We start from the raw sequence: 226,883 nt of genomic DNA, 5'->3' as shown, positions 1-226,883 counted from the left end.
CGAGCGTCTCAAGAACGACATCGGGCGCTGGGATCCGATTCTGAAGACCGCAGCGGCCAAACTGAATTGACGCCTAAGGAGACGCCATGCTGACGCGCAGCCCTCGGAGCGAAGTCGAACGCCAGATGCGTGAACGCGCACGTGCGCTGCGTGCCGCTGGCGGCATCGAACAGGCATTGGCCGACGGCGCTGTCTCGAAGCTCGTCGAGACCACTTTGTCGGAAGCGCTTGTGCTCGGCCTGTTGAAGCAGGGCGTCTCCAAATACTTTGCGATTTTCGGCCACGGCTCGACCGATCTCGGCAACGTTCTGCGCATCTATGAAGAGGAAGGCGTTACCCGCACCATCAATTGCCGCAACGAAGTGGAGATGGCGCATGCGGCCACGGCGCTGCGCTGGCAGTATGGGGAACTCTGCGCGGTGGTGGCCTCGATCGGCCCGGGGGCTTTGCAGGCCTTCGCCGGCTCGCTCGCCGCCGCCTCGAACGGCGTCGGCGTCTACCACATCTACGGCGACGAGACGACGTACGGCGAAGGCTACAACATGCAGCAGGTGCCGAAGGAAGAGCAAGGCCTGTTCGGCCGGCTCACCGCGGTGTTGGGTCAGTCTTACGTGCTGCATACGCCAGAGGGGCTGCGCGATGCGCTGCGGCGCGGCGCGATCTGCGTCAATCATCCTTACCGCGCGGGGCCGTTCTATCTGCTGTTGCCGCTGAACACCCAGCCCGCCGAGCTTACGGTCAACCTCGCCGCGCTGCCGGGCCGGCCCGACCTGCCTAAGCTGGCACCGGCGGACGACGTTGCGCTCGATGCAGCCGTTGCGATGGTTGCAAAGGCCGAGAGGGTCGCGATCAAGGCGGGGGGCGGCACGCGCGGCCACGACGCCGCCGTGACGCGGCTGGCGGAGGCGGCGGGCGCGGCGGTGGTGCTCTCGCCAGGCTCGACCGGCGTGCTGCCGGACGCGCATCCGCAGAACATGCATGTCGGCGGCTCGAAGGGCTCGATCAGCGGCAACTACGCCATGAACGAGGCCGACTTGCTGATCGTCATCGGTTCGCGCGCGGTATGTCAGGCCGATTGCTCAGGCATCGGCTACAAGAAGGCGAAGGCCGTCATCAATATCAATGGCGACCTCGCCGACGCGCTGCATTACAACAACACGGTGGCGCTGGTCGGCGATATCGGCGCGGTGGCCGAACGCCTGGCGGCGAAGCTCGAAGCCGCCAAGGCCAACAACAACAAGGATGAATGGCTCGAGTCCTGCGTGGCCAAGAAGCAGGAATGGGCCATCTACAAGCGCATGCGGTTCGAATGCGAACCGCTGCGCGATGACGTGTGGCAGAAGCCGGTGCTGACGCAGCCGGCCGCGATCAAGATCGTGGCCGATTTCGCCAAGGCGATCGGCGCCGCCAAGTTCTTCGATGCCGGCGACGTGCAGGCCAACGGCTTCCAGATCGTCGAGGACGACAGGACGGGCGATACCTTCACGGAGACCGGCGCCTCCTATATGGGGTTCGCGGTGAGCGCGCTGGTCGGCGCGGCGCTGGCCGACAACCCGCGCTATGCCATCGCCTTCACCGGCGACGGCTCCTTCATGATGAACCCGCAGGTGCTGATCGACGCCGTCGAACATCGCGTGCGCGGCATGATCGTCATCTTCGACAACCGCCGCATGGCGGCGATCACCGGCTTGCAGCGGGCCCAGTACGACGCGGAATTCCGTACCAACGACAGTGTCGCGGTGAACTACGTCCAGCTCGCCGCCGCGGTTTCCGGTGTCCTGGCGGTATGCGGCGGCAGCAACGCTGAAAGCCTGCGCGCCGCGCTCAAGGCGGCGCGCGATCATGACGGATTGTCCGTCGTTCATGTGAAGATCTACAGCGGACCGGACGAGCTCGCCGGTTTGGGCGCCTGGGGCCAATGGAATGTCGGCAACTGGTGCGCCGACGTGCAGGACGAGTGGATAAGGCAAGATCTTTGATCGGTTAAGGAACATGGAGCGGGGCCGATCCGTTGCCGGGCCATGGATGAGCAGGCGCCCGATATCCGGTCATTGAAAGCGTTGCGCACGGCGGAGGCCGCCTGCACGCGCTGCCCGCTTTACAAGAATGCCACGCAGGTCGTCTCCGGCGAGGGGCCGGCGCGGGCGCGCATCCTGATGGTGGGCGAACAGCCGGGCGACCAGGAGGACAAACAGGGGCATCCCTTCGTCGGGCCGGCGGGCCGCGTGCTGCAGGCGGCGTTGGACGATGCCGGCATTTCGCGCGGCGAGATCTTCATCACCAATGCCGTGAAGCATTTCAAGTTCGAGCCCCGTGGCAAGCGCCGCCTGCACAAGCGGCCGAATGCCCACGAAATCGATCAATGCCATTGGTGGCTCGACGCCGAACGAAAGCTGGTGAAGCCGAGCATCTTGGTGGCGCTGGGAGCGACGGCCGTGCGCAGCGTGTCCGGGCATCCGCTGCCCATCAACAAGATCCGCGGGCGCCTGATCGATCTGGCCGACGGCGGCCGCATGCTCGCGACCATCCATCCGTCATACATTCTGCGCATCGAGGATGAGGCGGACAAGCGCGCGCAGTACCGGCAGTTCGTGGCCGACCTCAAGGTGTGCGTCAAAACGCCGGCAGCCGCCTGATATCCGCGGCGCGGAACCTCGCCGCCGACCAGACGTTTCCCTAATGAACCAACGGAGGCACGCGGCCCTCGGCCGCGCGGAAACGGGAGAGTTGGATGACCGACAATCGTGGCCATACGGCCGAGCACGAAAAGCCGCTTGAAAAGAAGGCGGAAAAGGAACGCGAACGGATCAAGAAGCAGGAGGACGAGGTGGTGGTGAACTCCGACGAGAGCTTCCCCGCCAGCGATCCGCCGTCCTTCAATCCGGGCATCACCGGCGCGGGCGACGTGAAAAAGAAGAAGCACTAACACTTCCGACGAAGCTTATGTCCCGTCCTGCCCGGCCTCGTGCCGGGCATGCACATCATAGGCATCCACGTCTTTGAAAAATTGATGGCCGGAACGGCTGCGAGGACGCAAGCCCGGCCATCCCGAATGCATCGCTTAGCCGAACTTCATATTTAAAAGCTTCTCGGCATTGCCGCAGAACACTTTTCGTTCGTCAGCCGCCGTCAATCCAAGGTTCCTGACAGTATCGATTGTCGGGGCGATCGGCCCGAGCGGCGTGTCGGTCGCGAACACGACCTTATCGGCGCCGAAGAACTCGTAACCGCACCGGATTGCATTGACGCCGCCACCGAACATGGCGGTGTCGGCATAGAAGTCGTGCAGATACGCCATATGCGGCCGCTTCAGCGACGGCAGGATCTGCGAATAATCCTCGTCGGAGGTGCGCTGACCAAGCACTTCGAGGCCTTTGCCTACACGGCCGTCGTAGTAAGGGATCATGCCGCCGAGATGGTGCGTTACGATCTTGAGCTGCGGATAGCGGTCGAGCAGCCCGCAGAATACCATCCGCACCATCGCGACCGACGTTTCATAGGGCCAGTGGAAGCACCACCACATCTCGAAGCGCGACTTCTTCTCCGCCGGATAGTCCGGCATCGACGCAGTCCCGACCGGGTGCAGCCAGACGACCGCGTCGAGTTCGGCGACCGCCTTGAAGATCGGATCGAATTTCGGATCGTCGAGCGGCTCACCGGCGATATTGGTGTAGATCAGCACGCCGCGCGCGCCGAGATCGTTGATGGCGCGCTTTGCCTCGGCGACTGAGCCTTCGATGTCGGTCAGGCACAGCGCCGCCGCGAAGGTCGGAAAGCGCTCGGGATGCTTGCGGCACATGTCGGCCATCGCGTCATTGGCGATCCGCGCGAGGTCGATGCCCAGATGCGGCGGCGCGATGTCCTCGATCGCGGGGTTGGGCAGCGAGATGATCTGCCGATAGTCACCGAACTGATCCATCTCTCTGAAGCGCGCGTCGAGGTCGAACAGCTTCGGTATGCCGCGCAGCCTCTTACCGATATTGGTGAGGTTAGGCGCGACTTTGCTCATCTCCTGAAAGAAGCGATCCGGATAGATATGGCAATAGATATCGATGATCGGGCTCATGATTTTGCCTCCAACTTATCGGGCGTGAGGATCAGGCGACGCTGCAGCGGCAGCGCCTGCCAACCGAAGCGCTCGGCGACGAGGCCCCAGAGCCCTTTCGGCGCCCACAACATGACGACGATCGCCACCGCGCCCATGATCAAAAGATAGAGGCTGCCGAGGTCGGCCAACGTCTGCCGCATCAAGAAGAAGATCACGGTGCCGATGACCGGGCCCTCGATGCGACCGATGCCGCCGATCACCACGATGAAGATGACGAAGGCGGTCCAGTCGTTGACGCTAAAGGCGGTGTCCGGGGAGATGCGCAGCTTCATGAGAAAGATAAGCGCGCCGGTCATGGCGGTGCCGGCGGCGGTCAGCACATAGACCGCAAGTTTCAGCCGGGTGACATCGATGCCGTTGCTGCGCGCCGCGAGCTCGTTGTCGCGAACGGCGGTCAGCGCGAGGCCGTGGCGCGAGCGCAGCAGCGCCACCATGGCGGCGAGCACGACGACGGCGAGGCCGAGCGCGAGCCAGTAAATCTCGAACTCGCGCATTTGCCGTGTCGGCGCGATCGAAAGGATGATAGCCGCGGGAAGGCTGACGCCGGAGCCGCCGCCGAGGACCGATATCTGCGAGGCGAGCAGACGGAAGACCTCCGCCACCACCCAGGTGCCGATGGCAAAGTAGGCGCCACGCAGCCGGAAGATCAACAGCGCCAACGGCACGGCGACCAGCGCCGCCGCCGGACCCGCGATGAAAATGGCGAGGATCGGATGCACGCCGAACAGCATCGCCAGCGCGAAGAGGAGATAGCCGCCGAAGCCGACGAACGCCTGCTGGCCGACCGAGACCAGGCCCGCGTAGCCGGCGAGTAGATTCCACAAGCTTGCCAGCGCGAGATAGGTGAACATCTCGGCCAAGAGCCGCAGCGTATTGCGGTCGCCCCAGGCCGGCGCGGCAACGAGCGCGACGAGCGCCAGCGCAATCAGCGTAACGCCGATCTGGCTCGAACGAGTCGCGTGCTGAACCTTGGTCAATGCGACACCTTCGGAAAGAAGCCCTGCGGCCGGAAGGCCAGGATGGCGAGGAAGGCGATGTGTCCGGCGAGCAATTGCCAGCCAGGGTCGATTTGCGCGCCGATCGCTTGTGCGACACCGAGAATGATGCCGCCGATCAGCGTGCCCCACAGGCTGCCGAGGCCGCCGATGATGACCGCCTCGAAGCCGAAGATGAGCCGGGCCGGGCCGATCGACGGATCGAAGTTGGCGCGTACCGCGAGGAATACGCCCGCGATGGCGACCACGGCGAGCGACAGCGCCATCGCCATCGCGAAGACGTGACGCGTATCGAGCCCCATCAGTTGCGCCACCGCCTGGTCGTCGGAGGTGGCGCGGAAGGCGCGGCCGAGGGCCGTGCGATAGAACAGCCACTGCAGGCCGGCGATCACCGCGATGGCGAGCACGAACTGGATCAGTGGCAGCGCGCCGATCCAGACGCCGGGCAGCGCCTGGAAAGACTGCACTTCGATGGGGCCGGCTTGCAGCTTGCGGCTGTCGGCGGTGAACAGTTCGAGCAGCCCATTCTGGATGATGATCGACAGGCCGAAGGTGACGAGCAGCGGCGGCAGCAAATCGTCGCCGAGTGTGCGGTTCAGGAGGCCGCGTTGCAGGCCGTAGCCGATCAGCGCCATCACCGGCACGACGATGACGAGCGCGAGCAGCGGATTGATGCCGAGCCCGGTGGTCACCATCAGCGCGATATAGGCGGCGAGCACGATCAGGTCGCCGTGGGCGATGTTGACGAGGCGCATGACGCCGAAGATGAGTGACAGCCCGGCGGCGAACATGGCGTAGAGCCCGCCGACCAGCACGCCTTGCAGGATGATGTTGAGCCAAAGGGTCATGTCGATACGGTGCCGCTTGCTCCGTCATGCCCGGCCCTGTGCCGGGCATCCACGTTTTTCGGTCCACCCAAAAAGAAAGGCGTGGATGGCCGGGACAGGCCCGGCCATGACGGCGGATAGGCATGAATGCGTTTCATCATCCCCTCACACCCCGAAATACGCGGCGGAGATGCGCTCGCGCGTCAGCGACTTTGCCGCGCCTTCGAGCGCGACGCGGCCTTCCTGCAGGCAATAGACCTGCGACGCCGCGCGCAGCGCCTGCACGATGTCCTGCTCGACGATGACGACCGACAGTCCTTCGCCGACGATGTCGGGCAGGCGCGCATAGATGTCGCGCACGATGATCGGCGCAAGACCGAGGCTGATCTCGTCGCACAACAGCAGCCGCGGATTGGACATCAGAGCGCGGCCGATGGCGCACATCTGCTGTTGTCCGCCCGAGAGCGAGGTCGCCGGCAAATGCCGCCGCTCGGCGAGCACCGGAAAGAGCGCATAGATGCGCTGTAAGCTCCACGGCCCCGGCCGTTTCGACTGGCCGCCGATCAGGAGGTTCTCTTCGACGCTGAGCGAGGGAAACAGCCGCCGGCCTTCCGGCACCAGCGCGATGCCGCGCTTCACCACGTCGAAGGCAGGCGCTCCGGCGACGTTATGGCCGTCGAAGACGATTTCTCCATGCCGCGGGGGCATGAGGCCGGCGATGCTTTTCAGGAGCGTGCTCTTGCCGGCGCCGTTGGCGCCGATCACCGCCACGACTTGCCCGGTTTCGACGCTGAGCGACACGCCGAACAGAGCTTGGAAGTCGCCGTAGAAGGCATCGATGGCGTCTACCTGGAGGAGGGGCTCAGGCATGGCCGCACCTCTCTGTCAGTCCGGGGCACGCGCGTAGCGCGTGAACCCGGAATCCAGAGATGGGCTCGGAGCTCGTTTCTGGATTCCGGGTCCGGCCCTTCGGGCCGTCCCGGAATGACGGGGAACTACGCATCGGCTTCGATCCCCATGTAAATCTCGGCCACTTGCGGGCTTTTGATCACCGTCTGCGGATCGCCTTGCGCGATGAGCTTGCCGCCGTGCAGCACGACGAGACGGTCGATGGTGGCGAGCAGTGCGTGCACCACGTGCTCGATCCAGACGATGGCGACGCCGCTCGCGCGCACGTCCTTGATCAGCGAGACCAGCGTCGTGCATTCGTGTTCGGTCAGGCCGCCGGCGACTTCGTCGAGCAGCAGCACGCGCGGCTTGGTCGCGAGCGCCCGCGCGAACTCCAGCCGCTTGCGGTCGAGCAATGTCAGGCCGCCGGCCGGCTTGTTGGCCTTGTCGGCAAGGCCGCAGCGCAGGAGCAGGTCGGCGCAGCGCGCGTACACCGCCTTCTCGCGCTCGTTGTTGCCGAAGGCGGCGGCGACGACGACGTTCTCGAACACGGTCATGCCCGAGAAAGGCTGTGGAATCTGGAACGAGCGTGCCAGCCCGAGGCGGCAGCGATGACCGGGCGAGGCGTGCGTGATGTCCTGGCCATCGAACAGCACGCGGCCGGCATCGGGCCGCACCGTGCCGGTCGCCATGCCGAACAAAGTCGTCTTGCCGGCGCCGTTGGGGCCGAGAATGCCGAGCGCTTCGCCTTCATCGATCGACAGATCGATGCCGTCGGCCACGACCACGGCGCCGAAGCGTTTGGAGATGTTCTCGAGGGCGAGGAGGGCGGGCATGCTGTGCGTTTTCACTCCACGCCGTCATGCCCCGCGAAAGCGGGGCATCCAGTACGCACAAGCGCCGGTATCGGCCTGCAGACGCTGGGCGTACTGGATCGCCCGCTTGCGCGGGCGATGACAGCTTCGATCTCGGCTCAGCCCAACGGCTGCGTCTTGCCGCCGGTCGGGATATTCGGCGCGGTCTTGTTCTCGGTGATGACGAGCTCGAGCTTGTCGTTGTTGCGCTTCCACTGGCCGGCAACGAGCGGCGTCTTGGTGACGTTCTTGACCGGCTGGCCGGACCACTTCACCGGGCCGACGATCGAGGCATAGTTCGTTGCCATGATCGCATCGAGCACCGACTTCGGATCGGTCGGGTTCTTCGCGCGCTTCAGAACATCGATGGCCACTTCGAACAGCGCGTGCTGGAAGCCGATCGGCTGCGTCCACGGCTTGCCGGACGCTTTCGTATAAGCTTCGGCCAATTCCTTGCTGCTTTGGCCGGTGAGGCCCGACTTGAACGGATGGTTCGGCGTCCACCAAATCTCGCTGGAAAGGCCGTCGCCGCGCGCCCCGAGTGCATCGACGGCGGAGGGAAACAGCAGTGCCTTGCCGATGGTGACGATCTTCGGCTTGAAGCCCTGTTGTGCCGCCTGCGACCAGAAGGTGGCGAAGTCCGGCGGGATCATCACGCCGGTGACGATCTCGCAGCCCGCCGCCTTGAAGGCGGAGATCTGCGCGGTGAAGTCGTTGTTCATCGGCTGGTAGCGGCCGGGATCGGTGAGCTTGTAGCCGGCCTGCGCCAGCGCCGGCGGCAGGCCGAGCTTGGCATCGCCCCAGGCATTGCCATCGGCATCGTTGGGGAAGAGGCCGCCGATGGCCTTGTTGGTCGGCACGCCGTCCCACAACGCGAGGAACGCGCCGATGACGTCCTCGAGGCCCCAGAAGAAGTGATAGGTCCAGGTGAAGCCCTGCTTCGGATCGCCTTTGCGGCCGAAGAAATACGGCTGCCACGGGCAGTTGGTGGTGATGCACGGGACTTCGTTGACCTCGGCCTGATCGGCGATCGGGTTGGTCGTGTCCGGCGTGCCGGAGCCGATGAGGAGGTGCACCTTCTCGCCGAGAATGAGATCGGACGCCACTTCGGACGCGCGGCTCGCGCTCGACTGGCTGTCCTTGGTGATGACCTCGACTTTGTAGGTCTTGCCGCCGGTCTCGATGCCCTTCGCCAGAAGCGCGCGCACCTGTTCGAGGATGAAGCCGTCGGCCTCGCCGAAGCCGGCAAGCGGGCCGGTGCGCGGGCTGACGTGGCCGATCTTGATCACCGCCGACTGCGCCTGCGCCGGCAGGGTCACGAGGGCCGGTGCCGCCAGTGCGCCGAGGCCGGTCTTGACCATAGTGCGTCTGGAAATGCCGCTCATCGTTCCTTCCTCCCTTTTATTCGCGGCCTCAGTTGTCCTGGGCGCGCGCTTGTTTCAGGTGCCGTAGAACTTTCGTCCGCAACTCCTGTTGTTGTTCGGGGCTCCACCTGCGGAAGCCTTCGCCGCTCTTGAAGCCGAGTTTGCCGTCCTTCACGAGTTTTTCCAAATAGCGCGACGGACCGGGCCGCGAGTCGATATCCGGCAGCACGGTCTTGTGGATGGCCAATGTCAGATCGGTGCCGACCATGTCGGCGTTCTCCAGCGGGCCGAGCACGGCGAGCCGGCGGCCGAACGCCGCCTTGATCACGGTGTCGACGGTCTCGGCGTCGCAGATGCCGTTCTCGACCAGTGCGATGGCCTCGCGCCACAAGGCGTGCTGCAGGCGGTTGCCGATGAACCCGGGCACGTCCTTCTTCACATGCGCCGGCTTCTTGCCGGCGTCGGCGTGCAGCTTCATCGTGAAGGCGACAGCGTCGGCGGACGTCCACTGCGTCTCGATCACCTCGACCAGCGGCACGAGGTAGGGTGGATTCCACCAGTGCGTGCCGAGCGCGCGCTCGCGCCGCGCCAGCCCTTGCATGATGGCGGTGATCGGAATGACCGACGTGTTGCTGGCGAGGATCGCGTCCGGCCGGGCGTGCCGTTCGATCTCGGCGAACAGCTTCTGCTTCAGCGCCAGGTCTTCCAGCACCGCCTCGACGACGTAATCGGCGTCGCGCACCGCTTTGGCAAGGTCGGCTTCGGGCGTCACGCGGTTCACGGCGCTCTCGTCGTCGCCGAGGTCCTTGAGATTGGTGAGGATGCGATCTTTGGCGCTCGCCAGCGTCTTCTCGGATGAGTCGTAGATGATCACGTCATGGCCGGCGAGCGCGAACACCTGCGCGATGCCGTGGCCCATGAGCCCGGCGCCGATGACGGTGATGCGGGGCTTAGTCATGATTCGACCCCACCCGCTTATGCGGCAACGAACGGAGGAAAAGTCCTGCCATGCTCATGCCTCATCCCGCCGTGTAGCCGCCGTCGGCATAAAGGATGTGGCCGGTGTAGAAGTCCGATGCCTTGGAGGCGAGGAAGAGCAGGGGCCCCGCAAGATCCTCCGGCTCGCCGAGGCGGCCCTTCGGCACGCGCGCGAGGAAGCCTTTGCGCACGGTCTGCGCCCGCTCGGTGTCTTCGTACATCCAGGCGGTGAGCGGCGAACGGAAGACGGTCGGGCCGATGGCGTTGACGGTAATGCCGGTCTCGCCCCATTCGCAGCCGAGCGCCTTGGTGATGCCGTCGACCGCCGACTTCGAGGCGCAGTAGGCGGTGTAGCCGGCCGGATGGCCGAGCAGGCCGCGCGCGGAGGAGGTGAGGATCACCTTGCCGCCGTGGCCTTGCTTGAGCATCTGCTTGCCGGCGGCGCGCGCCATCAGCCACGACTGCGTGACGTTGGCGTCCTGCACGTCGAGGAAATCTTCCAGCTTCTGCTCGGTGATCTTCGCCACCTTATTTAGACCCGAGGCGACGACCAGGATGTCGACGCCGCCGAAGCTCTCGACCGCCTTGGCGACGATCTTGTCGCAGTTCTCTTCCGACGACGGACGCAGCGCGATCACCGCGGCCTTGCCGCCGAGCGCCTCGCATTCCTTCGCTACGTTGTTGAGCTCGCTCTCTTTGCTGGCGGCGAGCACGACATTGGCGCCGGCGCCGGCCAGCACCTTGGCGGCGAGCGCACCGAAGGCGCCCGAAGCGCCGGTGACGATCGCCGTCTTGCCTTTGATGTCGAACAGACCGAGCGGATTTTTCAGGAAGGCTTCGGACATGGCGTTGCTCCCAGGATTTTTGTTGCTGTCATGCCCCGCGAACGCGGGGCATCCAGTACGCACGAACGTCTGTGGTTACTGGATCGCCCGCGTGCGCGGGCGATGACACTGTTTTTTTGCGCGTCGTTACTTCGCCGCCGGCGGCGTCGCCACCGCCACCGCAATGGTGCAGACCTCGTTGCTGCGGTTGATGATCTCGCGCGTCTCGTTCGGTTCGATGACGCAGGAGTCCATCGCCTTGAGCACCGTCTCCTTGCCGTTGACGATGACCGTCAGCTCGCCGGACAGCACCAGATAGACCTTCTCCGGCGGCGAGGCGTCGGGACCGGCGCCGCCGCCCGGCAGGAAGTGCGAAATGCCGAAGACGAGGCCCTTGGTGCCGCCCGCTTCCGCGCCGAACACCCGCAACGAGGAGTAGCCGCGGTGGTTCGGCGCGTCGTACGGCTTGGCGTCGGCGAAGCGTTTGACGTGCATCAGAACTTCTCCCCGCGCTCGATGCGGTACTCGCCCTTGGGATCGATCATCGCGACCAGGCGGATGATGCAGCCGTCGCCGCGGTCCCAGTTCCACGGGAAGTAAGCGAAGGTGCAGCGCTTGCCGGTGACCTTGTCGAGGTCGCCGCCGACGTTCTCGATGCCCAGGATGCCGTTGGTGAACAGCTTGCGGTGCACCGGCTCCCATTCCGGATGGTCTTCCTTCCAATCGCGGCCGCCCGACCACTGCTTGTATTCTTCCGCCAGATGCGGATGCAGCGGGCCGTTGCGGTGCGGGCCGATCGCGGTGGCGAGCGGGTGGTCGTTGGCCTGGGTGTCGTGCCCGACCACCTTGACCTTCTTCTCGACGAACCAGTCGCCGGCCGACTTCACGAAGCCGGGGCATTTGCAGAAGTAGTCTTCAGAGTCTTCGTACTGGTGGTGCCAGCCGGTATTGATGATCACCACGTCGCGCGGACGCACGAGCTTGCCGGCGGCCTTTTCGAGATCGTCATAGGTGATCGGTTCCCACATCTTCTTCGGCAGCGACACGACGATGCCCGAGCCGAAAAAGTGCGGCAGCGGCACCTCGTCGATGAACGGCGTGCCCTGGACGACGTGCGCCGGCGCGTCGATATGCGTAGTGTTGTGCATCGACGTGGTGATGCGCTGCGACAGCACGCCGGACTTGGCCATGTAATGGATGCGCTCGATCTGCACGTCCTGGAAGTACGGCCAGTTCGGCGACTGGTAACCGAAGCGGTGGGACAGGTTGTAGAACTCCAGCCCCATGCTGTTGTTCAGGTTCTCTTCGAACTCCACGCCGCGAATTTTGATGGCCACGGCATCCTCCCTTTTCTGATTTGCGCGAGCGCGCTGGTCGGTTTCAGTTAAATCCGTCCGTCGCCTCAGGCGGCGGAGGCATTCATGCGGCCTTCCAAGGCGCGCTTGGTCGCCAGAAGTCGTTCGGCGATGTGGTTCGCCTGGTTGGCGAAGCGCAGGCTCGGTACCGGCACGGAAATCGCGACGGCATTGCCGAGCGGATCGTGCAACGCGACGCCGGCCGCGCAGATACCCTCGGTGTGCTCCTCGCGGTCGAAGGCGACGCCGATGCGGCGGACGACCTTGAGTTCGTTGAGCAGTGTGTCGATCTTGGTGATGGACCGCGCCGTGCGCGCTTCGTAGCTGCGGCCGATCAGCGCCTCGACCGCGGAATCGGAAAGCTGCGCGAGGTACGCCTTGCCGTTGGCGGTGCAGTGGAGCGGGAAGGTTTCGCCGACGCCGGACACCGTGCGCAGGCGTTGCGAGCCGACGACCTGATCGATGAAGACGAGGTGATCCTTCTTCACGGTCGAGAGGTCGACCGTCTCATGCAACTCCGCGGACAGCCTTTCCAGGAAGGGGCGCGCCAGCGAAACGAAATCGCTGCGCACGGAAGCGGCGAGCCGCATGATGGTCGGCCCCAGCCGAACGCGTCCGTTCGGCGTGGCGGCAATCACCAGTTTCTCGGTTTCGAGCGCGGCGACGATGCGCTGAACGGTGGAGCGGGCAAGGTTCACGCGTTGCGCGATCTGGCCGAGGCTCAGCCCCGCGTTCTCGTCCTCCAACGCACGAAGGATCGTGGCGGCACGTGCGATCACCTGCACCTGTGACTTGTCGTTGGTGACCAGTCGGCTCATGGGCGCTTCCATCCGTACTCACAGGCGATCTCAAGCCGCCTTGCATTGTGGGTCACGATAGCCCAATATCCGATACAGTCGAAAGCAAAAAATTCGGCAATCGTCGCTGCATTGCAGCAGCGGCACGAAGAAACATCGAGGAAACGCATGGTTCAGAAGATCGCGCTCGAAGAACATTTCCTGTCGCCGGGACTCGTCGATTATTGGAAGCCGACGATGACGGAAGTCGCTCCGGCCTTTGTCGAGCAGCTCTATAAGCGCTTGACGGACTTCGGTGATTTGCGCCTGGCGACGATGGACAAAGCGGGCATCGCGCGCAGTGTGCTGGGGGTCGCAGGTCCCGGCGTGCAGGCGGAGCGCGACGTCGCGCTGGCCACCAGGAAGGCGCGTGAGGCGAACGACTTCCTGGCTGTGGAAATTCAGAAGCGGCCGGACCGCTATGCGGGTTTCGCCCACATCGCGGTACAGGATCCGCGCGCGGCAGCCGACGAGCTCGAACGCTGCATGCGCGATCTGAAGTTCTCAGGCGCCATGATCAACGGCCACACCAACGGCATGTATCTCGATGACGCCTCGCTGGCGCCGTTCTGGGAGCGCGCCGATGCGCTCGGCGCGGTCATCTACATTCATCCGACCGATCCGATTGTGCCGGCGCCGGTGTTGAACGGCGTGCCGGCCTTGCGCCGCGCGACCTGGGAATGGGGCTTCGAGACCGGCTCGCATGCGCTGCGGCTCGTCTTCAGCGGCGTGTTCGATCGCTATCCGAATGCGAAGGTCGCGCTCGGTCACATGGGCGAGACCTTGCCGTATCTGCTGTGGCGCTTCGACAGCCGCGCCAAGCTCTACAATGTGAAGCTGGCCAAGGAGCCGTCGGACTACATCAAGGACAACATCGTCGTGACCGTGTCCGGCGTCTATGCGCGGGAGCCGTTGATGTGCGCGGTCGAGGCGCTCGGCCGTGACAAGGTGATGTTCGCCGCCGATTATCCGTTCGAGAACGCGGAAGAGGCCGGGCACTTCCTGGACGACGTGGCGATCCCGGAGGACCTGCGCGCCGACGTCGCCTACAACAACGCGGCGAAGCTGCTGAAGCTGTGATGCGGAAAGATTACTAGACCCGCCACATACTCTGCGTCATGCCCGGGCTTGGCCCGGGCATCCATGATGCGTTTCCGCTCATAAGGGCCGCAACGAAGCGCGTGCACGTGGAACCGCCTCATGGATTGCCGGGGCACAAGGGCGTTCACGCCCGTCTTCGGCGGGCTATGCCCGGCAATGACCGTGGGGAGAGGCAGCGATGTTCTGCCTCTCACTCTCAGACCTCTCACTCCCAGGCCTATCACTCCCCCAACGTCACCGGCTTGCCGAGCACGCGTCGGGCGAATTTGTGCCGTTCCATCGGCTTGCCGAAGAAGAAGCCCTGTACAAGGTCGAAGCCCAGTTCGCGCGCCAGCAGGAAGTCGGCACGCGTCTCGACGCCTTCCGCCAAGGTGCGCGCGCCGACGCCATCGGCGAAGTCGAGGATGCGTCGGCATGTCGTCTGTTTGAGACGGTCTTCGCCCGCGCCGGTGATGAAGGCGCGGTCGACCTTGATCTCGACGAAGGGGAAATCATCCAGCGTGCGCAGCATCGGCCATTCGGCGCCGAGATTGTCGATCGCCACGCCGACATTGCGCAGTCTGAGCGCGCGCGCGACCTCGGCGGCGAAGGGCAGGTTCTGCACGATCTCCTGGCTGGCGATCTCGACCATCATGCCGTCGAAACCGGGATGATGCGGCATGTAGTGAGCCAGCGCATCGACGGCGTCGGCGTCGCGGAAGAAGTCGAGCGGCAAGTTGACCGACGGCGTGATCGGGCCGTACTCGCCTGTGAAATACTGCCAGTCCTTGGCGGCCTGCCGCAGCACGAATTCGGACAGCGCGGCGAAATGCGGATCGTCGGCGTCCGGAATGAAACAGGCGGGCGGCACGATGCCCCAGGTAGGATGACGCATGCGTACCAGCGCCTCCGCGCCGGACAGCGATAGCGAGTGGACCTCGATGCGCGGCTGATACCAGAGCTCGAGCCAGTCGGCGTGCAGCGCCTCGGTCACATGCACCGGCGGATTGGGCGGCGCCTCGCTCGGGATCAGCGCGCCGACGCGCGCGCGCAGGTCATTGTCGCTGAACGGCGTCGGCAGCAACGGCAACATCGACAGGCCGAGTTCCCGGCCGAGCGCATGCACGGCCGGCACCATCGGCGCCGCGAGTTGGCCGAACACGAGCACCTTGCCGTCGAAGCGGCGCGCCGCGAGTTGTTCCAGCATGTTGCTCGCCGCAATGCCGCCCGACGACAGGCCGAGCACGAACAGATCGGGCAGCGTGTCGATCAACGCCGCCGCGAGATCGCTCTTCTGTTCGTACTCGCCGGCGATGAAGCCGATGTCTTCCAGCGCTTCCTTCAAGAAGCGCCGGATATGCGGCTTGCTGTCGGCAATGCAGGCGCGCGGCGCAACTCTCCGGCGGCCGAATGTCGCGATCACCGAAGGTATTTCGCCGTGGCTGTTTCCGTGCATGCAAGAGACTCCATCTTAGACAACGGAGCTACTCTGCCTTTGCATTGCGCCACGACTAGGTCGCAGGAGAACTTGCGCACGCAATTGTGCGCTTATGACTAATCTCGACAATACCGATAAATTTGCAGCGAACGATGGCGCCGATTACGCGATATTGCGCCGGCATTTTTTGAATCTTGCTTTACGCCCGCGGCAACATGTGACCGCTACGGCGTGATCACACGCACGGGCTTGCCGTCAAGCCACGCGCGAATGTCTTCAACAATATCCGGATAGTACTTCCGGTAATTCTGCTCGCTGACGTAGCCGAGATGCGGCGTGAGCACGACGTTGTCGAGCTTGCGATAGGGATGGTCTATCGGCAACGGCTCGATCTCGAACACATCGAGCCCGGCACCGGCGATCTTCTTGTTCTGCAACGCCTCGAGCAATGCCGCCTGATCGACGATCGGCGCGCGCGCGGTGTTAATGAGATAGGCGGTATTCTTCATACGGCCGATATCCGCGGCGGTGATGAGCCCCCGCGAGCGCTCGCTGAGCTGGTAATGGATGGTGATGAAATCGGCGGTCGCGAACAGTTCTTCTTTTGTCGCGTAACCGACGCCGAGTTCCGCCGCTTTCTCGGGCGTGAGGTTCTGGCTCCAGGCGATCACGTTCATACCGAAGGCCTTGGCGACCGCGGCGACGCGCTGGCCGAGTTTGCCGATGCCGACGATGCCGAGCGTCTGCCCTTCGAGATCCTTGCCGATGGTGACCTGCCACGGCTCGCCCGCTTTCATCCGCGCGTTCTCGAAGCCGATCCGGCGCGTGAGTTCGAGCATCAGGCCGAAGACCACGCCGGTGGTGGGATTGCCGACCGCGCCGGTGCCGCAGACGGTGATGCCGCGCTCGGCCGCCGCCTTGACGTCGAAGGAGTTGTTCTTGGCGCCGGTGGTGATCAGCAGCTTCAGGTCGGGCAGGGCTTCGAGCACCGCGCGCGGGAACGCCGTGCGCTCGCGCATACCGGCGACGATGGCGAAGCCTTGCAGCGCCTTGATGGTGTCGGCCTGGCTGGCGAAGGGTTTGTTGAAGACGGTGATCTCGACGTCTTTGGCGACCGGTGACCAGTCGGCGTAGCGCAGGGCCACATTCTGATAGTCGTCGAGGATCGCTGCCTTGATCATGCTTTCGCCCTGTCGTTCACGGCCCGGACCATGCGGGCGGCGGCACAATAGGGCGGTATTCTTGCCTTGTCATTCGGGGGCGCGGACGGTTTCGCGCGGCCCCGACCCGGATCGGACCGTTACGGCATCCGGCCGTGCTTGGCCTGCCAGGCCGGTCCCGGTCCGCGCATATAATGCCGCTCGGGCCGATAGGGGCGCACCGCGTCCCGCGTGACTTCCTGCCAGAAGGCGGCGCAGAAGCGCGCGACCATGGCCAACGGATGTGACAGCCAGGCGGTGCCGGAACCGGCGACGGCTGACATGGCTCTGCTCATGACACGATCCCTTTACCGACCGCGGCGGGCCGGTCGGCCCGTCTGTTGTTTCGTCGCCTCGAGCGGCGGCGAGGTTCACGACAGAGATCATGCGTCGGGAGCACTGAAGACGGGATATCCGGAGCCGGTTTCGGGCGGCTAAATTTGGAATCAAGCTTTCCAAGAACTTGATAGGGAACCGGCGCGGCGCTTGCCCTTTTGAGTTCCGCTGGCTACATCAGCCGTCGCATTTCCCGACAAGGCATCCGGCCGCGCGCCCGACGCGCATGGCCCGATTCAAGCCGGAAAAACAAGGGTTTCAGGGGTCCAAAGGACAATGAACGGTCGCCAATTCATCTACCACATGCAGGGCCTGACGAAGTCCTACCCGCCCGCCAAGAAGGTGCTGGATAACATCCATCTGTCCTTCTACCCGGACGCCAAGATCGGCGTGCTCGGCGTCAACGGCTCCGGCAAATCGACCTTGCTGCGCATCATGGCCGGCATCGACACCGACTATACCGGCGACGGCTGGGTCGCCGAAGGCGCCCGCGTCGGCTACCTCGAGCAGGAGCCGCAGCTCGACCCGGCTAAGTCGGTGCGCGGCAATGTCGAGGAGGGGGTCGCCGCCAAGCGCGCGCTGCTCGACCGTTACAACGAAATCGCGATGAACTACTCCGACGAGACCGCCGACGAGATGGCGAAGCTCCAGGACATCATCGACAGCCAGAACCTGTGGGACCTCGATTCCAAGGTCACCCAGGCCATGGACGCGCTCAACTGCCCGCCGGACGACGCCGACGTCACCAAGCTCTCCGGCGGTGAGCGCCGCCGCGTGGCGCTGTGCCGGCTGCTGCTCGACCAGCCCGAGCTGTTGCTGCTCGACGAGCCGACCAACCATCTCGACGCCGAGAGCGTGAACTGGCTCGAAGGCCATCTGCGCAACTACCCGGGCGCGATATTGATCGTCACCCACGACCGCTACTTCCTCGACAACGTCACCGGCTGGATCCTCGAGCTCGATCACGGCCGCGGCATTCCCTACGAGGGCAACTACACGTCCTGGCTGGCACAGAAGCAGAAGCGCATGGAGCAGGAGGGCCGCGAGGACGAAGCGCGCCGCCGCACGCTCGAGCGCGAGCAGGAATGGGTGCAGTCCTCGCCCAAGGCGCGGCAGGCGAAGTCGAAGGCGCGTTACGAGCGCTACGAGGAACTGCTCAAGGTCGCCAACGCCAAGGTCAACACGGTCGCGCAGATCACAATTCCGGTGGTCGAGCGCCTCGGCAACAACGTCGTCGATTTCGAAAACCTCACCAAGGGCTTCGGCGACAAGCTTCTGATCGACAATCTGACCTTCCGGCTGCCGCCGGGCGGCATCGTCGGCGTCATCGGCCCGAACGGCGCCGGTAAGACGACCCTGTTCCGCATGATCACCGGCCAGGAAAAGCCGGATGGCGGCACCATCAAGGTCGGCGAGTCGGTGCATCTCGGCTATGTCGACCAGTCGCGCGACGCGCTCGACGGCAAGAAGACCATCTGGGAGGAAATCTCGGACGGCAACGACATCATGCTCGTCGGCAAGAAGGAAGTGCCGTCGCGCGCCTACGTCTCGCTGTTCAACTTCAAGGGCGCGGATCAGCAGAAAAAGGTCGGTACGCTGTCGGGCGGCGAACGCAACCGCGTGCATCTCGCCAAGATGCTCAAATCGGGCGCGAACCTGTTGCTGCTCGACGAACCGACCAACGATCTCGACGTCGAAACGCTGCGTGCGCTTGAAGAGGCGTTGGAGGATTTCGCCGGCTGCGCCGTGATCATCAGCCACGATCGCTGGTTCCTCGACCGCATCGCGACGCACATCCTGGCCTTCGAAGGTGACAGCCACGTCGAATGGTTCGAAGGCAACTTCCAGGACTACGAGAAGGACAAGATGCGTCGTCTTGGCACCGACAGCGTCATCCCGCACCGGCTGAAGTACAAGAAGTTCACGCGTTAAAGCCTTTTCCTTGTGATGGCCGGGCTTGTCCCGGCCATTTCGTTTAGCGCGCAATGCCTTTTCAAGGCGGGATCACCGGGACAAGCCCGGTGATGACCAAAATGGGACGCGGGGCGATGTCTGTCGCCAATATCCGCGACAGCACGCGTCCCCCGGGATAGATTTGAGGCGCTCCCCGCCAGCGCTGGACTCTGTCGCGATGAACAAGCCCGTTACGCCCGCCAAGCCTTTCGTTCTCGAAGAAGCGACGATCGACGCGCTGCATGCCGCGATCCGCGCCGGCGAGATCACCGTGCTCAGCCTTGTCGAGCGCTATCTTGCACGCGTGCGCGCCTACAACGGCACATCGAATCTGCTGGTGACCGAGAATGGCGCGCCGGTGCCGCCCGCGCCGGGCGCGATGCGTGGCGGCGCGCCGCTCGCTTTCCCGACCGAGACCGTCAAGGCCGACGACGTTCTTCCCGACCTCGACCGGTACGTCGGCCCGCCGATCGAATTCGGCCGCATGGAGCCGACCGCGTCCGATCCGTCCGTGCAGCAGCAGTTTGGCATGACCGTCGGCAAGGCGAATGCCGGCCAGGTCAACGCGCTGGCGACGCTCAATATCCGCGGCGAGCGGTCGGTCACCTGCCGTGGCGATTACGATCTGCATCCTGCCAAGGGCCCGCTGCCGAAGGGCGCACCGCCGGTCTGCGAATTCTTTCGCCATCAGCCGGACGCGCTCGAGCGCGCAGCCGAACTCGATGCGCTCTATGGCCGCAATCCAGACCTCGAGAAGATGCCGATGTACGGTGTCGTGTTCTCGTTCAAGGACCCGTTCGACACCAAGGACATGCGTTCGACCGGCGGTGGCGATGCGGCCTATGACATCGACTTTCCCGCCCGCGACCACGCGCTCGTGCATCAGTTGCGCGAGAAGGGCGCCATCATCTTCGCCAAGGCGGTGAACACGGAATATAACGGCCGCCCGGACGATCCGCTGGCGCGGCGCAAGCCCGATAAAGTTCTGCCGACGACGCTCGGCTATCAGCGCAGCACCTGGGGCGGCAATCCATCGAACCCTTACGACACCACGCGCGCCGCCTCACTCGGCTCGAGCTCGGGCTCCGGCGTCTCGGTGTCGACCAACATGGTGATGGCGAGCCTGGGCGAGGAGACGCGGGCCTCCTGCCGCGGACCCGCCAATCACAATGCGGTCGCGCTGATCCTGCCGCACAAAGCGCTGCTCGGCTTCGATGGCGGGGCCATTGGCGCCGACATCCATGTCGACCGCTCTGGCATTCTCGCACGCACCATCGGTGACTGCGCCAAGATCCTCGATGCGTTGAAAGACACTGTCGAGGGCTTCTACGACGCGCGCGATCCGTTCACGACCGTGCCACGCTCGTCCGTGCTCGAGTCTTATGCTGCGCACGCCCGCGCGTCGGGTGCGTCCGGCGCTTTGAAGGGGATGCGTCTCGGCATCCTGCGGGAGTCGATGATCGTGCGGCCCGGCCACAAGACCGACGAGCCGATCACCGCCGCTGCGGCGAAAGAGATGAAGGAGATGCTCGGCGAGCGGCTCGGCGCGACTTTGGTAGAGTCTTCCGATCCGCTGTGGACTCCCGACGCCGCCTGCGAGCCGATGACGGTCGATCATCGCACCGCGCTGGCACGGCTCATCCCGGTATTCATGCCGGACATCCTCTATCGCCTCGACGGCAACGGTGAGCCCTTGTTCAAGGAATTCGCGGCAGCCATCGCACCGACGGAATTCGAGCCCGGCAAGGTGTTCGGTTCGGGCACGATGCGGCCGATGGATTACATGCTGGCGATGTCGGAAGGTCGCATCGCGCCGCCGACGAACCTCGATCTCGCCACCGTCCAGCAGCAGGCCGCGCAAACCGCCTTCCGCTTTCACATCAATCAGTATCTGTCGCGCCGCGCCGACGACTGGAAGGCCAAAGGCTTCACAGAGACGCTGGCCGACTTCAGCGCGCTCAATGCACGGTCGAAATTCTGGGGCGACGACCAGCGCGTAAGCTTCCTCGACTGGGATGATGTCGCCGACCTGCGCAGCCCGCTGGGCCATCGGCAGGCGACGGCTGACCGGCTGATGCTGCGCGAGCTGCTGCGCCGCGCCGACATGATGGTGATCTACGAAAACAAGCTCGATGCGCTGGTGCGCCTGCATACGCCGTTTCCGCCGGGCAAGATCGGTGGCGCCGGGCAGGGCTTCTCCAATAACCTCACCTGGGAATCTTTGAGCGGGCCGAATGCCGGCCTCACCGAGGTGTTGATCCCCGCCGGCTTTGTCACGACCGTCTACGATCCTGTCTACAAGCTCAGCGAGGACGGCAAGCGTTATCTCCACGTGCCGTCGGACAGGCCGACGACTCTGCCCGAGCCAGGGCTGCCGTTCTCGCTCGTGTTCCGCGCGGAGCCGGGCAAGGAGGACGTGCTGTTGCGCGTCGCGTCCGCCTATGAGGCGGCTTCGAAGCGGCGGGTGCCGCCACCGGCTTTTCCACCGCTCTGATCGACGGCGGCGACCGCGCCCGCTTGTGCGAAGCGTTCATGACGGGATGCCTCTTGGGTTGTGAAAATGGCGGCGGTCCGGCCTGCGCGCGTGACGTCTCGCCGCATCCCCCGCCGCCATCCTTGCCCCGCCTCGAATCGCCTATAAATCGCCGTGGCCGCGCGCCGGTGCTCCGCCGCCGCGCCCACCAGAGGTTTTCCGATGTCCATGTCCGCCGACGAGCCGCGCGTGCCGCCGAGTTATCCCGGCCTGCGGCCGCTGCCGCAGATCATCTTCTCGTCACGCTGGCTGCAACTGCCGCTCTATCTCGGATTGATCGTCGCGCAAGCCGTCTATGTCGTTCTGTTCGTGAAGGAGCTTTGGCACCTGGTCGAAGGCGCCATGAAGCTCACCGAGCAGGAGATCATGCTGGTGGTGCTCGGGCTCATCGACGTGGTGATGATTTCCAACCTGCTGATCATGGTCATCGTCGGCGGTTACGAGACCTTCGTATCGCGGCTGCAACTCGAGCGGCATCCCGATCAGCCGGAATGGCTGAGCCACGTCAACGCCAGCGTGCTCAAGATCAAGCTGGCGATGGCGATCATCGGCATCTCCTCGATCCATCTCTTGCGTACGTTCATCTACGCTGGCCAGCTCGGCAAGCCGGATCTGCCTTACACCGAGACCGGCGTGATGTGGCAGACCATCATCCACGGCCTGTTCATCCTGTCGGCGATCGGTATCGCCTATGTCGAGAAGCTGAGCCAGGGCGCTTACGCGCGGCCGGACCACTAACGCATCGCGGCTCGAATTGACAGGCGGACACTGAAACATACTCCGCTCATTCCCGCGTAAGCGGGAATCCAGCGATAAATGCAAGAGTTGCATTTTTGCGCTGGGTCCCCGCTTTCGCGGGGACGAGCGGGATGTCTGCATGCGCAGCGAAGCTTTTACTTCTGACGCAGCGACGAGAGCGCGCCGTCCCACTTGGCGAGCTCGTTCAGCATCGTGGTGACGCTGGTGTCGATGAGCTCGTTGGAGACGAAAGTGCCGTCTTCGACCTGCTTGCCGGCGAAGGGGATCGGCACGCCTTCGGGAAGCGGCATCATCCGCAGCGCCGTGAGCATCAGCTTCAGCGCCTGCGCCGAGCGCAGGCCGCCGGACACGCCGCCGTAGCTGACGATGCCGACCGCCTTGTAGGCCCATTCCTTGACCAGATAGCTCAGGGCGTTGACCACGGGCGGCGGCGGGAAATAGTCGTATTCCGGCAGGACGAACGCATAGGCGTCGGCCGCACCGATGATCTTCGACCAAGCCTTGGTGTGCTCGTGCGCGTATTGCTGCAACGAGGGGTGCTGCGGCTCGTCGAAGAGCGGCAGTTTGATCTCGGCGAGGTCGACGAAGGTCGGCTCGAAGCGGCTGTCTTTCTTGACCGCGGATTCGAACCAGCGCGCGACCGGCAGGCCGACGCGGCCCGGGCGCGTGCTGCAGACGATAATGTTGAGTTTGATTGCCATTTCAGACCTGTTCTTGAAGTAAGCGGCGATGCGGTGGTGGTAGATCGGTTTCCGATCAGCCTTCAAGGAACAAGAATGATACCGACCGGTTCATGCGATGCCTGCCGGTGCGTGTATCGCGCCTTCGCCTCGCGCGCCAGGATAATATGCCGGTCGCGTTTACCTTTAATTTGCCGGACACTCTCTGTTCTCTGATTCGCGTATGTTCCTCGAACGTTCGGCCCCGCTCATGTTCGTCCGTCTGTTGTCGCTCATCGTGCTGGTCTCCGTGGGGGCGGTGGCCGGCGCACAGCAGGCGCGTGCGGCGGACGCGGCTTTCGAGCAATGGCTGCAAGGGGTGTGGCCGCAGGCGCGGGCGATGGGCGTGTCGCGCGCGACGTTCGACAAAGCCGTCGCCGGGCTCGCGCCGGATTTGACGCTGCCCGATCTCGCCATTCCCGGCAAGCCCGAGAAGGTGCCGCAGCAGCCGGAATTCGTGCAGACGCCGTCGCAATATCTGCGCGAGGCGACGTTCGATCGGCTGGCGGCACGCGGCAAGCAACTGTCGGCGCAGTACCGCGACACGCTCGCGCGCATCGAGCGCGAGATCGGCGTGCCGGGCAATGTCGTGCTGGCGATCTGGGCGCGCGAGACCGATTACGGCGGCTACAAGCTGCCGCACGACGCCATCCGCGTGCTGGCCACGCAGGCCTACATCGGCAAGCGCAAGGACTTCTTCCGCAACGAATTCCTGCATGCCTTGAAGATGCTGCAGGACGGCACGCCGCGCGCCGATTTGCGTTCGTCCTGGGGCGGCGCGATGGGACTGACGCAGTTCCTGCCGTCCGAATACTACAAATACGCGGTCGACTTCGACGGCGACGGCCGCGCCGACATCTGGCGCTCGGTGCCGGACGCGCTCGCTTCCGCCGCGAAGCAGCTCGCCGGCAAAGGCTGGCAGCGCGGCGAGCGCTGGGCCTATGAGGTGAAAGCGCCGGCCAATGGCGACTGCACGATGGGCACGCCGGAGACGACGATGCCGATCGGCGAATGGGTGAAGCGCGGTTATCTGCTGCTGCCGCCGCGCAAGCTGACGGCCGAAGCGCTGGCGATGCCGGCTTCGCTGCTGCAGCCGGAAGGCAGTTACGGTCCGTCGTTCCTGACGCCGAAGAACTACTTCGTGCTCAAGGAGTACAACTACTCGGATCTCTACGTGCTGTTCGTCGGCCACTTGAGCGATCGCATCGCCGGCGGCGGCGCGTTCATGACGCCGTGGAGCAAGGCCGAGCAGATGCGCACGAGCGACGTCGAGACGATGCAGCAGCGGCTGACCGCGCTCGGCCTGTACAAGGACAAGATCGACGGCAAGGCGGGAATGCTCACCCGCGCCGCGCTCGGCGCTTATCAGAAGCGCAACGGCCTGAAGGTCGACTGCTGGCCGACCGCCGACGTGCTGGCGCATATGCGCCGCTGACCGCGCGCGCAAAAGCAAAACGCCCGGCGGTGGGGCCGGGCGTTGGCTTATTCGGCGTGCGTTCGCTCAGTCGCAGACTTCGACGCGGCGCGAGCGCCAGCCATAACCGTCCCAGAAGCGCTGACGCTCGACGTGGCAGACGGGGCCTTCTTCCACATAGACGCGGCGCGGCGGCGGGGGCGGCGGCGGCGCGACGTAGACCGGCGCCGGTTCGTAATAGCGCGGCTGGCTGTTGGCGATGGCGCCGCCGATGATGGCGCCGGCGGCGAGACCGCCGACAACGCCGGCGGCAACGCCGCAACCGTCACAGCGCGCTTGCGCGGTGGACGGCAGCGCGGCGGCAACCAGACCGGCCGCGGCGACTGCGAAGATCGTGTGTTTCATTGCTCGTTCCTACGGCCGAGAGACGTGATGCGATGATGCACCCGAGCCCTTACGCGTTTGTTAAGAGCCGATGAACCATCGGCCGATAACAGGCCGCGCAAAGATGTCGGAAATTGGGTGCAGCAAATGCTACCCCACCCTTCGCAAGAAAAAGTCCGAGTTCCATCAGGAGCCCGGACTTTTTCTTATTTAGATTCACCGAGGCGTTAGCCACGCCTCATATCGGCGTTAGCCGCACACGCGCACGCGACGCACGCGCCAACCCCAGCCGTCCCAGAACCGTTCACGGGTCCAGTAGCAGGGCGGGCCGTAATAGACCGGCGCCGGGCCATAGTAATAGCCGGGGCCTGGGCCGTAGTAGTGCGGGCCGGCGGCGGCGGAACCGATCAGCGCGCCGGCGGCGATGCCGCCGATGATGCCGGCCGCCACGGCACCGCCGCGCGCTTCAGCCGGTTGCGGGGTGGTGGCCACAGCCGCGACAACGAGAGCCGCGGTGGCCGCGAGAGCTGTTAGGGTTTTGCTCGTTCGGGTCATGGCTTGGTTTCCTTTGCTCAACTCCGTATGCATTCAACGACCGTTCGCATCGTTTCCTGCGCCGCCCTCGGCTGCGAAATCTAACAACTGTGCCGGCAAGACAATGCTTTGTCGTGTGGTCAGGTTCCGCCTTTCCCGGTGAATGACCGCTGAATGGCGCATGCAGCGTGCTTCCGCGCTGCATTAAATTACTGCAAGCTTTGGGGCGCGATTGCGGCGACGATTGGCGCGAAGTTTGTCCGGCGTCATTCATGTTTTAAAGCCGACAAACAGATGCACGATGGCAACGCCGATGCGTCGCGTGTTGGGAAAGCCCGAACCGAGTTCGGCCGTCACCAAGAACAACGCGCCGTAGAAATATCCCGGTTGCCACGCTTCCCATGCGAGCACGCGCGGCGCGAATGCTTCGACCAGCGGTTTGCGCACGACCAGCAAGCCGACAGCGATGCCGATCAGTGCGCCGACGACAACGTCGCTCGGATAATGGATGCCGAGAAAGACGCGCGCGAACGCGGCGCATGTGCTGAACAAACCGAAGAACAATCCCCATCGCGGCGCAACGCGCCATAAGCCGGCGGCGATGGCGAAGAGATACGTCGCGTTGTCGCTCGGGAAGCTGCTCCAGTTTTCGAGATCGGCGTGCCACTCGAATGTCGGCGCGTTGGCACCGAGGTCGTACATCGGTCGTGTGCGGAACGGCAGTGCCGTCGACAAGATGCGATTGACGACGAGGGCGATCGCCACCGCGAGCACGATCGCCAGCAGCATTTCGCGGCGGCGCACTTGATCCTTGCCGGGCTGGAACCACAACAGCCCGAACAGTCCCATGTAAATCGAGCCCTTGAGTACCTCCAGGTGCACCACGGCGCGATCGAGAAAGGGACTCCAACCGCAATAGGCATTGAGCGCGCGATAGAGCGCGGCGTCCCAAGTCGCCAGTTCGTGGAGAAAGCTCATCGCCCTGCCGCCTATGGCGGCGGGGTGCCGCATGGCTGCAATAAAACCGTCATAGAGAAGGATGGTTCCGGCGCGGCAGCCGCCCGGGACAAGGCGGGCTAACGCTTGGTCTTCTTGTTGGCTTTGTTCTTGGCCTTGCGAGGCTTCGTTTTTGCCGCTTTCTTCTTGCCGCGCTTGCGCACGAGCGAACGGCCGACGCTCTTCAGAAACAGCTTCTCGAGCGGATAATGCAGCTTGCCGATGGCGTCCTTGAGCGGCAGCCACGCCACGGCCGTGATATCGCGCATCAAATCGCGGCTTGGATTGGCGGCCGCCCGCATATGCCAGAATTCCACCAGCTTCGGCCGGCCCTGCTCGGCGCGATAGGTGATGGCGCCGAGGAACTCGCGCACCTCGACGCGGTGCCCCGTCTCCTCGAACACCTCGCGGCGGGCCGCGGCGCGCGGGCGTTCGTTGCGCTTGAGCTTGCCGCGCGGCAGGACCCAGAGGCCGTCTTTCGCGCGTTGAACGATGGCGACGAACGGCTTGGCGCCTTTGCGCACCACGATGCCGCCTGCTGCCTGTATCGCCTTCTTCTGCGCCATCTGCCCCGATTCCGCCTGTGCCCCAGGTTCTAGCGTGTAGCAAAAAAACCGCGGCGACTCGCGTTGAAAATGCACAGAGCTCGATGGCTGTGGGCAACGCCGCCAAAGATCACTCCTTATGCGCCCGGCGCGGCGGCGTGCCATGCGTCCGCAAGACGACGCCGAGCGTGGCGTGCCAGCGCGCGCAGGCCTGTTCGGTGTCGCGCTCGGCGACGGTTACGGCCTCGGCGAAGCTCATGTTCTTCTCGGCCGCGATGCCGACGCAGGCGAACCAGAACTGCGCCGGCTGTGGCAGCTGCGGCACGTGGTGCGGCAGGCAGGACAGAGCGTCGCCCTCGCAGCGGCGGAGGTCGCGGCAGCGGCCATCGTCGCAATGGCGCCAGACCGCGAGCAGATCGCTCCAGCGGCGCGCCGCCGCGCGCAGCGACAGCCGTTGACGCTTGAGGCGCTGCGGCCGCGCGTCGCCGGGGCGGCGGCGGAGCCGCAAGCGCGGACGCGCTGCCGGCGTGAGCTTGGCGACGATGTGTTGCAACAGGCGATCGTGCGCCGCCTCCTGTCGCCGGCGCGGCAGCAAGGGAAAGCAGCGGCGAGGGTAGCGGGTGAACGGGGCGGGCGGCAGGCGCGGAGGCGCGGACGTGGTCACGGCTGGTCTCCTTTCGCTGTGATGGTGGCGTGCGTCATGGCCCCTGTTCTTTGCGCGGCCCGGGGTGGCCGGTCTTACGCTCGCTTTCCTTACCCCTCGGACGAAGAGGGGACGGCGCGCCGAGCAGGCGCGGAAGTCGGATCAGGTCCCGCACAATCTCGCGATCATGCGGTGCGCCTCTCGGCGCGCCATCGCGGCGTCTTCCAACGGCGGGCCGCGCTTTCAACGGAGGCTTCATCAAGGCCGAAGCACTCGGTGTCAGCGAGCTCCTCGCGGGGAGTCGTATTGCTCCCGGGCGGGGTCCGCCGCCGCTCGAGGGCTTGGGAGGTGCGTTCATCTCCCGCGCGCGAGCGCCGCGCCCGGCTCCGCTTCATGACGCCTCATGAGAGCGCCCTCCGTTGAGCCGGACAGAAAGGACTATAATCTATTAAGGAATATAGAGCAAGTATGGATAGGAATATTTTTTGAGGTGCGATGGCGAGGTGTCGGGCGGCTTAGCTGAAGGCGTAATCTGCCGTGTCGGCGCGGCGACTAGCGGAAAGGAAGAGGCGGATTACGCTGCGCTAATCCGCCCTACAGGGCTCAGCCCGCCCTACGAAGCCGCGACCTAGGGATATGACGCGCGGAGAGCCATCATGGATGCCCGGGTCAAACCCGGGCATGACGCTGTGCCGTTGGCGGCCGCGTACCACAGCAACCCGGCTGCGCCGTGTGGAGTAGCGCAGCGTCATCCGCCACCCGCAAAGAAAAGGCGGGTTACCCCTTCGGCTAACCCGCCCGACGAACTGTGCCGTTGGTGGCCGCTAGTTGAACTTCAGGCCGGCTTCCTTGGCGATCTTCAGGTTCAACTCGATCTCGCGCTTGTTCATCGCGTCCATTTCGGTCGGCGACATCGGCTGTGGTTCGACGCCCTGCACGGCCAGCTTCTGCTGCACGTCCGGCAGCGCCAGCACCTTGGTCACTTCCGCATGCAGCGTGTCGATGATCGCGCGCGGCGTCTTGGCCGGCGCCAGCATGCCGGTCCAGTAGTTGTAGTCGGAGTTCGCAAAGCCGGCCTCGACCGTGGTCGGCACATTGGGCAGCGACGGCGAGCGCTTGGCCGAGGATACGGCGAGCGGGATGAGCTTGCCTTCCTTGATGAAGGGCATGCTCGATGAAATGCCGATGAAGCAGAAGTCGACGCGGCCGGTCATCACTTCGGTCAGCGCCTCGAGGCCGCCACGGAACGGCACATGCGTGCCCGAGAAGCCGGCGCTGACGCGGAAGCGCTCGGCGGCCCAGTGCGTGGCGCTGCCGACGCCGGCCGACGAATACGTCAGATTGCCTGCCTTCGCCTTGGCGACGAATTCCTGCACCGTCTTGACGCCGAGCGATGGCGCCACCAGCAGCACGTTCGGCACGCTGCCGAAGGAGGCGATGCAGGCGAAGTCCTTGGCCGCATCGTAGGTGAGATTGGGATAGGCGGCAGGCGCGCCCGAATGCGCGGCGGCGTTGATCAGCAGCGTGTAGCCGTCGGGATCGGCCTTCGCGACCATCGCCGAGCCGATGCTGCCGCCGGCGCCGCCGCGGTTTTCGATGACGATGGTCTGCCCGAGCTGTTTGGCCAATGGATCGGTGACAATGCGGCCGATGATGTCGATCGACGAGCCGGCGTTGAACGGCACCAGCGCGCGGATCGGTCTGTCCTTCGGCCAATCGGCGAAGGCGACGCCAGGCAGCGCGGGCGTCGCCAATGCGGCGGCCGAATATGTCAGGAATTGGCGGCGATGAATGAAGCGCATTGTTCCCCCGGGTAAGGCATGCGCGCCTCGTGATTTGGCGCGACGTGATTGCCGCCATGATGCCGTCAAGGCATTGCGTGGAGCAAGAGCCGCGCGTCAAAAAACGCCGCTATTTGGCATCATGAAAGAGATCGGCGCGCCGATCGAGATGATCGTGAGCGGTTCGTTACTGCAGCGGTCCGGCGAGCAGACGAAACGCAATCGGTCCGACGATATAGAACGCGATCAGCACGTGCCGCGTGCGCGGATGGACGACGGCGTCGAGCAAAGACAGTCCCGCCAGCGGGACGACCGCAATCACCGGTAGATAGTAGCGCGGATAGGCATCCATCATCCAACCGAAGCTGAGATGACGCTGATAGCTGAAGGCGATGTGGATGATGAACGTTGCCGCAAAGGCGAGCGCGCCTGCGACGACGATCACATCGAGCGCCGCTTCGCTGTGGCGTGCGATGCGCCGTATCGATAAGGCGATGCCGGCGATCGCGCAGAGCGCGGCGATGATCGGAACGGCCAGCATGCCGTAGTTCAACGCATTGCGCGTTGCCAGGACCGGCATCCATTCGAGAACGAAGCAGCCGATGAAATAGGCGGCGTAGCCGAGTGGTGTCATGCGCGCCGCGCCGTCCCAACCGGCGAGTTGCGCGCCGTCGCGCAAGAGCGCCAGCTGGCCCGGCGTGTTGGGCGTGGGGCTGCCGTATTGAACGACGAGCGCGACGTAAGGCGCGGCGGCCAATACCGCGACGAGCGCCAGCGGCGCGATCCACTGCGCACGAAACCGGCCGCGCCACGCAAGCCACAGCAGCACGCCGGCAAAGAGGCCGCCGGCGAGCATCAACCCGGTGAGCTTGGCCCAGGAGGCGACGAGAACGCCGGCGAGCGCCAGCACCAGCCAGCGTGTGCGGCCCGTCGCGATCAATTGCCACGCGCCCAGCATCGCGAGGGCGCCGCCGGCAAACGCCGCGTTGTCGTTGTTGACCGCGCCGGCCAGCGGCATGAGCACGGGGATACAGGCGAGCGGCACGGCGTAGGCGTAGAAGATGGGTGGCGACAGGCGCGCATAGATGCCGATCATCAGCAGCGCGGCGAGGCCGAGCGCGGCGAAGGCGATGTTGATCAGGCGATGAACGACGATGGCGTGCGGATGGCCTTCGAGCGTCGGGCCGAGCAACGCGAGCAGGGCATAATAGGGCGAGGGATGATTGAGATAGTTCGGCGCGGTGGTGAAGGTGAAGTCCGCCGGGTCGAGCATCCGCATATCGGTGAGCGTCGGCCAAAGCGCGCCGGTGTGCTGGATATGGGCGACATAAGAGGCATGGGCGACTTCGTCGAAGCCTTGCGTGACGTCCTTGCGCAGCGCGCTCAGCGTCGCCGCCACGATCAGCAGCGCGACGATGAAGATGCTGCCCCGCGCGTTGGTGGCCGCGAGCGGCCGCTGCGCCTGCGGCAACGTGTGAGGCGGGCTGAGCGAGGACATGCTCGGAGCGTAGGCTCGCGCGGTTAAGTATTTGCTAGGTTGCGCGCGGGCGCTGCGTAGGCAATATGACGCCGCAAGGAATTGAGGAGGGCCGGTCATGGCGCGCGTTACCTGGGATCACATTCATCTCCGCAGTCCGGACCCCGCAGGCATGGCGAAATGGTTCGAGGAGATTCTCGGCGCCGCGGTGATTCGCACGGTGGAGCAGGGCAGTCGCGTCGATCTGGAGCTCGGCGGCCAGAAGGTCTTCATCACCGGCGTGCCGCCGGAGGGGCTCAATCCCGCGCCGAAGTCGCCTTATCGCGGATTGGACCATTTCGCGCTCTTCGTCACCGATCTCGACGGCTTCGTGGCCGAGCTCAAAACCAAGGGCGCGCAGTTTCAGAAGGAACCGCATTCGCCGCGTCCCGGCATCAAGATCTGCTTCCTGCGCGGCCCCGAGGGCATATCGGTTGAGCTGCTCGAGCGCGACTCGCAATAAGCGTGATTTGAGCCGGCGGCACGCTGCTTTCGTGAACGTGCTCTCGCCACTTTTGCTTGGGACAAGGCGCGCGCGCCGGTTGCCCGGCCGCTGCAACCGCGGGTAAATGTCCCGGTTGCAGCGTGAGGAGAATTGGATATGCGGTTTTTTGCTCTCGCGCTCGGTGTGGCCTGTCTTTTCACGACGCAGGCGACGGCCATGGATGCCCGCTTCGAGCGCGTGCTGAAGATGCTGGACCCGGGCGCGCGGCTCGAACAGCTTTGCGACTATACGGCGATGTCCAACATCAAGAAGGACACGCGCGAGTATCGGCCCGATCGCGCCATTGCCGGCGCGCGCTCCGAGCCGAAGGTGAACGGCAACACGATCAAGGCCGAGGGCGCCGCCTTCCGCAGCCGCAAGAAATGGTACGCGCTGACGTACACCTGCGCCGCCGATGGTGAGCACATGAAGGTGCTGGCGTTCAAGTACAAGATCGGCGCCGAGATTCCGGAATCGAACTGGGCGGCCTACAATCTGTTCGATTGAGACGGCTGGTCACTGGCCGGTCGGGATCGTGTTCTTGGCGCCGTCGGCGCCCATATACACGGCCAGAATTCGCACCGGCACGTTGCCCGTATTGGTGCCGGCATGCGGCACGGCCATCGCCTCCATGAAGGCGTCGCCCTTTTTATAGACGCGCTTGCCGCGCGCTCCGTAGTCGACCGTCAATTCGCCGTCGAGCATGTAGGCGAACAGCGGCACGCCGTGCTCGTGCTCGATGGTCGAGGCGCCGGGGGCGAGGGTGATGATGGCGGCGGTGACGCGCGCATCGCCCGTGGCCGGATATTTCAGCGGTTCGCCGACGACGGACTGACGCGCCGACAGCAGCGTCTTAAGCGGATAGCCTTTGTCTTGCGCCACTGCGGCGCTGGCCGAGAGAGCGAACACAATCGCCGCCGTGGCCCGGAAGTGTGCGCTCATCATCGCGATCCCCGTCGCGGCCGCTAGCGGTGCTCGACGACGACTTTGGTGCCGACCGGCACGCGCCCGTAGAGATCCGTGATGTCCTCGTTCACGAGGCGGAAGCAGCCCGACGACACCGCCTGGCCGATCGTCTCCGGCGCGTTGGTGCCGTGGATGCGATAGACGGTGGTGCCGATATAGAGCGCGCGTGCGCCCATCGGGTTACCGGGGCCGCCGGCCATCCAGCGCGGCAGGTAAGGCTGACGCTCGATCATCTCCGGCGGCGGCGTCCAATCCGGCCATTCCGCCTTGCGCGAGATCTTGTGCGTGCCGCCCCACTGGAAGCCGTCGCGGCCGACGCCGATGCCGTAGCGCAAGGCGACGTTGTTGCCGAGGATCAGATACAGGAAGCGATCATTGGTGTTGACGATGATCGTGCCCGGCGGCTGATCGGTGCGGTAAAATACCGACTGGCGCCGCAGTTCCGGCGGCAGATCGACATCGCGCGCGGTGTGATCGACGCCAGGATCGACGTCCTGCATCGTCGGCTCGGGAATTTTTCCATACGCGCCCTGCGCGGCGGCGGGGCCTGCCACAATCATCAAGGCGAGGCAGGCGACGGCGGCGACAACAGGACGATGCATGAGTGATCCCCCGGCTACACGAACGGAGCCATTGTACAACGTACCCCGGCGTCCGAATCAATGCGATTCACGATACCTGCCAGATCGCACTTAAGGCGATCTTACGCCTTGAGCGGCAAACTCGCGGCAATGGCGGCCACCAGTACCGCGAACAGCAGGCACCAGAACCCGGAAAGATAGAACAACAGCGCCGAGACGGCGCAGCCGCTGGCGAATAGCACAATACCGAGGGTGAGCTGCCCGAGCCGCTTGCGGACGGCGGCCCTGCCGTCGGCGGCCACCACGCCGCTCAAGAGATCGACGGCGTCGATCGTCGCCTGCGTGGTGTTCCCGGTCATGATCGTGGTGGGCGGCAGGCTGCCCAAATGCACGCGCTGCACGGCGTTTTGGACCGCCATCGCGGCGACGCCGACGAAACCGGCGACCAGCGCGATGCCCGTGTCGGCATCGGGGAAGGGGCCGTGGCCGATCGTGAGCGCGGCAAAGCCGGCCAGCAACGTGACCTGAGTGATGAGCAGAATGCGCAGCACCGGCCAGTCGCGCCGGCGCATGGCGCTGCTTGCGAGCCGCGCCACCGCGACAACGAGCACGAACGCGGGCAGCGCCAGCACCTTGTTGATGATGCCGTGATGGCCGAAGACCAGCGCCGCACCGATCGTCACGAAGTTGCCGGTGACGTGCGACGTGAAGAGTCCCTGCAGGCCGAGAAAGCCGGCCGTGTCGACATAGCCGGCGTTGAAGGACAACAGCGCGGCGATGATCGCCGGCCCGCCCGGCATCTTCATGCGGGTATGTCCTGCTCGGCCAATGCTCGCTTGACGCTGTCGCGTTCGATCATGCGCGCGCGATGCTCGCGCACCTTAGGCAGACTGTTTATGTCGACGCCGTCGTCGCCGAGCCATCGCGTCAGCGTGTACAGATACGGATCGCAAATGCTGTAGCGCTCGCCGAGCACCCACGGTCCCTTGAGCATCTTGCTGTCGATCAGTTCGAAGATCTTCGCCACCGAGGTCGGCACGTAACGTTTCATCGCCTCCATCGCGTCGGTCTCGCCGGCATCGACCCACCGCGTGCCGCGGCGCAGATGAGCGTGCGCGACATGCGCGGTCGAGCAGAGATAGCTGTTGAACTCCTGCACCTGCGCGAAAGCGAAAGGATCGTCGATCGGTGCGAGCTTGGCGGCGGGAAAGCGTTGCGCGACGTAAGCCAGCAAGGCCGGCGTCTCGGTGAGCACGCCGTGTTCGGTGGCGAGCGCCGGCACGCGCGCCTTCGGATTGACGGCCAGATAGTCCGGCCTGCGCTGTTCTCCCGCGCCGAAATCCACACGCTTGGTCTCGAACGGAGCGCCCGCGTCGAAGAGGGCAATGTGGGTGGCGAGCGCGCAACTCCCCGGGGCGTAGTAAAGCGTCAGCATGTGGAAACTCCTTCGCGTGGCACCGCGCCGCACCATAGCATCATGCGGCGGCCGGATTGCTCTCGCAGTCGCACAATTTTCGCATGCGAAATTGCTGGGGCTTTAGCATTCGGCCCCTTTGCAGCGCGCGGCGATGTGCCATGATGCGTGCAATTAACGAACCAATAAACCCGGAGGAAACACATGGCGTTTGGACGTCGGCATTTCATAAAAGCGGCGGCGGGGCTCGCGGTCGGCACCGGCTTGACCCGGCTCGGCGCACCGGCCGTCGCGCAGGAAAAATGGCCGTCCAAGCCGGTGCGTCTGATCGTGCCGCTGGCGCCGGGCGGCGCCATCGACTTCGCCGCCCGCCAATGCGGCGAAGTGCTATCGCGCCAGCTTGGGCAGCAGTTCTTCGTCGAAAACCGCACCGGCGCGGGCGGCACCATCGGCATGGATGCGGCGATGAAGGCGGCGCCCGACGGCTACACGCTGCTCGTCACCAACGACAACGCGGCGAGCGCGCCGCACATCATGAAGCTGTCGTACGACTACACGAAAATCCTGCTGCCGGTCATCGACATCGGCCATCAGCCGCAGGCCTTCGCGGTGCATCCGTCGCTCGGCGTCAACTCGGTGGCGGAATTCGTCGCGCTGGCCAAGAAGAGCGGTCCGATCGGTTTCGCCTCGTCCGGCGTCGGCTCCAACCAGCACGTGGTCGGCGCGTGGTTCGCGCGCGAAGCCGGCATCAAGCTCGAGCACGTGCCCTACCGTGGCGCCGGCGCGGCGGTCGGCGATCTGCTCGCGGGTCACGTCAAATCGGCGTTCCTTGGGCCGACCGCGCTGATCGCGCATCACCACGACGGCAAGATCAAGATCATCGCGCAAACCTCGGCGAAGCGCGCGCCGACGCTGCCGGATATTCCGACGCTGGAGGAGTCCGGCTACAAAGGTCTGGTGCTCGAGGCTTGGTATGCCGCCTTCGCGCCGCCGGGCACGCCGGCCGATCTCATCGCTCAGATCAATGCCGCCGCGGGCAAGGCGCTGACGGACGAGAAGCTGCGCGCCAATTTCGAGAAGGGCTCGATGGAGCCGATCGGCGGCACGCCCGAAGCGCTCGGCAAACTGGCGCAGGCGGATTCCGAGAAATACGCGCGACTGGTGAAGGAGCTCGGCATCACCGCGGCGTTGTAGTGTCGTAGGCGGGTTAGGCGAAGGCCTAGCCCGCACTATGACTGACGGAGCGTTCGTCGGCCGGTTGGACGTGCAACGACACGGCGTCATGCCCGCGAGCACAGTTCATAGGGTGGGCCGAATACGTCACAACACGGGTCATGCCCGGGCTTGCCCCGGGCATCCATGACGACTCGACACGCTTGAGAGCGGTACGTTCGGCTATGCCTGCGGCACGGCCTCATGGATTGCCGGGTCAAGCCCGGCAATGACGGTTGGGGGACGGCCGGAGGCGTAACTCGCCGTGGGCAGCGGTGAGATGAGTTGGCGGATGATGCTGTGCTCATCCGCCCTTGAGGCTGACGGAAAACTCGTCAGCCGGTTGGACGTGCAACAACACGGCGTCATGCCCGTGCGCACAGTTCATAGGGTGGGCCGAACACGTCACAACACGGGTCATGCCCGGGCTTGACCCGGGCATCCATGACGACTTTACACGCTTGAGAGCGGTACGTTCGGCTATGCCTGCGGCACGGCCTCATGGTTTGCCGCGACCTAAGGGCGTGCACGCCCGTCCGCGACGGGCGATGCCCGGCTCGACAAAATCGCCTCCCGGACATACATTTTGACGATGAATATCGTCCGCCGCACGATCTCTATCGACGCCGCCACCGATGAGCGGCTCCGTGCCCTGGCGACCGAACGTGGGCAGGATGAGGCTGCGCTTCTGGCGGAGGCAGTGGCGCTACTGGAGTCGGTCGTCGATATCGACGGGCCGGATATCGAAGAAGACCGTCGCCGTCTGGACGCCTTCAAGCGGTCACGCGAAGCGATCCCGCTGCACGAAGCTAAAGCTTGGGTCGAGAGTTGGGGCACCGATCACGAATTGCCTCGGCCTAAGCCTCGACGCATTTGATGATTTTGCTGTCGCCGGAGGCGGCGATCGATGTGGAGCGTGTCCGCGACTTCCTCGACGTCAACAATCCGGATGCTGCGAAACGTGCACTAGGCCGGATTTTCGCGGTCCTCGAGACGGTGCAGGAATTTCCTCAACTTGGTCGTGCGACCGAAGATACGGAAATCCGGCAGATCGTCATCCGTTATGGATCTGCCGGATACATTGTCAGGTATGCCCTCCTCGCCAATGGCGACATTCTGGTCATCCGCCTATGGCACGGTCGCGAGACGCGCGAATAAAACGGGCCGCGCCTCTGAGACGATTACTTCTTATCCTTCACATCCGTGTCCGGGCGGTCGCTGCCGCTCGCGGTCTCGGTGTGCCAGCGGCCCTTGTCGTCCTCGTATTGAATCTCCTCGGTCGAGCCCGGCACGCGCTGTTCGGCGGCGGCGGCCTGCGCTGCCTTGAGCGCGGCGGCATGGGTGGGAAAAGTCTCGGAGAACACGCCGTCGGACTTGTAAGCCCAACCGCCGTCATGCTCGACAATTTCATAGGTCACGTGCGACATCGGATCACCTTTTTGAGTTCGCTCTCCGCGACGTGGGGAGCGTCCTTTATGGCCGCAAGGGGCGCATCAAGCCCGCCGAGCCGCCTTAGCCGTGCCCTGCTGGATTGCCGGCACGATTGAAATATCGCCGCTCGCTTCGAGAATGGCAAATTCGAGCGGGGTCATCCGACCGCTCGCGGCTTCCAAGATGTTGTCCTGGATGACGCTTGCGCAGCGTATGCGTGGACGAGCGGGAGCCGGTTCCGCTTCGCGGAACCGTGACTTGCCTGTGAGACCGCCCTCGCTTTACCTGTGGCCAAGGATCGGAGAGGGGAGAACAATGAACGTTATCCGCCGTCGCGGCTGGGAAATCCCGGACCGTCTCGCCACGCCTGAACATCTCGTCTTCAACCGCCGCAGCCTGTTGACGGGCGCCGGCGCGGTCGCGCTCATGGCGGGCCCGGCGGCGGCGCAGCGCGTCACGGATCTCGCCAACATGCCCGATCCGACCGCCGATCTTTATCCGGCCAAGCACAACGACAAATATGCGCTCGACCGGCCGATCACCGACGAGAAGATCAACTCCAACTACAACAATTTCTACGAGTTCAACTCGACCAAGAACGTCGCCATGCAGGCGCAGGCGCTGCCGATCCGGCCATGGATGGTGAAGATCGACGGCCTCGTCGAGAAGCCGTTCGAGATCGGCATCGACGACCTCATCCGCAAGATGACGTTGGAGGAGCGCACCTATCGTCACCGCTGCGTCGAAGCCTGGAGCATGGCGATCGCGTGGAGCGGTTTCCCCTTCGCCAAGCTGGTGGAGCTCGCCAAGCCGCTGGGTTCGGCGAAATACGTGCGCATGGAGACCTTCAACAATCCGAAGGTGGCGCCGGGGCTGCGGCAGTCCTGGTATCCGTGGCCGTATATCGAGGGCCTCACCATGGCCGAAGCGACCAACGAACTCACCTTCCTCGCCACCGGCGCTTACGGCCATCCGATCGCCAAGCAGATGGGCGCGCCGCTGCGGCTCGCCGTGCCGTGGAAGTACGGCTTCAAGTCGATCAAATCGATCGTGCGCTTTTCGTTTGTCGAGGAGCGCCCGAAGGGCATGTGGGAAAAGCTGCAGCCCGCCGAATACGGCTTCTGGGCCAACGTCAATCCGAAGGTGCCGCATCCGCGCTGGAGCCAGGCGACGGAGGAAGTGATCGGCACCGGCGAGCGGCGGCCGACGCAACTGTTCAACGGCTACGGCGACTACGTCGCGGATATCTACAAGGGCCTCGACAACGAACGCCTGTGGGCGTGAGTGGAGACGTCATGCCCGGGCGCGGGCTTTAAGCCCGCGATCCGGGATCATCATAATGTTCAGCCGATCCACTTAATCTCCGGCTCGTTCTTCTTGTGCGCTTGCGGCCAGGCTTTCGGATGGCCGACGATGATCGGCGCCACCGGCACATAACCGGCCGGCAATTGCAGCGCCGCTTTGCCTTGCGGCGTGTTGAGCCAGCCTTGCGCGAAGCCGATCCAGCAAGTGCCGAGCCCCGATGCGCGCGCCGCCAGCATCAGGTTCTGCGCGGCGAGCGCGCAGTCGATGACGGTCCATGGGCCTTCGCTTTTGCCGACGATCACGATCAGCGCCGGTGCGTGATAGAAGATGTGGAAGTTCGGATTGCCCAGCGTCTCCTGGAAATGATGTGACAGAAGCCCGGCTGGCGTCGACTTCAGCATCCAGGCTTTGGCTTCGGTGGAAATGCGCTCGAGCAGCGCCTTGTCGCGCACGACGACGAAGGACCAAGGCTGTTCGTCCATGGCGCTCGGCGCCTGGATGGCGGCATCGATGAGCGCCGTCACGGTCGGCTGGTCGACGGACGCAGGCGTGTAATCGCGCACGGCGCGGCGCATGTAGAGGGCGTCGTTGAGTTCCATGGGGCTGTTCCGTTGCGGATGAGCGGGAAGACGCGCCGCACCATGGCCTGCGGCGGCGCGAAGGCCCTTGATCCGGGTCAAGTGGCGGCCGCCGCGCAACCAAATGTGAACGGCGATACCACCGTCGCCTGCTAAACTCGCGGCCAAATTCGTGGCTCATGGCACCGACCGAGAGCCCGCGACATTGGGCATTCGATCGCGCGAAGCGCCGCCGGCCACCTTGAAGAACACGCAAGGAAGGAAACGGTCATGGCTCATTCGCACTTGCTGCTCGGCGCCGGCGCCGAGCCCGCGCATATCGCCGTACGCCGTATCGGCGTCGCCGATCTCAAGGACGCGTTGCGCAAAGGCTTCGACGATTTTCTGGCGATGCCGACGCACGCGATGTTCCTGTGCATCGTCTATCCGCTCGCCGGTCTGCTGCTGGCGCGGCTCGCATTCGGCTATTCGGTGTTGCCGCTTTTGTATCCGATCGCGACCGGCTTCGCGCTGGTCGGTCCGTTCGCGGCGCTCGGCCTCTATGAGATGAGCCGGCGGCGCGAGGCGGGGCAGCCGGTGTCGGCGGCGAATGCCTTCGACGTGCTGGAGTCCTCGTCGATCGGTGCCATCGCCGCGCTCGGCCTGTTGCTGCTCGCGGTGTTCGGCATTTGGGTGATGGTCGCCAACGCGGTCTATATCGGCTTCTTCGGCTACGCGCCGCCGGCGTCGATCGAGTCGTTCGTGCGCAACGTGCTCACGACCGAAGCCGGCTGGGACATGATCGTGGTCGGCAATCTCGTCGGCTTCTGCTTTGCCGTCATCGTGCTGACCATCGGCGTCGTGTCGTTCACGCTGCTGCTCGACCGCGACGTCGGCGCGGCGGTGGCGCTGCTCACGTCGATCCGCGCGGTGGCGGCGAACCCGCTGGCGATGGCGCTGTGGGGCTTCATCGTCGCGGCGCTCTTGATCCTCGGCTCGCTGCCGTTCTTCCTCGGCCTCACGGTCGTCATGCCCGTGCTCGGCCATGCCACCTGGCATCTCTACCGCAAGGTGGTGGAGAGCGACGCGAGCCCGCGGCCCGACCACTGGCGGCGTCCGGCGGGCAAGCGCTACGCCGCCGACTTCCCGGCCAACCTCTTCCCCTGGTCGCGCGAGAAATAAAGGCGACACGCGAGGGGCGCCGGCCGGGTGCCCTTCCGTCCCCCGTTCGCGATCCTTATCTCCCGGGCAGCCGATGGTGCCTGGGAGGTATTCTTGCGCTCTGTTATCGCTTTGCTGGCCGCGGCCCTGGTCGCTCTGGCCGTGCTGCCGGCGTCCGCGGCCGACGAACCGGACCTGATCTTCAAGCGGTCGACCGTGTTCAAGTGGCTGACGCCGAACGACAAACTCGCCACCTACGGGCTCGACGACCCGGAGGTGGAAGGGGTCGCCTGCCACTTCACCGTGCCGGAGCGCGGCGGCTTCAAAGGCTGGATCGGCGTCGCCGAGGAGGTGTCGGACATCTCGCTCGCCTGCCGCCAGATCGGGCCGATCAAGTTCAAGGAAAAGTTCTCGCAAGGCGAGGACGTCTTCCGCCGGCGCCGGTCGTTGTTCTTCAAGAAGATGCAGATCGTGCGCGGCTGCGACGTGAAGCGTAACGTCCTGGTCTACATGGTCTACAGCGACCGCATCATCGAAGGCTCGCCGAAGAACTCGACCTCCAGCGTGCCGATCATGCCGTGGGGCGCCAACGCCGACGTGCCGAAATGCGCCGACTGGGTTCAGTAGCCGACAGATACCAACGTTTGGGCGGTTGATACCGGTGTAAGGATGACACCTGAGTTCCGGCGCGGTTCATTTGGCGGTAAGATAGCTCACCCGCAATGACCGCCCGGAGGCGTCCATGTCCAGCACTCAAGCCGATTTCGAAAAATTTAAGCGCGACGCAGCCGCCGCGCTGCACGAGCATTGGGTGCTCTTCCTGGTTGAGGGCGTGGTGCTGCTGGTGCTCGGCGCCACCGCCATCGCGCTGGCGCCGCTGGCGACCGTCGCCGTCACCATTCTGCTCGGCTGGCTGTTCCTGGTGAGCGGCGTCATCGGCCTGTTCACGACCTATTGGATGCGTCACGCGCCGGGCTTCTGGTGGTCGCTCGTTTCGGCGGTGCTCGGCATTGTCGTCGGTGTGCTGCTTCTGGCGTCGCCGATCCGGGGCGCGGTGTCGCTGACCGTCGTGCTGTCGGCGTTCTTCATCGTCGAGGGCGTGGTCTCGATCATGTTCGCGCTCGATCACCGGCGCGAGCTCTCCGGCCGCTGGGGCTGGATGATGGTGAGCGGCATCATCGATGTCGTGCTCGGCGGCATGATCTTCGCTCAGCTGCCGAGCAGCGCGGCCTGGGCGATCGGCCTCCTGGCCGGCATCAATATGATCTTCGGCGGTTCGGCGCTGATCGGCATGGCGCTCGCGGCGCGCAAGCCCGCGGCTTGAGCGCGATATCAGCTCCGCTCATTCCCGCGAAAGCGGGAATGCAGCCGGCGCTATCGAAATGCGCCACCGTGCCCAGTCCCCGCTTTCGCGGGGACGAACGGAGGGACTTCCGACCTCTTCTAAGCGGCTTTGCGCTTGGCTGACGCCGGCGTCCGGACCGGCGCCGGCTTGGCCACCGGTGCGGCGGCCTTATTGCGGCCGAGCTTGAACACCGACAGCGCCTGCATCAGCTTGGCGCCTTGCTCTTCCAGCCGGCGCGTCGATCTGGTCGTCTGCTCGACCAGCGCCGCGTTCTGTTGCGTCACCTCGTCGAGATGATTGACGGCGGAATTGACCTGTTCGATGCCGCTGCTCTGCTCGTTCGAAGCGACCGTGATCTCGTTCATGATGCCGCTGACGCTGCGGATCGACGCCAGGATATCCTGCATGGCGGCGCCGGCATCGCGCGCGAGCAATGTCCCGCTCTTGACCTTCTCCGCCGACTCCTCGATCAAGGTTTTGATCTCGGAGGCGGCGTTGGCCGAGCTCTGCGCGAGATTGCGCACTTCCGTCGCCACCACCGCGAAGCCGCGGCCCGCTTCGCCGGCGCGCGCCGCCTCGACGGCGGCATTCAGCGCGAGCAGGTTGGTCTGATTGGCGATGCCGTTGATGATGCCGACGATGTCGGAGATGCGCTGCGACGACTCGCTGATCTCGGCGATCGTGTCGACGACCTTGGTGACGATGGCGCCGCCGGTCTCGGCGGAGGCCAGCGCGTTGTTGGCCATGCCGTCGCCCTGGCTGGTGTGGCCGGCGTTCTCCTTCACCTTGGCGGTGATCTGGTCGATGCTCGCCGCCGTTTCCTCCAGCGCCGCCGCCTGCGAGTCGGTGCGGCCGGAGAGGTCGTTGGTGCCGCCGGAGATCTGATGCGCGGCGGTCATCATGTTATCGAAGTTGGTGTGAATGTCGCCGACGACGCTGTGCAGATTGGCGTTGAGCTGACACAGCGCCCGCGTCAGTTGACCGATCTCGTCGCCGCGCACGGTGTCCGCGGTCGCGGTGAGGTCGCCGCCGGCGATCCGCTGGGCGAAGCGGACGGCTTGCTTCATCGGCGAGACGATCGCCTGCGCCACGTAGAGCCAGAAGCAGCCGACGGCGGCGAACACGGCGATCGCGAACGCGCCGAGCCAGCCGGCGAGGCCCGCGCGCATCACGGCCTCAGGCGACGCGGCCGCCCAGCCGAGCACCGCGACGGCGGCGAGCAGCATCGCGAAGGTCAGACCGAGGCGCAGGCCGATCGGCACTTCCAGCATGGCGACGAAGCGGCGATGCCAGCGCGACGCGAACACGCGGCCTTGCCGCAGCAGCAGGCTGCCCGGCTTATCCATCTCCTGCTTGTACAAACGGGCTGCGGCGTCGATCTGCGCGCGGCTCGGTTTGGTGCGCACCGACATGTAACCGGCGGCTTTGCCGTTCTCGACGATCGGCGTGACGCGGGCGAACACCCAATAGTAATCGCCATTCTTGCGGCGGTTCTTGACCACACCCTGCCACGGCAGGCCGGCCTTGATGCTCGCCCAGAGATCGCGGAAGGCGGCCGGCGGCATATCCGGATGCCGCAGGATGTTATGCGGCGCGCCGATCAGCTCCTCTTCGGCGTAGCCGCTCGCTTCGATAAAGTACGGATTGGCGTAAGTGATGTTGCCGCGGTGATCTGTGGTCGAGACGATGCTCTGTCGCTCGTCGACGACGTATTCCACGTTTGTGATTGGTAGATTTTGCCGCATCGCCGCCGTTCCTGTTGGTTTCCGGCAGCGGCCTCGCAGCGCGCGGGCGCGGAATCGCAGGATGGAACTTGCGGCGCCGATTTTACCTTCTGGTTAATCACGGCCGTGCCGGCGCATGAATTTGCAGAATCGCGGCCATGCGTCACGCATCACGATGCTAATCGTTCGCATGAGTAACGGCCGCGACGCCGCCGGTGGAAATTTAATTCGTCTCGCCGGCTTCCGCCTCGGCAAGCTGTGAGCGCCAGTCGCGGCGCCGAAGCACGAAGGCGAGGGCCGACAGGCCGAGCAGGATCGCGCAGACGAGCAGGAGGCCGAGCGAGATCGGCCGCGTGAGGAAGATGGTGTAGTTGCCGTTCGACATGATCAGCGACTGGCGCAAGCTCTGCTCGAACAGCGGCGCGATGACGAGGCCGAGCACCAGCGGCGCCGGATCGAACGAGAACTTGCGCAGCGCATAGCCGAGGACGCCCATGATCAGCATGATCCAGACGTCGACGATCGAGTGGCTCACCTCGTAGACGCCGACGATGCAGAACATGATGATCAGCGGATAGAGATAAGCGTAGGGGATACGCAGCACGCTGACGAAGACGCTGACCAGCGGCAGATTGAGCAACAGCAGCATCACGTTGCCGACATACATCGACGCGACGAAGCCCCAGAACACGTCCGGGTGTTCGGTGACGAGCTGCGGCCCGGAGTTGACGCCGTGCACCATCAGCGCGCCGATCAGCACGGCGGTAATGGGGCCGGTGGGGATGCCGAGCGCCAGCATCGGCACGAAGGCGCCGGTCGATGCGGCGTTGTTGGCCGACTCCGGTCCGGCGACCCCGGCGACGGCGCCGTGGCCGAACTGTTCCGGCTTCTTGGAGAGGCGGCGCTCGAGCGCATATGAGAGGAAGCTCGAGATGATGTGCGCCGAGCCCGGGATGATGCCGATGATGAAGCCGAGCACCGAGCCGCGCGCGATCGGCAGCGCGGATTCGCGCCACTCCTGACGGTTGGGCAGCAGGTCGCGCAGACGCGGCTTGATGACCTCGCCGGTGACCTTATGACTCGGCGTCGCGAAGATCTCGCCCAGGCCGAAAAGACCGACCGCGACCGGCACGATGCCGATGCCGTCGCCGAGTTCGGGAAGGTCGAAGGCATAGCGGAAATGCCCGGTCATGTTGTCGATGCCGATCATGCCGAGCAGCAGGCCGATGCACGCCATGAGCAAAGTGCGCACCAGCGAGGTCGACGACATGTAACCGAGGAAGATCAGGCCGAGCACGAGCAGTGCGGTGTATTCCGGCGGCCCGAACTTCAACGCCACGGCGGCGAGCGGCGGCGCCACCACGGTGAGCACGAGCACGCCGAAGGTGCCGGCGATCCAGGAGCCGACGGCGGCGATGCACAGCGCCGGGCCGGCGCGGCCTTTGCGGGCCATGGCGTTGCCGTCGATGCAGGTCATCACCGACGAGGCTTCGCCGGGGATGCGCATCAGGATCGAGGTGGTCGAGCCGCCATACTGCGAGCCGTAGTAGATGCCGGCGAGCATGATGACCGCTTGCGTCGCGTTGAGACCGAACGTCACCGGCAGCAGAATCGAGATACCCGACAACGGGCCGATGCCGGGCAATACGCCGACGAGCGTGCCGACCAGGCAGCCGAGGAAGGCGTACCAGAGATTGTCCGGCTGGAGTGCAATGGCAAAGCCGTGCGCGAGGCTGAGGAGGGTGGTTTCCATCGCGGCCTAGAACGTGAGGGGTCCGGAGGGCAGGGGCGTCTTCAAGAGGTATTCAAAGGCCAGATAGATGACGAGCACGACGCCGAAGGTGTACGCCGCCGCGCGCGGCGCGGGCCGCCGCTCGACGCCGATCAGCAGGATCAACATCATCGCGCTCATCGTGACGACGAAGCCGAGCTGGGTGTAGAGCGCGATGGCAATGGCGGTGACGGTCGTGAGCAGGAGCGCGTGCTTGCCGTCGCTCCAGGCAATCTCGGCAAAGGGCGGGCTCTCGCCGGCACGAACGATCAGCGCGAGGCCGAACAGCATCGTCAGCACGGCGACGATATAGGGCAGGAAGCCCGAGCCCGGCATCGATAGCTGCCCGAACGGCAACTCGCCGCTCAGCGCGATGATGAGCGCGCCGAACAGGATGAAGGCCGCCCCCGCGACGTGATCGGCGCGCAGCGTCACGGCGCACCGTCATGGCCGGGCTTGTCCCGGCCATCCACGGGCTGACTGCCGTGGAGAAAGAACGAAGGCGTGGATGCCCGGCACAAGGCCGGGCATGACGACGTGGCGGCGTTGCGCACGCGACAACCGAAGCTCGCTTGGCGATCCATCGTCATGGCAAAGACCCCCACCCCCGACCCCTCCCCACGCGCGTGAGCGCGCGGGGGAGGGGAGAGAATCAACCCACCTTCCCGATCTCACGCACGGCCGCCTCGATGCGGGCCGCGTCCGCGTCCCAGAACTTGGCGAACGCCGGCTGATCGAGAAACTCGACCTCCTGGCCGAGATTGGTCATCGCGGTCTTGAACTGATCGGTCGCGGCCGCTTGCTTGAAGGCGCCGCGCAAGGTCTCGACGACCGGGGCAGGTGTGCCCTTGGGCGCGAACATGCCGACCCAGAGATAGTATTCGATGTTGTAGCCGAGCTCCTTCATCGTCGGCACCTCGGGCAAGGCCTTGGAGCGCTTGTCGCCGAACAATGCGAGCGGCCGCACTTTGCCGGCCTTGATCTGCGCGAGGCACGCCGACACCGAGGAGGCGAGCGCCTGCGAGTTGTTGCCGAGCAGTGCGGTAAGCGCCGGGCCGCCGCCATTGGTCGGCAGATGGCGCATCTTCAAGCCGCCCGCGGCTTTGGCGTAGAGCGCCATGGGAATATGCAAGGCGCTGTAGAGGCCCGACGACGAGAAGATGATCTGGTCGGGCCGCTTCTGCGCGTCCTCGGTCAGGTCCTTCAGCGTCTTGTACGGGGTCTGATCGTTGACGATGACGACGCAGGGATCGGCGACGAAGCGCGCGAGCGGGATGAAATCGGCGCGCGTGAATTTCGGTGTGCGGCCGAACAATTTGTCGACTTCGGCGAAACCGGAAATCGATGTGATGTGCGAGAGCAGCGTATAGCCGTCGGGCTTTGCGTTCGCCGCGACTTGCGCGCCGACGGCGCCGGCCGCGCCGGCTTTGGTCTCGATCACCACCGGCTGCTTGAGGATCGGCTCGAGCACGGCCGCGAGCGGCCGCGTGACGACATCGGAAGCGCCGCCGGGCGGAAACGGATTGATCACCGTGACGGCGTGCGATGGATAGGTATCGGCGAAGGTGGGACCGGCGGCGAGAGCGGCCGTGGCCGCGGCGGTGCCGGCAACGAAATGACGGCGCGTCAAATCGCGATCGCGATTCATGTGCTCCTCCCTGAAGAAGCGTTTGTTGCCGGTGCGTTGCCGGCATTCTCTTTATGGGGAGGATGCTATCGCTCGTTGCGGCGCACCAGCAAGCGCCATTCCTGTTGATGACGAGTCTTGCCTGGTCATTCCGGGACGCGCGTAAACGCGCGGACCCGGAATCCAGCCAAATCGTTTGAATGCTGTACTGGATTCCGGGTTCGCTCGCCAACGCGCGCGTCCCGGAATGACGGATGAGTACGCTAATCGACGATCGCCACCGCGCGTGTCCAACCGGCGGAACCGCCGCGCACTTTCACCGGGAAGCAGCTGACCGTGAAACCCTTCGGCGGCAGTGCTTCGAGATTGTGCAATTTCTCGATATGGCAATAGCCGATGTCGCGGCCGGCGCGATGGCCTTCCCAGATCAGTTTCGGGTCGTGCGTCTGTTCGTATTTCTGCTTCGTGAAAATAAACGGCGCGTCCCAGCTCCAGCCGTCGGTGCCGGTCACGCGCACGCCGCGCTCGAGCAGATACATCGTCGCCTCGCGTCCCATGCCGCAGCCTTTGGCGACATAGTCCGGCTGGCCATACGCAGCGCCGGCGGCGGTGTTCACGACGACAATTTCAAGCGGTGAAAGCGTGTGGCCGATGCGTTTCAGTTCGGCTTCGACATCGGCGGCGGTGGCGACATAGCCATCCGGAAAGTGTCGGAAGTCGAGTTTGACGCCGGGCTGAAAGCACCAGTCGAGCGGCACTTCATCGATGGTGATGGCGCGCTTGCCGTGATCCATCGTTGAGGCGAAATGCCACGGTGCATCGAGATGTGTTGTGCAATGCGTCGACAGTCGCACCCACTCGAAGCCCCAGCCCTCGCCGTCGGGCAGGTCTTCCTTCTTGAGACCCGGAAAGAATTTGAGAATGTCGGCCGCGGTCGCTTGATGATCGAGATACTCGATGGTCGGGCCGTAACCGGGCGGATCGGCAGCGACATCGTTTTCGAGCGGGACGGAGATGTCGACGATTTGACGAGGCATGGAACCCAGGACAAAATTTGGTGGCGGGAAGCGCAGTCTGTTCGACGCTCGCCGATCTGTCCAGGACGGCGGCCGTTCTGCACCGCAGCAGTGTTGCGCAACGTGGCGTCGCTGTGCCGCAGACTCTGGTCTTGCCAGCGACAGCCGCTTAAGTTTTCCGAACGTACAATAGTAATTGAGGGGCGGATGACGATGTCACGATATCTCGGGCCGGGCGTGCGACGCGGATTGGCTGGGGCGCTGCTGCTCGGCGCGCTGCTCGGCGGTTCTGCCGCGGCGCAGGACAAGACACCGATCAAGATCGGCTTCGGCATGGCGCAAACCGGGCCGCTCGGACCGAACGGCAAATCGGCGATGCTGGCGATGGAGATCTGGCGGGAGGAAATCAACGCCAAGGGCGGTTTGCTCGGCCGGCCGGTGGAGTTCGTGAGCTACGACGACCAGAGCAACCCGTCGACGGTGCCGGGCATCTACACCAAGCTGATCGATATCGATAAGGTCGACATCGTGATGGCGGGCTACGCCACCAACATGATCGCGCCGGCGATGCCGGTGGTCATGCGCAAGAAGATGGTGTTCCCGAGCCTGTTCGGCCTCGGCGTCAACGACAACTTCAAATACGACCGCCACTTCTCCATGTCGCCCGCCGGTCCCGAGCCGATACCGGCCTTTACCAAGGGCTTCTTCGATATCGCGCTGGCGCAGAACCCGAAGCCGACGACGGTGGCCTTGGTGGCGGCGGACGCGGAATTTTCCAAGAATGCCTGCGACGGCGCGCGCCTCAACGCCAAGGCCGCCAAGCTCAAGATCGTCTACGACAAGAGCTATCCGCCATCGACCACCGAGTTTGCGTCGATCGTGCGCGCCATCCAGGCCACCAACCCCGATCTGGTGGTGATCTGTTCGTATCCGCTCGATTCGGTCGGACTGGTGCAGGCGGTGAACGAGGTGAACTTCAAGCCGAAGATGATCGGCGGCGCGATGGTCGGCCTGCAGAACACCGTGTTCAAGACCAAGCTCGGCGACAAGCTGAATGGCTTCGTCAACTTCGACTTTTGGCTACCGGCGAAGTCGCTGATGTTTCCGGGCGTCGAGTCATTCCTGAAGACCTATCAGGAGCGCGCCGCCAAAGCCGGCGTCGACCCGCTCGGCTATTACATGGGGCCGTTCGGCTACGCCTACGTGCAAGTGATCGGCCAGGCGATCGAAGGCACCCAGAGCCTCGATCAAGCCAAGCTCGCCGAGTACATGCATAAGACGACGTTCAAGACCATCGTCGGCGACGTCAAGTATGGCGCCGATGGCGAGTGGGCGAAACCGCGCGTTCTGCAAGCCCAGTTTAGAGGGCTCAAGGGCACGGGGCTCGATCAGTTCAGACAGGCCGAGACGCTGCCGATCGTTGCTCCGGCCGAATACAAGGCGGCCGATGTGATTTATCCCTACGAGAAGGCCAAGGAGTAACCGTCCCACTTTTGGCCCACCGGCAGGGCTGCCGGGGCGGCTCTTCCGCCCCGGCCGGCTGCGCCGTGCAAGCAGGCGTTAACATGCGTTCGGGCGATATTCCCGGGTAGACCGCCGCGGGCGGCGCTGTCATTATCGGCGCCGAACAAAGAACAACGGCTTCGAATCGAAGCCGAGAATTTCATTCGGGAGGATACGACATGCTTGATAAGTTGAAGACGCGTATTCTGGCGTGGACCGCCGGCACTGCTGTTGCCGTCGCGACCACCGCCATGGTGACGGGGGGCGCCGTCGCGCAGAATAAAGAGCCGATCAAGATCGGCTTCAGCATGGCCCTGACCGGGCCGCTCGCCGCCAACGGCAAGCAGACGCTGCTCGGCATGAAGATCTGGGAAGAACAGACCAACGCCAAAGGCGGTCTCATCGGCCGTCCGGTCAAGCTCGTCTATTACGACGATCAGTCGAACCCCTCGACGGTGCCGGGCATCTACACCAAGCTGCTCGACGTCGACAAAGTCGATCTCGTCGTATCGGGCTACGCCACGAACATGATCGCGCCGGCGATGCCGGTGGTGATGCAGAAGGGCAAGACCTTCGTCACCCTGTTCGGCCTCGACGTCAACGCCGAGTTCAAATACCCGAAGTACTTCTCGGTGATCCCGACCGGTCCGAGGACCAAGCCTTCGTTCACCGAAGGTCTGTTCCAGGTGGCGCTGCAGCAGGATCCGAAGCCGACCACCGTGGCGCTGGTGGCGGAGGATGCGGAGTTCTCCAAGAACGCCTGCGAGGGCGCGCGGACGAACGCCAAGGATATGAACCTGAAGATCGTCTACGACCGCAGCTTCCCGCCGGGCACGACCGACTTCTCGCCGATCCTGCGCGCGGTACAGGCGTCGAACGCCGATATCGTCGTTGTGTGTTCCTATCCGTTGTCGTCGGTCGGCATCGTGCTGGCGGTCAACGAGATGAACTACAAGCCGAAGATCATCGGCGGCGCCATGGTCGGCCTGCAGGCGACCGTGTTCAAGCAGAAGCTCGGCTCGAAGATGAACGGCTTCGTCAACTACGAGACCTGGGTGCCGTCGGATAAGATGATGGCGCCGGCGGCCGCCTTCTTCAAAACCTATCAGGCAAAGGCCGGCGCCGAAGGCGTCGATCCGCTCGGCTACTATCTCGGCGGCTGGGGCAACGCCTATGTCGATGCGCTCGGCCAGGCGATCGAGGGCACCAAGAGCCTCGACGACAACAAGATTGCCGAGTACTTCCGCAAGAGCACCTTCAAGACGGTCATGGGCGAATGGTCCTACGGCCCCGGCGGCGAGTGGACCAAGTCGGGCATGATGCAGGTGCAGTATCACAACGTGAAGGACGGCAACGATCTCGATCAGTGGCGCGGCATGGCGGTGCAGACCGTGCTGACCCCGCCGGAGCTCGCGACCGGCAAGGTGATCTATCCTTACGAGAAGGCGAAGTAAGCCTCGTCCGGATAAAAGACTCGCGGCGCGGGGGAGACCCCGCGCCGTTTTTATTAGGGGGAGGCGTGTCCCGGGCCCGGGCATGACGGCGCGCGGTGTTCTCCACGTAGGGTGCGCAAAGGCGCGCGCTTGCGCGCCGTGCGCACGTCTGACCTGCGGCTTGGCAAACGCCGCCGTGGGCACGGCGCTGGCGCGCCTTTGCCCACCCTACGACGCCGCAGGCCCTGTCGCCTCACATCCCCAGATAGAACTGGCGGATCAGATCGTTGTTGTTGAGCTCGTCGGCCGAGCCGCCTTCGAAGGCGATCTTGCCGTGCACGATCACGTAGCCGCGGTCGGCGATACGGATGGCCTGGGTGAAGTTCTGCTCGGCCATCAACACCGTGAGCTGATAGTGGTCCTTCAGCTCCTTGATCGCGTCGATGGTGCGCGCGACCAAGAGCGGCGCGAGGCCGACCGAGGGCTCGTCCACCAGCAGGATCTTCGGCGCCGACATCAGTGCGCGGGCGAGCGCCAGCATCTGCTGCTCGCCGCCCGACATCGAGCCGGCAAGCTGCGTGCGGCGTTCGGCAAGTCGCGGGAACGCGGTGAAGCAGAACTCCATGTTCGGCTTGATCTGCGCGCGCGCCGTCGGCCGGAACGCGCCGAGCAGCAGGTTCTCCTCCACCGTCAGCTTGGGGAAGAGGCGGCGGCCTTCCGGCACCAGCGCGATGCCGAGATCGACGATCTCCTGCGTCGAGCGGCCGACGAGGTTGTGCTTGACCCCGTCGATCTCGGCGACGATGCGGCCGGCCGAGGGGCGCACGATGCCCATGATGCATTTGATGAGCGTCGATTTGCCGTTGCCGTTGGTGCCGAGCAGCGCGACGGTCTCGCCCGCGCGCGCGTTCAGCGACACGTCTTCCAGCACGCGCACCGAGCCGTAGGCGGCGTCGATGTTCTCGATGGTGATGCTACTCGCCAATGTATGCCCTCACCACTTCCGGATTGCGCACGACCTCGTCCGGCTTGCCGTCGGCGATCTTCTTGCCGGAGACCAGAACGGCGAGCCGCTGCGAGAACTTCATCACGGCGCTCATGATGTGCTCGATCAGAATGATGCTGATGCCGCGCTCGTTGAGCTGGAACAGCAGCGTGAGGATGTCCTCGACCTCCGAATTCGACAGCCCGGCCATCGCTTCGTCGGCGATCAGCAGCTTCGGCTCCGCCGCCATGGCGCGGGCGAGCTCCAGCTTGCGCATCTCGACCTGCGTCAGGTCGCGCGGCATCTGCCGCGCCTTGGCGAGCAGGCCGACCATGTCGAGCAGTTCGTGGCAGCGCGTCTCGAGTTCGGCCGTCGTGCGCAATTGGCCCGGCCGCGCATGCACCGTGTAGAGCAGGGGAATGCGCAGGTTGTCGGCCAGCGTCATGCTGTGGAACGGCCGCGGCAGCTGGAAGCTGCGCGCGAGGCCGCGATGCGTGCGCTGGTGGGCGGCGAGGCCGTCCAGCACCTGATTGTCGAAGCGGACGCTGCCGACTTCGTTCTGCAGCGTGCCGGAGATGCAGTTGACGAAGGTGCTCTTGCCCGAGCCGTTCGGCCCGATCAGGCCGAGCCGTTCGCCCGGCGCCACTTCGAGCGTGACGCCGTCGAGCGCGGTGAAGCCGCCGAAGCGCTTGCTGATGTTGTCGACGTGGAGAAGAGGGCTCACGAGCGCTTCCTCCGCAGCCGGTCCTGCACCAGGCCGACGAGGCCGTTCGGCGCGATGATGACGAAGGCGACCAGCATCAGGCCGACGATCAGGAGGTTGACCGCCGAGGAGATGGTCACGGTCGCGTATTGCTGCGCGGTGCCGAGCAGGATGGCGCCGACCAGCGGACCGACCCAGGTCGTGGTGCCGCCGATCATCGGCATGGCGATGGAGTTCACCGCGTATTCGAGGCCGAAGGCCGACTGCGGCTGCAGGTAGCCGATGTAGTACGGGAACGGCGCGCCGGCCATGCCCATGAAGGCGCCGGACAGCGCCGTGGCGATCAGCTTCAATCGCAGCGTCGGCACGCCGCAGGCTTCCGCCGCGAGTTCGTCGTCGCGGATGGTGGCGAAGCCGAAGCCGAGCTGCGAGCGCTCGATGGTGCGCGCGGCGATCAGCGCGATGATGGCGAGGGCCAGCATCAGGATGAAGAGATATTCAATGTACGGGATCTTGAAGCTGCCGATCTCGAGATATTCCGGCCGGATGATGTAGGCGCCGCGCGAGCCGCCGACGAAGTCCCAATTCACCACCAGCGTCTGCAACACCACCGCCAGCGCGAGCGTGGCGATGGCGAAGAACGAGCCGCGCAAGCGCAGCGTCAGGTAGCCCATGCCGAGCCCGACAATGCCGGACACGAGCGCGCCGATGACGATCAGCAGCGGCACCGGCAGCGGAAACACCTTGTGCACGAACACCGACGAGTAGGCCCCCAGCGCGAAGAACGCGGCGGAGCCGAAGTTCACGTAGCCGCAATAGCCGCCGAGGATGTTCCACGCCGTCGCGAGCACGATGAACTGCAGGATCGTGTAGCTGGCGAAGTACAGATAATCGACGCCGATCGCATGCGCGATCAGCGTGATCACCACGCCGACCGCCACCATGATGAGAGAGAAATTCGCCGTGTTCACGCGTGTCACCGTCCGAGTAGGCCCGCCGGGCGGAAGGCGAGGGTCAACAGGAGGAAGCCGAAGGCGACCGCGGGCGCCCAGGACGGCCCGTAGAAGGTCGCGGTCAAGCTCTCGACGATGCCGAGCAGGATGGCCGCGATCAGCGTGCCGGGCATGCTGCCGAGACCGCCGAGCACGCAGATGGCGAAGACGCGGCCGATATATTCGCGTCCGACGGACGGCTCGACGGGCTGGATTACAATCAGCAGCGCGCCGGCCACCGCCGCGACGGCGATGGAAAGGCCGAAGGCGATGCGTTTGATCTTGACCGGGTCGGCGGCCTGGAGCTGCAGCGCCAACTGATCCTGCGACACCGCCATGATGGCGCGGCCGATGAAGGTGCGGGTGATGAACAATTCGATCGCGCCGAACAGGACCAGCGCGGCGATGCATGGCACCAGCATGCGCAGCGGCAGATCGACGAAGCCGATATGCAGGCTCGGCCCGATATAGGACGCCTCGACATAGCGATAGTCGACGCCGAAGACGAGGATCAGCGACACCTCGGTGACGAACAGCAGGCCGAAGAAGAAGGCGAGGCCGCGCAGCGCGTCCTGTCCGCGTTTCTCGAACGACAGGTGATACACCTGATAGATGAGACAGCCGAGCGCGTAGAACACCGGCAGCATCAGGATGCTGACGAGGATCGGATCGATCCCGAGATTGATGTTGATGTAATAAGCGAGGTAGGAGCCGAGGATCACGAAGCCCGGATGCGCGATATTGACGATATCGAGCATGCCGAACGAGATCGAGATACCCGCGGTCACCGCGGCGTAGAAGCCGCCGAGCAGGAGCCCGGCAACAATCGCATTGATGAGAAGGTCGAAAGAAATATCCATACAGGCCCTCAGCCGGCACACTCGCTTGAAGTTTGCATGCGGGGAAACGTCAATCTGGCACGGCGCCGAGCGCGCGCGTGGCGCGGCAACGTGAGCTCGGGCTGCAGTTTTGCCGTATCGTGCCAAAAGCCGGCATCGTTTCCCCTCAGACTATTCTTCTTGTTTGCCGCCGTGCGGTAGCCGCCCGGCAGCAGCGGGGGCCGAGGTTTTGAAATCCCGGCCCCCGATTTTGCCGCAGTTTGCAGGAAGGGCGGCGGCTTGGCTAGTCCATTTCGCCGCTGCGACCGAATGCCCGCAACTTATGCAGGTCACTCTTTGCGGTAGGGCACCACGGCCTCGCCGGACTTGAACTCCGGCGGGAAGAGAATGGTGTAGCGTCCCGGGTCGCGGAACTGGTCGACGCCCGAACCGTCGACGTTGCGGTATTGCACCATCAGCACGCGCGGTTTTTCCCACTCGCCGTTCTTGGCGAAGCGGACGTTGCCCACCACGCTGCTGAATGTTTCGGCATGCAGCGTCTTGGCGAGCGCCGCCTGGTCCAGCGAGCCGGTCTTCTCGACCGCCTGACCGAGGATATCCATGGCGGCATAGATGAAGGGCGGCACGTAGAAGCCGAGCGGGTCGATGCCCTGACCCACGGCCTTCGCCTGATAGCGCTTCAAGAAGTCTTCGACGCCTGGAAACTTCAGCTTGGGCGACGGCACATAGAGCTCGTAGCCAAGCAGATTGTTGAGCAGTGGGCCGAGCTGCGTCTTGATCGATGCGAACTGCGGACCGGCGGAGCCGCCGCCGATCAGCATGGCGTTGGCGCCAATCTCGTTGAGGCTGCGGATGATGCCGACCGAGTCCGGCGGATAGGCGGCGATGAAGATCAGGTCGGGCTTGGTCGCCTGGATTGCCCGCGCCACGGGCGTGAAATCCACCGTGCTCGGCGGATAGGCGCGGTCGTAGACGATCTTGAGGCCCATCGCCTTCGCCATCTTGCGCGCGGCGTCGACGGTGATCTTGCCGAACTCGGCATCGGCGCCGACGAGCGCGACGCTCTGCGGCTTCGGATTGAGCGCCTTGGCGGCGGCGAAGAAGCCTTCGGGGATCGCCTCGCCCGAGTGCACGCCGACCGGCATGATCTGGAAGTAGCGGTCGTAGTTGAACTGCTCGTTCACGCCGACGCCGAACAGGCTCATCATGGTGCGGCCCTTCTGCATCGCGACCGGCATCGCCGGCGCGATCAGATTGGTGCCGTAAGGCGAGACGATGAGGTCGACTTTGTCGACGTCGATCAGCTTCGTATAGAGCCCCGGAACGTTGGCCGGATTGCTCTGGTCGTCGTAGTTGACGAGCTGCACCTTGCGGCCGAGCAGGCCGCCTTTGGCGTTGACGTCATCCGCCCACATCTGGATCGCGAGCAGCGCGGCCTTGCCGTTGGCGGCGAGGCCGCCGCTGAGCGCCATGCTGAAGCCGATCTTGATCGGATCCGCGGCGTGCGCCGCGCCGGCGAGCAGACCGAGCGTGGCGAGGCCCGCCGCCGCACGGCGGAGCAATTGTAGAAGGCGTGACACTGTGTTCTCCCTTTGGCGTGCTTTTGTCGTTGTGTACGATCAGCGCGGCAGCCGGCGCGTGATCGCGGCGTTGTAGGCGTCCGCATTCAGGATGTGCGGATAGTGACCGCCGAACGGCAGCGTGACGCGTTCGGCATTTTTGTAATGATCGGCCACCGCCTGGCGCGAGGCCGGCGGGATGATCGGATCGTCGGAGCAGTCGATGACGACGATGTCGTCGGCCGGCACGGCGAGCGGCGGGCACGCGCGCGCCTCGATCACGCCGACGAAGCGCGACTTGAGATTGTCGGCGTCCTGCCGGCCCGACAGCATGTCGAGCTGAATGGCCTTGAGTTCGGTGTCGGGCGCCTGCGTGACGCGGTCGCGCCAGAACGTCTGCATGTCGACGGCGGCGGTGCCGCGGATCCAATCCGGGTTGAACAGCGGATTGGAGAACAGCTCGTCGGCGGTGATGAAGGTGTTGCCGAGAAACAAAGTCTCGACGCGGCCGGCATGGCGCAGGCCGAAATACTGCGCCCAGTAGCCGCCGAAAGACGAGCCGAGGATGCTCGCCCGCTTCAGGCGCAGATGGTCGAGCAGGCCGGCGAGGCCGTCGGCCAAGCGTTCGGGATCGGAGAGGGTGGGATAGCTGACGGCGATGAGGCGCAGCGCGCGGCCGAGTGCCGCGATCTGCTTGAAGAACATCTCGCAGGTGCCGACCGAGCCGGGCAGCAGCACCAGCGCCGGGCCGTCGCCTTGCGTATCGATATAGGGCCACGCATGACCCGCGACGTCGGCCGTGCGGATGGACGATTGCAGATGCCACGCGCGCGCGGGCGCGTCGGCCGAAGCCGCGGTACTCATGATGTCGCTCGCGATGGGAGAAACGTTACTTCTTCGGCGGCCACACGCCGGCGGCTTCCAACTCGGCCATCGCCTTGTCGGTGAACTCCGCGCGCGGACCGTCGCCGCCGATCACGAACATCAGGATCGACTCCTCGTTCGGATCGCCGCCTTTGGTGACGTTCTCGAAGCGGCGGATGGCGCCCGGCGGGAACGAGCAGACGTCGAGCGGGCCGACGTCGACATACTCGACTTCGCCCTTCTCGTTTTCCCAGCTGCAGCGCCAGGTCCCGGTCATCGGGATGAAGGTCTCGTTGGTATCGTGGTTGTGCATCATCGGCCCGTGGCCGGGCTTGGCCTTGCAGTAGCCGAGGTTGAAGCCTTCGGAGATCTTGATGGCGGCGAGACGCGCGGCGTCGTCACCAACCGGCGAGGTCACCGCGCCGCCGGCGCCTTGCGGCGGCTGGAAGCCGATGACGTTGAAGAGCTTGCGCACCGCGCTCGGCATGTTGCTGTCGGGCAGACCGCCGTCGAAGCCGACCAGATCCTTGAAAAAGGCGACGCGCTTCATCATCTCGGCGCGGCTGACGCCCTTGCGCGGCAAAGTCTCCATGGCGCTCTCCCTAGCTTTTGCGTTCTCGACGCTATTGACGTTATTGAGCAACTGCCCAATCATATTGGGCAGTTGCTCATTATTGTCGTTGCCCGGATCGGGGTCAAGACATGCCGATACGCTTGCCGTTCCCGGCCTGTCTGCTATCGGTTGTAGCGGGGCGTTGGTTGCGGCTGGGACCGTAGCGGGGCAAGCACTTTGGCGAGCAGGAAGAAATCCGGTTCCGCGCGGGGAAAGGTGGTGGCGCGCAAGCGCGAGCGGCTCGCGCCGACCGATCGCAGCGATCGCATCCTCAAAGGCGCGATCGGCTTCTTCGCCAAGCACGGCTTCTCCGGCCAGACGCGCGAACTCGCGGCCGAACTCGGCATTTCCAAGGGGCTGCTCTATCGCTACTTCCCGAGCAAGGACGACCTGATCGACCGCATCTACGACGAGATGTTCGTCCGGCGGTGGAATCCCGAATGGGACGCGATGCTGGTCGATCGCTCGCAACCGCTGCTCGCGCGCCTCAAGCGCTTCTATGTCGATTATTCCAAGATGCTGCACGACTACGAATGGGTGCGCATCTATCTCTATTCGGGCCTCGACGGCGCGACGATCGCGCAGCGCTTCGCCAAGCTCGTGACCGAGCGCATCTACAAGCCGATCGTCGGCGAGCTGCGGCACGAATTCGGTTTGCCGGGATTGGACGTGCAGCCGATGACGGAGCCGGAGGCCGAGCTGATGTGGGCGCTGCACGGCGGCATCTTCTACATCGGCATCCGCAAATGGGTGTATCGCGTCGCGACGCCGCGCGATGTCGAAGGCACCGTCATGCGCGCGGTGGAGCGCATCTACGCCGATGCGCAGGAATTGATGCGGACCGACGAGATCCGGCGGCAGTCGCCGGCGGTGTAGTAGATCAGCACAAGGTCGTCGCTACCCGGGCGGCGTCATGCCCGGGCTTGACCCGGGCATCCATGATGACTCTCAACGCATGTGCGCCGTACGTTCGGTTGTGCGTGTGGCACGGCCTCATGGATTGCCGGGTCATGAGGGCGTTCACGCCCGTCTTCGACGGGCTATGCCCGGCAATGACGGAGGGGAGAAGTTTTTGCAACTCGCTTGATCGGCGCGGCACACAACAAAGCGGCGCGCTAGCACATACGCAGTTGCACATAACAAAGCGACGCATAACAAAAAGGCCGGGCTTGCGGCCCGGCCTTTCGTATCGTGCGATGTGCGACGCGCTTAGTGCGCGGCGAGCGCAGGCTGCGGGGCCTGCTGCGGCGGCTGCTCCAGCGATGCCATGCGGTTCTTCACCGCCTTCTGCACCTTCTCGAAGGCCCGCACCTCGATCTGGCGCACGCGTTCGCGCGAGACGCCGAACTCGGCGGCCAGGTCTTCCAACGTGATCGGATCGTCCGCCAGACGCCGCGCCTCGAAGATGCGGCGTTCGCGATCGTTGAGCACGTCGAGCGCGCCGAGCAACGCCTTGTGGCGGTTCTCGCTTTCCTCGCTGTCGGCGAGGATGCGCTCCTGGGTCGGTGCATCGTCGACCAGCCAGTCCTGCCATTCGCCGGACTCACCGTCGTCACGGATCGGCGCATTGAGCGACGCATCGCCGCCGAGACGGCGGTTCATGTCGATGACGTCCTGCTCGGTCACGCCGAGACGCTTGGCGATGATCTGCACCTGATCGGGCCGCAGATCGCCTTCCTCGAGGGCGGAGATCTTGCTCTTGGCCTTGCGCAGGTTGAAGAACAGCTTCTTCTGGTTGGCGGTGGTGCCCATCTTCACCAGCGACCACGAGCGCAGGATGTATTCCTGGATCGCGGCCTTGATCCACCACATGGCATAGGTCGCCAGCCGGAAACCCTTTTCCGGCTCGAAGCGCTTCACCGCCTGCATCAGGCCGACATTGCCTTCCGAGATGACCTCGGAGATCGGCAGGCCGTAGCCGCGATAACCCATGGCGATCTTGGCGACCAGCCGGAGATGGCTGGTGACGAGCTTATGCGCGGCGTCGGTGTCGCCGTGCTCGCGCCAGCTCTTGGCCAGCATGTATTCCTGCTGCGGTTCCAGCATCGGGAACCGGCGGATTTCTTCAAGATAGTGAGAAAGACCGGACTCGGCCTTGAGTGCCGGCATTACGGCTGTACGGGCCATGATAGCGCCCTCCTTAAACAATTTGCCCCCGTGGATCGGCAGGCGGTTGACGCCATCGCTCCCCGAGCCGATGACGCATCCGTTTGCGACTGCGAATTTACAATCGCAGGTGCAGCATACTGAGGCGACCGGCTCAAAGATAGGGGACCGGCCGTCACGTCACCGTGACCTAGCGCAAACCCGTGAAGGTTCTTGCTAGAGCCTTGTGTATGCTCAGTTATTCGGATCGCTCGCGTCTGGCACGAGGGGTTCGGTCGCGCCAGACAAGGGTTCAACGACGCAAGACGCCCGGCGTTCCGGGCGGAAGCCGAGGTGGTGGTCATATTTGGGTATATGCCGATGACACCTAAATGGGTGCCACCCCCTGGGCTTTCAAGGGGTACCGACGCGCGGCGTCAGGCCTTCAGCGCGGCCTCGAGCGCCGCCAGGTCGGCCGGCAATTCGCTTTCAAATTCAAGGAATTCGCCGGTCACCGGGTGCTCGAAAGCAAGGCGGTAAGCATGGAGGGCCTGGCGGCCGAGCGAGGCCAAAGCCTCCCGGGCCGCGGGGGTGAGGCGATTTGCCCGGGTCTTGAAGCCGGTCGCGTAGGTCTCGTCGCCCAAGATCGGATGGCCGATATGGGCGAGGTGGACGCGAATCTGGTGCGTGCGGCCGGTCTCGAGCGTGCAGGCGAGCAGGGCGGCGACCGGCTTGCCGCCATCCTTCGAGGAATCCTCGCCGCTGAAGCGCTCGACCAGCTCCCAATGCGTCACCGCGTCGCGGCCGCCCGCGCGCACGGCGCGCTTTTCGCGGGCGTGCGGGTGGCGGTCGAGCGGGGCGTCGACGGTGCCGCGCGGCCGGTCCGGCGCGCCCCAGACGAAAGCGAGGTAGCCGCGTTCGAGCGGGCCCTCGAGCTTTTTCTCGAACTGCTTGCTCAGAGCGCGGTGCGCCTTGTCGGTCTTGGCCACCACCATGAGCCCGGTGGTGTCCTTGTCGAGGCGGTGCACGATGCCGGGGCGCTTGACGCCGCCGATGCCGGAGAGGCTGTCGCCGCAATGCGCGATCAAGGCATTGACCAAGGTGCCGGTGGCATGGCCGGCGGCGGGATGCACGACGAGACCCTTCGGCTTGTCGATGACGATGAGCGCGTCGTCCTCGTAGACGATGTCGAGCGGGATTTCCTCGGCGGCCGGCTTGGCGGGCTCGGCTTCCGGCAGCGTCACCGTGACAGTGTCGCCGGAATTGACCTGGGCGGCCGGATCGCGGACTGTGCGCGCCGCGATCGCGACCTGGCCGGCCAAAATCAACGCCTTCAGCCGCGAACGCGATAGCGCCGGGATGCGCGCGGCCAAGACGCGGTCGAGCCGCCCGCCCGGTTCGCCGTCGGCGATCGTCACTGTTTCGATGGCGCTGTCCGTCATTATTCCCGCATCACGTGGTTGGCTTCAGAATGTCTCAAGGCGACGAAAGACCCCTCAATCCGGAGCAGGAGCGCTTCATTGCCCGCGTGCGCCGGATGATGGCGATCGCCAGCATCACCACCTTCGTGGCGGTGGGCGTCGTGCTGGCGGTCATCGGCTATCGCCTTTTCACGCTGCAGGGAAGCGCGCCGCCGGCGGTCCCGGGAATGCCGACGCAGCCGACGCTGCCGGCCGGCGCCAAGGTGGTCTCGACCGCCATCGGCGAGGGGCGGCTGGTGCTGACCATCGAGGCCGGCGGCGCCCTGGAACTCATGAGCTTCGACCTTGCCACGCTCAAGCCGCTGGCCCGCCAGCGCCTGACGCCGCAGCCCTGAGGACGAGGGCGCCTTCATCAGACGGAAGGCCCGGGCGCCGTCGACCCGACCCGCCGACGCCACGCTGAGGGACAATGGCGCCGCAAGCCGCGGTCACTCTCTATATATATGGGCGGCCGGATGAGCAGCCGGCTCCAATTTCCGCCAATTAGGCACCCCGCGCTTGCATGGGCGGGGGATCAAGGCTATCTCGTCTGCCTCTGGCCAATGCTCCCTTCGTCTAGCGGCCCAGGACGTCGCCCTCTCACGGCGAAAACAGGGGTTCGAGTCCCCTAGGGAGCGCCACCCTGCGCTCATGCCCCCCCGCCACGTTTTTCTAAGTCGCTGTTTCTAAAATAGAATTTCTCTTTGCGCTTTTAAAACGTCCAACAAAGCATCCAACCTAAAAGTCCGCCAATTTTGAGGGCTCGTTTCGCCAATACCGGTTGCTGCAAGCTTGAAGCGTTAGGGGCAGAAAAGACCTTGCGATGTTTCGGCGATTGCTGCGGGCTGGAAAATAGTTATTCCAGGCAGCACAGCACCCATCGTGGATGATGGCGCGCTTTGGTAAGGCTCCTTCGCGGCTACGAGTGCGTTACGCCTCGGCTCTGACCCTACGCAGGTAAGCGATGAACGTAAGCGATACGGTGAGCCGGAGTGCTCACCGTATCAACTGCGCTTTCAAGTGTCGTTGAATTAGGCGTCCAGGAAGAAATCTTACATTTTTTCTAGGCCCGCTACATGCATCGGCGTTTTGAGTCAGCCCCCAGCCTGCATGGCGGCTTCGAGCTTGCTGCCGTCGTGAGCCCAGAGATATTCGATTTGCTGAGCGGTCGGATCGGGAAAGATGTAAGGCGTGGCTGCTTCAAGGCCTTCAATCACCTTTTGCGCCGCGTCATCCGGGCTGGCCTTGGCGAGTGGAAGGTTCTTTGCGAGTTCTGTGTCGAGCGGTCCGGGATAGATGCCGATGACCGTAATGCCCGATTTTGCGAGCGTGCCGCGCAGAGCAAGTGTCAGCGAATGCAGCGCGGCCTTCGAGGCCGAATAGCCGCCGAGGACAGGAACAGGCGCGAGGCCGACGACGCTGACGACATTTGCGATGATGCCGGATCCCCGCTTGACCAAAGTCGGCGCAAAAGCGCGCACGACACGGAGCGTGCCGAAGAAGTTCGTGTCGAAGTCGGTGTCGATGGTGGCTCGTGCACTCGAAAGCACATCGCCAAACTGCATGGTGCCTGCGTTGTTCAGCAGCACCTCGACGTCGGATGCCGCAAGCGCCGCTGCGCTGACCGAAGCCTCGCTCGTCACATCGAGTTGAAGCGGGACGACTCGCGCATCCTTGAAGTCGGGCAGTGCATCGACTCGCCGTGCGCCGGCATAGATTTTTTTGACACCGGCTTTGAGCAGAGCACGGACGGTGGCCGCACCCAAACCCCGGGTCGCACCCGACACGAGGACAGTTTTTCCAGTAAGGGACATTTTCAATCTCCATCGAAACCAGCTGAACCGATTTTCAGCATGTAAACTGTCTAGTTTACCTACGGCATAGGAGTAAACAGAACGGTTTACATTGTCAATGGGATCGGGTACATTGTTACTGAAGGCAGCAAAGCGGTTCAGGGATGATGGAGCAGGCAAATCGCGGCGAGGCGAAGCGGCAGGAGATCGTCGGGTGGGCCTTCGATCACTTTTACGACGGCGGGTTTCATGCAACCGGTGTCGACAAAATTCTCGCCGAAACAGGCATTTCGAAGCGGACGCTCTATAAGTATTTTGCGTCAAAAGAGGAACTGATCGAAGCGGTGCTCGCGCATTATGCGGTATGGATGAGCGAACGGCTTTTTGATCGTGTTGCCGCATCGGGTAGAGACCCGCGCGAGCAGATCATTGGGCTGTTCGATGCGCGTAAGGAAATGTTGGAAGAGTACCCTGCGCGTGGCTGTCTTGGACTAAAAGCGGCACAGGAATACATCGGTAAACACGCTGGCATTGCCGCGAAGGGTAAGGCAGCGGCGAATTACGTCGAGCAAGCGTTTATCAGCCTCTGCGTCAAATCCGGCTTTGCGCGAGCCGAAGCCTTGGGCCGCCAGATCAACATCATCTTCCAGGGTGCGGTGCTTCTGTCGCAGATAAGAGGCGACACCAAAGCATTCGCGGCGGCTAAATCCGCCGTCCGCACCCTGTTCGCATCCGCCGACGCGCCTTGACGCCGAAAAGCCCGCTTTGCTCATTGGCTACGGACGATGACGCGCACTACGGACGCACCTGGCCGCTTCCAATGACGTTGTAGCGCGGGGTAGTCAGCTGTTCCGCTCCGATCGGACCTCGCGCGTGGACGCGACCGGTTGCGATCCCGATCTCCGCGCCAAAACCGAACTCACCTCCATCTGAAAACTGCGTTGAGGCGTTCCAGATCGTCACCGCGCTGTCGACCTCCGCCATGAAGTGCCGCTCCGCGGTTTCATCCTCTGTAAGGATCGCATCGGTATGACCGCTGCCATAGCGGTTGATGTGGCTCACGGCGGCTTCAAGGCCGTCGACGACGGCCACGGAGAGGATCGCATCCTGCCACTCGGTCCAGAAATCCATCTCTGTGGCCGGAACCATCTCCGGAAACAACGCGCGGGCGCGGACGTCGCCACGAAATACGCACCCCCGGTCCGCCAGATCGCGCAAAATGCCGGGTAAGCTAGCGTTTGCGATCTCGGAATCGATGAGCAATGTCTCGGTCGCGCCGCAGACGCTGGTGCGCCGAAGCTTCGCATTGACAAGGACCTCCGTTGCCATCGCGATATCAGCGGCGCGATGGATGTAGGTGTGGCAAAGCCCGTCGGCGTGGGACAGCACCGGGACACGCGCCTCGCGCCGGACTCGTTCCACGAGGGAGCGCCCGCCGCGCGGTATGAGAAGGTCGATCTGCCCTTCGGCAGCCAGCATGGCGGCGACAAAGGTGCGATCCGGGGTCGGGGCCATTTGAACGGCTGCTGGCGGCAACCCGGCTTCGGCAAGCCCTGCCGCGATGGCGCGGTGGAGCGCGGCCGATGTTGCGCGGGCCTCGCGACCGCCGCGCAATATGACGGCATTGCCGGACTTGACGGCGAGAGCCGCGGCATCGAGGCCGACATTTGGCCTGCTCTCAAAAATGATTCCGAGTACGCCGATGGGCGATGCAATGCGTTCGATGCGCAGGCCGTTGGGCCGTGTCCAGCTGTCAAGCACTCGAAGTGGATCGGGTAGCGCGGCCACCGCGTGAAGACTGGATACCATCGTATCGATATGTTGCCGCGTGAGCGTGAGGCGGTCACGAAAAGGCGCGGCGCCCGAAAAGGCTGCGAGGTCGCGCGCATTGGCCTCAAGGATGTCCGTGCGTTTGTCGAAGACCGCTCGAGCCATTGCCAAGAGCGCGTCATTTCTTGCAGCGAGCGTCGTGCGCGCGAGCCGCCGCACGGCTGCGCGGGCATGATCGGCCGCCTCGGTCAGCCAGGCTGTCGCCGGATTTTCCGCGTCGAGGTCGTAAATCGCTTCCATGGCTCAGGCGGCCTCCTGCCAGCGGCGAAAGATCACGCTGGCATTGACGCCGCCAAAGCCGAAGCCGTTGGAGATTGCGTAGTCTGTTTCAATCGACCGGGCGGTGTTGGCGACGAAATCGATTCCGGCTCCGGCCGCATCCGGTCTGCTTAAGTTGAGCGTCGGTGGTGCGATTTGATCGCGTAGTGCGAGGATCGTGAAGATGGCTTCAAGTCCGCCGGCCGCACCCAAAAGGTGGCCGGTCGCAGATTTTGTGGCGCTGACTGCGACAGTGGACGCGTCAAACACCGATTTGATCGCGGCCAGTTCGCCACGGTCACCCACGGGGGTCGATGTGGCGTGGGCATTGAGGTGACCGATTTCAGCCGGCTCGATCCCAGCTTGAGCGATCGCGATCTGCATGGCACGCCGCGCGCCCGAGCCGTCTTCGGGGCCGGATGTGATGTGGTAGGCATCTGCCGTCGTGCCGTAGCCGACGATTTCGGCGATGGGAACAACCCCGCGCTCCACGGCGTGGTCGAGCGCTTCGATGACCAGCAGGCCAGCGCCTTCGCCCATCACGAAGCCATCACGTCCCAGATCGAAGGGCCGAGACGCTGCCGTGGGATTGTCGTTGTAACCGGTCGATAAGGCGCGAGCCGCCGCAAAACCGCCCAGCGATACGGAGTTTATGCAGGCTTCCGTACCGCCGCACACGGCCAAATCGATTTCGCCGGTTCGGATGAGCCGCGCCGCGTCGCCGATGGCCTGCACGCCTGCGGCACATGCGGTGACTGGCGCGCCGAGGGGGCCTTTCAATCCGTGCCGTATCGATACGTGACCGGCAGCCAGATTGACGAGGAACGAGGGCACCGTGAAGGGCGATAGCCGCCGTGGTCCGCGTCCATCTACGGTGCGAACCGCCTCGGTAATGGCCGGGAAGCCGCCGATTCCGGAAGCAATAATGGTTGCGGCGCGCTCACGCTCGATCTCCGACGACGGCGTCCATCCAGATTGTTTCAGCGCTTCGTCGGCAGCGGCCAGGGCGAACAGGATGAAGCGGTCGACTTTCCGCTGCTCCTTGACGGATAATACGACGTCAGGATTGAAGCCGTGGACTGGGTCGTCGATGAGATCAGGGACGGTACCGCCGATCTTGACCGGAAGGTCGCGCACCATGTCGTCCGGCAGGGCGCGGATGCCCGAGCGACCTTCGAGAAGCCTCTGCCAGGACGTTTCGACGTCTGCGGCAAGGGGGCTGACGGCCCCCATGCCAGTCACAACCACGCGCCGCATGTACGTTTCTTCCTGTTGAGCCGGTTTAATGGGTCCGCTCGATGGCGACCGCGGTCGCTTCTCCACCGCCGATGCAAAGAGCGGCAACGCCTTTCGTGAGGTTTCGATGCTGCATGGCATGTAGCAAGGTGACGATCAGGCGCGCGCCGGTCGCGCCGATCGGATGACCGACCGCGCAGGCGCCGCCATTGACGTTTAGTTTGTCGCGCGCGATGCCGAGATCTTTCGCAGCCGCCATCGGCACCACGGCGAAGGCCTCGTTGATTTCGAATAGGTCGACATCGGGCACACGCCAGTTGGCCTTCGCCAGCACTTTGCGGATCGCGGGGATCGGCGCGGTCGTGTACCAGGCCGGCGCCTGACTATGGGTAGCGTGCGCCTTGATCTCTGCGAGGATAGGCAAGCCATCCCGCTCGGCGATGGACCGGCGCGTCAACACCAAGGCGGCGGCGCCATCGGCATTGGCCGAGGCACTCGCAGCCGTGATCGTGCCGTTGGCACGGAAGGCCGGCTTCAATGTCGGGATTTTTTCAGGCGACACTTTCAACGGATGCTCATCGGTGTCGACGAGCTTCTGGCCGCCTTTTATGCCGATCGAGACCGGTACGATCTCATCCTTGAAGGCGCCACTTTCGATGGCATGGCGCGCGCGCGTCAGTGTTTCGACCGCATAAGCGTCCTGATCGGCGCGCGTGAACTGATAGGCCTCAGCTGCCGCTTCGCCGAAGTCCCCCATCGCGCGACCGGGCTCGTAGGCATCCTCAAGGCCATCCATCATCATATGGTCAAGGACGCGGTCATGACCAACACGGTAGCCGCTGCGGGCTTTCGCAAGCAAGTAGGGCGCATTCGACATCGATTCCATGCCGCCCGATACCGCGACATCGACCGATCCCGCGAGCAATAGATCGTGGGCGAGCGTCGTCGCTTTCATGCCCGAGCCGCAGACTTTATTGACCGTCGTTGCGCCGGTTGCATCAAGTAGCCCCGCGCCGCGAGCCGCCTGACGCGCAGGCGCCTGTCCTTGGCCTGCGGGCAGGACGCAACCCATCAGCACTTCGTCGATGCGGTCGGGCGCGAGCTTAGCGCGGTCGACCGCCGAGCGGATGACATGCGCGCCCAGCTCATGCGCGGCGAGCGGCGAGAGGTCGCCGAGGAAGCGGCCCAGCGGCGTGCGTACGGCGGAAACAATGACGATCGGATCGTGCAGCGTCGACATGGAGTGTCTCCTCAAGCCTTGGTGATGCTGCGGACTTGCGCGGCCGCAGCGCTGAGAAAGGTCAAGGCGAGGCGATCGTCATTGACCATGCGCGACAAGGTAAGCGCACCGACGAGAAGCGAGAGCACCGCAGGGGCAAGCTCTGCGCGAACCTCCGCGGAGCCGCCGAGAATGACGTCGCCCAACAGTTCAAGGTGCTTCTTCACGCCGAACTCGAATGACTCTTTGACGTCCGCGCCTTGACGGGCCGCATCGGAGCCGAGAGCAACCAGCGGGCAACCATCGCCTTTGTCAGCGCGATGCCCCGGCGAAAGATACAGATCGATCATCGCGTCGAGCGGCGCATCGGGCCGCCTGGCAATGACACGGATCCATCGCTCCATCGCCATTTCCATGGACCGGCGCGAGGCGAGCGCGGCGAGATCTTCCTTGGACTCGAACTGTTTGTAGAAGCCGCCCTTCGTCAGCCCCGCGCTCTCCATGAGCTCCACGAGGCCCACCCCGTCGAAGCCTTTTTCGCGAAACAGATGGCTCGCGGTGTCGATGACGCCTTGGCGATTTTTCTCTGCTTGCTCCCGACTAACGCGCATGACGGACCTCCTTTTAGATTGCGTTCGTAATCTATATCCGATATTAGATGCCGAATGCAATCTAAATAAGGCTGCCTCCCCAGCCTGTCCAGGAGACGGAAAATGAATCGGAAATGGCGCTATGTGCTTGGTGGAGCGGCGGTTTTGTTCGCAGGCGGCGTCGCCATCCTGCTGATTGGATCGGCTTCGGGTGAAAAAGCGGCTGCCCAAAATGACCCCAGAAACGATGTCCCAGTCGTTCGACTGGCATCGGCCGGTCGGAGCGTCGGAGCCGAGCGGGCCTTCACAGGAAGTATTGCGGCGCGGGTCCAGAGCAATCTTGGCTTTCGCGTCGCCGGCAAGATTGTCCAACGCCTCGTCGATGTCGGCCAAGAGGTGACCGTCGGTCAGCCGTTGATGCGGATCGACGATACGGATTTACGCCTCGTCTTGACCGCGAAGCGGAACGCTGTAATGGCGGCAACTGCGGTCGCCGTTCAGGCGCGGAACGATGAAAAGCGCTACGCCATTCTCTCGAAGGATGGCCTTGGCGCCTCCACGCAGCGTTACGAACAGGCCAAGGCAGCGCTCGATACCGCCGAAGCGCAATTGGCCGCGGCGGAAGCCGACGCACGCGTCGCTGGTAATGAAGCGGGCTATTCCACTTTGGTCGCCGATGCCGACGGCATCGTGGTCGCGACTTCGGGCGAGCCCGGCCAAGTCGTCGTTGCTGGCCAAACCGTCGTTCAACTCGCCCAAGCGGGCCCGCGTGAAGCTCTACTGGCGTTGCCAGAAACTGTTCGGCCCGCCATCGGGTCCAGTGCGGAAGCCACGGTATATGGTGATGGCGCTCGCCGCTGGCCCGCGCGTCTCCGTCAGATATCGAATGCCGCCGACCCGCAAACCCGCACGTACGAAGCGCGTTACGTTCTCGAAGGCGCCGCTGCCGCGGCGCCGCTCGGCGCGACCGTAACCATCCGAATTGCGAACACACAAGCCGACACGGATATCGCAATCCCTATGGGCGCCATCTTGAATGACGGCCAGCGAACCGGCGTTTGGGCGTTCGATCGCTCAAGCTCGACGGTTCACTTCAAGAACGTCGTCCTCAAAGAACTCGGCGAAGAAACGGCTGTAGTCCAGGGCTTAACCCCCGGCGAACCGATCGTCGCGCTTGGGGCGCATCTGCTTAAGGAAGGCACCAAGGTCTCGTCCGTCGCCGGCCAGCAAAATCAGGTGCGCAAATGAATTTTAATCTTTCGGCCTTGGCAGTTCGCGAGCGGTCGGTCACGCTTTTCTTCATTATTTTATTCTCGATCGGCGGCGCGATCGCTTTCCTCAATCTCGGCCGCGCCGAAGATCCGTCCTTTTCGATCAAGGTTTTGACCATATCGGCTGCATGGCCGGGCGCGACAGCGAAGGAAATGCAGGACCTCGTTGCAGAGCCGCTTGAAAAGCGCATGCAGGAGCTGACCTATTACGACCGCGTCGAGACGATGACGCGGCCGGGTCTGGTGCTGACCACTGTAACGCTGAAAGACAGCACACCGCCGTCAGCGGTGGAGGAAGAGTTTTATCAGGCGCGCAAGAAAGTCGGCGACGAAGCGCGAAACTTGCCGCCGGGTGTCCTGGGCCCCTTCGTCAACGACGAATATTCCGATGTCAGCTTTGCGCTCTACGCCTTGAAGGCAAAAGGCATGCCGATGCGCGACCTCACTCGGCAAGCGGAAAGTATTCGCCAGGAGTTGCTGCACGTCCCGGGCGTCAAGAAAGTCAACATTCTCGGTGAGCGTCCCGAGCGCATCTTCATCGAGCTGTCTTACGCGCGCCTTGCGACCCTCGGTGTCTCGCCACAAGATATTTTTTCCGCCCTACAACGCCAGAATGCCGTGATGCCGGCCGGGTCTGTCGATACTAAGGGGCCGCAGGTCTTCATTCGTCTCGACGGCGCCTTTAATGGGATACAGGCGATCGCCGACACACCGATTGTCGCCAACGGGCGTACGCTCAAGCTTTCGGATATCGCGTCGGTGCGCCGCGGCTACGAAGACCCGGCCACATTCCTGATCCGTCACGAAGGCGAGCAAGCCATCGTCCTCGCCGCCGTGATGCAAACGGGATGGAACGGGCTTGAGCTGGGCAAAGCTCTGGAAGCACGGACAACCGCCATCGCAGCAACGCTGCCGCTGGGCATTTCCCTGACCAAGGTAACGGACCAAGCGGTCAATATCTCCTCTGCCGTCGGCGAATTCATGCTGAAATTCGCGATGGCGCTCGGCGTCGTGCTGCTGGTCAGCCTTCTTAGCCTCGGCTGGCGTGAAGGCCTTGTTGTGGCCGCGGCCGTGCCGCTCACCCTCGCGGTAGTCTTCGTCATCATGGCAGTCACCGGCCGCTTCTTCGACCGCATCACTCTCGGCGCGCTTATCCTCGCGCTCGGCCTCTTAGTGGACGACGCCATCATCGCAATCGAGGTCATGGTCGTAAAAATGGAAGAGGGCATGGATCGCGTTCGTGCCGCTGCCTACGCCTGGAGCCACACTGCTGCGCCGATGTTGTCCGGCACGCTGGTCACGATTGCTGGCTTCTTGCCGGTGGGCTTTGCACGTTCAACGGCAGGCGAGTACGCCGGCAACATCTTCTGGGTCGTAGGCTTTGCGCTGATCGTCTCCTGGTTCGTTGCGGTGTTCTTCACACCCTATCTTGGCGTGACCATGCTGCCGAACATCAAGCCGGTGAGTGGAGGACATCACGCGATCTATGACACGCCGAACTACCGGCGGCTTCGTGATGTGATCAAATTCGCCGTTCGCCGGAAGTTTGCAACCGTCTCTATAGTGGTGGGTCTCTTTCTGCTCGCTGGCGTCGGGATGGGAGCTGTGAAGCAGCAGTTCTTCCCCACGTCGGATCGCCCGGAAGTGCTGGTCGAAGTTCGCATGCCGGAGGGTTCGAGCATCGAAGCGACGACCGCGGCCGTCGCCAAGCTTGAGACCTGGCTCCACAACCAGCCCGAGGCCAGTATTGTCACGAGCTATATCGGTCAAGGTGCGCCGCGCTTCTTCCTCGCGATGGCGCCTGAACTTCCCGATCCGGCCTTTGCCAAAATCGTGGTCCTGACGCCGGATGCCGAGGCGCGCGAAGCGCTCAAGCTCCGGATGCGGCAGGCGGTCGCGCATGGGCTCGCTCCTGAAGCCTCCGTGCGCGTGACCCAGCTTGTGTTCGGTCCCTACACCCCATTCCCGGTCGAATTTCGTCTGATGGGTCCGGACGCCGACAAGCTCTATGCTTTGTCGCATGAAGCGCTGGAGATCATGCGAGGTGTTCCGGATGTACGCCAGGCCAACCGCGATTGGGGCAACCTTGTCCCGACACTTCGCTTCGTCCCCGACCAGGATCGCCTCAACCTGATCGGCTTGTCCTCGTCGGAAGTTGCGCAGCAGTTGCAGTTCCTCCTGACGGGCTTCAACGTTACCGAGGTGCGGGAGGATATCCGCAATGTCGCGGTCGTGGCGCGTAGCGCCGGGGCGGAGCGTCTCGACCCTGCGCGGTTGAAGGATTTCTCGCTGATCAGCCGCGACGGGCGGCGCATTCCCCTCGATCAGATCGGTCATTCTGAAGTTCGCTTCGAGGAGCCGATCATGAAGCGGCGGGACCGCACGCCCGTGATCACGATCCGTTCGGATATCGACGAGGCGACGCAGCCACCGGAAGTCTCCATGCAGGTGATGGCGGCACTCCAACCCCTCATCGCCAAACTGCCTCAAGGCTATCGCGTCGAGATGGGCGGTTCGATCGAGGAAGCAAAGAAGGCCAACGATGCACTCGCCGTGGTCTTCCCGACGATGATTGCCGCCATGCTGATCATCGTGATGCTACAGGTGCGATCGTTCTCGACCATGGCGATGGTCATGCTGACCGCGCCCCTGGGCCTCGTCGGCGCCGTGCCCGTCTTGCTGCTGTTCCATCAGCCGTTCGGCTTTAACGCGATCCTTGGTTTGATCGGCCTCGCTGGCATCCTGATACGCAACACGCTGATCCTCACCGAACAGATCAAGGAGAACCGGCGGGCCGGCCTCGATGATTATCACGCGGTCATAGAAGCGACGGTGCAACGAACCCGTCCCGTTATCCTGACGGCGCTGGCGGCCGTACTAGCCTTCATCCCGCTCACGCACTCCGTTTTCTGGGGATCGATGGCTTACACGCTGATCGGCGGCACCGCTGCGGGTACAGCGCTGATCCTGTTGTTCCTGCCGGCACTCTATGCCGTCTGGTTCCGGATCAAGACGCCGGAGCAATCGTCAAAGAAGGCGAACGACGCCGAGAGTGCCGGCCTGAGCAGCGCAGTCGCACATATCCCCGGTCATTCAATGGTTCGTTAAGGAACTCATCATGAACATGATCAAGAGAGCCTGGAATAAGATGTTGGAATTTGCGGCCGTCATGGAGAGCGAAGACGACCTAGTCTACAGCTACGCCCGCTCTTTGGCTGGGCGGATCGACGAACTCGAGCGTAAAGTGCAGGCGCTCGAGGCAAGTTCGGATAGAGAAACGGTCGGCGTCGCCGATCCGATGGTTGTCCACACGCCTTAAAGGCTTGGTCGAGCCCGGCGTAGTAGCCGCGCGCGCCGCCGGACGCTGACCTATCAATTGACTGCTTCCGCCCAGGGAGAGGCCGCCAAAACGGTTTGAGACGTCCAACACAGCGTACAACACTTGTAGTTTTTTTTCCAAAGCCGCCAAAGTTTCTTAGTGCAGCAAATGTTTGAGTTGTCTCGGGAAAACCGATAACATTCTGCCTTCTAAACCAGGCTTCCGGGACCCCTAGGGAGCGCCAGGCTATCCCTTAGTCCGATGCCGTCCACCCGCCGCCGCCGTGCGCGCCAGGGGGCGACCGTTATCGGGGGCTCGCCCGCCGCCACTCACATCGATACCCGATCGCCGCGCCGCATTCGTCCGTACAGCAATCATCAGTACAAGGACGAATGCCCAAACGGACGTCGCTGTCTGCCCGGATTGTAGACATGCGCCGGCGCCGTCCTGGCGGATTTGGGCGGATCGGGAAATGCGCCGGTTGGCATAACCCTTGCGAACCTCTTCGCAGCTTCGAATCTCGGTAACGACGTCGGGAAGAACACGCGAGATGGATCGGAACGTCGCGCAAGCTGAGGGCATTGGATCGTCGCATCCGCGGCTGGAGGACGATCGCTATCTGCGCGGCCGCGGCCGCTTCGTCGCCGATATCCGTATGCCCGGCATGCTGGATGTGGCTTTCGTGCGTAGTCCGCTCGCGCATGCGCGCATCCGCGGCGTTGCCAAGCCGCCGGGTCAGGAAGACGCCGTGTTCGTGATGTCCGATCTCGTCGGCGTCAAAGGCATTCGTGCCGATTCCGGTCTGCCCGGCTTTCGTTCGTCCATACAGCCGGTGCTCGCTTACGAGAAGGTGCGGCATGTTGGTGAGCCGCTCGCGGCCTGCGTCGCGAATACCCGCGCCGAAGCCGAGGATATCGCCGAAGCCGTGACTCTCGATCTCGACGAGCTGCCGGCGGTGGTCGAGATGACGCGCGCCCGGTCGCCGGATGCGCCGCTCGTCCACGATCACTGGCCCGAGAACGTGTTTCTCGAAACCGCGGTCGATATCGGCTTCGAAGCGGCGATCAAGGATGCCGCGGTGTGCGTGAAGCGCACCTTCCGCACCGCGCGCCAGAGCATGGCGCCGATGGAGGGGCGCGGCGTCGTCGCCTATTGGGACAACCAGGCGCAGCAAGTTGTTCTCTACACGGCGACGCAAGTGCCGCACATCGTGCGCACGGGATTGGCCGAGTGCCTCGGGCTCGAGCAGGGCATGGTGCGCATCGTCGCGCCGGATGTCGGCGGCGGCTTCGGCTACAAGGGCCTGCTGCTGTGCGAGGAGGTCGTCCTTGCTTATCTCGCGATGAAGCTGAAGCGGCCGTTACGCTGGATCGAGGATCGCTACGAGCATCTCACCGGCAATGCCAATTGCCGTGAGCATCATTACGAGATCGCCGGCTATGCCGCCGCCGATGGAACGCTGTTGGCGGTCGATTGCGATGCCATCGTCGATTCCGGCGCTTACTCTCTCTATCCCTTCTCGGCCTGTCTCGAAGCCGCGCAGGTCGCCAGCATCCTGCCGGGGCCCTATCAGTTCGCCGGCTATCGCTGTCGCACCTGGTCGGTTGCCTCCAACAAGCCGCCGATCCTGCCGTTCCGCGGCGTGGCGCGCAGCGGCGTCTGTTATGCGATGGAAGTGCTGCTCGATGCCGTCGCGCGCGAACTGAAGCTGCCGCCCGACGAGATCCGCCGCAAAAATCTGGTGCGGCCGGAGCAGATGCCGTTCGTCAACATCACCAACAAGATCTTCGACAGCGGCGACTACATCGAATGCCTGGACCGCGCGGTGGCGGCGATCGATCTGCCGGCGGTGCGGCGGCGGCAGGCCGCGGGCGAGCCGGACGGCCGCCGCATCGGCGTGGGCCTGTCCATCTATTGCGAGCAGGGCGCGCACGGCACGTCGGTCTACGCCGGCTGGGGCATTCCCATGGTGCCGGGCTTCGAGCAGGCGACCGCGCGGCTGACGCCGGATGGCGGTCTCGAATTGCGTGTCGGCGTGCAGAGCCACGGGCAGGGTCTGGAAACGACCCTGGCGCAGATCGCTAACGAGATGCTCGGCATTGCCCCGCATCGTGTGAAGGTGGTGCATGGCGACACGGCGCTGACGCCGTACTCGACGGGCACCTGGGGCTCGCGTTGCATCGTCATGGCGGGCGGCGCTGTGGCCGCAGCCTGCGAAACGCTGGCCGGGCGGCTGCGCAAGATCGCCGGTCATTTGCTTCAGGCGGATCCGCAGACCATTCAACTGAGCGGCGGCATGGCGCGCTCGTCCGGCGGCGAAGTCGCCATCGCCGATATCGGCAAGGTCTGGTATCTGCGGCCGCAGGACCTGCCGGCCGACGTCGATCCGGCCGGGCTCGAAGTCACGCAGGGCTACAAGCCGCAGCGCGACAGCGGCACGTTCTCTTATGCCTGCCATGCGGTGACGGTTGCCGTCGATACGGAGACGGGCGGGGTCGAGATCCTCGATTACAAGATCGTCGAGGACGGCGGTGTGCTCATCAATCCAATGGTGGTCGAAGGCCAGGTCTATGGCGGTACGGCGCAGGGCATCGGCACCGCGCTGTTCGAGGAAATGCCCTTTGACGAACGCGGGCAGCCGTTGGCTGCGACATTCGCCGACTACTATCTGCCCGGCGCGCCTGAAGTGCCGGCGGCCGCGATCGACCATATGGAGACGCCGTCACCCATCACCCGCTTCGGTCAGAAGGGCATCGGCGAAGGTGGCGCCATCGGTCCGCCGGCCGCGATTGCCAATGCCATCAACGATGCCCTGGCCGGGCTCGGCGCCGAACTCGATGTGTTGCCGATGACGCCGACACGCGTGCTGGAGAAGTTGGCGCAAGCGCGCACCGCTAAGCTGGAGTCTTTCGCGTGAAGCCGGTCGCGTTCGACTTCTCCTTTGCCGCCGATGCATCCGCCGCGGCCGCCATGCTGACTTCCGGCGCGGCGACCAAGCCCATCGCCGGCGGCCAGTCGCTGGGGCCGATGCTCAATCTGCGGCTCGCGCGGCCGCAAATGCTGATCGATCTGTCGCGCGCGGTGGACATGCGCGGCGCCAGCGATGAGGGCGAGGCGATCGTCTACGGCGGCGCCGTCACGCATGCCGAGATCGAAGACGGCGCCGTGCCCGATGCGACGCCCGGATGGCTGTCGGCGGTGGCGCGGCACATCGCCTACCGCGCCGTGCGCAATCGCGGCACGCTCGGCGGCAGTCTCGCGCATGCCGATCCGGCGGCCGATTGGGTGAACGTGCTGACCGCGCTCGGCGCCGATGTCATTCTGGTCGCGAACGGGGCGAAGCGGATCGTTCCGTTGGAGACGTTCTTCATCGGGCCGCTCGCGACGGTGCTGGCTGTCGGCGAAGTTATTGCCGGCGTGCGCGTACGCAAGCGCACCGCCACGGCGCGCTGGGGTTATTGGAAGTTCTGCATCAAGGCCGGCGACTTCGCCAAAGCGAGCGCTGCGGTGCTCATCGATCCGGACCGCGGCGAGACGCGCGTGCTGATCGGCGCCATCGAACGGCCGCCGGCGCTGCTCGCCGATCCCGCCGCCTTTGTCGAAGGGCGCTTGTCCGCCGCCGAGGCGGTTCGGCAGGCCGCGCCGCAACTCGACGGGCCGGCTCACACGCTGCACGTCACCGCACTTCGCCGCGCGTTTGCGATCGCCATGGAGGGCGGGCGATGATTTCGGTCAATCTCACCGTCAATGGCGCGTCCGTCACCAAGGCCGTGGCGCCACGCACCCATCTCGCCGACTTCGTGCGCGAGGAGCTCAATCTCACCGGCACGCATATCGGCTGCGAGCACGGCGTCTGCGGTGCCTGCACCATGATCGTCGACGGGCGGCCGATGCGCTCCTGCATCAATTACGCGGTCGCTTGCGCCGGCAGCGACGTGCGCACGGTCGAGTCGTTCGACGACGATCCGGTCATGAGCCAGTTGCGCGACGCCTTCACCCGCCATCACGCTTTGCAATGCGGCTATTGCACGCCCGGCATGCTGGCGACGGCCTACGATATCGTGACGCGGCTGCCCGATGCCGACGAGGCGCGCGTGCGCGAGGAACTGGCCGGCAATCTGTGCCGCTGCACCGGCTATGTTGGCATCGTCGGTGCGATCCGCGACGTGCTCGCCGCCGGCACGCACCGGAACACCCTGTTGAAAGCGCGCCCCGCCGCACCGGTCCTGGAGCAGTCGAGGCCTTCCGCCCTTGCGCCGGCTGCGTCGCCTGCGCCGTCTTCATCACCGGCGAGCGCGGTCTCGTTTGCCCCAGTCACGGATGGCGTGACGCTGAGCCGCCATATCGACGTGCCCGTGCCGGCTGCCGCGCTGTGGCGGACCCTGCAGGACATCGCGACGATCGCGCGTTGCCTGCCCGGGGCATCGCTGGACAAGGTGTCGCCGGACGGGACGGTCACCGGCGCATTTCAGGTCGCCATCGGGCCAATCAATGCGCGCTTCGGCGGAGCCGCGCGTGTCGCCTTCGATCAGCAAACGCATCGCGGCGAGGTGTCGGGCCAGGGCGCTGATCCCACCAGTCGCTCGCGCGCCGACGGCACCATCCGCTTTGCCGCGCTTGCCGCCGGTGACGACGCCTCGCAGCTCTCCCTCGACTTGACTTACCGGCTGGGTGGTCCGCTTGTGCAATTCGGGCGTCCGGCTGTCGTTGCCGGCGTGGTCGACGCCTTGCTGGTGCAGTTCGCTCACAACCTCGCACGCGCCAGCCAGGGCGAGCAGGTCGTGGCGGCTCGACCGATCGGTGGCGGTCTGCTTTTCGCCATGCTGTTCGGCATTGTACGGCGCCTGTTCACGCGTAAAGCCCGGTGAGGCCTTCAGGTCGCGGCCCACAGATCGACAGGACGCATGCTGCAAAAAACCACGTCGCGTAAGTCCAAGGCCGTGCGGCGGAGCACGCCGAACAACTGGCATGCGAAGCCGTTGCAGGAGCGGCCGGGCTTTCTGATCCGCCGCCTGCATCAAATTCACAGCGCCTTGTTCGCGGAAGAGTGCGGCGCCGAGAACATCACGCCGGTGCAGTACAGTATCCTGGCGGCGCTCGATCAGATGAACGTTGCCGAGCAGATCGTTCTCTCGCGCGCCGTCGGCCTCGATACGACGAACGTCGCGGATGTGTTGGCGCGCCTGGAACGTCAGAAGCTGGTACGGCGCCGTGTGTCCGCGCAAGACCGGCGCATGAAATCGGTGACGCTGACGGAAGACGGCCGGGTGCTGCTGCGCCGTATCGATGCTGGCGCGGCGCGCGCCCATGAGCGCACGCTGGCGGCGCTGCCACAGAAGGATCGCGCCCGCTTCATGCGCGATCTGGCAAAGCTCGTCGCGAGCAACAACGAGATCAGCCGCACCCCGGTTGGGGTGCGTTGAGGTGACTAGCAACGGCCCGCTGCTGTCAGGAGCTGAAATCCCAAACTTGGCGCCTGCCGCCCGGAGGCTGGCGCGACACCGCGGCGGCATCGACGGTGACGTCGCCGTTCACGATCCGCACCGGATAGAGCTTGAGCGGTTCGACATTGTCCCAGCCGGCCGAGGCCTTGCCATCGATCAAGGCAAAGGCGGCGAGATGACGGGGACAGACAACGCAGCCGCGCTCGATGCGCGCTTGCGACAGGTCGGCTTTCTCATGCGGGCAGGTCGCCTGGAAGGCGTAGACGGCGTCGCCGTGGCGCGCCAGGACCAGCGTGTGACCCTCGACAATGACGCGCACAGGCGCGCCGGGCCGCAGCGCGTCCAGCGTGGTCACGAGCACGAAGCGTGCATCGGTCGGCGCGGTGTTTTCGTTCATATGGAAGGCCCGGGGCGATCATGGATTCGATAAAGCAGGAGCAGGCGACGCGCCAGTCGTTCGAGCGGCTCATTGCCGTCGAGCCGCAACTCGAAGGCTGCGTTCAACTGGCATCGATAGCCGCGCTGCCGGCCAGGACGCTGCTGCATGCGGGGCCGCGCTTGCGGCGCGGCGAAGTGCCGGCGCCCATCCTCAACACTGCGGCGGCTGCGGCGGTCTTCGAGGGCTGGGCCGACACACGCGAGGAGGCGCTTGCCGCCATTGTGGCGGGCGATATGGCGCTCGAGCCTGCGCAGGACTATGGCGTGGTGACGCCGCTCGCATTCGTCGTCTCGCCGTCGATGTGGCTGCTGCGTGTCGGCGATGCCCGCGGCGCGGCGGCCGCGCGCTATACGCCGATCAATGATGGCCCGCCGCCCGGCGCTCTGCGCTTCGGCGCCAAGCATCCCGAGCAGGGCGCGCGTCTGGCGCTGCTGTCGAAGGTCGGCCCGGCATTGGCACGGGACCTGGGGGCGCCGGTCGCGCTGCTGGCGGTGCTGCGCGCCGGCCTCGAGGGCGGCGACGATCTGCACGGCCGCGTCAGCGCGGCCAACCAGGCTTTTTACGACGTGCTCACGCCGCGTCTGACAGGCGAAGGACGTGCTTATCTCGATCTTGCCAACCAGTTCGTGCTCAACGTCATCATGGCCGCCTGCGCGGTGATGATCGGTGGCGGCGGCGGCGTCGGCGGCAGCAACATGGTGGTCGCGGCCGGCGGCAACGGCGTCGACTTCGGCTGGAAACTGGCTGGCGACCCCGAAGCCTGGCACACGATGCCCGCGGCAGCGCCGGTCGGTCCGCGCTTCCCCGCCGCCGGCGACAGCGTTTTCCTGCCGGCGATCGGCGACAGCGCGGTGATCGATGCCTGCGGCTTCGGCGCGGCGGCGCTGCGCTACGCGCCGGAAATGATGGAGGCGCTGCGCGGCCATGGCGCCGACGTCTATTTCACGGCGGCGGCCAGCGCACCGTTCCTCGGCGCGCATCCGGCCTTTCCGGTGGACCTGCATGTCGGTCTCGGCATCGACCGCGCCTCGCCTGCGCGCGGCGTCATGCTGGCGGCGCTCGATGCCGCGGGCGAAAAAGGTCTGATCGGCCGCGGCGTGTCGCCGTGGCCGACCGTGGCATAGGCCTTACGCTGCCATCGCCGGCGGGATCAGTGGCGAGTCGCTGTCGAAGCGCATGCCGTCGCGCAGGCAGAATGCCGGCCGGATCAGCTTGTCGGTGATGACCTCGACACCGCTGTTATCGAACAGCTTGAAGCGCCCGTTCAACATCTCCAGCACGCTCACGTCCGCCGAGCGGCCAACCTGCAGCGAGCCGATTTCGTCGGACAGGCCGACCATCGTCGCCGGGTTATTGGTGACGGTGGCGATGATGTCCTTGAGCGGCAGGCCGAGCGTGAGCAGCTCCGTCATCGCAACGGTCAAGCTGAACGGCGCGACGCCGAAGAAGGGGTTGGCCTCGCGCACATCCGCGTTCATGTCCGTCGGCGCGCTGACATTGTAGCCGTGCAGGTCGGCGCCGAGCGTGAACGGCCGCACGCCGGCATCGAGCACGCGCTTGGCCACCTCGAAGCTGAAGTGCGAGCCGTGGCCGACATCGACACGCACGCCGCGGGCGATCGCCTCGAACACGATCGGATGGACTTCGCCTTCCTTGGAGACGAAGCCCCCGGGATGGCGCGTGAAAGGATGAGCAAGAATGTCGCCCGGCTCCATGATCGGCACCAGTTCGCGGATCAGCTCATCCGCGTCCGGCACCGGACCTTCTTCGAGGCTCGGCCAGAGCTGGCCGAGATGGATGTAGAGCGGGAGGCCGGTCTGGTTTGCGATCTCGCGGCCGATCTTGATGACGTCGAGGCCCCAGCGCGACTGCCCGCCGATCTCGGCGTGCGCCTTGATGCCCTTGACGATGTCGAGGTTCTCCTTGGCGACACGCACCGTGTGCTCCACGTTGACGCATTTCGGACCATAGAGGTCGGGATAGAGGTGCCCCTCGAGGCCGCCGACCAGATAGCAGGAGATGAAGCACAGCAGCCGAGACTGCGACGTGTTGGCGAGATAGTTGCGGAAGCCGCCAATGGTCATGCAGCTTGGGCCGCCCTGATCGACGAGGGTGGTGACGCCGGAGCGCACGCCGACCATATCGGGGTTAAGGCCGAAGCGGCCGGTCACGTGCTCGTAGACATGGGCGTGCGTGTCGATCATGCCGGCGGTTACGATCTTGCCGGAGACGTCGATCCTTTCGCGTGCCGGCGCCTGTGACAGATCGGGCTCGATCGCAGCGATCCTGCCGCCGGCGATCGCCACGTCGAAGCGCCCGTTCCGGTCGGTCGCGGGATCGATCACCGTGCCGCCCGACAGCACGAGGTCGTAAGGGGTTGCAAGCGTCGTCACGGCTGTGTCCTCGTCATCTGGGAGTTTGACGCCGGCCGCGACAAAAAAAGCGCGGCTAGTCAGCTCAATTATTCGTCAGTATACCAACGAAAGCGACCCGCGCGCTGCCGAAATAGTGGATTTCGCGCACAAAGATTCGGCGAAGCCGGGGGCTGAAATGAGAAACGGCGGCACGCGAGGCCGCCGTTTCGTTGTTCAAGTGCTGCTGTCGTGAGGCTGACGACGCGGCTTCCGCGCTATTTGCTGACGAGCTCGACCTTGCCGCCCTCGATCTTGACCAGATGAGTGACGGCCGGGCTCTGGCCGCTTTCCTTGCCGGCCGGGCCGACCTTCTCGAACTTGATGTTGCCGGTCAGGCCCGGATAGGTGATTTCCCACAGCGCCGCGCGGATCTTGTCAGAATCTGCTGCGCCGGCTTTCTCGATGGCCTTGGCGAGAACGTAGACGGCATCGTAGCCGCGGGCGCCTTCCGGCATGCCGCCCGGCGGCAGGCCGGCCTTCGTCCAGGCGGCGATAAAGGTTTTCGCCGCCGCCGGATCGACGGCCGTGTCGGGGAACCAGGGCGCGAACATGGCGTCGTGATAGGAGCCTTCGGCCGCGGAGCCGGCTTGCGCGATGAGCTGGTCCGGCAATGTGCCGCCGGTGGTGACGATCCGGCGCTTGATGCCGAGCGCCTGCGCCTGCTTCATCACCAACGTCATTTGTTCGACGCCTGTGGTCATGAACAGTGTGTCGCTGTCGGAGCCCTTGAGCGAGGAGAGCTGGGCGGAGAGGTCTTGCGCGGCCGCATCCATGTTGAGCGTGCGGCCGACTTCGGCGCCGTTTTCCTTGAGAACCTTGCCGAATTCGGAGGCGGCGCCGAGACCCCAGTCGTTGTTCACGACCAGAAAGTCGGCCTTCTTGATGCCGATCTGCTTGACGAAACGCGCGAAGCTCTTGGCCTCGGTGCCGTTGGTCGGGCTGATGCGGAAGATGTAGGGATTACCCGAGGTGGTGATCTTGTCGGCGCTCGAGGTCTCGACGACCATCGGCACCTTGTATTCCATCAGCTTGGGCATCACGGCGAGCGTGTAGGTCGAGCTCCAGGCGCCGATCATCGCGGGCACCTTGTCACGCGTGATGAGCTTCTCGGCGACGCTGGCGGCTTCGGTCGGGTTGCTCTTGTTGTCCTCGATGACGAGCAGGAGCTTCTTGCCGTTGATGCCGCCCTTGGCGTTGATCTCCTCGGCGGCAAGCTTCGTCCCGGCGGTGACCATCGTACCAGACGCGGCGACGACGCCCGTCAGCGGCTCGTTGACACCGATCTTGATGACGTCTTCTTGCGCCAGCGCGCCCGTTCCGATGCTGGCAAACACGATTGCGGCCGCAACCGATGACACACGCCGTCTCATTCCGATCTCCCGCTTGTCGAGGCGCGACGCATGCACATGCGTTCTCTGCGCGTTGCAATGTACCTATCTGTCTAACGTTAGAATGATCGGGTTCCGCCGCAAGCGCGAATTATGATCATTCGATTGCCTCGTAAGCGCGAATCTTGGGCAGCGGCGGCCAAGGCGGTACCTTGAACAAAAGGACCATCATACTATAAATAGGATGAATACGACGCGGCGTGCTGGCACTCAAATTGCAGCGTCGGTAGGGCATTCAATCGGAGAGAAGGCATGACCCTTGCGGGCAAGGTGGCGATCGTCACGGGCGGGGCGATGGGCATCGGTTATGCGATAGCCGAGACGCTGGCCGCGCAAGGCGCTTCGATCGTCGTCGCCGACCTTAAAGGTGCCGTCGAGGCGGCGGCCAGGTTGAACGCCAAAGGTTGCAAAGCCACGGATGTCACGGTCGATGTGTCGCGCGAGGGGGACGCCGCGCGCATGGCCGAGGCTGCGCTCGCGACCTTCGGCGGCATCGACATCCTGGTGAACAACGCTGCGATCTACTCGACGTTGACGCTCAAGCCGTTCGAAGAGCTGACCGTCGCGGATTGGCGCCAAATCCTCGATGTCAACGTGATCGGGCAGTTCCTGTGCTGCAAGGCGGTGTTGCCGGCTTTCAAGGAGCGTCAGGCCGGCCGGATCATCAACATTTCCTCGGGCGTCGCCTTCAAGGGCAATCCCGGCATGCTGCATTACGTCGCCTCTAAGGGCGCCATCGTATCGATGACGCGCACGCTTGCGACCGAGCTCGGCGATTACGGCATTCTCGTCAACAGCGTCGCGCCGGGCTTCACCTTGAGCGACGGCGTCCATGCCAATGCCACGCTGGCCGCGGCGGTCTCGCCGTTCTCGGTCCGCGGCCGCGCTCTTAAGCGCGACATGGTGCCGGCGGACGTCGTCGGCGCGGTCAGCTTCTTTGCCGGTCCGCAGGCCGCTTTCATCACCGGCCAGACGCTCGTCGTTGATGGCGGTGCCTACTACCATTGATCGGCCTTCCGCCGGGCGGGCCATACGCGCGATCACGGAGACCCCTATGACCTACATCACCGAGGCCTGGTATCCCGTCGTCTGGGCCGATCGTGTCGGCCGCGAACTCACGCGCCATACTGTGCTCGATGAGCCGATCGTCATCTATCGGCTCGAGAACGGCGACATCGCCGCGCTGCGCGACGTCTGTCCGCACCGGCGAGCGCCGCTGTCGCTCGGCAAGCTCAAGGGCGACACCATCGAATGCGGCTATCACGGCATGACTTTCGACTGTTCCGGCAAATGCGTCTTGATTCCGGGCCAGGAGATCATCCCGCGAACGGCGATGGTCCGTGCCTTTCCGCTGCAGGTGAAGTACGGCATGGTCTGGCTCTATATGGGCGAGCCGAAGAACGCCGATCCGGCCAAGATCTTCCACATCGAGCAATACGGGAAGGAGGGCTGGCACGCGGTGCAGGGCGACACCTTGCGCATCGAGTGCAATTACCTGTCGCTGTGTGACAACCTGCTCGATCCGGCGCACGTCACGTTCGTGCACGCGAGCACGCTCGGCACGCCGGCCGGTGCGGCGGTGCCGGTCAACAACGACTACGGCGAAAGCACGATCACCGTCTGGCGCTGGATCCGCAATGGGCCTGTCATTCCGCTGTTCGAGAAGTTCGGCAAGCTACAGGGTCTCGTCGACCGCTGGCACTACTACACCTATTCGATGCCATGTAACTTCTCGATCGACATGGGCTCGTGCGTGGCCGGTGCCATTCCCGACATGGAGAAGCGTTCAGAAGGCGTTCAGATGTTCACCTGCCACATGCTGACGCCGGTGGACGAGCGCACGGTGCTGCAGCACTGGTTCCACGTGCGCAACTTCCGCACCGACGAGCACGACATCGATGCGGCTCTTTCCGCCGGCCTCGACATGGCCTACCGGGAAGACAAGGTGGTGCTGGAGCGTATCCAGATCGAGGAGGAGCGCGACCCGCACTTCAAGAACATCACGCTCGGCATCGACGCCGCGCCGATGAAAATGCGCCGCATGGTTGCCGCGACGATCGAGTCCGAGGCGGCGGGGCGCCCGTGAAAAGCGGCGTGGCGCTGAGCAAGAGCTGAGCGCCCGCGGCGCCACCGGGTCATGAGCGAGACCGAAGCCCGGTGACGGCGCAGCGGCGGCACCGGCTTTAGTGCGTCGAGCCGCCGAGATAAGCGGCGCGGATGTGCTTGTTGTCGATCAACTCTTCGCCGGTGCCGGACAGAACGATGGTGCCGGCCTCGATCAGATAGGCGTAGTCGCACATCTCCAGCGCCGAATAGGCGTTCTGCTCGACCATCAGCACGGTCGTGCCGGCCTTGCGGATATTGTCGATGATGTCGAAAACCTGCTCGACGATATTTGGAGCGAGTCCGAGGGAGGGCTCATCGAACATCATCAGCTTTGGCTTCGACATGATGGCGCGGCTGATGGCCAGCATTTGCTGTTCGCCGCCCGACAGGGTTCCGGCGACCTGACGCCGCCGCTCGGCGAGCCGCGGGAACATGCCAAAGATTCGCTCGCGGTCGGCGGCTACCCCGGCGCTGTCCTTGCGCAGGTAGGCGCCCATGTCGAGATTCTCGTCGACGGTCATCTCCGGGAATACCCGCCGGCCCTCGGGACAATGCGAGATGCCCTCCGCCAGGATCTGCTGCGCGGAGCAGCGCGTGATGTCCTTGCCTTCGAACAGCAACTGGCCGGAGACCGATGGCAGGACGCCGGAGATCGCGCGCAAAGTCGTGCTCTTGCCGGCGCCGTTGGCGCCGATCAGGGCGACGAACTGGCCCTGCTTGACGGAGAGCGAGATGCGCTTCAGCGCCTCGACCTTGCCGTAGCGGCAGACGAGATTATGAACCTCGAGCACGTTTCTTCACTCCTTCGCCGAGATAGGCGCGGATGACTTCCGGGTTGCCCTGGATGTCGTCCGGCGGCCCTTCGGCGATGATCCGGCCGTAGTTGAGGACGACGATGCGGTCGGAGACGCCCATGACCATCGGCATGTCGTGCTCGACCAGGAGGATCGTCATGCCGCCACGACGGAGCCGCGCGAGCAGTTCCATGAAGCGGCCGGTCTCGGTCGCGTTCATGCCTGACACCGGTTCGTCCAGCAGCAGCATCGAGGGATCGGCGGCGAGCGCCATCGCGACGCCAAGCAGGCGCTGATCGCCGTAGGCCAGCGAGCCGGCGAGGTCGTGGGCGCGGTGCTCGATGCCGACGCTCGCCAATATCTCCGCGGCGCGCTCGCGCAACTTGCGTTCCGATCGCCGCTCGTTCGGCAGCGCCAACAGAGTGTCCCACAGGCGCGACTCTCCGCGGCGGTGGAGGCCGATCATCACGTTCTCGAACACGGTGACGGTCTGGAACACGCTGCTACGCTGGAAGGTGCGTACGAGGCCCAGCTCGGCCACCTGATGCGGCTTCAACGTCGTCAGGGCGGTGCCGCGATACTTCACCGTGCCTTGCGTCGGGCGCATGAAGCCGGTGACGACATTGAACGCGGTGGTCTTGCCGGCCCCGTTCGGGCCGATGAGGCTCACCACCTCGCCTTCATAGACGGTGAAGGACATGTCGGCGATCGCGATCAGACCGCCGAAATGCACGGCGACGTGTTCGAGGACCAGCGCCGGCTGCGCGGTGTCTATGGCGTGAACCGCGCTCACGGTGTCTCCACGACATGGGCCTGCGCTGGCAGCGCCGCCGGCTTGGGGCTGGGCGAGACGAACCACTTCTCGATGGCCGGGACGATGCCTTGCGGCAGGACGAACACGATCAGGATCATGAAGATGCCGTAGATGATCCACTGCAGCTCGGGACCGAGAAACGAGCGGCTGAACACCGGGATGAAGCCGAAGATCAGCCCGCCGACGACCGGGCCGGCGAGGGTACCCTTGCCGCCGGTAATGACCATGATGACCATGGTGACCGTGTAGACGAACAGGAAGACGTCCGGATCGATGATCTTGAGGTAGTGGGCATAGAGCCCGCCGGCGGCGCCGGCGATGCCGGCGGAGACGACGGCCGCCAGCACCAGATAGCGCGTGACGTCGATGCCGACCGACACCGCGAGCGATTCATTCTCCTTGAGCGCGACCATGGCTCTTCCGACGCGCGAGTTCACCAGGCGGCTGATGACCACATACGAAACCGCGAGCACCGCCAGGACAAGATAGAAATAGGATTGCTTGCTGTAGAGGTCGTAATAGCCGAGGCCCGGCAGGCCGAGCGTCACCGGCGGGATCGAGTTGAGAGCGAGCGGCCCCTGCGTGAGTTCGACCCAGTTCAGCGCGATGAGGCGCGCGACCTCGGCGAAGCTGATCGTCACGATCACAAAGTAAGCCCCGCGCACGCGGAAGGACAGCTTGCCGACGACGTAGCCAAAAAAGCCGGCGACGAGGATACCGATGACGATCCCGGTCCAGACCGGCCACGGCTCGTGCACGACACGGATGCCGCCTAAAAGTTCGACGTTGAAGCCGAGCGACACCAGCGCGCTCGTATAGGCGCCGATGCCGAAGAAGGCGACATGACCTAGGCTCAGTTGCCCGGTGTAGCCGAGCAAAAGGTTGAGGCTCATCGCCGCGATAATGAAGATTCCAGTCGTGATGAAGGCATTCAGGAAATAGGGATCCTGTATCCACAGCGGCACTGTCGCGGCGGCGAGGAGGCTGAGGAAGGGAAGATAACGCCTCATCCGATGCGCTCCACGCGAGCGGACAAACCGGTCGGCTTGAACAGCAGAACAGCGATGATGATTAGGAAGCCCATCGCGTCGCGGTAGCCGGATGAGATGTAGCCGGCGCCGATCTCCTCCGCACCGGCGAGGATGAAGCCGCCGATTGTCGCGCCGGGAATGCTGCCGAGGCCGCCGAGGATGACGATGGCGAAGGCCTTCAGCGAGGCGATATTGCCCATCTGCGGCGTGATCACGTAGATCGGCCCAAGCAATGCGCCGGCCGCCGCGGCCAGCGCCGAGCCGATGGCGAAGGTCGCCATGTAGATCATCTGGACATTGACGCCCATCAGCGAGGCGGTGTCGCGGTCCTGGAATGTGGCGCGCATCGCTTTGCCGAGCTTTGTACGGTTGATCAGCACATAGGAGGCGCCGATCAGCGTCAGCGATGCCACAAAGGCGAAGACATTGAGCCATGAAATGGCGACCGGCCCGACGACCAGAGGCGTTGCCGGAAAAGGCGTCGTTACCGACTTGGCGACGCCGCCCCATATGTATTGCTCGCCGTTCTGCATGACGATCATCGCGCCGATGGTGATCAGCATCGTGGTGTCGATGTCGGCGCCGCGCATCGGGCGCAGCAGGACGACTTCGAGTAAGGCGCCGAGCAGGCAGCCGGCGGCGATCGCCACCAGGATCGCCAGGAAGAAGTTGAGGCCGCACACCGCCGCGACGAGATAAACGAAATAGGCGCCGAAGGCGTAAAGTTCGCCGTGCGCGAAATTCACGATGCGCATGATGCCGAAGATGAGTGTCAAGCCGATGCCCAGCAGCGCATACGTACTGCCGAGGATGAGCATGTTGACGGCGTGCTGAAGAAACTCGGCCATGCGCGCTCACTCAATCCTGATTGAATGTCCTGGCCGGAGACGAAGCCTCCATCTCCGACCCGTGCGTTGCGATGGCGGGCCAACGCGGTCTCGCCAGGCAACACCTCAGCCGCTCATGCAACGACTGTGCCGTCGCGCAGGCGGCGAGTGGCAGCAAGACGTGCCTCGTCGTGCCTCGAAACCGCGTCGAGAAGAGAGGTGAAAAGGCGTTGCGAAACGTGATCGACACGCATTCGATCGTCCTCCGCCGCGGCCAGAGGCGCTTGGCACTCGGCAGGATGCGACCTGTCCGACGGACCGATCAGTCATCCTATTTATAGGACATTAAAATGATACGGTCTTGGACCGTCAAGGTTCGCGCTTGGCGCAATGTGCGGCAGGCGATCGTGGCGGTTGACGCCAAAACAGGCAGCGTCGGCCGCGCTTTAAGTCCGCCTCAGCGGGACTTCGATTTCTTGCGCGCGCGTGCGGCCTTTGCGGCCTTCGGGCGCGGCAACAGATCACGGCGCAGGGCGAAGCTGTTCCGGTGGTAATTGTACTTGGCGACATAGAGCGCGACGCCGGCATCGTCGACCAGGACCAGCCGGCAGTCGGCGGTCGGCTCACCAAGCCCAATCTCGAGAAGTTCGGACGTCTCGGGGTCGGCGACACCGATCGTCACCGTCTGGAAAGCGTGCGCGAGCGCGATGTCCCGCATTTCCAAGATGCGCGGTAGAGCGGGCTGCCGGGTGAAGCGCTTTCGGTCCCGCACGAAGATGTCGCGCGCCAAATGCAGATTGACGACGACGAAAGGTTCGCCATCGCTGAACTGCACGCTCCGCAGCAATATGTATCCGCTCGCCGGCCGGCCTTCGTTCTCTTCCAGGGAAGGCGCCTCCGCATTCTCTTCGATATGAACGATGCGGATGACGTTGTTCTTGATGGAACTGACGACGGATTCCAAATCGTTGGCGAGATTGAACCAGTGCTTGTCCTTCGGTCGGCCTGAAACGAAAGTGCCTCGGCCTTGACGCGCGTCCAGCAAGCCCTCCTCACGCAGGATCTCTATGGCCTGCCGGATGGTGACGCGCGCGACGCCGAATTCGGTCTCAAGCTCTTCGATCGTCGAAATCTTCTCTCCCTGCTTCCAGCGTTCGGATTCGATGCGCTGGCGCATGACCGAAGCAACTTGAAGGTAGAGAGGGATTCTGCTGCGATCGTAGTTGAAGGTTTGCTTATTGCGCATGCGAGGGGGCGATAGGCGGGTGATGAACGATCAGCCTGTTGCCGTTATTGCGCAGCCCACCACTATTTGCAAACCGGGCCAGGAGCGCTTGCCAGGGCGGCATTCGCGTCGTCCGCGTTGGGTCGCGGCGCAGGATGAGGAGCGCGGCCCGTGAGATGACGCCCGGCGCTCGTTGCGCCGACGTTTCGTAGATGCGCCGGCCCATCGCGGTTCTGCACGTCACCGGCGAAAGCACGGCCTTTGCGTCGGTCTATATGCCCGCGTGCGGCGTCGCCGAACCATGCCGTTCCCCTATCGACCAACGGCCATCGTGCCGGCGGCCGCTGCGCCGTTGTTTGCCAGCCGGCGGAGCGGCCGAGGCGCGAGACGCCAGTCACAACCATGGCGATCGATGCAACGCCGCCGTGCGCCGCGCATCGCGCCCCAAAAAGACAAGCGGTGCGAGGGGGCAACTATGTTGTGCCTCGGATATTGCCCGTCACCCCGCCGAGGTTGAACCGCGACTTCTATGCGGGCGGCGAAGACAGAGTTCCGATCACGAATGACCTCGCGTGAGCACGATACCCGGCGCGGTCGGTAGCGTCGAGCACGGCAGCAAGGGATTCATTTGGAGGCCGCCGTTCAGGTTTTCTCGCCTGAGTCGGGGGTGGGCGTGCGCGCCAGCGCCACACGGCCCCGGCCTGCTCTCTTGGCGTCTTGCAAGGCGGCGTCGGCGGCCTTGATGACCGCTTCCGGCGTGTCGCCGTGCCGCGGATAAGCCGCAATACCGAACGACATGGTGACCGCGCCGACCGGTTTGCCATCGCAGGACAACGACAGGTCGCGAATCATGTCGCACATGTGCTGGATCCGTTGGCGCGCAACGTCGATAGTCGTCTCCGGCAGCACCAGGGTGAATTCGTCGCCGCCGTAGCGGGAGGCTGTGTCGCCCTGGCGGATGTGTGAACTCAAGACGCGTGCGATGGTTTGCAACAGCCGGTCGCCGCAATCGTGCCCATAGGCATCGTTGACGGACTTGAAGCGGTCGATGTCGGCCATCACCACGGCCACCGGCTTGTGCGCGCGCGCGGCGCGCGCGAAATCGCGCTCGATTTCCTGGTCGAGATAGCGGCGGTTGAACAATGCGGTCAGCGGGTCGTGCAACGCCTCGGCCTGCAGCACCTCGCGCAGCGCCTGTTCGGCCCGGTTGCGTGCCGTGACGTCGTTGAACACCCAATACACGAGGTTGTCGTCGAGCGTCGCGACGACCTCCATATCGCGCACCAAGCCGTCGCCGCAGGTGACGCGGACCTCGCGAACCGGCGACGATGTCTGCCCGGTGGCCAGCATGTGCTCGAGTTCCTTCTCCTCCACCGCTTTAATCTCCGCGCGATAGGCCGGGTCGGGATATGCCAGCAGGCGCCACTGCTGCAGGGTCGCGATCTGATCCAGAGGATAGTGGACCATCTCCGCGAACCGGCGGTTGGTGAAATAGATCGTTCCTTTCTGATCGGTCAGACGCACGCCGAACGGCGCGTTTTCGACGATACGCCGGAAGCGCTCCTCGCTGCGGCGCAGCGCCTGCTCCGCGCGTTTCGGTTCGGTCACGTCCCAGAACACGCCGATGATGCCGTTGATGCCGCCGTCTTCCTTCCTGAAGACGGCGCGATGGAAGATCACATCGTGGTTCGTGCCGTCGGCCGCAGGGATGACGGCGTCGTGCACCTGGACGCCGCCTTTTTCCAGCAGTGCTTTATCCGCCACTTGGTAAGTCTCGGCCAGCGCGCGAGGGAAAATGTCGAATGCCGTCTTGCCGATGATATCGCCGCGTTTCAGGCCGCAGAATTCCTCGAACGCGCGATTGCATCCTCGGTATTCGCCATTCTTGTCCTTGAAGAAGATCGGGCTCGGAATGGTGTCGAGCATTTGCTCGGCAAAGCGCAACTCGTCCTGCAAGTCGCGCTCGGCGCGGAGACGATCGGTGACGTCCCAGGCAATGGCGATGACACCGGCGATCCTGCCATCATCGCGCGAAAACGCCGTGCGATGAAACATGACTTGGCGGCGGCTTCCGTCACCATAGACCAGCTCGCCCGGATGGATATGCGCGCCAGGATGTTGCAGTGCTTCGAGATCGGCCGCCCGGTAGCCGTCGGCGAGATCCTTGGGCCAGATGTCATAGACGGTCTTGCCGAGCAGGGCGTCGCGGCTGACGCCGCAATAGGCTTCGAACGCTTTATTGACGCCGAGATAGCGCCCCTGGATGTCCTTGTAGGCAATGGGGCTCGGTATGGCGTCGATCAGTTGCTTGGCCAGCAAACCGCCGCGTGCGGTTTCGTCCGGGTCGCTCATGGCCGTCCACTCCAGAGCCGTGTTGAAGGCGACAAGTGCGGGCGGAGGAGGAGGCCGCTGAGTCATCCCTCCCGAGCTAAAACGGCATCTGCTGCCTGTGAATTGTCGCTAGCGTGACCAGAACCCCTTCCGGTCGACATTGACTTACGTCAACGGCTTGGTGTGCGCGGCCGCACTGGCATCCGCATCATGGCGTTGAGGTGCACGCCGACGGCTACGCCGTGTCCGGCTTGATCGCGGCCAGGGATTGTTCCTGGCAGAAGGTGACGAGCTGCTTCACCGCATCCGATCCAGGTTCGATGATGGCGGGATCGGTGCCGATAAGCGTGACGACCGCTTGCGCTTCGCCCTGCCAGTCGAGGATGGGTGCGGCGATCGCTTCCAGGCCGGGAATAAATTTGCCATCGACCGAGGCGAAGCCGCGGGTGCGGATATCGCCGATGAGCTTGTCCAGCCCTTCGCTCGTCGGCATGAGGTCGGGACTGATGGCCGGCTTCTGACGCGCGCGGCGCAATTCATTGTCGCGCATGGCTTTCAATGGCGCCGGCGGCGCCCAAGCGAGAAACGCGCGCCCCGTCGCCGAGTTGAGCAGCGGAAACGTCGTGCCGAGGCCCATCGAGGTGATGGTCGGCGACGCAGCGCGTTGCCAGCGGATCACCGTCGGGCCCTGGTCGCCCCACACCGAAAGCAAAGCGGTGAGGCCGGACTCGGCCGCGAGATCGGGCAGCGCTTCGGACGCGCGGTTGACGAAGTCGTATCGCGCCAGCGCCGACAGGCCGAGCGTCACCGCGCCGGGTCCGAGATCGTATTTGCCAGAGCGTCCCGCCTGCGCGACCAGGCCGTAGTGTTGGAACGACGTCAGGTAACGATGCACTTTGCTGGGCGGCATGCGGCAATCGCGCGCCAACTCGGAGAGGGAGACCGGGCCGCGGCGGTTGGCCATGGCTTGGAGCATCTGCAAAGCGGCTTCGAGAGATTGAATGCCGCCCGACGCGCCCGCTTTCTTTTCAGCCTTCGACATCGCTCAAGCTTCCACTTTGCAGGCGACAACAATGCTGCCGCGCAGCCCGCCGGCGGAACTCGGCGCCGCCGGGACCAGCGCCGCTCGTCGAAGGCCCGCCGGGCTCAGTAAAACAGACAGGATATCAATAGCCTAGGGGATCTTGTTTTCCAATATATGAAATGCATTGCGTATAATGGAAAACTTATTATCGTCCGTCGCAAGCGCCGTCGAGCGTCTTGGGAGGAACATATGGCAAGCGTCTCCAGCGTCGAGATCTTGGGTGGCGGGCCGGCGGGGCTCTACACTGCGATCCTTTTGCGCCGCCTGATGCCGCAGGTGCGGCTGCGCGTGACCGAACAGAATCCGCAAGGCGCGACGTTCGGCTTCGGCGTGGTCTTCTCCGATCAGGCGCTCGAATTCCTCAAGGCCGACGATCCAGAGACGCACGATCTCGTCACGCCGCACATGGAGCGGTGGCGCAACATGACGCTCAACCTGCCGCAAGGGCAGGTGACGCTGGACGGCATCGGCTTCACCGCCATCGGCCGGCTCGAGCTGATCGAGATCCTGCGCAAGCGCGCACAAGCGCTCGGCGTCGAGATTCGTTTCAATCATGCGATCGCCTCGCTCGATGAATTGGACGCCAATCTCATCGTCGGCGCCGACGGTTTGAACTCGCTGGTGCGCCGTTCGATGGAGGCGCAGTTCGAGCCGACCATGGAGTATTTCGACAACCATTTCGCCTGGTTCGGCACCGAGCGACCGTTCGATACGCTGACGCAAACCTTCGTGCGGACCGAGAAGGGCGCGTTCAACGCGCATCATTATCGGTTCGAGCCGAACCGCAGCACCTTCATCGTCGAGTGCGACGATCCGACATTCCAGCGGTACGGCTTCGACAAACTCAACGAGCAGGAAAGCGCGGCGGCCTGTCAGGAGATTTTTGCCAATGTGCTGGAAGGCGCGCGGCTGATCACCAACAAGTCGCACTGGCGGCAGTTTCCGCGGCTCTGGTGCAAGAAGTGGGTCGCCGGCAAATACGCGCTGCTCGGAGACGCCGTGCACACCGCGCACTTCTCCATCGGCTCCGGCACGCGTCTCGCCATGGAAGACGCGATCGCGCTGGTGCGCGCTTTGGCCTCGCACAAGGATCGCGATGAAGCCTTGGCGGCCTATCAGGCGCAGCGCGCGCCGATCGCCAAGCGGATCGTCGACGCGGCGAATTCGTCGGCGACCTGGTACGAGACCTTTGCCAAGAAGATGGACCTCGCGCCGCTCGACTTCGCGTTCGACTATCTCACGCGATCGGGCCGCATGGACGTCGCGCGGTTGCGCGAGATCGCTCCCGGTTTCATGGCGCGCTACGAGGCCGAGCGCGCGGCGGGTGGCGCGGCGCTGAGCGATCCGGTTGCCGACGACAGTCCGGGTGCTGTGGAGATCGGTTTCGACAGGACGGCGCACGCCAACTGCTCGGCCATCCTGTGGGACAACATCGAGCGTAACCCGGACAAGCTTGCCGTGATCGGTCCGGTCGGCAGCCTGACCTATGCCGAGCTTGCCGCCGAGGCGGCGCGGTGGGGCAATGCCTTCATTGCCGCGGGTCTCAAGCGCGGCGACCGCATTCCCTTCTTCCTCGACGATACGCCGGTTTATCCCGCGGCCTTTTTCGGCGCGGTGCGGGCCGGCTTCGTGCCGGTGCTGTTGAACATCCAAACCAAGCCGGATGTTCTCAACTTCTTCTTGAACGATACCGAGGCGCGCATCGCATTGTGCGAAGCGTCGCTTGCCGACAGCTTCGGGGCGGAGACACTCAAGGGTACGGCGCTGGAAAAGATCGTCATCGTCAACGGCGCGGCCACGGGCGCCAAATGCGTCGCGGCGAGCGACTTCCTGTCCGGCCGGTCACGGCAGCTTGCTTGCGCCGACACCGGTCCGAACGACATGGCGTTCTGGATGTACTCGTCCGGTTCGACCGGGCGGCCGAAGGGCATCGTCCATCTTCATCACGACATGGCCTATACGCAGGCTTCGTTCGGCCACCACACGCTCAAGCTCAGGCCAGACGACATCTGCTTCTCGGTGCCGAAGATTTACTTCGCGTACGGATTCGGCAATGCGTTCACGTTTCCGTTCTCCGTCGGCGCGACGACCGTGCTCATGCCGGGGCAGCCGCGGCCCGAAGCGGTGCTCGACACGATCGAACGATACAAGCCCACCGTTCTGTTCGGGCTGCCGACGCTCTATACGGCGCTCACGCGGGTCGACGGCGTCAAACGCCGCGATCTGTCGTCGTTGCGGCAATCGATGTCCGCCGCCGAAGTTCTGTCGGAAGATGTCTACAACGCCTGGAAGAGCCTGGCCGGGCACGGTCCGACGGAAGGGCTCGGCTCGACGGAGATGCTGCACGTCTATGTGTCCAACACGCATGACGACCATCGCATCGGCGCGGCCGGGGCGTGGGTGCCGGGCTATGAGATCCGGCTCGAGACGCCCGACGGCAAGCCCGCGGCGCCCGGCGAGGAGGGGGTGATGCTCGTGCGCGGTCATTCCTCGGCGCCGCGTTACTGGAATCGTCCCGACAAGACGCGCGAGACGATGCGCGGCGATTGGCTGTACACCGGCGACCGCTTCGTCGAGAAAGACGGCTACTACTACTTCCAGGGCCGTGCCGACGATCTGATCAAGGTGTCGGGCCAATGGGTGTGGCCGCTCGAAGTGGAGCGATGCCTTAACGAGCACGCGGACGTGCACGAATGCGCGGTCCTGGCGCACGAGTTGCCCGATCGCCGCATGACCTTGCGTGCGGTGGTGCATTTGAGGGAAGGCCGCACCGGCGACGAGGCGCAAAGCGAGATATTGCGCGCACATGTGCGGTCGATGCTGACGCCGTTCAAATACCCGCGCATCATCGAATATGTGGCGGAACTGCCCAAGACGGGCACGGGCAAGATCGACCGGCAGGCGCTGCGCAAGTGAGCGCAGCGCCCTGAGTTGCGAACGAGGGACTACTTCACCTTGAATCGGGCCTGGCCGGACTTGCCGTCCGCCGTCTTCAGCATCAGCGTCACCTGCGTGTCGGCGGCAACGGGGGTCTTCAGCGTCGCCTTCAGCGCGGACTCGCCGGCAGGCTCCAGCTTGACCGTCTCGCGCTGATTGCCGGTGACGATCAGCGCCGAGGCGGAATAGCCGGCGGATTTGACCGGCTTGCCGTCCTCATCGACGATATTGATGGCGAGGGCCGTGCCGGAGGCGACGAGCTCGGCGTGAACGCCGGCGACGTCCTCCATCGGCCCGCCATGAGGGCCGGTGGCGCCGTGCTTATGCTGCGCCAACGCCGCGGTCGAAAGAGCGGCGACGAGGGCAAGCGCGCATCCGATCTTGGTCATCTAGAACATCCTCCTGTGAGACGTGAAACGGTCGATCTGGTCGGCAGGTTGGTTGTGACTATGGGTTTTGCGTGGTGTCGCCGGGCTTCTTGGCGAGGCGCACGCGGTCGAGAAACGAGGCATGGTCGGCATCGTGCCGGCGCATGACGCCGGCGATGAAGTCGCTCGCGTAGCCCACGCACCATGCAGTCAGCCGCGCGTCTTCTTCCTGCTTGTCGGAAGCCATGACGTTGTCACGCAACTGCTTGCGCGCGTCGCGACGCGCCCGGTCGGCGGCGGCGGTCAGAACGGTCCGCGCGTCGTCGTGGCTGAGCGAGGCGATGACCTCGTTCTTGATGTGCTCGGCGTAATGAACCGCGGTGCCGTAAGTGCCGCGCGGCTGGGCCGCCGTCCATTGCCGCTGCATGGCACAGACCCCGGCGTAGCTCATGGCGGTGTAGGACGGCGTCAGCAGGCGCGCGAGCGCCGGCAGATCGCGCGCCCAGGCCGCGCCGGACGTCGAGGCCAATGCCAGGACGCTCGCGACCGTTGCATAAAGGCGGCGATTGCCCGTCAGGCTCATCGGGCCGCTCCCGCCGGCGCGTCCGCGGCGGCCGGTTGCACATCCGGGCTTTCGCGGCGGAACAATACGTACAGCGCCGGCAACACCAACAACGTCAATATCGTCGACGACACGATGCCGCCGATCACGACTGTGGCGAGCGGACGCTGAACTTCGGCGCCGGCACCGGTGGCGATGGCCATCGGCACGAAACCGAGCGAGGCGACAAGCGCCGTCATCAGCACGGGACGCAGGCGGGTGAGGGCGGCCGTGCGCACCGACTCGATGAGCGGTGTGCCGTTGTCGCGCAGGTTCTGGATGAAGGCGATGACGACCAGGCCGTTCAGCACGGCGACGCCGGACAATGCGATGAAGCCGATGCCGGCGCTGATCGACAATGGAATGCCGCGCAGGAGCAGCGCCAGCACGCCGCCGGTCAGCGCCAGCGGCACGCCGCTGAACACCAGCGCGGCATCCGCCGCCGAGCCGAGACTCATGAACAGCAACGCGAAGATCAACACCAAGGCGATCGGCACGACGATGGTCAGCCGCTTGGTGGCCGAGACCAGCTGCTCGAACTGGCCGCCCCAGCCGATCCAATAGCCCTCCGGCAGCTTGATCTTCGTGGCGACGGCACTCTGCGCCTCGGTGACGAAGGAGCCGAGATCGCGGTCGCGCACATTCGCGGACACGACGATGCGCCTTTTGCCGTTTTCTCGGCTGATCTGGTTGGGTCCGGGCGCGACATCGATGCTCGCCAGCGCCGACAGCGGCACGTAGCGGAACTGCGTGATCGGCGAACCGCTCAGATTGGCCTTTAGCGCGGCCGCTTGTCCCTCGGCTGGCGGCAATGCGACCGGCAGCGAGCGGATGGCGTCGAAGTCGACGCGCAGTTGCTCGGGCAGGCGCACGATCAGATCGAAGCGGCGGTCGCCCTCGAAAATCTGGCCGGCGCGCTTGCCGCCGATGGCGACCTCGATGGTCGATTGCACGTCGGCGACACTCAGCCCGTAGCGCGACAGCGCCTGACGGTCGAGTTTGATCGTCATCACCGGCAGGCCGGTGACCTGTTCGGTCTTCACGTCGGCGGCGCCCGGGATGCTTTGAATTGCCTGCTGCACCTGGCCGGCGACGCGCAGCAAGGTGTCGAGATCGTCGCCGAAGATCTTGATGCCGACGTCGGAGCGCACGCCGGAGATCAACTCGTTGAAGCGCATCTGGATCGGCTGGGTGAACTCGTAATTGTTGCCGGGCACGTCGGAGACGCGGTGCTCGATGGCCTCGATGAGCTCGGCTTTGGTGCGGTTGGGATTGGGCCACTCCGCACGCGGCTTGAGCATGATGAAGGTGTCGGCGACGTTGGGCGGCATCGGATCGGTGGCGACCTCGGCCGTGCCGATCTTGGAGAAGACGTCTTTCACCTCCGGGAATTCGCGCAGCGCCTTTTCGACCGCCTGCTGCATGTCGATCGCCTGCGTCAGGCTCGTTCCGGGAATGCGCATCGCATGCATGGCAACGTCGCCTTCATCGAGACTCGGGATGAACTCGCCGCCCATGCGTGAGGCGAGCAGCCCGGTGATGAGCACGAGCGCGGCGGCGCCCATCGCGACGATGCCGCGCAGTCGGATGGAGAGGTTCAGCGCCGGCGTGTAGACGCGCCGGGCGCCGCGCATGAACCAGTTTTCGTGCTCGCTGACGCGACCGGTCACGAACAAGGCGACGGCGGCCGGAACGAAAGTGACCGACAGAAGCGCCGCGCCGGCCAGCGCCATCAGCACGGTGAGCGCCATCGGCGTGAACATCTTGCCCTCGACGCCGGTCAAGGTGAGCACCGGCAGATAGACGACGGCGATGATCATGGTCCCGAACAGGCTCGGGCGGACCACCTCGCGGGAAGCGTGAAGGATCGCTTGGAAACGTTCGGCGACCGAGAGCAGACGCCCTTTGCGGTGTTGTTCGGTGGCGAGGACGCGCAGGCAGTTTTCGACGATGATGACGGCACCGTCGATGATGATGCCGAAGTCGATGGCGCCGAGGCTCATCAGATTGGCGCTGACTCGGCTCTCCACCATGCCGATGATGGCCACGAGCATCGATAGCGGAATGACGCAGGCGGTCACGATCGCCGCCCGGATATTGCCGAGCAGAAGGAACAGGATGGCGATGACGAGCAAGGCGCCCTCGACCAGGTTCTTCTCGACCGTGGCGACGGTTGCTTCCACGAGCGCGGTGCGGTCGTAGAGCGCGCGCGCGACGACGCCGTCCGGCAGCGACGGGGCGATGGACGCCAGCTTGTCCGAAACGCGCTGCGCCACGCTGCGGCTGTTTTCGCCGATCAGCAGCATCGTCGTGCCGACCACGGACTCCTTGGAATTCAGCGTGGCGGCGCCGGTGCGCAGCTCCTGTCCGTCGCGCACGTCGGCAACATCGCTGATGCGGATCGGCACGCCCTGACGCGAGCCGATGACGATCTCGCGGATCTCGTCGAGACCGGCGACCTGGCCCGGCGTGCGCACCAGATACTGCTCGCCGTTGCGCTCGATATAGCCGGAGCCGACGTTCTCGTTGTTGGCGGCCAGCGCCTGCATAATGTCGCGGAACGACAGCTTGTAAGCCATCATCTTGGCCGGATCGGGCAGCACGTGGATTTGCCGCTCGAAACCGCCGATGGTGTTGACCTCGACGACGCCCGGTACGGTGCGCAGTTGCGGCTTGATGATCCAGTCCTGGATGGTCCTGAGGTCGGTCGCGCTGTAGGGCTGTCCGTTCTTGTTGGTCGCGCCGGGCTTGGCCTCGACCGCATACATGAAGATCTCGCCGAGGCCGGTCGAGATTGGACCCATCGACGTCGACGTGCCCGGCGGCAACCGATCGCGCACCTCCTGGATGCGCTCATTGACCAACTGACGCGCGGCGTAGATGTCGGTGCCATCCTCGAAGACGACGGTGACCTGGCTCAGGCCGTAGCGGGAGAGGGAGCGCGTATATTGAAGCCGCGGCAGGCCGCCCATGCCGGTTTCGACCGGGAAGGTGATGCGCTGCTCGACTTCGAGCGGCGAATAGCCGGGCGCGCTGGTGTTGATCTGGATTTGGACGTTGGTGATGTCGGGCACCGCGTCGATCGGCAGACGCGTGAAGCTATAGGCACCGAACGCCGCGACCGCGAGGGTTACGGCGAGGACAAGCCAGCGCTGACGGATGGAGAAAGCGAGCAGGGCGTCGAGCATCGCGTGTCTCCTAGTGCTCGTGCGCGGCCGAGGCCTTGGCGATCTCGGCCTTGATCACGAAGCTATTCTTGGCGGCGTAGACATCGCCCTCCTCCAAACCGAAAAGCACCTCGGCGCGTTCGCTGTCGCGCTGGCCGAGCTCGACCTCGCGCGGCTCGAACTTCTCGCCGTTGCGCACGAAGACGACGTTGCGGCCTTCCATGCTCTGCAAGGCGCCGACGCGGATGGCGATGGCCGCGGGGGTTTGTTCGAGGACCAGGCGCCCGGCGACGAACAGACCCGGCCGCAGGCGGCTGTCGGTGTTGCTCACCACGGCGCGGGCGAGGCCGCTCTGCGTGTCGCTGGTGCCGACCGGAGAGAGATACGTCACCTTGGAGGTGACGGGCTCGTTGCCGTCTTCCGGGTCGACGATGATGGTGTCGCCGACTTTGACGCGCCTGAGTTCCCGGCGCGGGATCGAGAAGTCCGCCCATACGGTCGACAGGTCGGCGACGACGAAGATCGGCTTCTGCTCCGACGCATATTCCCCGAGCGTCGCGTGCCGTTCGATGACGGTGCCGGCCAAAGGCGCGCGCAGCTCGTAGGTGGTCAGGCTTTGATTGCTCTCGATCTTGGCCAGGAGGTCGTTCTTCTGAACGTTGTCGCCGACATGCTTGTGGACTTCGCGCACGATGCCCGGAAAGCGCGGCGTCACCTGCACTACGAACTCCTGGTTCGCCTGCAACATGCCGTTGAGGCGTATCGTTTGCTTCAGCGTCGCGGGGCCGGCCTTTTCGAGCTCGATGCCGGCGGCGGTGAGCTTGGCCTCGCTCATGACGGCGGCCTGCTCGCCGTGTTCGTCATGCTCCTCTTCCGTCTTCGACGGCGCTTTGCCGAACGACGTCGGAAGAACCACGTAGGCTCCCGCGATCAGGCCGCAGAATACGATGGCGGCCAGGGTGTAGTGGAAAATCCGCGTCATCGTCTTCCTCCTTGTGCCATCGCGAAGGGCCGGCCAACCAGGCCCTCGATGGTGGCAACAGCGATATGGAAACTGCGCAGGGCATCCTGCTCGCGTAGGGCGGCTTCGGTCAGCGCGGCCTGAACGTCGAGCAGCTCGAGCAAGGTGTAGCGGCCTTGGCCGTAGCCTTCCTCGAGGCCCCGCGCCGCGTCGCGTGCGTTGGGCAGCACGGTGTTGCGCAGCAGTTCGATTTCCTGGACGGCACTGGTGGCAGTGTCATAGGCGCGGCCGGCGATGGACAGCAGCGCGAGTTTGTTGATCGCGCGCTCGGCCTGAACCTTGTCGCGCGATTCATGGGCGGCGAGGATGTCGCCCTGGTTCTGATCCCAGAGCGGCAGCGTCATCGACAGGCCGAAGACCATCGCGTTGTCGCTGCTTTCACGGAAGCGCCGCCAGCCGACGGAGGCACGCACGTCCGGCACGACCTTGAGCCGTGCCGACAGCAGCTCGGCATTGCGCTGAGCCCATACGGCCGTCCAACGCACGAGCTGCGGATTGTTCTCGATGGCATCGACGATCGTACGGAACGGCGGCGGCCGCCGGATGACGCCGAGATTGCCGGATACCGACGAGAAGCGGGGCGCGTTGTCGCCCATGAGCATCGCGAGCTCACGCCGCGCCGTCGACAGCAAGGCTTTCGCCTTCTCGCGCTCGACACGCACCAGATCGGCGGCGACCTGAGCGCGAAGCACTTCCGGCCGCGACGAGGCGCCGGCTTCCACGCGCCGCTGCAACAACGGTTGCAGCCGGTCGAGCGCCGTGACGTGGTCGCCGAGAATCTGGATGCGCCGTTGCTCGGACAAAACCTGGATGAAGCCGACGGCCGTCTCCGACATAATTTCGAGGCGCGTTGCGCGACGTTGCCAGGCCACGGCATCGACCCCGGCGAGCCCTGCCGCGATGCGGGCGTCGCGTTTGCCGCCGAGTTCGACAAGCTGGCTCAACTGCAAGGTCGTTTCGAGCGACTGTGTGCCGCGATAGGGACCGGAGCCGAAGGCGTTCTCACCCTCGGCCGACAGTTCCGGATTGGGGATGGCGCGGGCCTGCAGGCTGCGGCCCTCGGCGATGCCGAGATCGCGTTCAGCCGCGGTGAGCCGGGGATTGGCCGCGAGCGCGCGCTTGAGCGCCTGCTGCAACGTGAGCGCATGAGCGCCTTGCTGCGCCCATGACGGCGTCGCAACGCAGGCGACCATGCACGCGACGAGCGCGGCTCGCCACAGCCTCATTGACGAAGACATTCAGCCTGACCTTGTTTTCCGAAACGCACGAATGTGCTTGCGGCGGGGCAATCCCCGCGCGTCGGTAGCCGCGCGATCACGCGGTGGCGTGTCGAGCGTTCAGGTCAGGCTTTGGGAGGAGGGAAGTCGGGTCTGGCGCCGCTGGCGAACAGCGGATTGGGGAAGAATGTCACGAGTTCCGCCACGGGCGCCACGGTCCGGCCGACGTCATGACCGATCGGCAGATAAGCGCTGACGCAGGCATGGCAGTGTGTCGCATCGGCCTTGATGTCGCCGGTCGGCGCGTCGGGCGCGTGGCTGTTCAGGACATTGGCGATATGCGACGGCGAGGCGTTGAACACCGTGTTGTCGTCGTGCGCCTTATGCGTGACGAGGGAGAACACGAAGACTGTCACGCAAAGCACGGCGACCCAGCGGCGGAAGTCCGCCACCGAGAGCCAGCTGAATGCCATGACCGAAACGCCGCGCATAAAAATCCCGTAGCATTCCCGCCGACGCGCGTCGAGTGCGTCGAAGTGATGCCGGGCGTTCTTCCCGCCTCTTTGTGGCGGCAGGATGAACAAGCCGTGAGGTTAGGCGAGCGTCCGCAGGGCGTGTGTTACTTTATTCATGAAGGCCGCGCGCTGGCCGTCGGTCGCCACGTTGAGATGATAGAGCGCGTGGTACTCGGTCCGTGCTTTGCCGCCGGTGAACCAGCGGATGTAGCGCCGCACGATCTTGCGCGGCGGATCGCCCATCCACAACGCCATATAGCGTGGACGGCCGTACGTGACGATGCCGACGATGCGCTTGATGTTCTTGAGCATCGGCTTGACCGCGGCCGGGTCGCTGATGTCGAAGGCGACGCCGGGCATGAACATGCGGTCGAAGAAACCTTTGAGCATGGCCGGCGGGCCGAAGCACCAGGTCGGGAACTGCACCACCAGCGTGTCGGCGGCGGTCAGACGCGCCACGTAAGATTCGAGGCCGTTCTGATTGCGGTCCGGGTCGTGATAATGGCGCCGGCCATCTTCGGTGAGAACCGGATCGAACTTCTCGGCATAGAGATCGAGCAGGTCGACCTCGTGGCCGGCCTCTTTCAGCGCCGCCAGCGCCTTGGCGCGAATGCCCGCGTGGAAGCTCTCGGGCAGCGGATGGCAGTAGAGATAGAGGATGCGCATGACACTGCCCGTCCCTAGGCGACGCGGACCGCTTCGGCCGGCTCGTCTTGCTCGATCAACTCGTCATAGTCGGGCACTTGCGTCACCAGGCGCTCGCCGTCGCGAAACACGATACGGTCGGCATGGGGACGGCTGACGAGTTCGTTGAGCGAGCGCGCATTGAACACGACGAAGCGCGCGGGCTGGCCGACCGCGAGAGACCCATGGCCCTCCAGTTTGCCGATCCGCGACGGGTTCGCACCGACCAGGGCCGGCGCGATGGTCAGTGGATGATCGAGATGCAGAATGCGCACGGCCTGCCGGAAGGTGTCGAACACGTCATGGTCGCCATAGGCGTAGAAGCTGTCGCGGCAGTTATCGCCCGCCGCGGCGACGCGGATGCCACGTTTGAGCATTTCGTGCACGACGGTGACGCCGCGCCAACGCGGCGTGCGCCCTTGCGTGCGGTCCTGCAGATAGAGATTGACGGTCGGTAGCGTGACGATCGACAGCTCGGCTTCGGCGACAAGGTCCAGCGTGCGGTCGATATCGGATTCCGACTGCTGCGCGAGGCTGCAGCAATGGCCGCAGGTCACGCGCCCCTTGTAGCCATGGCGCAACGCCGCTTGCGCAATGTGCGGCAAGCTGGCCGCGAGCGGATCGTGGGTCTCGTCGACGTGCAGGTCGACGTCGATATCGTGGCGCGCGGCGAGCGTGAACAGGCGGTCGAGCTGCTCGGCGATGTTGGCGGGCGTGGCCGCATGATCGCCCTCCGCCGGACGCGTCACGCCGCCGAGCAGGCCTTGCGCTTGCGCGACCGTGCGGGCGACCCGATCGCCGTAGTCGCCCGTCAAGAGATCGACCGGGCAGAGCGAGACGGCCTGTAGCGCGATACGCCCGGCCCACTCCTCGCGCAGCTCGCGTACGACCGGCCAGCTTCGTTCGATCGTTTCCGGATAGGTGTCGATATGCGTGCGGATCGCCGAGACGCCATGCGCCTCGGCGCAACGCAGGCCGAAACGCATGCGGCGGCGCAAGTCCGGCATGGTCCAGTTCGGACGGTCGTTCGCGGTCGCGATGCGCGCGTTGAGGAAGGTGCCGTCGGGATTGGGACCGCGCTCGACCGTGTGCCCCTTGTCGAGATGGGTGTGGATGTCGATCAAGGTCGGCCAGAGCTGGCGCCCGCCGATGTCGATGACGAGACCGTCACGCGTGTCGGACGACGGCTCGATGCGGGCAAAGGCGCCGTTCTCGATCAGGATGTCGGCCAGCGCTTGGTCTTCAACATCGCGCGCCGTGAACGCGCTCGCGTCGTTCAGGAGACAGGCCGGCACGCGCGCATTGACGATCCAATAGCGGCGGGCGCTCGGCCATGCGATGTCAGCGAATCGTGTCGGCGCCATGCAATCGATCCAGTGAGAAGGAGGTCATGTCGCGCAGCAGCGCGATGAAGCCCTCGACCTGATGTTCGGCTGTCTTGAGGCCCTTGTCGGCGGTGGCGAGGGTCGCATCGCCAACGGCGCCGTCCGGGTTGAGGTCCTGCGCGATCCAGCCGAACGGGTGTTGGCCGCCGGGCCGCAGATGCGTGAACTCGTTCTCCATGGCGATGCCGCTGGAGACGAAGTTCTTCACCTTGTCCTGCCGTACCAGATCGGCGCGGAAGTGGAGCATCAGCGAGGTCTCGATGTCGCCGGCGTGAATGCCGTATTTGTCTTCGAGCGGCGTATACATGCCGGACGGCAGGCCGAAGCGACGCCAATGCGTCGGCACGCACAACATGCCGTGCTTGACGCGCAGTTCGCGTGCGACGATGCCGAGCACCTCGCTGTTGCCGCCGTGCGAATTCATGAGCACCAGCTTGCGCAAGCCGGCGCGCGCGACGCTGGCGCCAATCTCGGTGACGACCTCGATCAGCGTCTGCGCCGTCAGCGTCACGGTTCCGGGCGAAAGGAGATGCTCGTTGGACTTGCCGTAGGCCTGCGTCGGCAGCACCAGCACCGACAATTCGGGTGGGAGCATGCGCTTGAGCACGCCCAGCATGCCCTCGGCGATAGCGGTATCGGTGAGCACCGGCAGATGCGGCCCGTGCTGCTCGACCGCGGCGACCGGCAGGATGGCGATGGTTTTCTCTTTATCGAGCGTGCGGAACTCCGCGCTCGTGAGATCTCCCCAGAAGAAGGCTCGTTCGCTCAAAGTTTCTTCCTTTCGTTGGCGGCGCAGACCTTAGCGGCTGCGCCGGCCATGAGAAGCATCGTCTTGCGTTCGCAGCGATGCCTATTCGTCATCGCGCCGGACCCGCCGCAGCATCGGCATGGCCTGGCGCAATTCTTCGACCAAAACGCTGGGAAATGCATCAAGCGTGCCACGTGCGCGTACCGCGAGCTTCATGGTCACCGGCTCGACATTGAGATCGTGGAACGGGATGAAAACCAGTTCGCCGCGCGCGGTATGGACGTCCACGTCGACCGGGTTGAGAAAGCTGACGGCGCGGCCGGCGCGCGCGATGCGGCTCATGAATTCGATGGAATTGGTCTCGATCGTCGGGTGCAAAGGTAGTCCGGCGCGGGTGAACGCCATGTCGACGATCGGCCGGATGGTCATGCTGCGGTCGCCGATGACCAAAGGATACTCCAGGCAATCCGCGAGCCAGGCCGGCCGCCGCTGGGTGAGCGGATGGTTCGGCGCGACCACGGCGCCAAGATGGATATCGTGGCTCGCGACCACGCGCAGGCCCGGCGTGATCGGATAATTGTAGCCCAGCGCGATATCGGCGTCGCCGGTGAGCACGGCATTTGGAATCAGGTCGAGCGGCACCACTTTGACCCGGATATGCACGCGCGGATGGCTCGCCATGATGCTGTCGATGAAGCTCGGCAGTGGTCCCGCGGCGATGCCGTTCATGGTGGCGATGGTGACTTCGCCACGCTTGAGGCCCTTCAGCGCTTCGATCTGCGCGGTCACGCGCTGATGCGATTTCAGCGTTTCACGCACATGCGCGATCAGCACTTCGCCGGTCGCCGTGAGCCGCAAGCGCCGCGGCATCCGCTCGAAGATGGGCGCGCCGAGCTGAGTCTCGAGCGCCAGGATCTGCCGGTTGATGGCGGAGGAGGCGACGTTCAGGCGCGTCGCCGCCCGGCGGATCGAGCCGAGCCGGGCGACCTCGTCGAGATAGACCAAAATGCGGGCATGAAGCATGGCAGCGCGATCTCGATTTCGGATGTTAAGTCAGTAGCTTGTCCTATCGGCCCGGTTCGATTTGGCTAACTTCACTGCGATTGCCCAAAACCGCGCCAATGGTGCCTCAAAGGCATCACTATGCACGAAATATGATGCTTTTGATAACTATTCCTGTCTGCTCACATTGATGCAAGCCGGCCGACTTCGGGGAGAGGCCGCCGGCCGACGGGTCAGATCAAACAGAGCGGACAACCCACAATGTGCACCCTGCAACGGATTTCACGCCTGACCATCGCCGGCGCGGCGCTGATCGGCGCGGCACTCGCGCCGGCCGTGGCCAGCGCGGCCGACAAGATCGTGTTTCTGACGAGCTGGTTCGCTCAGGCGGAGCACGGCGGTTTCTACCAGGCGAAGGCGACCGGTCTCTACGAGAAGGCCGGTCTCGACGTCACCATCAAGATGGGTGGCCCGCAGGTCAACGCCATGCAGCTTCTGCTCGCCGGCGAGACCGACGTGATCATGGGCTACGACATTCAGGTCCTCAATTCGATCGCCAAGGGGCTGCCGGTCGTCACCATCGGCGCGTCTTTCCAGAAAGACCTGCAGGGAATGATGACGCACGAGGACGTCAAGGATCTCGCCGGCCTCAAGGACAAGACCATCCTGATCGCGACCTCGGCGCGCACCACCTATTGGCCGTGGCTGAAGGCGAAGTTCGGTTTCACCGACGCGCAGGTGCAGCCCTACACATTCAATCTGCAGCCGTTCTTCGTCGACAAGAACGTGGCGCAGCAGTCCTATCCCTCGTCGGAGCCGTTCCAGGCGATGCAGAAGGGCGTGCCGGCCAACTTCTTCCTGTTCGCCGACTATGGCTATCCGCCCTATGGCACCACGATGGTGACCACGACCAAGCTCACCGAAGAGAAGCCCGATGTGCTCAAGCGCTTCGTGCGGGCCTCTATGGAGGGCTGGAAGAGCTACCTCAACGGCGATCCGGCGCCGGCCAATGCGCTGATCAAGGCTGACAATCCGAAGATGAGCGACGAGCAGATCGCTTTCGGTATCAAGCGCATGAAGGAGCTCAAGGTGGTCGACGGCGGCGATGCGCAGAGCATGGGCATCGGCGTGATGACCGACGCGCGCTGGAAGGCGACCTACGACTTCATGGTCGCGGGCGGCCTCATCGACAAGAGCGTCGACTACAAGAAGGCCTACACGACCAAGTTTATCGACGGCATGAAGATCCCGATGAACTAAAGGCCATCGCCCGCGCGCTTTGAGGCGCGCGGGCACATTCTTTCTTGTTTCCTTGCTTCCTTACGCCGATCTCAAGCGAAGTCCCAGACGATGCCGCCCAGCCGACACAGCCAAGCGTTGACGAATATTCTGCCGCCGCTGGTTGTCGGCGCGATGGTCCTGGTGTTCTGGGAAGCGGCGTGCCGGCTGTTCGCCGTTCCGGCCTATCTCCTGCCGGCACCATCGGCTATCGCGCAGGCCATCGTTTCCGACACGCCGACGCTGATGCGCGCCCTGTGGAGCACATTGAAGGTCGCGTTGATTGCGCTCGGCCTCGCCACCGCAATCGGCTGCACGCTCGCCTTCCTGTTCGTGCAGAACAAGATGATCGAGCGCAGCTTCTTTCCTTACGCGGTAATCATGCAGGTGACGCCGATCGTCGCGATCGCGCCCCTGATCATCATCCTGGTCAAGAACACGCAGCTCGCGCTCATCATCTGCGCGACGATCATTGCCGTGTTTCCGATCATCTCCAATACGACCATCGGCCTGCGCAGCATCGATGCCGGCCACCAGAACCTGTTCGCGATCAACCATGCCACGCGCTTGCAGAGCCTGATCTACCTGCGCATTCCGAGCGCATTGCCCTTCTTCTTCGCCGGTCTGCGTATTGCCTCGGGTCTGGCGCTGATCGGCGCCGTGGTGGCCGAGTTCGTCGCCGGCACCGGCGGCCGCAGCGCCGGGCTCGCCTACGAAATCCTGCAATCGGGCTTCCAGCTCGACATTCCGCGCATGTTCGCCGCGCTGTTCCTGATCACCGTCACCGGCATCCTCCTGTTCCTGGCCATGGCCGGCCTGTCGAAGCTCGCGCTCGGGCGCTGGCATGACAGCGAAACCGAGCAGGAAGCCTGATGCCATCCCGTTCTCGTCATCTGCCGGAGAAGTTTCCATGCTGACCACGCAACAGAAAGTCCTGCGCCGCTTTTGGTACGCGGTGATCCCGGTCGAGGATCTCAAAGAGGGACCGAAGGCCTTCACGCTGCTCGGCGAGGACATCGTGCTGTTCCTTGGACCGGACGGCAAACCGGCGGCGCTGAAGGATCGTTGCTGCCACCGCACCGCGAAGCTGTCGAAGGGCTGGTGCAAGGAAGGCCACATCGTCTGTGGCTATCACGGCTGGGAATACGACCAGACCGGCAAGCTCGCGCACGTGCCGCAATTCCCCGTGCAACAGGAGGTGCCGAACCTGTCGACGCCGGCCTTCCACTGCCAGGAGAAGTACGGCTACGTCTGGGTGGCGCTCGACGAGCCTCTGGCGCCGATCTTCGACGTCGCCGAGGACACCGACGCGAGCTTCCGCCGCATCCCGCAGTTCTACGAGGTGTGGAACACATCGGCGCTGCGGCTGATGGAGAACTCGTTCGACAACGCGCACTTCGCCTTCGTGCACAAGGGCACGTTCGGTCAGCTCGACCAGCCGCTGCCGGAAAAGTACGAGATCAAGGAGACCGATTACGGCTTCGAGGCGGAGACGTTGATCACCGTCGCCAATCCGCCGATTCAGTACAAGATTTCGGGGACCGACGCGCCGACCACCAAGCGCCACATGCGCAACAAGTGGTACATGCCGTTCTGCCGCCGCCTCGATATCGAATATCCGTCGGGGCTGCGCCACATCATTCTCAATTCGGCGACGCCGATCGACGACGGCCACATCATGGTCGTGCAGTGGCTCTACCGCAACGACACCGAGGCGGATTGCCCGGCGCAGCTGCTGATCGACTGGGACTTCAAGATCACGCGCGAGGATAAGGACATTATCGAGTCGACCGACTTCGATACGCCGATCGACATGGGCCGCCGGGCCGAGGCGCACATGGTTTCCGACAAGCCGGGCATGATCATGCGCAAGCGTCTGATGGACCTGCTGCAGAAGCACGGTGAATCGGAAGTGTTCCGCGCCGCCTAACACTCCAAGTCGCAGGCCATAGAATGTCGAACGCCGTCGCACTCGCCACCCCGGTCGCCGAAACCTCGCGCTATCCGATGGAGGCGTTTCTCGCCGACATCGGCGATGTGCCCTGGAGCCGGGAGCCGACCGATCTCAAGCGTAAATCGCGCGACTACTATTGGTACTCGCCGATCCTGGCCGAGCAACTCAAGGACAAGATCGCCGACGTCATCGTGACGCCGCGCGACGAGGCCGATGTGCTGCGCGTCGTGGCGGCCTGCTATCGTCACCGCATTCCGCTGACGCCGCGCGCCGGCGCCACCGGCAACTACGGTCAGTGCGTGCCGATGGAGGGCGGCGTCGTGCTGGATATGGCGGAGATGAACAAGATCGAATGGCAGAAGCCGGGCCGCGTGCGCGTGCAGGCTGGCGCCAAGCTGTTCGACATCGATGCGCAGACGCGGCCGAACGGCTGGGAATTGCGCATGCACCCCTCGACCAAGCGCATGTCGCAGATCGGCGGCTTCGTCGCCGGCGGCTCCGGCGGCGTCGGCAGCGTCACCTATGGCGGCATGCGCGAGCCAGGCAACATCCTGGCGGCGCGCGTGGTCTCCATGGAGGAGAATCCGCGGGTTTACGAACTGCGTGGCGACGCGGCGCAGAAGATCAGCCGCGCCTACGGCACGACCGGCATCATCACCGCCTTGGAGATGCCGCTGGCGCCGGCCTATGACTGGATCGATGTGGTCGTCGCCTTCGACGACTTCCATGAGGCTATCCGCTTTGGTCAGGCCATCGCCATGGCCGACGGCGTGATCAAGAAGATTCTGGCGCCGATCGAATGGCCGTTGCCGGAGAACTTCGCCGCGCTCAAGCCCTATTGCCCCGAGGGCAAGAGCGTGCTGCTCGCGATGATCGGCGAGATGTCGATCGACACGTTTGAGACGCTGCTCGAGAGCTATGGCGGCACGCTGACCTACAAGACGCCGAGCGAGGACGTCCTCAACAAGGTGCCGCTCTACGAGCACACCTGGAATCACTGCACTTTGCAGATGTTCAAGGTCGACCGGGCCATCACCTATCTGCAGGTGCTTTATCCGCACGAGCGGATCATCGAGTCGGTCGCCGAGATCGGCGCCAAGTTCAAGGGCGAGGTGATGCAGCACCTCGAATTCATCCGCATCAACGGCTTGATGACCGCGAGCGGCATTCCGGTGATCCGCTATTCGACCCCCGAGCGGCTCTACGAGATCATGGATGCGTTCGAAGCGGCCGATATCAAGATCGCCAACCCGCATGTCATCACGCTGGAGGACGGCAGCCGCTACAAGCGGGTGGACGCCGACCAGCTCGGCTTCAAGCACGAGGTCGACCCGCTGGGCTTGCTCAATCCCGGCAAAATGCGCAGCTTCACTCCCAAGCACGAGGACGTGCTGCGATGAAGGCAAACGTGGTGCCGATATTTCCCGAGCCTCCACCCGCCGCGGCGGAAGCGCCGTCCCGCGCGCTGCTGCGCCTCGCCGGCATTTCGAAGGTCTTCGCCAACGGCACGGTGGCGCTCGACAACGTCGATCTCGCTATCCGGCAGGGCGAGTTTCTGACGCTGCTCGGGCCGTCGGGTTGCGGCAAGTCCACGCTTTTGAAGATGGTCGCTGGGCTCGGCGGGCCGTCGACCGGCATGATCGACTGGCCGCAGTCGAGCTACGATGCGCTCGGCGAGCCGGAGCGGCTGCTCGGCTACGTGTTCCAGGAGCCGACATTGCTGCCCTGGTGCAGCGTGTTCGACAATGTCTATCTGCCGCTCAAGCTCGCCGGTCAGCGCAAGGAGGCGGTGCGCGAGCGGATCATGGCCGTGCTGGCGCAGGTCGGCCTCGCGCGGTTTGCGCAGCATTATCCGCGGGAACTGTCGGGCGGCATGAAGATGCGCGTCTCGATCGCCCGCGCTTTGGTGACCAATCCGAAAATTCTGCTGATGGACGAGCCATTTGCCGCGCTCGACGAGATCACTCGCACCAAGCTCAACAACGATCTGCTCAAGCTGTTCGCCAAGCAGAACCTAACCGTGATCTTCGTCACCCACAGCGTCTACGAGTCGGTCTATCTGTCCTCGCGCATAGTAATAATGAGTGCGCGGCCGGGGCGGGTGAGTTCCGAGATCGCGATCGACATGCCGTATCCGCGGGACGAAGAGTTCCGCACGTCGACGGTCTACAACGATTATTGCCGCCGCGCCTCGGAGGCGCTGCACCGCGCCATGGCCGAAAGCCCGGCCGAGCCCGAATAGCGATGCTCCGTCACCTAGTTCCCGCCGGCATCCGCGCGCCCTTCGCCAAATACAGCCATGCCGTGGAAGTCGAGGCGGGGGCGCGGCTCTTGTTCTGTTCCGGCCAGCTCGGCATCGGACTCGACGACGCGATCCCCGCGACGACGGAGGAGCAGGCTATCATGTGCTTTGAGGCGATCGGCCGGTGCCTTGCCGAAGCCGGCATGGGCTTCGCCAATATCGTGCGCATCAACGCCTATGTGACGGCCCGCGAGCACATGGCGCCTTACATGGCCGTGCGCGACCGTTACGCGACCGTGCCGGCGCCGGCATCGACGTTGATGATTGTCGGCGGCTTCACCCGGCCGGAATTCAAGGTCGAAGTCGAGATCGTCGCGGCGGCTTGAGCCGCAGGCGTCCTACGCGGCTTCGAGAAGTTGCCGGCCGTGTCGCTCAGCAGGGATAAAGAAGAAATTGTTGATGTAGTGCCGGCCATCGGCGCGGCCGCCATCCGCGAGCAGTACCTTCTCGTCCTGGTCGATCGCCGGATCGAACGCCGCGATATCCATGACGTCATGGTCTTGCAGATAGAAGCCGTCGTAAGCGCGTTCGCGGAAGAACGAGAAGATGGAGTGAGTTGCCCCCGGCCGATGGCGATCTTCGGCCTCGACCAGGAACACCGGGCGGTGGTGAGCGATCAAGGCGGTTGCGCCGCGCAAGACATTGAGCTCATGGCCCTCGACGTCGACTTTGACGAAGTTCACGGGCTCATCGATCATCGAGTCGAGGCGCTTGCGCGAGACATCGGTCACGACGACGTCCTGGCCGCCCACGGCGCCCGGCTCGAGCGAGGCGAGGCCGTGCGTAAGATGATCGCCGGCGCGCGGAATGCGTAAGGCGGCGTTACCCTCCCCATCGGAGAGCGCGACTTCGTGGATCGTGACGTTTCGCGCCGAGGTCCGTCGTAGCATGGTGGCCATATCCGGCGACGGTTCGAAGGCATGCACGCGTGCGGCCAAGCCGGCCAGCGTCCTCGTGTACAGTCCCAGATTGGCGCCGACATCGATGGCGGTATCTCCTCGCGAGACTAAGTTTTTCAGTCGCGACAACTCTCGCTCCGCGGAGCGCGGCCGGTTCATCAGACGCCAACTCACCCAAAGCGACGGCGCAAGGGCTGTCACCGCCTGCTTGAGCTGGGATCTGCCGGGAAACTGGCTTAACGATTGAAGCAAGGTCATGCTGCCTCCCTTCGGTCAATGACCGGTTTCGAAGCGAGTCATCCTAATCGCCGGAGCCTTTGAAGAATTCTCGCACGACCGTGCGGACGATGATGGTGATGTCCAGCCACAGCGACCAGCGCTGAATGTATTGCAGGTCGTAATCGAGCCGCTCGATCGCGGGCAGTCGCACGGCGGTGCTGCCGCGACAGCCGCTGACCTGCGCGAGCCCGGTGATGCCGGGGCGCATATTGTGCCGCTGGAAGTAATAGGGGACCAACTCCTCATACAACATGCCGCCGGCGAGCATGCCCGGCACATGCGGACGCGGCCCGACCAGAGACATGTCGCCCTTCAGCACGTTGATGAGCTGCGGCAATTCGTCGAGGCTGGTCTTGCGCAGGAAGCGGCCGAGCGGCGTGATTCGCGGATCGTTTGTCGTCGTCTGCTTGGTGCCGCGCTGGTCTTCGAGATGCGTGTACATCGTCCGGAACTTGAAAATCCAGAAGCGGCGGTTGTGATAGCCGTAGCGCTTCTGGCGGAAGAAGACGGGCCCCTGCGACGTGACCTTGATGGCGACCGCGACGCCGATCAGCAGCGGCGCGAGAGCCAGGAGTCCGAATCCGGCGCCGAGGATATCGATCAGGCGCTTGGCCACCTGCAACGAGGCCGACGGCTCGCGAACAACGGCGTTATCGAAACGACGTCGTTCCTGCGCGCGCGCGGTTCGACGAAAGCCGCGGCCCGGTAAGAACAGCGCTTCCTTTGCGCTTCGCCCGCGAACGAAGGGGATTGAAGCAGTCAAATTCACTTTGCGCTCCTTCACTCTGTCCCGAATCACGACACGATCATTGCAAAGACGATGCCGCACCGCACACAAGATCGCTCCCTAATGTGAAAACATTTGGACGCTCGGCGATCACGATCTGTGACAACTGAACACTGATCGACAAATAAGCGCGTTGCCCTATCGCACCCGTTGAAATTTATGCGCAGAGTGCGGAGGTGACGGTTCCGTGACGCGGGAACGAACAATTAAGCGGCGAATGACGCAAAAATAGTCGTGCAGTTGAGTCTCTGCACACGTCGGACGACGTGAAGAATGAGAGCTTGGTATCGAAGCGCCTCACTCGTAGCAGTAACACGTCGGCTTGCCACGGCTCGACGCGAGAGCTGCGCTTTGCATGCGGTACGGCAGTGCACGCCGCGGCAGATGCGCAATGCTTTGCTATTCGGGAACTTCATGGTGTGGGTCGCGATCGTGTGGACCTTGTCGAAGCTCGTCTGAGGGCGAGAAATTTTTTCGGCTATTCGGAACTAACCGCTCCCGAAAGAGTTCTTTCGCGTCGGCTTTGTTGTTGCGCGGCACTGAGTTCGATTCCTGGCGTAGCGTGTTATCGGGGGGAGCTTGTTCATGCTGCAACGTCGTAACGTCCTGCAATTGCTGGCGTGCTTTGCCCTCGCGGGATGCAGCAGTGCGGCACAAGTGAGCAACACGGGAGAAGGGGCGGCGGCGGTCAGTTTCGCCGGGCCGGGACCGCAACGGGGCGCCGGCGGCGCGTACACGCTCGGCCCCGGCGATCGGCTGCGCATCAAGGTCTACAACGAACCGGATCTTACCGGGGAGTACGAGGTCAACAGCAGCGGCTTCATCTCGCTGCCGCTCGTCGGCCAGATCAGAGCGTCGGGCTCAACCACCAGTCAGCTCGAGCGCACCATCGTCGGCAAGATGAAAGGTCAGATATCGCAGGATCCTAAGGTCAATGTGGAGATTGCGGCCTATGCGCCGTTCTACATCTTCGGCGAGGTCAAGAAGGCCGGCGAATATCCGTATCGTCCGGGTCTGACACTCGCCGACGCCGTCGCCACAGCAGGCGGGCTCACCTATCGTGCGAATGAAAACAAAGTTTATCTGCGGCGTGCCGGTTCCGCGGCAGAGGAGATCGTGTCACTGGAGATGCGGGTGCATGTCTATCCAGGGGACAATATCCGCGTCGATGAGCGATATTTCTGACGACGATCGCGTCGCGCATCGCTAATGCGCATTGTGCTCATCGTTTTAGCAGAGTGTGATCAACAACGGAGGCGCCGTTGCCCAGAGTTCCGTTGTGCGACGCGGGAACGTCCTGCCGCGCAGTGTGTTCATTCGCGAGGGCAAACGCTTTGCTCCTCAGTTCGTTCGGATCGCTGTGGAACGATGTTTGCAAGAAACATGCTCGCGAGAAGAGTGCACGCGCGCATGATGCTTGTAGCGAGATAGGTCGGAACACGGCGTCTGTGAGTTCCACGTTGTTGCCTCCGTATTGCCTGGATGCGGATAGACTGTGGTTCGATACGCGCTGGGATGAATCGCCGACAGGTCCAACTCTTGGCCGCGACCGGGAGAAGACCAAGTGACCGTATGTCGGCGCGGGCGATTATGAGGAAGCGTTCAGGGCTGTTCTTGGCGTCCGGCGCCGCGATGCTTGCTGCCTCGGTCTCTTGTGCCGATGCGCAGGTCATCGCGACGGATCAGGAGATGGTGATGCCGCCTTGGAACGCGCAGCAAGTCTTTGAGCCAATGCCGCTGCCGCAGCTTGCGGATCCGGACACGCGCGAAGACGTGGCGCCCGAGGATACGCCGGTCAAGACGCGCGCTTATCCCGAGTACCAGGCGCGGGGCATCCGTGCCGGTTCATGGATGTTCAATCCGTCGCTCACGGCCGGCACGTTCTACGACAGCAACGTCTTTTCATCGAACTTTAATCGCCGGTCCGATGTCGCGGGTCAGCTCGGCGCGGGTTTGAACGCACAGTCGTTATGGGAGCGTCACGGCATCAGCATACGCGCGCTCACCAATTCGACTTGGTATCGCCAGAACCCGGGCCTTGACGAGACGGATGCCTCGCTCAAGGGCTCTGGCCGCTTCGACATCGACAGCCACACCGCATTGCTCGGCGCATTCCAAGCCGCGTACTTGCACGAAGGTGTCGGTTCGTTGAGTTCCCCCGCCGGTGCAGTGCAACCGACGCCATACAGCTTGTTCGGCGCCGACCTGACTTTGCGGCGCGAGTTCGGCCGGCTGTCCGGCTCGTTCGGCGGGCGCGTCGACTCCTACGACTTCGGTTCGACCGTGGCGCAAAATGGAGCGACCATCGATCAAGGCGCGCGCAGCGGACAAGTTTACGCAGCGCATGGAAGGGTCGAGTACGCCATCTCCGGGAAGTCCGCGGTGTTTACGGCCGGCGAGTTCAATGTCCGCGACTTGCGCGGCTCGCCCGGCCAGCCGCTCAGCTCCGACGGCTACCGTGTGTACTCCGGCTTCGCATTGGAACTGACGCGGCTGATTCGCGGCGAAATCGCCGGCGGCTACATGGCGCAACGTTTCGACTCGCCATCAATCGGCACGATTCAGGGGCCTACATATCGCGCACGGCTGACGTGGAGCCCGACGCGTCAGATCGATGTTCATTTCAACGCCGAGCAACTCGTCACCGAGGCGTCGGATACGAGTTCGACCGGCATTCTCGCCAACGCGTTGCAACTCGGCTTCGACTACGAGTTCCGGCGTAACGTGGTGCTGTCGACCATCGGCACGTACGAGAAAGACAGTTTCAAGGGCCAGGACCGGCAGGACAATGTGTATGCCCTCGATGCCAAGCTCAAATACATGCTGAACAATGTCACGTCGCTGTCGTTTCAGTATCGATACTTGCGGCGGGACAGCAACATCCCTGAATTCAGTTACGACAAACATCAGGTCGGCATAAATGCTGCAGCCCGCTTTTGATTATGACCCTCGCAAGCTTCCGGTCGTGGAAGCGCAGCAGGTCTATGCTCCGCACGCCGAGGCGACGCGCACTGTCGATCTGCGTGAGATGGTGCGCATTCTGCGCCGCCGCCGCTGGATCATCCTCGGCACCATCGGCGTTCTCGTCGGCGCCGCCGCGGTTTACCTCATGGCCGCCACACCGCTTTACATGGCGACCGCGACCGTTCTCATCGATCCGCATCGCAGTCAGGTCGCCAACACCAGCGATACCGCGCCGGCGCCGTCCAATTTCGGCACCGACGATGCGATGATCGAAAGTCAGGTTCTGCTCATTCAGTCGGTGGCGGTCCTCTCGCGCGTCGTCGATACGTTGAATCTGGTGAACGACCCGGAATGCGCGCCGCGTCCCGGTCTGTTCGATCCGATCCGCAACTTGCTTCGCAGCGAGCCGGCGACGAACGGCCGTAGTCCGGAGGAGATAGCCAAGGCCAACACGATCGACGCCTTGAAGCAGAAGCTTAAGGTCACCCGCGAAGGCACGACCTTCGTGATCGACATCGACGCGAGCGCCGAGAATCCGGAGCGGGCGGCGCAGATCGCCAACACGGTCGCGGATTCCTACTTCTACGAGCAGGTTCAGAGCCGCTACAACACCAACAAGATCGCGGCTTCCTGGCTGAACAAGCAGCTCGACGAGCTCAAGGCGCGGGTGCTCGCCTCCGACAAGGCCGTCGCCGAGTTCCGCGCCAGCAACGACCTGGTCACGACGCAGGGCCAGACGGTCAACGATCAGCAGCTTTTCGACCTCAACAACAAGCTCATCGAGGCGCATGTCCAGACCGCCGAGGCCAAGGCGAAGTTCGAGCAGGTCGAGGCGATCGCCAAGAATAAAGGCGATCCGGGTACGCTCGACCAGGCGCTCGCCTCCGATGTGATCAAGCAGTTGCGTTCGCAATATGCGGAGATCGCCAAGAACGTCGCGGATGTGTCGAGCAAATACGGCCCTCAGCATCCGTTGGTGGTGAATGCCAAGGCGCAGTTGCGCGAGGCGCAGCGCCTGATCGATCAGGAAGTCGGACGCATCCTCGAGAACACTCGCGAAACGTATCGGGTCGCTCAGTCGCGCGAGCAGGCGCTCAAGAACAGCTTGGGTCAGTTGCAGTCGACCTCCAACAATTCGAGCCAGGCGCAGGTGCGCCTGCGCGAGCTGCAGCGCGAGGCGGATGCTAACCGTACGCTCTATGAATCTTTCCTGGCCCGTTACAAGCAGACGACGGCCCAGGAAAGCCTCGAATTGCCGGATTCGAGGGTGGTGGCTCGGGCGGATGTGCCGATCCGGCCGTCGTTCCCGAAGAAGGGCCTGATCCTCGCGCTTGCCTTCATGCTTGGCGCGGGCCTCGGTGTCGTGCTCGCCTTCATCGCCGATTTCCTCGACCGCCGCGTCAAGTCACCGCGCCAGGCGGAGGATATCACCGGCCGGCCGAATCTGGCGGCGGTACCGCTGGTCGGAACGCGGGAGCTGGCGCGTCGCGCGCATCGCGGCCGCCAAGCGCTCGACGATTACGATCCCGAAAAATCGCCGATGCTGCCGCCGCTGATGCAGCCGCCATTGATGCGCTACGCGGTCGAAGAGCCGACGTCTTTGTTTGCCGAAGCCGTACGCGCGGTGCGGCTCGCGGTGCAGCGCACGGGCGGCGGCCGCCACGGCAACCTGGTCATGGTGTCGTCGTCGGTCGATGGCGAAGGCAAGACGACGCTGGCGGCCAATCTGGCATTGTCGCTGGCGGCGGTCGGCATGCGCACGATCATCGTCGACGGCGACCTGCGCAACCCGGAGCTCAGCCGTTCGCTGTGCCCGAAGGCGAAGGTCGGCGTGGTGGAGGTCGCGAGCCGGAAGGCGTCGCTGGAGCAGGCGGTTCTGTTCGATCAGGCGACCGGTCTTGCTTTGTTGCCGGCGCCGCCACGGCGGCGGGAGACCGCCTTCATCAACGAGTTCGTGTTCTCCGGCTCGATGCGGAGTCTGCTCGGGCATCTGCGGACGCAGTTCGACGTCGTGGTGGTCGATTCGCCGCCGCTCGTGCCGCTCGTCGATTCGCGCGCCTTGGCGGAGCAGGCGGACCGCATCGTGCTCGCGATCCGCTGGGATGCGACGCCGCAGGAAGTCGTGGCTCAGGCGCTCGATACGCTGGCGCCGGTCTATGAGCGGGTCATCGGCACCGTGCTGACGCGCGTCGATCTGCGGCGGCTGCGCTTCTACGACTATTATCGGTCGTCCTCATACATGGAGCCTTACTCTTATCTCGGTCAGCCGCGCGTGGAGCTGACACCGTGATGAGCGGCAGGAGCGTCCGCAACGACGTTCAGCCCTCTGCTGCCGTCGCGCGCCGGCGGCCGGTGACACAGGCGCTGCCGCCGCGCGTTCGCGCCGGTTTGCCGATCGAATGGTTGGTGGTCGGACTCACGGGCCTGGCTATCGTGATGTTCGGCACCGTTTCGGCCGAGGTCTTGTCGGCGGCGAAGATCCATTACATCACCGCCGGCGGCGCCTTCTTCGAGAAGCTGCATCCGGGCACCTATGTCACGATCCTCGCTTTCGTCTTGCTGCTGTTCCGCGGCGGCGATGTGATCGGTGAACTCGACCGGGTGATATCGGGCTCGAAGCTGCTGCTCGTCTACTTCTTCACTTGCGGCCTGCTGGCCTTCCAATGCATCGTGCTCAAGCGGCCGTTCACCAATGTGATCGACACGTTTTTGTTGCCGGCTTTGCTGGCGCTGATCATCTGGAACCTGACGCCGGCGCAGCGTAAACCGCTCGTCTACTGCATTCATTTCTTTATCTGGCTGAACATCGCCCTCGGCTTCTACGAGTACTTCTCCAAGCATCGGCTGGTGCCGATGACGATGGGCAAGCTCGTCGTGACCACCGACTGGCGCTCGACAGCGCTGCTCGGCTATCCGTTGGCGGCGGCCGGCATCGTCGCCATGTATATCCTGATGCTCGCGCTCAAGCCGCGCCTGCGCGCCCCGCCGCCGCTGGGCGTCGCGGCCTTTATGGTGGCGATGTGCTCGCTGATGGTGTTCGGTGGCCGCACCGCGCTGGTCATGGTGCTCGTCGTACTCACGGGGCTTGCGCTCTTCTACGGCGCGCGGCTGGTGCGTGGGGAGCGCTATGGTCTGACGACCGTCATCATGGTGGCCTGTTGTCTGATGCTGATCGCCACGGCGCTGCCGCTGTTGTTCGGCACCGGCGTGTTCGACAACATGATCGGCCGCTTCTCGTCCGACAAGGGCAGCGCGCATGCGCGCATCGCGACCATCCAATTGCTGTCGCTGTTCGATTGGAAAGAATTTCTCCTCGGCTCCGAGCCGGGGCGCGCCAGCAGCCTTCAGTCGATGATGGGCCTGGACTACGGCATCGAGAACTTCTGGATCGCCTGTATCGCTCAATATGGCCTCATCCAGACCGCGCTGATCACCCTCGGCCTGGCCTGCTTCTTTGCCGAAGTGGTGCGCCGCTCGTCCGGCGGTGCGTGGATCGCGGTGCTGTTCCTGGTCGTCGTGGCGGCGAGCTCCGTCAGCTTTTCGTCGAAGACCATCACGCTCGCCATCTATGTGTCGATCATCTGCGTGATGCTGCCGCGCGAGCCGGCGCGTCAGAGGGTTCGGGCCGGGCCGCCGATGCGCCCGCGCTTTGCGGCGCCAACCCTGATCCCGAGCCGATAGGGCCGTTCAGTCATGCGTGTTTACGTCGACCAAACTCACCTTTGGCGCCATGTGACGGGAATCGAGCGCATCACCATGCAGCTCTTCTCCAAGGAGGCGCTGGCGCCGCTTGAGGCCGTGCCCGTGCGCGCCGAAGGAATGGCCGACATGTTGCTTACTCAGGCGCTAGGGTTGCCGGCGCGCCTCGTCCGTTCGTCGTCGGCGTTGTTGTTGTGTCCCGGCTTTCCGCCGTCGCCGCTGCTGCAGGCGTTTCCTGGACGGGTGATCCCTTACATCCATGATGTCTTCCTGCTGTCGCGGCGCCAGGATCTCAATTGGCGCGCCAAGGCCTATATGGCCTGGCCGTTCGACTTGGCGGTGCGCCGGCTGCCGCGGTTCATGGTCAACTCGGCCGACACCGCGACGAAGCTGCGGATCTATTGCCGCGACGATGCGGCGATCACGGTCTACCGGCCCGCGGTGCGCAACAACTTCGGCCTGAGCGTCGGCGCGCGCGCGGCGCGGCCGTCCGAGCCGGGCGCATTGCGGCTGGTCGCGATCGGCACGGTCGAACCGCGCAAGAACCTCGCCGCGGCCGGACGCATTCTCGGCGCCTTGCGGGCGCAAGGCTTTCCGCATGCGACGTTGGACGTGATCGGACGGCGCGGCTGGGGCGACGATTGGGATGTCCTTGCGGCGATGCCCGGCGTGACGCTGCACGGTTATCAGCCGGACGAACAAGTCACCGCCATTCTCGACAACGCCGATGCCTTGATCTCGACCTCGCACGAGGAGGGGCTCGGTCTGCCGCTGCTCGAGGCGCAATACGGCGGTTTGCCGATCATTGCGCCGAACCAGGCTGTGTTCCGCGAAGTGCTCGACGGTTCCGGCGTCTTCGTCGATCCGGCCACGCCGTACAGCGCGGCGCAGGCCATTGCCGGCGCGTTCGCCAGCGCGGATTGGCGCAGCGCGTTCGTCGCGCGCGCCGCCGCAAATCTCGCTCGGTGGAATAATCTCGCGGCGGCGGATCATGGCCGCGTCATCGACATGTTGGTCGGGCTATTAGGTGCGGGTGGTGAGCCGGACCGGGTTCTGGCACGAAACTAGAGGGCCGGATGGCGAGCGTCGACATCAGCGGGCAGAGTCGTGCGCGCGGTCGGGATGAGCCGGCGGCGCCGCACCTCGACGCCTTGCGTATTCTGGCATCGGCCGGCATCGTCATCCTGCATTACGCCGACTACGTTCAAGACATTCCGTTCGGCCGCTTCATCTTTCTCCACGTTCGGCACTTCAATCTCTTCGTCGACCTGTTCTTCGTCATTTCCGGCTTCGTGATCGCGAGCCAATATCTCGGCCGCGTGTCGGACCGCGGCGCCGTCGGCCGGTTCCTCTGGCGGCGTCTGGCGCGCATCTATCCGCTGCATCTCGTCACGCTCGGCTTCTACGTCGCGGTGGCGCTGCTGTTTACCTTCGGCCACGCCCATGTCGACAATCCGTCGCGCTATCCGTTGTCCGACATTCCGGCGCAGGTGCTGCTGCTGCACGCCATCGACGGCCAGCGGCTCACCTTCAACTTTCCGAGCTGGTCGCTGTCGGCGGAGATGGTGTGCTACCTGCTGTTTCCGCTGATGGCCTTTGTCGGCTTGCGCCGGCCCCGATTGATCGTTGTCGCCGCCGTTGCCGCGGCCGCCGTCCTGACATTGTACTGCGTGGCCACGAGGGTCGAACCCTGGCCGGATTGGATCAACCAGGGAGGTGCGTGGCGGGCGCTGCCCGCGTTTCTGCTTGGCGTCGCGCTGCATTTGTTCCGCGACCGCGTCGCGCGCATGCCGATCGGCGTTGTTTTGCTGCCCGCTTTCGTGCTTTTCATCGTCGGCGGCGGGGTGATGCCGATCTATGCGGCCGTTGCGCTCGTCTACGTGGTCGCCATTGCCGCCGTGCAATGCGACCTCAGCGGCGCCATTACCGTGCTGTCGCGGAGCGGCGTTGGCCGCTGGGCGCACCTGACCTACTCGATCTACATGCTGCATATGCCGGTCGCGACCATGGTCATCACCGTGGGCGGACGTTGGCTTGGCGCGAACACGCCGGCGGGACGCTTTGCGCTCGTCGCGGGCGCCATGGTCGCCTTGGTCTTCGTCAGCGCGGCCTCTTATCGGCTATTCGAAAATCCCGTACGCCGCCGACTCAACGATCTGTTCGATCGCTGGCGTCCGCGCGAGGCCGCTTTGGCGGTGCTGGCGACGCCGGAGAGGGGCACGCCGTGACCGTCTCCGCCGAAACCGCTTGGCCGACAGACGCAAGGGCGCATGCGCAGGCGCGAACGCGCGATGGCGTCGTCGACACCCTGCGCGGCGTGGCGATCCTGATGGTGATCGGCATCCATTCGTTGCCGAAGGCTGATGGCTCCGCGTTCGTCACCGCAGTAGATGCAGCGTTGCGGCCCTGCGTGCCGATTTTCTTGTTCGTGTCCGGCTATCTCACGGCTCGCTCCGGACACGTTCCGCTGGTGAAGCGGGTGTGGCGCACGATCGTGCCGTATACGATCGCGTTTATCGCCGCCTACGTCTTCATGGCGTTGGCCAATCCGGCGATGGACCATCGGCCGGCGGTGGCGCTGGCACGCTACGTCTTCGCCTACGTCTTCGTCTATTATTACGTTTTCGTCTATGTCGGCTGCACCGTCGCGCTATGGGCCGCGATTGCGTTGGCGGGTGAGGACGAAGGGCGTGACCGCCGGCTCATTCTTCTGCTGTTGCTGGCCATCCCCGTCGGCCTCGCCTTCGGCGCCTATATCGATCCGTTGTTGCAGCATCTCGGTGTAGGCGAGGCGATCATCGACGAGGTGCGCATGCGCGATCTGCCATTCTGGTTCGCCTTCATGGCGGCTGGGACTTTGGCGGGGCTGTTCGGTGCGGGCGCGCTGTTCCACACCATGCGTTACCCGCTCGCGGCGGCGGCGGTCGCCGCCTATGCCGTTTATGCCGGCGTCCGCATCGCCGGGATCGGCGACGCCGCGAACTACGATTCGGTTGCGTTCTTTCTCTACGCGATATTGGCGTGCATCGTCCTGCTCGGTTTCGCGCCCGAAAGTGCCGCGCTCGCGACGCTCGGTTCCGCGAGCTACTTCATCTATCTGTGGCACATCTTCGTCATCATGGCGCTGCGCCAATTCGATGCGCTGCAGCTGCATCCAATTCTATCCACGATTGTCGAATACACCGCCGCGCTGTCGATCTGCGCCGCCGCGGTGCTCTTGCTCCGCCGGGTGATGCCGCCGCGGATCGCGCAAGGGCTGGGGATCTGACGCGATGCTGCTCAGAAATACGCTGCTGTACCTTCCGGCCCAGGTCGTCGGCCCGCTGTTCCAACTCGTTTCGGTGGTGGTGTGGACGCACATCGTCGGCGAGTCGACCCTGGGCGTGATCACGCTGGTGACGGCGACGCACGAGCTCCTGCAGACCGTGTTCCTGGTCTGGTGGTCGCAATATGCGTTGCGTTTCTTCGGCGCGGTCAAGGATGGCGACGAAGCCGACCGCTTCTATCGCACCGAAAATGCGGTTCTGCTGCTGTCGGCGACGGTGCAGTGTGTCGTCGTACTGCTCATTCTGCAGACGAAGATCCTGCCCGGCGCGGGGCTCGGCCTGACGCTCGCCGTACTCGGCTATGTCGTCACTCGCACCTACAATCTTTATCTCGCGGAACGGGCGCGCGTGCGCCACGAGATTGCGGTCTACACGATCCAGCAGACAACCGGTCCGGCCCTCGGCTTCCTCCTCGGCCTGGTGCTCATCCACTTCTTCGGCCAGGATCCGGAGTGGCCGATTGCCGGCTATGCCATCGCCCAGGCCGCCGCGACCTTGGTCGTGCTGCCGATGATCCGGTTCGGCTGGTCGTTCTGGCCGGTCGATCGCACCATTCTGCGCCACGCTTTGTCGTATGGCCTGCCCCTGGTGCTTGGCGGTGGCTTGAGCTGGCTGAGTATCAATGCCTCGCGCTTCATCGTCAGCGACATGATGGGCGTGGCTGCGGCCGGCTTGTTCGCAGTCGGCTACGGTCTCGGCTTCCGGGCGTCGACGGTCGCGGCCATGATGGTCACGGCGAGCGCCTTTCCGATCGCCGTGCGGACCATGCAGGAGCGGGGCGCCGAGCGCGCCATGCGTCAGCTTGCCGATAATGGTGCCCTTCTGGCGGCGATACTGCTACCGAGCGTCGCCGGTGTCTTCATGCTGCGCCAGGAGATCGTGCATTTGTTGATCGCGCCGAACTTCCAGGCCGCAACCTTGGCCATCCTGCCGCTCGCCACATTGGCCGGCGCGCTGCGCAATTTCCGGGCACATTTCGCGGACCAGGTCTTCCTGTTGCATCAACGCACCGGGATGACCTTTGCCATCAATGCCGTCGAGGCGGCGGTGACGGTCGGCGCCAGTATTCTCTTCATCTCGTGGTGGGGACTGGTGGGCGCCGTGATGGCAAGCACATTGTCGGCGATCGTTGCTGCGCTCGTATCGTTCGCCGTGGGGGCGGTTCTGTTTCGTCTGCGGCCGCCGCTGCTGCATCTGCTGAAGATCGCCGCGGCGACGGCGCTGATGATGCTGGCGCTGTACGGCTTGAAGAAAGACGGCGGCAGCGTCGCGCTGGCGCTGCATATCGGCGCCGGCGGTCTGGTCTATTTCGCGGTGCTGGCGCTGTTGTACGCGCCGGTTCTCATGAATTACTGGAACCGGCGCGCCAAACGCACCAAGCTCGCCTGACCCTTAGGCGCGATCGTTCTGCATGGCCTTGGCGAGCGCGAACCACAGCGGCTTGCGTTGGAACTGCTCGTCGTAGGGCAGGGGACGCGGCATGCGGGTGGTGCCCGGGTTCTTCTGCTTGGCGATGCCGCGGTAGAACGAATAGTTGTCGGCGAGCTGCCAGGTGATCAGGGCCTTCACCTGCGGCACCCGCAATACGTTGTTGAGAAAGCGCTCCGCGACCGCCGCGACCTGGCCATCGCGCGTGCGGATATCGTCCGGGAACGTGTCGTCGCGCACATCGAATTCGGTGATGTAAATGTCGACGCCTGTCGACGCGAGTTCGTGCAGGAAGTCCTGGAAGCGGGCGGGGTCGTGTGGATATTGCGGCTGTAAGTGGCCTTGCAGGCCGACCGCGTCGAGCTTGACGCCGGCGTCCTTCAGTTCCTTCACGAGCTTCAGCAACCCGGCCCGTACAGTGAGGCCGAGGGCGTCGTCGCGCTCGGTCTGCGCCTCGTTGAGCACCAACTTCGTCTTCGGATCGGCTCGCGCGGCCCGCTCGAAGGCGCGGCGCACATAGTCGGTTCCGAAGGCGTCGTACCATGGTCCGACGCGATAGCCGCCGGGCGCGCGATGCCCCGGCCAAAATGGCTCGTTGACGACATCCCATGAATGCAGACGGCCCGCATAATGGCCGACCACCTCGTCGATATAGGCGTCGAAATATGCGCGCCGTTCGGTCGTACTCATCGATTTGATCCATGCGGGAACCCATTCGTTCCAGATCAAGCAATGACCACGCATTTGAATCTTATGCGAATTACAGAAGTTCAGCAGACGATCCGCGCTGTCGAATCGCTTCGGTCCCGGCATCGGCGCGATCGTGCCGATCTTCAGCGCGATGTCGGTCGTGATCATCTTCGTCTGTGTCAGATAAAGTTCCCGATAGGCCGAGTCGGTGAACAGAACGGGTCCTGCGGCGGCACCGAAAATAAAGTTTCGTTTTGCAGCGACGGTGCCGAGACTGTCGCTTGATTGTGCGGTTGCCGCTTTCGCGAGCACAGGCGTGAGCAATCCGCCGCCGATGGTTCCCAAGACATGTCGTCGCGACATACGATCAAGCATTGTGTCGTTGTCCTCAATATTTGACGAGCGCGCCATTGTTGCGTCGCAATAGCGCAATTTGATGGCGGTGACAGCGAAGGCTGTTCCATTCGCGCGTTCACGTCACGTGTTCACGCGAATGGCCGCTCACGCGGGGGGACTCGCCGTCAAGGCGAGAGGGGGAAGTGTTGTTCCACTGAGCCGTTCGGCTTTTGCGGAGGACACCCTGCATGCGCGACGCAAGCACCGCTCAACGCGAATTTCGCGTCGACGGAATATCGATCAATGTGCATTCGATGCCGCAAGCGGTGTCGACGATAACGGCTGCCGCCGAGAGCGGTCATGGCTTCTGTGTGTTCACGCTCAATCTCGATCACTGCAACAAGCTGCGCAGCGATCCGAAGTTTCTGTCGGCTTACCGGCGCGCGCGTTTCGTCACCGCCGACGGCTTTCCGATCGTTCTCCTCGGCCGCTTGAACGGCGTGGCGGTGCGGCGCACGACCGGCGCCGATCTGCTCGAGCCGCTCAGCGCGCAGGCATCGAGCCGGCGATTGCCTGTGTTCATCCTCGGGCCAAGCCCATCGGTCATCGCTCGCGCCACCGATGAATTGAGGCGACGCGTCGGCGAGCTCGATGTGGTCGGAACCTATGCGCCGGGTGCGAACTTCGATCCCGATTCGCCTGAAGCGGATACGGCGATCGAGCGGATACGGCAGTCGGGCGCGCGGCTGTGCTTCATTGCGCTCGGCGCGCCGCGCCAGGAGATCTTCGCGGCGCGCTGCCTCGAACTGGCGCCGGGAGTCGGCTTCGTCTGTGTCGGCGCAGCTCTCGATTTCCTCGCTGGAACGCAGGTGCGGGCACCGAGCTTCTTCCAAAAGAACGGCCTTGAATGGCTGTGGCGGTTGTCCAGCAATCCGCAGCGGCTTGCCGCCCGTTATCTGCGTTGCGCCGCCGTGCTGCCACGGCTGGTGATCGACGCCATTCCCCAAGCCATCACGATACGAAGAGGTCGCGTTTCATGAGTGCAGCTCCCGCCGCGCGCTACAACATCGCGCTGATGCATCCTTTCGACATCCGTGGCACCAAGATCGGTGGCCTGGAAACCTATATTCGCGATTTCGTCACCTTCTGCCCCGAGGACACGCGCGTCCTGTTCATCGGGGTCGACGCAACCGGCGACATGAAGCTGGGCGAGATTACCGAGACCACGTTCCGGGGACGCACCTTCGATTTCATGCCGATCCTGCATTACCCGGACGTGCGCGCACGCGAGGCGGCGCGCAAGATCACGGATTCCATCACCGCGCAGTTCTTCGTCGCATTGGTTCGGAATTTTCCGCGCATTGCCCGCGAATTGCGCGCGCGGCGCTGCTCGGTCGATCTGCGGCGGGTGGAGTTCGCCTGGCTGCCGTTCGTGCTGCGATTGCCCTACGTGCAGATGCTGCACGGCGAGGGCGTGCCGCAGATGGCGATGGACTCGCTGTTGCAGCGCTACCGCTTCGTGCATCGGACGGGCGAGCGCTTCGCCGTCAAGACCAGCCGCAATTTCCTGTGCGTCAATCCGATGATCACCGAGCGACTGCGCGCGACCTATACACAATATGCCGACAAGATCGACACGCTGTGGACTTGGGTGAACACCAACATCTTCCGGCCGCAGCCGTTTCCCGCGAGCATCGACCCGTTCCGTATCGTCTTTATCGGCCGTCTCGACGAGTTCAAGCAGCCGCGGTTGATGTTCAAGACCATCGCGCGGCTGCGCGACCGATTGAACGGTGCCGTCGAATTCCACTACGTCGGCACCAGCGATCCGACGCGGTTCGCGGAATACGCGGCTATCCAGGACATCACGGTTCGACATGGTTTTCAGGACGCCAAGGGCGTCGCCAATGTCTTGTCTCAGGCCCATGCCGGCATTCTGACCTCGGAGTTCGAGGGTATGCCGCGTTGCGTGCTGGAGACTCTGGCAATCGGCCGGCCTGTTGTCGCCGTGCATCTGCCGCAACTTGAAGCCGTGCTCGACAACGAAGTGAGCGGTTATCTCGTCGACCGCGAATTGCCGGGCGACGAACTGATCGAGACTCTCGCGGCGCGGTTCGTAGACGTGCGCAATGCGATTGCCGCCGGCAAAGTCGATCCCGTGGCGGTCGCCGCCCGGATCGCGACCTTCACGCCCGATACGCAGCTCGCGCGCGTCTACCGGCTGCATCACGAGATTCAGCGCGGCGACGCTCCCTCCGCCGGGGAACGCCTGGTCCAGTCGATGGGGTGACGTTATGAAAATCCTGATGCTCACCAGCGAGTTTCCACCGGTCAATGGTGGCATCGCCACCTATGTGCGCGAAATCGCCTGTTCGGCGACGCGCCTTGGCGCCACGGTCACGGTATATGGCCCCGATTACGGCGTCGCGACCCACGCGGAAGATCGCCGCCTGCCCTTTGAAGTTCGCCGCTATTCCGGCGGTTTGCATTCGCGGCGCGATCTGCCGGCCAAGGTCGCATTGGCGCGCCGGGTCATCGCCGAAAGCGACTACGACATTGTGCACGCGGCCGACTGGCCGTTCTTTATTCCTTTGGCGTTGGCGCGTGGCCGAACCAACGCCCGCCTCGTGATGACGGTGCACGGCACGGAGATCAACGAGACGCAGGCGCGTGAGAAGCGGCTGGCGATCTGGCTCGCGGGCGTGTTCGGTCCACGCACAGAGATCGCGGCCAATAGCGCATATACCCATAATCTGTTCCGCGACCGCTTCAATGTCCCAGCCGAACAGGTGCGCACAGTGCATCTCGGCGTGTCGGAGTTCTGGTTCGGCCCGCGTGCGCCGCGAGCGATCACGCGCGCCGATCTCGGTCTTCGCGACGACGGCGTCACGATGGTAACGGTCGCGCGTCTCACCCGCCGTAAGGGCCATCTCGCCACGGTCGCGGCGCTGAACGCGCTGCCGCCATCCGTGCGCGAAAAGATCACCTGGCTGGTGATCGGCCCGGAGGGCGAAGCCGACTATGTGCGGGAGCTGAAGGCGGCGATCGCCGCGTCCGGCTGCGACATCCGCCTGCTCGGCGCGCTGCCGTCGCAGCAGATACGCGATATCTATGGCGGCTGTGACTTCTTTTGCCTCACCGGCAACTGGGATCCGACCGGGCGGGTGGAAGGCTTTGGCCTGGTGTTCCTTGAGGCGGCCGCGGCCGGACTGCCAAGCGTCGCAACCGATGTCGGCGGGGTCGCCGATGCCGTCCTGCATAATCAGACCGGGTTGCTTGTTAAGCCCGATAGCGAAGCGATCGCTGCCGCCCTCGCGGAGATGGTGAACGACGGCGTCAAACGGATCTCGCTCGGCAGGCGTGCGGCGACGCGCGCCCGCCACATGAGTTGGGAGCGGTGTGCGGCCGGCACTTACTATCTCACGCTGCCGCGCGAGCATTATGCGCCGGTGGACTTCGAGCCTGTGCCGGTCGATCTGCTGGCTGACAAGACCGTGGCGGCCGGCGGAGGTGCATCGTAATGCGTTGTGGTCTGGCGGCGTTGTGCCTATTGCTCTGGGCGGGGGCAGCGCACGCCGAGAGCTGCAATAGGAGCCTCGAGTACATCCTGGACGGTTCGGCCGGCGACCTGTCTCAAGCTCCGGACAGCTATCGCGGTCTGCTCAAGGCCTGTCTGGCAACCCTCGAATTGTCGAACGTGAAGGACGCCTATGTCCTGAAGGACGGCGGCATCGCCGTTCTTCCCAGGGATTTCTCGGTGGTGGCGACAGCGGGCACGCTCGCGAAATTCTGCGAGGCGAATCCACGCCGCACGCTCCGCTTCCTCAACAGGAAAGAAGCGAAAAGCGGGCTCACCACCGGGTTGGTGGTGAGCCTGTCTTCGGGCGGCCTGGCCTCCTGCCGCGAGATCCGCGGCGAGCAATAAAACACTCCGCTCATTCCCGCGGGAGCGGGAATCCAGGGGCCACGTAAAGCCGCCAATTTCGCGCTGGGTTCCCGCTTTCGCGGGGACGAGCGGAGCATACGCGGTGTCGGCGTTGTAGCTAGTGGCGCTGGTAGATGTCCTCGAGGCGCACGATGTCGTCCTCGCCGAGATAGCTGCCGGTCTGCACCTCGATCAGCTCGAGCGGGATACGGCCCTGATTGGCCAGCCGATGCACGCTGCCGATCGGGATATAGACCGACTCGTTTTCGTGCACGGCGCGAATGGTCTCGTTGATCGTCACCTCGGCGGTGCCGCGCACCACGATCCAGTGCTCGGAGCGGTGGCGGTGCCTTTGCAACGACAGCATCTCACCCGGGATCACGACGATGCGCTTGACCTGGAAGCGCTCGCCCATGTCGATCGACTCGTAATAGCCCCAGGGCCGGTGCATGCGCCGGTGGTTGGACGCTTCGGGACTGTTGCGGGTCTTGAGCTTCGCCACCAGGTCGCGCACGTCCTGCGACCTGGCGCGCGGAACCACCATCACGGCATCGGAGGTGCTGACCACCACCATGTCCTCAAGCCCGACGGCCGCGGTCAGGCGTCCGTCCGAGTGGACGACGCAATTGCGCGAGTCCATGGCGACGACCGGCCCCTGCAGCACGTTGCCCTCGTCGTCGCGCGGCGCGATGTCGAACAACGCATCCCAGCTGCCGACATCGGACCAGCGGAAGTCGCCGGCGACCACGGCGGCGCGGTCGGTCTTTTCCATGACGGCATAGTCGATCGACTTCTGCGGCGCGCGTGCAAAGGAATCCGGATCGAGCCGCAGAAAACCGAGATCGGTGGTTGCATGGGCGACGGCGCCCTCGACCGCGGCATGCATATCCGGCACGAAACGGGCCAATTCGTCGAGCAGCACATCGGCACGGAACAGGAAGTTGCCTGAGTTCCACAGATAGCCGTCCATGACATAACGTGCGGCGGTCGCCGCATCCGGCTTCTCGACGAACCGCTCCACTCGCTTGACGCCGTTGCCGCCGACTGAATCGCCGGGAAGGATGTAGCCATAGCTGGTGCGCGGTTCCGCCGGTTTGATGCCGAACGTCACGATCGAGCCGTTTTCAGCGGCGTCGCGTCCATGATCGCAGGTGGCGCGGAACGCCTCGAGATCGAGAATGATGTGATCGGCGGCGAGCGCGAGCACGATCGCCTCCGGATCGCGCGCGCGCGCGATGGCGGCGGCGGCGGCGATGGCCGGCCCGGAATCGCGACGCATCGGTTCGATCACGACGGTCGCGTCGACGCCGATTTCCTCGGCTTGACGTTGAGCAAAGAAGTGGAAGTGCGGCCCGGTGACGACGATCGGGGGGCCGAACATCGGGTCTTTCACCCTTAACAGCGTCTCCTGATAGGTGGAGCGCTCGCCGACCAGCGGCAGGAACTGTTTCGGAAGAGCGTCGCGCGAAACCGGCCAAAGCCGAGTGCCGGCGCCGCCAGCGAGCAACACAGGAATGATTGGGGAAGACATCGGTACTCCTGACAGTGGGAGACGAATGTCTTCGCGTTACGGCTCAACGGCGGCGAATCTTAGGCTGTTCGCCTCATGAAAAGATTGCAGTGCGGATTGAATGTTCGAACGCATGTCACGCGGTTGTCACTCGTTGGTATCTGAACAACTGCGCGGCACTGTGCCAACGTTTTTAGCACAGTGCCGCGTAAGAAGTTAGCGTCAACGTCCGAGCTTGCGATCTGTTCCTTCGCGTTACTCGAACCAGCTCGCATCCGCGCCTTCGAGCGGGCTCAGGGATACAGTGACAGGTGCGGGTTCCGCGGCGAAAGCTTTCGCCGCGGCGGGCGACTTGGACAAGTTGCTGTCGAAGAAGGCGAGCATGCGCGCCCGACTGTCCGCCGTTGCGGGCTGGTTGAAGCCGATGAGCTTGCCAAGATAGCGCTGCGATTGGATCGGCAGGTCGAACGAGTGCGCCGCGCTTGCATACTCGACGACCTTCAGCGATGCGCCCACCGCACGTTTGTGCCGGCACTGCCATGCGGGCACCCAATCGTCGCGTCCGCCGCTGAAGACGATGAGCGGCGCGGATAGCTTCACCCGCGCGCCGCCAAGCGAGCCGCACCACGGATAATAAGCGGCGACGGCGCGATAGCCGCCGCGGCGTTTGTTCCTGGCGGCATTGATGGCGACGCTGCCGCCGTTGCTCTGCCCCATCAGGAAGATGTTTTCTCTGTCGACGTAGGGCAGCGAGCGCATATAGCGCAGCGCATCGAAGGCGTCGTAAGTGCGATAGTCGAGCGCGCGCACCAATCGCGCCGTGCTCTCGCACACTGTGCCGCCGGACGTGCCGCGTGGGCCGAAGCTGTCGAGGTTGAGAACGGCATAACCGTGATCAAGGAAGTATTGCGTGTGCGCGTGCAGTCCGCTGAGCACCGCGCTCTGCCAACCGCCGCAGCCGTGCATCAGCACGACCGCGGGGAAGGGACCGTCGCCCTTCGGTTTGAACAATTCGCCTTGGATCGCCGCGTGCGCCGCGCCGGCCGGACGCGTCGCCTTGATGGATACCATCTCGTAGGCATTGGCGCGCGCGCCGGCGCAAAGCGATGCGCCGATCACCAGGCTCCAGGCCCAAAGTGCCAGCCGGACATAGCTTCGCCGCTGCCGCGGCCACATGGTGGCGCAGGCCATTCGACCTTTCTCCTGTTCTTATGCGGCGTGCTTGTCCGTCGACATGAGGACTGGACGCGCGTTCAAAATGGTCGCCGCATCACCGTCTCAGGGCGGCGCGCATCGCCTCTTTAACGATGCACGCAATTGGCCCCGTCACGTCAGAACGATACCACCGCGCGTCTAAAGTCTTGTTTATGTTGAATGTTAAAGTACCAGCGAAGCCGTAAAGATGACCCGCAACAAGCCTCACGCAGGCGATGGTGGAGACCGCGCCACCCGATACCGCTTCTATGGCGATCAGTTCGTGCTCGATACGCTTTCCGGCAATTTCTATCGCGTCACGCCGACGGCGGGCTTCATTTTGCGCCGTTTAGTGGCCGGTACGGAGTTGGGCGAACTCGTTAATCTCGTCGCCGAGCACTTCAAAATAGATCGCTCGCGAGCGTTAAGAGACGTTGAAATGTTCACATCGGAATTGCGTTCACTCGGTATCATCGAGAGCGCGTGAGCCATGGGCGAGCCGGTCACCATCGCTGTCACTGGTCTCCATCGCGGCGATAACCCGCAGCCGGGCGCCTCGGTCATCCGCAGCATGCGTCGCCGCTATCCGGACCTCAGGGTTGTCGCGCTGTCTTACGATCCGCTCGAGAGCGGGCTCTATAGTCACAACATCGATCACGTAGACGCCATTTATCTGCTGCCGTTTCCGATGAAAGGGCCGCAGATACTGCTCGATCGCATGCGCTACATCCACGGCAAGGAGAAATTCCAATTCCTGGTGCCGTGCCTGGATTCGGAGCTGGATAATTTTCTGACAATCTATCCGGAATTGGAGAAGCTCGGCATCACCGCGATGCTGCCGAGCAAAGCGGCGTTGGACTTGCGCGCCAAGGAGAACCTGGGCGGCTTCTGCGCGAGTCACGCTATTCCCGGACCGAAGACCTATGCCGCGAACGATGTCGCGACATTGTCCCGCTGCGCGGCCGAAATCGGCTACCCAGTTTACGTCAAAGGAAAGTACTACGAAGCTTTTCTCGTCTACTCGCAGGTAGACCTTGCCGAGCACTTCGACGCGATCGCGCGCGTGTGGGGCGTCCCGGTCCTCGTGCAGGAGGCCTTGTTCGGCGACGAATACGATGTGGTCGGCCTTGCCGACGGTAACAGCGAGGTCGTCGGCTCCTGCGCCATCCGCAAGCTGCTGCGCACTTCGAGCGGCAAGGGCTTCGGCGGCATCGTCATCGACGACCGCAAGCTCGACTCGACCGTAACCCAGATCATCAAGTCGCTGCGTTGGCAGGGGCCGTTCGAGATCGAGTTCCTCAAGATGCCGCGGCGGCCCCACCTTCTGTTCGAGATCAATCCGCGCTTTCCAGCCTGGGTCGACTTTCCGGCTCAGATTGGCTGCAACCTGCCGGCTTACCTGCTTGGATTGCTGCGGGGCGAGGGCGCCGTCAAGCTGGAGCGTTGCGACGCCGGGCAGATGTTCATACGCCACAGTCTCGATCTCGTCGCCGATATCGCGGAACTCGCAAAGCTCTCCACCGACGGAGAATACGTCGCCGGACCTTTGGCGCCGAAAACGGAGGCCGCCTCATGAGCGAAACCTACGGCACGCCGACCATCTCCAGCGAACTTGGTCGTTCGCCCGAAGCCGCGGTCGACCGCAACTACTATTCCCGCGGCGGATTCGTGCCGCCGCTGCCGGCGATCGACGGGGTCGAAGTGCAAGGCCTGGTGCGCTCGTTCGGCTCGCCGCTGTTCGTCTTTTCGGAGCACGACATGCGCGAAAAGGCGCGCCGCGCGCGGGATGCGTTTGGCAGCCGTTACAAAAAGACCAGTTTCGCGTGGTCCTACAAGACCAACTATTTGAACGCCGTCTGCCAGATATTTCACAGCGAAGGCTGGCAGGCTGAGGTCGTATCGCAGTTCGAGTACGAGAAGGCGCGCAAGCTCGGCATTGCGGGTAAGGACATTATTTTCAACGGGCCCCACAAGACCCGCGATACGTTGGAACGGGCCTTGAGCGACGGCGCGGTGGTTCAGATCGACAATTGGGACGAACTCAATGTGATCGAAGACATCGTCGCCAGGTTCAAGAAGCCGGCCCAGGTCGGCATCCGCACGTGGTTCGACTGTGGCATCCGTCCGATCTGGACCAAGTTCGGCTTCGCGCTGGCGAACGGCGAGGCGGCGCGCGCGGCTATCCGTGTGGTGAAGAACCCGAAGCTCGTTCTTCATACCCTGCATACGCATATCGGCACGTATATTCTGCTGCCGGAGGCTTATCGCCTGGCGGCGCAGAACCTCGTGGCGTTGCGTGAGCAGATTTTGCTCGACAGCAATCACCTGGTGCCCTGTCTCAACCTGGGCGGCGGGTTCCCGTCTTACAGCCTGTTGCACGGCATGCCGAGGCCGGCCGAGCATGTCATCAAGCCGGTCGAGGAATATGCCGACGCGATCACGGGCGTTCTCAACAAGTTGCCGGAGAAGAAGCGGCCGCTGCTGCGTCTGGAATTGGGGCGCCATCTGGTCGACGAGGCCGGCTATCTGTTGACGACCGTGGTCGCCACCAAGGGCCACGACCGGCCGCCGCCGGCCAGCACGGACCTTTCCGCGCGTGCGGCAAAGGAATGGCAGATCATGCAGGAGGATTCGAAGCGCGGGCTGGTGATCGATGCGGGCATCAATTTCCTCTATACGGCGGCCTGGTTCGAGATCGGGGTTTGGCCTTCGCGCCTCGTCAATTCCCAGACGACGCCGACACGGCTCTATGGCGACCTCTGCATGGCCATCGATGTCGTCCGGGAAACCGTCGATCTGCCGATGCTCGACGTTGGCGACGTCCTGACTCTGCATCCCGTCGGCGCCTATAATCTGGCGCAGTCCATGCAGTTCATCGACTACCGGCCGGCCGTCGTCCTGATCAACCGCGACGGCAAGCCGGAGCTCATCCGCCGCCGTGAAGTCTTGGAAGACATCAACGGACCGGAATTGTTGCCGGCGCACTTGGCGCCGCGCGCTTGATCGTCACGGCGTGTGGAAGGGGCCACCGTCACGGTTTGGCTCGGAGCGTTCGACATGGTTCGTCTCCGCTTTATAAGTCTGGCGCTCGGAAGCACCTTCCTCGTGAAGTCGCCGTGGATATCGGTGCTCTTCTGGGTGGCGATCGTCCGCGATGTCCGTTTTCCGATCTTCGCGATCATCGGGCTTGTCATCGCTGATGGCGTCGCGTGGGTGCTCGGCGTCGACGAGCAGGTCAAGCGCGGCGGCGCGCTACGCAACAATGCCATCTTCGCCTCGCTGGCGGTGGCGTGGCTGACGACCGCCAGCGGCCAGTCGCTGGAAATTCAGCTTGCCGTCGAGGTCTGCGCGGCGTTGGCCGCTTCGCTCATCGCCGCCGCGCTCACGCGCATTCTGCGCGATTCCATTCTGCCGCCGCTCGGCTGGGGCTTCTACATCGTCGCCGGCGTCTTGTTCGCTTTGTTCTCGACGTGGACGCAGAGCGCCTTGGTCGCGACGGTGGACTGGCCGCGGCCGACCGACGCCTTGAGCTGGGTGCAATCGTTCTTCCGCTCGCTCGGCATGATGCTGTTCCTGCCGAAAGTGGAGGTCGGCGTCCTCGTCTTCATCGCGATCCTCCTGTGGTCGAGGATGATGCTTTTCTCCGGCATCATCGGATGGGTTTGCGGCGTCGGCATCGGCCTGCTGTTCGAGCAGATGGGGCTCTATTATCTGTGGCTGCTGGGGGCCCATAACTATTTTCTGGCCGCGATGCTGCTGGCCTCGGTGCTGTTCCTGCCCGACCGCTCGCTGGCCTTCATCGCGGTGCTCGCCGGCGTGACCGCGTCCGTGATCTCGGCTTACTTTCAACGCGTCCTACCAGGATCGTCCTATGCCTTCCTGCCGGTGCCGGCGGCGTTCACCGTGTGGCTCGGCGTCGGCGCGCTGTTGGTGAGTCACAAGGCGGAATTGGCGCGCCGGAATCTCTCCTCCAATGTGCCACCCGAGCTTGCTTGGTGGAACGCGTCTTATTTGAGCGAGCGGTTCGGCCACGGCGAACCGCTATTGACGGTTCCAGTCGCTGGCCCGGTCCAGATCACGCAGGGCTTCGATGGGTCACTTAGTCATGTGGGGCGCTGGCGGCATGCACTCGACTTTCAACGCCCGGTCAATGCCGCGACGACCATCTGGGAAGCGCCCGTCTATGCGCCGGGCGCCGGCTACGTCGAGGCGGTGCGATCTGATGTGCCTGACAACGCTCTCGGCACGTCGAATTTCGCCGAGATGTGGGGCAATTACGTTATCATCCGATTGGACGCCGGCGGATGGGCCTTGCTCGGCCATCTGCGCCAGGGCTCGATCACGGTCTCATCGGGCGTCCATCTCACACATGGCGCCTATATCGGCCTGGCTGGCAATTCCGGCCGCTCGCCGGCGCCGCATCTGCACATGCACGCGCAGCTCGGCCCTACCATCAGCGCACCGACCCGCGCCTTTCGTCTCGCCAACTTTCTATCCGCGGCGGAAGATCGGCCGGGCGATTTCCTCGAGTGGCATGCGGCCATGACCCCGCCCGGGGGCATGATCGTGTGCGGCGCCCAATTCAACGCCCGTGTCCATGACGCCACGACGACGATGGCGCCGGGCACGACAGTATGGCGGGTCGAATCGAGCGGTCGCATTCCGCGACCGTTCGGGCGGTACGAGACCGGCGCGGTCGTACGCGTGCGCATATTCATCGACGAATACGGCCGCCATGTTTTCCGGAGTGCCGGTGACGGGGCGTTGGTCACGTCCACCGATCCCGATGCGTGGCGCGTCATCGAGACGCGTGAGCTCGCCTGTCCGTTGTTGAAGCTGATGGCGATGAGCACACCGTGCGTGCCGTATGCGGCATTTCCCGGCATGACGTGGCGCGAGCCGCTGCCGTTACCGCCGCACGGGCCGATGGCGTGGTGGGAACTTCTGACGGCGCCTTACCGGTCGACGCCGTTCGCCTACCTTGCATCGACTTGCATCAGCGTGCCCGATGACGAGAACAAGACCCTCGAAATCGAATCCAAGACGCTCGTTCCCGCGCGCAGCCTGCCGGTCAAGGTCACGGTGCGCGTCGAACGCTTGCGCGGGCCTGTGCAAGTGGATGCGCAGTTCGAATCCGGCAATCTATCGTTCAGCTTGTTTTCATTCGAGCCGGGAATGCCCTTCGAACGCCGCGACAAGCGACGTGGCTAAAGCCGGCCGACAGATCATTGATACGCAAACGATCGCGTCACGATTGCCACACAACAAAGTATATGCGCGATCAGTAGTAATATTGTGCTTCTGCGAGGCACGAGTATCAAAACTGTACCGACATTCATCGTCTGACATTCGTTAAGACAGGCGCTGCCGCGGTGCAGTGGGCCGAGTCGCGTTCGGAATAGTGTGCGTAATCGCACGCAACGATATCGGTGACGGACCTGCGGCATTGTTGCGGCGAGCGCGCCGGTGTTAGCGTTCACGCGCAATGATTGTTGGCTGCATGTTTTATCGTTGCGACTGCGGCGCACGGTGCGCTTCTGCGCGCAACGGTTGGCGGAGCGGGGGTGAGCCAGCATGGCGTACCGGTACACGAGACGTTTTGTGCGTCGGGTTGGCGCGCATGCGCGGTTAATGGCGCTGAGTACGGGGTGCATTCTTAGCGTTTGCATCGCCGGCGCGGCGCAGGCCGCCGATGTAGCCAAGGCGCCGCCGCCGCCCTTCATTGCACCGGTCAAGACCTATAGCACCGTCGTCTTCGGCGGTTTCGACGACCGCCGCGACAGTTACTACGGCTACGCCGGTGTCGTCAGCGCGCTCAACGGCAAGATAGCGACCGACGGTTTCCTGGTCCGCGTGATGGGTCTCTACAATCCCTACAAATACAGCTCGACCGCGGTCGTCGGCGGTACGGTCGATGGCAAGGAAACCGCATTCGAAGCGATGCTCGGCTATCAGACGTATCTGCCCGGCATGACGGCACGGTTTTACGCTGGCCTCGACTATGAGGGTCATCGGCTGTCGCCGAACAACCCATTCGATCGCAACGACGGTGATCATTGGGGCGTGCATGTGCGCGGCGAGATTGAATCGCCTTATGCCGCGAAGGGATATTACAATCTTCATGCAAGTTACGGCTCGGCGACGCAGCGCTACTGGATCCGCGGCCGGGCGGGCTACAACTTCTCCGGCGTCATTCTTGGGCCCGAAGGCCTGGCGACAGGCAATTGGGTGACCAACGAACAGCGCGTGGGCGCCTTCGTGATCTTCCGTAGTCCCCAGCTCCTACCGTTCGAAATTTCGTTCTCAGGCGGTTATTCGCAGACCGACGAGACGCGGGGCGGTAAGAGCGCCTACGGCACGGTCGAAGTCTCGGTTGCGTTCTAAGGAATCGTTCCGGCACGGAATCCTGTTGCGCGGGGTGTAGAGCCATGCGTCATTTGCGACGATACCTGTGTTTCCTGGCGGCGATGGGCGTGGCGCTTGCCGCCTCGCTTGCGGCCGCGCAGGCGCCGAAGCCCGCCGCGCAAGCCGCGCCGTCAACGGCAGCCCCCTCGGTGCTGCGGGTCGTGCCGCACGCCAATCTTGTCGTCCTCGATCCGACCTGGACCTCGATCTATATCACCCGCAATCACGGTTACATGATCTACGACACGCTGTTTGCCTACGACGCCGAAGGCAAGGTGCGGCCGCAGATGGTGGACTCGTGGACGACATCGCCGGATGGTCTTACTTGGACGTTCAAGCTGCGTGACGGTCTGAAATGGCACGACGGCAAGCCGGTCACTGCCGATGACTGCGTCTCCTCGCTGAAGCGATGGACGTTGCGCTCGGGTGTCGGCCAGGAGCTATTCGAGTTCATCACCGAGCTATCGGTGGTCGATGACAAGACCTTTTCCATGAAGCTGAAGGCGCCTTACGGCTACGTGCTCGAGTCACTCGCGCAGATCTCGTCCTACGTGCCGTTCATGCTGCCGAAGCGCGCCGCCGAGACTGATCCGACCAAGCCGATCAGCGAGAATATCGGCTCCGGGCCGTTCATCTTCAAACAGGACGAGTTCGTCGCCGGCGACAAGGCGGTGTATCTCAAGAATAAAGACTATGTGCCGCGCGACGAGCCGCCGTCTCTGGCGGCCGGCGGCAAGCTTGCCAAGGTCGACCGCGTCGAGTGGATCAAGATGCCGAACCAGCGCGCGGCCGTCGATGCCTTGCTAGCCGGCCGTGTCGACTATCTCGAGGAGGTCAGTCCGCGTCTGGTCGACCGGCTCGAGCGAAATCGCAACATCATCGTCGGCAAGACCGGGCCCGACCCGTTCGTCGGCATGGCGCGCTTCAATCACACGCAGCCGCCCTTCGATAAGGCCGAGATCAGGCGCGCGGTGATGATGGCGATGAACCAGCGCGATTACATGACCGCCGCGATCGGACCGCAGCGATTCTGGAACACGTGCTTCTCGGTGTTCCCGTGCAAGTCGCCGCTGGCCTCGGAGACGGGCAGCGACTTCATCAAGAACGGATCGATGGAGGCGGCCAAGAAGGCACTGGTGGCGGCCGGTTATGACGGCACGCCCGTGGTCATCCTCAACGCGACCGATATTCCGGTCATCGCCGCCTTCAACCGCGTCACAGCGGAGAAATTGCGCGCGCTGGGTATGAAGGTGCAGCTGCTCAACACGACGTGGGCGGAGATGACGGAGAAGCGCGCCGAGCGCACCGGATGGAACATGTTCCACACCTTCTGGGCCGGGGTCGATCTGAGCAGCCCGGCCCACATCGCCTATTCCGGCGACCCCGTGAACGGATGGTTCGGCTGGGCCGACGACAAGGCGCTGGAAGACCTACGCAACAAGTTCGTCCGCGAGTCCAATCTCGACGAGCGCAAGAAGATCGCAGCGCAGATTCAGGAGCGTATGTGGGCGATCGGCGCGGAAGCGTTTCTCGGCGAGTTCTATCTGCCGATCGCGTATCGTAAGAACGTGGAAGGGGCGATCGTCTCGCCGGTCCAGTTCTATTGGAACATGTCAGTGAAGCGCTGACCCTTTACGCCTGAAAACGTCGATGTGCCGCCCGATAAGGCGGCACATCGCATGTTGAGGCATTGCGTGCGTTATTACGGGCAGGGGTGGCGCAGGCCGTCATAACCGAGGAACGTGCCTGACGCCGGATCGTACGAGCGATAGCGCTGCGAGCAGTACGCGACCGAGTCATCATCGACATAGGCGGGGCCCGGACCGTAGGCATAACCCGGTTCGCTATAGTAGTAGCGCGGCGAGGCTGCGAGAGCGCCGCCGAGCAACGCACCGGCGGCAAAGCCCGCGCCGGCACCCCAGCCCCAGCCGCCGCCTCGATGCCACCCGCCGTGTCCGTGCCAGCCGCCGTGTCCATGCCAGCGTTGCGCCTGCGCAGGAGCGACCGCGACCGTTGCCGCGGCGGCGATAGCAAATACAGCAATGGCCAATTTGCGCGTCATGTGAATTCTCCGGAAGTTCGTGTTCGCCCTCGTGTGGGGCAACGTTTGACGTTGCACTGTCGTTCCGCAACAGGGCGGAAGTTGGAACAAAGACGGGCAACGCGATGGGCATCGAAGCCAAAGCAGGCGTGTGAAAAAGCGACGGCCGCGCCCTTTTTGAGGCGCGGCCGTTCTTGTTTCAGGCGCGTTTCGATCAGGCCAGCGCCGTAGCCGGCGCGTCGCCCGAAGCGGGAGCGTCGACCCGCGGTTCGAGTGCCGCGGCAACCGCTTCCTCGACCCGCTCGAGCCAGACGAACTCGAGCTGCTGGCGGACCTCCTCGGGAATGTCGTCGTAGTCGCGCTTGTTACGCGCCGGCAACATCACCCGCTTGAGACCCGCGGCCGCGGCCGCGATCACCTTCTCCTTGATGCCGCCGACCGGCAGCACCAGCCCGCGCAGCGAGATCTCGCCGGTCATGGCGGTGTCGCTGCGGATCGTGCGATCGGTCATCAGCGAGGTCAGCGCCATGAACATGGCGACGCCCGCGCTCGGCCCGTCCTTGGGGATCGCTCCCGCCGGGACGTGGACGTGGATGTCCGACTTCTCGAACCGATCCGGATCGATGCCGAGCAGGACGGCGCGGTTCTTGACGATGGACAGCGCGGCTTGTGCGCTCTCCTTCATCACATCGCCGAGCTGACCGGTGAGGATCAGCCTGCCGCCGCCATGCACGCGCGTCGCCTCGATGAAGAGGATGTCGCCGCCGACCGGCGTCCAGGCCAGTCCGGTCGCGACACCCGGCACGCTCGTGCGCATGGCGACTTCGCTCTCGAACCGGCGCTGGCCGAGGATCGCCGCGAGATCGCCGAGGTCGACCCGGACGTTCTCCGCCGAGCCTTCGGCAAGACGCACGGCCGCGTTGCGCAGGACCTTGCCGATCTCGCGCTCGAGGTTACGCACGCCGGCTTCGCGCGTGTAGTGATGGATGATCTCACGCAAAGCCGCATCGGTGATCTCGACCTGGCCATCCTTCACGCCGTTCGCATCCATCTGGCGCTTGACCAGGTAGCGCGAGGCGATCTGCAGCTTCTCCGTGTCGGTGTAACCGGCGAGGCTGATGATCTCCATACGGTCGCGCAACGGGCCCGGAATAGTGTCGAGCATGTTCGCCGTGGCGATGAACACCACGCGCGACAGATCGAACGGCACGCCGAGATAGTTGTCCCGGAACGTGTTGTTCTGCTCCGGATCGAGCACCTCCAGCATCGCCGCCGACGGATCGCCATGGACGCCGGCACCCAGCTTGTCGATCTCGTCCAGCATCATCACGCAGTTGCGGGTGCCCGCCTTGCGGATGCCCTGGATGATGTTGCCGGGCAGCGAACCGATATAGGTGCGCCGGTGGCCGCGGATCTCCGCCTCGTCGTGCACGCCGCCGAGCGACACGCGCACGAACTTGCGGTTCATGGCGCGCGCGATCGACTGCCCGAGCGACGTCTTGCCGACGCCGGGAGGGCCGACGAAGCACAGGATCGGAGCCTTGCCTTGCGGCGCGAGCTTGCGCACCGCCAGGAACTCGATGATCCGCGTCTTGATCTTCTCCAGGCCATAGTGATCCGCATCGAGAACACGCCGGGCTTCCTTGATGTCGATCGGCGTTTCCTCGGGCAGCTTCCACGGCAGCTCGATCAGCCAATCGAGGTAGGTGCGGACCATGCCGTACTCGCCTTGCGATTCCGGCATGCGCTGCAAGCGGCGCAATTCCTTGCGCGCCTGATCCTCGACGTCCTTCGGCATGCCGGCTTCGGCGATCTTCTTCTCGAGCTCGGCCAATTCCGCGGCCTTGCCCTCTTCGCCTTCACCGAGCTGCTTCTGGATGGCGGCCATCTGCTCGCGCAGCAGCACCTCGCGCTGACGTTCGTCGAGCGCGGCCTTGGTCTGCTTGCCGATCTCCGCCGACAGCCGCAACACCTCGAGGCGCTGCGCCAGCATGCGCGACACCTTGTCGATGCGCGCCGTGACGTCGATCGTCTCGAGCACTTCCTGCTTCTCGTCGGGCTTGACGTCCATGTAGGCGACAGCGAGGTCGGCCAGCGCCCCGGGCTGTTCAATGCCCTGGATCGCCGACGTCAGCTCCTGCGGCGCCTGCGGCATCAATTCGAGCGCCTCCAGCGCCTGCCCGCGCAAGTGCAGGAAGTGTGCCTCGATCTCCGGCGTGCGGGTGGTCGGCTCCGGAATGCGCAGCACGCGCGCAACCAGGAACGGCCAGCCGGTCAGGAATTCGAGCACCTGGAAGCGCTGCTCGCCCTGGCAGACGAGATGATTGCTGCCGTCCGGCGCGGTGATGTAGCGCACGACATTGGCGACGGTGCCCATGCGGTGCATGTCGAGCCCCGTCGGATCGTTCACATCCGCGTCGCGCTGCTTGAGGATGCCGACCGGGCGCTGCTCGCGCACGGCCTGTTGCGCGGCCGCGATCGATTTCGAGCGGCCGACGGTCACCGGCATCACCATGCCCGGAAAGAGCACGAAGCTGCGCACCGGCACGATGATCATCGCGTCGGCCGGCAACGGCGGGAAATTCTGTTCTTGGCGAGCGTTGCCGGGCTCTCGGCCGGACGCGCTGGCGCCTTGTTCTGTTGAACGCAAGTTTTCAGTTTCAGCCACGGTAGGACCCCGCTTTCTGCAGCGTGATCAGGAGACATCCGTTCACCGTGCTCCTGTGGACGCCGGTGTAGCGGCCCGCCGGGAGGCGGACGCGCCGCTCGAAACGGCCTTGCGGCAGCTCGAGCCGATGGATGATGGCGGTGCGGAGCGCAGCAGGCAGCTCGCGGCTGCCGGCAACGACCAGATCGTCATTGTCGATCGCGGCCTCGACCCTTTCGGCATCGACGCCCGGCAAGGCCATCAGGACCAGCACCTCATGCTCGGTTTCGAGCATGTCCACCGGCGGTTCCCAGGCGGGTAGCCGCGAGGCGGACCGGGCCGGCCTGAAGAACGAGTTATGCAGGCGCTCAGCGCGCGCCAGCATTTCGCAGGCCTCCGACCACATCCATCTGTTCGGGAAATCTGACATTGATCACCTTTCCGCCTTCATTTGATAGCGCGCGGACGGAATTCAATGAGGGCAGGGGCTTATCCGGTTCCAGCGCAGACCGGCCCGCTGGCGGCGCGGTAACTAAATAGCGATGAGGCCCGGTGGATTGCGGGTACAAGTCTGTCGTTGCACGAACGGTTCACCGGCGCGCCGCATTGTTAGTGCGGGATCGCATCAACAAAGGCCCGGATATGCCCAAATCGACCCGTCTCCCGACCCATTTCCCTGTTGGAGCCAAGTACGTCTTGGAAAGCGACGGGCCGACGGTTCGCCGTTATGTGGAGCTTCCGGGCGGACGCCGCATCTCCCTGCCTCCGCGCAAGGCGCAGAGCTGTTGCGCTGCGGATGTCAGCCTCGTACCGGCCATCGCCGATGCGCCGATCCCGGCTGGGACCGGCCGCCGCCGGGCCAAAGTGCTGGCCAGCCGGTAGCCGCAGCTCCCGCTTGCGTGACAAGGGGTTCCAAACCGAATAAGACCAGCTGGTCCTTTGAACAGCTTGGGTAATTTCGACTGATGCCGTCACCGGGCACCGTCATTATCGGAGCGGGGCAGGGCGGCTATCAGGTCGCAGCCTCGTTGCGCGAATATGGCTATCAAGAGCCGATCACCATCATCGGCGATGAGCCACAGCTCCCTTATCAGCGCCCGCCTTTGTCGAAGGCGTATCTCCTGGGCGACACGACGGCCGAGCGCCTGCTGCTGCGGCCGCAAAACTATTACGAAAAGCACGCGATCGAGGTTCTGACGGGCAGTCGCGTCGCGTCCGTGGACCGGCAGGCGTCCAAGGTCACCTTGGCGTCCGGTACCGCGATCGCCTACGACCATCTCGTCTTCGCGACCGGCGCGCGTAACCGCAAGCTGCCGGTCCCGGGCGCGGACCTCGACGGCGTCATGTATCTGCGCACGCTCGCCGAAGCGGACGCCATGAAGGCGCGCTTCGCCGCGGCCAACACCATCGTCATCGCCGGTGCGGGCTTCATCGGCCTGGAATTGGCGGCGGTGGCGAGCAAGTTCGGCAAGAAGGTCTATGTCGTGGAGGCCCTGGCGCGCGTCATGAGCCGCGCCGTGACGCCGACGATGTCCGAGTTCTTCGCCGGCGCGCACGCCGCCTTCGGCGTCGAGCTTCTGCTCAACGCGCGCATGCAGGGGATCGAGGGCAGCAACGGCCACGTCAGCGGTGTCGTCCTGAGCGACGGGCGCAAAGTGCCGGCCGATCTGGTGCTTGTCGGCATCGGCATCGAGCCGGTGGCCGAGCTCGCGGCCGAGGCCGGCCTGACGGTAGCCAACGGCATCTCGGTCAACGCGCGGCTCGAAGCGAGCGACCCGAAGATCTCCGCGATCGGGGACTGTGCTTCGTTCCCCGACCGCTGGACCGGACAGGTGATCCGGTTGGAGTCGGTGCAGAACGCGGTCGACCAGGGACGGTGCGTCGCGCATCGGCTCACGGGAAAGCCGGCCGAGTATTGCGCCGTGCCGTGGTTTTGGAGCGATCAGCGCGATCTCAAGCTGCAAATGGTCGGCCTGACCGGCGGCTGTGACCGCACCGCCATTCGCGGCAGCATCGCCGATCGCGCCTTCTCCGTCTTCTGCTTCAAAGGCGACAAGCTGCTCGGCATCGAATCCGTCAACCGCGCCGCCGATCACATGTTCGGCCGGCGGCTGCTCGCCGCGGGCGCGAGCGTGACGCCGGAAGAAGCGGCCGACATGAGCTTCGACTTCAAGGCACGGCTCGCGACCATCGAGCCGCCGCGCGAGAAGGCGGCGGGCGCCTTGTGAGGCCTTTGCCGTTAAGGATCTGCGCTCATGACTGACAGTCAAGTCTGGCCGACCGAACTGCGGCTGCACAAGGACCGCAAGACGCTGACGGTCACCTTTGACGGCGGTGAGAGCTTCGACCTGCCGGCGGAATATCTGCGCGTGAAGAGTCCGAGCGCCGAAGTGCAGGGCCATTCTCCGGATGAGCGCAAGACCGTGCCCGGCAAGCGCGACGTCGCGATTCTCGAAGTGCTGCAGGTCGGCAACTACGCGGTGCGCTTGGTGTTCGACGACATGCACTCGACCGGCATCTACGGCTGGGATTATCTCGCCGAACTCGGCCGCAACCGCGCCACGTATTGGCAGGACTATCTCGACGAGTTGGCGGCCAAGAACCTGTCGCGTGAGCCGTCGCGCCATTGAGCAGCGTTCATCGCTGACTTCCGCTGTTAACGACTTGCGGATTATCGTGCGAGCGACGGACGGGCGGGCTTCCGTTCGGAAGCCGACATGGGGCTGGCGCTCTTCTCATTCCCGGTACGACGCTGCCGCGGTTTGGTTCGAAAGACCGCGAATTTTAATGCCGATGCATATTCGTCGCCAACAATCCGTCTTGTTGCGCTTCCGCATTGGTCGAAATAGCCATCCCAGTTCATCGAAATAGTCGCGGCCGGTTTACTTCATCTCAGCGCGACGCGCGCACACTGCGCGCGTTCTGATGTGTCCGTCAGTAATCATCAGTCGCCGGGATTAGACTATGAATACCAGGGCAATGACAGTGCCGAGCCATGGCGCGAGCCAGACCGGCAATTCGGAAATTTCCATCGCGGACCAAGACGGTGCCGCGCTGCAACTGATTAGCTTCGCCATTGGCGGCGACCAGTACGGCGTCGACATCATGGCGGTCCGAGAGATCAAAGGCTGGACCGACATCACGCCATTGCCGGGCCAGTCGGAGTACGTGCGGGGCGTTTTGAACCTGCGCGGCGCAATCGTCCCCATCGTCGATCTACGTTGCCGTTTTGGGCAGGGCCTGACGAAAGCAAGTCCGCTTCATATCGTCATAATCGTGCAGATCGCCGAGAAGGCAATTGGCCTTTTGGCCGATCGAGTGCTCGACATCGTCTCGCTCGACGAGGCCGAGATCAAACCGGTGCCGCGTGTCGCGCAATCGGGACGCGCGGGCTTCCTATCCGGTCTCATCACCACCGAAGCGGGAATGATTGCCCTGATAGACCTGCCGAATCTATTGGCCGGTCATTTGGGCGAGGAATCTAAAGACCTGGACGCTGCGAAATCTGTGGCGGCCTAGGCGGTCTGTCTTCAGTCTGTTGCTGCGACTGACGTGCCTCGCGTGGGGGCGGCGCGCGCTTGCGTATAGCCAAATAAATCAAGGGGGAAATCATGTTTCGACTCTCGAATATCCGAATCGGCACCAAGCTGATGATCATGTCGGGACTCGCTATCCTGCTTGTCGGGGCGATGATCTATAGCCAGATGACAAGCAATAGCGCGATCCGCGCGTCGAGCAGCATGGTCGATGTTCAGCACACGATCGTGGAGAATGTGGTCAACATCGAGAGCGGGTTGCGCGGCATGCGTATCGGCATGCGTGATATCGCGCTCGCGCGATCCGTCCCGCAGGTCGAAAAGGCCCTCAAGCTTGTGGAAGCACGTAATAATGCGGTCGCCCAACATGTGGAGACTGCCGCTGGCATGCTCCGCGTTCCTGAGAACAGGGAGCGTGCCCAAAAGATAGCACACTTAGCGAGTGCCTACTATGCTGATGCAGTCAAGGCCGCGGCGGCGAAGAAGGATCTCCTTGCGATAGAAGAAAAGGGCGGTAGTGATGTGGCGGAACGCACAAAATCGGCGAGTGATAAGATAGCCAGCGATATCGCGGCCGGTGCTGTAGTCAGCGATGAAATGGATGCTTTATCCGAGAAGATCATTGACGTCGCCAAGAGTCTGCTTGCGCGGGAAAGGGAAGCCGCAGCGAACGCGATGAGCGCCGCCGAGCAGTTGGCGTTGGTGATTGCCATCGTTGTCATGCTGGCGCTGGCTGGCTCGGCAGTCTTCGGCTCGGTCTCGATCGCGCGTCCGCTGGTCGCGCTGTTGAAGCCGATCAACGAACTCGCCGGCGGCAATTTCAACGTCAAGGTGGACGGTGCTGGCCGCAAGGACGAGGTCGGCCGGATCGCGGCGGCCGTAGGCGAAATGGCGACGCGAGTGCGCGATACGATCTCCGAGATCAAACAATCGGCGATGGAGGTCAACAACGCCTCGGGCGAAATCTCGACGTCGACCACTGACCTGTCGCAGCGCACCGAAGAGCAGGCGGCCTCTCTGGAAGAAACGACGGCGGCGATGGAGGAAATCTCCGCCGCTGTGAAGAAGAGCGCCGAGAATGCCGACCAGGCCAACCGCTCGGCGGCGCAAGCGCGCGAAGTTGCCGACCAAGGCGGCGAGGTTGTGGCTAAGGCCGTCAGCGCGATGGCGAAGATCGAGGACTCGTCACGCAAGATCTCCGACATCATTGGCGTCATCGACGAGATCGCGCGGCAGACCAACTTGCTCGCGCTCAATGCCGCAGTCGAAGCGGCGCGGGCCGGTGAAGCCGGCCGCGGCTTCGCCGTAGTGGCGACCGAGGTCCGTGGGCTTGCGCAGCGCTCGTCGCAGGCGGCGAAGGATATCAAGGAGCTCATCACCAACTCGAACGGTCAGGTGCAAGAGGGCGTCGAGCTGGTGAACCACGCGGGTGAGGCGCTGGGCAAGATCGTCAACTCGGTGCAGCAGGTTGCTGCGCTCGTGTCGGATATCGCCATGGCCTCGACCGAACAGGCCACCGGGCTCGAGCAGATCAACAAGGCGCTGATGCAGATGGACGAGGTCACGCAGCAGAATGCCGCGCTCGTCGAGGAGAATGCGGCCACCGCCAAGGCGCTGGAGACACAAGCGCAGTCGATGGACGAGCAGGTCGCGTTCTTCAAGATCGACGAGGCGGCGAGTGCGGTGCGGACGAAGACGGCCTCCGCTGCGGCGCCGGCGCAGGAGCAGCGCGAGAAGGCCGAGGTCGGATCGCGGGGTGCACGGCCTGCCGCGGGGACGAGTGCTCAACGCCGGCCGCGCGCGGCTCGCCATCCGGTCGGGCGGATGCAAACCGCCTTGGCGACGGCGCTCGATGCTGAAACGGAATGGAAGGATTTTTGACGTAATGAAAATGGCAGCCGTCGTCGTGTTGCGACGGCTGCCATTCGGCGTTTCACATCTGCTATTGCAGATAAGATAGATTGTTATTCTTTCCCAACAAGTTTGTTTCATAACAAGCGCCGTGCTGATTAACGGAACGGCAAGCCGATACCGGCATTTTTGCGTGGCACGTAAACTGTTCTTACTGCTGCCCCGCACGCTGGGGTGGCCCAACGAGCATTCGAATCCATGGGCGAAAATGCCGTCGCCCGGTTGGCGCTTAACGTCTGCGATTTGACGACCGCTGTCGCGGAGCGTGGCCTGTTGCCGTGGCGTCGCCGGTTCCGCGTTGCGCGTTCGAAGTGCGAAATGCGCGCGCAAACACGAGCGGCGGCCGATGACCTTGGCTTTCTAGGGAAGGAATAAGAAATGCTACGTCTGTCGAACATCCGCATCGGCGTGAAGCTGGCCGTTATGTCGGGCATTGGCGTCCTGCTCGTCATTGCCATGCTGGCCATTCAAGCGATGAACAACACGACAGCGAGCGAAGCCGCCGACGAGGTCAATCGCCGGCAGGACATCGTGCAGAGCACGATCGAAGGCAAGTACGCCTTCAGCCAGCTGCAAATCGCGGTGCGCGATGTTCGGCTTGCAACGGTGGCGGGGCCGCTGAAGCAGGCGTCGGACGACGTGACCAAGGCCCGCGCGACGGTCATCGGCTCGATCGACGGCCTCAAGAAGATCGTCTTCAAGCCCGACAACCGGGCTCGCCTCGACAAGATGTATGCCGCGACCGAAGAATATACGGCGGCCGCCAAGCAGATCGAGCAGTTCAAGATCAAGATCATGGACGCCCAGGCCACTGGGTTCGCTGATTCCCAGATTTCCGACCTCGTGCAGAACGTGTTGCGTTTGGAGCGTGAAAAGCTCCTGCCGCTGGCGAAGCAGTTCGTCACCTTGTCGGATGAACTCACGGCGATCGTGAGCAAGAATGCACAGTTGGCCGTCACCGAGACACAGGAGAAGATGGCCAACGGCGCGCGTCTGGTCTGGATCGTGGGCCTGCTGGCCGCGGCGATCATGATCGGCTCGGCCGTGTTCGGCGCCTTGTCGATCGCCAAGCCGCTCATCGCCCTGACCAAGCCGATCCACGAACTCGCCGGAGGCAACTTCAACGTCAAGGTGGAGGGCACCGGCCGCAAGGACGAGGTCGGTCAGATCGCGAACGCGGTTAGCGCCATGGCGACGCGCGTGCGCGACACCATCGCGGAAATCAAGTTCTCGGCGATGGAGGTGAACAGCGCCTCGACGGAGATCACGACGTCGACCACCGATCTGTCGCAGCGCACGGAAGAACAAGCGGCCTCGCTCGAGGAAACCACTGCGGCGATGGAAGAGATTTCCGCCACGGTGAAGCGCAGCGCCGAGAATGCCGAGCAGGCGAACCGCTCGGCGGCGCAAGCCCGCGAAGTCGCCAATGAAGGCGGTCAGGTCGTGGCCAAAGCGGTGAACGCCATGGCCAAGATCGAGGACTCCTCGCGCAAGATCTCCGACATCATCGGCGTCATCGACGAGATCGCGCGCCAGACCAACCTGCTGGCGTTGAACGCGGCCGTCGAAGCCGCCCGCGCGGGCGAAGCGGGCCGCGGCTTTGCCGTGGTCGCGTCGGAAGTGCGCAGTCTCGCGCAGCGCTCGTCACAGGCGGCCAAGGACATCAAGGAGCTCATCACCAACTCGAACGGCCAGGTGGAAGAGGGCGTCGAATTGGTGAACCACGCCGGCGAGGCGCTCAAGAAGATCGTCGACTCGGTCAAGGACGTCGCTTCGCTGGTCGCGGATATCGCCACCGCCAGCAACGAGCAGGCGACCGGCCTCGAGCAGATCAACAAGGCGCTGCTGCAGATGGATGAGGTGACGCAGCAGAACGCCGCGCTCGTCGAGGAGAACGCGGCGACCGCCAAGGCGCTCGAGACGCAGGCGCAGTCGATGGACGAGCAGGTGTCGTTCTTCAAGATCGACGAGGCGGCGCGGCCGATGCCGTCGGCCAAGCGTGCGGAGCCCGAGGTCCGTGCTCAGCCCGAGCTGCGCGCCGAGCCGGTGGTGGCCGAGGCGAAGCCGGTGCCGATGCGCAAGCCGGCCGCGCGTGTGGCCCGCCGTCCGGCCGGACGCATGCAGACGGCGCTCGCCACCGCGGTCGACACCGATGCCGAGTGGAAAGACTTCTAAGGCGTGATCGCTTGAAAGCTGGTCCCGAGGGCTTTGCCCCTCGGGAGGCAGGCCTTGATGGTGGGCGGTATAGGGATTGAACCTATGACCCCACCCGTGTGAAGGGTGTGCTCTCCCGCTGAGCTAACCGCCCGGCCATCAGAATGCGCGATATAGGGGCTGCCTCGAAGATGTGTCAAGCGAGGCCTGCCCTCCCGGAAAAGAGAGCCGGGACAGCCGTTAAAGCCGTCAGTTCCGCGTCTTCGGATCGTCGCCCGCCGTCACCCGCGTCGCCTGCGACTGCAGGGCCCGGATGCGGTCGGCAAGATTGCCGCTGACCGGCGCTTCACCCGACAGATCCACCGCGCCATGGGTGGTCACGGCGATCGGGGCCCGATCGCGGGCGCCTTCGGTGGCCAGGATGGCGTCGATGGTCGAATTCGGGCCTTCCAAGGTCGAGGCCAGACGCGCCACCTCGGCGGCCACGTCGTTGATGCGTTCGCGCAGCAAGGCGTTCTCGACGCGCTCGGCCGCCCAGTTCTCCTCCGCCTCACGCTTCATGCCGGCCAAGTCGCGGGCGAAGCGGTCGCGCTCCTCGCGCGTGCGCTCGAGCTCGGCGGCGATCTGATCGTTGTCGGCCTTGAGCTGTTTGGTGGCGGCGGACGAGCGGCCGTCGAGTTCGGCGATGGCCGAACGCAGGTCGCCTTCGGTCTTGCGCGCGACATCCATGGCGCCGCGCAGCTGCTTCAGTTCGAACTCGCTCTCGGTCAGCAGGCGCGTCTGTTCGGCAAGACGGGCTTCGAGGTCGTGCGCGCGCCGACCGAGGATCTCGGCCTCCGTCGTCTGCGCGACGAGCTGGTGCTCGAGCTCGCCGACGCGGCGGCCGAGGTTTTCGACCTTGCCGCGCTCTTCGCTCAGTTCCTGGGTCGCGGCGTGCAGCTCGACGCGCTCGGCGTCGCGGCGATCCTCGACCGCCTTGAGTTCGCTGCTGGCGCCGTTGAGGCGCTCTTTCAGCGCTTCGATCTGGGTCTTCAGCGCGACGATCTCGACCTTCTGCGCTTCGGCCGTCTGCGATCGCTCGTCGAGCGCGCCCATCAGCCGCGCCAGTTCGGATTCCTTGTCCGACACGGCACGTTGCGCTTCCAGCATGGCGCTGGTCTTGACCGCGAATTCTTCCTCGGTGGCGCGCAGCTGATCGCGCAGCGCCTTGTCGCGCGCTTCGAGCGCGAAGATGGTGGCGGTCTTCTCGCCGAGCTCGATCTTGAGCCGGTTGATCGCGTCGCCCTTCTTGCCGAGTTCGGCGAGCTGGTTGGTGCTCTTGGCCTTGAGTTGCTCGACGCTCATCTCCAAGCGCCGGGTCGACATGGCGAATTCGGCACGGAGCTGATCTTTGTCGGCCTGGATTTCAGCCATCGACAATGGCGTGGCCGCTTCCAGCCTGCGCATGGTCAGGCGGACGGCGCGGCCGTGGACGAGCGGAATAAGGACGAGGCCGATAAGGGCCGCGACGAGAAACCCGACCCCGAAGTACATGATCGGTTCAATCATGGAAACGACGCCTCCAGCTCACCCAAACCCATATACCCCATGGAAACCATGCCATGGGGTTAAGACAACCGCCAGTACAACCCTGGATTAACCTAAACTCGCCGGCGCGTCTGCTTTACCGGCATTCTGTGACGTCCGCTGCGGGTTTTCGTCAAAGTGCAAAACAAACAGAGCGGGCATTGATGAGCGTCGGCCCATCAATGCCCGCGCGCGTAACCCAAGCGACCGCGCTGGATCAGAAGGGATTCCAGGTCGCGTTCTGGGTGAACTTGAGATAGCCGATGTTGGCGCCGAGCCTTAGGCCCACGCCCGAACGGATCGGCACCACCACGATGTTGTTTGCGGTGAGGGCGGTCATGCCGAAGCCGCCAATGAAGTAGGCGGAGCCGTCGATGCCGCCGAAGCGCTGGTAGATCGCCTCGGTCGCCGGCAGGTTATAGACGAGCATCATGGTGCGCGCGCCTTCGCCGCCGTAGTCGAAGCCGACGGACGGCCCCTCCCAGAACACACGGCGGTCGCCGGCATTCTTGGTGTAGAGCTTGCCGTCGCCGTAGCGCAGGCCGACGATGAAGGCGCCGCTGCCTTCCTGTCCGAGGATGTAGCCGTTCGGCTGGCCCCAGCGGGCGACCGCGGCTTCCACCACCTGCGCCAGGCCGCGCGACACCGTGCCGAAGAAGCGATGGCCTTCGCGCACCAGTTCGCCTGGCGAGAACGTGTCCGGGCTTCGCTGCCGCTGCGGCGGCGGAGCGTACTGCTCCTGCGCCAGCGCGGTGCCAACAGAAAGCAGGCACGAGGTCAGGACCACAAGGCGCAAGAGCGCGCGCATCGAAAACTCCATGGATGACAGCCCCGCTTAACCGGATGATCACGCCGGCTCCCTAGGGTGACGGGCTAGGGGTCCCCGAATCGAATGTCGCGTGGAACTATGACTGGAGCACGGCAGCCGGAAAAGGCGCGCGCGTTGCGCGGCGGGCTATTCGGCCTCGTTTTGGCGGCCTTCGGCATCCTTTTCGGCTATTCTGCGGCGGCGGAACAACCGCTTGTTGTCAACGCCGATACCGGGCTTGCGCTGAGCGGCGTCGATCCTGTCGCCTATTTCACCGATCGCAAGCCGGTCTTCGGCCGTCCTGACCTGGAGCTCGGCCGCTTCGGCGCGGTCTGGCGTTTCCGCAACCCCGGCAACCGCGACGCCTTCGTCGCCAATCCGGAAGTCTATATGCCGCAGTTCGGCGGCTACGATCCGGTGGCGATCGAGCGGGGTCGCGCCGTTCCCGGGCATCCGCTGATCTGGACCGTCACCGGCGACCGTCTCTATCTCTTCTACAGCGATGCCGATCGCGCGGCCTTTATCGCGGATGCCGATCGCATCGTCGCCGCCGCGACGCGCAAGTGGCCGGACGTGGCGCGCGCCGCGAACCGCTGAGCCGCCGGCCTACGCCGTCATCGCCGCCGCTTTCGCCGGATCGCCCCAGGCGATGAAGGCCGGGACACGGAAGTTCTCTGCGCTGCGGCCATAGGCCACTGGCCGACCATCGGGCGTCGCGACAATGCCGCCGGCCGCGACGAGCAGCGCCTGGCCAGCGGCGACGTCCCACTCGCACACCGTCGCCAGGCGCGGGTAGACATCGGCCGCCCCCTCCGCGATCTGACAGAACTTAATGGCCGAGCCGCCTGGCTTGCGGGCGATTGGCCCGAGCCGCGTGAGGAACGCTTCGGTCGCGGCATCGAGGTGCGAGCGGCTCATGACGGCGACGGCGTCGTGCTGCGGCCATCGCCGGGTACGGATCGGCTCCGCCTGGTCGGCGCTGTCCGCCAGCATCCGCAACCTTTCGGCCTTGGCGCCGACGACGCCGCGCCAGACGAGCCCGCGGTTGGGTGCCGACACCACCCCGAGGATCGGCACACCGCGCGTGACGATGGCGACGTTGACGGTGAACTCGTCGGTGCCGGCCAGAAATTCCTTGGTGCCATCCAGCGGATCGACCACCAGGAAGCTGGCGTCGAGCGGCGGCAATGCACCCCGGGCCGCCATTTCCTCGGCGATCACCGGCACGCCGGGCAAAAGTCGCGAAAGTCCCTCCAGGATCAGGGCCTCGGAAGCCTCGTCGGCGGCGGTCACCGGCGACTTGTCCTCCTTGAGGCGGCGGCTCACCCCCTTTTCCGCCATGCTGCGAATGAGCGTGGAGGCACGGGCGACGAGTGCCGTGAGATCGTCCAGCAGCGCCACGGCCTGGGCGGCGGAAACTTCTGAAGTTACAGCCAAAATGTGCTTCCTCCCGTGCCGTCCTTGGCGCTCGCCTGCCTGCGGTGTATCACGCCAAAAAGCCGGTTCGGCCGGCGATTCGCTTCATTTTTTGCACGCTCCGCGGAGGCCAGTCCATGTCCGGTTCCATCGATGCGCTCGATCTTGCCGCGTTGCTTTGCTCGCGTGTTTGCCACGATTTGATCAGCCCGGTCGGCGCCATCGTCAATGGTCTCGAGGTGCTCGAAGAAGAGAAGGACGAGGAGACCAAGCAGTTCGCCCTCGACCTCATCAAGAAAAGCGCCATCACCGCCTCCGCCAAGCTGCAGTTCTGCCGCATCGCTTTCGGCGCCGCCGGTTCGGCCGGCGCGCAGATCGACACGGGCGATGCTGAAAAGATTTCGCGCGGGTTCCTGGAGGACGAGAAGACCAAGATCGAATGGAATTTGCCGCGGCTGCTGATGCCGAAGAACAAGGTGAAGCTTCTGCTCAATCTGCTGCTGATCGCGGGCCAGGCTATTCCGCGCGGCGGCAAGCTCACCATCGACGGCGTCGGCGAGGGCGATGCCATGGGCTTCAAGATCACGGCCGTCGGCACCTATGCCAAGGTGCCGCTGAACGCGCCGTTGTTGTCCGGCGAGGTCGGCGAGGACGGACTCGACGCCCATCGCATTCAGCCGTTCTACGCCGGTCTGTTGGCCAAAACCTGCGGCATCAGCCCGACCGTCGCGTTGGACGGTGACGCGGTGGTGATCAACGCCCACTAAAGCGACGTCGCCGGAGAGAAGGTGGTTAGCGAGCGGTTAACAACGCGCGATCGCTTACCTCTCCGAAACCAAAATTAAACCCTTCGCGGACACACTGGCGCCGCTCTCCGACAGGGGAGCCGGTGAGACGGCCCTGTGCCCGTCTGCGTAGGCGTTTTCATGGACGAGTTGTTGCGTGAGTTCGTGACCGAGACCAACGAGAGTCTCGACGTGGTCGACGTCGAGCTCGTGCGTTTCGAGCAGGAACCGAATAACGCCAAGATCCTCGCCAACGTCTTCCGTCTCGTTCACACCATCAAGGGTACGTGCGGCTTTCTGAATCTGCCGCGGCTGGAAGCGCTTGCGCACGCCGCTGAGACGATGATGGGCAAGTTTCGCGATGGCGTGCCGGCGACCAAGGAAGCCGTCACGCTCATCCTCGCGACCATCGATCGCATCAAGCAGATTTTGGACACGCTCGAGCGCGACGAACGCGAACCCGATGGCGGCGACGACGATCTGATCGTCAGCCTGAACAACATGGTCGCGCGCCTCGCCGCCGGTCCGCTCGGCGAACCGCCGTCGCATACGGTCGGCACGTTGACGCCGCAGGTTCTCGAGCGGGCCTTGCGTCCCGGCGAAGTGCCGCTCGACGATCTAGAGCGCGCGTTTCGCGACACGGAGGTCGAGCCGCCGGTCAGCAAACCGGACAGGCCCGACGCCGTCGCGAACGATGGGCCGGCCAAGGACGACGACATCGGCAAGAACGGCAGTCAGTCGATCCGCGTTACCGTCGAAACGCTCGAACACCTGATGACGATGGTGTCCGAACTGGTGCTGACGCGCAATCAACTGCTCGAGATTGTGCGCCGGCACGAAGACTCCGAATTCAAATCGCCGCTGCAGCGCCTCTCCAACGTGACGGCCGAGCTGCAGGAAGGCGTCATGAAGACGCGCATGCAGCCGATCGGCAATGCCTGGCAGAAGCTGCCGCGCATCGTGCGCGATCTGTCCGTCGAACTCGGCAAGCAGATCGATCTGGAAATGCAGGGCGCGGACACCGAGCTCGACCGGCAGATCCTCGATCTGATCAAGGATCCGCTCACGCACATGGTGCGCAATTCGGCCGACCACGGGCTCGAACTGCCGGCCGAGCGCCGCGCCGCCGGCAAGCCGGAACGCGGCCGCATCCGGCTGTCGGCCTACCATCAAGGCGGCTTCATCGTTATTGAACTGGCCGACGACGGTCGCGGGCTCGACACCGCGCGCATCAAGAGCAAGGCCATCGCGCAAGGACTGGTTTCGGAAGCCGAAGCGGAAAAGCTGACCGAAACGCAGATCCAGAAGTTCATTTTCGTGCCGGGCTTCTCGACCGCGGCGAAGATCACCAGCGTGTCGGGCCGCGGCGTCGGCATGGACGTCGTCCGCAACAATATCGATCAGATCGGCGGCACGATCGACGTGAAGTCGGTGGCTGGTATCGGTCTGAACTTCACGATCAAGATCCCGCTGACGCTGGCCATCGTTTCGGCGCTGATCGTCGAAGCCGGCGGCGACAGGTTTGCCATTCCGCAGCTCTCGGTGGTCGAACTGGTGCGTGCGCGCGCCGGCACCAACCACCGTATCGAGCGGATCAAGGACGCCAATGTGCTGCGGCTGCGCGACAAGCTGCTCCCGCTCACGCGATTGAGCCGGCTGCTCGGTATCGAGAAAGAGGAAGCGCCCGATCTCGAAAAGGGCTTCATCGTCGTGACGCAGGTCGGCAACCAGACCTTCGGCATCGTCGTCGACGCGGTGTTCCACACCGAGGAAATCGTGGTCAAGCCGATGTCGTCGAAGCTGCGCCACATCACGATGTTCTCGGGCAACACCATCCTCGGCGACGGCTCGGTGATCATGATCATCGATCCGAACGGCATCGCCCAGGCTCTCGGCGGTACGGTATCGGCGCAAATGGCGCACGTCGACGCGGGCGCGAAGCCTGTCTCGTCCGAGGAAGAAAGCACATCGCTGCTTCTGTTCCGCGCCGGTTCAGCGCAGCAGAAGGCGGTGCCGCTGTCGCTGGTGACGCGCCTGGAAGAGATCGACGCCCGCAAGATTGAGATGTCGAACGGCCGTCATATGGTGCAATATCGCGGCCAGCTCATGCCGCTCGTCACCATGAACGAGACCGTGCGCGTGAAGAGCGAGGGTGCGCAGCCGCTGCTCGTCTTCACCGACGGCGTGCGTTCGATGGCGTTGGTGGTGGATGAGATCATCGATATCGTCGACGACCGGCTCGACATCCAAGTCGGAAGCGAACAGGCCGGCGTGCTCGGCTCGGCGATCATCAAGGGGCAGGCGACCGAGATCGTCGACGCGGGCCACTTTCTGCCGCTCGCCTTCGAGGACTGGTTCCGCCGCAAGGAGCAGGGGGCGCCGCGGAAGCGATCGGTGCTGCTCGTCGACGACTCGCCTTTCTTCCGCAACATGCTCGGTCCCGTATTACAGGCCGCCGGTTACGATGTGACGGCCGTTGCGTCCGGAGAAGCCGCGCTCGAGTTGCTTCACGAAGGCCGCAGCTTCGACGTCGCGGTTACCGATGTCGAGATGCCGGAGATGGACGGCTTTCAGTTTGCCGAGGCCTTGCGCGCCGATCCGCGCTGCGCCGGGCTGCCGGTCATCGCGCTGTCGTCGGTAGTGTCCGCCGACGCGGTCGAGCGTGGCCGCCGGGTCGGCTTTTACGATTACGTGGCTAAGTTCGACCGCCAGGGTCTGATCGCGGCGCTCAAAGAGCAGTCCGAGATCGGCCGGGCTGCATGATGGCTGACCATGAACGAAGCCGGCGACCGCACTTTACAGGAATACGTGACCGCCATGATCGGCGGTCAGCTGTTCGGCATGCCGATCCGCAGCGTGCAGGATGTCTTCCTGCCCGAGCGGATCACGCGCGTGCCGCTGGCGTCGCCGGAGTTCGCGGGTGTGCTCAATCTGCGCGGCCGCATCGTGACCTTGATCGACATGCGTGAGCGGCTCGGGCTGCCGCCGCGCGAGAGCGACGCGACGCCGATGGCCGTCGGCGTCGAGCTTCGCGGCGAATCCTATGGTCTTTTGATCGACAGTATCGGCGAGGTGCACAAGCTCGACGAGACCATGCGCGAGCCGAACCCGATCAATCTCGATGCGCGCCTTGCGCGCGTATCGTCGGGTATCTACCGGCTCGACGGGCAGCTCTTGATGCTCGTCGATGTCGATCGGGTGCTTGATATCGGCACGACCGCGATAGCGGCGTGAACCTTGTCCAGAACGGCAACGGTAGCTGCAAAGAACTTGGTGAGGACTGTGTCATGAAGACATGCTTGATCGTTGACGACTCCAGCGTCATCCGAAAGGTCGCGAGGCGTATTCTCGAAGGACTCGACTTCCAGATCGTCGAGGCGGAAGACGGAGAGCAGGCGCTGGAGAGCTGCCGGCGGCAATTGCCGGAAGCGATCCTGCTCGACTGGAACATGCCCAAGATGGACGGTTACGAGTTCCTGCGCTCGTTGCGGCGGCTGCCGGGCGGCGACGCCCCGAAGGTGGTCTTCTGCACGACCGAGAACGACGTCGCGCATATTGCGCGCGCGCTGCATGCCGGCGCCAACGAGTACATCATGAAGCCCTTCGACAAGGAGATTGTCGAAGCCAAATTCCAGGAAGTCGGCTTGATCTGAGCAAAATCCGGTCAAGCCTATGGCTCTCGTAGTTGCACCGCATTCGACCGCGTTCGCCGTGGGTCGCCGCATCCGTGTCATGCTCGTCGACGATGCCATCGTCGTGCGCGGGCTGTTCGCGCGCTGGGTAGAAGCCGAGCCCGATCTCGAACTCGTCGCGTCGCTGCGGTCGGGCCGCGAGGCGGTGAACCAGATCGAGCGTGTCGCACCGGACGTGGTGGTGCTCGATGTCGAGATGCCGGACATGGATGGCATCACCGCGCTGCCGCAACTGCTCGCCAAGAAGCGCGATGTCGTCGTCATCATGGCATCGACGGTGACGCGCCGGAATGCCGAGGTCAGCTTGCGCGCGCTGGCGCTCGGCGCCGCCGATTACATCCCGAAGCCCGCAACGTCCCGCGAGATCAATGTCGGCGCCGACTTCCATCGCGATCTGATCGAGAAGATCCGGCAGCTTGGTTTGCGTACCCTGCGCCGCCGCAGCATCCTCGCGGCACCGGCGCCGTGCGCCGCCACCATCGCGCCGCCGCTACAGCCGAGCGCCCACGCGCATGCGGATATCGCGTTGCGGCCGATGCCGCTGACGCCGCCGCGCGCGCTGCTGATCGGCTCCTCGACCGGCGGGCCGCAGGCCCTCAATGCCGTGCTGACGCAGGCGGGGCCTGTGCTTGATCGCGCGCCCGTCCTCGTTACCCAGCACATGCCGCCGACCTTCACCGCCATCCTGGCCGAACATCTCACCCGCGCCATCAAGCATCCCGTGCGTGAGGCGGTGGATGGCGAGGCTGTCCAAGCCGGTACGGTCTATCTGGCCCCCGGCGGCCGCCACATGTCGGTCGTGCACCGCGACAACGCCATCGTGATCGCGCTCGACGACGGGCCTTTGATCAACTTCTGCAAGCCTTCGGTCGACCCCTTGTTCACGTCCGCCGCCGCGGTGTGGGGTACGAAGGCGCTGGCGCTGGTGTTGACCGGTATGGGTCACGATGGACTGGCCGGAGCCAAACAAGTCGTTGCCGCCGGCGGTCATGTCGTGGCGCAGGACGAGGCGAGCAGCGTCGTCTGGGGTATGCCTGGCCAAGTCGCGATGGCCGGTCTCTGTTCCGCCGTGCTGCCGCTTACCGATATCGGGCCGAAACTCGCCCGCCTGTTTGCGGGAGAACGCGCGTGAGCCCCTTGGATTTCGATTTTCTGCGCCGGCTGCTGCACGAGCGCTCCGGCCTCGTCTTGCCCGCGGAGAAGCAGTATCTCGCCGAAAGCCGGCTGTTGCCGCTCGCGCGCCGTCACGGGCTGACAAGCTTGGGTGAACTCATCGCCAAGCTGCGCGAGGCCCAGGCGGAAGCGCCGCTGGTGACCGAGGTGGTCGAGGCAATGACCACCAACGAGACCTTCTTCTTCCGCGATAAGATCCCGTTCGATCATCTGCGCGATACCATTATGCCCTCGCTGATCGCGGCGCGGGCCAAGGAAAAGCGCATCCGCATCTGGTGCACGGCGGCCTCGTCAGGTCAGGAGCCGTATTCCATCGCCATGACGCTCAAGAGCATGGGCGCGGCGCTCGCCGGCTTCCGCATCGACATCCTGGCGACCGACCTTTCGATGGAGGTGCTCGAGCGCGCGCGGCACGGTCTTTACAGCCAGTTCGAAGTGCAGCGCGGACTGCCGATCCATCTTCTGGTGAAGTTCTTCAGCAAGGAGGGCGAGATGTGGCAGGTCGCGCCCGAATTGCGCGGCATGGTGCAATTCCGTCCGCTCAATCTGCTCAAGGACTTCTCGCCGCTCGGCATGTTCGACATCGTGTTCTGCCGCAACGTGCTGATCTATTTCGATCAGGACTCGAAGATCGGCGTCTTCAATCGCGTCGCCAAGCAGATGTCGGACGACGGCTTTCTGGTGCTCGGCGCGGCCGAGACCGTTGTCGGCCTCACCGACGCGTTCAAGCCGGTCGTCGACAAGCGCGGCCTTTATGCGCCGAATCCGGCGGCGCGTTTCGCCCCGCGCGGCGCGGCCCCGGGGGCGATGCTTCGCTTCGCCGCCAAGGGGTAGGGCCAGGCCGCCGTCACCTAGTTGAACTTGTAGCTTGCCTGGAACAGCCCGCCGAAGCGCTCGTACCGGTAGGTGTCGGAGCGATCGGTGAGGGTGCCGTCGTAGATATCCGAGCCCGCCGTCGTCCACATCGACCAGTAGCGCGCGCCGACGCCGACGCTGAATTGCGGCGTGACGAAGTACGAGACGATCGCCTCCATCTGCACGCCACGGCCCGTACCGCTCTCTTGCGCGACCAGCGATTGGCGCCAGTGATTGTCCTGACCGGTAAAGCTCACATAAGGCAGCCAGGCGATGTCGGCGCTGATGCGCCAGCGCGGCGTGACCCACACGTCGCCGGCGAGGCCGAGGCGCAGCGACTGCCACGTGTCGGTCTCGGTGATGAGCGGCCCATATCCGACATTGGGACCGCAAATGCCGGACGCCGTCGTGGCGAACTGAACGCAGTCGCTGCTCGCATAGCGCTCGTAAACGCGATTGTAGCCGACCAGGGGCCCGACTTTGTAGCCGGGGCCGCTCAGCAGATTGAGCCCGATGTCGATCGTCTGGTAGTTCATGTTGGTCGCCACCAGATTCGAGAACGTGTTCGAATAGGCGCCTGACAGATTGGTGTCGGGATTCTTGACGGCCCAGTCTTCGTCGTTCATGTGGCCGTCGGTAATGCGGCCGAGACCGGCGAAGCCTTTCACGAAGACGAGCCAGGGCGTGTCCAGACGCGCGAAGATTTCGCCGCTGTGGCCGGTGACGTTGGCGTAGGTCAACCGCGAGGCCAAAACCGTCGACGTCTTGTGCTCGCTCGGCACGTCCTTCTGGAAGCGGCCGGAGCTGTACCAATAGCGGCCGCCGATCTCGAAATTCCAATCGCCCGTCGGCGTGACCGCGGCCATAGCCTGTTCGCCCGGGCCCCACGCCGCGTTCGCGTCGGCGCCAAAGCGATAGTTGAGGCCGAGCTTCACCGTGTGCGTCGATTGGCGAATGCTCGTGCTCGAAGCCGGCACGGGCGTGACGGTGCCGTCTTCGGCGGTGGTCACCGTCTGCGGCGTCGCCATCGTGAAGTCGGCGAAGCGCCGGTAGTCGTATTCGAGCTTCAGCGACCAGGCCGGTGACAGCGCCTGTTCGATGCCGGCGCCGACCGTCCAGCCCCACACCGTGTTGCTGCTGTGCGTCGCCGCGGACGTCTCGGCGAAGTTTTCGTTGGTCGTCACGTCGACGCGGTTATGCAGGAACGCGGCGCCGCCCTTGCCGTACAGCAAGGTGCGTCCGGTCGGTCCCAAGGCGTAGCCGATGCGGCCCGTCAATGTGCCGGTATATTGCGGCCGCGCCGTGCACGTGGACGACGTGAATTCGCCGTTCGGCGCGAAGCAATTGCCGCTGCCGTCGGCATCGAGCCAGCTCAACTCGCCTTCGATACCGAAGACCCAGGGCGAACCCGCCGGCTGCCAGTTGTAGCCAACCTGTCCGCCGAGCAAGAGGCCCGGGGTGCGGATCTGATCGCCGAAGATCGACGGGCCATAGGGACTGGAGATGTCGGCGGCGCCGAACGTCGCGCCGGCATGCGCGCCGGCGTAGAGGCCGGTCCAATTCCAAACGACGAGCGGCGGCGCCTTGAAGGCCTGTCTTTCGAGATCCGCCGCTTGCGCATGAGCGCAGGACAATGTCGCGAGGAGCACGCCACCGACAAACAACCGACCGTACGACACCGCCATACCCGCTCACCCGATGACTTTAGCGCAGGGCGCTAATCGAACTTGTAGCTCGCCTGCAAAAGGCCGCCGAAGCGCTCGTAGCGATAGGTGTCCGAGCGCTCCGTCGGCGAGCCGTTGAAGGCGTCGTCGCCGCTCGTGGTCCACATCGCCCAGTAGCGGGCGCCGACGCCGACGCTGAACTGCGGCGTGACGTAATAGGAGAGGAAGGCCTCCATCTGCACGCCGCGGCCTCGGCCGGATTCGTCGATCACCAGCGAACGCAGCCAGTGATTATCGACGCCCGAGAAGCGCACGTAAGGCAGATAGGCGATGTCGCCCGTGAGCCGCCAGCGTCGTGCGAGCCACACGTCGCCGGCCGCGCCGACGCGCAGCGACTGCCACGTGTCGGTTTCGGTGATGACGGCGGTGTTGGTGATGGTCCGCGTGCAGATGCCCGACGTGGGCGAGGCGGTCTGCGCGCAATCGTTAGCCGCGTATTGCTCGTGCACGCGGTTGTAGCCGACGAAGGGACCGAACTTGAATCCCGGACCTTGCAGCAGGTTCACGCCGATATCGATCGTTTGATAGTTCATGTCGGTCGAACTGAGGTTCGACAGCGTGTTCGAATAGCCGGTATACGGCGGCCCGCCGCTGTTGCCCGTAAGGCCCCAGTCCTCGTCGTTCATGCGCCCGCTGGCGATCTTGCCCGCGCCGGCGTAACCCTTGACGAACACGCGCCATGGCGTGTCGATGCGAGCGAACACTTCGCCGCTGTGGCCCGTGAGATCGGCGTAAGTGAGCCGCGAGATCAGATTGGTCGAAGAGGCATTGGTGCCGGGAAGGTCTTTTTGGAACCGGCCGCTGCTGTACCAATAACGGCCGCCGACCTCGACGTTCCAGCCGCTGTCGCCCGGCTTGGCCGAGGCCATCGCCGCATAGGCATCCGGGCCCCAGGTGGCGTTCGCCGGCGCGCCGAAATGATAATTGAGGCCGAGCTTCACCGTGTGCATCGATTGGCGCACGCTGGTGCTCGAAGCCGCGACCGGCGTCGGCAAAGCGCCGCCCGGCGGAGTCGAGAAGGTTGCCGGCGTGTCCAGCGAGACATCGGCAAAGTGCCGGTAATCGTACTCGAGCTTCAACGACCACGCCGGCGACAGCGCCTGTTCGACGCCGGCGCCGAGCGTCCAGCCCCAGCTTGTGTTGCTGGAGTCGGTCGTCGTGATCGGAAATACGCCGAAGCCGAAATTGCTCGTGGCGTCGATGCGATTATGCAGGAAGGCGGCGCCGCCTTTGCCGTAGATAAGCGTGCGCTGCGTCGGACCCAAGGCGTAACCGATACGACCGGTCAACGCGCCGGTGTATTGCGGCCGCGCGCTGCAGGTCGACGACGTCATTGTGCCGTTGGGTGCAAAGCAAGTGACGGTGCCGTCGGCATCGAGCCAGCTCAGCTCGCCCTCGACGCCGAACACCCACGGCGAACCGACCGGTTGCCAGTTGTAGCCGACCTGTCCGCCGAGCATGAAAGCGGGTGTGCGAATCTTGTCGCCGTAGATCGACGTGCCGTAAGGGTTGCCGGCTTCGGAGAAGCCAAGTCCGCCGCCCGCATGCACACCGGCGTAGAGACCCGTCCAATTCCACGACGCAACCGGCGGAACTTTAACGGGCAGCTTGGTGAGATCTGCGGCGTGCGCTGTGCCAGCAGAAAAAGTCGCGAGGAGCGCGGCGCCAATCCATCGGCGATGGCGAGAGTGTGTCATGAATGGGACGTTAGTAGGATACCACGTCGCTGACGAACATTTGCGGCCACGAATTCACAACTAATGCCGCCGTCGCCGTCGAACAGCGCGGTGATGATGCACAGGCAACACATTTGGCGAGCGGCGGTCGTGCAATGGAACCTCCGTCTTGATCGCAGCGCGCTCGTTGCGCACAGCGACGCCGTTCAATTGTGAAAAGATCGCTCGTTGTCGCGAAGAAGCCAATGCTTCGCCGCCCGTGTTGTTTGTCAGGGCGCCGGGTTCGCCCGTTTTCCGTGGCCCTCGCGAAGGAGGGGAAGGAGCGCCGCGAGGCGCTTCCACTTAAGACCACGCTCGCGCAAACAAGTGGACGCCGTTGGCGCCACTCATTTGCGCTACGGAGCGTGTGCACCCTTCGACGAAAGGGTGCGCGCCCCGCGGCGCTCCCTGGCGGCGATTTCTGTTCCCGGGTCCGCGCTTCAGGCTGCCGTTGCGGCGTCCGCCCGTCACCGTCAGCCTGTACGGCCTTGGTGTCGTGGCTCCCGCGGCGCCAGTTCGGCTCATCGCCTTGTCGCGCCTCGGGCCGCGGACCTCCACACGGCGGCTTGCTAGCAGGCTCCCTGCACAGGGGTCGTAGTGCCCCCAGGGCGGGTCCCGAGACCTCCCGAGTACCGGCTTACGGGGCCGGTCCGCGGGCGCCGCATCCCGCCCCGTCCTCGTTTGCGTCTCGCGACGACGCCCCTCGGTGGGTGGGATGAGGAGATAATAGTCAAAATAGGATCATAGTCAATAATGCTATAGGAATATTTTTAAGCGGAGTGCTCTTATTGATCCGTATAACGTTGTGCGTTATATTCCGTGTCCATGATCGTCAGCTTCGGTGATGGGGAAGCGGCAAAGATTTGGCTCGGCGAGCGCAGTCGCCGTGTTCCGTTCGATATCCAGGCTGTCGCGCTACGCAAATTGCGTCTTATCGATGCCGCGAGGCGTGTCGACGATTTGCGGGTGCCGCCCGGAAACCGGTTGGAGAAGTTGGGCGGCGACCGGGCCGGACAATGGAGCATCCGCATCAACGATCAGTGGCGCATCGTTTTCTTCTGGAGCGAAGCAGGAGCCGAGCATGTCGCGATCGTCGACTACCACTGAATTGCTGCCGAACCCGCATCCGGGCGAAATCCTGATCGAGGAATTCTTGAAGCCGATGGATTTGTCGCAGACGGCGCTCGCGCGGGCGATCGCTGTGCCACCGCGGCGTATCAATGAGATCGTGCTCGGCAAGCGCGCCGTCACGGCCGACACCGATCTGCGGCTCGCACGCTATTTCGGATTGAGCGAAGGGTTTTTTCTGCAACTGCAAACCGCGCACGATCTGATGGCGCGCCGCCGGCAGATCGGCGACAAGCTGAAGGCGATCAAGCCGAGGGCGGCGTAGAGCAAGGGGCAAGCCCGGACACGGCCGCGTTTGGGAAGGCGCCAATGCGCCGCACGTTCTCAAACAAAAAAGCCCCGGCGCTTTCGCCCCGGGGCAAGTTGGGAGGAGTGAGCCCAACTGGGCTCCTTCAAGATGCACGCGACGCAACAAGGGCAGGGCCTTGAACCGCGAAGCGGGTGAACTGAATCGGCGAAGCGTTGCGGCCGTTCATCCACCGGTGTCGGGGCTTGCCCGACATCGGATTTGAAGTGTGCAAGTCGGCTACAGCCGACTTGCAATGGCTCGCCGCTAAAGCGGCTCGCACCCTCAGGATGACGGGGCGGAGTCCGTGCGGCTCGACACGGGTCGAACGCTTGCTCGTAACTTTCCCCACGGTCATTGCCGGGCTTGACCTGGCAATCCATGAGGCCGTGCCTCTTGGCATGACAGAGCGTACGGCTCTCAAACGTGAAGCTCATCATGGATGCCCGGGACAAGCCCGGGCATGACGGGTTGATAGGTGCGCGCCGGAAGCAACGACGGATGTGAACGGGATGCGCCGGCTTACTGAAAAACGAAAGCCGCGACTTGCCGGAAAGCAAACGTGAGAAAACGAACAGCCTGAAAACAAAACGGGGCGCCGAAGCGCCCCGTTCGAGACCCGATCAAGCGGGGATCCGTTCGTCGTGCTCGCTCGGCTCGCGCAGCACGTAGCCGCGGCCCCACACCGTCTCGATGTAGTTGCGGCCGGAAGAGGCGTTCGCCAGCTTCTTGCGCAGCTTGCAGATGAACACGTCGATGATCTTGAGCTCCGGCTCGTCCATGCCGCCGTAGAGATGATTGAGGAACATCTCCTTGGTGAGCGTCGTCCCTTTGCGCAGGGAGAGCAGCTCGAGCATCTGGTATTCCTTGCCCGTGAGGTGCACGCGCTGGCCGGAGACCTCCACCGTCTTGGTGTCGAGGTTGACCACCAGGTCGCCGGTGTTGATGACCGACTGGGCGTGACCCTTGGAGCGGCGCACGATCGCGTGGATGCGGGCGATCAGCTCGTCCTTGTGGAAGGGCTTGGTCATGTAGTCGTCGGCGCCGAAGCCGAGGCCTTTGACCTTGTCCTCGATGCCGGCGAGGCCGGAGAGGATCAGGATCGGCGTCTTCACCTTCGACACGCGAAGGGAGCGCAGGACCTCGAACCCCGACATGTCGGGCAGGTTCAGGTCCAGGAGGATGATGTCGTAGTCGTAGAGTTTGCCGAGATCGACACCCTCTTCGCCGAGATCCGTCGTGTAGACGTTGAAGCTCTCGGATTTGAGCATGAGCTCAATCGATTGCGCGGTCGCGCTGTCGTCTTCAATAAGTAGAACGCGCATGCCAGTCCCCTTCTCGCCGCAACCGGGCCTCTAGGTCAGCGCCGCGTGGGTGGCGGCGAGCATTTAAAAATACGCGGTGGGACAAACCGATTCGACACTATTCCGACATGGTTAACAAAACCTGATTCCTGCACGCAAGCACGCCGTAGGCACGAGTGCCCGAATCGGCTTAAGCTTTTGCCGGAAGTGGTTTTTTCGCCACGGGCCGGTCCGTCTCCTCAGCTCGAAAGCCGGCGGTGATTCCGGCTCCCGTCAGTCCATCTCGCCCCTTCCGTCCTGGCCGGGCGATTCGAATGGCCAAACTCCCATGGACGATGACCCAATGATTAACGACCCGGGTAAACAACGCGTTAAAGGCGAGGGTCGGGCGGTAAGCCTAAGGGCGAGTTTACGGCCCTTTGCACAGGTTAAATCGAATGCGTTGCACCAAAGTTCCGGAGATTCGCTGAGGTGCCTGCCTTTACCTCTTTCCCAAGGGGAGAGAGAGCCGGCCGGCGGGCGTGGCCGCCTATGCCTCCCATGGATGGTTTGAACGCATGAAAGCCCTGGCCGAACAGATCGGCGATATCGACGGCGTCGAGATCTATGGCCGCGTGGTCGGCGTGCGCGGTCTGATGGTGGAGATCGCCGGTCCGATCCACGCGATGTCGGTCGGCGCCCGGCTCAATGTCGAGACCGGCATCGGCAGGATGATCCCCTGCGAGGTGGTCGGTTTTTCCGGCGGCCACGCGCTGGCGATGCCGTTCGCCTCGCTCGATGGCGTGCGGCGCGGCTGCCGCGCCGTGGTATCGACCGCGGCCGGCGCGGTGCGCCCGTCCGAATCCTGGCTCGGCCGCGTCGTCAATGCGCTCGGCGAGCCGATCGACGGCCTCGGCCCGCTGGCGCCGGGGCCGGCGCCTTACTCCTTCCGCAACTCGCCGCCGCCGGCGCATGCCAGGCGCCGGGTCGGCGAGCCGCTCGATCTCGGCGTGCGCGCCCTCAACACCTTCATCACCTGCTGCCGCGGTCAGCGCATGGGCATCTTCGCCGGTTCCGGCGTCGGTAAGTCGGTGCTGCTGTCGATGATGGCCCGCAATGTGAATGCCGACGTCTCGGTCATCGGCCTCGTCGGCGAACGCGGCCGCGAGGTGCAGGAGTTCCTGCAGGACGATCTCGGTCCCGAGGGCCTGGCCCGCTCGGTGGTCGTGGTCTCGACCTCGGACGAGCCGGCCTTGATGCGGCGTCAGGCCGCATATCTGACGCTCGCCATCGCCGAGTTCTTCCGCGACCTGCAGAAGGACGTGCTGGTGCTGATGGACTCGGTCACGCGCTTTGCCATGGCGCAACGCGAGATCGGCCTCTCGGCGGGCGAGCCGCCGACCGCCAAGGGCTATACGCCGACGGTGTTCACGGAACTGCCGCGTCTTCTCGAGCGCGCGGGCCCCGGCACCGACGAAGGCACCATCACCGGCATCTTCACGGTGCTGGTCGACGGCGACGACCACAACGAACCGGTCGCCGACGCGGTGCGCGGCATTCTCGACGGTCATATCGTGATGGAGCGCGCGATCGCCGAGCGCGGGCGCTACCCGGCGATCAACATCCTCAAGTCCATCTCCCGCACCATGCCCAAGGCGGCCGATCCCGCCTTCCTGCCGGTCATCACCCGCGCCAAGCAGGTGATGGCGACCTATGCCGACATGGAGGAACTCATCCGGCTCGGCGCCTATCGGCCCGGGTCCAGCCCCGACGTCGACGAAGCCATCGGTTTCAACAAGCCGCTGGAGACGTTCCTTGGCCAGCGCAAGGACGAATCCACAACTTTGGCGGAGGGGTACCAGCGGCTTGAGCGCATTTTAAGCGGCTTGGAAACAGAAAACTAACGTTATTGACGCAGGATCGCGTCCACTGAACGTCCGGGGCCGCCTGCGCCGGGTCGATGGTATGCGGCTGGCCGGCGGAATTCGGGACTTCGGGGGAGTATCCAGTCGATGAAGTCACGCGAAACGCTTATCCGGCTCAAGAAATTCCAGGTCGACGAGAAACGGCGCAAGGTCGCGCAGATCGAGTCGATGATCGCGGAATTCGACCGCATCGGTACCGAGCTCGATCGTGAGATCAAGCTCGAGCAGGACCGCGCCGGTATCCATGACCCGGGCCACTTCGCCTATCCGACCTACGCCAAGGCGGCGATGACGCGGAAAGAGAATCTCAAGCGTTCGACCGACGAACTGCGTGCGCAGCTCGACGACGCCAAGGCTTCGCTCGGCGAGGCCTTCGAGGAGCTCAAGAAGGTCGAGATGCTCGACGAGCGCGACCAGGCGCGCGAGAAGGCCGAAGCCAATGCCCGCGAGCAGAACGAGCTCGACCGCATCGCGGCGCTCCGTTACAGCACCGGCGGCGTGCGCATTTAACGGCGCTTCAAGACAACAGAACCTGCCGTAGCCCGGATGAGCGAAGCGAAATCCGGGCCTAAGTCAGCCCCGCATTCCGCTGCGCTCCATGCAGGCTACGGACAATTCCCGCTCCTAATCGTTCGCGCCGGCGCGGCGATAGGGCCGGTAACGCGCCGTCCACATCTTGGCATGGACGGCAGCCTCCACCGTGTCGGCGGTAACGCCGCTCGTCAGCCCCTCGGCGACCGCCTGCTTGCCGACCGCGACGGCGATCGAGATCGCGACGTCGCGCAAGGCGGTGACCGGCGGCAGCAGATTGGCCTGCGGATTGCGCTTGGCCGGCGATAGCTCCGCCAGTGCCTTGGCCGCGGCCATGAACATCGTGTCGGTGATGCGCGCGGCCTGCGTCGCCACCGCGCCGAGGCCGACCCCCGGGAAGATGTAGGAGTTGTTGGTCTGGTCGACGCTGAAGGACTCGCCGCCGCGCATCAGCGGCGGGAAGGGGCTGCCGGTGCCGATGACGGCCCGGCCTTCGCTCCAGCGCTCGACATCGGCCGGATCGGCCTCCGCGCACGAGACCGGGTTCGACAAGGGGAAGATGATCGGGTGCTTGTTGTGCGCGGCCATTGCGCGCACCACCGTCTCGTTGAAGGCGTTGGTCTGCGCCGAGACGCCGATGAGCGCCGTCGGCTTGGCGTTCTCGATGACGTCGAGCAGCCCGATGCGATCGCCGCTGCGCTGCCATGACGCGACGGCGTCGCGCGGTTGCAGGAACGGCCGCTGGAACGAAGCGATGTCCGGCATGCCCTCGAGCAGCAGGCCGTCGCGATCGACGAGATAAAAGCGCCGCGCCGCCTCGCGCGCCGGCAAACCGGCATCGATCATGGCCGCCATGATGAGCGCCGCGATGCCGCAGCCGGCCGAGCCGGCGCCGAACACGGCGATGCGCTGCTCCGTGAGCGGCACACCGGTGACGTTGATCGCCGACAACAGCGTGCCGGTGGCGACCGCCGCGGTGCCCTGGATGTCGTCGTTGAAGGTGCAGAGCCGGTCGCGGTAACGCTCGAGCAGGCGCGTGGCGTTGCTCTTGGCGAAGTCTTCCCATTGCAGCATCACGTGCGGCCAGCGCTCGTGGACCGCGGCGATGAAGTCTTCGATGAAATCGTCGTACTCCTGGCCGCGCACGCGCGAATGACGCCAGCCGACGTAAAGCGGATCCTTGAGGATGTATTCGTTGTCGGTGCCGACATCGAGGAAGATCGGCAGCGCGGTCGCCGGGGCGATGCCGCCACAGGCGGTATAGAGCGCGAGCTTGCCGATCGGGATGCCCATGCCGCCGACGCCCTGGTCGCCGAGGCCGAGAATGCGCTCGCCGTCGGTGACCACGATCACCTCGGTGCGGTCGAAATGCGGGTTCGCCAGAATCTGCCGGATATGCGCGCGATGCGGCAGGCTGAGGAAAACACCGCGCGGCCGGCGGAAGAGCTGGCTGAAGTGCCGGCAGCCGGCGCCGACGGTCGGCGTATAGACGATCGGCAGCAGCTCCTTCACGTTGTTCGAGAGCAGGCCGTAGAACAACGTCTCGTTGGTGTCCTGCAGGTCGCGCAGGAAGGAATAGCGTTCGACGTCGGTCGAGAAGCTGCGCAGGGCGGTCAGCCGGCGGGCGATCTGCCCGTCCATGGTCGCGACGTTCGGCGGCAACAGGCCGTGCAGGCCGAACCGGTCGCGCTCCTCGTCGGAAAACGCGGTGCCCTTGTTCAGTCGGGGGTCGCAGAGGATCTGATAGCCGGAGAGGGCGGCGGGAACGCAGACGGTATCTTTAGCGGGGTCGGCCATTGCAGCGAGGAGTCCATTGATGTTGGGCTCCTTGTAACACGGTCGTGAACGCCGCGGGACCGCCAGCGGCGCAGAGGTGACGAGCTTTTACGCGCAACACGCATTCCTACGGTGGTGGTGTCGCGCGCTATCGTCCCGTGAATTGCGGCCGCCGCCGATCGAGCCAGGCCGTGATTCCTTCCTCGATGTCCTTGGTCGGTACCATGCGGGCGAAGGCATTGGCCTCGATGGCGAGCCCCTCGTCGATCGGCACGTTGATGCCGCGGGTGACGCTATTGAGGCAGGCGGCGACGGCCAGCGGCGATTTCTCGGCGATGACGCGGGCGAGGCGAAAGGCCTCCTCGTAGAGCTTGTTGTGCGGCACCACCTCGTTGATGAGGCCGAAATCGCGCGCTTTCCAGGCGCTGATCGGCTCGGCGGTGAGAATCATGCGCAGCGCGCGCTTGCGGCCGATCAAGCGCGGCAGGCGCTGCGAGCCGCCGAAGGGCGGGGCAAAGCCCAGCGTGATCTCGGCTTTGCAGAACTCGGCGCGTTCGCTGGCGATGGCGAGCGGCGCCGCCTCCGTGATCTCGGAGCCGCCGCCATAAGCGAGGCCGTTGACCGCGGCGATAATCGGCTTGGGGAAGGTCTCGATGCGGGCGGTGAGCCGCTGGCCGCGCTGTACGAATTCTCGTAGCGCCGCCGGCGCGCCCTTGCGCACGCTCGGGGCAAACTCGGCGATGTCGGCGCCGGCCGAAAAGGCGCGCTCGCCGGCGCCGGTGAGGATGACGACGCGGATCGTGTCGTCGGCCTCGATCGCGTCGAGATGGGCGGAGAGGCGGTCGATCAGGTCGTAGTTGAGGGCATTGAGCTTGTCGGGGCGGTTGAGCGTGAGCAGGGCGATGCGGTCGTCGTCCTGGCGCAAGACGGCATCGGAGACGGTATCGGCTGATTTCGGCATATCGTGACCTCGGCTGGCCGGCACGGACGGCCCGTCCGGCGCACGCAAAGGGTCGCAGGGCGCCTTGCTTGTGTATACTCACTAGTCGGTATACTTTGCCGCCATGCCCCGCGACGCCCAGGCCACCCGCGACCGCATTCTTGCCACCGCCTCCAAGCTGTTCGCGGGCGTCGGCGTCAAAAGCGTCGGCGTCGACGAAGTGGCCAAGCGCGCCGGCATTACCAAGCGCACGCTCTATTATCACTTCCGCAGCAAGGACGATCTGATCGCCGCCTACCTTCAGGAGCGCGATCAGCCGACGCTCAAATATATCGTCGGCTGGATGGACACGACCGAGGGCAGCCTCGCGGACAAAGTGCGGGCGGTGTTCGACAACATCGCGAAGCTCGGCCGGAATCCGAAATGGCGCGGCTGCGGTTTCTTGCGCACCGCGGCGGAGCTTGCAGCCATGCCCGGACATCCGGCGGTGAAGGCTGCGTCGGCGCACAAGAAGAAGGTCGAGGCCGAGTTCGAACGCCGCATCGCCGCCGCCGGCTTGAGCGATCCCAAGGCCCGCGCGCGGCAGGTCATGCTGTTGTTCGACGGCGCGTTCTCGTCGATGCAGGTGCACCGTGATGCGTCTTATGCCGAGGCCGCCGGTGCCGCCGCGGTCGCGCTGGTGCGGAAGTAGCCGTGGTTCGTAGCCCGGATGAGCGAAGCGAAATCCGGGTTCGCTCAGCCTCGCGTTCCGCTTCGCTTCATACGTCTATGACCTCCAACGGATGGTCATCGCCCGCGTAAGCGGGCGATCCAGACCGCCGCAGTCTATCGACAGGGCAGCGCGTACTGGATTCCGGCTCTCACGCTGACGCGCTCGGCCGGGATGACGGACTTAACCTTTCGCGCTCGCGTCGTCCGCCATGAACTGCGCGCGTGCCAGGCCGGCGAAGGGGCCATTGGCGCGCACGAGTTCGTCGAAGGTGCCGGTCTCGACGATGCGGCCGCCTTCGAACACCAGGATCTTATCGGCCCGGCGAATGGTGGCGAGGCGGTGCGCAATGACGAAGGTGGTGCGGCCCTTCATGACCTCGTCGAGCGCGGCGAGCAGCCGCGTTTCGGTGCGGGCATCGAGCGCGCTGGTGGCCTCGTCGAGGATCAGGATCGGCGCGTCCTTGAGCAGCGCCCGCGCGATGGCCAAGCGCTGACGCTCGCCACCTGACAGCATGCGGCCGCGCTCGCCGACGCGGGCATCGAAGCCGTGGCGGTCGTCCTCGATGAAGTCGAGCGCCTGCGCGCGCCGCGCGGCGTCGCGCATTTCCTCGAGCGTCGCGTCCGGCTTGCCGATGCGCAGATTGTCGGCGATCGAGCGGTTGAACAGCAGCCCTTCCTGGAACACGACGCCAATATTGCGCCGGAGCGCGGTCAGCGTGATATCGCGCACATCCGTGCCGTCGATCAGGATCGCGCCCGATTGCGGATCGAAGCTGCGATAGAGCAATGCGAGCGCCGTGCTCTTGCCGGCGCCGGTCGGCCCGACGAGCGCGACCGTCTGGCCGGGCTCGGCGGCGAGATTGATGCCCGAGAGCGCCGGCAGCGCGCCGCCATAGGAGAAGGTGACGTCGCGAAATTCGACTTGGCCGCGCACGCGGCCGGGATCGACCGCCGTCGCCTTGTCGCGCACGGCCGGCACGGTATCGAGCACGTCGAAGAACTCTTGCAGGCGCGGGGCCTCGGTGAAGACGTGGTTGGTGAACGAGGCCGTGTGCTGCAGCTTGTCGATCAACAGGCCGGCAAAGCCCATGAAGGTGACGATCTCGCCGACCGACGAGAGGCCGCGGCCGTTGAGCCAGGCGCCGACGGCGATGATCAGCAGCATGGTGATCGTGGTCGAGGCGCGCGTGAGCACGGAGATCACCGCCCACCAGGACAGCACCGGGATCTGCGCGGCGAGCAGCCGGTCGATGACGGACTTGAGGCCGGATACCTCGGCATCGACGCGCGTGAAGCTATGCACCAGAGCGATGTTGCCGAGGGTGTCGGAAGCGCGTTCGGCAAGCTCCGAGTAGTGCTCTTCGACCAGCCCTTGCAACTCCTCGGTCTTGCGCATCACCAGCACGGTCAGGACCGCGAAGACGAGGGTGAGGCCGATCAGCAGCAGGCCGAGCCGCCAGTTCATGATCATGGACAGCGGCAGCAGCACGAAGAACATCACGAAGCCGGACATGTGGTCGCGAAAGAAGCCGACCCACAGGCCCCAGAGCGAGTCCGTGCCTTGCAGCATCACCTTCATCAGCCGGCCGGAATGCACCTCGCTGTGAAACGCGGTCGGCAGTTCGAGCACGTGCTGGAAGTAGTCGCTGAGCACCGTGTGACGCTGCTCGTGCGCGAGCCGGTCGGCATAGAGCGCGATCAGCGTGCCGGCGACGATGTTGAACAGGCCGAAGCAGGCCCAGACGCCGAGCAGGAAGGCGAGCGTGCGGTCGCCTTTGCCGGTGAGCGCATCGATGACCCGGCCGAACAGCACCGGCTCGGCGAACTGGGTGGCGGCGATGGCGAGGTTGGCGATGCCGAGCATCCAGGCGACGCCCTGGCGCCGGCCGAGCAGGGACAAGACGCGGGCATAGATGCGGACGAACTTCATGGCGCCGAAGACCTGATGTCGACGCCTCTTGTTTAGCGGTCCGGCCGCGTCTTGGCGATGCCGGCGGCGTTCGACGCGCCGCTATTTCTTGGCGGCCGGCTCGGCCTTCGACTTCAATTGCGCCAGTTCGCTCTGGAGCTTCGCGACGGCGTCCTTCAGTGCCGCGATGTCGGCCTTGGCGGCGGCGAGATCGGTTCGGGCCGCGGCGCGCTCGCGATTGGCCGCATCGAGCTTGCTGTTGCTCTCGCGCGCCTGTTTGGCGAGCGCCTGCTGCAGAAACTCGACATTGGCCTGCAGGCAGCCGGTGCGGCGATCCATCTGCTTCTCGGCGGTGCAGACTTCGAGGCCGCGGATGTCTTGCGCCGCCGCGGAGGTCGCGCCAACGAGGGCGAGCGCAGCGCCGGCAAGGATCAGACGCGCGAGTTTCATGCTCACATCCCGCCGCCGCAGCGGCTGTTAGAACGCCGAGGCCAGTTCGCGCGCGCCGGGCGATTGCGCGCCGCGCGCCATCTTCGCTTCCATATCGGCAAGCAGATTGGCGACGACGCCGGTGCGGCGCGCGACCGGATTGCGCTCGTAGCCACGCTGCTGAAAGAAGTTGGCCGTCGGCACGCGGTCGCGATAGGCATGCGGCATGCTGACGATGTCGAAGCCGTTGCCGTCGCCGGTCAGGTTCATCGCCTCGAGCTCGGCCGGCGTCAGCGGCGCGGTGTAGCCCTTCATCTTGGCGAAGTGCACCGAGTTGATGAGCTTCTGCACCTGCAGCATCGGACCGATGTCGATGTCGAGCACCGCGGCGTGCACGCCCCAGCCGCCGCGCGTCGTCTTGGCGAGCTTGTCCTGCTCGCTCCAGCGCTGCGGCACCGACCGGCTGTAGGCGATCATGCGCTTGAATGCTTCGATCTTGCGCTCGAACACGCGCTTGGCTTCGCCGCGCATCGGCAGCGCTTTCATGCGCAGGGCGGCGAGATAGCGTTCGCCGAATTCCGCGAGCAGCGAGACGGTATTGGTCGACAGAAGCTGGTTGTAGCCGACCGCCGGCGAGATCGCATTGGGCCGCGTCGGCGTGACGCCGGCCTGCATGTCGTAAGTACCGTTGCCGCCGGTCTCGAAGGCGTAGACGCCGATGATCTGCTCGCGCGTCAGACCGGCGGCGAGGCCGGCGCGCGCATAGGCGCGCTTGAAGTCGGCATCGTTTTGCGGCCGGTCCGGCACGAAACCGAACTGGTCGGCGGCCGCCTTGAGGAAGTCGGCGATGACCGGGATCGGCGGCTGTTCCGACGGGGGCGGACGGCCGAAGGGATCGGCCGGGCGCGGCGGGCCGCTGTATTGCGGTGGCTGCGTCAGGACGTAGTCGTCGATGGTGACGGCGACGCGCTCGCGCCGTTTGGCGTTGCGGGTGCGGCGCTTCTCCGTGACCTGGTCCCAATAGGTGTCCGCGACCGCGTCATAGGCGGCGCGCGCCTGCTCGTATTTCTTGAGCTTGGCTTCATAGTCGGCGATCGCGGCCGGGCTCGGCGCCTGTGCGAAGGCGACACGCGGGGCCACGAGACAGGCGGCGAGGGTGAGGCAGGAACTACGTCGCGAAAAGAGCATATCCGGCTGTTTATCGGCGGCGGCTTGATTCGGCCATGCGGCCGCGTGCGGGCGTCGGTGAGGTTCCCCGTGCCGGAAAAACGTGCCGCAAATGCGGCGCGGGCGCGCGACATCGCGTAGCAAGCAGGCGCGACGCCGAAGCGGCGCATGGCGCAAAAAAAAAGCGCCGCGTGGGGCGGCGCATAGGTGGAGGTTGAGAAGTCCGCCCGCGGCAGGTCGCCGCGGCGAAAAGAATTACCGTCAGCGGATGGTTGAGCCGCGGCTATCGTCGGTCAGGACCACCGGGCCGCCGGCTTTGATCACCGTCGGATTCTGGGCGGTCATGATATCGGTACCGAGGTTCAACTCACGCGCGGAGATGCCGATCACCGCGATCATCAACGCAGCGGCCAAGCCCACCACGACGATCTTGAGGTGGGTCGTACGATCAGCTGTGTACATCGACCAGTTCATGACAGCCTCCAAGGTCCTGCCCCTAAGTCGGCCCGCCCTTGAGAAAGGTTCAATTCGTTCTCGCGAAACTAACGTAGGCAGCGTGCCACAGTTCCGCAGCGGCTTTCACGGATCGTTGAAAAGCGCTTGATACCGGCCAATTTCGGTATGCTTTGCGGGAAAAATTCCGAAAATGCGGTACTTTCGGATGCTGCGCCGCAAGAGGTCGCGGCCGGCACAAAGCAAAACGCCCGGCGCGAAGGCCGGGCGTTTTAGCGAAAGGACGAAAGTCCGCGGGGTCAGGCCGCCTTCTTCTTCAGCGGATAGTTCTCGCTCTCGTACAGTGCGCGAATTTCCTGGTGGCCGAGCCGGCGCTCGTTCACTTCAATATACGCGCCGAGAAGCTGCGGCTCGGGCAACTGTTCGACCGCGAACTGAATGGCTTCGGCCGCGCGCGAGAAGCGGCGGTACTTCACCTTGCTCGGTGCTTTGCGATTGCGCGACGGAAACAGCTCCGCCGGCGCCTCGAAATTGAACGTGTCCATCTTAAACTCCAATGACGCCAAAATGATCCGGCCATGCCGAAACGGTCGAATTATGACAGTTATATGGGGATTGGGGCCGGTTTTTGGAAGGGCGGTAATGTGGTGCGGTTAATGCCCACTTGCAGGTCGCACCTTACCACACGGTATCGGTGTTTTCACGGTATGCTTCCACTTTGAGCGATCTGGTTCGGCGTGAGGGGCACGTCATGGCTCGGCCGCAAGGCGATCCGGCACTATTTCACTTCGTGATGATCAAGCCGACGCATTACGACGACGACGGCTATCCGATTCAGTGGTTTCGCTCGGCCATTCCCTCCAACACTTTGGCCTGTCTGAATGCCCTCGCCGAGGACGCGCGGGGCCGTGCGGTATTGGGCGACGGCGTCGAGATGCGGCTGCACACCTACGACGAAACCAATCGCCGGGTGCGGCCGGACAGGATTATTCAAATGATCCGCGAGCAGGGCGGCCGCGCCCTGATCGGCCTCGTCGGCGTGCAGTCGAACCAGTTTCCGCGCGCGGTCGATTTGGCGCGGCCGTTCCTCGCCGCCGGCCTGCCGGTGTGCATCGGGGGCTTTCACGTTTCCGGCTGTATCGCGATGCTGCCGGAATTGCCGGACGACATCAAAGCCGCGCAGGCGATGGGCATCTCGTTCTTTGCCGGCGAAGCGGAAGAGCGCCGCCTCGACGACGTGCTGCGGGATGCTTATGCCGGCGCGCTCAAACCGCTCTACAATTACATGGACGATCTGCCGGCGCTTGCCGGCGAGCCGCCGCCGTTCCTGCCGAAGCAGCACGTCAGGCGCACATCGGGCTCGCTGTCGTCGATCGATCTCGGCCGCGGCTGTCCCTACCAGTGCTCGTTCTGCACCATCATCAACGTGCAGGGGCGCAAGAGCCGCATCCGCTCGGCCGACGATCTGGAAAAGATCGTGCGCGAGAACGTCGCGCAGGGCATCAAGCGGTTCTTCATTACCGACGACAACTTCGCCCGCAACAAGGACTGGGAAGCGCTGTTCGACCGCATGATCGCCATCAAGGAAGGCGAGGGGCTCAACATCGGCTTCACCATCCAGGTCGACACGCTCTGCCACAAGATTCCGGGCTTCATCGAGAAGGCGACGCGCGCGGGCGTGCGCCGCGTGTTCATCGGGCTCGAGAACATCAATCCGGACAACCTGATCGCCGCCAAGAAGCGGCAGAACAAGATCACCGAATATCGCGAGATGCTGCAGATGTGGCGCAACCACGGCGCCATCACCTATGCCGGCTACATCCTCGGCTTCCCGGCGGATACCAAGGCGTCGATCCTGCGCGATGTCGAGATCATCAAGCGCGAACTGCCGATCGATATCCTGGAGTTCTTCTTCCTGACGCCGCTGCCGGGCTCGGAGGACCACAAGACGCTTGCCGCCAAAGGGATCTGGATGGATCCCGACATGAACAAATACGACCTCAATCACCGCGTTTCGCATCATTCGGGTGCGATGCCGGACGCCGAGTGGGAGGAGGCCTATCGCGCGGCGTGGCATGCCTTCTATACGCCGGAGCACATCAACACGATCCTGCGCCGCACCTGCGCCAACAAGCTCGGCCGTCCGAGCACGACGTTGTCGACCATTCTCTGGTTCTATCTGATGATCCTGTTCGAGGGCGTGCATCCGCTCGAGGGCGGTGCGTTGCGTCTCAAGAAGCGCCGCGATCGCCGCGCCGGCCTTCCCCTCGAAAGCCGCTTCACCTTCTATCCACGCTATTGGATCGGGACGGCGGTGAAGGCCGTGCAATACGCCCGCGTCTATCTGCGTTGCAAGGCGATGCTCGATGCGGCGCTGAAGGCGGACGACCGCTGGGCCTACACCGATCTCGCCATCGCGCCGCCCAAGGCCGACGAGTTCGAGGCGCTCGATCTTTATCATGCCACGACCGGCGGCGAGCAAGCGCTCGCGCGCAAGGCGCGGGACGAGGCGATCCGCGCCCGAACGCAGGTGCATGAGGCGGTCGTCGCGGCGGAGTAGCGGTCTCGTCATGGCCGGGCTTGTCCCGGCCATCCACGTCTTGCTTCGGATCGAAGCCGGCAAGAACGTGGATGCCCGGCGCAAGGCCGGGCATGACGGTGTTCGAGCCTATTTTCAATCAGGCTTCGCGGTGCCGCTTAAGGCGCCATGTCGAACAGCAGCACCTCGGCGTCGTCGACGCCTTCGAGCTTGAGTTCGCCCGCGGTCGCGGCCGAGGCGCCGTCGCCGGCCTTCAGCGTCTTGTCGTTCAACTTGACGCTGCCACGCGCCACCTGGATCCAGGCGCCGCGGCCGGCCTGCAGCGCGTGCGTCACAGCTTCGCCGCCCTTGAGGATCGTGGCGTAGAGATCGACGTCGCGGTGGATCGTTACCGAGCCGTCGCGCCCGTCACGCGAGCCGATCAGCCTGAGCTTGCCGCGCTTGTCCTCGTTGCTGAAGTTCTTCTCCTCGTAGCTCGGCTTGAGCCCCTTGCTCTCGGGCAGGATCCAGATCTGCAGGAAGTGCACGCGCTCCGCTTCCGAGTGGTTGAACTCGCTGTGGCGGATGCCGGTGCCGGCGGACATGCGCTGCACGTCGCCCGGGTGGATCACCGAGCCGGTGCCGAGACTGTCCTTATGTTCGAGCGCGCCTTCCAGCACGTAGGAGATGATCTCCATGTCGCTGTGGCCGTGCGTGCCGAAACCCATGCCCGGCTCGACGCGGTCTTCGTTGATCACGCGCAGCGGCCCGAAGCCCATGTGGTTCGGATCGTGGTAATGCGCGAACGAGAAGGTATGGAAGCTGTCGAGCCAGCCATGGTTCTCGTGGCCGCGGGCGTCGGAAGGGCGAACGGTGATGGTGGTCATGATGTCCTCCATTGAGCGAGCGCGGGCGCGCGTTCGCCATGTTGAGATGAGCGATTAGCGGGCGATGAGTGCGTCGAGCGAGTAACGGCCGCCGCCGCGGATGACGTAAGAGAGCGCGACAATGGCCCACAGCAGCGGGTACTCGTAGCCGCCGTCGGTCCAGAAGAAGCCGGCCGGCAGATGCACCTGCACGACCGCGACCGCCATCAGGCCGACGACCAGCGCCGCGACCGCGCGCGTCGCAAGCCCGGCAGCGAGCAGGATGCCGCCGCCGAATTCGATCACGCCGGCGATCAGCGCGAAGGAGGCGGGGACGCCGAGCTTGGTGGCGAAGAACTGTCCGGTCGCCTCGAGGCCGTAACCGCCGAACCAGCCGAACAGCTTCTGCGCGCCGTGCGGCACGAGGGCGAGGCCGGCGGCCACACGCACCAGCGGGTCGGCGAGCGGCGACAGCGCCTCGGTGACCGAGCGATAGGAAGAAACGAGCGGGTTGGCGGGGATGACGGTGGTGACGGACATGGCAGCCTCCTGGTGTTCGATTGGCGGGGCGTGTTCGCCCGGCTCACGGGGGCTGATGTATCGCGATCCATATATTGCAACAATTATCGATTATAAGATAAGACTGTTGCTACAGGAGCAACAATATGGACCGGCTGGCCGCCCTCGAGGCCTTCGTCAAAGTCGCGGAAACCCAGTCGTTTTCGGAGGCGGCGCGGCGCCTGCGCGCCTCGAAATCGGTGGTCAGCCGGCAGATTGCCGCGCTCGAGGCCGAACTCGGGGCGCGGCTGTTTCAGCGCACCACGCGCTCGATGACACTCACCGAAGCAGGGCGCGGCTACTTCGAGCGCGCTTCGCGCATCCTCGCCGATCTCGAGGACGCCAATCTATCGGTCACCCAGTTGCAGGCGACGCCGCGCGGACAGTTGCGCGTCAATGCGCCGATGAGCTTCGGACTGCTGCACTTGGCGCCGGCCTTGCCCGATTTCCTCGCGCGCTATCCGGAGGTCGACGTCGCGCTCACCATGAACGACCGCTTCGTCGACCTCATCGATGAGGGGTTCGATCTCGCCGTGCGTGTCGGCAAGCTCGAGGACTCGAGCCTTGTCGCGCGCAAGCTCGCTCCGGTGCGCCGCACCGTTTGCGCCAGTCCCGATTATCTGAAGGCGCGCGGCATCCCGCAGACGCCCGACGATCTCACGCACCACGATTGCCTATGCTACAGCAACCTGTCGATGGCGCATGAATGGCGCTTCGTGACGGAGAAAGGCGAGCCCTGGCCGGTCGAGGTCAAAGGGCGGCTCAACGTCAACAACGGCGACGCACTGAAGATCGCGGCGCTGCGCGGCCTCGGCTTCGTCAACCTGCCGTCCTTCATCGTCGGCAGCGAATTGCAGGCCGGCACCCTTGTGACCGTCCTCGACACGTACATTCCGCAGGACGCGATCTTGAGCGCGGTCTATCCGCACTCGCGGCATCTGTCGCCGAAGGTGCGCGCTTTCGTCGACTTTCTCGCCGAGCGTTACGGGCCGCGGCCGTATTGGGATTTGGTGGAGTAGGGGGCGCTTGACCTCCAGGCGCTGCAACATACCCGGCTCATTCCCGCGCAAGCAGGAATCCAGCGCTGGGTCCCCGCTTGCGCGGGGACGAACGGAGGATGTCGAACGGCTTACGCCTGTTCCTTCTTGCCGTGGCGCAGGCCGCGGATGATCGACAGCACGGCGGGGATCAGCAGCTTCTCCGCGGCCGCGTCGAGCGGATGGTGCATGAAGCCGGCGATGCTCTGCTTGGCGTCGCGCACATCCTGGCCGATCGCTTCGATCACGCCCTTCAACTCGCGCGCATCCGCCTGCAACGCGTCGACCGCCATCTTGCGCACGTCGAGGGCCAGCTCGATTTCGGGTCCGGGCTTGGCATGATTGGCGATCAGCAACACAATGATGGCGATGCCGAAGTCCACCGCGGCGACGATCGCGGCCGCCCACACGGCATCGACCTGCTTTTGCAAGGCATAGAAGCCCGCGACATTGGCCATGCCGAGCCCGAATACGGCGATGAGGCCGGCGAAGGCGAACAAGCCGACGCGCTGCACCAGCACCTTCATCCAGATCTTGCCGATCAGCGTGTCCGCTTTTTGCAGAACCTGAAGATCGCGCACCAGATTGTCGAGCATGGCGGAAACTCCTAACGCCGGCCGAGCAGGCGGCCGACGAGAATGCCGACGAGCAAAGCGCCGACCACGCTCTGCGCCGGATGCGCGGCAATGCTCTTTTCGGCCTGTGCGAAGAACTGGGTTGCTTCGTCGATGAATTCGCCGAGCTGCTCGCGGATGTGCTCGTCTGCGGCGCTGTCTTTCTCGGCGCTGTCTTTCGGCGGATCGGATGGCGGCGCCGAGGATTCACGCGGCGGCGATGCGGCCGTCTCCGGACGCTCGCGCCGCGCCGTCGACAGCTCCTCCCGAAGCGCGTTCAGCTCCCGCGACAGCGTGGGATCGGTCGCCACCATGTCCTCCGTCGATGCCGCGCCGGTCAGCTCTTTGGTCCGTCGGCGCGCTTGACCGCGTCCCACGCGGCTTGATTGGCGCGGTCGAAGGCGCCGCGCGATTCCGTCAAGGCGGCGCTGAACGCGGTCCAGCTCTCGGTGCCCGCTTGGCGCAGCTTCTGGAACTGCGCTTCCGCCGTCGCGGCATCGGTCTTCATACGCTGCGCGGCGGCGTCGATATCGGCGCGGCGGTCGGCGGCGAACTGCGTGGCGGCGGCCTGCACCTTGTCGGCGGCCTCGTGCCAAGCCTTCAGTTGCGCCGTGGCGACTTCCTGGAACGCCGACTGCTGCTGGTCGATATGCTTGCCCGCCGTCTCGATGTAGCTCTTCACCTGCGCCTCGAAGTTGCTCCACTCGGATTCGAGTTGCGCCTTCGTCCGCAGCCAGGCGGCCTCATTTGTCTCGGCCTGCTTCTTCACCGTCTCTTGGAATTCGTCGCGCTTCTTGTGCAGGTCGGCGATGATGTCGTTGGCCTTGCCGCGATATTCGCCTTGCACTCCGCCGACTTTGGCTTCGAACGCGGCCAATGTCGCATCCATCTCGTCGATGCGTTCCTTGGCCCAATTGAGATAAATATGCAGGCTGCTTTGCGTTGCCATCATCGCCTCCGATGCCAAAAGCGACCGTAAAGTCGGTCGTCGGAGGACGATTGTCGTTGACCTAAATCAACGGTGGCGACGCGCCCGCGCTAGTCGGTGCGATTGGCCAAGGCGCCGCGTTGCTTGGCGACCTGATCGGGCGTGACGGCCGGCGCGGCGCTGCCCCAACTGTTGCGGATATAAGTGAGCACGGCGGCGACCTGCGCGTCGCTCAGTTGCCGGTCGAACGACGGCATGCCGGGCGCGGTCGGCTCGGCGTCCGTCGCCACGCTGCGCGCGCCGCGTAACACGACGCGGATGCCGGAGGTCGGATCGGGCGCGCGCACCTGCGGCGCCTTGGCGAGCGAGGGGAAAAGGTGCGGCACGCCGTTGCCGTCGATGGCGTGGCACGCGGAGCAGACGTCGCGGTAGATCGCCTGACCGGCCTGCATCTGCGGATCGTTCTGCGCGACCGGCGTCGGCGGCGGCTCGCCGCTGCCGGGCAGGCTCTTCAGATAGACCGCGATCGCCTTGAGGTCGGTATCTTTGAAGTGGGCGCTGGCATCGGCGACTTCCTCGCCCATCGGGCCACCGACGCCGGTGATGGCGTTATGGCCTGTCTTCAGCAACTTGACGATGTCGTCTTCCGACATCGCGCCGACGCCGCGCGCCTTGTCGCCGGTGATGTTCGGCGCGAACCAGCCTTGCACCGCCGCGCCTTGCAGCGCCTGGTCCGTCTTGTCGCCGCCCAGAAAGTTCTTGGGCGTATGGCAGGCGCCGCAATGGCCGGGTCCGGTCACAAGATAGGCGCCGCGATTCCATTCCGCCGACTTGCCCGAGTCGGGTTTGAATTCTCCCGGTGTGAAGAACAGCATGTCCCATGCGCGCATCGACAACCGGATATCGAACGGGAACGGCAACTGGTTGGCGACGACGGGATTGCGCACCGGTTCGAGCGTCATCAGATAGGCGCGGATCGCTCTGACGTCGTCGCGCGACATCTTCGCGTAGGAAGTATAAGGCATCGCCGGGTAGAGCCGGGCGCCATCGCGGCGAATGCCGCGGCGCACGGCATTGTCGAACTCCGCCTCGGTCCAATTGCCGATGCCGGTTTGAGGATCGGGCGTGATGTTGGGCGAGACAACGACGCCGAACGGCGTCTCGATCGGCCGGCCGCCCGCGAACGGCTTACCGTTTTCCTTCCGGGTGTGGCAGGCGACGCAATCGGCAAGTGTCGCGAGATAGCGACCGTGCTCGATCTGCGCGAAGTCCTGCGGGCTGCTGCTGTCCGCGATCCCGCGTGCCGCCGGATAAGCGAGGATCAGAACGGCCGCGCCGGCGACCGCGATGGCGGAGTGCTTACGCATTGACCAACGGTCCCGGGCTCTTGAGGTACTGCTCGCGGATCGCCTTGGCCGACCAGTAGGCAAGCGCCGCGACGGTGCCGGTCGGATTGTAGCCGGCGTTCTGCGGGAAGGCGCTGGCGCCCATCACGAACAGGTTCGGTACGTCCCAGCTCTGCAGATACCGGTTGAGGGCGCTCGTCTTCGGATCGGCGCCCATGATGGCGCCGCCGTTGAGATGCGTGGTCTGATAGGTCGTGACGTCGTAAGGGCCTTTGCGCGGGCTCTTCTCGACGATGTTCGCGCCCATGGCCTTCACGATCTCCGCATATTTGTCGGTCATGTAGGCCGCGGCCTTCAACTCGTTCTCGTGGAAGTCGATGGTCATGCGCATCAGCGGCCGGCCGAAGCGGTCGGTGTAGGTCGGATCGAGATCGAGATAGACGTCGCGGTAGCTGTACATGCTGCCGTGGATCGAGCCGGACTTGATGTTGCTCAGGTAATAGTCGGCGACCGCCTGCTTCCATTTGGCGCCCCACTTGGGCGTCCCCTTCGGCACCGGCGAGGTCTCGATCGGGCGGCCGTTGGTCTGCACCTGGCCGAGATAACCGCCGCCGACGAAACCGAGCGGGCCGTGATCGAAATTGTCGCCGTTGAACTCGTCGATGCACATGCCGATGGCGCCCGACGCGACGAACGGATTGAAGTTGAATTTGGTCTTGTCGAAGAAGCCGTTCACGCTCGACATCGTTTGATGCGTGAAATTACGGCCGATCACGCCGGTGTTGGCGACGGGATCGTAAGGCTGGCCGATCTTGGACAGCAGCAAGAGCTGGACGTTGAACATCGAGTAGGCGGCGAGGATGACAAGATCCGCCGGCTGCTCCCATTCGTTGCCGCTGGTGTCGACAAAGGTGACGCCGGTGGCGCGCTTGCCGGAGGCGTCGACATTGATGCGCGTGACCTCGCTGTTGTCGCGGAACGAGAAATTGGACTTGCGGATCAGCACCGGCAGGATGGTGGTTTGCGGGCTGGCTTTGGAATAGTTGCCGCAGCCGAACCATTCGCAATAGCCGCAATACGTGCAGGGTCCCATGCGCACGCCGAGCGGATTGACGTATGGCTGCGACATGTTGCCGGACGGTTGCGGGAACGGCTTGTAGCCGAGTTCGGCCGCCGCCTTCGCCCACAGCATGTGACCGAAGCCTTGTTTCTGCGCGGGGTTCGGATAGGGGCGCGAGCGCGGCCCTTCGAACGGGTTGCCGCCGTTCTGGATCTTGCCGCCGAGATTGCCCGCGGTGCCGCAGGTGCCGCAGAGATATTCGAACCGGTCGTAATGCGGTTCGAGCTCGTCGTAGGTGACGCCCCAGTCCTGGATCGTCATGTCCTCGGGCAGGAACGACGCGCCGTAGCGTTCGGTCAGATGCGTGCGCAGCACGAAATCGCTCGGCAGGAAGCGCCACGTTTCCGCGTTCCAATGCACGCCGCCGCCACCGACGCCGTTGGGCGGCATGAACGCGCCCCAGCTGCGGATCGGCAGCGCCGTCTGGCTCATCTTGTTGCGGAAGGTGAAGGTCGTCTGATCGGGCCTGAGAAAAAGCTCGTGACGGATGCGATAGCGCAGTTCGTCCTGATCGAAGTTCGGCGGATAATCGGTCGCGGCGTCGCGCCAGGGCCCGCGCTCGATGGCGACGACGTCGAGCCCTTCGTCGGTGAGTTCATGCGCGAGGATCGAGCCGGTCCAGCCGAGCCCGATGATGACGACGTCTTTTCGCGGAAGCTGCGTGGCCATCGCCGTCATCCTGCCTTGGGTGTCCACGCGGCACGTCCTTCGAGGCTGACGGGCGGCAAGGGGAAACGCTCGTTGTGTCGATCGATCCAGTCGAGATAGTTGTAACGCGTGCCGGGAAATCCGATCATCTTCCAGGCCACCATGTCGCGATTGCCGCCATAGATCGGATCGGCGAAGAAGCCGGTCTGCACGTCCTTGACGATGTGTTCGAAGAACTCCTTGCCGTCGACGCCGGTGAGCTTCACCTCGCCGCTTTCAAGCCCGCCGAGCAGTGCGTCCTTCTCCGTGTCGCTGAGGTCGGCGAAATGCTTGCCGCCTTGCTGTTCGACGCAATGCTTGTCGAGCGCCGCCAGCCAGGCGCGATATTGTTTCGCCGGGCCGTTGGCCGTCTGCGGGCCTTGGCCTTTGAGACCGTCCCTGAACGGACCTTTGTTGTAGTCGCCTTCGGCGCGCCCGTATGGACCCGCGAGTTGTCGGTCGAGATAAACGGCGCAGCCCGCGTCCTTGCCGCCGGGCGTTTGCGGATCGGGCGGGATGATGCGGTCGGCGATGGCCTCGACCGCCTTTGCTTCATCCGCCGTAAAATGCAGCCACGGACCGGGCCGGACCGGTGTTGGCGGCGCGCCTGCGTTGGGATGCCACGGCAATGCGTGCTGTGCGACGACAGCCTTCGAAGCGACTGCGGTGAGAACAATGCAAGCTGCTGAGGCCAGAAGCTGGCGTCGGTGAATTGTCATTTGCGCGCATGTCTACGCGCCCCTGCCACGATAAGCGTGCGCAAGGCGCGCGGTTCCGCGCCGCGCAAAAAATCCCGGCCGAAAGGCGTGCGGATCGATCGGGCAGCACGACGGGCCGCGTGCTGCGGTACGCGACGCGGGATGCGCTCAGAGTTCGATGAAGATCCGCCCGTCCTCGATGCTGACCGGATAGGTCTTCACCGGGTCCATGCAGGGCGGACCCGCGACCGCGCCATCGCGGATATCGAACTGTCCGCCGTGAAAGTTGCACTCGATGATGTGGCCGTAAAGTTCACCCTCTGAAAGTGAGCCCGGGCCATGCGTGCAGAGATCGTCTGTGACGAAGAATTCGCCGTCAACGTTGTAGACGGCGAGCACGAGATCGCCATGCTCGACTTTGACGACGCTGCCCTCGGCGATCTCCTCGGTGCGGCACAGACTGATCTTCGCGCGGTCGGCAGGAATCGGCTGGCTGGTCATTGATCGCTGCTTGCTGATTATATTATTGTATGACGATGAGACGCTCAGAGCGTCGGCCTGACAATCACAGCTTGGCACCAAGGTCAAGAATAGCCAGGTACGAGGAAGCGCATCCGGGAGTGAACTGATGCTCAAGAAAGAACAAAACGACCTGTTGACGCAAACCGGCCCGGGAACTCCCGGCGGGCGGCTGTTTCGCAGCTACTGGCTGCCGGCGTTGCTGGCGAGCGAGCTTCCGGAGAACGATTGTCCGCCGGTGCGGGTGAAGCTGCTGTCCGAGCGGCTGATCGCGTTCCGCGACAGCAAGGGTCGCTACGGCTTGATGGACGAGTTCTGCGCCCACCGCGGCGTCTCACTCTGGTTCGGCCGCAATGAGGAAGACGGGCTGCGCTGCCCCTATCACGGCTGGAAATACGACTACACCGGCCAGTGCATCGAAGTGCCCTCCGAGCCGGAGGAAAGCGGCTTCTGCAATAAGATCAAGCTGAACTCCTATCCGCTGATCGAGCGCGGCGGCGTGCTCTGGACTTACATGGGTCCGCCGGAGAAGCGCCCGCCTTTGCCGGAATGGGAGTTCGCGAACGTCCCGCCGGAACAGAGCTTTACGTCGAAGCGCATCCAGGAATCGAACTGGCTGCAGGCCATGGAAGGCGGCATCGATTCCAGTCACGTCTCGTTCCTGCATCGCGGCGACCTCAACTCCGATCCGCTGTTCAAAGGCGCCAAGGCCAACCGCTATAATCTGAACGACTCGCGCCCGGTCTTCGAAGTGGTCGAGAGCGCCGGCGGCCTGTTCATCGGCGCGCGCCGCAATGCCGACAACGGCCATTACTACTGGCGCATCACGCAATGGGTGATGCCGTCCTTCACCATGATCGCGCCCCGCGGCAATCATCCGGTGCACGGCCACTTCTGGATTCCGATCGACGACGAGAACTGCTGGACTTGGAGCTTCGACTATCACCCGACGCGCGCGCTCACGGAAGAGGAGCGGCGGGCGATGGAGGAGGGCAAGGGCATTCACGTCAAATACGTGCCCGGCACGTTCCGGCCGCTCGCCAACAAAGACAACGACTATCTGATCGACCGCGCCGCGCAGAAGGCCGGCAAGACCTATAGCGGCGTCGAGGGCATCGCCATGCAGGATGCGTCGCTGCAGGAAAGCATGGGGCCGGTGGTCGACCGCACCAAGGAGAATCTCGTCTCCACCGACAACGGCATCATCATGGCCCGGCATCGTCTGTTGCGGGCGACGAAGGCGCTGATCGACAAGGATGTGTCGCCGCCCGGCGTCGAAGCCGTGCATCAGCAGGTGCGCTCGGCGGCCGTCGTGCTGCCGCCGGACAAGCCTTTCGTCGAGGCGGCGAAGGAAGCCTTGATGGTGCGCGTCGGGACCGCCCATGCATCGGTTTGAGGCGCGAAGCGAATCGGCGCACGCCGCGAGTGCGGCCGAGGCGCGCTTTCGCATCGACGCGCCGAACTCGCGGCCGCGCGCGATCAAGATCGTCGCGCTCGATCGTCAGAGCGAAGGCGTGGTCAAGCGCCTTGCCGCGCAGGCGCGGTTCGGCAATGCCACGTTCCTTACGGTGCCCGGCGGTCCGGTGCCCTCCCGCGAACCTTTCTCGATGGCCGGCTGGCTCGGCGATCTCGCCGGTCACACCAAGGATCTGCTCGGCGAGCTCGACGGCGCCGATCAGGTGGTCATGATCGGCACCGCGGGCGAGCCGCTCGACGCCGCTTCCGTGATCGGCGAGGCGTGCAGCCTTAAGCGCCTGACGACCACGGCCTTGATCCTCACGCCGCCGGCGACGTCGGATGAGGCGCTGTCCCGCAGCCTGGCGCAATTGCGGCCGTGGTCGCTGATGCTCGTCATCGCCAGCGAAGAGGAATACATCGCCGACATGCTGACTGCCCTGCGCGCATAGTGGCACCGCGCGCAGGCCTTGTGCCGAATTCATGCTGATGTAGGTTTGCTGTTGTTGCGGACTCATAAATGGATCGCGTCAAACGCGATCGGCCGCAACGGCACCGCAGGTGGGAGGAAATGTCTTGCGGATATTTTTTGCGCTGGCTGTCGCGTGCGCGGCGGCCGTTACGGCTGCTCATGCGGATGATGCGGCCACTTACCCCAGCCGGCCGGTTAAGATCGTCGTCGACGTGCCGGCTGGCGGCGGCGTCGACACCGTGACGCGGATCGTCGCGGAAGGTCTGCAAAACAAGCTCGGTCAGCCTGTCGTTGTTGAAAACCGCGCCGGGGCCGGTGGCAATATCGGCGCCGACTTCGTGTTTCATTCCGATCCGGATGGTTACACGTTGCTCGCCACGCAGCCGGCGGCAATTACGATCAATCCGCTGCTGTACAGGAATCTGTCGTTCGACCCGTCGAAATTCGAGCCGGTGGCGATCATGACCGAGATCCCCAACGTGCTCCTGGTGCGGCCGAACTTCGCCGCGAAGACGGTGCAGGAATTGATCGCGCAGGCCAAGGCCAATCCCGGCAAGATCACATACGCGTCGCAAGGCATCGGCACGACCTCGCATCTGACGGCGGCGCTGCTCGAGGAAAAAGTGGGGCTCAAGCTCGTGCACGTGCCCTATAAAGGGACCTCGCCGGCGCTCAACGACATCATCTCCGATCATGTCGACATGATCTTCATGGAGCTGGCGTCCGCGCTCAAGCTGCATCAGGCCGGCAAGGCGCGCATCCTCGCCGTTGCCACCACGCACCGTGTGCCGAACTTGCCGGATGTGCCGACGCTCGACGAGGCCGGCGTGAAGGGCTTCGAGTCGGGCACGTGGAATGCCATCGCGGCGCCGCCGGGGACGCCGAAGCCGATCGTCGACAAACTCAACGCGGCTATTGCGGAAGCGCTCAAGGCCGAGCGCGCCCGGGAGCTGTTCTCGAAGATCAATCTCACCGCCGCCGGCGGGCCGCCGGATGAGGCGGCACGCTTCATCAAGGCGCAGACCAAGATCTGGGCGGAGGTGATCAAGGCGGCGAACATTCAGCCGCACTGACATGGCAAGGAAAGTTGCATGACCGACGCGCGCGCGACCATCGCTATCGCCACCGGCGACCCGGCCGGCATCGGCCCGGAAATCAGTATGAAAGCCGCGCTCGATGAGCGCGTGCGCGCGCTGTGCCGGCCGATCGTCGTCGGCGATCCGGATGTGGTGGCGCGGCATGCGCAGGCCTGCGGCATCGGCAAGCCGATCCGGGTGGTCGAGCGGGTCGAAGACGCTGGCGCAGCGGGCGATGATCTCGTGCTGCTGGCGTGCCGCAGTCCCGAGCTGGCCAATCTGGCCTTCGGCAGCAACAGCGCGGCGAGCGGGCGCGGCTCGCTCGCGGCGGCCAGCAAGGCGATCAAGGCGGCGCTGGCCGGCGAGGTCGATGCCGTGGTGGCCGCGCCGCAGAACCAGACCTCGATCGCCATGGCGGGCATCGAGTTCGACGGCTATCCGTCCTTCGTCGCGCGCGAGACCGGGCTTTCGCAGCACGACGTCTATCTGATGCTCTGCTTCTCGGACGTGAAGATCGTGCACGCCACCTTGCACGTCAGCGTCCAGGAGGCACTGGCGATGATCACGCGCGAGCGCGTGCTGCACGCGATCACCGTCGCCGATCGCACGCTCAAGCGTCTTGGCGTAGCCTCACCGAAGATCGCGGTGGGCGGGCTCAACCCGCATGCCGGCGAGAACGGTCTGTTCGGCCGCGAAGAGATCGAGATCATCAAGCCGGCGATGGAGGACGCGACGCGCGCCGGCTTGCGCGTATCGGGGCCGTTCGGCGCCGACACCATGTTTCACAAGAAGGATGTCGACGCCTTCATCGTCATGCTGCACGACCAGGGCCACATCACCGCCAAGCTCCTGGCGCGCAATGCGACGGCGGGCCTGGCGATCGGCAGCCCGATCCTGTTCTCGTCGGTCGCGCACGGCAGCGGCCACGACATCGTCGGCAAAGGCGTCGCCGATCCGAAAGCCATGATCGAGGCGATGACGCGGCTCGCCCAGGCCAAGCCGGTCGCGCAGGCGGCCTAGGGCAGGTCTCGTTCAAACCGATTGTGCTTGGTACCGTTCGTCCCCGCGCAAGCGGGGACCCAGCGCTGCGCTGCAGGTTTGCGAGGGCCTGCTGGATTCCCGCCTTCGCGGGAATGAGCGGAGGTGGGGGCCGATCCAAGCTAAGCTGTTCTAGCCATCAAGGCTTGGTAGTTCGGCCCGGTGCCTCTGTGCTCAGCTTAGATGCTGCCCACCGTCTTCAGCCTTGCCCGCGGGTGAATCTCACCTTGCGACAGCACCGGCGTCTGGGCGCGGAAGCGTTCGACGATGCCGCGCACGAAGGGCCGGATGCTGCCTGAGGTGACGAGCACCGGGGCTTCGCCTTCGCGGGCCGCCGCTTCGAACTTCTCGCGCACGGCGGTGATGAACTCCGACAGCTTCGACGGCTGCATGGCGAGCTGGCGGTCGTCGCCCTGGCCGATCATCGACTCGGCGAAGGCCTGCTCCCATTTCGCCGACAGCGCGATCAGCGGCAGATAGCCGGCGGGTGACGTGTGCTGGGCGCAGAGCTGGCGCGCCAGGCGCTGGCGCACGTGCTCGGCGAGCACCGACGGATTGCGCGAATGGCCGATGCCTTCGGCGATGCCTTCGAGGATCGAGGCGAGATCGCGGATCGACACGCGTTCGGAGAGGAGAATCTGCAGGACGCGCTGGATGCCGGAGACGGTGATGAGCGACGGCACCAGATCCTTGACCAGTTCGCCTTGCTCCTTCGGCAATTCCTTCAGGAGCTTCTGCACCTCGCCGTAGGACAACAGCTCCGACATGTTGGCCTTGAGCAGCTCGGTCAGATGCGTCGACAGCACGGTGGCGGCGTCGACCACCGTGTAGCCCTTCATCGTCGCTTCTTCCTTGAGCGACAGGTCGACCCAGGTCGCCGGCAGGCCGAAGGTCGGTTCGACCGTATGCGTGCCCGGCAGTTTCACCTGCGCGCCGGTCGGGTCCATGACCATGTACTGGCTGGCCCAGACCTTGCCGGCGCCGGCGTCGACTTCCTTGATCTTGATGACGTAGGCATTGGCATCGAGCTGGACGTTGTCGAGGATGCGCACCGCCGGCATGACGAAGCCCATCTCGGTCGCGAGCGAGCGGCGTAGCGCCTTGATCTGCTCGGTGAGGCGGTCGGTGCCGTCCGGCGAGTTGACCAGCGGCAGCAGCGCGTAACCGAGCTCGACCTTGAGATCGTCGATCTTGAGCGCGGCGGAAATCGGTTCGTCGGCGGCTTCGGCGGTCTTGGCGCCGCTGTCGGCCTTGCGGGCCTCGGCGGCGGCGGTGAGCTTGGCGCGCTTGTCGGAGATGAAGGCGAGGGCGATGGCGCCGCCACCGAGCGCCATGAAGGGCACCAGCGGCATGCCGGGGAGCAGCGACATCACGATCATGACGCCGCCCGAGAGGCCGAGCGCCTTCGGATAGCCCGAGAACTGCTTGAGCAGCGCCTTGTCGGCGGCGCCGGAAATGCCGGCCTTGGAGACGAGCAGGCCCGCGGCGATCGACACGACCAGCGCCGGCACCTGGGTGACGAGGCCGTCGCCGACGGTCAGCACGGTGTAGGAGTGGGCGGCGTCGGCGAAAGTGAGGCTCTGCTGGGCGATGCCGATGATCATGCCGCCGATGATGTTGATGAACACGATCAGCAGGCCGGCGATGGCGTCGCCGCGCACGAACTTCGAGGCGCCGTCCATGGCGCCGAAGAAGCCGCCTTCGGCTTCCAGATTCTGACGGCGGCGGCGGGCTTCCTTGTCGTCGATCGCGCCGGTCGACAGTTCGGCGTCGATCGCCATCTGCTTGCCGGGCATGGCGTCGAGGTGGAAGCGCGCCGCGACTTCGGCGATACGGCCCGAGCCCTTGGTGATGACGACGAAGTTCACGATCACCAGGATGGCGAAGACGATGATGCCGATGACGAAATTGCCGCCCATCACGAAGTAGCCGAAGGCTTCGATGACGTGGCCGGCGGCACCGGTGCCTTCATGACCGTGGGACAGAATGAGTCGGGTCGAGGCGAGGCTCAGCGAGAGCCGCAGCATCGTCGCGATCAGCAGCACGGTCGGGAAGGCGGAGAATTCGAGCGGCGTCTGGATGAACAGCGCCGTCATCAGGATCAGCACCGAGAAGATGATCGAGATCGCCAGGGCGACGTCGAGCAGCAGCGGTGGCAACGGAAGGATCAGGACGACCAGGATCGCCAGCACGCCGACGGCGAGCGCGATGTCGCCGCGCTTTAGGAAGGCGCTGACTTCGCCCAGACTCGGGAGTTTAAAGCCGTTGCCGGCCGTTGCCGGTGCAGCGGTAATGTCGCTCATTGCCTGCCAAAAACCGCCATGCCCCCGGCGGTACGGACGCGAATAAATACCAAGGTGATTCAAACCAGTTACGGGCACCGTTGACCGGCGCCAGAGTAAAGAGCCTTATCGGCGCTTGACCCCATCCCCTGGGCAATATTTGCCCACCTTATGGTTAGCGATCGGTTAACGCCTCGGTCGGAAAAGGGGCATGGGGTCTAGATCAGCTCGCGCCCCTTTTCCCGGGCGACGTTGCCGAGAATCTTGGCTGCTCCTGGCGTGCCCCGGGCGAGCGCCTCGACGAAATTCTTGCCAAACTCGAAGGTGGTCTTCGGCGGCAGCGGCGGCTCCTGTGGGTCGACCGTCGCCTCGATCACCACCGGTCCGGGCGTGCCCAGCGCCTCACGCAGCACGTCCGGGCATTGCTTGGCGTCCGCGATGGCAAAGCCGGCGGCGCCGCAAGCCCGCGCGAACGCGGCGAAATCGATCGGCAGCAACTCGCAGCCGAATTCCGGGTTGCCCAGGAACGAGATCTGCTCCCATTTGATCTGGCCGAGACTGTTGTTTTTGATCACCACCACTTTGACGTCGAGGCCGTATTTCACGCAGGTGGCGAGCTCGCCCATCAGCATCGTGAAACCGCCGTCGCCGACGAAGGCGATGACCTGCCGGCCGGGAAAGGCGATGGCGCCGGCGATCGCATAAGGCAGACCGCAGGCCATGCTCGCGAGCGTGCCGGAGACGGCGAATTTCATGTCGTCGCGGATGTCGATGTAGCGCGCGCACCAGGAGGTGTTGGTGCCCGAGTCCGCCGCGATCAGCGCATCGGGCGGGACGAGCTTGTTGAGCGCATGGCCGACGACCTGCGGCTTCATCGGGCTGTCGTCGCGGTCCGCCAGTTCGCCAAGAAGCTTGCGCCACGCGTCGATGTCCTTCCGCGCGCTGTCGAGGAAGCTGCGGTCGTCGTTCTGCGTGAGCTTGGGCAGCAACGCGGCGAGCACCTGTTTGGCGCCCCCGACCAATCCGCATTCCACCGGATAGCGCAAGCCGATCCGCTGCGGCGCGATATCGATCTGCACCGCGCGGGCCTGACCGGGCTTGGGATAGAACTCGATGTAGGGGAAGCTGCTGCCGACGATCAGAAGCGTATCGCAGCCTTCGAGCGCATTCTGTGACGGCACGGTGCCGAGCAGGCCGACGCCGCCGGTCGAGTAGGGGCTGAGATCCGAGACGGCGCCTTTGCCGAGCAGCGCTTTGGCGATCGGCGCATTCAACCGGGCCGCCACCGCTTCGAGTTCTTCGGCCGCGCCGATGGCGCCGCGCCCGGCTAGAATGCAGACACGCTTGCCGGCGTTGAGAATGCGGGCGGCTTCGTCCAGTTGCGCCGCATCGGGTTGCGGTGCGGACTGCGTACGGTTTTGCGAGACGTGATGCGCGACGTTGCGCGGCGACCGTGTGTCGTCGCCGACGGCGAACGATTGTACGTCTGTCGGCATCGTGATGTGCGCGACGCCATGCATCGAAAGCGCCGTACGACATGCGAGTTCGGTGACGTTCTCGACATGCGCCGGTCCCATCACGCGCGTGTTGTAGACGCAAACATCCATGAACAGCTTGTCGAGTTCGACGTCCTGCTGCGTAAATGTATGGACGAGGTCGTGATACTGCAGGCCGGTGATGGCAAGCACCGGCGCGCCGTCGAGCTTGGCGTCGTAGAGACCGTTGAGCAGATGGATGCCACCGGGTCCCGAGGTCGCGAGGCATACGCCGAGCTTGCCGGTCCACTTGGCATAGCCGCAGGCCATGAAGGCCGCCGACTCTTCGTGCCGAACTTGAATGAAACGGATGTCCTGCTGCCGCTTGCGCAGGGCTTCCATGATGCCGTTGATGCCGTCGCCAGGCAGACCGAACGCAGACCGAACACCGTGTCCACGCCCCACGCGACGAGGCCATCAACCAGCACATCGGCTGCCGTCTTAGCCATGGAACCTCTCCGTGCCCGAGTGCTGTCGCCCGTTGCGCCAACGGATCGTACCGCGCACTTGTTCCTTGTCTCAGATCGGCGTTGACGACGTCGAATGGTCCTCTCCCTTTTTTGCAGGGGAGAGGACCGGCGGCTCCGTAACGGCGCCGCATGGCCGGGTGGGGGATCAGCCCGGCAACAGCACGGTGTCGATGACGTGAATGACGCCGTTCGACTGCATGACGTTGCTGATGGTCACTTGCGCCTTATCGCCCTTGGCATCGATGACCCAGAGCTTGCCGTCCTTCTCCTGGAAGGTGAGATCGGCGCCTTCGACTGTCTTGAGCATCGCCTTGCCGTTGCCAGCTTTGACCTTGTCCATCAGGTCCTTGGCCGTCAGACGGCCCGGTACGACGTGATAGGTCAGCACGTTCGTCAGCGTCTTCTTGTTCTCCGGCTTGAGCAGGGTATCGACCGTGCCGGCGGGCAACTTCTTGAAGGCTTCGTTCGTCGGCGCGAAGACCGTGAACGGTCCCGGACCTTGCAGCGTGTCGACAAGACCGGCCGCTTTCACCGCGGCGACCAAAGTCGTGTGGTCTTTCGAATTGACGGCGTTCTGCACGATGTTCTTCGACGGATACATCGGTGCGCCACCGACCGTCACGGTCTTTTCCTTGTCGCTCATCTGCGCAGCCGCGGGCGTCATGCCGTTGATGGCGAGCGTTGCCGTCAGCGCAGCGGCGCCGGCCAGCATGAGGGTGGTAACGCGTTTCATGTCTTCTCTCCGTTGACTGTTCAACGTCCCCTGTGGAGACGTGAGCAGCTACGGAGGTCGGGGGGCGGCGGATGCAGCGCCGAGCCTTCACAGATTTGTGAGCTTGCCCGAGGCGATGACGGGACCCGTCGGCCGGCCGGTCGGCGAGCCGCCGTCGGGCTCCAGCGACACCGCGAGGACAGCATCGCGGGTCGCGTGTGGCAGAAGCGCGGCCGGGATGGTCAAGGTCACGCTGCGATCGGCGCGGAGGATGCCGAGCGGACGCGGTTTGCCGTCGGCCGGGATCAACCAGAGTTCGGGCACACGCGTCGCGTCGGCGCTGAAGGCCGCCGGCGACACGGCGATGGTGGCACGCTGTGTATCGACCGTCGCGACGAAGTGGTGATGCCCGCCGCCGTCGATGCTTGCCATCAGGGGCGCCGGGGTCGACAGCGTCCCGAGATAAACAATGACGCCGAGACAGGCGACAACGAGCGCGCTGCTGGCCAGGGCGACGCCGCGCCAGAGGGCGAGGTTCTCCCAGACGCGCGCGCGGGCGCGGGGTTGCGGGGCGGGCAGAGCACTTTCGATCGCGCTCCAGACGTGCGGACTCGGCACGACTTCGTCGATCTCGGCGGCCCATGGGGCGAGACGTTCTTCCCAGTCAGCGACCATGCGCGCGAAAGCCGCCTCGCGCTCCCGGCGCGCCGTGGCCGCGGCACGTTCCGGCCCGCTCAGCACGCCGAGAGCAAGCTCCGCCGCCAGGATCTCGTCTTCGGGCAGGCCGCTATGGTCGATTGCGTCGCTCATCGCTCCAGACAGTCTTTCAGCTTCATCATCGCTCGGCGGATCCAGCTCTTCATGGTACCGAGCGGGACGCGCATGCGCGTGGCTAATTCCTCGTAAGTGTTGCCGTCGAAGAAGGCGGCGCGCAGCGCCTTGTTCTCGTGCTCGGCGAGTTCACCGAGACAGCCGTGCAAACGTGCGTCGCGTTGCGCGCCTTCCAGCATCGTGTCCGCGCGCGGCGTTTCGTCCGCGACATCGCCGGCGGTTTCGATCGGCGCCATGGCGCGGCTTTGCCGCGACGCCCGCAGCCGGTCGATCGCCCGGTTGCGGGCGATCGCGATCAGCCAAGTCATCGGACTGGCGCGGGCGGCATCGAAGTCGCCCGCCTTGCGCCATACGGTGAGATAGACCTCCTGCAACACGTCTTCGGCCTCGCTGCGTTCCCCCAAGATACGCAGGCACACGCCAAAAAGCTTCGCGGAGGTGAGCCGATAGACCATCTGCAACGCCGTCCGGTCGCCGCCGGGTATGCGCGCGAGCGCGGCGACGATCAGCGCCCGGTTGGCCTCGAGATCCATCGGCGTCGATGCCTTACTGCCGTTTCCAGATTTCGGAGCCCATCTTGTCACCGCCTGCGTAAGTCCAGACGCCGGCCCAGTTGCCGCCGTCGGCGCCGTAGAGCGCCAAGCCGGTGTCGGCATCGGATTTGTAGGATACGGCGATGAAGTCCTTGTTGCCGATGCCGGTACCGATATAGCGCGTGCCGCCGACAACCCAGATGACTTTATAGGTCTCGCCGGTCTTGCTGATCGTTACGGTACCTTTGTACGCGGAGCCGTTGCCGGGATTGGTGCCTTCAACGTTATAGGTACCCACCGGATCGGCAGCGAAGCACGTCGCGGCACTGCACAGGAGTGCAGCGGCGATAGTGACGACATAGCGCATTGATGACGTCCCCCCTTTAGCGGCGTCTAACGCCGCGGGGGGAAGATTAAGCCGAGCGTGATGTGCCGACAATGTCGTCGGCTGTATCGTCGTCAGCCTCGCAGGCAATCATGTGCATCTCATTGCAACTGGCACAGCGCAATCGCGTGCGGCTCCGCGCCAGCTTGGTCAAGGCGGCGCTCTCGGTGACGAGCACGAAGCTGCCATTGATCGGGCACCGATAACGGACGGCACCGTGTGCGCGCCAAGTCGCGCTTACCGGCTGCAGCGGACGGCCTGCGTCGGCGAGGGCGGACGGATGGATGGTTGCCCAGCTTTGTGTCGACATGCGTGTTCCCGTTCGGCCCTGGCCTTCGGCACTGCAACATAAATGCCTCGGAGCCGGAGCCGTTCCTTGTGCAACGCAGCTCTGCATCAGGCGGCAAGATCGGGGAACTGGTGGACGCCGTCCGTCCCCAATGGGATCGGCACTACCGAGGTCACGAGATCAAGCTTCAAAGGACCGTAGAGGTGCGGAAACAGCGCGCCACCGCGCGACGGCTCCCATTTTAGCGCCGGACCGAGGCGATCGGCTTCAACGGCGACCAGCAGCAAATCCGGTTGGCCAGCGAAGTGTTTGGCCGCCGTCTCTGCGACTTGGGCGGCAGTCGAGAAATGAATGAAGCCGTCGCGCGAATCGACTTCCGACCCTGTGAAAACACCAGACCGCTCGGCGGTGCGCCACAACCCTGCGGGGATGATCTTATAAATCGTCGACATGTCGTCCTTTCCTAAGTCTTTATAATTTCGTCTCAATTTTATTTGTACACAAATCAATATTGCAACGCAGCATTTTTTGACTCATATAACTGCCACTTAGAGGAGCATGGTCATGTCTGATACCGAACAGTACCTGATCGACGCAGCCGATCGCTGCGTTCGGCTGGCGCGTGTCAGTCGTGAGCTTGCCGCCAGTCTCGAGAATATGAGTAACGATCTGATGGCCAAGGCGGTCGAACTCGACACCGCCAGGGACAGGAAGACGAAGATGAGTGGCGGCCGTAGCTGACGCGACATTGCGTGAACCTTTGGAAGAGAAAGCCCGGTCATTTGCCGGGCTTTATCTTTTTCACGTCAGGCCGTCGCTGCGCCGGGGATCGGATCCGGGCCGAAGCGATTGGCCCCGATCGTGCCGCGCAGGAAGCCGAGCTGCACGATACCCCAGATCGACACCGCCAGACTGGCGAGATTTACGATCATCGGCGCGTCCATATTGGTGGCGGCTGTGCTGAGAATGCCGGGCGCCACATAGAACAGCAGTAGCCACCATCCGCTCTTGTCACAGTCGTGCAGTCGTTTGATGCCGACGGCGATGCCGGAGACGATGGCCGCGATGTAAATGATGCCGATCATGATGATGCCAATCATCCCCGGCAACGCGAAGATCAGGCCGACGGCGATCAGCATCACGCCGCAATAGATTGCGAAGGCGATCCAGTATTTGGCGCGATTGATGCGGCCGTCGAACGTGAACAGCAGTGACGCGAGATCGATGGTGTTCATCACGAGCCCCGGGCCGTTGATGCGCCGGAAGGCTAATCCTCGCGCGCGTGGGCGCGCAAGGCGACTCATCGACGTCGCGACGGAGGGTAAGTGAGGAAGGTCAGATCGTCGGATCGCTGACCGGGCTGCACATGGTGTCGACCGCATTGGGGCGGCCGACCACCAGGGGGCGGCGCCAATAGCGCAGATCGGTGGTGCCGTCAGGACCTTGCCCGGCTTCGAAGCGGTACATCGGCGTCCAAGTGTCGCCTTGCAGCTGACGCGCAACGCCGCCGGCCGCCTGCACGAGCGCGACGCCGCCGCCGACGTCCCAGATGTTGGGCGAGGCAAACCGTGCGGCCTGCAACAGCCCGGCGGCGACCAGCGCGCATTCCAGCGCGGCGGAGCCGGTTTTGCGCGTCTCCCACGATGCATCCTTCGCGGTGAGCTCCGGCACGCCGGCGAGCTTGCGCCGCACATCGGGATTGACCTTCGGCGTCACGTCGGCGCCGTCGAAGCGCAGCTTGTTGCCGGCGGCCGCGTGATAGACGCCGGCGCGCAGCGCGTGGCTGACCGAGCACCACAAGGCGCCGACCACCGGCCGGCCTTTGTGCAGGACGCCGATCGAGGCGGAGAACAGCGGCAAGCCGTTGACGAAGTTGGTGGTGCCGTCGATCGGATCGACCACCCAGACGAAATCGTGGCCGTTCCGCTGCGCCTCGAATTCCTCTCCGATGATGTCGTGCTCGGGGAATTCGTCGGCCAGCCGCTTGCGGATCATCGTCTCGACGCGGCTGTCGACCTCCGACACAGGATCGCGCCAGAGCGCATCGTCGGTCGCGGCGGTTTTGTAGCGCACGGCAAGAAGGCCGCCGAGCGCAGCCTTGATCTCGTTGCCGGCGATGTCGGCGAGCTCGACCGCGAGCTGTTCGATGTCGCGCAGGTCGACCGTGCCGGCCGCTTTTGCCGTGACGATGTCGATCATGCGCTCTTGGCCTTTGCCTCCGCAACCTGCTGCGCGGGATGCTTGACCGGGATGAGCACGTTAACCTGCTCCTCCTCGCATGTGATCTCGGCAACCAGCTTCTTGCCTTCGTTGTCGAAGCCTCGGTCGTCGATGCGATTGGGCGCGTCCGCCCAGATGAGCTCGATCTTCTCGCCCTTGCGCATGGTCACCGGCGGACGGGACTCCAGCGGCGCTTCGAGCCATTCGATGAGCTCCTTGCGGCGATCGACATCGAAGAAGATGACATCGAGCTTGCCGTCGCCGACGTCGGCCTTTTCCGCGAACGGCAGGCCGGGCCCGGTGAAGGGAATGTTCATGACCTCGACGCCGAGAAATTCGCCCCGTACCGAGCGGCCGTCGACGATGACCTCGATGTCGATCGGCTTGGCGTCCTTCAAGGTCTTTTGCAGCAGGGCGCGGCCCTTGCGCAGGTTGTTTGCGCCTTCGGGCTTTTTGCCCTTGGCGGCGGTCAGCAGCAACTCGGGGAAGGCGCCGACGCCGAATGCTTCCAGAAAGCGCGTGGTGCCCCAGGGTGCTTTGACGGAGCCGATGTCGACCGGCGCGGTGCGCTCCGGCTTCCATGTTTCCACCAGCTCCTGCGGCGTGCCGGCGATGCCCAGCGAGCGCGCGGCATTGTTGGCGGTGCCGAGCGGCAGCAGCGCCACCGGCACGGAACGGTCGGCAAGGGCCGTGAGAACGCGACCAATGGTCCCGTCGCCGCCGGCCGCGATGACGAAGTCGACGGATTTCTTCAGCGCCTCTGTGAGGTTCTCTTGGAAATCGTCGTCTTTGGTGGAGATGTACCGGGCTTCGATATCGCCCAGCTTCAGCGCGCCAAGGATCGCATCCTTGTCGTGCCCTTTGGTGCCTGCAGTGGGATTGTGACAGAGGATCGCCCGCATGCGCCGTTAACTGCGGGCGCCCCTGCCGGTTCCATACGTTGTTTACGCCGCGCCGCGCAGCTCGCCGCCATTCGGCGGCGGGATCGGCACACCGTCATGCGAATATTCGTTAAGCTTGTTGCGCAGCGTCCGGATCGAGATGCCCAAGATGTTGGCAGCGTGCGTGCGGTTGCCGAGGCAATGCCGAAGCGTCTCGAGGATGAGATCGCGCTCGACTTCGGCGACGGTGCGGCCGACGAGGTTGCGGGTGATCTGCTCGGCCGCCATCGCCGCTTGCGCGGCGAGATCGTTGCCGCGCACGGCATCGAGCCGCGCGCCGTCCGGCGAGAGAATGGCGTCGACGCCGATCTCGGCCTCGGTCGACAGCAGCACCGCGCGGTGCAGCGTGTTCTCCAGCTCGCGCACGTTGCCGGGCCAACGGTTGACCGTGAGCGCGTGCCGCGCTTCCGCCGAGAGCGAACGCACCGGCATGCCGTTCGCCTGGGCGTACTTCTTGATGAAGTACTGCGCGAGCTCGATGATGTCGGACGGGCGCTCGCGCAACGGCGGCAGCTTGAGATTGACGACGTTGAGGCGGAACAGCAGGTCTTCGCGGAAGGTGCCTGCATGCACGGCCTCGGCGAGATTGCGGTTCGACGTCGCGAGGATGCGGATGTCGACCGGCACCGGGCGGGCGCCGCCGACGCGGTCGATCACGCGCTCCTGGATGGCGCGCAGGAGCTTGGCCTGCAGGCGCACGTCCATCTCGGAGATTTCGTCGAGCAGCAGCGTGCCGCCATTGGCTTCCTCGAACTTGCCGATGCGGCGGGCGAGCGCGCCGGTGAAGGCGCCCTTCTCGTGGCCGAACAATTCGGACTCGAGCAGGTTCTCGGGAATCGCCGCGCAGTTGACGCTGATGAACGGCTTCTTCGCGCGGTTCGAGCGGCTGTGCACGAAGCGCGCCAGCACCTCCTTGCCGGTGCCGCTTTCGCCGGTGATCAGCACCGAGGCGTCCGAGGCTGCGATCTGCTGCGCCAGCTTGACCACCTTCGCCATCGATTCATCGCGATAGATCATGTCGCGCGAGTCGTCGGCGACGGCAGACAGAACGGCGGCGATCAGATCGGGATCCGGCGGCAGCGGGATGTATTCTTTGGCGCCGGCATGAATGGCGCGCACCGCCGCGCGTGCGTCATTGGTGACGCCGCAGGCGACGATCGGCACATGAATGCGCTCGGCGTCGAGCCGTTCGACGAGATCGCGGATGTCGAGCGCGACGTCCACCATCAAGAGATCGGCGCCACGGCCGGAGCGCAGCACCGCCAGCGCCTGCTCGTTGGCATCGGCGTGCGTGACGCTCGCACCTTTCTCCATCGCGATTTTGCTGGCGATGGTGAGCTGGCCGCCGAGGGTCCCAATGATCAGGAGGCGCATAGTCGTTATCCCTAACTAGAGAAGCGGATAGAGAGCAGCTAACGGCGAGTAGTCAGAGCACACGGTCACTACTCGCTACTCTCCACTCACGGTTCGCTTCTTCTCTTCTTTATCGATCCGCCTTGATGATTTCCGTCATGGTGACGCCGAGCTTTTCCTCGACCAACACCACTTCACCACGCGCAACCAGACGGTTGTTCACATAGATGTCGATGGCTTCGCCGACCTTGCGGTCGAGCTCGAGCACCGTGCCCGGCCCGAGACGCAGGAGATCGCCGATTTCCATGCGCGAACGGCCGAGCACGGCCGACACCTGCACCGGGACGTCGAACACCGCCTCGAGATCGGCGGCGCCGCGCGTCAGCGAGTCCGGATCGTCGGAGGGCGCCAGCGTGGTCTGCTCCACCGTCTCCATCTCGTTGCCTTCGAGATTGGGCAGCGGGACCTTGGTTTCATCACTCATTGCATGCCTCTCCGGAAATCCTGTTATTCGACGACGCGGGCGGCGACATAGCGCGCGACCGCTTCATTGATGGTGTTGAGCGTTGCTTCGCGGTCGCGGTTGATGCCGCCTTCCGACCATTCGATACGGCAGTCGCCGGCGGCGAGCTCCGCGTCGGCCAGAATCAACAGGCGGCCTTCGAAGCCGCGGCTCGCGGCGATCTCTTCCAGCTTCTCCTTCGTCATCTCGTGGATGTCGGCGCTCACGCGCACGACGATGTGCGGCGTGGTCACGATCTGGCGGAAGCAATCGGTGGCGAGCGCGGAAATCTCGGCGAACGGCTCGCGCGCGATCAGTTCCGGCGCCAGCTTGCTCGCGACCGCAACGGCGACATCGACGGCCTCGGTCTCGAGCCGCGCTTCGATGCCGGCGAGCGCGCGATTGAGCCGGTCCAGCCCGTCGGCAATGACCGCGAGCGCGCCGGCGACACGCTGCGTCGCCTCGCCCTGCGCCTTGATTTCGCCGGCGGCGAAGCCCTTGCGATAGGCCTGCGATTCCGCGTCGGCGCGGCGCCGTTCGGCTTCGACCACGGTAATGGTCGGCTTCGCGCCGGTGGCGAAGTCCTCGTCGAACAGGAATTTGGCAGTCGCTTTCGTCATTCTCTTCCTTTGCGCTCGGTCTTTTCCGGTTAGCGGTGACGCCTTTTCGGGACCTTGCGCTTAGTAGATCAGTTCTTCGTCGCCGCCGTTCTTGGCGATCAGGATTTCGCCCTTCGCCGCCAGATCCTTGGCGACGTTCACCAGCAGGCTCTGCGCCTCGTCGACGTCGCGCAGGCGCACGGCGCCCATGGCGCCCATGTCGTCGACCAGCATCTTGGCCGCGCGCGACGACATGTTCTTGAAGAAGAACTCGCGTACCGTCTCGTTCGCGCCCTTGAGCGCGACGGCGAGCTTGTCCTTGTCGATGTTGCGCATCAGCGTCTGCATCGAGCCGTTGTCGAGCTTGGTCAGATCGTCGAAGGTGAACATCAGCGCCTTGATGCGCTCGGCCGCGTCGCGGTTGTCTTCTTCGAGTTGAGTCAGGAAGCGCGTTTCGGTCTGGCGGTCGAAATTGTTGAAGATTTCCGCCATCACCTCGTGCGCGTCGCGCCGCCGCGTCTGCGACAGGTTCGACATGAATTCGGTGCGCAAGGTCTGCTCGACGCGCTCGATCACTTCCTTCTGCACCGCTTCCATCTTGAGCATGCGGTTGACGACGTCGAGCGCGAGCTCTTCGGGCAGGATCGCGAGCACGCGGGCCGCATGCTCGGGGCGCAGCTTGGACAGCACGACCGCGATGGTCTGCGGGTATTCGTTCTTGAGATAGTTCGCCAGCACCTCTTCCTGAACGTTGGCGAGCTTTTCCCACATGTTGCGGCCCGCGGGGCCGCGTATCTCGTCCATGATGCCGTGCACGCGGTCTGCCGGCAGATATTGCTGCAACAGGCGCTCGGTGGCGTCGTAGTTGCCGAGCAGCGCGCCGGAGGCGGACATGCGGCCGACGAACTCGAGCAGCAGTTGCTCGACCGAATCGGCATCGATGACGCCGAGCGTCGACATGACGATGGATATCTGGCGCAACTCGTCGTCGTCGAGCATGCCGAAGATCTTGCCGCCGTGGTCGCCCAAGGCGAGCATCAGGATCGCGGCGCGTTCGGGTCCGGTGAGCTTGCGGCGGCTGTGCGACGGCTGCCGGCTGGCGAGGTCGGCCATCAGCTGGCCGATGTCGTCGCGGGTGCTGGCGTCGGCTTTTTGTTCGGCGAGGGCGGTCGACATGGCTTAGGCGGCCTCCTCATGGAGCCAGTTTCGGATGATCGAGACGGCTTCGTGCGGATTCTTCTCGGCGATCTCGCCGACCTTCTGCACCGACTGCGCGTGCACCTGTCCTTGCACCTTGGCGATGTCGATCATCGCGGAGGTGCGGTTCGAGATGGCGACCTGCTCCTCGGCGCCGACGATGGCGACGCTCGGGCCGCCGTTGTTGGTGATACCGGCCGGCGCGGCGAGGGCCGGACGGGCGGCTTCCGGCATGTCGGGGGTGATGATGCGGCGGACCAGCGGACGCACCACCATCAGCAGCACGATCAGGCCGAGCAGCGACATCACGCCGAGCTCCGCGCCGCGCATGATGTCGTCCTTGGTGAACTGGAAGACGCTCATCCAGTTTGTCGGCTCGTTGATCGGCACCGGCGTCGTTTCGGCAAAGCGCAGGTTGACGACTTCGAGCTGGTCGCCGCGCTTGGCATCGAAGCCGATCGCCGAGCGCACCAGTGCCGCGATGCGGTCGATCTCTTCCTTCGAGCGGGGCTGATAGACCGCCTCGCCCTTGTCGTTCTTGCTGTAGATGCCGTCAACCAGCACCGCGGCCGAGATGCGGTTGACGCGGCCGGCCTCGATCACTTCGGTCTTGGTGACGCGCGAGATCTCGTAATTGACGATCTCTTCGGACTTGCGGTTCTGGTCACGCGCCCCGCCGGCGGCATTGGCGTTGCGGTCGGCGCCGGGCAATTCGTTGCCGACGGAAACCGGGCCCTGCGGCGTGCCTTCGCCGGCTGGCGATTGTTCTTCACGGGTCTGGCTCGAACGCACCACGCGGCCATCCGGATCGAATTTGTCGGAGGTCTGGGTAATGCGGTTGACGTCGAAGTCCGCGGTGATCTGGACGCGGGCGTGGCCTGGCCCGACGATCGAGGAGACGATGGTCTCGACCTCGCCGCGGAGGCGATTTTCATAGGCGATCTTGCGCTCGTCAGCGCCGGCGCCTTCCAAGGCATTGGCCGATTTGGCGCCGTCGGCGAGCAGGCGGCCGGTTTCGTCGACGATCGACACGCGCTCGGGCTTGAGGCCGTTGACGGCGCTGGCGGCGAGATGACGGATGGCACGGATCTGCTGCGGCTCCAGGGCGCCGCGTACCTTCAGGACGATGGAGGCGGAGGCCTCGACCTTGTCGCGCGAGAACAGGGGGCGCTCGGGCAGGACGAGGTGGACGCGCGCCGCCTGCACGCGGTCGATGGAGCGGATGGTGCGGGCGAGTTCGCCCTCCAGCGCGCGCAGATGATTGATGTTCTGGATGAATGTCGTCGCGCCGAGGGCGTCGGACTTGTCGAAGATCTCGTAGCCGACGCCGCCACCTTTGGGCAGTCCGGCTTCGGCGAGCTTCATGCGCAGGCGAGCGACCTGGTCTTTCGGCACCATCACCGTGGCGCCGTCGCTCTTGAGCTCGTACTTGATCGCTTGCCGTTCGAGGTCTTTCACGATCGAGGACGAGTCCTCGACCGTCAGGTCGGTAAAGAGGGGCACCATCTGGGGTGCGGACATTCGCACGACCAGAAAAGAGAAAAAGCCGATGAGGGCTAACGTCACCGCGGCCATGGCCGCTAAGCGGGCCGCACCCAACGACTTCACAAAATCGAAGAAACCTTGCACTGGCTTCGTTCCCACCGCACCGGCGCGAGTTGCGCGCCTCACCCGGCAAGATTTGCCCAGTTCATGGTTAGCGTCTGGTTAACGGTTACCGTTCGGGGCGTAAAAGCCCTAACAAATTAGTACCGGTGGCAACGTGCAGTTGAGGCGCGGCGGTATGACGCCGATAAAAAGAAAACGCCGGCCACGAGGGACCGGCGTTTTCTTGGAAACCGTGGTGATGGCTTATTGCCGGTATTGCTGAATGCGGGTGGTACGCAGGCCGGCAAGGCCATGCTGATCGATCGAGTACTGCCAGGAAAGGAACTCTTCCACGGTCAGTGTGTAGCGGGCGCAGGCTTCTTCGAGAGAGAGCAGGCCGCCCCGAACGGCGGCAACGACCTCAGCCTTGCGCCGGATAACCCAGCGCTTCGTGGTCGGGGGCGGCAGATCCGCGATGGTCAGCGGACTACCATCAGGCCCGATCACATACTTGACCCTCGGGCGGTGGGGCTCGGTCATTGGTATACTCACAAATACTCGACGACTATTACTGGGCAAAAACTACAGCCCGTGACTTAACATTTGCCTAAGCTAAGGCCCTGCAAAGACAAATGATTGTCGCAATTCCGCTAACCTTTTGGTTACGGTTGGAGACGCCGCCATGTACTCGTCGGGCCTGTGCGTCTCGGCGCTCGGACATCAAATAATATCGGAAAAATGGGCGTTTTTAGAGCCTCTGCCGAAAAAATTGCGCGGGAAAAGGATACCTGCGCAGGGTTGCGCCACACGGGGGCTTGTTGCGGCGCACCATAATTGATGCCGCCAAAATTTTGCGTCGGCATCGTCGCGCCGGCCAAAAACAATATGGCCGGGACGAGCCCGGCCATGCCCATTCGACGTTGCCTGTTCTTTAGGCCGAACCACTCGAGGACGGCCGGACGATGCGTTTGATCTTATCGAAGGTGTAATCGCTGCCGTTGATCGACAGCGTCGGCGGATCGGTCGACAAGTCGGCGGAGTCGACGAGCGACTGAACTTCCGTCGAGACGCCGACCGTCTGGCCGTTGGTGTCGACGGCTGTCACGGTGATCGAGTAATTGCCGTCGGGCCACTGCGTGCCGTTCGAACTGCGGCCGTCCCATTTGAAGTCCTGCTGGCCCGGGGTGACCGAGAAGCTGCCCGAATAGGCCGTCTGGCCGGTGGCATCGCGGATCGTCACCGTCGCGGTCGCCGGCTTGGAGACGTTGAAGCTCCAGGTCGCTGAACCGTTCTTGAGCGATGCCGTCGAGCCGTCCACCACCACCGTCGACCCGACGTAGGCGAGAGCGGCGGTCGACGACGCGCTCTTTTCCAGCGCGATGATGCTGCCGAGCTGGTCGTTGGTCTTCATCTGCTGCTCGACCTGCGAGAACTGCACCAGCTGCTGAGTAAACTGGTTGGTGTCGAGCGGATCGAGCGGGTTCTGGTTCTTGAGCTGTGTCGTCAGCAGCGTCAGGAACGTCGAGAAATTCTCGCCGAGCGTCGCGGCGTTCGTCGCCGTCGGTGAGTTCGACGAACTGTTGTTGCTGCTGGCGTTCGACGTGATCGGTGTAGACGTGATGGCCATGGCTGATCCTTAGACGCGAATATCGAGGCCGCTACCGCGCCCAACCAGGCGACCGTAGTTCTGCACGGGCACATCGACGACAGGCAGCGTCTCGTCCTGCACGAAGAGGGTGTTGGATTTGCCGCTGCCGTCGTTCTGCTGCTGGTGTTGCGCCAGCGACTGATCGCGCAGCGAGAATTGCAGGCCGTTGTCCGACGTCTTGAGGCCGGCATCCTGCAGTGCGCGCGCGAGGCCCGAGGAATCGCGCTTGAGCAGATCGAGCGTGTCCTGGCGGTCGGCGATCAGCCGCGAGGTGACGTTGCCGTCGCGATCGACATGCATGCGCACTTCGATGCGGCCGAGTTCGGGCGGGTCGAGCCGGATCTCGAGCTCCCTGGCGCCGGCAACGGCTTTGTTCGCGATGGTCACCGCCACGGCGGCGAGCGGCACGGCGACGGGAACCTGCGCGGTCGGCTGCGTATGCGTGACCGTCGGCGTCGGTGCGGCGGCCTGCGTCTGATGCGCCGGCTGCATCGTTTGCGTCGGCACATCGCCGGCCGTCTTCGGCGTGGCGGCACTCATGTCGGCTTGATCGCTTTTGCCGCGGCCCGACGTGGCATCGGTCTTGTCGGAGCCTTCGCCGCGGGCGCGCGCGATATGCTCCAGATCCGTCTTGCTCGGCGCGGCATGCGGCGCCTTGGCTTTGTCGGCGTCGACGGGCGCTTGCTGTTCCGATTGCGCGGCGACTTGGTCGCCGTCGGCGGCCTGCTCGGTCTTCGCGGGCTGATCGTTGCCGTCCTTGGCGACCGTCTTGCCCGTGTCGTCCGTGGCAACGGCCGCGCCGGCCGGGTCGCCCTTCTGGACCTGCGGCTGGCCCGCCACCGCGGCAATCACAGGCGCCGCCTCCGCCGCCTGGTCCGCGGCCTGAGGCTGCGTCGGCTGGGCGTCGGCCGGCGTCAGGGTCGGAACCACGGTGGCGACAGGGGCAACGGGGACGACCGGGACGGCCGGCACCGTCGGCACGACCGGCACCGCATTGGCCGCATCCGCGGTCGCGGTGGGGTCGGTGGCCGGCTTGTCGCTATCGGACTTGGAGTCGGTGCTGGCGTCGGTTCCGACGGTCGCGGCGACCGCATCGGTCTCGGCCGCCACGGCAGCCGGGTCGACCGGCTTGCCGGCATCCTGAGCCTGGGGCTGGTCCGGCGTGGCCGTCTTGGGCGCCGGCTCATCGGCGGACTTGCTCGCGTCCACCGTCTTATTGTCGGATTTCGCTTTCGGCGCGGGTGTTTGCGGGGGCCGGTCGGCGGCGGCGCCCTGGTTGGCGTCCTTTACCGCCGCCTTCGCGTCGGCCGCATTGTCGTCGAGCATGCTCTCAAAGGTGCCGCGGCCGCTGTCGGCGACCTTCGGCTGGTGGCTCGACGGCGCATAGGACGCCTTCGGCGCATGGCTCTTGCTGGCGGACTCAATGTGCGGCACGGCGAACCTCCACTACTCCAGCGAAGGCTTTGCAATCGCCGCGCCAGCCTTCGTTGGGTCATATTCGCCAGGCAGATCAACCAATTAGAGCGGCTGAGCCACGCCGGTGCGGCGCTTTGACCCGGCAGCGGCTGCTGGCGCAGCGGCAAAATTTGCCGGGCCGGAAACCTGCCGGCGGGGCAGGCGACGCCTTACATTGCGTAGTGACCGCCGCCCCCTGTAGTAAGAAGAGCCATGACCAACTCCCTCGACCTTCCAGGCCGTCCGCAGGACACCCGTGTCGTCGTCGCCATGTCCGGCGGGGTCGACTCGTCGGTGACGGCCGCGCTGCTCAAGGCCGAAGGCTACGACGTCGTCGGCGTCACGCTGCAGCTCTACGACCACGGCGCCGCGGTTCACCGCAAGGGCGCCTGCTGCGCCGGCCAGGACATCTACGACGCCAAGGCGGTCGCCGACCGCATCGGCATCCCGCATTACGTTCTCGACTACGAGAGCCGCTTCAAGGAAGCGGTGATCGACCGCTTCGCGCAGAGCTACATCCACGGCGAGACGCCGGTGCCCTGCGTCGAATGCAACATGTCGATCAAATTTCACGACCTGCTCAACACCGCGCGCGAACTCGGCGCCGAGGTGTTGGCGACGGGGCACTACATCGCTTCGCGCGCCTTGCCCGGCGGCGGCCGCGCGCTCTATCGCGCCAAGGAAGAAGAGCGCGATCAAAGCTATTTCCTGTTCGGCACCACGCGCGAACAGCTCGGCATCCTGCGCTTCCCGCTCGGCGATCGCACCAAGCCGGAAGTGCGCGAGCTGGCGCGGGAGTTCGGCCTCGCCATCGCCGACAAGCACGACAGCCAGGACATCTGCTTCGTGCCGTCCGGCCACTACGCCGACATCATCGAACGCTTGAAGCCGGGCGCGGCGGAAGCGGGCGACATCGTCGATCTCGACGGCAAGGTGCTCGGCGCCCATAACGGCATCATCCACTACACCGTCGGACAGCGGCGCGGCCTCGGCCTTGCCACCGGCTCGCCGCTCTATGTCGTGCGGCTCGATGCCGAGCAGCGGCGTGTCGTCGTCGGCCCGCGTGAAGCCCTGCGCATGAGCCGCATCAGCTTGCGCGATGTGAACTGGATCGGCGACGGCGAACTCGATCAAGCGCTGGCCGACGACCGTCGCGAAGTTTTCGTGAAGGTGCGCTCGACGCGTCCGCCGCAGGCCGGCTGGCTCTCCGGCGCCAATGGCGACTATCAGGTCGAGCTCGCCGATGGCGAGCATGGCGTCTCGCCCGGCCAAGCGTGTGTCTTCTACGATGCCGGCGAAGGCCAGGCGCGCGTGCTCGGCGGCGGCTTCATCAAGAGCGCGGCCGCGGCCGTGGATGCCGTCCCGCCGGTGCGCGAACGCGTCGTGGCCGCAATGCGCGGATAACCATCGCACACACATGGGGGCGGATATCGATCATCGCAGTGTCGAGCGCGCTTATGCGCGCTGGGCGCCGATCTATGACGCCGTGTTCGGCAAGGTGTTCGCGCCGGGCCGCGCGGCGGCGATCGAAGCCGCGGAGAAGGCCTGCGGCGCCGGCGGGGGACGCATTCTCGAAGTCGGCGTCGGCACCGGCATTTCGTTGCCGGACTACGGCACGCGCAACAAAATCGTCGGCGTCGATCTGTGCGAGCCGATGCTGCGCCAGGCGGTGCAGCGCGTCACCGAGCACAAGCTCACGCATGTCGATGTCCTCTCGGTGATGGATGCCGAGCGGCTGGCCTTGCCGGACGGTGCGTTCGACGTCGTGGTGGCGCAGTTCGTCATCACCGCCGTGCCGAACCCGGAAGCGACGCTCGATGAATTCGCGCGTGTGACGAAGGCGGGCGGCGAGATCATCCTGGTCAATCACATCGGCGCCGAAAGCGGACCGCGCAAAGCGTTCGAGCTGTGCTTTGCGCCCGTTGCGCGCAAGCTCGGCTGGCGGCCCGAATTTCCGTTCAAGCGCCTCACCGATTGGGCCGCGCGTCATGGCGGCGTTCGTCTGATCGAACGCCGGCCGATGCAGCCGCTCGGCCATTTTTCGCTCATCCGCTTCGAGCGCTTGAACGAGCCGGATCGTCGCAGCGCCGTCTGAAGCGGAACCGCTGGTGGCGTTGTCCCGTTGTCCTGCCAGTCATGGCAGAGCAGGGGACCGGACATGAAATACGGCAAACGCGCCTTCGTGGGCATCGTGCTGGCACTCGGCGTTCCCGCCATCGCCGTGGCGCAGACGCCGCCCTCCAGCAAAGCGCCCGTCGCGCCCAACGCGGAGCGGCTCGATTCGACGAAATGCGCGCCGAGCGACGTGCCCTCGACGACCGGCCAGGCCGCGCCCAGCGAGCCGGGCCACGCCGGCAGCAGCAACCTCACCGACAAGCTCGCTCAATCCGGCGGGGTGATTTGCCCGCCCGCGCATTCCGACGATGAGATCAAGGCGCCGACCCCGCCCGGCGGCGCGATGCCGGTGATCCCGCCGCCCGGTTCCCCCGGCGGCGACCCGAACGTCCAGCCGAAATAGGGACGGGGACAGGCCTGTCGGCTTTGCTTGACAGGCTTCGTCCGGCCTCCCTATATCGGCGCTCTATTCCGGCGCGTTTCGGAATGGCGGGGTAGCTCAGCTGGTTAGAGCGGCGGAATCATAATCCGTAGGTCGGGGGTTCGAGTCCCTCCCCCGCTACCACCTAAATTAAGTCCTCGGTATCATTAGATTTTTTAGTGTGCACGAAGATGGGCGTCGGAGACGGCCCCCGCTAAGGTACTGATTTAGCTGCAGTGTTTTTTGGCAGCCGAGGCACCCGCCTCAGCGTGACGGGCAGGCTGAAGAATCTGGTCATTACCTAGGTCTCGCCGGTCGGTTCGTGATCTGGAGCCTTTCTCATGATCGATAGCATCGGCTTATCGATTGATGTGTCTTCGTGGGGCCAAACAGTCTCGCACAGCGAAGATGGGAAGTGGCCGCAACGGCAATTCGGCTTCACCGGCCGTCCGCAGACCGATCATTACTTCGAACTAGTCGGCGACGATCTCGGCTCGCTGTCGGTGAACATGGGCCTGATCCGCGGCGAGTATAAGCCGAAGGACTATCCGCTCGAACGCGGTATCGGAACGATCGCCTACGCGTCAGCCTCACCACCCGACGCGGATCTACCGGGCATGGACGCCATGCTTCATGGCTGGTGGTGGATGCCGGAAACGCTGTTCGATGAGGTGTGGCTGCAAGCCCGCGAGCACACCTGGCGGACATGTATGGTGCAGTTGGAGATCGCGCCGGTCACCAATGACGTGATAGCATTCCAGTGGGACGTGACTAAGCGGAAGGTGCTGCATGTGCTGCGGGCCAGCGTGAGCTTTAATCGAGCGCAGCCAAGCGTGGCGAAGCCGCAGACCGAACCGCGACGCCGCGGACTATTCGGGTAGCTCACAGCAGCGCGACCAGTTCCTGGTAGCCGCCAACCTTCAGCCCCAGCGCCGACCGACCAAGCCGACTCGTCAGCCTTGCGTCCTCGGTCACCAGCAGGTCGACGTGGTGGGCCGCGGTGACGCCGATTAGGGCGTCAGGCGCATGGCGGACGTTTCCGCCGATCAACTGGTCGAGGGCCTGGTTCGTGGCGGTGTCGCCCCACGTCGCTTCGCCCCATCGCGACACATCCCAGACGGCGCCGCTGGTCGCGATCTGCTCGGTCGGTATCGCCAGCACCTTCGCGCGCTTTTCGTCGTCAGGGATGCGGCCGAGTTGGTCGCGCTGAATGTGGGTGGACAGGATCGTCATGCGACCTTCAGCCACCGCGGCAAGCAGCTTCGCCAACGTCGACGGGTCGGCCACCAGCGCGTCGAAGATGTTGGTGTCGAGCATGATTCTCATGGGGAGAATCTACCGCCAACCGTCCCAGCCCGTCCCATTGTCCTTAAAAAGGCGGGGGTATCGCGGGGGTACTGGGCATATCGTCCTATCGTGACATCAATGAAATCAATAACTTAGGCGCCAATCATAAATCCCTCCCCGCTACCAAGCCAAGGCCCTGGTAAGTCAGGGCTTTTAGACAGCGCGAAAATTTGAACGGCGCGAACCGCGCTGGAGGCAGCGCGGTTAAGAGCGCGTATCGGCGCGCGCCTTCGGATCAGTCGGTGATCTCGACCATCAGCATCTCGCCGTCGACCTTCACCGGGAAGGTCCGCAACGGTTCGGTCGCCGGCTCGGCGCGGACTTCGCCTGTTGGCACATGAAACAGGGCCTGATGGATCGGGCATTCGATGCAGTCGCCGTCGAGATAACCATCCGACAGCAGCGCGAAGGCGTGCGTGCAGATATCGGAGGTGGCGTAAAAGGTGCCGTCGATCCGGTAGAGGGCGATCATTTTATCCGCGGCCGACGCGGCGAGCACCTTGCCCTCCTGCACGTCGTCCGCCTTCGCCACTGCATGCCACGCCATATCGATCCCCGTCTTCTTGTGAGTCTGTCGTTGAGTGCCTTGCGGCGCCGTCACCAGCCGATAGCGGCGCCGTCTTTGCGGTTGTCCGTCGCGGCCAGCCAGCTCTCGCCGAGCCGGTAGACGATCTGCGCCGAGCCGAAATCCATGTAGCCCGGCGGCATCGGCTTGATGACATGACCGCGCGCGGCCAGCTGTGTCTTCACCGCGTCGTCGACGCGGTCCTCAAGGTTGATGGCCATGTCCGCCATGTAGCGATAGCGCGCCGCTTCGATGGCGCTCTGCGGCTCGCTGTTCGCGGCGAGCACGCGCAACAGCAATTGCACGTGGCCCTGCGGCTGCATGTTGCCGCCGGTGACGCCGAGGCTTATCAGCGGCGCGCCGTCCTTGAACACCATGGCCGGCAGCAACGTGTGCAGCGGCCGTTTGCCGGGCGCGGGGGCGTTCGGGTGGCCTTCCTTGAAGGTGAAGGAGCCGGCGCGGTTATGCAGGCTGATGCCTGTGTCGGGCACGACGACGCCCGAACCGAAGCCGACGAAGTTCGATTGCAGCAGCGACACCATCATGCCGTCGCGGTCGCCGGCGGTCACGACCACCGTGCCGCCATCGACCGGCAGGCCGGCTTGGTATGTTTGCGCGCGATCGCCGATCAGCTTGGCACGGGTCTTGAGGTAATCCGGTGACAGCAGCGCCTCGGCATGGACCGGCATCGCATCGGGATCGGCGACATAGCGCGCGACATCGGCGGCGGCCAATTTGAAAGCCTCGATCTGCAGATGGATGCTGGCGGCGCCGCCGAGGTCGGCAATGTCCACATCGCAATGCGCGAGGATGCCGAGCGTCATCGGCACGACGAGGCCCTGGCTGTTGGGCGGCATCTCGTAGAGCGTATGGCCGAGCACGTCGGCCTGCAGCGGCGTCACCCAGTCGGTGCGATGGTTGGCAAGGTCTTCAGCCGCCATGAGGCCGCCATGCGCGCGGCTGTGGCCGAGCATCGCTTCGGCGAGGCGGCCTTCGTAGAACGTGCGCCCTTTGGTCTCGGCTATGTCTTGCAGGCTGCGCGCCAAAGCCGGCAGCCGGAAGATCTGGCCGATGGCGGGCACTTTGCCCCCGGGCATATAGGCGTCGGCAAAGCCCGGCTGCGGCGCGAGCTCGGCGGCCTGCACCTGCCAGCGATCGGCCACGCTCGGCGACACCGGAAAGCCGGCTTCGGCCCATTCAATGGCGGGCTCAAACAGTTTGGCGAAAGGCAGTCTGCCGAAGCGCTCCGACAGATCGCGCCACAGCGCCACCATGCCGGGCACGGTGATGCTGTTCCAGCCGCGCGGCGCGATCCCGGACCATGATTTCAGCACATCCGGCGTCCAGGCGCGCGGCGCGCCGCCCGAACCATTGAGCGCGTGGACCGTGCGTCCATCCCACACCAGCGCGAACGCATCGCTGCCGAGTCCGGTCGACGCCGGCTCGACCACGGTCAAGGCAATGCCGGCGGCAAGCGCCGCGTCGACGGCGTTGCCGCCCTGGCGCAGCATCGCCAGGCCGGCCTGCGCCGCGAGCGGTTGCGAGGTCGCGACGACCTCGCGCGCGATCGTGGGGCGACGCATGCCGCTGCCCTCGGGTGGCCAACGGAGAGTCATGCGCGCGCCAGGGGCCCGCGCTCGGCGGCGGTGGTCACGTCGCTCAGCCCTTCGGCTGCAGGTATTCGATCGGCGTGCTCAACACGACCTCGGCATAGATCGGCTGGAACTTGGCCGGGCCGCCATCGACCAGCAGCGCGAATTTCGGCCGCATCTCGGCGACGACCTTGAGGATCTTCTTGTGTTCCTCGATGCTCTTCCACTCGCCGATCAGGAAGAAGCGGCCGGGATCGCTGGTGTCGCGGCACAGCACGCCGTCGCGCACCTGCGCGTCGGACTTGTGCATCGGATTGTCGTCCGAGTAGTCGAACTCCTCGAACAGCTTGATGAACTCGTCTTCCATCCCCGGCTGAACGCGGAAGTCGTAGATGTGCAGGACGTTCCCCTTGTCCGCCAGCGCTGTCAAAGCCATGTCGTTTTTCCTTCTCGTTGATCGGTAACGTTGCGTGATTGTGCGGCGGCCGTTCAGGCCTTGCTCGGCGTCGGCGGCGCGACAGCCGGTTTCGGCGCGTGACCGCGGCGCGATTCGTGCCAGGGGATCAGCACGCTTTCGAGGTATTCCATCAGGTAGAACAGCGCGGTGCCGATCAGTGCGAGCAGCAGGATCGCGGCGAAGACGCGGTCGGTGCGGAACATGCCTTGCGCGCTGAGAATGACGAAGCCGAGCCCGCTTTGCGCGGCCACGAACTCGCCGACGATGGCACCGACCAGCGACAGCGACATCGCCACCTTCATGCCGGCGATGATGCTCGGCAGCGCGTTCGGCAACCGCAGTTTGATCAGCATCTTGAAGCCCGATCCGCGCATCGAACGGCCGAGGTCGATCATGTCGGGCGTCAGCGAACGCAGGCCGAGCACCGCGTCGATGACGATGGCGAAGATCGAGATCATGATGCCCATGGCGATCTTCGAGGCATTGCCGGTGCCGAGCCAGATGACGAACAGCGGCGCCAGCGCGACCTTGGGCACGTTGTTGAGCGCGACGAGCACCGTATAGAGCGTCTTCTCCAGCAGCGGGGAGTAGACGATCGCGACCGCCAGTCCGACGCCGAAGACGACCGACAGCACGAAGGCCACGACCGTGTTCGACAGAGTGTGCATCGACTGAACGAAGTAGAAATCGGGATGCGAGACGATCTCGTCGAACACGACGTTGACGCCGGGCACGAGAATTTCCGGCACATTGAACAGCGAGACCGCGGCCTGCCACACCAGCAGCAACGCGGCGAGCGTCCAAAGCTCGGTCGGGATCGGGAGCTTGCGAAGCGCGTTCATGCGTCAATCCTTGCGGAAGGCCCCGTGCTGCTCGAGCAGACCACGCAGATGCCGGCTGTACTGCCCGAATTTCGGCTCCTCGCGGATATCGAGCGAGCGCGGCCGCGGGAAATCGATGTCGAGCACCTCGACGATGCGGCCCGGCTTGTCGGAAACGACGACCACGCGGTCGGACAGGAACACGGCCTCGGAGATGCTGTGCGTGACGAACAAAGCGGTCTTGGCGGTCTTCTGCCACAGGCTCTGCAGCTCGACGTTCAGCTCGTCGCGCGTCAGCGCGTCGAGCGCGCCGAACGGCTCGTCCATCAACAGCAGTTCGGGATCGTCGATCAGCGCGCGGCAGATCGCGGCGCGCTGGCGCATGCCGCCGGACAATTCCCACGGCCGCTTGTTCTCGAAGCCCTTGAGGCCGAAGGTCGCCAGCAGTTGCTGGGCCTTTTCGCGATAGGCCTTCGGTTTCTTGTTCTTGAAGTCGATCGGCAGCAGCACGTTGTCGATGATGGTGCGCCAGTTCACCAGCACGTCGCGCTGGAAGACGAAGCCGAGGCCGTCGAGGCCGCGGCCGCGCAGATGCACGTGGCCGGTCGAGGCGTCCTCGAGGCCGGCAACGATACGCAGCAAGGTGGTCTTGCCGCAGCCGCTCGGCCCGAGCAGGCTGATGAACTCGCCCGGGTAGATGTCGAGACTGACCGAGCCGAGCGCGGTGACCGCGCCATCGGATGAATGATAGACCTTGCCCACCGCGTCGATCTCGATGGCAGGCTGTCGCGCCGCCGGCGCAACGTCCTTCAAGGTGCTCACGGGCTCCGATGTCGCGGCCAACGCCATTGCCGGTGCGCCGTTACTTGCCGGCCACGATCGACTTGCCGTAGGCGGCGTCGACGTAGTCGTTGGTGAAGTACTTCTCGGGCTTGGAGCCGGGCGAAATCACCTTGGCCGCTTCCATGACCTTGATGGCCTTGGCCCATTCTTCGGCGCTTTGCGGGCCGGGGAAGGTGGTCTTGCCCTGGGTGCCGAAGTAGGGCGCCTGCTCCTTGAACTCGGAGACCAGCCGCTCGACCGTGGTCGCGGCGTTCGGGCGCAGCTTCATTACGGCCTTGGCCGCTTCTTCGGCGTGGCCGTCGATGATGTAGGCCCAGGCGGCCGATACGACGCTGACGAAGCGCTTGATCGCGGGACCCTTCTTCTTCAGCGCTTCCGTGTTGGCGACGATGCCGAAGGTCGGCAGGTTCATGCCGTAATCGGCGAACAGCACCGCCTTCGACGGACGCTTTTCCGCGACGCGCGGAAAGTCGGCCGGCACCGTGGTGATGAAGGCGTCGGCGCCGCCGGTCATGTAGGTCGACATCTTGGCCGAGGCTTCGACGCCAACCAGATTGAGGCTGCTGTACGACACGCCGTTCTGGGCGAAGAACGGCTCCAGGAACGGCGATTCAAACGACGCCGGCGTATAGATCATCTTCTTGCCGACGAAGTCCTTCATCGATTTGATGTCGAGCTTGGCGTCGTAAATGATGCCCAACGGGCTTTTCTGCAGATATTCCGCGACGGCGATGATCGGCAGACCCTTGGACGCGCCGACCGCCGCCGACGACAACGCGCCGTGGCCGAGGTCGAACTTGCCGTTGCCGACGAGCTGAACCATCGTGATCGAGCCGTTGCCGTCTTCCATCTGGATGTCGAGGTCGGCCGCCTTGAACCAGCCCTTTTCCATCGCGAGATAGAAGGGCAGGTGCATGACGTAGGCCGACCATTCGAGCCGCATCGTCAGCGTATCGGCGGCCTTGGCCGGCGCGGCAACGGCGGTGAGCGCGACGGCGGCGACGAGGCCGCCACGAGCCCATGTGAGGCAATGTTCTACAGTTCGGCGCAGCATGTATTTGTCTCCGTGTCTTGGGTCATGCGTGAGGTGAAACAGCATGCGCGCCGGCTGCACGCAGGGCAGTCAGATCAAGGCGGATAGACGATGCAGGTCGGCACCAGGACGGTGTCGTAGATACAGTTGCGTTCTTTCAGCAGCAGCCTGTCGCCCTGCATCAGAAACTTGTCACGGTATTTGCCGCACTGCAGGAGCCGCGTCGGTTCGTCCACCAGCGTCTCCAGAATGATGTAGTTCGCCTGCGCCGTGATGATCTCGCCGTCGAAGTCGGTGACGCGCACGGGCGTGATGTGATGCATCACGTAGCGCGGCGCGAACATCTCGGTGTGGGCGATGGCGTAAGCGCGGTCCTTGAGCATGCCCATGCCTTCGCAGGACATCAGCGACAGGGGCAGCGTGGAGTCGGCATTGTCGCGCGCGATCAGCCGATAGATGCCGTCTTCCGTGAAGAAGGCCGGCCACGCCTCGATGTCGCCGCGGTCGAGCGTATCGGCGTAGTCGGCATTGAATTCCTGCACGGCGAAAGCAAGATCGCGGCGGAGGGCGGGGTCGAGCGGCGTCTTGGCCGGCGCGTTCGGTGCGGTCAGCATCACAGACCCATTTCTTCGCGATAATGACGATACATGCTGCGGATGGCCCGGTCGGTGATGACGACTTCCGGGCCTTCGACGTCCTTGCCGAGCGGGGCAAGGCCGTGACGCGGCACCGAGCGCATGACGCCATCCTGCACGAACTTGATGGCCTCGTTGTCGTCGATGCCGATGAAGCCGCCGGGACCGAAGATGTTATTCTGGCGCAGCCGGTGCTGCTCCATCGCCGCGTCGTCGTCGGCGAAGCCGAACGTCGTCCAGATCAGCATGAACTGGTTAGGCCCCATCGGCACGATATGACGCGCGCCGAGAATGTTGGTCTGCCGCAGCAGAATGAGGTTGGGCCAGATGGTGATGGCGTTGCTGGTCCAGGGCGAATCCTTCTCCGGGATGAGCTGGATCACGCGCGGGTCGGCGAGCTGCATCGCCGCGTGGAACGACCTGATTTCGGTCTTGGCCTGGTCGTTCTCCGGCCGGCCCTGCGGCCGCGCATTGCACAAGGTCGAATGCCGGCCCTTGCTGTCGGTCAGGATCATCGTCTTGTTGCCGGCGACGAACAGACCGAAGGTGGTCAGGTACGTGTGCAGCAGCGTCGCGTGGTAGGGGTCCTTCAGGTTCTCCTGATAGAGCTTCCAGTTGCCGGGCATGACGTTGCGGTGCACGCCGAGCAGTTTCAGCTTCCGGCCGTCGAACACCGTGTCGAACTGGTCGAGCATTTCCGGTCCGAGATAGTCCTCGAACGATTCCATGTCGTCGCGGAAGGAGGCGAACACGACGCCATGGCGGGTGGCGACGTTGAGCCGGCGCAGGCTATGCTCGTCGAGCTTGAAGTCGGCCGGCATACCGCCGACGCCCTTCACACCGCGGCGGAACGGCACCGACACCAGCGCGCCGGACAGGTCATAGGTCCACTGGTGATACGGGCAGATGAACTGTTTGGTGTTGCCGCGATAGGTCTTGCAGAACTCGGCGCCGCGATGGGCGCAGCGGTTTTCGAAGGCGTGAACTTCGCCCTGCGGGTCGCGGGCGACGATGATCGGCGTCGCGCCGATATAGGAGCGGATGTAGTCGCCGGGATTGGGCAGTTCGCATTCGAGCGCGACGTAATTCCAGGTCTTGCCGCGGAAAATGCGTTCTTGCTCAAGGTCGTAGATGCGTTGATCGGTATAGATCCAATCCGGAATCTCGGCCGGGTCGGACGGCCACGCCAGATCGGTCATATCGGCTTGCGCGTGGGTTTCGGTGAAACGGCAGTCGTTCGTCATGAGCCCGTCCCGTACAATTGGCAGGGCCCCACACGCCCGGAGCCCGCAGCGAAGAACTGTAACATCGAACTATTATAAGTGTACGATTTTTGGGATACAGGTCAAATTGTGCGCGGCGCTGCCTAATAGGCGGGCATTGGCGCGCCTCAACCGGATGTAAGTGCGCACGCCCGATACGTAATAGTTCGCGTTAGTTGCGGCGATTTGGCCGCTTAATTTGCTGGCAAGCCGTTGCGATACGGCCGCTCTTGAGTGGTTCTTGGGCAGTGGCTAGACTGTTGTTACAAAATCGGTACGGCGGCATTGAGCCGCACCTCGAGCGCGCCGGCCCGCCCGGCGACGGCAGTGGACCCTTTCACGATGAAGCCTTCCCTCAATACGTTGCCGGCCACCGAGCTTGCCGCTCAGGCCACTGCGGGCGCCATTACCTGCGAGCAGGTGGTGCGCGAATGCCTTGACCGCGTTGCGGCGCGCGAGCCGGTCATCAAGGCGTGGGCCTACATCGATCCCGATCTCGTGCTGCGCCAAGCCAAGGCCATCGACGCGCGCGCCAATCGCGGTCCGCTGCATGGCGTGCCGATCGGCATCAAGGACGTCATCGAGACCGCCGACATGCCGACGCAGATGGGCTCGTCGATTTATCGCGGCTACCAAACGCTTTCGGACGCGTCATGCGTTGCCGTTCTGCGGGCGGCGGGCGCATTGATTTTCGGGAAGACGGTGACCTGCGAATTCGCCGGCCCGGCGGCGAACGTCACGACCAACCCCCATGATCCCACCCGCACGCCGGGCGGCTCTTCGAGCGGGTCGGGCGCCGCTGTCGCCGATTACATGGTGCCCTTCGGATTCGGCACGCAGACGGGCGGCTCGGTGCAGCGGCCGTCGTCGTATTGCGGCATCGTCGGCTTTAAGCCGAGCTTCGGTCTCATCAACCCGCAGGGCGTGAAGCCGGCGGCGGAAAGCCTCGATACCGTCGGCCTGATGGTGCGCACGGTCGAGGATGCCGAGCTGTTCATGCGCGTGCTGACCGGCAGCGAACCCGTGCGATGGCTGAGCGGGGATACGCGGATCCGCGTCGGCCTGTGCCGCACTTATGCGTGGGACGGCGCGGAGGAGGCGACACGCCAGGCCGTCGAGGATGCGGCGCGGCGCCTGGAGAAGGCCGGTTTCACGGTGCGCGATGTCGAACTGCCGTCCCCTTGCGAGACGCTGCCGACGACGCGCGAGATCATCAACGACTTCGAACGCGCGCGTGGCATGGCGTGGGAATGGAACACGCATCGCGATCAGATCAGCGCGGCGCTCGCCAAGGCGATCCGCAACGGCCTGACCATCCCGCGCGCGCAATATATCGAGGCGCTCGAGACGGTCGAACGGTGCCGTCAGCGCACGGCGCAACTGTTCAACGACGTCGACGTGTTGCTGACGCCGACGGTGAACGGCGAGGCGCCGGTCGGCCTTGCCAACACCGGCGATCATCGCTTCCAGAGCATCTGGACGCAGTTGCGCACGCCGGCGGTGACGCTGCCGACGCATGCGGGGCCGAACGGCATGCCGGTCGGCATCCAGCTCATCGGACCGCGCTATGGCGACGACCGGCTGCTGGCGATCGCGCAGCGCGTCTTTGCGCTGCTCGGCCGCGGACCGATGATCAAGCTCTAGAGCGAGGACACTCCGTCATTCCGCGCTAAGATCTGGCTGGATTCCGGGTCCGCGCGCTAAGGGCGCGCGTCCCGGAATGACTGATTTGCGTAAACCGCTCTCGCTACGGCACGCAGCCGGCCGGCAGCGTGGCGGCATACCGGGCGACGCCGCCGGGCGTCGTCACCCACACTTTGTCGAAGCCGGGATGCTGCATCAGCGCCTGCAAAGCCTGGCGCACCTGCAGCAGGCGGAACGGCTGCCCGGTGCAGAACGTGTGCAGCGACACGCCGAAGACGAGCGACTGGTTCTGCGACAGGTGCAGCATCGCCTCGAACTGATCGAGGATCATGCGATGGAAGTCCGTCGCCGGCTGGGCGCGGCTCAGCATGGTCGGCGTATCGTTGATCTCGATCGGGTAGGGCACCGACATGATGCGGCCGGCGCGCGTCTTCATCCAGAACGGCTGGTCGTCGGCGGGCCAGTCCATCAGGAACGTGTAGCCGTTCTCCTGCAGCAGGTCTGGCGTCAGATGGGTTTCCGAGATCCACGGACCCATCCAGCCGTAGGGGCGCTGACCGCAATGCTTCTCCAGCGTCGCGGTCGCCTGCGCGATCATCGCCGCTTCGGTCGCGGTGTCCATGTCGGACTGGCGTTCCGAATTCGTATAGCCGTGTCCGACCACCTCGTCGCCGCGCTGGCGGATGCGCGCAGGAATTTGCGGCATCTCCTCGCACACCGACGCATTGAGCAGATGGCACATCGGCAGCTTCAGTTCGTCCATCAGGTCGAAGATGCGCCAGATGCCGACGCGTAGGCCGTAATCGCGCCAGCCGAAATTGCGCACGTCCGGCTGCGGGCCGGGCGCCGTCGGCGTATGGCCGAGCCCTTCGCCGAAACTGAAATGCTCGACATTGAGCGCTACGTAGAAGGCGAGGCGCTTGCCGCCGGGCCACGTGTAGTCCGTCTTTCTCTCGACGATCGGCGAATAGGCGTAGCGATTATGCTTCTTGAGTTTCATGCGGACGGCTTCTCATGACACGGGCGCGGACGCGCCCATCAGTTCCGACAGATCGCGCGGGCGGATCGGGAATTGCCGGATACGAACATCGAAGGGCGAAAGCGCATCCTCCACGGCCGAGGCGATCGCCGCCGGAATCGGCAGCACGCCGGACTCGCCGATGCCTTTCACGCCGAGAGGATTGAGCGGCGTCGGCGTCTCGCGGTGGGCGAGGTCGAGCTTGGGCATCTCCGACGCCGTGACCAGGAGATAATCGGCCAAGGTCGTCGTCAGCGGCTGACCTTCCTCGTCGTAGCCCATCCACTCGTAGAGCGCGTTGCCGATGCCGTGCGCGATGGCGCCGATGACCTGGCCGTCGGCGATCATCGGATTGATGATCTTGCCGGCGTCATGCATGAACACGACGCGCGTCACCTTCACCGCGGCGGTCTTGATGTCGACCTCGACTTCGGCGATGGCCGTGCCGTTGCCGTACGTCATCGCGTCGATGACGACGTTCTCGGTCGCGTCGAGGCCCGGCGGCAGATTGCCCGGCAGCACGAAGCCGGCCGCGCCCGCCATGGTCCGTGCGATCGTGCCGAGCGACACCTTCATGTCGCTCGCGCCCTTCACCACGACATTGTCACCGTCGATATCGAGATCGGAGGCGTCGACTTCGAGCAGATGGCTGGCGACGAGCAGCGCCTTCTCGCGCACCTTCACCGCGGCGACATGCGCCGACGAGCCGGCCATCACCGCTTGGCGGCTGTTGAAGCCGCCAAAGCCCATCGACACCTTGCCGGAGTCGCCGGCGGTGACGACGATGCGTTCCATCGCGCCGCCGAGCTGTTCGGCGACGATCTGCGCGATCATGGTCTTGGTGCTTTGGCCCATCGCCGCCGCGCCGGTCGAAACTTCGATCAGACCCGAGGCGGCGACGCGCACGCGCACCTGCTCATAGGGGCCTCGGCCGGTCGCTTCGACGAAGTTGGCGAGACCGATGCCGAGATACCGGCCTTGCGTCCGCGCTTCCTGTTGCCGCTTGGGAAAATCGGTCCAACCGGCGCGCGCCAGCGCGTCGGCCTGGCAGGCCGGATAGTCGCCGGAGTCGAGCACGATGGGCACGCCGCCGCGGGTGACGAAGCCCTTCTTGAATGGCATCGCCTCGGCCGGCACCAGATTGCGCCGGCGGATCTCAGCACGGTCGATGTTGAGCTCGCGCGCGGCGCGATCGAGCAGCCGCTCCATCACGAACACGCCTTGCGGCTGGCCGGCGCCGCGCACGGGCGTCACCGGCACCTTGTTGGTGAGCGCGACCTTCACGTCCATGCGGAAGGCCGGCACCACATAAGCGAGCGACATCGCGGCCACGGCGCCTTGCGGCACGGTGAGGCCGCGCGCGGTATAAGCGCCGTGGTCGTGCAGCAACGTGCCGCGCACGCCGAGGATCTTGGCGTCGGCATCGAGCGCGATCTCGGCGTCCCAATACTGATCGCGCTCCTGCGTGGTGGTGATGAAATGCTCACGCCGGTCTTCGATCCAGCGCACCGGCTTGCCCAGCGTCAGCGCGGCGATCGCGACGGCCGCTTCTTCCGGATAGAACACCAGTTTCGGCCCGAAGCCGCCGCCGACATCCGGCGCGACGACGCGCACGGAAGCCTCCTCGCGGCCGAGCAGCTCGGCAATGATGCGCGCGGCGACCAGAGGCGTCTGTGTCGAACTCCACAACGTCACCTTGTCGTCGACGTCGTCGTGGGATGCCACGCAGCCGCGGCATTCCATCGAATGGGCGCAGCCGCGATGCAGCCAGTAGGAGTCCTTGAACACATGTGCGGCGCCGGCGAAGGCGGCGTCGATGTCGCCGTAGGCGCTGTTGAAGGCGGCGACGAGATTGTTGGCGGCGTCGCTGTGCACGGGCGGCGCCTCGGGCGCGAGCGCGGCGCGGCAATCGGCTGCCGCCGGCAAGACCTCGAACTCGATCTCCACCAGTGCGGCGGCGTCTTCGGCGACATAGGCGTCGCTTGCCACCACCATGGCGATCGCTTCGCCGACATAGACCGTTTCATCGGCCGCGAGAATGAAGCGGTCGCGCTGCTGCGTGTAGGTCTTGTCCGGCAGGGCGACGACGAGACGGTCGGTCGTCGCCCGCGCGCGGATATCCTCGGCGGTGAGCACCGCGACGACGCCGGGCAGCGCCATGGCCGCGCTCTTGTCGATCGAGACGATCTTGGCGTGCGCATAAGGGCTGCGCACGAAAGCCGCGTGCAGCATGCCCGGCAGCTTGATGTCGGCGACGAAGCGCGCCTTACCGCACAACAAATCCCGGTCTTCGAGCCGGAGGGTCGATTGTCCGAAGGTCTTGGTGGCGTTGATAGGCGCGGGCACGCGGGTCCTTCCGTCGGCTACATCAGCGCCGGCTTGCCGCGCGGACCCTTTTTGGCCTGCTGGCGAAATTCGGCGTAGTCCTCTTCGTCGAGCGGGCGGCCCTTGTTGGCAAGCAGATGCCGCACGAGATTGGCCGCCGCCTGTCCCTTGAGCGCGCGGCCCCACATCTCGTCGATGGCCGCTTCGTGGAACGAGAGCGCATCCGGCGCCGAGGTGATCATCGCCACGC

The 226,883-nt window shown here is 64.4% G+C and carries 215 protein-coding genes and 3 tRNA genes (2 of these 218 only partly in view); 89 read left to right on the top strand and 129 right to left on the bottom strand.

What is annotated here, in order from left to right:
- The 4 genes from DW352_RS12745 to DW352_RS12730 form a co-directional block, all read left to right on the top strand.
- Positions 1-70, top strand: the final stretch of a protein-coding gene (locus tag DW352_RS12745) for a Bug family tripartite tricarboxylate transporter substrate binding protein (protein WP_162826930.1). It extends 908 nt beyond the left edge of the window; only the last 70 of its 978 coding nucleotides appear in the window; the start codon falls outside the window, past its left edge; the stop codon is at positions 68-70.
- A 16-nt stretch (positions 71-86) separates the two neighbouring features.
- Positions 87-1,979, top strand: coding sequence for a thiamine pyrophosphate-binding protein (locus DW352_RS12740; RefSeq protein WP_210209975.1), 1,893 nt, complete (start codon positions 87-89; stop codon positions 1,977-1,979).
- Between the two features lie 42 nt (positions 1,980-2,021).
- Positions 2,022-2,636 carry a UdgX family uracil-DNA binding protein gene (locus DW352_RS12735; RefSeq protein ID WP_115691681.1) on the top strand — a complete coding sequence of 205 codons (615 nt, stop codon included), beginning with the start codon at positions 2,022-2,024 and terminating at the stop codon, positions 2,634-2,636.
- Between the two features lie 95 nt (positions 2,637-2,731).
- Positions 2,732-2,926: a hypothetical protein gene (locus DW352_RS12730; RefSeq protein WP_115691680.1), complete on the top strand. Its 195-nt coding sequence runs from the start codon at positions 2,732-2,734 to the stop codon at positions 2,924-2,926.
- A gap of 135 nt (positions 2,927-3,061) precedes the next feature.
- Here DW352_RS12730 and DW352_RS12725 read toward each other — a convergent pair whose 3' ends face one another.
- The 11 genes from DW352_RS12725 to DW352_RS12675 all read right to left on the bottom strand — a co-directional run bounded on the left by DW352_RS12725 (position 3,062) and on the right by DW352_RS12675 (position 13,011).
- Positions 3,062-4,066, bottom strand: coding sequence for an amidohydrolase family protein (locus tag DW352_RS12725; protein WP_115691679.1), 1,005 nt, complete (start codon positions 4,064-4,066; stop codon positions 3,062-3,064).
- Positions 4,063-5,085, bottom strand: a complete 1,023-nt coding sequence (locus DW352_RS12720; protein WP_115691678.1) for a branched-chain amino acid ABC transporter permease — start codon at positions 5,083-5,085, stop codon at positions 4,063-4,065. Before DW352_RS12720 ends, DW352_RS12725 begins: the two co-directional genes overlap by 4 nt.
- Positions 5,082-5,951 carry a branched-chain amino acid ABC transporter permease gene (locus DW352_RS12715; protein ID WP_115691677.1) on the bottom strand — a complete coding sequence of 290 codons (870 nt, stop codon included), beginning with the start codon at positions 5,949-5,951 and terminating at the stop codon, positions 5,082-5,084. The genes DW352_RS12720 and DW352_RS12715 overlap by 4 nt, the downstream gene beginning before the upstream one ends.
- Before the next feature lie 144 nt (positions 5,952-6,095).
- Positions 6,096-6,800: an ABC transporter ATP-binding protein gene (locus DW352_RS12710; RefSeq protein ID WP_115691676.1), complete on the bottom strand. Its 705-nt coding sequence runs from the start codon at positions 6,798-6,800 to the stop codon at positions 6,096-6,098.
- Between the two features lie 125 nt (positions 6,801-6,925).
- Positions 6,926-7,654, bottom strand: a complete 729-nt coding sequence (locus DW352_RS12705; protein ID WP_115691675.1) for an ABC transporter ATP-binding protein — start codon at positions 7,652-7,654, stop codon at positions 6,926-6,928.
- A 137-nt stretch (positions 7,655-7,791) separates the two neighbouring features.
- Positions 7,792-9,057, bottom strand: coding sequence for an ABC transporter substrate-binding protein (locus tag DW352_RS12700; RefSeq protein WP_115691674.1), 1,266 nt, complete (start codon positions 9,055-9,057; stop codon positions 7,792-7,794).
- Positions 9,058-9,085: 28 nt separating this feature from the next.
- Positions 9,086-9,994: a 3-hydroxyacyl-CoA dehydrogenase family protein gene (locus tag DW352_RS12695; RefSeq protein WP_115691673.1), complete on the bottom strand. Its 909-nt coding sequence runs from the start codon at positions 9,992-9,994 to the stop codon at positions 9,086-9,088.
- Positions 9,995-10,055: 61 nt separating this feature from the next.
- Positions 10,056-10,859: an SDR family NAD(P)-dependent oxidoreductase gene (locus DW352_RS12690; RefSeq protein ID WP_115691672.1), complete on the bottom strand. Its 804-nt coding sequence runs from the start codon at positions 10,857-10,859 to the stop codon at positions 10,056-10,058.
- A 126-nt stretch (positions 10,860-10,985) separates the two neighbouring features.
- Complete coding sequence (locus DW352_RS12685) at positions 10,986-11,333, bottom strand: cupin domain-containing protein (RefSeq protein ID WP_115691671.1); 348 nt, start codon at positions 11,331-11,333, stop codon at positions 10,986-10,988.
- Entirely contained in the window at positions 11,333-12,175 is an 843-nt protein-coding gene (locus DW352_RS12680; RefSeq protein ID WP_210209974.1) for a cyclase family protein, read from the bottom strand. The genes DW352_RS12685 and DW352_RS12680 overlap by 1 nt, the downstream gene beginning before the upstream one ends.
- A gap of 65 nt (positions 12,176-12,240) precedes the next feature.
- Positions 12,241-13,011, bottom strand: a complete 771-nt coding sequence (locus DW352_RS12675; RefSeq protein ID WP_210209973.1) for an IclR family transcriptional regulator — start codon at positions 13,009-13,011, stop codon at positions 12,241-12,243.
- Between the two features lie 147 nt (positions 13,012-13,158).
- Here DW352_RS12675 and DW352_RS12670 point away from each other — a divergent pair, with 147 nt between their 5' ends.
- On the top strand, positions 13,159-14,109 hold the full coding sequence (locus tag DW352_RS12670; RefSeq protein WP_115691669.1) for an amidohydrolase family protein: 951 nt from the start codon (positions 13,159-13,161) through the stop codon (positions 14,107-14,109).
- 241 nt (positions 14,110-14,350) lie between these two features.
- Here DW352_RS12670 and DW352_RS12665 read toward each other — a convergent pair whose 3' ends face one another.
- The 3 genes from DW352_RS12665 to DW352_RS12655 all read right to left on the bottom strand — a co-directional run bounded on the left by DW352_RS12665 (position 14,351) and on the right by DW352_RS12655 (position 17,042).
- Positions 14,351-15,565 carry an EAL domain-containing response regulator gene (locus DW352_RS12665; protein WP_115691668.1) on the bottom strand — a complete coding sequence of 405 codons (1,215 nt, stop codon included), beginning with the start codon at positions 15,563-15,565 and terminating at the stop codon, positions 14,351-14,353.
- 206 nt (positions 15,566-15,771) lie between these two features.
- Positions 15,772-16,728 (bottom strand): D-2-hydroxyacid dehydrogenase family protein, encoded by a 957-nt coding sequence (locus DW352_RS12660; RefSeq protein ID WP_115691667.1) that lies wholly within the window; start codon positions 16,726-16,728, stop codon positions 15,772-15,774.
- A gap of 119 nt (positions 16,729-16,847) precedes the next feature.
- Entirely contained in the window at positions 16,848-17,042 is a 195-nt protein-coding gene (locus DW352_RS12655) for a hypothetical protein (protein WP_162826666.1), read from the bottom strand.
- A 316-nt stretch (positions 17,043-17,358) separates the two neighbouring features.
- On the opposite strand from DW352_RS12655, the gene ettA reads away from it, so the two are divergent.
- The 3 genes from ettA to DW352_RS12640 all read left to right on the top strand — a co-directional run bounded on the left by ettA (position 17,359) and on the right by DW352_RS12640 (position 22,306).
- Complete coding sequence (ettA, locus tag DW352_RS12650; protein ID WP_115691665.1) at positions 17,359-19,014, top strand: energy-dependent translational throttle protein EttA; 1,656 nt, start codon at positions 17,359-17,361, stop codon at positions 19,012-19,014.
- A gap of 199 nt (positions 19,015-19,213) precedes the next feature.
- A complete protein-coding gene (locus DW352_RS12645; RefSeq protein WP_115691664.1) occupies positions 19,214-21,529 on the top strand; it encodes an amidase family protein in 2,316 nt (771 codons plus the stop codon).
- Between the two features lie 201 nt (positions 21,530-21,730).
- Complete coding sequence (locus DW352_RS12640; protein ID WP_162826929.1) at positions 21,731-22,306, top strand: TIGR00645 family protein; 576 nt, start codon at positions 21,731-21,733, stop codon at positions 22,304-22,306.
- Between the two features lie 155 nt (positions 22,307-22,461).
- On the opposite strand, the gene DW352_RS12635 is transcribed toward DW352_RS12640, so the two are convergent.
- Positions 22,462-23,028 carry an NADPH-dependent FMN reductase gene (locus tag DW352_RS12635; protein WP_115691663.1) on the bottom strand — a complete coding sequence of 189 codons (567 nt, stop codon included), beginning with the start codon at positions 23,026-23,028 and terminating at the stop codon, positions 22,462-22,464.
- Positions 23,029-23,230: 202 nt separating this feature from the next.
- Between DW352_RS12635 and DW352_RS12630 the strand changes: the two genes are divergently transcribed.
- Complete coding sequence (locus DW352_RS12630; RefSeq protein WP_245434424.1) at positions 23,231-24,481, top strand: lytic murein transglycosylase; 1,251 nt, start codon at positions 23,231-23,233, stop codon at positions 24,479-24,481.
- Between the two features lie 66 nt (positions 24,482-24,547).
- Here the strand turns inward: DW352_RS12630 and DW352_RS12625 are convergent, their stop codons facing one another.
- The 7 genes from DW352_RS12625 to DW352_RS12595 all read right to left on the bottom strand — a co-directional run bounded on the left by DW352_RS12625 (position 24,548) and on the right by DW352_RS12595 (position 30,841).
- A complete protein-coding gene (locus DW352_RS12625; protein ID WP_115691662.1) occupies positions 24,548-24,865 on the bottom strand; it encodes a hypothetical protein in 318 nt (105 codons plus the stop codon).
- 228 nt (positions 24,866-25,093) lie between these two features.
- Positions 25,094-25,399: a hypothetical protein gene (locus DW352_RS12620; RefSeq protein ID WP_115691661.1), complete on the bottom strand. Its 306-nt coding sequence runs from the start codon at positions 25,397-25,399 to the stop codon at positions 25,094-25,096.
- A gap of 249 nt (positions 25,400-25,648) precedes the next feature.
- Complete coding sequence (locus DW352_RS12615) at positions 25,649-26,356, bottom strand: phosphatase PAP2 family protein (protein WP_162826928.1); 708 nt, start codon at positions 26,354-26,356, stop codon at positions 25,649-25,651.
- Between the two features lie 98 nt (positions 26,357-26,454).
- The gene (locus DW352_RS12610; protein ID WP_162826927.1) at positions 26,455-26,940 is read right to left on the bottom strand and encodes an NUDIX hydrolase; all 486 of its coding nucleotides are present in this window, start codon (positions 26,938-26,940) and stop codon (positions 26,455-26,457) included.
- A gap of 109 nt (positions 26,941-27,049) precedes the next feature.
- Positions 27,050-27,583 (bottom strand): hypothetical protein, encoded by a 534-nt coding sequence (locus DW352_RS26775; RefSeq protein ID WP_162826926.1) that lies wholly within the window; start codon positions 27,581-27,583, stop codon positions 27,050-27,052.
- 803 nt (positions 27,584-28,386) lie between these two features.
- Positions 28,387-29,364, bottom strand: a complete 978-nt coding sequence (locus DW352_RS12600) for a Bug family tripartite tricarboxylate transporter substrate binding protein (protein ID WP_115691657.1) — start codon at positions 29,362-29,364, stop codon at positions 28,387-28,389.
- Between the two features lie 166 nt (positions 29,365-29,530).
- A complete protein-coding gene (locus DW352_RS12595; protein WP_115691656.1) occupies positions 29,531-30,841 on the bottom strand; it encodes a hypothetical protein in 1,311 nt (436 codons plus the stop codon).
- 97 nt (positions 30,842-30,938) lie between these two features.
- On the opposite strand from DW352_RS12595, the gene DW352_RS12590 reads away from it, so the two are divergent.
- Both DW352_RS12590 and DW352_RS12585 read left to right on the top strand, forming a co-directional pair.
- On the top strand, positions 30,939-31,322 hold the full coding sequence (locus tag DW352_RS12590) for a VOC family protein (protein ID WP_115691655.1): 384 nt from the start codon (positions 30,939-30,941) through the stop codon (positions 31,320-31,322).
- A gap of 138 nt (positions 31,323-31,460) precedes the next feature.
- Complete coding sequence (locus DW352_RS12585; protein ID WP_115691654.1) at positions 31,461-31,850, top strand: DUF930 domain-containing protein; 390 nt, start codon at positions 31,461-31,463, stop codon at positions 31,848-31,850.
- A 9-nt stretch (positions 31,851-31,859) separates the two neighbouring features.
- Here DW352_RS12585 and DW352_RS12580 read toward each other — a convergent pair whose 3' ends face one another.
- The 4 genes from DW352_RS12580 to DW352_RS12565 form a co-directional block, all read right to left on the bottom strand.
- Positions 31,860-32,285, bottom strand: a complete 426-nt coding sequence (locus DW352_RS12580; protein ID WP_115694389.1) for a cupin domain-containing protein — start codon at positions 32,283-32,285, stop codon at positions 31,860-31,862.
- Positions 32,286-32,308: 23 nt separating this feature from the next.
- Positions 32,309-32,911 carry a L,D-transpeptidase gene (locus tag DW352_RS12575; protein ID WP_115691653.1) on the bottom strand — a complete coding sequence of 201 codons (603 nt, stop codon included), beginning with the start codon at positions 32,909-32,911 and terminating at the stop codon, positions 32,309-32,311.
- A 101-nt stretch (positions 32,912-33,012) separates the two neighbouring features.
- Positions 33,013-33,696, bottom strand: coding sequence for a YoaK family protein (locus tag DW352_RS12570; RefSeq protein WP_115691652.1), 684 nt, complete (start codon positions 33,694-33,696; stop codon positions 33,013-33,015).
- A complete protein-coding gene (locus tag DW352_RS12565; RefSeq protein ID WP_115691651.1) occupies positions 33,693-34,325 on the bottom strand; it encodes a glutathione S-transferase family protein in 633 nt (210 codons plus the stop codon). The genes DW352_RS12570 and DW352_RS12565 overlap by 4 nt, the downstream gene beginning before the upstream one ends.
- 183 nt (positions 34,326-34,508) lie before the next feature.
- Between DW352_RS12565 and DW352_RS12560 the strand changes: the two genes are divergently transcribed.
- The 3 genes from DW352_RS12560 (at position 34,509) to DW352_RS12550 (ending at position 36,674) form a co-directional block, all read left to right on the top strand.
- Positions 34,509-35,498: a Bug family tripartite tricarboxylate transporter substrate binding protein gene (locus tag DW352_RS12560; RefSeq protein ID WP_115691650.1), complete on the top strand. Its 990-nt coding sequence runs from the start codon at positions 34,509-34,511 to the stop codon at positions 35,496-35,498.
- Positions 35,499-36,108: 610 nt separating this feature from the next.
- Entirely contained in the window at positions 36,109-36,393 is a 285-nt protein-coding gene (locus DW352_RS12555) for a hypothetical protein (RefSeq protein WP_115691649.1), read from the top strand.
- A complete protein-coding gene (locus DW352_RS12550; RefSeq protein WP_115691648.1) occupies positions 36,393-36,674 on the top strand; it encodes a type II toxin-antitoxin system RelE/ParE family toxin in 282 nt (93 codons plus the stop codon). The genes DW352_RS12555 and DW352_RS12550 overlap by 1 nt, the downstream gene beginning before the upstream one ends.
- Before the next feature lie 23 nt (positions 36,675-36,697).
- Here DW352_RS12550 and DW352_RS12545 read toward each other — a convergent pair whose 3' ends face one another.
- Positions 36,698-36,943 carry a DUF2188 domain-containing protein gene (locus tag DW352_RS12545; protein WP_115691647.1) on the bottom strand — a complete coding sequence of 82 codons (246 nt, stop codon included), beginning with the start codon at positions 36,941-36,943 and terminating at the stop codon, positions 36,698-36,700.
- A gap of 319 nt (positions 36,944-37,262) precedes the next feature.
- On the opposite strand from DW352_RS12545, the gene msrP reads away from it, so the two are divergent.
- Positions 37,263-38,231 carry a protein-methionine-sulfoxide reductase catalytic subunit MsrP gene (msrP, locus tag DW352_RS12540; RefSeq protein WP_115691646.1) on the top strand — a complete coding sequence of 323 codons (969 nt, stop codon included), beginning with the start codon at positions 37,263-37,265 and terminating at the stop codon, positions 38,229-38,231.
- 59 nt (positions 38,232-38,290) lie between these two features.
- Here msrP and DW352_RS12535 read toward each other — a convergent pair whose 3' ends face one another.
- Positions 38,291-38,851: a nitroreductase family protein gene (locus DW352_RS12535; protein WP_115691645.1), complete on the bottom strand. Its 561-nt coding sequence runs from the start codon at positions 38,849-38,851 to the stop codon at positions 38,291-38,293.
- Between the two features lie 249 nt (positions 38,852-39,100).
- Between DW352_RS12535 and DW352_RS12530 the strand changes: the two genes are divergently transcribed.
- From DW352_RS12530 to DW352_RS12520, 3 genes are all read left to right on the top strand, one after another.
- Complete coding sequence (locus tag DW352_RS12530; protein ID WP_115691644.1) at positions 39,101-39,991, top strand: DUF2189 domain-containing protein; 891 nt, start codon at positions 39,101-39,103, stop codon at positions 39,989-39,991.
- Positions 39,992-40,084: 93 nt separating this feature from the next.
- Positions 40,085-40,597, top strand: a complete 513-nt coding sequence (locus DW352_RS12525; RefSeq protein WP_115691643.1) for a CreA family protein — start codon at positions 40,085-40,087, stop codon at positions 40,595-40,597.
- Between the two features lie 115 nt (positions 40,598-40,712).
- Complete coding sequence (locus DW352_RS12520; protein WP_115691642.1) at positions 40,713-41,294, top strand: HdeD family acid-resistance protein; 582 nt, start codon at positions 40,713-40,715, stop codon at positions 41,292-41,294.
- A gap of 119 nt (positions 41,295-41,413) precedes the next feature.
- On the opposite strand, the gene DW352_RS12515 is transcribed toward DW352_RS12520, so the two are convergent.
- From DW352_RS12515 to DW352_RS12495, 5 genes are all read right to left on the bottom strand, one after another.
- Positions 41,414-43,033, bottom strand: a complete 1,620-nt coding sequence (locus tag DW352_RS12515; RefSeq protein WP_210209972.1) for a methyl-accepting chemotaxis protein — start codon at positions 43,031-43,033, stop codon at positions 41,414-41,416.
- 229 nt (positions 43,034-43,262) lie between these two features.
- On the bottom strand, positions 43,263-44,792 hold the full coding sequence (locus DW352_RS12510) for a tripartite tricarboxylate transporter permease (protein ID WP_115691640.1): 1,530 nt from the start codon (positions 44,790-44,792) through the stop codon (positions 43,263-43,265).
- A gap of 6 nt (positions 44,793-44,798) precedes the next feature.
- Positions 44,799-45,245 carry a tripartite tricarboxylate transporter TctB family protein gene (locus tag DW352_RS12505; RefSeq protein WP_115691639.1) on the bottom strand — a complete coding sequence of 149 codons (447 nt, stop codon included), beginning with the start codon at positions 45,243-45,245 and terminating at the stop codon, positions 44,799-44,801.
- 217 nt (positions 45,246-45,462) lie between these two features.
- A complete protein-coding gene (locus tag DW352_RS12500) occupies positions 45,463-46,458 on the bottom strand; it encodes a Bug family tripartite tricarboxylate transporter substrate binding protein (protein ID WP_115694388.1) in 996 nt (331 codons plus the stop codon).
- Positions 46,459-46,700: 242 nt separating this feature from the next.
- On the bottom strand, positions 46,701-47,474 hold the full coding sequence (locus DW352_RS12495; protein WP_115691638.1) for a cyclase family protein: 774 nt from the start codon (positions 47,472-47,474) through the stop codon (positions 46,701-46,703).
- Positions 47,475-47,660: 186 nt separating this feature from the next.
- Between DW352_RS12495 and DW352_RS12490 the strand changes: the two genes are divergently transcribed.
- On the top strand, positions 47,661-48,935 hold the full coding sequence (locus DW352_RS12490) for an amino acid ABC transporter substrate-binding protein (RefSeq protein WP_210209971.1): 1,275 nt from the start codon (positions 47,661-47,663) through the stop codon (positions 48,933-48,935).
- A 200-nt stretch (positions 48,936-49,135) separates the two neighbouring features.
- Entirely contained in the window at positions 49,136-50,410 is a 1,275-nt protein-coding gene (locus tag DW352_RS12485) for an amino acid ABC transporter substrate-binding protein (protein WP_115691637.1), read from the top strand.
- 232 nt (positions 50,411-50,642) lie between these two features.
- Here the strand turns inward: DW352_RS12485 and DW352_RS12480 are convergent, their stop codons facing one another.
- The 7 genes from DW352_RS12480 to DW352_RS12450 form a co-directional block, all read right to left on the bottom strand.
- The gene (locus DW352_RS12480; RefSeq protein ID WP_115691636.1) at positions 50,643-51,374 is read right to left on the bottom strand and encodes an ABC transporter ATP-binding protein; all 732 of its coding nucleotides are present in this window, start codon (positions 51,372-51,374) and stop codon (positions 50,643-50,645) included.
- On the bottom strand, positions 51,364-52,098 hold the full coding sequence (locus DW352_RS12475) for an ABC transporter ATP-binding protein (RefSeq protein ID WP_115691635.1): 735 nt from the start codon (positions 52,096-52,098) through the stop codon (positions 51,364-51,366). The genes DW352_RS12480 and DW352_RS12475 overlap by 11 nt, the downstream gene beginning before the upstream one ends.
- The gene (locus DW352_RS12470) at positions 52,095-53,048 is read right to left on the bottom strand and encodes a branched-chain amino acid ABC transporter permease (RefSeq protein ID WP_245434423.1); all 954 of its coding nucleotides are present in this window, start codon (positions 53,046-53,048) and stop codon (positions 52,095-52,097) included. The genes DW352_RS12475 and DW352_RS12470 overlap by 4 nt, the downstream gene beginning before the upstream one ends.
- Before the next feature lie 5 nt (positions 53,049-53,053).
- Positions 53,054-53,929, bottom strand: a complete 876-nt coding sequence (locus tag DW352_RS12465; protein WP_115691634.1) for a branched-chain amino acid ABC transporter permease — start codon at positions 53,927-53,929, stop codon at positions 53,054-53,056.
- A gap of 308 nt (positions 53,930-54,237) precedes the next feature.
- Entirely contained in the window at positions 54,238-55,488 is a 1,251-nt protein-coding gene (locus DW352_RS12460; protein WP_210209970.1) for an amino acid ABC transporter substrate-binding protein, read from the bottom strand.
- A gap of 39 nt (positions 55,489-55,527) precedes the next feature.
- Positions 55,528-56,331, bottom strand: coding sequence for an alpha/beta fold hydrolase (locus tag DW352_RS12455; RefSeq protein WP_115691633.1), 804 nt, complete (start codon positions 56,329-56,331; stop codon positions 55,528-55,530).
- A 25-nt stretch (positions 56,332-56,356) separates the two neighbouring features.
- Entirely contained in the window at positions 56,357-56,923 is a 567-nt protein-coding gene (locus tag DW352_RS12450; RefSeq protein ID WP_115691632.1) for a cupin domain-containing protein, read from the bottom strand.
- 240 nt (positions 56,924-57,163) lie between these two features.
- On the opposite strand from DW352_RS12450, the gene DW352_RS12445 reads away from it, so the two are divergent.
- Complete coding sequence (locus tag DW352_RS12445) at positions 57,164-57,820, top strand: TetR/AcrR family transcriptional regulator (RefSeq protein WP_162826925.1); 657 nt, start codon at positions 57,164-57,166, stop codon at positions 57,818-57,820.
- Positions 57,821-58,153: 333 nt separating this feature from the next.
- Here DW352_RS12445 and rpoH read toward each other — a convergent pair whose 3' ends face one another.
- Both rpoH and DW352_RS12435 read right to left on the bottom strand, forming a co-directional pair.
- On the bottom strand, positions 58,154-59,071 hold the full coding sequence (rpoH, locus tag DW352_RS12440; RefSeq protein ID WP_115691630.1) for an RNA polymerase sigma factor RpoH: 918 nt from the start codon (positions 59,069-59,071) through the stop codon (positions 58,154-58,156).
- A 395-nt stretch (positions 59,072-59,466) separates the two neighbouring features.
- Complete coding sequence (locus DW352_RS12435; RefSeq protein ID WP_115691629.1) at positions 59,467-60,471, bottom strand: RluA family pseudouridine synthase; 1,005 nt, start codon at positions 60,469-60,471, stop codon at positions 59,467-59,469.
- A 29-nt stretch (positions 60,472-60,500) separates the two neighbouring features.
- On the opposite strand from DW352_RS12435, the gene DW352_RS12430 reads away from it, so the two are divergent.
- Both DW352_RS12430 and DW352_RS12425 read left to right on the top strand, forming a co-directional pair.
- The gene (locus DW352_RS12430; protein WP_115691628.1) at positions 60,501-60,845 is read left to right on the top strand and encodes a hypothetical protein; all 345 of its coding nucleotides are present in this window, start codon (positions 60,501-60,503) and stop codon (positions 60,843-60,845) included.
- A gap of 209 nt (positions 60,846-61,054) precedes the next feature.
- A tRNA-Glu gene (locus DW352_RS12425) sits at positions 61,055-61,130 on the top strand.
- Positions 61,131-61,583: 453 nt separating this feature from the next.
- Here the strand turns inward: DW352_RS12425 and DW352_RS12420 are convergent.
- Positions 61,584-62,303: an SDR family oxidoreductase gene (locus DW352_RS12420; protein WP_115691627.1), complete on the bottom strand. Its 720-nt coding sequence runs from the start codon at positions 62,301-62,303 to the stop codon at positions 61,584-61,586.
- A gap of 143 nt (positions 62,304-62,446) precedes the next feature.
- Between DW352_RS12420 and DW352_RS12415 the strand changes: the two genes are divergently transcribed.
- Complete coding sequence (locus DW352_RS12415; RefSeq protein ID WP_210209969.1) at positions 62,447-63,031, top strand: TetR/AcrR family transcriptional regulator; 585 nt, start codon at positions 62,447-62,449, stop codon at positions 63,029-63,031.
- A gap of 46 nt (positions 63,032-63,077) precedes the next feature.
- On the opposite strand, the gene DW352_RS12410 is transcribed toward DW352_RS12415, so the two are convergent.
- From DW352_RS12410 to DW352_RS12395, 4 genes are read right to left on the bottom strand one after another with little or no spacing between them, the layout of a single operon-like run.
- Positions 63,078-64,352 carry a glutamate-5-semialdehyde dehydrogenase gene (locus DW352_RS12410; RefSeq protein ID WP_115691626.1) on the bottom strand — a complete coding sequence of 425 codons (1,275 nt, stop codon included), beginning with the start codon at positions 64,350-64,352 and terminating at the stop codon, positions 63,078-63,080.
- Positions 64,353-64,355: 3 nt separating this feature from the next.
- On the bottom strand, positions 64,356-65,627 hold the full coding sequence (gene fabF, locus DW352_RS12405; RefSeq protein WP_115691625.1) for a beta-ketoacyl-ACP synthase II: 1,272 nt from the start codon (positions 65,625-65,627) through the stop codon (positions 64,356-64,358).
- Positions 65,628-65,652: 25 nt separating this feature from the next.
- The gene (locus DW352_RS12400; RefSeq protein WP_115691624.1) at positions 65,653-66,846 is read right to left on the bottom strand and encodes an acetyl-CoA C-acyltransferase; all 1,194 of its coding nucleotides are present in this window, start codon (positions 66,844-66,846) and stop codon (positions 65,653-65,655) included.
- Between the two features lie 11 nt (positions 66,847-66,857).
- A complete protein-coding gene (locus DW352_RS12395) occupies positions 66,858-67,436 on the bottom strand; it encodes a TetR/AcrR family transcriptional regulator (RefSeq protein ID WP_115691623.1) in 579 nt (192 codons plus the stop codon).
- Between the two features lie 102 nt (positions 67,437-67,538).
- Between DW352_RS12395 and DW352_RS12390 the strand changes: the two genes are divergently transcribed.
- The 7 genes from DW352_RS12390 (at position 67,539) to DW352_RS12360 (ending at position 77,428) form a co-directional block, all read left to right on the top strand.
- The gene (locus DW352_RS12390; protein ID WP_115691622.1) at positions 67,539-68,663 is read left to right on the top strand and encodes an efflux RND transporter periplasmic adaptor subunit; all 1,125 of its coding nucleotides are present in this window, start codon (positions 67,539-67,541) and stop codon (positions 68,661-68,663) included.
- Positions 68,660-71,794 (top strand): efflux RND transporter permease subunit, encoded by a 3,135-nt coding sequence (locus DW352_RS12385; RefSeq protein ID WP_115691621.1) that lies wholly within the window; start codon positions 68,660-68,662, stop codon positions 71,792-71,794. The genes DW352_RS12390 and DW352_RS12385 overlap by 4 nt, the downstream gene beginning before the upstream one ends.
- A gap of 10 nt (positions 71,795-71,804) precedes the next feature.
- Complete coding sequence (locus tag DW352_RS12380) at positions 71,805-72,005, top strand: hypothetical protein (protein ID WP_115691620.1); 201 nt, start codon at positions 71,805-71,807, stop codon at positions 72,003-72,005.
- Positions 72,006-72,555: 550 nt separating this feature from the next.
- Positions 72,556-74,922: a xanthine dehydrogenase family protein molybdopterin-binding subunit gene (locus DW352_RS12375; protein WP_115691619.1), complete on the top strand. Its 2,367-nt coding sequence runs from the start codon at positions 72,556-72,558 to the stop codon at positions 74,920-74,922.
- Positions 74,919-75,731 (top strand): FAD binding domain-containing protein, encoded by an 813-nt coding sequence (locus DW352_RS12370; RefSeq protein ID WP_115691618.1) that lies wholly within the window; start codon positions 74,919-74,921, stop codon positions 75,729-75,731. The genes DW352_RS12375 and DW352_RS12370 overlap by 4 nt, the downstream gene beginning before the upstream one ends.
- Complete coding sequence (locus tag DW352_RS12365) at positions 75,728-76,873, top strand: xanthine dehydrogenase family Fe-S subunit (RefSeq protein WP_115691617.1); 1,146 nt, start codon at positions 75,728-75,730, stop codon at positions 76,871-76,873. Before DW352_RS12370 ends, DW352_RS12365 begins: the two co-directional genes overlap by 4 nt.
- A gap of 36 nt (positions 76,874-76,909) precedes the next feature.
- On the top strand, positions 76,910-77,428 hold the full coding sequence (locus DW352_RS12360) for a MarR family winged helix-turn-helix transcriptional regulator (protein WP_115691616.1): 519 nt from the start codon (positions 76,910-76,912) through the stop codon (positions 77,426-77,428).
- 25 nt (positions 77,429-77,453) lie between these two features.
- Here the strand turns inward: DW352_RS12360 and DW352_RS12355 are convergent, their stop codons facing one another.
- Entirely contained in the window at positions 77,454-77,846 is a 393-nt protein-coding gene (locus DW352_RS12355; RefSeq protein ID WP_115691615.1) for a Rieske (2Fe-2S) protein, read from the bottom strand.
- 20 nt (positions 77,847-77,866) lie between these two features.
- Between DW352_RS12355 and DW352_RS12350 the strand changes: the two genes are divergently transcribed.
- Positions 77,867-79,012 (top strand): oxamate carbamoyltransferase subunit AllG family protein, encoded by a 1,146-nt coding sequence (locus DW352_RS12350; protein WP_115691614.1) that lies wholly within the window; start codon positions 77,867-77,869, stop codon positions 79,010-79,012.
- Positions 79,013-79,015: 3 nt separating this feature from the next.
- Here DW352_RS12350 and DW352_RS12345 read toward each other — a convergent pair whose 3' ends face one another.
- Both DW352_RS12345 and DW352_RS12340 read right to left on the bottom strand, forming a co-directional pair.
- Positions 79,016-80,281, bottom strand: coding sequence for an amidohydrolase/deacetylase family metallohydrolase (locus tag DW352_RS12345; protein ID WP_115691613.1), 1,266 nt, complete (start codon positions 80,279-80,281; stop codon positions 79,016-79,018).
- A 236-nt stretch (positions 80,282-80,517) separates the two neighbouring features.
- On the bottom strand, positions 80,518-81,672 hold the full coding sequence (locus DW352_RS12340; protein ID WP_115694383.1) for an ABC transporter substrate-binding protein: 1,155 nt from the start codon (positions 81,670-81,672) through the stop codon (positions 80,518-80,520).
- 270 nt (positions 81,673-81,942) lie between these two features.
- Here DW352_RS12340 and DW352_RS12335 point away from each other — a divergent pair, with 270 nt between their 5' ends.
- Entirely contained in the window at positions 81,943-82,698 is a 756-nt protein-coding gene (locus DW352_RS12335) for an SDR family NAD(P)-dependent oxidoreductase (RefSeq protein WP_115691612.1), read from the top strand.
- A 46-nt stretch (positions 82,699-82,744) separates the two neighbouring features.
- Positions 82,745-83,776 (top strand): aromatic ring-hydroxylating dioxygenase subunit alpha, encoded by a 1,032-nt coding sequence (locus tag DW352_RS12330; RefSeq protein ID WP_115691611.1) that lies wholly within the window; start codon positions 82,745-82,747, stop codon positions 83,774-83,776.
- A gap of 97 nt (positions 83,777-83,873) precedes the next feature.
- Here the strand turns inward: DW352_RS12330 and DW352_RS12325 are convergent, their stop codons facing one another.
- The 7 genes from DW352_RS12325 to DW352_RS12295 all read right to left on the bottom strand — a co-directional run bounded on the left by DW352_RS12325 (position 83,874) and on the right by DW352_RS12295 (position 91,860).
- On the bottom strand, positions 83,874-84,587 hold the full coding sequence (locus DW352_RS12325; RefSeq protein WP_115691610.1) for an ABC transporter ATP-binding protein: 714 nt from the start codon (positions 84,585-84,587) through the stop codon (positions 83,874-83,876).
- Positions 84,571-85,383 carry an ABC transporter ATP-binding protein gene (locus DW352_RS12320; RefSeq protein ID WP_245434422.1) on the bottom strand — a complete coding sequence of 271 codons (813 nt, stop codon included), beginning with the start codon at positions 85,381-85,383 and terminating at the stop codon, positions 84,571-84,573. Before DW352_RS12320 ends, DW352_RS12325 begins: the two co-directional genes overlap by 17 nt.
- The gene (locus tag DW352_RS12315; RefSeq protein WP_115691609.1) at positions 85,380-86,414 is read right to left on the bottom strand and encodes a branched-chain amino acid ABC transporter permease; all 1,035 of its coding nucleotides are present in this window, start codon (positions 86,412-86,414) and stop codon (positions 85,380-85,382) included. The genes DW352_RS12320 and DW352_RS12315 overlap by 4 nt, the downstream gene beginning before the upstream one ends.
- Entirely contained in the window at positions 86,411-87,283 is an 873-nt protein-coding gene (locus DW352_RS12310; protein WP_115691608.1) for a branched-chain amino acid ABC transporter permease, read from the bottom strand. The genes DW352_RS12315 and DW352_RS12310 overlap by 4 nt, the downstream gene beginning before the upstream one ends.
- Before the next feature lie 436 nt (positions 87,284-87,719).
- On the bottom strand, positions 87,720-88,439 hold the full coding sequence (locus DW352_RS12305) for a GntR family transcriptional regulator (RefSeq protein WP_245434421.1): 720 nt from the start codon (positions 88,437-88,439) through the stop codon (positions 87,720-87,722).
- A gap of 690 nt (positions 88,440-89,129) precedes the next feature.
- Complete coding sequence (locus DW352_RS12300) at positions 89,130-90,839, bottom strand: diguanylate cyclase domain-containing protein (RefSeq protein WP_162826924.1); 1,710 nt, start codon at positions 90,837-90,839, stop codon at positions 89,130-89,132.
- Positions 90,840-91,053: 214 nt separating this feature from the next.
- On the bottom strand, positions 91,054-91,860 hold the full coding sequence (locus DW352_RS12295; protein WP_115691605.1) for an IclR family transcriptional regulator: 807 nt from the start codon (positions 91,858-91,860) through the stop codon (positions 91,054-91,056).
- A 231-nt stretch (positions 91,861-92,091) separates the two neighbouring features.
- Here DW352_RS12295 and DW352_RS27640 point away from each other — a divergent pair, with 231 nt between their 5' ends.
- The gene (locus DW352_RS27640) at positions 92,092-94,818 is read left to right on the top strand and encodes a benzoate-CoA ligase family protein (RefSeq protein ID WP_115691604.1); all 2,727 of its coding nucleotides are present in this window, start codon (positions 92,092-92,094) and stop codon (positions 94,816-94,818) included.
- Between the two features lie 29 nt (positions 94,819-94,847).
- Here the strand turns inward: DW352_RS27640 and DW352_RS12285 are convergent, their stop codons facing one another.
- The 10 genes from DW352_RS12285 to DW352_RS12240 all read right to left on the bottom strand — a co-directional run bounded on the left by DW352_RS12285 (position 94,848) and on the right by DW352_RS12240 (position 105,568).
- Positions 94,848-95,228 carry a hypothetical protein gene (locus DW352_RS12285; protein WP_115691603.1) on the bottom strand — a complete coding sequence of 127 codons (381 nt, stop codon included), beginning with the start codon at positions 95,226-95,228 and terminating at the stop codon, positions 94,848-94,850.
- Between the two features lie 58 nt (positions 95,229-95,286).
- Positions 95,287-95,790: a hypothetical protein gene (locus tag DW352_RS12280; RefSeq protein ID WP_115691602.1), complete on the bottom strand. Its 504-nt coding sequence runs from the start codon at positions 95,788-95,790 to the stop codon at positions 95,287-95,289.
- Positions 95,787-98,996, bottom strand: coding sequence for an efflux RND transporter permease subunit (locus DW352_RS12275; protein ID WP_115691601.1), 3,210 nt, complete (start codon positions 98,994-98,996; stop codon positions 95,787-95,789). Before DW352_RS12275 ends, DW352_RS12280 begins: the two co-directional genes overlap by 4 nt.
- 10 nt (positions 98,997-99,006) lie before the next feature.
- Complete coding sequence (gene ihpB / locus DW352_RS12270; RefSeq protein WP_115691600.1) at positions 99,007-99,957, bottom strand: divalent metal ion exporter adaptor subunit IhpB; 951 nt, start codon at positions 99,955-99,957, stop codon at positions 99,007-99,009.
- Positions 99,954-101,222 (bottom strand): TolC family protein, encoded by a 1,269-nt coding sequence (locus DW352_RS12265; RefSeq protein ID WP_115691599.1) that lies wholly within the window; start codon positions 101,220-101,222, stop codon positions 99,954-99,956. Before DW352_RS12265 ends, ihpB begins: the two co-directional genes overlap by 4 nt.
- Before the next feature lie 116 nt (positions 101,223-101,338).
- On the bottom strand, positions 101,339-101,686 hold the full coding sequence (locus DW352_RS12260; RefSeq protein WP_162826923.1) for a hypothetical protein: 348 nt from the start codon (positions 101,684-101,686) through the stop codon (positions 101,339-101,341).
- A 120-nt stretch (positions 101,687-101,806) separates the two neighbouring features.
- On the bottom strand, positions 101,807-102,394 hold the full coding sequence (locus DW352_RS12255; protein ID WP_115691597.1) for an NAD(P)H-dependent oxidoreductase: 588 nt from the start codon (positions 102,392-102,394) through the stop codon (positions 101,807-101,809).
- 14 nt (positions 102,395-102,408) lie between these two features.
- Complete coding sequence (locus tag DW352_RS12250; protein WP_115691596.1) at positions 102,409-103,776, bottom strand: cytosine deaminase; 1,368 nt, start codon at positions 103,774-103,776, stop codon at positions 102,409-102,411.
- On the bottom strand, positions 103,754-104,566 hold the full coding sequence (locus DW352_RS12245) for a creatininase family protein (protein ID WP_245434420.1): 813 nt from the start codon (positions 104,564-104,566) through the stop codon (positions 103,754-103,756). The genes DW352_RS12250 and DW352_RS12245 overlap by 23 nt, the downstream gene beginning before the upstream one ends.
- A gap of 81 nt (positions 104,567-104,647) precedes the next feature.
- On the bottom strand, positions 104,648-105,568 hold the full coding sequence (locus tag DW352_RS12240) for a LysR family transcriptional regulator (protein ID WP_115691594.1): 921 nt from the start codon (positions 105,566-105,568) through the stop codon (positions 104,648-104,650).
- 240 nt (positions 105,569-105,808) lie between these two features.
- Between DW352_RS12240 and DW352_RS12235 the strand changes: the two genes are divergently transcribed.
- The 6 genes from DW352_RS12235 (at position 105,809) to DW352_RS12210 (ending at position 111,407) form a co-directional block, all read left to right on the top strand.
- The gene (locus tag DW352_RS12235) at positions 105,809-106,807 is read left to right on the top strand and encodes an ABC transporter substrate-binding protein (protein ID WP_115691593.1); all 999 of its coding nucleotides are present in this window, start codon (positions 105,809-105,811) and stop codon (positions 106,805-106,807) included.
- Positions 106,808-106,897: 90 nt separating this feature from the next.
- Positions 106,898-107,698 carry an ABC transporter permease gene (locus DW352_RS12230; RefSeq protein WP_115691592.1) on the top strand — a complete coding sequence of 267 codons (801 nt, stop codon included), beginning with the start codon at positions 106,898-106,900 and terminating at the stop codon, positions 107,696-107,698.
- A 37-nt stretch (positions 107,699-107,735) separates the two neighbouring features.
- Positions 107,736-108,755, top strand: coding sequence for an aromatic ring-hydroxylating dioxygenase subunit alpha (locus DW352_RS12225; protein WP_115691591.1), 1,020 nt, complete (start codon positions 107,736-107,738; stop codon positions 108,753-108,755).
- A gap of 23 nt (positions 108,756-108,778) precedes the next feature.
- Positions 108,779-110,179 carry an FAD-binding oxidoreductase gene (locus tag DW352_RS12220; RefSeq protein ID WP_115691590.1) on the top strand — a complete coding sequence of 467 codons (1,401 nt, stop codon included), beginning with the start codon at positions 108,779-108,781 and terminating at the stop codon, positions 110,177-110,179.
- Complete coding sequence (locus DW352_RS12215) at positions 110,176-111,021, top strand: ABC transporter ATP-binding protein (protein WP_115691589.1); 846 nt, start codon at positions 110,176-110,178, stop codon at positions 111,019-111,021. The genes DW352_RS12220 and DW352_RS12215 overlap by 4 nt, the downstream gene beginning before the upstream one ends.
- A gap of 2 nt (positions 111,022-111,023) precedes the next feature.
- On the top strand, positions 111,024-111,407 hold the full coding sequence (locus DW352_RS12210; RefSeq protein ID WP_115691588.1) for a RidA family protein: 384 nt from the start codon (positions 111,024-111,026) through the stop codon (positions 111,405-111,407).
- Positions 111,408-111,419: 12 nt separating this feature from the next.
- Here the strand turns inward: DW352_RS12210 and DW352_RS12205 are convergent, their stop codons facing one another.
- The gene (locus tag DW352_RS12205; protein ID WP_245434419.1) at positions 111,420-112,109 is read right to left on the bottom strand and encodes an FkbM family methyltransferase; all 690 of its coding nucleotides are present in this window, start codon (positions 112,107-112,109) and stop codon (positions 111,420-111,422) included.
- 172 nt (positions 112,110-112,281) lie between these two features.
- Positions 112,282-112,974 carry an exopolysaccharide biosynthesis polyprenyl glycosylphosphotransferase gene (locus tag DW352_RS12200; protein WP_425374658.1) on the bottom strand — a complete coding sequence of 231 codons (693 nt, stop codon included), beginning with the start codon at positions 112,972-112,974 and terminating at the stop codon, positions 112,282-112,284.
- 657 nt (positions 112,975-113,631) lie between these two features.
- Here DW352_RS12200 and DW352_RS12195 point away from each other — a divergent pair.
- The 8 genes from DW352_RS12195 to DW352_RS12160 all read left to right on the top strand — a co-directional run bounded on the left by DW352_RS12195 (position 113,632) and on the right by DW352_RS12160 (position 124,424).
- Positions 113,632-114,231 carry a polysaccharide biosynthesis/export family protein gene (locus DW352_RS12195; protein WP_115694381.1) on the top strand — a complete coding sequence of 200 codons (600 nt, stop codon included), beginning with the start codon at positions 113,632-113,634 and terminating at the stop codon, positions 114,229-114,231.
- 405 nt (positions 114,232-114,636) lie between these two features.
- Positions 114,637-115,986 carry an outer membrane beta-barrel protein gene (locus DW352_RS12190; RefSeq protein ID WP_162826922.1) on the top strand — a complete coding sequence of 450 codons (1,350 nt, stop codon included), beginning with the start codon at positions 114,637-114,639 and terminating at the stop codon, positions 115,984-115,986.
- 25 nt (positions 115,987-116,011) lie between these two features.
- Entirely contained in the window at positions 116,012-118,300 is a 2,289-nt protein-coding gene (locus tag DW352_RS12185) for a Wzz/FepE/Etk N-terminal domain-containing protein (protein WP_245434417.1), read from the top strand.
- Entirely contained in the window at positions 118,300-119,691 is a 1,392-nt protein-coding gene (locus DW352_RS12180; protein WP_210209968.1) for a VpsF family polysaccharide biosynthesis protein, read from the top strand. Before DW352_RS12185 ends, DW352_RS12180 begins: the two co-directional genes overlap by 1 nt.
- A 12-nt stretch (positions 119,692-119,703) precedes the next feature.
- Positions 119,704-120,777, top strand: a complete 1,074-nt coding sequence (locus DW352_RS12175; protein ID WP_115691583.1) for a glycosyltransferase — start codon at positions 119,704-119,706, stop codon at positions 120,775-120,777.
- An 8-nt stretch (positions 120,778-120,785) separates the two neighbouring features.
- A complete protein-coding gene (locus DW352_RS12170) occupies positions 120,786-121,937 on the top strand; it encodes an acyltransferase family protein (RefSeq protein WP_115691582.1) in 1,152 nt (383 codons plus the stop codon).
- Positions 121,934-122,977 (top strand): acyltransferase family protein, encoded by a 1,044-nt coding sequence (locus DW352_RS12165; protein ID WP_245434416.1) that lies wholly within the window; start codon positions 121,934-121,936, stop codon positions 122,975-122,977. The genes DW352_RS12170 and DW352_RS12165 overlap by 4 nt, the downstream gene beginning before the upstream one ends.
- Positions 122,978-122,981: 4 nt before the next feature.
- The gene (locus DW352_RS12160; protein ID WP_115691581.1) at positions 122,982-124,424 is read left to right on the top strand and encodes a lipopolysaccharide biosynthesis protein; all 1,443 of its coding nucleotides are present in this window, start codon (positions 122,982-122,984) and stop codon (positions 124,422-124,424) included.
- A gap of 3 nt (positions 124,425-124,427) precedes the next feature.
- On the opposite strand, the gene DW352_RS12155 is transcribed toward DW352_RS12160, so the two are convergent.
- Positions 124,428-125,528 carry an endo-1,4-beta-xylanase gene (locus DW352_RS12155; RefSeq protein ID WP_245434415.1) on the bottom strand — a complete coding sequence of 367 codons (1,101 nt, stop codon included), beginning with the start codon at positions 125,526-125,528 and terminating at the stop codon, positions 124,428-124,430.
- 209 nt (positions 125,529-125,737) lie between these two features.
- On the opposite strand from DW352_RS12155, the gene DW352_RS12150 reads away from it, so the two are divergent.
- Genes DW352_RS12150 through DW352_RS12135 form a run of 4 tightly spaced genes read left to right on the top strand, consistent with a single transcriptional unit; the run spans position 125,738 to position 129,414 of the window.
- Positions 125,738-126,529 carry a WecB/TagA/CpsF family glycosyltransferase gene (locus tag DW352_RS12150; protein WP_115691577.1) on the top strand — a complete coding sequence of 264 codons (792 nt, stop codon included), beginning with the start codon at positions 125,738-125,740 and terminating at the stop codon, positions 126,527-126,529.
- Complete coding sequence (locus tag DW352_RS12145; protein WP_115691576.1) at positions 126,526-127,779, top strand: glycosyltransferase family 4 protein; 1,254 nt, start codon at positions 126,526-126,528, stop codon at positions 127,777-127,779. Before DW352_RS12150 ends, DW352_RS12145 begins: the two co-directional genes overlap by 4 nt.
- A gap of 4 nt (positions 127,780-127,783) precedes the next feature.
- On the top strand, positions 127,784-129,010 hold the full coding sequence (locus DW352_RS12140; RefSeq protein WP_115691574.1) for a glycosyltransferase family 4 protein: 1,227 nt from the start codon (positions 127,784-127,786) through the stop codon (positions 129,008-129,010).
- Positions 129,010-129,414: a hypothetical protein gene (locus DW352_RS12135; RefSeq protein ID WP_115691572.1), complete on the top strand. Its 405-nt coding sequence runs from the start codon at positions 129,010-129,012 to the stop codon at positions 129,412-129,414. The genes DW352_RS12140 and DW352_RS12135 overlap by 1 nt, the downstream gene beginning before the upstream one ends.
- Before the next feature lie 118 nt (positions 129,415-129,532).
- Here the strand turns inward: DW352_RS12135 and DW352_RS12130 are convergent, their stop codons facing one another.
- Entirely contained in the window at positions 129,533-130,945 is a 1,413-nt protein-coding gene (locus DW352_RS12130; RefSeq protein WP_115691570.1) for a mannose-1-phosphate guanylyltransferase/mannose-6-phosphate isomerase, read from the bottom strand.
- 234 nt (positions 130,946-131,179) lie between these two features.
- Complete coding sequence (locus DW352_RS12125) at positions 131,180-132,115, bottom strand: dienelactone hydrolase family protein (RefSeq protein ID WP_115691568.1); 936 nt, start codon at positions 132,113-132,115, stop codon at positions 131,180-131,182.
- A 211-nt stretch (positions 132,116-132,326) separates the two neighbouring features.
- Here DW352_RS12125 and DW352_RS12120 point away from each other — a divergent pair, with 211 nt between their 5' ends.
- The 6 genes from DW352_RS12120 (at position 132,327) to DW352_RS12095 (ending at position 140,151) form a co-directional block, all read left to right on the top strand.
- Positions 132,327-132,605 carry a PqqD family protein gene (locus DW352_RS12120; protein WP_115691566.1) on the top strand — a complete coding sequence of 93 codons (279 nt, stop codon included), beginning with the start codon at positions 132,327-132,329 and terminating at the stop codon, positions 132,603-132,605.
- A 3-nt stretch (positions 132,606-132,608) separates the two neighbouring features.
- Positions 132,609-133,694 carry an ATP-grasp domain-containing protein gene (locus DW352_RS12115; RefSeq protein WP_115691564.1) on the top strand — a complete coding sequence of 362 codons (1,086 nt, stop codon included), beginning with the start codon at positions 132,609-132,611 and terminating at the stop codon, positions 133,692-133,694.
- Positions 133,691-135,121 carry a type III PLP-dependent enzyme domain-containing protein gene (locus DW352_RS12110; RefSeq protein ID WP_115691562.1) on the top strand — a complete coding sequence of 477 codons (1,431 nt, stop codon included), beginning with the start codon at positions 133,691-133,693 and terminating at the stop codon, positions 135,119-135,121. The genes DW352_RS12115 and DW352_RS12110 overlap by 4 nt, the downstream gene beginning before the upstream one ends.
- A 54-nt stretch (positions 135,122-135,175) precedes the next feature.
- Positions 135,176-137,329, top strand: a complete 2,154-nt coding sequence (locus tag DW352_RS12105; RefSeq protein WP_115691560.1) for an urea transporter — start codon at positions 135,176-135,178, stop codon at positions 137,327-137,329.
- A 420-nt stretch (positions 137,330-137,749) separates the two neighbouring features.
- Complete coding sequence (gene bcsS, locus DW352_RS12100; RefSeq protein WP_162826921.1) at positions 137,750-138,502, top strand: cellulose biosynthesis protein BcsS; 753 nt, start codon at positions 137,750-137,752, stop codon at positions 138,500-138,502.
- Positions 138,503-138,546: 44 nt separating this feature from the next.
- A complete protein-coding gene (locus tag DW352_RS12095; RefSeq protein ID WP_115691556.1) occupies positions 138,547-140,151 on the top strand; it encodes an ABC transporter substrate-binding protein in 1,605 nt (534 codons plus the stop codon).
- Positions 140,152-140,225: 74 nt separating this feature from the next.
- Here the strand turns inward: DW352_RS12095 and DW352_RS12090 are convergent, their stop codons facing one another.
- The 3 genes from DW352_RS12090 to DW352_RS12080 form a co-directional block, all read right to left on the bottom strand.
- Positions 140,226-140,585, bottom strand: a complete 360-nt coding sequence (locus tag DW352_RS12090) for a BA14K family protein (RefSeq protein ID WP_115691554.1) — start codon at positions 140,583-140,585, stop codon at positions 140,226-140,228.
- A gap of 193 nt (positions 140,586-140,778) precedes the next feature.
- On the bottom strand, positions 140,779-143,121 hold the full coding sequence (gene lon, locus DW352_RS12085; RefSeq protein ID WP_115694379.1) for an endopeptidase La: 2,343 nt from the start codon (positions 143,119-143,121) through the stop codon (positions 140,779-140,781).
- 103 nt (positions 143,122-143,224) lie between these two features.
- Positions 143,225-143,641 (bottom strand): Hsp20/alpha crystallin family protein, encoded by a 417-nt coding sequence (locus DW352_RS12080; protein ID WP_115691552.1) that lies wholly within the window; start codon positions 143,639-143,641, stop codon positions 143,225-143,227.
- A gap of 535 nt (positions 143,642-144,176) precedes the next feature.
- Here DW352_RS12080 and DW352_RS12075 point away from each other — a divergent pair.
- From DW352_RS12075 to DW352_RS12055, 5 genes are all read left to right on the top strand, one after another.
- On the top strand, positions 144,177-145,439 hold the full coding sequence (locus DW352_RS12075) for an NAD(P)/FAD-dependent oxidoreductase (RefSeq protein WP_115691550.1): 1,263 nt from the start codon (positions 144,177-144,179) through the stop codon (positions 145,437-145,439).
- Between the two features lie 27 nt (positions 145,440-145,466).
- The gene (locus tag DW352_RS12070) at positions 145,467-145,841 is read left to right on the top strand and encodes a gamma-butyrobetaine hydroxylase family protein (RefSeq protein ID WP_115691549.1); all 375 of its coding nucleotides are present in this window, start codon (positions 145,467-145,469) and stop codon (positions 145,839-145,841) included.
- A 349-nt stretch (positions 145,842-146,190) separates the two neighbouring features.
- Positions 146,191-146,730 (top strand): chemotaxis protein CheW, encoded by a 540-nt coding sequence (locus DW352_RS12065; protein ID WP_115691548.1) that lies wholly within the window; start codon positions 146,191-146,193, stop codon positions 146,728-146,730.
- Between the two features lie 92 nt (positions 146,731-146,822).
- On the top strand, positions 146,823-148,628 hold the full coding sequence (locus DW352_RS12060) for a methyl-accepting chemotaxis protein (RefSeq protein ID WP_115691547.1): 1,806 nt from the start codon (positions 146,823-146,825) through the stop codon (positions 148,626-148,628).
- 408 nt (positions 148,629-149,036) lie between these two features.
- Positions 149,037-150,833, top strand: coding sequence for a methyl-accepting chemotaxis protein (locus DW352_RS12055; RefSeq protein ID WP_115691546.1), 1,797 nt, complete (start codon positions 149,037-149,039; stop codon positions 150,831-150,833).
- 58 nt (positions 150,834-150,891) lie between these two features.
- Here DW352_RS12055 and DW352_RS12050 read toward each other — a convergent pair.
- The 3 genes from DW352_RS12050 to DW352_RS12040 all read right to left on the bottom strand — a co-directional run bounded on the left by DW352_RS12050 (position 150,892) and on the right by DW352_RS12040 (position 153,198).
- A tRNA-Val gene (locus DW352_RS12050) sits at positions 150,892-150,966 on the bottom strand.
- Positions 150,967-151,061: 95 nt separating this feature from the next.
- Positions 151,062-152,360, bottom strand: coding sequence for a coiled-coil domain-containing protein (locus DW352_RS12045; RefSeq protein ID WP_115691545.1), 1,299 nt, complete (start codon positions 152,358-152,360; stop codon positions 151,062-151,064).
- A gap of 235 nt (positions 152,361-152,595) precedes the next feature.
- The gene (locus DW352_RS12040; RefSeq protein WP_115691544.1) at positions 152,596-153,198 is read right to left on the bottom strand and encodes a DUF1134 domain-containing protein; all 603 of its coding nucleotides are present in this window, start codon (positions 153,196-153,198) and stop codon (positions 152,596-152,598) included.
- A gap of 87 nt (positions 153,199-153,285) precedes the next feature.
- On the opposite strand from DW352_RS12040, the gene DW352_RS12035 reads away from it, so the two are divergent.
- Positions 153,286-153,783: a YHS domain-containing (seleno)protein gene (locus DW352_RS12035; RefSeq protein ID WP_210209967.1), complete on the top strand. Its 498-nt coding sequence runs from the start codon at positions 153,286-153,288 to the stop codon at positions 153,781-153,783.
- A gap of 9 nt (positions 153,784-153,792) precedes the next feature.
- On the opposite strand, the gene DW352_RS12030 is transcribed toward DW352_RS12035, so the two are convergent.
- On the bottom strand, positions 153,793-154,623 hold the full coding sequence (locus DW352_RS12030) for a 3'(2'),5'-bisphosphate nucleotidase CysQ family protein (protein WP_245434414.1): 831 nt from the start codon (positions 154,621-154,623) through the stop codon (positions 153,793-153,795).
- A 116-nt stretch (positions 154,624-154,739) separates the two neighbouring features.
- On the opposite strand from DW352_RS12030, the gene chpT reads away from it, so the two are divergent.
- The 6 genes from chpT (at position 154,740) to DW352_RS12000 (ending at position 161,086) form a co-directional block, all read left to right on the top strand.
- The gene (gene chpT / locus DW352_RS12025) at positions 154,740-155,369 is read left to right on the top strand and encodes a histidine phosphotransferase ChpT (RefSeq protein ID WP_115694376.1); all 630 of its coding nucleotides are present in this window, start codon (positions 154,740-154,742) and stop codon (positions 155,367-155,369) included.
- A gap of 159 nt (positions 155,370-155,528) precedes the next feature.
- The gene (locus DW352_RS12020; protein ID WP_115691543.1) at positions 155,529-158,150 is read left to right on the top strand and encodes a hybrid sensor histidine kinase/response regulator; all 2,622 of its coding nucleotides are present in this window, start codon (positions 155,529-155,531) and stop codon (positions 158,148-158,150) included.
- A gap of 9 nt (positions 158,151-158,159) precedes the next feature.
- Positions 158,160-158,621, top strand: a complete 462-nt coding sequence (locus DW352_RS12015; RefSeq protein ID WP_115691541.1) for a chemotaxis protein CheW — start codon at positions 158,160-158,162, stop codon at positions 158,619-158,621.
- A gap of 53 nt (positions 158,622-158,674) precedes the next feature.
- Positions 158,675-159,040: a response regulator gene (locus tag DW352_RS12010; RefSeq protein ID WP_115691539.1), complete on the top strand. Its 366-nt coding sequence runs from the start codon at positions 158,675-158,677 to the stop codon at positions 159,038-159,040.
- Between the two features lie 19 nt (positions 159,041-159,059).
- The gene (locus tag DW352_RS12005) at positions 159,060-160,211 is read left to right on the top strand and encodes a protein-glutamate methylesterase/protein-glutamine glutaminase (RefSeq protein WP_115691537.1); all 1,152 of its coding nucleotides are present in this window, start codon (positions 159,060-159,062) and stop codon (positions 160,209-160,211) included.
- Positions 160,208-161,086 (top strand): CheR family methyltransferase, encoded by an 879-nt coding sequence (locus DW352_RS12000; RefSeq protein ID WP_115691535.1) that lies wholly within the window; start codon positions 160,208-160,210, stop codon positions 161,084-161,086. The genes DW352_RS12005 and DW352_RS12000 overlap by 4 nt, the downstream gene beginning before the upstream one ends.
- Before the next feature lie 17 nt (positions 161,087-161,103).
- Here the strand turns inward: DW352_RS12000 and DW352_RS11995 are convergent, their stop codons facing one another.
- A complete protein-coding gene (locus DW352_RS11995; RefSeq protein ID WP_115691533.1) occupies positions 161,104-162,792 on the bottom strand; it encodes an outer membrane beta-barrel protein in 1,689 nt (562 codons plus the stop codon).
- 32 nt (positions 162,793-162,824) lie between these two features.
- Positions 162,825-164,528 (bottom strand): outer membrane beta-barrel protein, encoded by a 1,704-nt coding sequence (locus DW352_RS11990; RefSeq protein WP_115691531.1) that lies wholly within the window; start codon positions 164,526-164,528, stop codon positions 162,825-162,827.
- 843 nt (positions 164,529-165,371) lie between these two features.
- Between DW352_RS11990 and DW352_RS11985 the strand changes: the two genes are divergently transcribed.
- Together DW352_RS11985 and DW352_RS11980 are read left to right on the top strand one after the other, a co-directional pair.
- A complete protein-coding gene (locus tag DW352_RS11985) occupies positions 165,372-165,653 on the top strand; it encodes a type II toxin-antitoxin system RelE/ParE family toxin (RefSeq protein WP_115691529.1) in 282 nt (93 codons plus the stop codon).
- Complete coding sequence (locus DW352_RS11980; RefSeq protein WP_115691527.1) at positions 165,628-165,939, top strand: HigA family addiction module antitoxin; 312 nt, start codon at positions 165,628-165,630, stop codon at positions 165,937-165,939. Before DW352_RS11985 ends, DW352_RS11980 begins: the two co-directional genes overlap by 26 nt.
- A 644-nt stretch (positions 165,940-166,583) precedes the next feature.
- Here the strand turns inward: DW352_RS11980 and ctrA are convergent.
- Positions 166,584-167,285 carry a response regulator transcription factor CtrA gene (gene ctrA / locus DW352_RS11975; protein WP_115691525.1) on the bottom strand — a complete coding sequence of 234 codons (702 nt, stop codon included), beginning with the start codon at positions 167,283-167,285 and terminating at the stop codon, positions 166,584-166,586.
- A 536-nt stretch (positions 167,286-167,821) separates the two neighbouring features.
- On the opposite strand from ctrA, the gene fliI reads away from it, so the two are divergent.
- Both fliI and fliJ read left to right on the top strand, forming a co-directional pair.
- A complete protein-coding gene (gene fliI, locus DW352_RS11970) occupies positions 167,822-169,147 on the top strand; it encodes a flagellar protein export ATPase FliI (protein ID WP_115691523.1) in 1,326 nt (441 codons plus the stop codon).
- Positions 169,148-169,255: 108 nt separating this feature from the next.
- The gene (gene fliJ / locus DW352_RS11965; protein ID WP_115691521.1) at positions 169,256-169,678 is read left to right on the top strand and encodes a flagellar export protein FliJ; all 423 of its coding nucleotides are present in this window, start codon (positions 169,256-169,258) and stop codon (positions 169,676-169,678) included.
- A 114-nt stretch (positions 169,679-169,792) separates the two neighbouring features.
- On the opposite strand, the gene DW352_RS11960 is transcribed toward fliJ, so the two are convergent.
- Entirely contained in the window at positions 169,793-171,496 is a 1,704-nt protein-coding gene (locus DW352_RS11960) for an NAD-dependent malic enzyme (protein ID WP_115691519.1), read from the bottom strand.
- 127 nt (positions 171,497-171,623) lie between these two features.
- Positions 171,624-172,436, bottom strand: coding sequence for a crotonase/enoyl-CoA hydratase family protein (locus DW352_RS11955; protein WP_115691517.1), 813 nt, complete (start codon positions 172,434-172,436; stop codon positions 171,624-171,626).
- Between the two features lie 103 nt (positions 172,437-172,539).
- Here DW352_RS11955 and DW352_RS11950 point away from each other — a divergent pair, with 103 nt between their 5' ends.
- Positions 172,540-173,106: a TetR/AcrR family transcriptional regulator gene (locus DW352_RS11950; protein ID WP_115691515.1), complete on the top strand. Its 567-nt coding sequence runs from the start codon at positions 172,540-172,542 to the stop codon at positions 173,104-173,106.
- Positions 173,107-173,307: 201 nt separating this feature from the next.
- On the opposite strand, the gene DW352_RS11945 is transcribed toward DW352_RS11950, so the two are convergent.
- From DW352_RS11945 to DW352_RS11925, 5 genes are all read right to left on the bottom strand, one after another.
- The gene (locus DW352_RS11945) at positions 173,308-175,056 is read right to left on the bottom strand and encodes a glucan ABC transporter ATP-binding protein/ permease (protein ID WP_115691513.1); all 1,749 of its coding nucleotides are present in this window, start codon (positions 175,054-175,056) and stop codon (positions 173,308-173,310) included.
- An 81-nt stretch (positions 175,057-175,137) separates the two neighbouring features.
- Positions 175,138-175,485, bottom strand: coding sequence for a hypothetical protein (locus DW352_RS11940; protein ID WP_115691511.1), 348 nt, complete (start codon positions 175,483-175,485; stop codon positions 175,138-175,140).
- A 27-nt stretch (positions 175,486-175,512) separates the two neighbouring features.
- Positions 175,513-176,652, bottom strand: coding sequence for a hypothetical protein (locus DW352_RS11935; RefSeq protein ID WP_115691509.1), 1,140 nt, complete (start codon positions 176,650-176,652; stop codon positions 175,513-175,515).
- 240 nt (positions 176,653-176,892) lie between these two features.
- Positions 176,893-177,105 (bottom strand): hypothetical protein, encoded by a 213-nt coding sequence (locus DW352_RS11930; RefSeq protein WP_115691507.1) that lies wholly within the window; start codon positions 177,103-177,105, stop codon positions 176,893-176,895.
- 278 nt (positions 177,106-177,383) lie between these two features.
- Entirely contained in the window at positions 177,384-177,629 is a 246-nt protein-coding gene (locus tag DW352_RS11925; protein ID WP_115691505.1) for a hypothetical protein, read from the bottom strand.
- Between the two features lie 206 nt (positions 177,630-177,835).
- Here DW352_RS11925 and DW352_RS11920 point away from each other — a divergent pair, with 206 nt between their 5' ends.
- Positions 177,836-179,644 carry a B12-binding domain-containing radical SAM protein gene (locus DW352_RS11920; protein ID WP_115691503.1) on the top strand — a complete coding sequence of 603 codons (1,809 nt, stop codon included), beginning with the start codon at positions 177,836-177,838 and terminating at the stop codon, positions 179,642-179,644.
- Positions 179,645-179,781: 137 nt separating this feature from the next.
- Here the strand turns inward: DW352_RS11920 and DW352_RS11915 are convergent, their stop codons facing one another.
- Together DW352_RS11915 and DW352_RS11910 are read right to left on the bottom strand one after the other, a co-directional pair.
- A complete protein-coding gene (locus DW352_RS11915; protein ID WP_115694375.1) occupies positions 179,782-180,489 on the bottom strand; it encodes a pirin family protein in 708 nt (235 codons plus the stop codon).
- 54 nt (positions 180,490-180,543) lie between these two features.
- Positions 180,544-181,008 (bottom strand): DoxX family protein, encoded by a 465-nt coding sequence (locus DW352_RS11910; protein WP_115691501.1) that lies wholly within the window; start codon positions 181,006-181,008, stop codon positions 180,544-180,546.
- 125 nt (positions 181,009-181,133) lie between these two features.
- Between DW352_RS11910 and DW352_RS11905 the strand changes: the two genes are divergently transcribed.
- Positions 181,134-182,045, top strand: a complete 912-nt coding sequence (locus DW352_RS11905; RefSeq protein WP_115691499.1) for a LysR family transcriptional regulator — start codon at positions 181,134-181,136, stop codon at positions 182,043-182,045.
- Positions 182,046-182,155: 110 nt separating this feature from the next.
- Here DW352_RS11905 and DW352_RS11900 read toward each other — a convergent pair whose 3' ends face one another.
- From DW352_RS11900 to DW352_RS11870, 7 genes are all read right to left on the bottom strand, one after another.
- A complete protein-coding gene (locus DW352_RS11900; protein ID WP_115691497.1) occupies positions 182,156-182,659 on the bottom strand; it encodes a phage holin family protein in 504 nt (167 codons plus the stop codon).
- An 11-nt stretch (positions 182,660-182,670) separates the two neighbouring features.
- Positions 182,671-182,988, bottom strand: a complete 318-nt coding sequence (locus DW352_RS11895; RefSeq protein WP_162826920.1) for a hypothetical protein — start codon at positions 182,986-182,988, stop codon at positions 182,671-182,673.
- Positions 182,989-183,014: 26 nt separating this feature from the next.
- Complete coding sequence (locus DW352_RS11890) at positions 183,015-183,626, bottom strand: sll1863 family stress response protein (protein ID WP_115694374.1); 612 nt, start codon at positions 183,624-183,626, stop codon at positions 183,015-183,017.
- 89 nt (positions 183,627-183,715) lie between these two features.
- Positions 183,716-184,972, bottom strand: coding sequence for a c-type cytochrome (locus DW352_RS11885; protein WP_115691493.1), 1,257 nt, complete (start codon positions 184,970-184,972; stop codon positions 183,716-183,718).
- Entirely contained in the window at positions 184,965-186,740 is a 1,776-nt protein-coding gene (locus DW352_RS11880) for a GMC family oxidoreductase (RefSeq protein WP_115694373.1), read from the bottom strand. The genes DW352_RS11885 and DW352_RS11880 overlap by 8 nt, the downstream gene beginning before the upstream one ends.
- A gap of 5 nt (positions 186,741-186,745) precedes the next feature.
- Entirely contained in the window at positions 186,746-187,477 is a 732-nt protein-coding gene (locus tag DW352_RS11875; RefSeq protein ID WP_115691491.1) for a gluconate 2-dehydrogenase subunit 3 family protein, read from the bottom strand.
- A 147-nt stretch (positions 187,478-187,624) separates the two neighbouring features.
- Positions 187,625-187,957 carry a non-heme iron oxygenase ferredoxin subunit gene (locus DW352_RS11870; RefSeq protein ID WP_115691489.1) on the bottom strand — a complete coding sequence of 111 codons (333 nt, stop codon included), beginning with the start codon at positions 187,955-187,957 and terminating at the stop codon, positions 187,625-187,627.
- A gap of 127 nt (positions 187,958-188,084) precedes the next feature.
- Here DW352_RS11870 and DW352_RS11865 point away from each other — a divergent pair, with 127 nt between their 5' ends.
- The 4 genes from DW352_RS11865 (at position 188,085) to DW352_RS11850 (ending at position 191,998) form a co-directional block, all read left to right on the top strand.
- Positions 188,085-189,371, top strand: coding sequence for an aromatic ring-hydroxylating dioxygenase subunit alpha (locus tag DW352_RS11865; protein WP_115691487.1), 1,287 nt, complete (start codon positions 188,085-188,087; stop codon positions 189,369-189,371).
- Entirely contained in the window at positions 189,358-189,882 is a 525-nt protein-coding gene (locus DW352_RS11860; protein WP_115691485.1) for a hypothetical protein, read from the top strand. Before DW352_RS11865 ends, DW352_RS11860 begins: the two co-directional genes overlap by 14 nt.
- A gap of 124 nt (positions 189,883-190,006) precedes the next feature.
- Positions 190,007-190,975, top strand: a complete 969-nt coding sequence (locus DW352_RS11855) for a Bug family tripartite tricarboxylate transporter substrate binding protein (RefSeq protein ID WP_162826919.1) — start codon at positions 190,007-190,009, stop codon at positions 190,973-190,975.
- 18 nt (positions 190,976-190,993) lie between these two features.
- Positions 190,994-191,998: a PdxA family dehydrogenase gene (locus DW352_RS11850; protein WP_115691481.1), complete on the top strand. Its 1,005-nt coding sequence runs from the start codon at positions 190,994-190,996 to the stop codon at positions 191,996-191,998.
- 197 nt (positions 191,999-192,195) lie between these two features.
- On the opposite strand, the gene flhA is transcribed toward DW352_RS11850, so the two are convergent.
- The 8 genes from flhA to DW352_RS11810 form a co-directional block, all read right to left on the bottom strand.
- The gene (gene flhA / locus DW352_RS11845) at positions 192,196-194,319 is read right to left on the bottom strand and encodes a flagellar biosynthesis protein FlhA (protein ID WP_115691480.1); all 2,124 of its coding nucleotides are present in this window, start codon (positions 194,317-194,319) and stop codon (positions 192,196-192,198) included.
- 197 nt (positions 194,320-194,516) lie between these two features.
- Positions 194,517-196,175, bottom strand: coding sequence for a thiamine pyrophosphate-dependent enzyme (locus DW352_RS11840; RefSeq protein ID WP_245434413.1), 1,659 nt, complete (start codon positions 196,173-196,175; stop codon positions 194,517-194,519).
- A gap of 273 nt (positions 196,176-196,448) precedes the next feature.
- Positions 196,449-197,036: a fasciclin domain-containing protein gene (locus tag DW352_RS11835; RefSeq protein WP_115691478.1), complete on the bottom strand. Its 588-nt coding sequence runs from the start codon at positions 197,034-197,036 to the stop codon at positions 196,449-196,451.
- 87 nt (positions 197,037-197,123) lie between these two features.
- A complete protein-coding gene (locus DW352_RS11830; protein ID WP_115691476.1) occupies positions 197,124-197,825 on the bottom strand; it encodes an anti-sigma factor in 702 nt (233 codons plus the stop codon).
- Positions 197,822-198,379 (bottom strand): sigma-70 family RNA polymerase sigma factor, encoded by a 558-nt coding sequence (locus tag DW352_RS11825; RefSeq protein ID WP_115691474.1) that lies wholly within the window; start codon positions 198,377-198,379, stop codon positions 197,822-197,824. Before DW352_RS11825 ends, DW352_RS11830 begins: the two co-directional genes overlap by 4 nt.
- Before the next feature lie 13 nt (positions 198,380-198,392).
- The gene (locus DW352_RS11820; protein ID WP_115691472.1) at positions 198,393-198,746 is read right to left on the bottom strand and encodes a hypothetical protein; all 354 of its coding nucleotides are present in this window, start codon (positions 198,744-198,746) and stop codon (positions 198,393-198,395) included.
- A 46-nt stretch (positions 198,747-198,792) separates the two neighbouring features.
- Positions 198,793-199,074 (bottom strand): hypothetical protein, encoded by a 282-nt coding sequence (locus DW352_RS11815; RefSeq protein WP_115691470.1) that lies wholly within the window; start codon positions 199,072-199,074, stop codon positions 198,793-198,795.
- 86 nt (positions 199,075-199,160) lie between these two features.
- Entirely contained in the window at positions 199,161-199,505 is a 345-nt protein-coding gene (locus DW352_RS11810) for a DUF952 domain-containing protein (RefSeq protein ID WP_115691468.1), read from the bottom strand.
- Positions 199,506-199,617: 112 nt separating this feature from the next.
- On the opposite strand from DW352_RS11810, the gene DW352_RS11805 reads away from it, so the two are divergent.
- Positions 199,618-199,794 (top strand): hypothetical protein, encoded by a 177-nt coding sequence (locus DW352_RS11805; protein WP_162826918.1) that lies wholly within the window; start codon positions 199,618-199,620, stop codon positions 199,792-199,794.
- A 65-nt stretch (positions 199,795-199,859) separates the two neighbouring features.
- On the opposite strand, the gene DW352_RS11800 is transcribed toward DW352_RS11805, so the two are convergent.
- The 11 genes from DW352_RS11800 to DW352_RS11750 all read right to left on the bottom strand — a co-directional run bounded on the left by DW352_RS11800 (position 199,860) and on the right by DW352_RS11750 (position 210,534).
- Entirely contained in the window at positions 199,860-200,288 is a 429-nt protein-coding gene (locus tag DW352_RS11800) for a DUF805 domain-containing protein (RefSeq protein ID WP_245434412.1), read from the bottom strand.
- Between the two features lie 100 nt (positions 200,289-200,388).
- Positions 200,389-201,252 carry an inositol monophosphatase family protein gene (locus DW352_RS11795; protein ID WP_115691462.1) on the bottom strand — a complete coding sequence of 288 codons (864 nt, stop codon included), beginning with the start codon at positions 201,250-201,252 and terminating at the stop codon, positions 200,389-200,391.
- Complete coding sequence (locus tag DW352_RS11790; RefSeq protein ID WP_115691460.1) at positions 201,249-202,175, bottom strand: diacylglycerol/lipid kinase family protein; 927 nt, start codon at positions 202,173-202,175, stop codon at positions 201,249-201,251. The genes DW352_RS11795 and DW352_RS11790 overlap by 4 nt, the downstream gene beginning before the upstream one ends.
- Before the next feature lie 42 nt (positions 202,176-202,217).
- Positions 202,218-203,588, bottom strand: a complete 1,371-nt coding sequence (gene flbD, locus DW352_RS11785; protein ID WP_115691458.1) for a sigma-54-dependent transcriptional regulator FlbD — start codon at positions 203,586-203,588, stop codon at positions 202,218-202,220.
- 109 nt (positions 203,589-203,697) lie between these two features.
- On the bottom strand, positions 203,698-204,003 hold the full coding sequence (gene fliN / locus DW352_RS11780; protein ID WP_425374657.1) for a flagellar motor switch protein FliN: 306 nt from the start codon (positions 204,001-204,003) through the stop codon (positions 203,698-203,700).
- Positions 204,004-204,074: 71 nt separating this feature from the next.
- Positions 204,075-204,689 carry a FliH/SctL family protein gene (locus tag DW352_RS11775; protein ID WP_115691455.1) on the bottom strand — a complete coding sequence of 205 codons (615 nt, stop codon included), beginning with the start codon at positions 204,687-204,689 and terminating at the stop codon, positions 204,075-204,077.
- Positions 204,690-204,749: 60 nt separating this feature from the next.
- Positions 204,750-205,781: a flagellar motor switch protein FliG gene (gene fliG / locus DW352_RS11770; RefSeq protein ID WP_425374656.1), complete on the bottom strand. Its 1,032-nt coding sequence runs from the start codon at positions 205,779-205,781 to the stop codon at positions 204,750-204,752.
- Between the two features lie 66 nt (positions 205,782-205,847).
- Positions 205,848-207,494, bottom strand: coding sequence for a flagellar basal-body MS-ring/collar protein FliF (gene fliF, locus DW352_RS11765; RefSeq protein ID WP_115691451.1), 1,647 nt, complete (start codon positions 207,492-207,494; stop codon positions 205,848-205,850).
- Between the two features lie 222 nt (positions 207,495-207,716).
- Positions 207,717-207,992, bottom strand: a complete 276-nt coding sequence (sciP, locus tag DW352_RS11760) for a CtrA inhibitor SciP (protein ID WP_056912129.1) — start codon at positions 207,990-207,992, stop codon at positions 207,717-207,719.
- 391 nt (positions 207,993-208,383) lie between these two features.
- A complete protein-coding gene (locus DW352_RS11755; protein ID WP_115691449.1) occupies positions 208,384-209,079 on the bottom strand; it encodes a flagellar hook assembly protein FlgD in 696 nt (231 codons plus the stop codon).
- A 9-nt stretch (positions 209,080-209,088) separates the two neighbouring features.
- A complete protein-coding gene (locus DW352_RS11750; RefSeq protein ID WP_115691447.1) occupies positions 209,089-210,534 on the bottom strand; it encodes a flagellar hook-length control protein FliK in 1,446 nt (481 codons plus the stop codon).
- Between the two features lie 234 nt (positions 210,535-210,768).
- On the opposite strand from DW352_RS11750, the gene mnmA reads away from it, so the two are divergent.
- The 5 genes from mnmA to DW352_RS11725 all read left to right on the top strand — a co-directional run bounded on the left by mnmA (position 210,769) and on the right by DW352_RS11725 (position 213,972).
- Complete coding sequence (gene mnmA / locus DW352_RS11745) at positions 210,769-211,959, top strand: tRNA 2-thiouridine(34) synthase MnmA (protein WP_115691445.1); 1,191 nt, start codon at positions 210,769-210,771, stop codon at positions 211,957-211,959.
- Between the two features lie 13 nt (positions 211,960-211,972).
- Positions 211,973-212,650 carry a class I SAM-dependent methyltransferase gene (locus DW352_RS11740; protein WP_115691443.1) on the top strand — a complete coding sequence of 226 codons (678 nt, stop codon included), beginning with the start codon at positions 211,973-211,975 and terminating at the stop codon, positions 212,648-212,650.
- A gap of 63 nt (positions 212,651-212,713) precedes the next feature.
- Positions 212,714-213,073, top strand: a complete 360-nt coding sequence (locus DW352_RS11735) for a hypothetical protein (RefSeq protein ID WP_115691441.1) — start codon at positions 212,714-212,716, stop codon at positions 213,071-213,073.
- Between the two features lie 85 nt (positions 213,074-213,158).
- Positions 213,159-213,235, top strand: a tRNA-Met gene (locus tag DW352_RS11730).
- 197 nt (positions 213,236-213,432) lie between these two features.
- Positions 213,433-213,972 carry a hypothetical protein gene (locus DW352_RS11725; protein ID WP_115691439.1) on the top strand — a complete coding sequence of 180 codons (540 nt, stop codon included), beginning with the start codon at positions 213,433-213,435 and terminating at the stop codon, positions 213,970-213,972.
- A gap of 1 nt (position 213,973) precedes the next feature.
- Here DW352_RS11725 and DW352_RS11720 read toward each other — a convergent pair whose 3' ends face one another.
- The 9 genes from DW352_RS11720 to DW352_RS11680 form a co-directional block, all read right to left on the bottom strand.
- Positions 213,974-214,408 (bottom strand): hypothetical protein, encoded by a 435-nt coding sequence (locus DW352_RS11720; RefSeq protein ID WP_115691437.1) that lies wholly within the window; start codon positions 214,406-214,408, stop codon positions 213,974-213,976.
- Positions 214,409-214,673: 265 nt separating this feature from the next.
- Positions 214,674-214,985: a non-heme iron oxygenase ferredoxin subunit gene (locus DW352_RS11715; RefSeq protein WP_115691435.1), complete on the bottom strand. Its 312-nt coding sequence runs from the start codon at positions 214,983-214,985 to the stop codon at positions 214,674-214,676.
- A gap of 50 nt (positions 214,986-215,035) precedes the next feature.
- Positions 215,036-216,586, bottom strand: a complete 1,551-nt coding sequence (locus tag DW352_RS11710) for a gamma-glutamyltransferase family protein (RefSeq protein ID WP_245434411.1) — start codon at positions 216,584-216,586, stop codon at positions 215,036-215,038.
- 76 nt (positions 216,587-216,662) lie between these two features.
- Positions 216,663-217,031 (bottom strand): putative quinol monooxygenase, encoded by a 369-nt coding sequence (locus tag DW352_RS11705; protein WP_115691431.1) that lies wholly within the window; start codon positions 217,029-217,031, stop codon positions 216,663-216,665.
- Between the two features lie 53 nt (positions 217,032-217,084).
- Complete coding sequence (locus DW352_RS11700; RefSeq protein WP_115691429.1) at positions 217,085-217,894, bottom strand: ABC transporter permease; 810 nt, start codon at positions 217,892-217,894, stop codon at positions 217,085-217,087.
- A 3-nt stretch (positions 217,895-217,897) separates the two neighbouring features.
- On the bottom strand, positions 217,898-218,695 hold the full coding sequence (locus DW352_RS11695) for an ABC transporter ATP-binding protein (protein WP_245434410.1): 798 nt from the start codon (positions 218,693-218,695) through the stop codon (positions 217,898-217,900).
- 40 nt (positions 218,696-218,735) lie between these two features.
- A complete protein-coding gene (locus DW352_RS11690; protein ID WP_162826917.1) occupies positions 218,736-219,770 on the bottom strand; it encodes an ABC transporter substrate-binding protein in 1,035 nt (344 codons plus the stop codon).
- Between the two features lie 74 nt (positions 219,771-219,844).
- Positions 219,845-220,363, bottom strand: a complete 519-nt coding sequence (locus DW352_RS11685; RefSeq protein WP_115691423.1) for an aromatic-ring-hydroxylating dioxygenase subunit beta — start codon at positions 220,361-220,363, stop codon at positions 219,845-219,847.
- On the bottom strand, positions 220,363-221,628 hold the full coding sequence (locus DW352_RS11680) for an aromatic ring-hydroxylating oxygenase subunit alpha (protein ID WP_115691421.1): 1,266 nt from the start codon (positions 221,626-221,628) through the stop codon (positions 220,363-220,365). Before DW352_RS11680 ends, DW352_RS11685 begins: the two co-directional genes overlap by 1 nt.
- Positions 221,629-221,988: 360 nt before the next feature.
- On the opposite strand from DW352_RS11680, the gene DW352_RS11675 reads away from it, so the two are divergent.
- Entirely contained in the window at positions 221,989-223,290 is a 1,302-nt protein-coding gene (locus DW352_RS11675) for an amidase (RefSeq protein WP_162826915.1), read from the top strand.
- A gap of 103 nt (positions 223,291-223,393) precedes the next feature.
- Here the strand turns inward: DW352_RS11675 and DW352_RS11670 are convergent, their stop codons facing one another.
- The 3 genes in view from DW352_RS11670 to DW352_RS11660 are tightly spaced (at most 17 nt apart) and all read right to left on the bottom strand, a layout consistent with a single transcriptional unit that may run on beyond the window.
- Entirely contained in the window at positions 223,394-224,290 is an 897-nt protein-coding gene (locus tag DW352_RS11670) for a polysaccharide deacetylase family protein (RefSeq protein ID WP_115691417.1), read from the bottom strand.
- 12 nt (positions 224,291-224,302) lie between these two features.
- The gene (locus DW352_RS11665) at positions 224,303-226,654 is read right to left on the bottom strand and encodes a xanthine dehydrogenase family protein molybdopterin-binding subunit (protein ID WP_115691415.1); all 2,352 of its coding nucleotides are present in this window, start codon (positions 226,652-226,654) and stop codon (positions 224,303-224,305) included.
- Positions 226,655-226,671: 17 nt separating this feature from the next.
- Positions 226,672-226,883 carry the 3' end of a helix-turn-helix domain-containing protein gene (locus DW352_RS11660; protein WP_115691413.1) on the bottom strand. It continues 748 nt past the right edge of the window, so the window shows 212 of its 960 coding nt (coding positions 749-960); its start codon lies beyond the right edge, outside the window — the gene reads right to left on this strand; its stop codon occupies positions 226,672-226,674.

Origin of the sequence: Pseudolabrys taiwanensis (assembly GCF_003367395.1) — a bacterium.
GTDB lineage: Bacteria > Pseudomonadota > Alphaproteobacteria > Rhizobiales > Xanthobacteraceae > Pseudolabrys > Pseudolabrys taiwanensis.
The sequence above is the reverse complement of the archived record's forward strand: the minus strand, read 5'-3'. Positions and strand labels throughout refer to the sequence as shown.

Bases quoted from the DNA above. Each gene is read 5' to 3' on its own strand.
- DW352_RS12740 (WP_210209975.1), top strand. From the start codon at position 87: ATGCTGACGCGCAGCCCTCGGAGCGAAGTCGAACGCCAGATGCGTGAA.
- DW352_RS12735 (WP_115691681.1), top strand. From the start codon at position 2,022: ATGGATGAGCAGGCGCCCGATATCCGGTCATTGAAAGCGTTGCGCACG.
- DW352_RS12730 (WP_115691680.1), top strand. From the start codon at position 2,732: ATGACCGACAATCGTGGCCATACGGCCGAGCACGAAAAGCCGCTTGAA.
- DW352_RS12725 (WP_115691679.1), bottom strand. From the start codon at position 4,066: ATGAGCCCGATCATCGATATCTATTGCCATATCTATCCGGATCGCTTC.
- DW352_RS12715 (WP_115691677.1), bottom strand. From the start codon at position 5,951: ATGACCCTTTGGCTCAACATCATCCTGCAAGGCGTGCTGGTCGGCGGG.
- DW352_RS12710 (WP_115691676.1), bottom strand. From the start codon at position 6,800: ATGCCTGAGCCCCTCCTCCAGGTAGACGCCATCGATGCCTTCTACGGC.
- DW352_RS12705 (WP_115691675.1), bottom strand. From the start codon at position 7,654: ATGCCCGCCCTCCTCGCCCTCGAGAACATCTCCAAACGCTTCGGCGCC.
- DW352_RS12700 (WP_115691674.1), bottom strand. From the start codon at position 9,057: ATGAGCGGCATTTCCAGACGCACTATGGTCAAGACCGGCCTCGGCGCA.
- DW352_RS12695 (WP_115691673.1), bottom strand. From the start codon at position 9,994: ATGACTAAGCCCCGCATCACCGTCATCGGCGCCGGGCTCATGGGCCAC.
- DW352_RS12690 (WP_115691672.1), bottom strand. From the start codon at position 10,859: ATGTCCGAAGCCTTCCTGAAAAATCCGCTCGGTCTGTTCGACATCAAA.
- DW352_RS12685 (WP_115691671.1), bottom strand. From the start codon at position 11,333: ATGCACGTCAAACGCTTCGCCGACGCCAAGCCGTACGACGCGCCGAAC.
- DW352_RS12675 (WP_210209973.1), bottom strand. From the start codon at position 13,011: ATGAGCCGACTGGTCACCAACGACAAGTCACAGGTGCAGGTGATCGCA.
- DW352_RS12670 (WP_115691669.1), top strand. From the start codon at position 13,159: ATGGTTCAGAAGATCGCGCTCGAAGAACATTTCCTGTCGCCGGGACTC.
- DW352_RS12665 (WP_115691668.1), bottom strand. From the start codon at position 15,565: ATGCACGGAAACAGCCACGGCGAAATACCTTCGGTGATCGCGACATTC.
- DW352_RS12660 (WP_115691667.1), bottom strand. From the start codon at position 16,728: ATGATCAAGGCAGCGATCCTCGACGACTATCAGAATGTGGCCCTGCGC.
- DW352_RS12655 (WP_162826666.1), bottom strand. From the start codon at position 17,042: ATGAGCAGAGCCATGTCAGCCGTCGCCGGTTCCGGCACCGCCTGGCTG.
- ettA (WP_115691665.1), top strand. From the start codon at position 17,359: ATGAACGGTCGCCAATTCATCTACCACATGCAGGGCCTGACGAAGTCC.
- DW352_RS12645 (WP_115691664.1), top strand. From the start codon at position 19,214: ATGAACAAGCCCGTTACGCCCGCCAAGCCTTTCGTTCTCGAAGAAGCG.
- DW352_RS12640 (WP_162826929.1), top strand. From the start codon at position 21,731: ATGTCCATGTCCGCCGACGAGCCGCGCGTGCCGCCGAGTTATCCCGGC.
- DW352_RS12635 (WP_115691663.1), bottom strand. From the start codon at position 23,028: ATGGCAATCAAACTCAACATTATCGTCTGCAGCACGCGCCCGGGCCGC.
- DW352_RS12630 (WP_245434424.1), top strand. From the start codon at position 23,231: ATGTTCCTCGAACGTTCGGCCCCGCTCATGTTCGTCCGTCTGTTGTCG.
- DW352_RS12625 (WP_115691662.1), bottom strand. From the start codon at position 24,865: ATGAAACACACGATCTTCGCAGTCGCCGCGGCCGGTCTGGTTGCCGCC.
- DW352_RS12620 (WP_115691661.1), bottom strand. From the start codon at position 25,399: ATGACCCGAACGAGCAAAACCCTAACAGCTCTCGCGGCCACCGCGGCT.
- DW352_RS12615 (WP_162826928.1), bottom strand. From the start codon at position 26,356: ATGAGCTTTCTCCACGAACTGGCGACTTGGGACGCCGCGCTCTATCGC.
- DW352_RS12610 (WP_162826927.1), bottom strand. From the start codon at position 26,940: ATGGCGCAGAAGAAGGCGATACAGGCAGCAGGCGGCATCGTGGTGCGC.
- DW352_RS12600 (WP_115691657.1), bottom strand. From the start codon at position 29,364: ATGCGCTTCATTCATCGCCGCCAATTCCTGACATATTCGGCCGCCGCA.
- DW352_RS12595 (WP_115691656.1), bottom strand. From the start codon at position 30,841: ATGTCCTCGCTCAGCCCGCCTCACACGTTGCCGCAGGCGCAGCGGCCG.
- DW352_RS12590 (WP_115691655.1), top strand. From the start codon at position 30,939: ATGGCGCGCGTTACCTGGGATCACATTCATCTCCGCAGTCCGGACCCC.
- DW352_RS12585 (WP_115691654.1), top strand. From the start codon at position 31,461: ATGCGGTTTTTTGCTCTCGCGCTCGGTGTGGCCTGTCTTTTCACGACG.
- DW352_RS12580 (WP_115694389.1), bottom strand. From the start codon at position 32,285: ATGAGCGCACACTTCCGGGCCACGGCGGCGATTGTGTTCGCTCTCTCG.
- DW352_RS12575 (WP_115691653.1), bottom strand. From the start codon at position 32,911: ATGCATCGTCCTGTTGTCGCCGCCGTCGCCTGCCTCGCCTTGATGATT.
- DW352_RS12570 (WP_115691652.1), bottom strand. From the start codon at position 33,696: ATGAAGATGCCGGGCGGGCCGGCGATCATCGCCGCGCTGTTGTCCTTC.
- DW352_RS12565 (WP_115691651.1), bottom strand. From the start codon at position 34,325: ATGCTGACGCTTTACTACGCCCCGGGGAGTTGCGCGCTCGCCACCCAC.
- DW352_RS12560 (WP_115691650.1), top strand. From the start codon at position 34,509: ATGGCGTTTGGACGTCGGCATTTCATAAAAGCGGCGGCGGGGCTCGCG.
- DW352_RS12555 (WP_115691649.1), top strand. From the start codon at position 36,109: ATGAATATCGTCCGCCGCACGATCTCTATCGACGCCGCCACCGATGAG.
- DW352_RS12550 (WP_115691648.1), top strand. From the start codon at position 36,393: ATGATTTTGCTGTCGCCGGAGGCGGCGATCGATGTGGAGCGTGTCCGC.
- DW352_RS12545 (WP_115691647.1), bottom strand. From the start codon at position 36,943: ATGTCGCACGTGACCTATGAAATTGTCGAGCATGACGGCGGTTGGGCT.
- msrP (WP_115691646.1), top strand. From the start codon at position 37,263: ATGAACGTTATCCGCCGTCGCGGCTGGGAAATCCCGGACCGTCTCGCC.
- DW352_RS12535 (WP_115691645.1), bottom strand. From the start codon at position 38,851: ATGGAACTCAACGACGCCCTCTACATGCGCCGCGCCGTGCGCGATTAC.
- DW352_RS12530 (WP_115691644.1), top strand. From the start codon at position 39,101: ATGGCTCATTCGCACTTGCTGCTCGGCGCCGGCGCCGAGCCCGCGCAT.
- DW352_RS12520 (WP_115691642.1), top strand. From the start codon at position 40,713: ATGTCCAGCACTCAAGCCGATTTCGAAAAATTTAAGCGCGACGCAGCC.
- DW352_RS12510 (WP_115691640.1), bottom strand. From the start codon at position 44,792: ATGGAAACCACCCTCCTCAGCCTCGCGCACGGCTTTGCCATTGCACTC.
- DW352_RS12500 (WP_115694388.1), bottom strand. From the start codon at position 46,458: ATGAATCGCGATCGCGATTTGACGCGCCGTCATTTCGTTGCCGGCACC.
- DW352_RS12495 (WP_115691638.1), bottom strand. From the start codon at position 47,474: ATGCCTCGTCAAATCGTCGACATCTCCGTCCCGCTCGAAAACGATGTC.
- DW352_RS12490 (WP_210209971.1), top strand. From the start codon at position 47,661: ATGACGATGTCACGATATCTCGGGCCGGGCGTGCGACGCGGATTGGCT.
- DW352_RS12485 (WP_115691637.1), top strand. From the start codon at position 49,136: ATGCTTGATAAGTTGAAGACGCGTATTCTGGCGTGGACCGCCGGCACT.
- DW352_RS12465 (WP_115691634.1), bottom strand. From the start codon at position 53,929: ATGGATATTTCTTTCGACCTTCTCATCAATGCGATTGTTGCCGGGCTC.
- DW352_RS12455 (WP_115691633.1), bottom strand. From the start codon at position 56,331: ATGAGTACCGCGGCTTCGGCCGACGCGCCCGCGCGCGCGTGGCATCTG.
- DW352_RS12450 (WP_115691632.1), bottom strand. From the start codon at position 56,923: ATGGAGACTTTGCCGCGCAAGGGCGTCAGCCGCGCCGAGATGATGAAG.
- rpoH (WP_115691630.1), bottom strand. From the start codon at position 59,071: ATGGCCCGTACAGCCGTAATGCCGGCACTCAAGGCCGAGTCCGGTCTT.
- DW352_RS12435 (WP_115691629.1), bottom strand. From the start codon at position 60,471: ATGACGGACAGCGCCATCGAAACAGTGACGATCGCCGACGGCGAACCG.
- DW352_RS12430 (WP_115691628.1), top strand. From the start codon at position 60,501: ATGTCTCAAGGCGACGAAAGACCCCTCAATCCGGAGCAGGAGCGCTTC.
- DW352_RS12420 (WP_115691627.1), bottom strand. From the start codon at position 62,303: ATGTCCCTTACTGGAAAAACTGTCCTCGTGTCGGGTGCGACCCGGGGT.
- DW352_RS12415 (WP_210209969.1), top strand. From the start codon at position 62,447: ATGATGGAGCAGGCAAATCGCGGCGAGGCGAAGCGGCAGGAGATCGTC.
- DW352_RS12410 (WP_115691626.1), bottom strand. From the start codon at position 64,352: ATGGAAGCGATTTACGACCTCGACGCGGAAAATCCGGCGACAGCCTGG.
- fabF (WP_115691625.1), bottom strand. From the start codon at position 65,627: ATGCGGCGCGTGGTTGTGACTGGCATGGGGGCCGTCAGCCCCCTTGCC.
- DW352_RS12400 (WP_115691624.1), bottom strand. From the start codon at position 66,846: ATGTCGACGCTGCACGATCCGATCGTCATTGTTTCCGCCGTACGCACG.
- DW352_RS12395 (WP_115691623.1), bottom strand. From the start codon at position 67,436: ATGCGCGTTAGTCGGGAGCAAGCAGAGAAAAATCGCCAAGGCGTCATC.
- DW352_RS12390 (WP_115691622.1), top strand. From the start codon at position 67,539: ATGAATCGGAAATGGCGCTATGTGCTTGGTGGAGCGGCGGTTTTGTTC.
- DW352_RS12385 (WP_115691621.1), top strand. From the start codon at position 68,660: ATGAATTTTAATCTTTCGGCCTTGGCAGTTCGCGAGCGGTCGGTCACG.
- DW352_RS12380 (WP_115691620.1), top strand. From the start codon at position 71,805: ATGAACATGATCAAGAGAGCCTGGAATAAGATGTTGGAATTTGCGGCC.
- DW352_RS12375 (WP_115691619.1), top strand. From the start codon at position 72,556: ATGGATCGGAACGTCGCGCAAGCTGAGGGCATTGGATCGTCGCATCCG.
- DW352_RS12365 (WP_115691617.1), top strand. From the start codon at position 75,728: ATGATTTCGGTCAATCTCACCGTCAATGGCGCGTCCGTCACCAAGGCC.
- DW352_RS12360 (WP_115691616.1), top strand. From the start codon at position 76,910: ATGCTGCAAAAAACCACGTCGCGTAAGTCCAAGGCCGTGCGGCGGAGC.
- DW352_RS12355 (WP_115691615.1), bottom strand. From the start codon at position 77,846: ATGAACGAAAACACCGCGCCGACCGATGCACGCTTCGTGCTCGTGACC.
- DW352_RS12350 (WP_115691614.1), top strand. From the start codon at position 77,867: ATGGATTCGATAAAGCAGGAGCAGGCGACGCGCCAGTCGTTCGAGCGG.
- DW352_RS12340 (WP_115694383.1), bottom strand. From the start codon at position 81,672: ATGAGACGGCGTGTGTCATCGGTTGCGGCCGCAATCGTGTTTGCCAGC.
- DW352_RS12335 (WP_115691612.1), top strand. From the start codon at position 81,943: ATGACCCTTGCGGGCAAGGTGGCGATCGTCACGGGCGGGGCGATGGGC.
- DW352_RS12330 (WP_115691611.1), top strand. From the start codon at position 82,745: ATGACCTACATCACCGAGGCCTGGTATCCCGTCGTCTGGGCCGATCGT.
- DW352_RS12315 (WP_115691609.1), bottom strand. From the start codon at position 86,414: ATGAGGCGTTATCTTCCCTTCCTCAGCCTCCTCGCCGCCGCGACAGTG.
- DW352_RS12310 (WP_115691608.1), bottom strand. From the start codon at position 87,283: ATGGCCGAGTTTCTTCAGCACGCCGTCAACATGCTCATCCTCGGCAGT.
- DW352_RS12305 (WP_245434421.1), bottom strand. From the start codon at position 88,439: ATGCGCCAGCGCATCGAATCCGAACGCTGGAAGCAGGGAGAGAAGATT.
- DW352_RS12300 (WP_162826924.1), bottom strand. From the start codon at position 90,839: ATGAGCGACCCGGACGAAACCGCACGCGGCGGTTTGCTGGCCAAGCAA.
- DW352_RS12295 (WP_115691605.1), bottom strand. From the start codon at position 91,860: ATGTCGAAGGCTGAAAAGAAAGCGGGCGCGTCGGGCGGCATTCAATCT.
- DW352_RS27640 (WP_115691604.1), top strand. From the start codon at position 92,092: ATGGCAAGCGTCTCCAGCGTCGAGATCTTGGGTGGCGGGCCGGCGGGG.
- DW352_RS12285 (WP_115691603.1), bottom strand. From the start codon at position 95,228: ATGACCAAGATCGGATGCGCGCTTGCCCTCGTCGCCGCTCTTTCGACC.
- DW352_RS12280 (WP_115691602.1), bottom strand. From the start codon at position 95,790: ATGAGCCTGACGGGCAATCGCCGCCTTTATGCAACGGTCGCGAGCGTC.
- DW352_RS12275 (WP_115691601.1), bottom strand. From the start codon at position 98,996: ATGCTCGACGCCCTGCTCGCTTTCTCCATCCGTCAGCGCTGGCTTGTC.
- ihpB (WP_115691600.1), bottom strand. From the start codon at position 99,957: ATGACGCGGATTTTCCACTACACCCTGGCCGCCATCGTATTCTGCGGC.
- DW352_RS12265 (WP_115691599.1), bottom strand. From the start codon at position 101,222: ATGAGGCTGTGGCGAGCCGCGCTCGTCGCGTGCATGGTCGCCTGCGTT.
- DW352_RS12260 (WP_162826923.1), bottom strand. From the start codon at position 101,686: ATGGCATTCAGCTGGCTCTCGGTGGCGGACTTCCGCCGCTGGGTCGCC.
- DW352_RS12255 (WP_115691597.1), bottom strand. From the start codon at position 102,394: ATGCGCATCCTCTATCTCTACTGCCATCCGCTGCCCGAGAGCTTCCAC.
- DW352_RS12250 (WP_115691596.1), bottom strand. From the start codon at position 103,776: ATGGCGCCGACACGATTCGCTGACATCGCATGGCCGAGCGCCCGCCGC.
- DW352_RS12240 (WP_115691594.1), bottom strand. From the start codon at position 105,568: ATGCTTCATGCCCGCATTTTGGTCTATCTCGACGAGGTCGCCCGGCTC.
- DW352_RS12235 (WP_115691593.1), top strand. From the start codon at position 105,809: ATGTGCACCCTGCAACGGATTTCACGCCTGACCATCGCCGGCGCGGCG.
- DW352_RS12230 (WP_115691592.1), top strand. From the start codon at position 106,898: ATGCCGCCCAGCCGACACAGCCAAGCGTTGACGAATATTCTGCCGCCG.
- DW352_RS12225 (WP_115691591.1), top strand. From the start codon at position 107,736: ATGCTGACCACGCAACAGAAAGTCCTGCGCCGCTTTTGGTACGCGGTG.
- DW352_RS12220 (WP_115691590.1), top strand. From the start codon at position 108,779: ATGTCGAACGCCGTCGCACTCGCCACCCCGGTCGCCGAAACCTCGCGC.
- DW352_RS12215 (WP_115691589.1), top strand. From the start codon at position 110,176: ATGAAGGCAAACGTGGTGCCGATATTTCCCGAGCCTCCACCCGCCGCG.
- DW352_RS12210 (WP_115691588.1), top strand. From the start codon at position 111,024: ATGCTCCGTCACCTAGTTCCCGCCGGCATCCGCGCGCCCTTCGCCAAA.
- DW352_RS12195 (WP_115694381.1), top strand. From the start codon at position 113,632: ATGCTGCAACGTCGTAACGTCCTGCAATTGCTGGCGTGCTTTGCCCTC.
- DW352_RS12190 (WP_162826922.1), top strand. From the start codon at position 114,637: ATGAGGAAGCGTTCAGGGCTGTTCTTGGCGTCCGGCGCCGCGATGCTT.
- DW352_RS12180 (WP_210209968.1), top strand. From the start codon at position 118,300: ATGAGCGGCAGGAGCGTCCGCAACGACGTTCAGCCCTCTGCTGCCGTC.
- DW352_RS12175 (WP_115691583.1), top strand. From the start codon at position 119,704: ATGCGTGTTTACGTCGACCAAACTCACCTTTGGCGCCATGTGACGGGA.
- DW352_RS12170 (WP_115691582.1), top strand. From the start codon at position 120,786: ATGGCGAGCGTCGACATCAGCGGGCAGAGTCGTGCGCGCGGTCGGGAT.
- DW352_RS12160 (WP_115691581.1), top strand. From the start codon at position 122,982: ATGCTGCTCAGAAATACGCTGCTGTACCTTCCGGCCCAGGTCGTCGGC.
- DW352_RS12155 (WP_245434415.1), bottom strand. From the start codon at position 125,528: ATGCTTGATCGTATGTCGCGACGACATGTCTTGGGAACCATCGGCGGC.
- DW352_RS12150 (WP_115691577.1), top strand. From the start codon at position 125,738: ATGCGCGACGCAAGCACCGCTCAACGCGAATTTCGCGTCGACGGAATA.
- DW352_RS12145 (WP_115691576.1), top strand. From the start codon at position 126,526: ATGAGTGCAGCTCCCGCCGCGCGCTACAACATCGCGCTGATGCATCCT.
- DW352_RS12140 (WP_115691574.1), top strand. From the start codon at position 127,784: ATGAAAATCCTGATGCTCACCAGCGAGTTTCCACCGGTCAATGGTGGC.
- DW352_RS12135 (WP_115691572.1), top strand. From the start codon at position 129,010: ATGCGTTGTGGTCTGGCGGCGTTGTGCCTATTGCTCTGGGCGGGGGCA.
- DW352_RS12130 (WP_115691570.1), bottom strand. From the start codon at position 130,945: ATGTCTTCCCCAATCATTCCTGTGTTGCTCGCTGGCGGCGCCGGCACT.
- DW352_RS12125 (WP_115691568.1), bottom strand. From the start codon at position 132,115: ATGGCCTGCGCCACCATGTGGCCGCGGCAGCGGCGAAGCTATGTCCGG.
- DW352_RS12120 (WP_115691566.1), top strand. From the start codon at position 132,327: ATGACCCGCAACAAGCCTCACGCAGGCGATGGTGGAGACCGCGCCACC.
- DW352_RS12115 (WP_115691564.1), top strand. From the start codon at position 132,609: ATGGGCGAGCCGGTCACCATCGCTGTCACTGGTCTCCATCGCGGCGAT.
- DW352_RS12110 (WP_115691562.1), top strand. From the start codon at position 133,691: ATGAGCGAAACCTACGGCACGCCGACCATCTCCAGCGAACTTGGTCGT.
- DW352_RS12105 (WP_115691560.1), top strand. From the start codon at position 135,176: ATGGTTCGTCTCCGCTTTATAAGTCTGGCGCTCGGAAGCACCTTCCTC.
- bcsS (WP_162826921.1), top strand. From the start codon at position 137,750: ATGGCGCTGAGTACGGGGTGCATTCTTAGCGTTTGCATCGCCGGCGCG.
- DW352_RS12095 (WP_115691556.1), top strand. From the start codon at position 138,547: ATGCGTCATTTGCGACGATACCTGTGTTTCCTGGCGGCGATGGGCGTG.
- DW352_RS12090 (WP_115691554.1), bottom strand. From the start codon at position 140,585: ATGACGCGCAAATTGGCCATTGCTGTATTTGCTATCGCCGCCGCGGCA.
- lon (WP_115694379.1), bottom strand. From the start codon at position 143,121: ATGATCATCGTGCCGGTGCGCAGCTTCGTGCTCTTTCCGGGCATGGTG.
- DW352_RS12080 (WP_115691552.1), bottom strand. From the start codon at position 143,641: ATGTCAGATTTCCCGAACAGATGGATGTGGTCGGAGGCCTGCGAAATG.
- DW352_RS12075 (WP_115691550.1), top strand. From the start codon at position 144,177: ATGCCGTCACCGGGCACCGTCATTATCGGAGCGGGGCAGGGCGGCTAT.
- DW352_RS12070 (WP_115691549.1), top strand. From the start codon at position 145,467: ATGACTGACAGTCAAGTCTGGCCGACCGAACTGCGGCTGCACAAGGAC.
- DW352_RS12065 (WP_115691548.1), top strand. From the start codon at position 146,191: ATGACAGTGCCGAGCCATGGCGCGAGCCAGACCGGCAATTCGGAAATT.
- DW352_RS12060 (WP_115691547.1), top strand. From the start codon at position 146,823: ATGTTTCGACTCTCGAATATCCGAATCGGCACCAAGCTGATGATCATG.
- DW352_RS12055 (WP_115691546.1), top strand. From the start codon at position 149,037: ATGCTACGTCTGTCGAACATCCGCATCGGCGTGAAGCTGGCCGTTATG.
- DW352_RS12045 (WP_115691545.1), bottom strand. From the start codon at position 152,360: ATGATTGAACCGATCATGTACTTCGGGGTCGGGTTTCTCGTCGCGGCC.
- DW352_RS12040 (WP_115691544.1), bottom strand. From the start codon at position 153,198: ATGGAGTTTTCGATGCGCGCGCTCTTGCGCCTTGTGGTCCTGACCTCG.
- DW352_RS12035 (WP_210209967.1), top strand. From the start codon at position 153,286: ATGACTGGAGCACGGCAGCCGGAAAAGGCGCGCGCGTTGCGCGGCGGG.
- chpT (WP_115694376.1), top strand. From the start codon at position 154,740: ATGTCCGGTTCCATCGATGCGCTCGATCTTGCCGCGTTGCTTTGCTCG.
- DW352_RS12020 (WP_115691543.1), top strand. From the start codon at position 155,529: ATGGACGAGTTGTTGCGTGAGTTCGTGACCGAGACCAACGAGAGTCTC.
- DW352_RS12015 (WP_115691541.1), top strand. From the start codon at position 158,160: ATGAACGAAGCCGGCGACCGCACTTTACAGGAATACGTGACCGCCATG.
- DW352_RS12010 (WP_115691539.1), top strand. From the start codon at position 158,675: ATGAAGACATGCTTGATCGTTGACGACTCCAGCGTCATCCGAAAGGTC.
- DW352_RS12005 (WP_115691537.1), top strand. From the start codon at position 159,060: ATGGCTCTCGTAGTTGCACCGCATTCGACCGCGTTCGCCGTGGGTCGC.
- DW352_RS11995 (WP_115691533.1), bottom strand. From the start codon at position 162,792: ATGGCGGTGTCGTACGGTCGGTTGTTTGTCGGTGGCGTGCTCCTCGCG.
- DW352_RS11990 (WP_115691531.1), bottom strand. From the start codon at position 164,528: ATGACACACTCTCGCCATCGCCGATGGATTGGCGCCGCGCTCCTCGCG.
- DW352_RS11985 (WP_115691529.1), top strand. From the start codon at position 165,372: ATGATCGTCAGCTTCGGTGATGGGGAAGCGGCAAAGATTTGGCTCGGC.
- DW352_RS11980 (WP_115691527.1), top strand. From the start codon at position 165,628: ATGTCGCGATCGTCGACTACCACTGAATTGCTGCCGAACCCGCATCCG.
- ctrA (WP_115691525.1), bottom strand. From the start codon at position 167,285: ATGCGCGTTCTACTTATTGAAGACGACAGCGCGACCGCGCAATCGATT.
- fliI (WP_115691523.1), top strand. From the start codon at position 167,822: ATGAAAGCCCTGGCCGAACAGATCGGCGATATCGACGGCGTCGAGATC.
- fliJ (WP_115691521.1), top strand. From the start codon at position 169,256: ATGAAGTCACGCGAAACGCTTATCCGGCTCAAGAAATTCCAGGTCGAC.
- DW352_RS11960 (WP_115691519.1), bottom strand. From the start codon at position 171,496: ATGGCCGACCCCGCTAAAGATACCGTCTGCGTTCCCGCCGCCCTCTCC.
- DW352_RS11955 (WP_115691517.1), bottom strand. From the start codon at position 172,436: ATGCCGAAATCAGCCGATACCGTCTCCGATGCCGTCTTGCGCCAGGAC.
- DW352_RS11950 (WP_115691515.1), top strand. From the start codon at position 172,540: ATGCCCCGCGACGCCCAGGCCACCCGCGACCGCATTCTTGCCACCGCC.
- DW352_RS11945 (WP_115691513.1), bottom strand. From the start codon at position 175,056: ATGAAGTTCGTCCGCATCTATGCCCGCGTCTTGTCCCTGCTCGGCCGG.
- DW352_RS11940 (WP_115691511.1), bottom strand. From the start codon at position 175,485: ATGAAACTCGCGCGTCTGATCCTTGCCGGCGCTGCGCTCGCCCTCGTT.
- DW352_RS11935 (WP_115691509.1), bottom strand. From the start codon at position 176,652: ATGCTCTTTTCGCGACGTAGTTCCTGCCTCACCCTCGCCGCCTGTCTC.
- DW352_RS11930 (WP_115691507.1), bottom strand. From the start codon at position 177,105: ATGAACTGGTCGATGTACACAGCTGATCGTACGACCCACCTCAAGATC.
- DW352_RS11925 (WP_115691505.1), bottom strand. From the start codon at position 177,629: ATGGACACGTTCAATTTCGAGGCGCCGGCGGAGCTGTTTCCGTCGCGC.
- DW352_RS11920 (WP_115691503.1), top strand. From the start codon at position 177,836: ATGGCTCGGCCGCAAGGCGATCCGGCACTATTTCACTTCGTGATGATC.
- DW352_RS11915 (WP_115694375.1), bottom strand. From the start codon at position 180,489: ATGACCACCATCACCGTTCGCCCTTCCGACGCCCGCGGCCACGAGAAC.
- DW352_RS11910 (WP_115691501.1), bottom strand. From the start codon at position 181,008: ATGTCCGTCACCACCGTCATCCCCGCCAACCCGCTCGTTTCTTCCTAT.
- DW352_RS11905 (WP_115691499.1), top strand. From the start codon at position 181,134: ATGGACCGGCTGGCCGCCCTCGAGGCCTTCGTCAAAGTCGCGGAAACC.
- DW352_RS11900 (WP_115691497.1), bottom strand. From the start codon at position 182,659: ATGCTCGACAATCTGGTGCGCGATCTTCAGGTTCTGCAAAAAGCGGAC.
- DW352_RS11890 (WP_115694374.1), bottom strand. From the start codon at position 183,626: ATGGCAACGCAAAGCAGCCTGCATATTTATCTCAATTGGGCCAAGGAA.
- DW352_RS11885 (WP_115691493.1), bottom strand. From the start codon at position 184,972: ATGCGTAAGCACTCCGCCATCGCGGTCGCCGGCGCGGCCGTTCTGATC.
- DW352_RS11880 (WP_115694373.1), bottom strand. From the start codon at position 186,740: ATGGCCACGCAGCTTCCGCGAAAAGACGTCGTCATCATCGGGCTCGGC.
- DW352_RS11875 (WP_115691491.1), bottom strand. From the start codon at position 187,477: ATGACAATTCACCGACGCCAGCTTCTGGCCTCAGCAGCTTGCATTGTT.
- DW352_RS11870 (WP_115691489.1), bottom strand. From the start codon at position 187,957: ATGACCAGCCAGCCGATTCCTGCCGACCGCGCGAAGATCAGTCTGTGC.
- DW352_RS11865 (WP_115691487.1), top strand. From the start codon at position 188,085: ATGCTCAAGAAAGAACAAAACGACCTGTTGACGCAAACCGGCCCGGGA.
- DW352_RS11860 (WP_115691485.1), top strand. From the start codon at position 189,358: ATGCATCGGTTTGAGGCGCGAAGCGAATCGGCGCACGCCGCGAGTGCG.
- DW352_RS11850 (WP_115691481.1), top strand. From the start codon at position 190,994: ATGACCGACGCGCGCGCGACCATCGCTATCGCCACCGGCGACCCGGCC.
- flhA (WP_115691480.1), bottom strand. From the start codon at position 194,319: ATGAGCGACATTACCGCTGCACCGGCAACGGCCGGCAACGGCTTTAAA.
- DW352_RS11840 (WP_245434413.1), bottom strand. From the start codon at position 196,175: ATGGAAGCCCTGCGCAAGCGGCAGCAGGACATCCGTTTCATTCAAGTT.
- DW352_RS11835 (WP_115691478.1), bottom strand. From the start codon at position 197,036: ATGAAACGCGTTACCACCCTCATGCTGGCCGGCGCCGCTGCGCTGACG.
- DW352_RS11830 (WP_115691476.1), bottom strand. From the start codon at position 197,825: ATGAGCGACGCAATCGACCATAGCGGCCTGCCCGAAGACGAGATCCTG.
- DW352_RS11825 (WP_115691474.1), bottom strand. From the start codon at position 198,379: ATGGATCTCGAGGCCAACCGGGCGCTGATCGTCGCCGCGCTCGCGCGC.
- DW352_RS11820 (WP_115691472.1), bottom strand. From the start codon at position 198,746: ATGCGCTATGTCGTCACTATCGCCGCTGCACTCCTGTGCAGTGCCGCG.
- DW352_RS11815 (WP_115691470.1), bottom strand. From the start codon at position 199,074: ATGTCGACACAAAGCTGGGCAACCATCCATCCGTCCGCCCTCGCCGAC.
- DW352_RS11810 (WP_115691468.1), bottom strand. From the start codon at position 199,505: ATGTCGACGATTTATAAGATCATCCCCGCAGGGTTGTGGCGCACCGCC.
- DW352_RS11805 (WP_162826918.1), top strand. From the start codon at position 199,618: ATGTCTGATACCGAACAGTACCTGATCGACGCAGCCGATCGCTGCGTT.
- DW352_RS11800 (WP_245434412.1), bottom strand. From the start codon at position 200,288: ATGAACACCATCGATCTCGCGTCACTGCTGTTCACGTTCGACGGCCGC.
- DW352_RS11795 (WP_115691462.1), bottom strand. From the start codon at position 201,252: ATGATCGACATCGTCACGGCAAAAGCGGCCGGCACGGTCGACCTGCGC.
- DW352_RS11790 (WP_115691460.1), bottom strand. From the start codon at position 202,175: ATGCGGGCGATCCTCTGTCACAATCCCACTGCAGGCACCAAAGGGCAC.
- flbD (WP_115691458.1), bottom strand. From the start codon at position 203,588: ATGCGCCTCCTGATCATTGGGACCCTCGGCGGCCAGCTCACCATCGCC.
- fliN (WP_425374657.1), bottom strand. From the start codon at position 204,003: ATGGAGACGGTGGAGCAGACCACGCTGGCGCCCTCCGACGATCCGGAC.
- DW352_RS11775 (WP_115691455.1), bottom strand. From the start codon at position 204,689: ATGACGAAAGCGACTGCCAAATTCCTGTTCGACGAGGACTTCGCCACC.
- fliG (WP_425374656.1), bottom strand. From the start codon at position 205,781: ATGGCCGACCTCGCCAGCCGGCAGCCGTCGCACAGCCGCCGCAAGCTC.
- sciP (WP_056912129.1), bottom strand. From the start codon at position 207,992: ATGACCGAGCCCCACCGCCCGAGGGTCAAGTATGTGATCGGGCCTGAT.
- DW352_RS11755 (WP_115691449.1), bottom strand. From the start codon at position 209,079: ATGGCCATCACGTCTACACCGATCACGTCGAACGCCAGCAGCAACAAC.
- mnmA (WP_115691445.1), top strand. From the start codon at position 210,769: ATGACCAACTCCCTCGACCTTCCAGGCCGTCCGCAGGACACCCGTGTC.
- DW352_RS11740 (WP_115691443.1), top strand. From the start codon at position 211,973: ATGGGGGCGGATATCGATCATCGCAGTGTCGAGCGCGCTTATGCGCGC.
- DW352_RS11735 (WP_115691441.1), top strand. From the start codon at position 212,714: ATGAAATACGGCAAACGCGCCTTCGTGGGCATCGTGCTGGCACTCGGC.
- DW352_RS11725 (WP_115691439.1), top strand. From the start codon at position 213,433: ATGATCGATAGCATCGGCTTATCGATTGATGTGTCTTCGTGGGGCCAA.
- DW352_RS11720 (WP_115691437.1), bottom strand. From the start codon at position 214,408: ATGCTCGACACCAACATCTTCGACGCGCTGGTGGCCGACCCGTCGACG.
- DW352_RS11715 (WP_115691435.1), bottom strand. From the start codon at position 214,985: ATGGCGTGGCATGCAGTGGCGAAGGCGGACGACGTGCAGGAGGGCAAG.
- DW352_RS11710 (WP_245434411.1), bottom strand. From the start codon at position 216,586: ATGCGTCGCCCCACGATCGCGCGCGAGGTCGTCGCGACCTCGCAACCG.
- DW352_RS11705 (WP_115691431.1), bottom strand. From the start codon at position 217,031: ATGGCTTTGACAGCGCTGGCGGACAAGGGGAACGTCCTGCACATCTAC.
- DW352_RS11700 (WP_115691429.1), bottom strand. From the start codon at position 217,894: ATGAACGCGCTTCGCAAGCTCCCGATCCCGACCGAGCTTTGGACGCTC.
- DW352_RS11690 (WP_162826917.1), bottom strand. From the start codon at position 219,770: ATGCTGCGCCGAACTGTAGAACATTGCCTCACATGGGCTCGTGGCGGC.
- DW352_RS11685 (WP_115691423.1), bottom strand. From the start codon at position 220,363: ATGCTGACCGCACCGAACGCGCCGGCCAAGACGCCGCTCGACCCCGCC.
- DW352_RS11680 (WP_115691421.1), bottom strand. From the start codon at position 221,628: ATGACGAACGACTGCCGTTTCACCGAAACCCACGCGCAAGCCGATATG.
- DW352_RS11675 (WP_162826915.1), top strand. From the start codon at position 221,989: ATGAAGCCTTCCCTCAATACGTTGCCGGCCACCGAGCTTGCCGCTCAG.
- DW352_RS11670 (WP_115691417.1), bottom strand. From the start codon at position 224,290: ATGAAACTCAAGAAGCATAATCGCTACGCCTATTCGCCGATCGTCGAG.